Raw genomic sequence first — 226,058 nt, 5'->3', positions numbered from 1 at the left:
GCTCAGCTCCTCCGGCTCGTTCACGTCCGACCAGTCCAGGTCGGCGGCGTACGGGGAGACCTCGGCGACCAGCTGACCGGCCCCGTCCAGCTCGGTGAAGCCCAGCCACGGGTCGGCGTGCGCCTGCAACGCCCGCTGCGACTCGGCGGTCCGGTGCCCCTGGTGCTGGAAGTAGCCGCGGACCGTCTCGTCGGTGACGTACCGCGCCACCGCCGGCACCTGCGCCTGCTTCATGTAGATGACGACGTCGTTCTCCAAGGCCTCGGTGTGCCCCTCCAGCAGCAGGTTGTACGACGGCAGCCCGGCCGAACCGATGCCCACCCCCTTGCGCAGCACCACGTCCTTGATCCGGGTCGCCACCGGACGCAGCCGCGCCGAGGCGGTCGGCAGGGTGCCCAGGTACTCGTCGAAGGCGGCGCGGACCCTGTCCCGGGTGGCGTCGTCGATCTCGAAGACCCCGTCGCCGATCGAGAACCGCCGCTCGTAGTTGTCGACTGTCGTGTGCGCGGCGAGCAGGTCGACCCGGGTGCTGAGCCGGGCCCGCTGGAGCACCCGGCGCAGCACCCCGTCGGCGTTGTCGAGCGTGATCGAGCCGATCGCGTCGTCCCCGCCGGCGGCGATGGCCCGCAGCTCGGTCAGGTACGACCTGGCGAAGCCCGCCACCAGCTCGCCGATCACCGTGTCGGAGAGCGCCTTGCCGTAGCCCAGCAGCGCCACGCTCGCCGCGAACCGCCGCAGGTCCCAGGTGAACGGCCCGACGTACGCCTCGTCGAAGTCGTTGACGTTGAACACCAGGTGCCCGGAGGCGTTCATGTACGTGCCGAAGTTCTCCGCGTGCAGGTCGCCGTGGATCCAGACCCGGCTGGTCCGATCGTCGAGGAACCGGTCGTCGGCGAAGTCGCCGAGCTGGTCGGCGTAGAACAGCGCGGCGCTGCCCCGGTAGAAGGCGAACGGCGACGCGGCCATCTTGCGGAACTTGCGCCGGAAGGCCGCCGGGTCGAGCGCCATCGACGCGCCGAACTCCTCGGTGAGCACGTCGGCGATGTGGGCGGACCGCTGATCCACTGAACTGCTCATGAGCCGCAGGCTAGACCCGCCGGTCCACAGACGGTGTCAACCCGCCGCAGGTGGGCGTACCGGTGGGGCGGTGAGCGAGTCGACCGAGCGCGGGGCGGCGGCCTCGCGGGGCGCGGAGTCCAGTGGCGCGGCGAGCAGATCCGGACGGGACACACCGCCGACGCCGGCCTGCTCGGCGGCGATCTTCTCCTGGAGGCGCAGGATGCCGTGCAGCAGCGCCTCCGGTCGGGGCGGGCAGCCCGGCACGTACACGTCGACAGGGATGAGCTGGTCCACGCCCTTGGTGACCGAGTACGAATCCCAGTAGGGGCCGCCGCAGTTGGAGCAGGCGCCGAACGAGATGACGTACTTCGGCTCGGGCATCTGGTCGTACAGCCGCTTGATGGCCGGGGCCATCTTGTCGGTCACCGTGCCGGAAACCACCATGAGGTCGGCCTGCCGGGGACCGTGGGCGAACGGGATCACGCCGAGCCGGATGAAGTCGTGCCGGCCCATGCTTGTCGCGATGAATTCGATCGCACAGCAGGCCAGGCCGAAGTTGAACACCCAGAGCGAGTAGCGGCGCCCCCAGTTCAACACGAACCGGATCGGCTCACCGAGCACTGCCGGTAGCTGCACGCCTGCCCCCTCCGTCCTCCAGCAGACAGTCAACCACAGCGTCCGGCTGGAACCCCGGGGACCACTCAGCGTCCTGGTCACCAGAGGGCGGTGCGATCGGGCCCGGCCGGACGTGCCGGCCGGGCCCGACAGCGGGCACGCTCACCCGCCGCTACGCCGCATTCAGGCAGTCGCCACCGAGGGGCCGGGGCCGATCGGCTGCGGAACGCCCGGGCCGGGGCCGATGGCCAGGGACACGCCCGGGCCGGGGCCGATCTCCCCAGGCGCGCCCGGGCCGGGGCCGATCGCCGTGACGGCTGCCGCCACGCCACCCAGGCCGAGGGCGAGGCCCGCCGCCGCAGTCACTCCGCTGAGCAGGAACTTCCGCATCATCATCGTTCTCCCCGTGTCGTTGGGCTGATGAATTGACCGTACGGAACCGGCGAATGCCACAAAACCCCCGTTTAGTGACATTTGTCTATACTGATGCCCGTTGATTGATTGCCCTCGCTGTGCATGGCGGGCGATGTCCCGGACACGACACGAAAGGTCGACCGAAGGTGCGCAACCGCTCGGAGTGTCCGGCTGTGTGACGGGTGCCGGCGGGACACGCTGTCCGCGGCCACCACGGGGAGGACGAGTGCTTGTGACGAGAGAAGTACGGGTGGGCGGGCGGCCCCCCGACCCGCCGGGCGGTTCCGCTCCAGTGGCGGCCGAACTGGTCTTCGACGACTTCTACCACGCCCACTTCCGCGGGCTGGTCGTCCAGCTCACCGCGTACACCGGTGACCGTGGGCAGGCACAGGACCTGGTCCAGGAGGCGTTCTGCCGGGCGTACGCCCACTGGGACCGACTGGCCCGGTACGACGACCCGCTGGCCTGGGTGCGCCGGGTCGCCTGGAACCTCGGCCACAACCGCTGGCGGCGGCTGCGGACCGCGCAGGCGTGGCTGCTGCGGCAGCGGGAGACCCACGTGGCGGGACCGAGCCCCGACCGGGTCGCCCTGGACACGGCGCTGGCGAAGTTGCCGCCGAAACAGCGGCGGGCCGTCGTCCTGCACTACCTCGCCGATCTGTCGGTCGCCGAGATCGCCGCCCAGGAACGCGTGGCCGAGGGCACCGTCAAGTCCTGGCTGCACCGGGGGCGGGCGGCCCTCGCCACGCACCTGCGCGACACCACCGAGGAGGTGCGAGATGTCTGAGCAGGAGACCCTCGGCCTCGCCGAAGAGTTCGCCCACTACCGCCGTACCGTGCTGCAGGAGGTCGAGGTGCCCGGGCCCGCCGCCGTCCGGCGGACGGTACGGGGACGCGGCCGTCGTCGGCTGGTGGCCACCACCACTGCGGCGCTCGCGCTGTTCGGCGGATCAGCCGTCGGGTACGCGGCGATGAGCGGGCCGGAACACCGGCCGGGTCCGGTCGACCCGACGCCGAGCATCTCGGTGTCGCCTACCCCGACCGACCCGGCGACCCCGACCACCAGCCCGTCCGCGACGAGCGGCGCCCCCGCCTCCACCGCGCCCAACGGCCGGTTCAGCCGGGCGCAACTGCTCGGTGCGACGGTGACCCTGCCGGCCTGGCGGGCCGGGCCGGGCTGCCCGACGTCGGCCGTGCGGATCAGCGGCGACGACCGCGAGGGCGTCAACTGGCTGATCGCGGTCGACCACGGTGACGTCGACGGGGACGGGGCGGTGGAGACCGTGGCGCTCGTGCAGTGCGTGCTCGGCACCCGGGGGCCGATGCAGGTGGTCGCGTTCGACCGGGACGAGGAGGGGAAGGTGGTCACCCTCGGCCGCGTGGTCGCGACCACCATCGACAAGCCGCAGTGGCTGTTCGGGCTCGACGTGGTCGACGACGGCACGGTGCGGGTGCAGGTCGGCGACATCGCCCCCGGCGGTGGCTGGCCCGGCGAATGGTCCCAGCGACAGTGGCGGGGCTACCGGTGGAAGGGGTCGACCTTCGCCCAGGTCTCCGGGCCGACGAGCTTCGGGCCCAACCCGCACTCGGCGGACCTCGCGGTCACCGCCACCGCGCTCGTGCTCGGCACTGCGGATGACGGCTCACGAACGGGTACGACAACGGTGCGGATCCGCAACAAGGGGGCCGCGGCGGTCCCGCGCGTGGAGCTGCGCCTGAACGTGCCGTCGGACGTCCGCCCGGACGTCGACGGGTGGGCACCGTGCACGAACGAGCCGCAGGACACCAGGCAACCGGTGACCTGTGGGCTTGGCCGGATCGGGGCTGGCGCGGAGGTGACGTTGACGTTGAGCTTCCGGGCCGCCGAGGGTGCCCCGGTGGGCACGGGTTCCGCCGTTGTGGAGGCCCGGCCGATGAGCGGCGACTTCAACTTCCTGCTGGACCTCAAGGACGCCGACAACCGGGTCGCCATGGCCTACCGGTGACACCCGCCGGCCCGCGTCGCACACCGCTCGGGCGTGCGCCGCGGGCCGGCGCCGCACTCACCAGGAGGGCCGTTGCAGCAGACCCACGAACTCGACGAGCAGCCGCTCCCGCAGCGCCGGCGGCGCGGCGTCGAGCAGTGTGTTCACCACAGCCATCCGGTCCGGCATCGGCGCGTTCCCGGCACCGAGCCCGAGCCCGCCGGCGATCCCGGCGACCAGATCGGGCGTGAGCGCGTCAGGGGTCAGCGACGCCGCCAGCGCCATCAACTCGGGCGGGAGGGCCACCGGACCGGCCGCCCGGGCGGCGGCCACCGCGTCCGCCAGATCCGGTGCGAATTCGGCGACGCGGGGCGCGACCGAGGCGGTCACCGTGAGGTGCACGCTGGCCGGCAGACCGGCGTACGACAGTTGGGGCTGGGTGTGCCAGCCACGCGCGGTCAGCTCGTCGACCAGGACGAACAGGTCGGGCCCGCCCTCGGTGGCGGTGAAGCAGACGACTGTCGACTCCGGCTCGGCCATCAGCCGCAGTCCGTCGACGGAACGGACCGCGTCGGCGAGGCCGGCCACCGCGTCCCGGGTGGCGGTGGCCAGCCGCAGGTAGCCGTCGTCGCCCAGGTGCCGCACCGTGGCGTACGCGGCGGCGATCGGCCCGCCCGAGCGGGTGGACGCGATCACCGGGTTGATCATCGTGTACCCGGGCCAGTCCGCGTACGCGAAGTACTGCGGGGCGCGCAGCGCGGCGTCGCGGTGCAGCAGCACCGACACCCCCTTCGGCGCGTACGCGTACTTGTGCAGGTCCACCGAGATCGAGGTGACGCCGGGAACCGCGAAGTCGAACGCCGGCACCGGCTCGCCGAGGCGACGCAGGTACGGAAGGGTCCAACCGCCGAAGCAGGCGTCCACGTGGCAGCGCACCCCGGCCCCGGCCGCCGCCGCCGCGATCTCCGCGACCGGGTCCACCACCCCGTACGCGTACGACGGCGCGGAGCAGGCCACCAGCACCGTCTCCGGCCCGATCGCGGCGGCCACCGCGGCGGGGTCGGGGCGCAGCGTGTCCGGGGACACCGGCACCACGTCCAGTGCCACCCGCAGGTAGTGCGCCGCCTTCGCGAACGCGGCGTGTGCTGTCGACGGCACGACGATCCGGGGTGCGGCGATCTCCGGGTGCGCGTCCCGGGCCGTCTTGACGGCGAGGATCAGCGACTCGGTGCCGCCGCTCGTGACACTGCCGACCACCTCCTCGGCGGTGGTGCCGGGGCCTCCGCCGAGCACCCGGGCCGCGGCGCCGACGAGCGCGTTCTCCATCGCCAGCAGGGACGGGAACGCGGTCGGGTCGAGCCCGTTGACGTGGGCGCTCTCGCGGTGCGCGGCGGCGGCCAGCTCGTCGAGCCCGGGCACCGCCGGGTCGTAGACGTACGCGAACAGCCGGCCGCCGTGGGTGGGCCGGTCCCCGTCCCGCAGCGCGCGGATCTCGGCGAGCACGACGTCCGCCGCCACCCCGTCCTTGTCGATCATGGAGTCATGGTGCCCTTCTCGTGACGGTCCCCCACCACGGCTTCCTGCCCGACGCTCGGGTGGTGCATGGCGGCGGCCAGGATGGCCGGGGTCAGGGTGTAGCGGCGCAGCAGAAGGATCGGGGGCGCGATCAGGACGGCGGGGATGACCGTGAAGCCCAGGAGCACGCCGAGGCGGGCCGCATCCGACTGGGCAGCCGCCGTGCCGGTGTCGGACGACACGTACCCGGAGAGCTGGAGCACCAGACCGTAGATGCCCGGGCCGAGGGCCAGGCCGAGGGTCTCCCCCGCGGTCCACACGCCGGTGAAGACACCCGCCTGGCGGCGACCGGTGCGCGCCGTGTCGTACGCGATGCAGTCCGGCAGCATCGCCAACGCGAAGACCTGCTGCCCGGCGTACCCGACGCCGATCACCGCGACCACCAGGTACACGGCGACCGACGGGATCACAGGCGCGGCGACCAGCACGAGCGCCCCGGCGGCGAGGATCACCGCTGCGGCGACCAGGCCGGCCCGCTTGCCCAGCCGGGCGCCGACCCGGCTCCACACCGGCATCACCAGCAGCGCCGGCCCGACGAAGCAGGCGAAGAGCAGGGTCGGGCCGCTCCGCTCGTCGCGCAGGATCTGCCCGGCGAAGTAGTTGACGCCGGCCAGGATGGTCGCCACCCCGGCGGACTGCACCACGAAGCAGATCAGCAGCGCCCGGAACGGGCGGTTCGCGGCGGCGACCGCGAGCTGGGCGCGCAGGCTGGGTTCGCTGCCGCCCACCGTGCCGGTCGGCGCGGCGCGGGTGCCGACGAACGCGCCGACGGCGCCGAGGGCGATGAGCGTCGCCACGAACAGGCCCATCCACCGGTGCCCGGGCAGGCCGTCGCCGCCGGCTGTCACCACGAGCGGGGCGAGGGCGCCGGAGACCAGGATGGTCAGCGCCAGCATGGCGATCCGCCAGGTCATCAGGCGGGTGCGTTCGGTGTAGTCGTCGGTCAGTTCCGCCGGCATCGCCACGTACGGCACCTGGAAGAAGGCGAACGCGGTGGCGGTGGCGAGGAAGGCGAGCGCCACGTACGCCCCGGCGGCCGGACCGTTGCCGAACGGCGCGGCGAAGATGGCCGCGAAGAGCACGGCGAGCACGAGACCGGCGACGAGCAGGTACGGACGGCGCGCGCCCCAGCGGGACCGGGTGCGGTCGGAGATCCGCCCGGCGACCGGGTTGACAAGCACGTCCCACGCCTTCGGCAGCAGCACCAGCAGGGCGGCCACCCCGGCGGCCACGCCCAACGTGTCGGTCAGGTACGGCAGCAGCAGCAGGCCGGGCACGGTGCCGAACGCGCCGGTGGCCAGGGATCCGAGCGCGTATCCGGCGTGCACCGTCCGGGGCAGCGGGGCAGCGGGAGACGTACCTGTGGCACCCGGCGGCGGGTTCATGGGGCCGAATGTTACTCATGTTATGTCGGACGTCACATCCCCTCCAGCGGCGACCAACCCGCCACCCGCATGTCCACTCCTTCGCCGCGCAGCGGCACCCCCTCGGCGCGCAGCCGGGCGCGTGCCTCCCGCTCGTGTCCCGGCGGCAACCGACCGGCCGAGCTGACCACCCGATGCCAGGGCACCGAGCCGCCGTGCCGGGCCATGATGTTTCCCACCAGGCGCGCGGAGGTACGGCCCGAGCGTTCGGCGAGCGCGTCGGCGACCGCCCCGTACGACATCACCCGGCCCGGCGGGATGCGCTCGACCAGGTCGAGCACCGCCTCGACGTACTCGTCAGGTGTCACAATCGGCCACCATATGGGAACGTCGCCGGGCGCTGCCGCCGTGACCACGCAGAATGGGCGGGTGCGCGACGCAGTCACGGCGGCCCGGCGGGTCGTCGTCAAGATCGGATCCTCCTCGTTGACCACCGCCACGGGCGGCCTGGCCGACGGGCGGGTCGACGCGCTCGTCGACACCCTGGGGCGGCTCACCGCCGAGGGGCGCGAGGTGGTGCTGGTGTCCTCCGGCGCGATCGCCGCCGGCCTGGCCCCGCTCGGCCTGACCCGACGTCCGCGCGACCTGGCCACCCAGCAGGCCGCCGCCAGCGTCGGGCAGGGCCTGCTGATCGGCAGGTACGCGGCCAGCTTCGCCCGGCACGGCCGCACCGTCGGGCAGGTGCTGCTCACCGTCGACGACGTGACCCGACGCGCGCACTACCGCAACGCGTACCGGACGCTGCGCAAGCTGCTCGACCTGCGGGCGGTGCCGATCGTCAACGAGAACGACACGGTGGCCACCGAGGAGATCCGGTTCGGGGACAACGACAGGCTGGCCGCCCTGGTGGCCGCGCTCGTGCACGCCGACCTGCTGGTGCTCCTGTCGGACGTGGACGCCCTCTGGACCGGCGACCCGACCCGGCCGCAGTCGACCCGGATCACCGAGGTCCGCGACGACGCCGACCTCGCCGGCATCACCATCGGCGGGGCCGGCCGCTCCGGCGTCGGCACCGGCGGCATGGTCACCAAGGTGGAGGCCGCCCGGATCGCCACCGGCTTCGGCATCCCGGTGGTGCTCACCGCCGCCGACCTGGCCGCTCCGGCGCTGGCGGGTGAGCCGGTCGGCACGCTGTTCCACCCGCAGCGGCAACGACCCACCGCCCGGCTGTTCTGGCTGGCCCACGCCACCTCTCCCCGGGGGCGGCTGCACCTCGACCCGGGCGCGGTGGCCGCCGTCGTCGCGCGGCGCAAGTCGCTGCTGCCCGCCGGCATCACAGCGGTGGACGGCACGTTCACCGCCGGCGACCCGGTGGACCTGGTGGACACCGCAGGCGCGCCGGTCGCCCGCGGCCTGGTCAACTACGACGCGGTGGAGCTGCCCGGGCTGCTCGGTCGTTCCACCTCCGAACTCGCCGCGGCGCTCGGCCCGGCATACGAACGTGAGGTCGTCCACCGCGACGACCTGGTACTGCTCTAAGGAGTCGATGATGAGCGTGACCGAGCAGGCGCGACGGGCGCGGGACGCCGCAGCGGACCTGGCCACCGCCACCCGTACCGCGAAGGACGCCGCGCTTGTCGCGATGGCCGAGGCGCTTGTGGCGCGTACCCCGAAGATCCTGGCAGCGAACGAGGCGGACCTGGCGGCCGGCCGGGAGGCCGGGCTGAGCGCGGCCGTGCTGGACCGGCTCGCCCTCGACGCGGGCCGGGTGGCCGGCATCGCCGACGCGCTGCGCCAGATGGCCGCGCTGCCCGACCCGGTCGGCGAGGTGGTCCGCGGTTCGACCCTGCCCAACGGCCTGGAGCTGCGCCAGATCCGGGTGCCGTTCGGAGTGGTCGGCATCATCTACGAGGCGCGACCGAACGTGACTGTGGACGCCGCAGGGATCTGCCTGAAGTCCGGCAACGCGGCGCTGCTGCGCGGGTCGTCGTCGGCCGCGCACTCCAACGCCGCGCTGGTCGCGGTGCTGCGGGACGCGATCACCGGCGCCGGCCTGCCCGCCGATTCGGTGCAGTTGCTCGACGCCAGCTCCCGCGACTCGGTGAAGGAGCTGATGCGCGCCCGAGGGCTTGTCGACGTGCTCATCCCGCGCGGCGGCGCGTCGCTGATCCGCACAGTCGTCGAGGAGTCGACGGTGCCGGTGATCGAGACCGGGGTGGGCAACTGCCACGTGTACGTGGACGCCGCCGCCGACGTGGCACAGGCCGTCGCGGTGACGCTCAACGCCAAGACGCAGCGCCTCTCCACCTGCAACACGGCCGAGTCGCTGCTGGTGCACGCCGACATCGCCGACGCGTTCCTGCCGGCCGCGCTCGCCGCGTTCGCCGAGGCAGGGGTGACGGTGCACGGCACCCCCGAGGTGGCCGCGTACTCCGCAGCGGTGGTCCCGGCCACCGACGAGGACTTCGCCACCGAGTACCTGTCGGCGGACATCTCCGTAGCGGTTGTCGACTCGCTCGACGCGGCGGTCGCGCACATCCGGCGCTACGGCACCGGGCACACCGAGGCGATCCTCACCGACTCGGCGAGCGCGGCCCGCGAGTTCGTCGCCCGGGTGGACGCGGCGGCCGTGATGGTGAACGCGTCGACCCGCTTCACGGACGGGGGCGAGTTCGGCTTCGGCGCGGAGATCGGCATCTCCACGCAGAAGCTGCACGCCCGCGGCCCGATGGGTCTGCCCGAGCTGACCAGCACCAAGTACGTGGTCACCGGGAACGGGCACGTCCGCTAGGCGACGGTCACCGGGCGGCAGGCCCGGATCGCCGAGAGCGTGGTGTGCACGTCGAACTGGTGGCCGTCGTCGCTCTCCCAGCCGCCGTCGCTGCGCTGCGTCTCGGCCAGCCGGCGGAGCGCCCGCACCATCACCCAGTCCTGTGCGTCGATGCCGACCCGGCGTAGCGTGGCCGCCAACCAGGCCACGTCACCCGGGGACATGGCCGCCATCCGCTCGGCCAGCACCACCTGGATGCGCGCCGACTCGTGGAACATGTCCTGCCGGTGCAGCACCGCCGCGCTCAGCCAGCCGGCGGCGAGGAACGACGGCCAACTGCCGTCCGGGCGGATCCGTCCGGCTATCGAGTGGGCCGCCGCCTGGACGACGCCGGCGTACGCCCCGCCGACCCGATGGTCGAGCGGTCCGGAGGCGCGGGCGTCCAGCCCGGCGACGGTGAGCCAGAAGCCCGCGTTGGCGGTGACGAAGAGCTTGGCCTCGGGGTCGCCGGGACGGGCCCACTCCGGAGCCGAGCCGGCCAGGGAGGCGTCCTCGTCCCAGCCGCCGTCGGCCTGCTGGCGGGACGCCAGCCAGTCCAGTGCGCGGCGGGCGGCGGGACGGCCGAGCGCGCCCAGGTCGTCCAGCTCGGCGAGCCGGAAACAGGTCGCGTCGATCGAGGCGACCTCGCCACCCCACGTCGCCGGCCAACCGCCGTCGGACGACTGGCCGACCTCGGCCGTCTCCAACAGCTCGGCGGGCACCGGGGTGCCGTTGCGAAGCCACGAGAGACGGGCGCGTTCCACCGCGTCCCCGTGCGCCACGACGAACCCGATGGCGGCTTCCATGTCGACCACGGCGGGAACGCTACCTGCGCAGACGCGATACCGCCTCGGGGAATCGGCCAGCCGGGAGTGGCTGCGTCGCTCCGGCCCGACGACGACTCGTCGTCATGTGCGTCGATTTGCCGGGACGGCGGTGACGCCGCCCCGGCCCAACCGATCAGTACGCGGGCAGCGACGGGTCGATCTGCTTGATCCAGGAGAGCACGCCGCCCTGCACGTGCACGGCGTCGCGGAACCCGGCGGCCTTGAGCGCGGCGAGCGCCTCCGCCGAGCGGACCCCGGACTTGCAGTGCAGCACGATCTGCCGGTCCTGCGGCAACTGCGCGAGGGCGTCACCGGAGATGATGTCGCCCTTGGGGATGAGGGTGGCGCCGGGGATCCGGACGATCTCGTACTCGGCGGGCTCCCGGACGTCGACGAGGAAGATGTCCTTGCCGGCGTCCTGCCACTCCTTCAGCTCCAGCGCGGTGATTGTCGAGTCGAGCGTCGCCTCCTGGGCCTCCACCGAGACCGCGCCGCAGAAGTCCTCGTAGTCCTCGAGGAGGTCGGTGACGCTCGGGTTCTCGCCGCACAGCACGCAGTTCGGGTCCTTCCGGACCTTGATCTTGCGGTACTCCATCTCCAGGGCGTCGTACACCATCAGGCGGCCGACAAGCGGCTCACCGATGCCGGTGAGCAGCTTGATCGCCTCGTTGACCTGGATCGAGCCGATCGACGCGCAGAGCACACCGAGCACGCCGCCCTCGGCGCACGACGGGACCATGCCGGGCGGCGGCGGCTCCGGGTAGAGGCAGCGGTAGCAGGGGCCGTGCTCGGCCCAGAACACCGACGCCTGGCCGTCGAAGCGGTAGATCGAGCCCCAGACGTACGGCTTGCCGAGCAGCACCGCCGCGTCGTTGACCATGTAGCGGGTGGCGAAGTTGTCGGTGCCGTCGACGATCAGGTCGTACTGGGCGAAGATCTCGCGGACGTTCTCCCGGTCCAGGGCGGTGTTGTGGATCTCCACGTTGACCAGCGGGTTGATCTCGCGGATCGACGCGGCGGCGGACTCGGCCTTGGACCTGCCGATGTCCGACACGCCGTGGATGACCTGGCGCTGGAGGTTCGACTCGTCGACGGTGTCGAAGTCGATGATGCCGAGCGTGCCGACCCCCGCCGCGGCGAGGTACAGCAGGGCGGGCGAGCCGAGGCCACCGGCCCCGACACAGAGCACCCGGGCGTTCTTCAGCCGCTTCTGCCCGGCCACCCCGACGTCCGGGATGATCAGGTGGCGTGAGTAGCGGCGGATCTCGTCAACGGTCAGCTCGGCGGCGGGCTCGACGAGCGGGGGCAACGACACGGTGGACTCCCCGGGATCGGCGGTCTGAACGCGCCATTGTTGCTCGCCGGAGCACCCCTTAGCCATGAGGGAGGACACGTGGTCCGCGATGCGGGAGCGGGAATAACCGACAGCCGGCCGATCAGGGGACGATGTCACCCGCGTAGCGACGACCGTCGACGTACGGCCAGGCGTTGGCCACGCAGCCCTCGAGGCCGTACGTCTGCTGCTGCATGACCGGCGCCGGCTCACCCGGGCCGGGGCAGGCCTCGTGCTGCTCGCCGAACTCGTGGCCCACCTCGTGGTTGACGACGTAGGTGCGGTACGTGTCAAGCGGGGCGCCGTAGTCGGGCACGGCCTCCTGCCAGCGCGCCAGGTTGATGATCACCTGCCCGGGCAGCCGGCAGGACGTGTACCGCTCGGTGCTCAGGCCACCCTCGGCGCACATCCGCTCCGAGGTGACGGGGGTGGCGAGGTAGATGGTGAAGTCGGCCGCCCCCGCGTCGGCGACCCGTTGGACGCGCAGCTCACCGGAGGCGATCCAGCTGCGCCTGTCGGTCAGTACCTCGTCCACCTTGGCGGCGAACGCGTCGACGTCCTGGCCGGTGCCGCGTTCCACAGCGATCCGGTACCGGTGCAGGGGCCCGTCCTCGCCGTGGACTGTGGTTCCGCCGTCGGCGGCGGTGAAGCGTCCCGCGCCGACGGACGGGTAGCTGCTGGGCGCCGGGTGGGCGGCCCCACCGCCCAGTCCCATTCCGCCCTGGGTGGTGGTGGCCGGCACGTCGGCCGGCGGTTCGCCGCTGCGGTAGACGGTCACGCCGACGGCGGCGGCGAGCACCAGCGCGCCGATCAGCAGGCTACGGCGCCGGCGCCGGCGCATCCGGACGAGAGTGGGACGGCCGCGCCGGTACGCCGACCGGCCCGACGGATCGGGCGGCTGAGGCGGGCCGTAAGGGGACGACGGCGTCATGACGTCCAGCCTGCCAGATTATTCGGTCATTTCTCCGCTTATGACGCTATTCACGCAAGGAGGATGCTTCGTCAGAGGCCGGGACCGGCGTAACGGCGTCCGTCCAGGTATGGCCACGGATTGACCCGACACCCGTTGAGGAAGAGCGTCTGCTGCATCATCACCGGCGCCGGCCGGCCCGCCCCCGGACAGCGCTCGTGCCGGCGCCCGAGCTGGTGACCCACCTCGTGGTTGACCACGTACGTCCGGTAGACCGACAGCGGCACGCCGGCCGAGACGTAGTGCGGCACGGACAACCGCCACCGGTCCAGGTTGATGATCACCTGACCGGGCGCCCGGCAGGACGTGTACGGACGACCCCCGATCCGGATGTCCACGCCACCGGCGGCGCACATCCGACCCGCCGTACGGGCCGTGGCCAGGTAGACGGTGAAGTCGCGGGGCGCATTGCCGGGCACCTGCTGCAACCGCAGCCGCCCGCTGTCGACCCAGCTGCCCGGCCCGGCGAGCGCCGCCTCGACGGCCCGCCCGAACCCGACGGCGTCCTCGGCGCTGCCCGACTCCACGGCCACCCGGTAGCGCCGCAACTCACCCGCGCGACCCAGCACCGGGCCGGAGCGGTCGTCGTAACCGAACCGGCCCGCGCCCGCGCTGGGCACCGACCCCGGCAGCCGCAGCACCGCGGGCGCACTCGGCGACGCCGACACGGACGGCGACGGGTCCGCCGACGGCGGCAGCGGCGCGGCCAGCAGCGGCGGCGGCACGGTGCTGATCTCATCCGCCGCCAGCCGGTCCGCCTCGGGACGGCCACCCGGCCCCTCCGCGACCACGGTCACCACCGCACCGACGGACACCACCACCGCCACCAGTTGCGCGAACAGGGCGAAGCGACGGTGACGGCGAGCTGACCTGGGCATCCGGCTCAGCCTGCCAGATCAGACCGCCCGGTCGCGTCCTCCGTTTCGGCGAGCAGACCCACCACCGCCCGGGCGACCAGCCGGGGCACCTCCAGCTGCGCCACATGACCCACGCCGTCGAGCATCAGCAGACGGCTGTCCGGGATGACCCGCGCGGTCTGCGGCGCGACCCGCACATCGACCAGCCGGTCCGCCCGACCGCCCACCACGAGCGTCGGCGCCCGCACCGACCGGGCCAGCCGCCACAGCGACCCCGACCCCGGCAGGTACGCCCGCAGGAAACTGGAGACCAACCCGCGGAACGTCCGCACGTAGGCGGCCGCGTAGTGCTCCGCCTCGTAGCGGACCCGGATCTCCTCCAGCGCCTCGGCGCGGCGCTGGTCGCAGATCCGGTCGAGGTCCGCCACACACGCCTCAAGCACCTGCTGGGCCATCACCTCGGGCGCGAGCTGGGTGAGGTACCGCCCGACCAGCCGTTCACCCCCGGGGATGGCGAGCACCGGCAGCATCCGACCCTGCAACGAGCGCCGGAAGTCGAGGAACGGCAGCGCCGGAGAGATCAGGGTGAGCGTTCGGACCAGGTCCGGTCGCAGGGCGGCCACCTGGACCGAGACCGCGCCGCCCAACGAGTTGCCGAACAGGTGCACCGGCCCCCTGCCGGAGTGCTCGATCCAGCGGACGACCAGATCCGCGAAGGCGGGGATCGTGTAGCGGCGACCCGGCTCGCTGCGGCCGAACCCGGGCAGGTCGATGGCCTGACCGTCGAGCCGGTCGGAGAGCAGCCCGGCCAGGTCCGTCCAGTTCTGCGACGAGCCGCCCAACCCGTGCACGTACAACGCCGGTTCCGCTCCGGCGGCGGTGGCCGGAGTGTCCCGCACGTACGTGACCGAGCTGCCGAGGCGTACCTCACGCCCCGGCCACGGCGGAGGAACCCGGTGCTCGGGCAGAAGCTCGTCCGGCCAGAGGATGGCGCGTTTCATCGTTCCAGTCTGCCCCGGACCACTCAGGACAGCAGTGCCTCCAGCCGACGGTTCACCGCCGCCAGCGTCGCCCGGACCACCGCCTGCCTCGGGTCACCGGCGACAAGCGCCGACCCGGCCAGCTGCTCCACCCAGCCCTCGCAGACCAGCAGCACCACCACCGTCGCCACCTCGCAGTTGCCGAACGGCACCACCGCCGCGTGCTCGACGAAGCAGCGCCCCCGCTCTGCGTTCTCGACGCCGCGCAGCAACTCGTCCACGGCGGCGGCAGCGGCCACCGCGCAGAGCCGCAGCACGTACCCGTCCACCGCCGGCCCGGTCGCGTACCCGGAGGCGTTCTCGCCGCCGGCCAGCAACCGCACCTCCACGTTGGCGTCCAGCCCGAACGTGCTCACCTGCACGTGGTCGATCACCACCCGGGGACCCGGCGTGCCACCGGTGTCCAGCGGCCGGGACGGCGCCGACTCCGTCGTGGTCACCTGACCACCGGAGTACGACGTACCCACCGTCGCCGGGCTACCGGTGGCGGCCCCGGCTGGCGCGGCCGAGACCGAGCCCGGCTCCTCCACGGTGGCACGACCCCGGTGCGGGGCGCTCTGCCGGCGACGACGTGACGTGTCCCCCACCGGCGGGGTCTCGACCCGCCCGCTCACGGTGGGCTCGGCGGTGCCTACCTCCCCGGGCCGTGGTTCGGTGCCGGCGTCCCGGGTCTCCGGGGCGCGCCGCTCGGCGGCACGCGACTCGGGGCTGCGCGGCTCGGCACCACGGGGCTCGGGGCTGCGCGGCTCAGGGCTGCGCGGCTCTGCGCTGCGGCGGCGGACCGGCGGGGCCGGCGTGGTGGGCAGGCCGGGCAGGTTCTGTGGGGCGGCGGCGAGACCCATCCGCTCCTGGAGCAGCCGGGCGACCTGTCGACTCACCTCGGCCGGGTCGGCGCCGTCGGCCAGGTCCAGTCGGAGGCTGTGCGCGCCCGCCGGCGTACGGCGCAGCGCCGCGTCGCGGACGCCTGCCACCTCCCGGACGGCGTCCAGGATGGCGTTGACGTCGAACCCCTCGGGGCGCTCCCGCAGAGGCGCGGGTTCGTCGTCGCGGCGCAGGTGGGTGGCGATACGGGCGAGTTCCGGGGTTTCGGCGGGTGGCTCCACGGCTGGCGGCTCCGGCACGACGGGCACGTCCGGTTCGGCGGGGACGCGCTGCGGCAGCACCGCCGCCGTCGTTTCCGCACGACGGCCGGGGTCGGCCGGGTCGGCCGGCGACGCCGGGTCGGGGGCGGAGCGGCGTGCCGCGTAGGGAGGGGCTGACGCGGGTGAGGGCCGGTCACGGCGGCCGCTCGCGCCCGGGACGGCGCCCGTCGACGCGGGTGCCGCGTCGGTGGAGGTCGGACCAGTCGACGAGGGTGCGGGGCGGGGCGGCTCCGGCGGCTCGGGGGTCGCCGGGCGCAGCCGGAAGGGCGCGACCGACCGTGGCTCGGGGCGCAGCGGGCCGGGCCGGTCGCCCGCCTCGTCGAGTCGGGGCATGCTCGCCGGCCAGGACGGGCGCTCACCCGGGGACGCGGGGATGCGCCCCTCGGACCAGTCCGGCCGCTCGGCCGGCGGTGGGCTGCTGGACGCCGTGGGCGTTCCACCGGCCCAGGAGGATCGTTCCGCAGTCAGCGCCGGACCGGCGGGCGCCGGGGGCGGCGTGACCGCCGGCGGCGGCACGTCGGCGGGAGCCGTCGCCGCAGGGGCCGCCGCCGGGGCGGGGGACGCAGCAGGCGTCGGGTCGGTCGAGGGCGGGCGTGCCCAGGACGGCCGCTCGGCGGAGGGCGTGGGAACCGACTCAGGCCGACCGGCCCAGGACGGCCGCGACGGCGCACCACTTGTCGGGGCCGGATCAGCGCCACCCGCCCACGACGGCCGCGACGGCGCACCGCTTGTCGGAGCCGCATCAGCCCCACCAGCCCACGACGGCCGCGACGGCGCACCGCTCGTCGGAGCCGGGCCGGCCCACGACGGGCGGGACGGCGGGGCGTTGGTCGGGGCGGGGCCGTCGGCCCAGGTCGGCCGGTCGACGGTTGAGGGCGCGGTCCCCGCGGGGGCGGGCGGGCCACTTGTCGGTGCCGATTCGGCAGCACGCGGCCGCCGGTCGACAGGCGGAGTGGCGCTCGGAGCCGGAGCAGCCCAGGACGGGCGGTCCTTCGGCGGCGCGCTGACCGGGGTGGTCGCCTGGCGTTCACCAGCCCAGGACGGGCGCTCGGGGGTCGGCTCCGGTTCGGGTGCGTCCCGGTCGGCGTCGTACGCGCTGGGCGCCTCGGCGCGTACCGGCTCGTACGGGCGGGTGGGCTCGGCGCGTACCGGCTCGTACGGCAGGTTGGGCTCGGCGACCCAGCCCGGGGCGGACTCGTCCCGGGCCGGGCGGCCGGTCGGCTCGTCATCCTGTCTGGACCACTGTGGCGCCCAGCCGCTGCCCCAGCTCGGGCGGTTCCAGTTCGGCCCGGACCAGTCCGGTTCGATGGCCGACGACTCCCCGGCCCGGGGCGGGTCGGCGGCCCGGGGGCCCTCGGCGGACCGGGGCGGTTCGGCAGGGTCGTCGGTCGGCAGGTCCGGAGTGCGGCCGGACTCGGCGGACGCCTCAGCCGGTAGCGGGTTTCTCCACTCGCGGGGCGCGGCTGACTGGTCGTCGGCGGCCAGCCGGTCGGCGCTGGGCGCGTGGAAGCCTGGCGGGACCTCGAAACCCGAGGCGGCGGTGCCCACGGGGGGCACCTGGACGGCCGGCGGCGACGGTGCGGGACGTTGGGCGGGCACCACCAGCCGGTCGCCGCCCGCGGCGGGCCGGTCGTCGTCGGTAGGACCGGGCGGCGCGCTCACCGGCGCGGGACGGCCCGGTGACGCGTCGAGCCCCGGGTGGTGGACACCGTTGGCCTCGGCTCCGGCGTGTCGGACGCCGTTTGTGTGGTGGCCGTTGACCCGGGCCGGTGGCTCGGGACCGTCGGGCGGCCCGGCCAGCGGCGGCGGCAGGTCGCCATGCCGCGCGGATGACGTACGCCACCCGGCCGCCGCGTCGGGCTGCCAACGTGTCGCCTGCTCCGGGTCGTCCGCACGCTCGGCGGCCCGGGACCACCCGCCCGACTGGGGCGCCCACCCGCTGCCGGAACGGCCCGGGTCGTCGTGCTGACCCGTTCCGTCACCGTGCTCTCCCGGGGTGGCGGCTCCGGGTTGCCCTGTTTCACTCACCGCGCGCTCCTTGGTCGCCCCCGCTGAGGCTACCGTGTGGCGACAGTGGCGATAAGTTACAGCGGCGGGCCATTTCCACAACGAGGGTCACGGGCCTCGCCCGGTCTGGGGGGAAAGTGCCGGCTCGTACGGAGAACTCGGAGGATCCCATGACCGCTGCGGGGAATGGCGCACAGACCGCTGGCCGACCCACCCGTCTGCCCCGGTCGGCGCGCCGTAAGCAGCTGCTCGCGGCGGCCCAGGAGGTGTTCGTCGCGCAGGGCTACCACGCCGCGGCGATGGACGACATCGCCGAACGGGCGGGGGTCTCCAAGCCCGTCCTGTACCAACACTTTCCCGGAAAGATGGACCTCTACCTGGCCCTGCTGGACACACATTGTGACGCGATCGTCGCCAAGGTGCGCGACGCGATGCACGGCACGATCGACAACAAGGAACGTGTCGGCGCGTCGGTACGGGCGTACTTCGACTTCGTCGACCACGAGAGCGAGGCGTTCCGTCTCGTCTTCGAATCGGACCTGCGCAACGACCCGGCGGTACGGCAGCGCGTGGAGAGGGTCGAGCAGGGGTGCATCGCGGCGATCACCGACACGATCATCTCCGACACGGGTGTGAGCCGGGCGCACGCCGAACTGCTCGCCTCCGGGCTGGTCGGCGCGGCGGAGACGGCCGCCCAGTTCTGGCTGGCCGGCGGTCGGCAGGTGCCGAAGGCGGAGGCCGAGGCGTTGGTGGCGGCGCTGTCCTGGCGGGGCATCGCCAGCTTCCCGCTGCAAGGTGAGTCAGCCTGACCACTCACCCCGTGATCGGATAGCCTTCGCCTGGCGGTTCTTTCGCCCCAGTTGAGGAGGCACAGTGGAGGTCAAGATCGGCGTGCAGTACGCGCCGCGCGAGCTGGTTCTGGACAGCGCGCAGTCGCCGGCCGAGATCGAGCAGATCGTGACCGACGCCTTCGCCGGCAACGGCGGCACGCTCTCCCTGACCGATGAGAAGGGCCGGCGGGTGATCGTGCCGGTCGAGAAGGTCGCGTACGTCGAGATCGCCGAGGCGTCGCCGCGCGCGGTCGGTTTCACCGTCCGCTGACCGGTCCGGCCGTCGCGGCAGGTCGGCGCAGTCGTACCTGCCGCGGGCCGGTGCCGCGCTTTCAGTTGTTGAGGCCGACGACTGCCATCCGCGCGGTGTGCGCGGTGGTGAGCCTCCCGAACAGCCCGGGTACGTCGACCCGGTCGCCCCGCCCGACGAGTGCGGTGAGCGCGGCCCGCTCGGCGGCGACACGGCCGGCCTGGGACAGCGCCTCGCCCACCAGCCGGCGGGCCCACATGGAGAGCCGCCCGGTCACCCGGGGGTCGGCGGCGATCGCCGTTCTGATCTCGGCGGCGGCGAACTCCGCATACCCGGAGTCGTGCAGGACGTCGAGCACCAGCCCCCGGTCGGGCCGTCCAGGGTGTCGGCGATCTCGCGGCGGCTACCGCGCGGAACTCGACGCCGATAATGTGACGCGGGACACATTTGCCGGCCCCGCGTGGCGGCTGGCCGACCGGGAATCGGGACGTGAGGTTGCCTGTTCAGGTAACATAGAGCAGTTGCCGTGGGCGCCGATCTGATCGAAGCTCAGCCCGCGGCGCGCGTGCGGCCCGGTCCGGCTCGGCGTTCTGCCCCTGACCGTGTGGCCCGCGTCATACCGAACGCGCCCTGAGGACATGACGGGCGCACCCACGAGAGGGCACCCCCACATCCACATGAGCGACCTGACTCAAGACCTGATGGACGGCCAGGAACTGGCCCCCACCGCCCCGGTTCGACCGGAGGCCCCCACCTTCGCCGCACTCGGCGCCCGCGACGAGACAGTCGAGGCGCTGGCCGCGGCCGGCATCACCCGCGCCTTCGCGATCCAGGAGTACGCGATCCCGATCGCCCTGCGCGGCGTCGACCTGATCGGTCAGGCGCCCACCGGCACCGGCAAGACCCTCGGCTTCGGCGTACCGCTGCTCGACCGGGTGTTCGCGCCCAGCGAGGGCAGCGACGGCGTGCCGCAGGCGCTTGTCGTCGTCCCCACCCGTGAGCTGGGCATCCAGGTCGCCAAGGACCTGGCCGCCGCCGGCCGTACGCGTGGCGTACGGGTGCTGCCGATCTACGGCGGCGTGGCGTACGAGCCGCAGATCGAGGCGCTGCGCAAGGGCGTCGAGATCCTGGTCGGCACGCCCGGGCGACTGATGGACCTGCAGAAGCAGAAGCACCTGCGCCTCGACCGCGTCCACGCGCTGGTGCTGGACGAGGCCGACCGGATGCTCGACCTGGGCTTCCTCGACGACGTCGAGAAGATCCTGGCGATGCTGCCGGAGGATCGGCAGACCATGCTCTTCTCGGCCACCATGCCGGACCCGATCGTCACCCTGTCGCGGCGTTTCCTGCGCCAGCCGATGACGATCCACGCCGGGCACACCGCCGAGACCGGGCCGTCACCGCAGACCGAGCAGCTCGTCTACCGCACCCACTCGATGAACAAGGTCGAGGTGGTGGCGCGCATCCTCCAGGCGGAGGGTCGCGGGTTGACCATGATCTTCACCCGTACCAAGCGCGCCGCCGACCGGGTGGCCGAGGACCTCGACTTCCGCGGGTTCGCGGTCGCCGCGGTGCACGGTGACCTGGGCCAGGGCGCCCGTGAGCGGGCGCTGCGGGCGTTCCGCGCCGGGAAGATCGACATCCTGGTCGCCACCGACGTGGCCGCCCGGGGTCTGGACGTCACAGGCGTCACCCACGTCATCAACTACGACTGCCCGGAAGACCAGGACACCTACACCCACCGGATCGGTCGTACCGGCCGGGCCGGGGCGACAGGCGTCGCGGTGACCTTCGTCGACTGGGACGACATGCCGCGCTGGCGCATCATCGACAAGACCCTCGGTCTGGAGATGCCGGAGCCGCCGGAGACGTACCACACGTCCCCGCACCTCTACAGCGACCTGCACATCTCCACCGAGGTCACCGGCACGCTGCCCACCGCCGAGCGCACCAGGGCCGGGCTGTCCGCCGAGATCGAGGAGGACCTGGGCGGCACCACGCGCTCCCGTCGCGGCGACGGCGGCGGCCGTGGCTCCCGGCGCGGTGACAGCCGTGGCGGCGAGGGTCGGGGCGAGCGCCGTGGCCGGGGCGACGGCCGTCGGGACCGCTCCGACGCGGCCACGCCGGTCGCCGCCGAGGCAGCCACCGACGACACCGCCGAGGAGGGCACCCGTACCCCGCGGCGCAGGCGTCGCCGCCGGGCCGGCGAGGCGGTCGTGGGCGAGCCCACCGCGGTGATCTCCGCCGACGCCGGTCCGTCCGAGCCGGCCGCCGCAGCTGCCGACGGTGAGCCGTCGAAGCCGCGTCGCCGCCGGCGCCGTCGTGGTGGCGGTTCCGGCGCGGGTACGCCGGCCGAGGCCACCGCGGACTGACGCACAGCGACACCCGACATCCCCCGCACCGCGTCAGCGCGGTACGGGGGATGTTTCCCTTCCCGCCCCACCTGCCGAAGATGGAACGATGCCGGAACCACTGGACGCCGCCCTGACCGAAGTCCGGGCACTGCTTCTCGACCCCGCGCTGACCCGGGCGGTGGCCGCCGGCCGCCGCCGGGGGCGTCGCCCCACGGTGGTCCGGGCCGAGTTGCGGCCGGTGACGCTCAAGGCCGGGCCCCGGCTCCAGATCGCCACCTCCGACGGCGCGCGCCCTCACACCCGTAACGTCGCGCCCGGTCCGGAGGCCGCGGTGGCGGTCGACGAGCTGCTGGCCGAGCCGTTCGGCAACTGGCACGTGGAGACGGCCGACGCGACGCTCCAGCTGCGGGTGACCAAGTCCGGCGAGGCGCAGGTGCACCGCGCGGCGACGGCCCGACCGGCGGTGACGCCGGCCGGGAACGACCGGGCGAAGGAGTACCTGCTCGATCCGGGCGACGAGATCTTCGCCGAGATCGGCGGATCGGCGGCCAAGCGTCGCCAGGTCGACGCGTTCCTGCGGGCCCTCGCCGCGACCCTGCCCGACGACCTGAGCGGGCCGCTACGGGTGGTCGACCTGGGCTGCGGCAACGCGTACCTGACCTTCGCCGCCTACCGCTACCTGACCGGCCGGGGGCTGGACGTCGAGCTGGTCGGCGTGGACGTCCGCGAGGATCAGCGGCGACGCAACACCGAGCTGGCGCAGCGCCTGGGCTGGGCCGACAAGGTCAGCTTCGTGGCCGGCACGATCGCCGACGCCGCCGTCGACCCCGCCCCGGATCTGGTGCTGGCGCTGCACGCCTGCGACACCGCCACCGACGAGGCACTGGCCCGCGCGGTGCGCTGGGACGCCCGTTGGGTGCTCGCCGCGCCGTGCTGCCACCACGACCTGGCCAAGCAGCTCCGCGCCAACCCCGCCCCTGCCCCGTACGACCTGCTGACCCGGCAGGGCATCCTGCGGGAACGCTTCGCCGACGTGCTGACCGACGCGTTGCGGGCCGGGCTGCTGCGGGTGCACGGGTACCGGGCCGAGGTGGTGGAGTTCGTCGACTCGCAGCACACGCCGCGCAACCTGCTGATCCGGGCCCGCCGTACGGGCACCGGCCCGACCGACGCGCAGCGCGCCGAGTACCGGGAACTGGTCGACAAGTGGCAGGTCACGCCCCGGCTGGAGACGCTGCTGGCCTCCGACGGGGTGCGGCCCTAGCGGAGGAGGTCGCCGCCCCGGTCACGCCCGACCCGGTCGCGGGACGGACGTTACGCCGGCAGCAGAGCTTGGTTGATGAGCGGCGATGGTTCCTGCTCGTCGGTTCCGCATGTTCGTCGATGCGGCCGAAGAAAAGTCCCGTCCACGGGACAGATTGTGCGGTCAGTCAATTGTTTCCGGCCCCTGGCGTACTACCCTCGGAAGGCGCATCGCCCAGTGTTCCGGCCGGGAGGGAAGACCCGCAGGGATGGGTTCCGCAGAGGTTTCGCCGCAGATGGCGTTCGCCCGCTTCGTCAGGCGAGCGATCGACGACGCCCGCGAGGAACGCGGGTGGACGGTGACCGATCTTGCCTCGCACACGGGCGTGGGCCGCTCGACTGTGTTCCGCTGGCTGGCCGGAGATTGGCAGGACTATCCCGAATTGGCCAAAGTACGGGGCTTCTGCGCCGCACTGGATCTGCCGGTGGCGGCCGCGTTCCGGGCGCTCGGTCTGCCCGACGCCGGCCCGACTCCCCGCCGCCGCAGCGACGACGGCCCGGTCGAGGCCGACGTCCGGGCCATCCTCGAACGGCTGGCCGACCCCGGTGTCCCCGCCGAGGAGAAGCACCACATCCGCGACCTGCTCCGCTACCTGGCCCGCCGTCCCATCCGCCGCGCCGGCTGAGCCCTCCCGGGGTCAGGGGACGGTAAGCGTGAACTCCGCGGTGTGGACCTTCGCGTCTGTCTGGAAGTCCAGGAAGAGGCGGTAGCGGCCGGGGCCGGGGACGGTCAGCCAGAACCGTACCTGCCCGTCCACCAGTTCCGGCTCCGGGTGCACGTGCAGGTAGGCGAGGTCGCCCTCGCGCAGCGCCACCAGGTGCCCGTACGCCCCGAGGTAACGCTCCAGCGGGGCCGCCGCGCCCGCCGCGCCGTCGATCCGGAAGGTCAGCGGCACGGTGGCACCGACCTGGGCCGTGCCCTGGTAGCCGACGGTGAACCCGTCAACTGTCGTCGAGGTGGCCGCCTCGGGCAGCGGACGGGGCTGGTAGCCGCCCGGCGCGGCAAGGTCCACGCCGAGGGTCACGGCGGTCTGGTCGCCGTTGTCGGCGACGACCGTGAAGTCGGCGTACGCCCGCCAGACGCCTGCCGCGTCGAGGGTCAGCGGCACCGACCAGGTGCCGTCCGACGCCATGCTCGGGTGCAGGTGCTGGTAACCGGTCAGGTCACGGCGTACGACGATGAGGTGCATCGGCTTGTCGTGGACGACGGCGAAGCGGGTCACGGGCTGGCGCTGCGCGTCCCGTACCTGGAAGCGGAACTGCCCCGCCCGGCCGGACGGGAACTCGGTGGCCACCGGGGCCAGCGTGTAGCCCGCCGCGCTGACCGACAGGCCTCCCGGCTCGACGCCCGCGCCCTGGTCGCCGCCGCCCACCACGGAACCGTGGTTGTGCGGGGCGGTGCCGGGCGGGTCGGTGTGCTCGGCGGCCAGTGACGGGCCGCCGACGCCTGTGGTGGTGGTGCCGGTGTTCATCCGGCCGAGGCCGAAGCCGAGCAGCACCGCTAGCACCAGGCCGCCGACCACCAGGGCCAGCCGCAGGGTGCTCCGATCCGGTGCGGCGGAGACCTGGTCAGGCACCGCCGACGTCCAGTGTGCGGCCGGTGACGGGGTGCTGATCGGTCATGCCGCCCACGGTACCGCCGTACCCGCTCGCCCCCGGCGGACGCCCGGACGGCGTGGCGACAGTCGCATTCCGCCGCGCCCGGGAACTTTTCCGCATCCGCGCGTTCAGCCGGCAACGGCGAGGGCCAGCGGCAGCACGTCGGGTGCGCCGGCCCGGCGCAGAGCACGGGTCACCATCGTCATCGTCCAGCCGGAGTCGACCAGGTCGTCGACGAGCAGCACCGGACCGTCCAGCCCGGCCAGCGCGTCGGCCAGGTCGGTCGGGACGGTGAAGGCGTCGTGCAGCGCGCGTACCCGTTGGGCGCTGTTGCCGCGCGGCCCGCCGGGGCCGCCAGGGCCGTCGGGGACGACCTCGCCGAGCAACGGCAGCCGGCCCACGGCGGCGATCCGCTCGGCCAGCGACCCGACCAGCCGGGGCCGCCGCCGGGAACCGACCGCGACCACCGCCACCGGCCGGTGCGGCCACGGGTCGTCGCCGTGCGCCCACGCCTTCAGCACCTCCACCACGGCGGCGGCCACGTCGTCGGGCACCGACGCGTCGGGTGCCTCCGGGCCGACCAGGTCACGCAGCCGGCCACCCCAGCCCAGGTCGGAGAGCCGCCCGACGGCACGGCCCGGCAACGCCTGCTCCGCCGGCGGGATCCGGCCCTTCAGGGGTACGCCCACCGCGTCCAACCCGGTCGGCCAGAGCTTCTTCGGGGCGATCTCCACGCCGGGGCGGCCCAGGAAGGTCTGCGCGGCGGCGAGCGCGGCAGTCGACACGTCGGCGGAGAAGAGCGGGTCGGCGCACCTGTCGCACCTGCCGCAGTCGGTGGCCCCGGTGTCGTCCAGGCGTTCCCGTAGATACCGCATCCGGCAGTCGGACGTCGTCGCGTACTCCCGCATGGCCTGCTGCTCGACGGTGCGCGCCTCGGCGACGCGGCGCAACCGGGCCTCGTCGTAGACCCAGGGCTCGCCGGTGGCGAGCCAACCACCGCGCACCCGGCGGACCGCGCCGTCCACGTCGAGGACCTTGAGCATCAGCTCCAGGCGGGCGCGGCGCAGGTCGACGAGCGGTTCGAGGGCCTGGGTGGAGAGCGGACGGTCGGTGTGCAGGGCGGCCAGCACGGCTCGGACCTGCTCCTCGGGTGGGAAGGCAAGCGAGGCGAAGTACCGCCAGATGGCGGCGTCCTCCGCGCCGGGCAGGAGCAGCACCTCGGCGTGCTCCACGGCGCGGCCCGCGCGACCGACCTGCTGGTAGTACGCGATCGGTGACGGAGGCGCGCCGAGGTGCACGACGAAGCCCAGGTCGGGCTTGTCGAAGCCCATGCCGAGCGCGCTCGTCGCCACCAACGCCTTGATCTTGTTGTCGAGTAGGTCCTGTTCGGCGGCCCGCCGGTCGGCGTCCTCGACCTGACCGGTGTACGAGGCCACCGGGTAGCCCCGGGACCGCAGGAACTCGGCCGTCTCCCCGGCCGCCGCCACGGTCAACGTGTAGACGATGCCCGAGCCGGGCAGCTGGTCCAGGTGGTCGGCGAGCCAGGCCAGACGGTGCGCCGGGCTGGGCAGGTCGAGCACTCCGAGGCGCAGCGACTCGCGGTCCAGGGTGCCGCGCAGGACGAGGGCGTCGCCCAACTGCTCCGCCACGTCCTGGGTGACCCGGGAGTTCGCCGTGGCGGTGGTGGCCAGCACCGGGGTGCGCTCCGGCAGCTCGGCCAGGAAGGTACGCAGCCGCCGGTAGTCCGGCCGGAAGTCGTGCCCCCAGTCGGAGACGCAGTGCGCCTCGTCGACCACCAGCAGACCTGTGGTCGCGGCGAGCTTCGGCAGGACGCCGTCGCGGAAGTCCGGATTGTTGAGCCGTTCCGGACTGATCAGCAGGACGTCCACCGCGCCGGTCTGGATCTCGGCGGTGATCTCGTCCCACTCGTCGAGGTTCGCCGAGTTGATGGTGCGGGCGCGGATGCCGGCCCGGGCGGCGGCCTCGACCTGGTTGCGCATCAGCGCCAGCAGCGGCGAGACGATCACCGTCGGCCCGTGCTCGCCCTGCCCGGCCCGGTCGGCCCGGTCGCTGTCGCGCAGCAGGGCGGTGGCCACGAAGTAGACAGCCGACTTGCCCCACCCCGTCCGCTGCACGCAGAGCACCCGCCGCCTGTCGACGACAAGCGCCTCGATGGCCCGCCACTGGTCCTCGCGCAGCCGTGCGTGGTCACCGGCCAGCCGGCGCAGCACCGCCTCGGCCCGCTCCCGTACCCCTGCCCGCTCTGCTGTCTCCACCCGACATGTCTACCAGCGCCGTCCGTCATCCGCGGTCAGCGGCCGAGGACGGAGCCTCCGTTCACGCCGAGGACCTGGCCGGTGACGTAACCGGCACCCGGGCTGGCGAGATAGCGGACCGCCTCGGCGATGTCGCCAGGTAGCCCGGCCCGTCCGACCAGGGTCGCCGCCACCCGCTTCGCGTGCCCCTCGGCGGTCATCCGGTCGCCGAAGAACTCGGTCTCGGCGACGTAACCGGGGCTCACCACGTTCACCGTGATCTGCTCCGGGCCGAGCTGCGCTGCCAGGTCGTACGCCCAGCCGTGCAGGGCCGCCTTCGCCGCCGAGTACGGCCCACCGCCGCCCCGCTGGGCGGCGATCGAGCTGATCAAGATGACCCGCCCGCCCGGTCGACGCAGGGCCGGCCGCAGCGCCTCGGTCAGCAGTACGGCGGTCAGCACGTTGGCGTCCAGGTTGGCCCGCCAGTGTGCGGCGGTCCCGACCAGCGTGCCGGTATCCCCGCCCAGGTAGCCGCCGGCGTTGTTGACCACGACGTCGACCGGCCGGTCACCGACGGCCGCGAGGACCGCGTCGAACTGCTCCGGATCGGTCAGGTCCGCGGCCACGGCGGAGACGGCGTCCGGCCGCCCACAGTCCGCGGCGATCTGCCCGGCGGTGGCCGACAGCACGTCCGCCCGCCGTCCGACGATCAGAACGTCGTACCCGTCACTGGCGAGCGCCCCCGCAGCGGCCGCCCCGATCCCGGTCCCGCCCCCGCTGACAACCGCAACCCGCGAGCCCATCTCCCGACCTCCCCAGACGCAGAACCCCGTCGATCATGAAGTTAACGCCATCCGCGACGGCGTGTCGTGGCAATAACTTCATGATCGACGGGGCGGGCGTCACCGGGGTGGGCGGAGGGATCGGGTCAGGTGGGACAGGCGGGGGGCGAGGCTGGTCAGGCCTCCTGGGAAGAAGTAGACGGCCAGGATGAAGACCGTGCCCAGGACGAACAGCGGCTGGCTCAGCGGGCGACTGAGGACGGCCGGAAGGCTGTCCACCGCGTCGCTGGTGCCGAACGCGGTGAGCCGGTGGTCCAGGTACATGTAGAGGACGCCGCCGAGCACCGGCCCCCACCTGGTGCCCGGCCCGCCGAGCACCACCATGACCAGCAGCGACAGGGTCAGCTCGGAGGACGTGATGTGCGGCGACGCGCCGCCGACGATCAGGACGTAGACCACCCCGCCCGCCGACGCCAGCCCGCCGGCCAGGGTGAACGCCACAAGCTTGTAGCGGTACGGGTCCAGCCCGAGCACACCGATCCGCCGCTCGTCGTCGCGCAGCCCGGCGAGCACCCGCCCGGTCGGCGACCCGCTCACCCGGTGCACCACGAAGACCACGAGCGTCAGGTACGCCAGTGCCAGCCAGTACAGGTTGACCGTGTTGGTCACCCCCACCAGCCCGGCGGGCAGCCCGGACACGTCCAGCGGCAGGCCCTCCTCGCCGCCGGTGAGCCCACCGAAGTCGCGGGCCACCAGGATCGCCCCGACCTGCGCGAAGGCCAAGGTGACCATGGCGAAGGCGATGCCCACGGTCCGCAACGCCACAGCACCGAGCAGCGCCGCGAGGATCGTGCCGCCGGTGATCGTCAGCAGCGCCGCCTGCCACAGCGGCAGACCGGCCCGGGTGACGAGGATGTCGGTGCCGTACACGCCTGCGGCGAAGTACAGCGCGTGCCCGAAGGACAGCATCCCGGTCCGGCCGAAGAGCAGGTCGTACCCGGCGGCCAGCCCACCGAAGATCAGGCAGATGGCGAGCAGTTGCAGGGTGCCCGGCGAGTTGACCGGCCCCTCGAAGATCCCCGGCAGGGAGATCGTCGAGTACGGCAGCACGGCCAGCACGGCCAGCGCGACGAGCGGCAGAAACGGGCGGACCCGGTGCCACCGCCCTCGCTGCGGGGTCAACTCGTCGGGCACCTGCGCGGGAGGCGCGTCGATCACCGTCATGCCGTTGCCACCTTTCCGGCGATGCCCTGCGGACGCAGCAGCAGCACCACTGCCAACAGCCCGACCACGCAGATGTCGCCCAGCCCGGACGTGCCGTAGTAGTTGACGAACTGCTGCACCAGCCCCACGACTACCGCCGCGTACGCGGAGCCGACCACCGAGCCCATCCCGCCGATCACCACCACGATGAACGCGAAGATCAGCAGTGAGCTGCCCTGCCCGGGCGAGACGGTGCCGAAGTAGACCCCGCCGAGCGCCCCGGCGAGCGCGGCAGCCGCCCCACCGATCGCGAAGACAAGCGTGAACGCCTTGCGCACGTCGATGCCGAGCGCCGTCACCATCTCCCGGTTCTCCACGCCGGCCCGGATCACCAGGCCGTACCGGGTCCAGCGCAGGAACGCCAGGATCGCGCCGAGCACCAGCACCGCCGCGATGATCAGCAGCAGGCCACCGTTGGGTACCTGCGCGCCGAGGATCCCGGTCACCTGCCGGGTCCAGTCCGGGCGCGGGAAGGTGCGGGCGTCCGCACCCCAGGTGGCCTGGAGCAACGCCACCCCGGCCAGGGACAGACCGACGGTGACAAGCACCTGTTCGATGGTGCGGGAGTACAGCGGGCGGATCAGCACCAACTCCACCAGGACTGCTACAAGCGTGCCGGCGGCCACCCCGAAGGCGACAGCGACCACGAAGCCGAACCCGTCCGAACCGGCCCCCGGCAGGTTGCCCGCCGCCCACCAGGTGCCGTACGCGCCGACGCCGAGGAACAGCCCGTGCGCGAAGTTCAGCACGTCGGCCAGACCGAAGACCAGGGACAGGCCGGAGGCGACCAGGAAGTACAGCGCCGCCAGGCCCAGCCCGGTCAACGTCAACAGGATCACGGTCCCCATCAGTGGGACACCTCCGCCGAGCCCACACCCAGCAGCGACTTGGTAAGCGCCGTCTCCAGCAGCAGTTCCCGGGCGTCACCGGTCCAGGCCACCTTGCCGGCGGCAAGCACCACCGCGTCCTTCGCGAGCCGCCGGACCACCGCCAGGTTCTGCTCGACGAGCAGCACCGGCACCGACTCCGCGACCCGTTCCAACACCTCGGCCACCTCGGTCACCACCTTCGGCGCCAACCCCTTGGTCGGCTCGTCGACCAGCAGCAGCCGGTTGTCGTTGAGCAGCACCCGCCCGATCGCGAGCATCTGCTGCTGCCCGCCGGAGAGCGAACCCGCCCGTTGCCGTCCGCGCCGGTCCAGCTCCGGAAAGAGCGCGAAGACCTTGTCGTACGCCGGGGTGGTGCCGCGCCGCTCGGCGAGCCGCAGGTTCTCGGCGACGGTGAGGCCGGCGAACACGCACCGGTCCTCGGGTACGTAGCCGAGCCCGCCACGGACCAGCCGATGCGTCGGCCGGTCCAGCAGGCTATGGGCGCCCATCCGGATGGTGCCGCGGACCTCCCCGGCGGGCGGGGTGAGGCCGACGATCGCGCGCAACGTGGTGGTCTTGCCGACGCCGTTGCGGCCGAGCAGGACCGTCACGCCGGTCGGGGCGACAGTGAAGGACACCCCTTGGAGGATGTGCAGCCCGGAGATCCGGACCGACAGATCCTCCACACTGAGAACCGGTTCCATTAGAGCGACTCCCCCAGGTAGGCCTCTTGCACTGTGGGGTTGGCCATCACCGTCTCCGGGGTGTCGCAGGCCAGCAGCGCGCCGTGGTGCATGACGGCGATCCGGTCGGCCAACTCCAGGATGACGTCCATGTGGTGCTCGACCATCAGCACCGCCCGGCCGCTGTCCCCGGTCAACGACTTGATGACGGCGACCAGCTCGGGCACGTCCTCGGCGCTCACCCCGGCCATCGGCTCGTCCAGCAGCATCACCCGTGGTTCACCGGCGAGCAGCAGGGCGATCTCCAGCTTGCGTTTCTCGCCGTGCGCCAGGGTGCCGGCGAGCGCCGTACCCCGGTGGGTGAGGCCGACCCGGTCGAGCGCCGCGTCGGCGGCGGCGGCCACCTCCCGGTCGGCCGCCGCCCGCCGCCACAGTGCCATCGAGCCCCCGCGGTGCGCCTGCACGGCGAGCCGGACGTTCTCCCGCACGCTCAGCGAGCCGAAGACCGAAGACGCCTGGAAGGTACGGCCCAGGCCGAGGCGGGCCCGCCGGTGTGGCGGAAGCTCCCCGATGTCCTGCCCATCCAGGGTGACCCGGCCCTCCGTGGCCCGGCGCAGGCCGGTGATCAGGTTGAACAGTGAGGTCTTGCCGGCGCCGTTCGGCCCGATCACGCCCAGGAACTCCCCGGGCGCCAGGTCGAGGTAGACGCTGTCGACGATGGCGACCTCACCGATCCGCCAGGTCAGACCGCGGGTGGCGAGCACTTCTCAGCCCTTCATCGCCACGGCCGGCGGCGCCGACTCGTCACCGGTGAGGCTCTTCTGCGCGGCGGCCGTGAAGGCGGTGCCGCTGCCGGTCAGCTTGGCCTGGAACATCGGCTGGAGCAGCGCGTGGTCGGCGGCCCGGATGGTCATCTTGCCCTTGACCCCGTCGAAGCTCCAGCCCTCCAGTGCGGTGACCATCTTGTCGACGTCGTCGCCGCCCTCCTGCACCGCGCGGACCACCATCTGGGCGGCGGCGAAGCCGTCCGGGTGGAACAGGTCGATGGTGCTGACCTTCGCCTTGAGCGCCTTGCTCGCCTCGGTGTCGCTGGCGCCGTCGAAGTAGTGCGACAGGAACGAGATCTTCGCACCGGCCGCGCCGAAGGTAGGCCAGGAGGCACGGATGTCCAGGCCGGTGACGACGGTGGTGGACGACAGCACGCCCTGCTGGTCGAGGGTCTGCCACATCGCCGGAGCGGTCGTACCCGCCCACGCCACGAAGAGCAGGTCCGGCTTGGCCGCCTTGATCTGGCTGGCGAACGGCGTGAACTCGGTGGCGCTGGCCGGCGCCCGTACGCTGCTCACGGTCGCGCCCGCGCTGCCGATGACGGCCTTCACGGCGGCCTCGTTGGCGTCGCCGAACGCGCCGTCCTGGGCGAAGACCACCACCTTCTTGCCTGTGGGGTCGCCGATGAACGACTTGGCGGTCACCACGTCCTGGTACGACTGCCTACCGGAACGGAACGTGTACTTGTTCGCACCGGTCACCGCGTCCGTGGCGGCCGGGCCGGAGATGAACAGGACCTTGTTCTGCGCCGCGATCGGCGCGACCTGGAGCGCCACGCCGGAGGCGGTGGAACCAGCGATGATCTTCGCGCCCTTGCCGATCAGGTCCTTCGCCGCGGACACCGCCTTGGCCGGGTCACCCGCGTCGTCGACCTCGGTCGGCTCGATCTTCCGGTCGCCGACCTTGCCGGTGCCCTTGGTGGCGAAGTCCAACCCCGCCTTGAACCCCTCGATGTACTGCTTTCCATAACTGGCCAGGGCTCCCGACTGGGAGTACACCAGGCCGACCTTCACCGGCGCGGCGCTGTCGCCGCCGCCGGTGGCGGTGTCCTGCGGGCTACCACAGGCGGTGGCGGCGAGCGCCGCAGCCATCATCGTGGCGGCGGAGAGGAACGCCCGCCGCGTGTGCCGGACCGTCATCGCGACTCCAGGTGAGGACAGGATGCTGTGTTGTCGGCTCACGCTAGAAGTGACGTCACCCACGGGCTATGTGGCAGAAACACACAAGTAACAGGAACGAGGTGGCCGGAGGTTACAACGGACCGCACTGCCGCCTGGCGGCCCGGTCTCCCGATGGTCCCAACCTCCACGGCCCACCCGAGGCGTGTGTCGCCTCGCGCCATCCGCCCCACTCGGCCGAGCACTCCGGCCGCTGACACCTCCGCCGACCCGCCGCCCGAGGTCGAGCAGGCGAAGATCGTCGCAACTTCCCTGATGTTGCTGCCTCCGCCGGCCCCGAGACAACAACTTCCCTGATGTTGCTGTCTCGTGCCGCGGTTCGCCCTGTCAAGATCACGCCTGATCGTGGATGTAGTGGCGAGTTGGTTGACGATCGGCCGGCAGGTGAATCTCCGGAATGGGCGTTCCCGCTCCGACGCCCGTACGGAAAAGGAAGATTGTCTGGTGCGCCGTCTTCTCCGCAACCCTGTGCGGCTGGTGCCGCTGGGGTTCCTGGTGCCGATCCTGCTCGGCACCGCGTTGCTGATGGCGCGCTGGGCCACCGTCCAGCACCAGCGGCCTCCCCTGGTCACCGCCCTGTTCACCGCGACCTCGGCGGTGTCGGTCACCGGAATGGCGATCACCGACACCCCCAACTACTGGTCCGGCTGGGGCCTGCTGGTGATCACCCTGCTGACCCAGCTCGGTGGTCTCGGCATCCTCACGGCCGCGGCGCTGGTGATCCTGGTGGTCTCGCGTCAGCTCGGTCTGCGCAACCGGCTGCTGGTGCAGGCCGAGACGGCCGAGTTCGGTGTCGGTGACGTGGCGCGGTTGCTGCGCCGGATCGCGGTGACCGTCTTCGCCTGCGAGGCGGTGATGACCGCGCTGGTCGCGGGCCGGCTCTTCTGGGCGTACGACTACGCGCCGGAGCGGGCACTCTGGTCGGGCGTGTTCCACGCCGTCCAGGCGTTCAACAACGGCGGCTTCGCGCTCTACAGCGACGGCCTGCTCGCCTTCGACCGCGACCCGTGGGTGTCGCTGCCGTTGGCGTTCGGCGCCATCGTCGGCGGGCTCGGGTTTCCCGCCCTGTTCGAGGCCTTCCGCGAGTGGCGCGGGCCGGCCGGGTGGGCGGTGGCCACCAAGCTGACCATCTGGGGCAGCGCGGCCCTGCTGCTGCTCGGCTTCCTCGGTCTGCTGGCCTCCGAGTGGACGAACGTCAGCACCATCGGCTCGTACGACGTCGCGGGCAAGGCGCTCGCGTCGTTCACCCAGGTCGCGTTGAGCCGCACCGGCGGCTTCAGCGTGTTGAACATCGCCGACCTCCAGGAGGAGAGCTACCCGCTGCTGATCGTGCTGATGTTCATCGGCGGCGGCAGCGCCAGCACTGCCGGCGGCATCAAGGTGTCCACGTTCTTCCTGTTGGCGTTCACGATCTGGGCGGAGCTGCGCGGCGAGCCCGACGTGACCGTCGGACATCGCCGGGTGGCCACCGCCAGCCAACGGCAGGCCGTCACCGTGGCCCTGCTCAGCGTCGCGCTGGTCACGGCCGGGACGATGCTCCTGCTGCTGCTCACCGAGGGCGTGCGCTTCGTGGCGGCCCTGTTCGAGGTCACCTCCGCGTTCAGCACCACCGGCCTGACCATCGGTCTGGCCGGCGAGCTGCCGGCCAGCGGCCAGCTGGTGCTGACCGTGCTGATGTTCATCGGCCGGGTCGGGCCGCTCACCCTCGGGTCGGCGATCGCACTGAACACCAGGCGCCGGCTCTACCGCTATCCGCAGGAACAACCAATTGTCGGCTAGGCGCGAGGAGATCGGGATGTCGGCGAGACGATCTGACGACGGTGGTGTCGTGGTGATCGGGTTGGGTCGGTTCGGCTGCCACCTCGCCGGGTCACTCACCAGGATGGGCCGCGAGGTCCTGGCCGTCGACCGCAACGGGAGTCAGGTGCAGCGCTTCTCGGCCCAATTCGACCGCGTGGTGCAGGCCGACGCGACGGAGGACGGAGCCCTTCGCCAACTCGGCGTGGCCAGCTTCGAACGGGCGGTGGTGGCCATCGGGGCGTCGGTGGAGGCGAGCGTGCTCACCGTACTGGCGTTGACCGAGCTGGGTCTGCCGCAGATCTGGGCGCGCGCCACGTCGCAGAAGCACGCCAAGATCCTGTCGTCGGTCGGCGCCCACCACGTGATCTTCCCGGAGGCGGAGACGGGCGACCGGGTGGCGCACCTGATCGTCAGCCGGTTGCTCGACTTCATCGAGTTCGACGACGACTTCGCCATCGCCACCATCCGGGTACCGGAGTCGCTCGTCGGTCGGACCCTGCTCGACCTGCGCCCGGACGAGCGTTACGGGGTCCGGGTGATCGGCGCGAAGGCGCCGGGTGAGCGCTTCCGGTACGCCTCGGACGACACGGCGCTGGCCCAGGGTGGGGTGCTGGTCGTGGAGGGTGGGATCGACCAGGTGCAGCGGTTCGCGGGACGGCGCTGACCGTCACCTCCGGTGGCCACCACCGTGCCCCTCAGCGGCCTTCATCCTTTTCCCGGACCACCCGGCCCCTTGCCCGTGCCCGGCTTCTTCGGAGCGTTCGGGGGCGCCGGGGCCTTCGGCGCGACCTTCGTAGTGGTCTTCGTGGTGGTCTTCGTCGTCTTCTTCGGCGGGGCCTTCGTGGTGGCCGCCTTGGTCGCCGGCGCGGTGGACGGCGCGCTGCCGGCCACCCCGGAGACGCGTACGCCGCAGGTGCTGTCGCCGACCCGGAACTCCACCGGCAGCGGGTTCGCACCGCTGTACGTCCCGGTCAGGGTGACCTTCTCGGCCGCGCCTGGCGCGAGAGTGCTGCGCTGGGCCGCCGGCCGGATCAGCACCGTGTTCCCCTCCTGCCGCACCGACGTCGGTTCCGCCTTGGTCACCGCCTGCTGGCCAGGGAAGGTGAAGCTCATCGTCCAGTCCCGCAGCTCCTGCTCACCCTTGTTGGTCAGGGTCAGCTCGGCGGCGAAGTCCTTGCCCGAGTCGGTCCGCAGCGCGTACGCCACCTCGCAGGGCGCCGCCTTCGGCAGGCCCATCCGGGCCTCGGTGGTGGGCCGGTCCTCGCCGCTGGCCGGGCTGCGCGAGGTGAACCCCCACATCGCGCCGGTGACCGCGATGAGGCCGACGGCGGCCACCCCTGCCTCCACCCGCCGCCGACGGCTGTGCTCCCGCCGCGTGCGGTTACGGGTCCGGGAAAGCGGCAACGCGTCGGTCGCCGCCGACCAGGGCAGGATGGTGGTGCCCGCGCTTGCCAACGCCGCCGGGTCCAGGTGCCCGGCGGCAGGCGAGACAGGCACGGCCGACAGCATCCCGGCAGCCTCGGCGAGGGTCCGGGCCAGCTCGGCGGTGGCCGGACGGTCCGCGGGCTTCTTGGCCAGGCAGCGCCGCACCAGATCGCTCACCGCGTCCGGCAGCCCGGGCACCTGTGGCATCGGGTCCGGGTCGTTGTACATGTGCGCACGCAGCATCTGCGTGGTCGTGCTGGCCTGCCACGGCAGCCGGCCGGTGAGCATCCGGTAGAGCAGCAGTCCCACGGCGTACACGTCGGTGGCCGGGGAGACCTGGCCGTTGTCCAGCCGCTCCGGTGCGAGGTACGCGGGTGTGCCGAGCAGCGCGCCGTCCGGCCCCTTCTCGCTCTCCCCCACAAGCGCGGAGATGCCGAAGTCGACGACCTTGACGCCGGTCGAGGTGAGCATGACGTTGCCCGGGGTGACGTCGCGGTGCACCACACCGCGAGCGTGCGCGGTGGCCAGCGCGGAGCTGACCTCGGCACCGACCGTCACCGCCTCCCGCCATGGCAGCTTCACCTCGCGGCCCAGCCGATTGGCGAGTGACATGCCGTCGACCAGCTCCATCACGACGTACGGCACGGTCAGGCCGACCTGCTCGGACTCGCCGTAGTCGTACACGTTCGTGATGTTGGGGTGGCAGAGCCGCGCGGCGGCCTGCGCCTCCACCCGGATCCGGTGCCGGAACGCGCGGTCGCTGGCCAGCCGGGACGCCAGGACCTTCACGGCGACCTGGCGACCGAGCACCTCGTCGTAGCCGCGCCAGACCACCGACATTCCGCCCGCGCCGAGTTGCTCGACGAGCCGGTACCGCTCATCGAGGAGTTGCGCGCCGTTCCGGTCCCCACCGCCCATGGTGGCCGTAGTTGCCCGTACGGAGGACACCTACACCTGGACGATCGGAATCGGTCAGGATGTCACCCGATCAGGCGGTCGCCAGCAGCTGGTCCACAGGGGCGTAGTCGTCGGTCAGCACGAGCGCCGAACCGACGAAGTCCGTGAGGCCGGTGCCGGAGAGCAGACTGACCTTGGGGTCGGTCTCGCCCAGCCGGCCGCGGACGGCGTCCAGCGGCAGCGGAGCGTCGGACGCGACGATCAGGAAGTTGGAGCCCTGCTCCTCGGCGAGCGCCTCCGGTGGGGCGATCAGCGCGACGTGCGTGAACTCGGCGGCCACCGTGTTCAGCTCGGCGCGGATGAACCGCAGCGGCGGGTAGTCGATGACGTTCTGCACGTACACCCCGCCCGGGCGCGTCACCCGGCGGATCTCGGCGGCCATCTCCCGGGTGGCCAGGTGCCACGGCACCACCAGGTGCCCGAACGCGTCACCCACCACCAGGTCACGGCTGTCCGCCGGCTCCCCGGCGACGAGCATCCGGGCGTCGCCGACCACGGCCCGCAGGTCCGGGCCTGTGCGTACGCCCAACTCCCGCTCGCCCAGCTCGACCAGCCCGCCGTCGATCTCGAAGACGACGTTGTCGGTGCCCGGCCGGGTGGCGGTCAGGTACCGCGGCACCGTGAAACCGCCACCGCCCAGGTGCAGGGCGTCCAGCCGCTGCCCGGCCGGCGCGGCCACGTCGGCGACCGCGCCGATCCACTTGGTGTACGCGTACTCCAGGTGTTTCGGGTCGGCCAGGTCCACGTACGAGTGCTGGGCGGAGTTGAGCAGCAGCGTCCGGCCGTCGGGCCGGCCGGGGTCAGTCGTCACGCGGGCACAGTGGTACGCCGTCTCGATGTCGCACGGGTTCGGTGCGACGGTGCTGAGCCCCGCGCCGAGCAGGCCGAGCACGGCAAGCGCGGCCCGGGTGCGGGCCGGACCGGGCAGGTCGGTGGGCGCCTGCCTGCGCAGATACCACCCCAGGGCGATGCCGGCCAGCCCGAGCGCCACCGCCAGCGCCACCAGGATCACGGTGGTGGGCAGGGCGGCGACCAGCACGAACCCGGTGAGCAGGGTGGCGGTGATGCCGCCGAGGGTGCCGATGCCGGACAGCCGCCCGACGACCTGACCGGTGCGGCGCAGGTCGGCGAGTTGGAGCTTCACGACAAGCGGGGTGACCGCGGCGAGCAGCGCGGCAGGCACGAACACGGCCAACGCGACGAGCAGCAGGATGGCGCTGGCCGCGCCGCCGCGCAGCACCTCGCCTGCGTACCTGACGACGGGCAGGGTGATCGCGGTGGCGATGCCGGCCAGCACCAGCGCCGGCGCCAGCAGGCCGCGCGGGTCGCGCCGGTCGGCCAGCCAGCCGCCGGACCACGCGCCGTACGCGATGGCGGCGAGCGCGATGCCGATCACCGAGCTGGTGACCTGGAGGGTCACCCCGACGTACGGGCCGACCAGGCGCAGCGCGACGGTCTCCAGCACCAGCACGGCGCCGCTGGAGAAGAAGACCAGGAACGCGGCCAGGCCGTTGGGCAGCGCCCGGCCGGTGGCAGGTACGGGCGCGGCCGAGGCCTGCGGGGCCGCTACGTCGGACGGTGGGGAGCTCATCGTCGCGATGGTACGCAGCGAAGCTGGCGCTTCGGGTCAGTACATCGAGAGATGAACATGGTTCGTGTGGCTGGCGGCGGGACTGCCGCTGCCGCTGTACGCGCGCCAACCCGTGCCGGGATGCCAGATCTGCCGGTACCAGATCACGTACAGCACACCGAGCCGGTCGGCGTTTCGGACGTGCCAGGCGGCCAGGCTGTCGCCGTACGCCTTGTCGCCGCCCGTCGCGTTGCGGTCCTCGAAGCCGTTCGTGGCTGCCGAGAAGTCACAGGCGCGGCCCTTCGGGTGCTCGCCGCCGCCGCCTTCGCGCTTGCAGGAGACGTGCCGCTTGTAACCGGCCGCCTGGGTCTGCTTGAGGGCGTTGAGGGTGCGCGGGGTGATGCAGCCCGAGGTGGTCGGGTCCTTCACCGAGCACGACTCGGACGGCCACGACCCGTCGGGGTTACGCGGCGCCGGCTTCGCCGAGGCGGAGCTGCCGCCGCTGAAACCGCCGCTGACGCCCGAGCTGACCTCGGCGAGAGCCGCCTCGGCCTCCTTCTTCTTCTTCGCCATCACGGCGAGCTGCTTCTGCTGCTCGCGGACCTCCGCGTCGATGGCGAGCTTGGCCTGCTGGGCCTCCTGCTGGGCGTTGACGAGATCGCGCAGCCGCTTGCTGTCCCGTTGGGCCATCATGTCGAGGTCGCTGACGCGTTCCAGGAACGCCTGCGGGGTGCTGGTGTTGAGCAGCATTGTCGCCGGGGTGAGCCGGCCGACCCGGTACGACTGCGCGGCCACCTCGCCGACCTGGGCGGTGAGCCCCACCAGCCGACCTTCGACGGACTTCAACTCGCCGGTCAGCGCCGTCTGCCGGCGCTTGGAGTTGTCCAGTTTGGCCTTGGCCTCGATGTGGCCCTTGGCGGTCAGCTCCAACGCGTCCCGCAGCTTCTTGGTGCCACCCTCGTCGGGCTCCGCGTACGCGGGGACGGCGCCGCCGACGAGCACGAGCGTGACGGCGGCGAGCACGGCGAGCAGAGCGCGGCGACCGCGCCGCTGGGTGAGCCTGGTCCTGGGCACGAAAGCGTCCTTCCGTCGACCGCCGGCCCCGGTGAAACCCACTACGCGGCGGCGTCCCCGCCGGCGCCGGTCGGCGGCCTGCTGGCGGAGACCGCCGGTCACGATACCGGAACGCCCGCCGGTGACCAGCCCCCTGACCCTCCGACGGGCTCGATGTCGACGCAGCGTCCCGGCACTGTCGCGCAGCGCTCGGATCAGGAGCTGAGGAGGGCTTCGTGCACCTCGGCCCAGACCTGCTCGTTGGCCGCGACGAGCAGACCCCGCCCCTCATCGGCGGGGTGGTAGTCGACGCCGTCGAACCGGCGGGCCACCCCACCGGCGGCGCGCACGAGCAGCACTCCCGGGGCGTGGTCCCAGGGCAGGGTGCGCCAGAACAGGGTGAACTGCTGTTCGCCGGTGAGGATGTCCAGGTACTCCCGGCCCGCGCAGTGCTGGCCGGGCAGCAGCTCGCCGAGTCGCCGGCCGCCGGCACGGACCCGGTCCCGGGCCTCGGGGGGCAGGAACCGAGTCATGGCCGCGCCGCGCAGCTCACCCAGCGACGGCACCTGGCCCGCGTTGTCCACCGGCTCGCCGTTGAGCAGGGCGCCCTCGTCGGCCCAGCCCGAGGCCAGCGTCTCGGCCAGCGGATCGAGGATCCAGCCGGCGGTCGGCCGCCCGTCGGTCAACAGCGCCACCATCAGGGCGAACGGTCGACGGCCGGCGGCGAAGTTCGCGGTGCCGTCGACCGGGTCGACGAGCCACACGTCCCCGCCGTCGCGCAGGTGCCGCAGCAGCTCCGGATCGTCGGCGACGCCCTCCTCGCCCACCACCATCGAGCCGGGGCGCAGGTGCCGCAGCCGCGCCGAGATCAGCTCCTCGGCCCGGCGGTCCGCGACGGTGACGACCTCGCCCGGCGCCTTCTCCGACACGTCGGCGTCGTCGAGTTTGCGGAACAGCGGCAGCACGACCTGGTCGGCGGCCTCGCGGAGCAGGGCGCCGACATCGTCGAGCAGGGTGTCAGCCACGCGGCGGCAACTTGACCACGCTGACGAAGAACTCGTCGATCTGGCGGACCACCGAGATGAAGCGCTCGAAGTCCACCGGCTTGGTCACGTAGGCGTTGGCGTGCAGCTGGTAGCTGCGCAGGATGTCCTCGTCGGCCTGGGAGGTGGTGAGCACCACGACGGGGATGCGGCGCAGCTCCTCGTCCTTCTTGATCTCTTCGAGCACCTCCCGGCCGTCGCGGCGGGGCAGGTTGAGGTCGAGCAGGATCAGGTCGGGGGTCACCGCGTCGGCGTACTGACCCTCGCGCCGCAGGTAGGCGAGCGCCTCGGCGCCGTCGGAGACGACGGTCAGCCGGTTGCGGAGCTTGTGCTCCTCGAACGCCTCCTGGGTCATCAACACGTCACCCGGATCGTCCTCGACGAGCAGGACCTCGATCGGGCTCTTGCCGTCCGCTGGCGCGGTCATCCCACCGTCTCCCTCATGTCACCCGTTCTACCGCTTTCCGGTGCTCCGTCGGCCCGGTCCGGCCGGTCCGGGTCGGCGGACTGCTCCGGCGGCCCGGCCGGCGCCTCGGCCGGGGTCGCCGCGTCGTCCGGCGCGGAAGGCTCCGACTGCTCCGACTGCTCAGGCGCGTCGGCGGCGGCAGCGGCCTCGACGTCCTCGGGAAGCGCCGGCAGGGTGAACCGGATCGCGGTGCCCTCCGGAACGTCGGTGTCCACCCAGACCCGGCCGCCGTGGTATTCCACGATCTTCTTGACGATGGCCAACCCGATGCCGGTGCCCGGGTACGCGTCCTTCGAGTGCAGTCGCTGGAAGATCACGAAGATCTTGTCGGCGAACTCCGGCTCGATCCCGATGCCGTTGTCCTGGCAGGTGATTTCCCACTCGGCGCCGACCAGCCGGGCCGACACGTGCACCTTCGGCGGCACGTCCGGACGGCGGAACTTGACCGAGTTGCTCACCAGGTTTGCCAGCAGGTTGGTGAGCAGGGGTTCCTCGCCACGGATCACCGGCATCTCGGTCCAGGTCAGCTCGGCGTCCGCGTACTGCCGGGCGGCCTCGGTCTGACCTGCCACGTCACCGAGCACCTTGTTCAGGTCGACCTCGGTGAAGCCGGTGGTGAGCCGGCCGATGCGGGAGAACGCCAGCAGGTCGTTGATGAGGCGCTGCATCCGCTGGGCGCCGTCGACAGCGAATGCGATGTACTGGTCGGCCCGCTCGTCGAGCTGCCCGGCGTAGCGGCGCTGGAGCAGCTGGCAGAAGCTGGCCACCTTGCGCAGCGGCTCCTGGAGGTCGTGAGAGGCCACGTACGCGAACTGCTCCAGGTCACGGTTGGACCGGGTCAGCTCCTCGGCCTGCTTCTGGAGCTGGCTGTTGACCCACTCGATGCGTTCCCGTGCCTGGCGCACCTCGGCCAGGTCGGAGGCGATCTTCTGGCGCATCGCGTCGACGTCGTCACCGAGCCTGATGAACTCCGGTGGGCCGACTGTGGCGATGCGGTGCTGGTAGTCGCCCTCGGCGACCTCGCGGACCTGACCGGCCAGGCCGGTGAGGGGCCGGATCACCATCCGGTCCAGCGAGATGAGCAGCACCGTGCCGGCGACGACCACCACCAGCGCCGCGATGATCAACAGTACGACCAGCACGTTGCTGCTGTTGCGGACGTCGGCGGCGGACTGCTCCCGGGCGGCCAGGATCTCCTCCTGGAGGCTGGAGACCGCCGCGCGGACCTCGTCGAACTGCTGCCGGGCCTGGTCGGTGACCAACGCCTGGCCGGCCTGGGTGCCACTGCGGTCGGTCGTGGTGATCACCGGCTCCGCCACCGACCGTCGCCACTGTTCGACGCGTTCCTGGACGGTCCGCAACTCCCGGCCGACCTGCGGGTAGTCCCCGATCAGCGACCCCATCGAGGCGATGACGGCCTTCTCCTGCTCCAGACCCTCCCGGTAGGGAGCCAGGTCGGCCGGCTTACCGCTCACCGCGTACCCGCGGACCGCCGTCTCCTGGTCGAGCAGCGCGTTGAGCAGTTCCTGCGACTGCACCCGCAGCGGACCCGTCTGGTTCAGAACGGCGTCGATCTGCGTACGGTTGCGGGCGGCCATCGCCGCCTCCGCCGCGGCCAGGCCGATCAGCAGCACACCCACGATGGTGAGCAGGGTGACGACCCGGCGGCGCAGACTCCAGCCGCCACTCATCGGCGTCACCGGCCACCACCCCGGCTGACCAGCAGCATCGCCACGTCGTCGGCGAGCGGGCCGCCGTTGATCTGCTCCGCGCGACCGACCAGCCAGGCCGGCAGATCGGGCAGCGACACCTCGCGGTTGGCCGGTTCGTCGAGCAGGCCGCTCAGACCCGGCACGTCGAGGCGTTCGTTGCCGGCGCCCACACGCCCCTCGATGAGGCCGTCGGTGTACATCAGCAGGGACCAGTCATCGGTGTCGAACTCCAGGTCGTAGGCGATCGGCCGGCGGGGTCGTACGCCCAGCAGCAGGCCGCCGGGTGCGGGCACCGGGACGACCCGGCCGCCGGAGAGCAGCAGCGGCGGCGGGTGCCCGGCGAGTCGGACGGTGGCCCGGTTGGCGTCCAGGTCCAGTCGAACGGTGGCGACCGTCGCGAAGATCTCCTGGAGTCGGCGCTCACTCATCAGCACCTGTTCCAGCGCGGGCAGCACCTCGTCGTCCGGCACCCCGGCGAGCACAAGCGCCCGCCAGGCCACCCGCAGCTCGACGCCGAGGGCCGCCTCGTCCACCCCATGCCCGCAGACGTCCCCGACGATCAGGTAGAGACGGTCCGGACGGGTCTGCACCACGTCGAAGAAGTCCCCGCCGATCAGCGCCGCGTGCCGCCCCGGCCGGTAGAAGGTGTGCACCGCCACCTCGTCGGTGGTCATCAGCGGCTGGGGCAGCAGGCCGCGTTCGAGGCGGGCCGACTCGGCCTGGCGCAGCTCAACCTCACGTAGCCGGCGGGCGTTCTCGTCGGCCCGCTTGCGCTCCACGGCGTAGCGCAGCGCCCGGGTCAGCAGCACCCCGTCCACCTGGCCCTTGACCAGGTAGTCCTGTGCGCCCTCGGCGACCGCCACGATGCCCAGGTGCTCGTCGGAGCGGCCGGTCAGCACGCACACCGCCGCGCCGCTGGACATCTCCAGCACCTGCCGCAGCCCGTCCAGCCCCTGCGCGTCGGGCAGGCCCAGGTCGAGCAGGACGCAGTCGACGCCGGTGACCCGCTGCCGTGCCTCGCTGAGGCTGGTGGCGACAAGCAGCTCGATCATCGAGTTGGTCTCGGCGAGCAGTTCACCGACCAGGAAGGCGTCACCCTCGTCGTCCTCCACCAGCAGCACCCGCAACCGCTCGCCCGGCGGCAGGTTGGCGTGCCGCGCCAGGCCGCCGTGCGGGTACGGCACGACTGGGGAACCGGCCAGGCCGGGTCCCCGGTGCGGCCGGGCCACCGCCGCGAGACGCGGGAGTTCGCTGGTGATGTCGGGCTCCTTCCGAGTGCCCTGCTGATCCTGTATTAGACAACGGTCGCACACAACACGGCGGCCTCGGCGCGGGCGGGGATGGGCCGCGTCACTGCCCCCCGTGACCGTTCGGGCCGATCGTCGGCCGACCGGCCATCCCGCCCGAAGTCGCTGGACGGCAGGATAGTGCCACCCCAGGCCCCCACCACCTTCGAGGAGTTCCCGTGGGCGCACCCCCCACCCAGGCTGCGACGGGCCGTCCGGCCCGCCCCGGTCCGGGCGTACCTCCCGCCGACCGCGCGTTGGCCCGACCGCGCCGCCGGCTCCTGGCCGTCGCGGCTGCAATGGCGGCGCTGGCCGCCGTGGGCGCCGGCAGCCTGCTCGACCTGCGCACGCCTGCGCCGTCGCCGGCGAGCGCGCCGGCCGACGAGTTCAGCGCCGGCCGGGCGTACGAGGACGTCGAGGTCATCGCGGCCCGGCCGCACGCCGCCGGCAGCGCGGCAAACGATCAGGTACGCGCGCACATCGAGCAGCGGTTGCGCGGGCTGGGCCTGGAGACCGAGGTGCAGGACACGGTGGCCCCGGAGGCCGGCCAGCTCAGCGGCGCGGCGGGTGGGGCGACTGTGGCCCGGGTCCGCAACGTGGTGGCCCGGCTTCCCGGCACCGATCCGACCGGCCGGGTGTTCCTCGTCGCCCACTACGACTCGGTGCAGACCGGGCCGGGCGGCAACGACGACGCGGCGGGCACCTCGGCGATCCTGGAGGTGGCGCGGGCGCTGGCGGCCGGTCCGAAGCCGCGCAACGACATCGTCTTCGTGCTTACCGACGCGGAGGAGGCGTGCCTGTGCGGCGCGGCCGCGTTCGCCGCCAGCCACCCGCTGGCCGCCGACGGCGGAGTGGTGCTCAACCTGGAGGCGCGCGGCTCCACCGGTCCGGTGATCATGTTTGAGACGTCGAAGAACAACTCCCGGCTGGTGGAGGTCTTCGGCCGGGCCGCCCCGCACCCGGTCGGCACCTCGTTCGCGGTGGAGATCTACCGGGCGCTGCCCAACGACACCGACTTCACCGCGTTCCTGGACCAGAAGTTCGTCGGGCTGAACTCGGCGTACATCGACGGCGGCGCGATCTACCACACCCCGCTGGACACCCCGGCGGCGTTGGACCGGGGCAGTCTCCAGCAGCACGGGGACAACGCGCTGGGCCTGGCCCGGGAGTTCGGCCGCACCGACCTGACCGACCTGCGTTCCGGGCACGACGCCACCTACTTCCCGGTCCCCGGCGGGCTGGTCCGCTACCCCGGCTGGCTCACCCTGCCGCTGGCCCTGCTCGCCGTGGCAGCGGTGGCCGCGCTGGGCTGGCTGACCCGCCGCAGCGGGCGGGCCAGCGCCGGCCGGCTGGCCGCCGGCTTCGGGCTGGCCCTGGTGCCGATCGTGGTCGCGCCGGCCGCCGCCCAGCTGCTCTGGCTGGCGATCACCACGATCCGCCCGGGGTACGCGGAGCTGCTCGACCCGTACCGCCCGATCTGGTACCGGCTGGCCGTGCTGGCGCTCGCCGCCGCGATCGTGTTCGCCTGGTACGCGCTGCTGCGCCGCCGGATCGGCCCGGCCGCGCTGGCCGTGGGCGGGCTGGCCTGGCTGGCGCTGCTCGGCGTGCTGCTCGCCGTGGCGGTTCCCGGCGGGGCGTACCTCACGACCCTGCCGGCCCTGGCCGGTGCCCTCGGCGGGCTTGTCGCGCTGCGGACCCGGCAGGCCGGGCCGTGGCCGGTGGTGGCGGTGACCGCCGCCGCCGCGGTCGGGGTGACCATCCTGCTGCCGACGGTGGTGCTGCTCTTCCCGGCGCTGGGCATGGGAATGGGTGGGGTGGCCGCGCTTGTCGCGGTGCTGCTCGGCCTGACCGCCCTGCCGGTGGTCGACCTGCTGCATCCGCAGGCCGGCGGGCAGCGCGGGCTGGTCGCACTGCGGGCCCGGCGGCTCGCGATGCTGCCTGCCGGGGCCGCCGCCGTCGCGGCGGTGGTGCTCGCCGGGGTCGGGCTGGCCGTCGACCGCTTCGACGCCGACCATCCCGCGCCCACCCACCTGATGTACGCCCTGGACGCCGGCACCGGCCAGGCCCGCTGGCTGAGCCGCGAAACCGACCCGCAGCCGTGGACGGACGGCTACGTGGACGGGGGGACCGATGTCGGCGACGACTTCCCCGGGCTCGGCGACGCTGAGCTGCGCGCCGGCCCGGCGCAGGCGGCGAACCTGCCGGCGCCGAAGGTCGACGTCGTGGCCGACAGCACCTCCGGCGACGAACGCACGCTGCGGCTGCGGCTCACCCCGCAGCGGGCGGTACGGCTCGCCACGCTGCACGTCGACGCGTCGACGGCCACGGTGCTGCGCGCCGAGGTCGCCGGCCGGCCGGTGCCGGTGGAGGCCCGCGAGGGGAAATGGGGATTCGGGCTGGTCTTCCACGCCCCTCCGGCCGAGGGGATCGAGGTGACGTTGACGCTGCGTACGAAGGGCGGGCCAGTGGCGTTGCGGGCGATGGACGCCAGCGACGGACTGGACGCGCTGCCCGGTTTCCGCCCCCGGCCGCCGGACGTCGGCGTCGTCGGGTCGCACAGCTCCGAGATGCTGGCGGTCGCGCGCACCTATCCCTTCTGACGGGACGGTTCATGGTCCGGCGGGGGTGCTCCCCGCCGGACCCGCGTCCTTTGCTCTGCACCCCGCGTCCTTTGCTCTGCACCCGCGGATGCACCTCTTGACGGTGTCGGTCAGTGCGGTGCCGCCGGGCCCAGGTCGCTCGGGTCGGTGTTGCCGCCGCAGACGATCACCGCCACCCGCTCCCCCGCCTGCGGCACGTACGCCCCACCGACCAGCGCGGCGAGCGCGGTGGCACCGCCGAACTCGGCGGCCACCCGCAGCTCCGACCAGAGCAGCCGACGCGCCCGCACCAGATCGTCGTCGCTGACCAGCACGGAGACCACGCCGGTCCGGCGGGCGGTGTCGTACGCGATCTCGCCGATCCGGCGGGCGCCCAGCGAGTCCGTGGCGATGCCGCCCACCTCGATGTCGACAGGCCCGCCCGCCTTGAGCGCGGAGTGCAGGGTGGGGATCTGCTCGGGCTCGACGGCCACGACCCGTACCGACCCGTCGAACCAACTCGCGACGCCGGACACCAGCCCACCACCGCCGACCGCCACCAGCACCGTGTCGATCCCCTCGAGCTGCGCCTCCAACTCCCGGCCGACGGTGCCCTGACCGGCCACCACCTCCGGCTGGTCGTACGCGTGCACGACCAGGGCACCGGTCTCCTGCGCCCGCTCGGTGCTCGCCGCCAGGGCCTCGGCGTAGTGCTGACCCACCTGCCGCACCTGGGCACCCAGCCCGGCCAGCCGCTGCACCTTCACCGGTGAGGAGGTCACCGGAACGAAGACCTCCGCCGGCACTCCCAGCGACCGGGCCGCGTACGCCACCGCGAGTCCGTGGTTGCCACCGGAGGCGGCGATCACCCCGGCCGACGGCAGCGGCCCCTGGAGCATCCGGTTGAACGCGCCGCGCGGCTTGAACGAGCCGGTGTGCTGGTGCAGCTCCAGCTTGAGGCTGAGCTGGCCGGGCACGCCCAGGTCAGCGCCGTCGACAGCGATGACCGGAGTCTCCCGGACCCGCCCGGAGACCAGCGCGGCAGCGGCGTCGACGTCGCTTCTGTTCACCATGGGAAACGCCCTCTCACTGGGACCGTGGTCGGTGAGCCATCCTATGGAGCGTCGACGGGGTCACCCCTGTCGGCTGCGCGCCGCAACCGGCGGTGCTCGGCGGTCACCACCCCCAGCAGGGCCAGGTCGATCGCGACCACGGCTACCGCGTTGAACTGGTTGACAGTGAAGTTGAAGATCTGCCCGAACAGCAGGCTGACCAGCAGCGCGAGCTTGAAGAACCGGAACGCCTCGAGCCGGTTCGAGCGCAGCAGCCACGCCGCGCGCAGACTGAGCACCCCCGTGACCAGCGCGGTAGCGGTGACACCGAGCACCGCGCCCCACTCGCGCTCCTGGTCCAGCTCTCCGGTCACCCCGTCCAGCAGCACCGCCACCACGACCAGCACCGGCTCCACCACCAGGTAGACCACCACCAGCCAGACCAGCCAGCGCTGCCGCGTCGCCCAGACGGCGAGACGCCGGGCCCGGTCGGCCGCTCGCTGCCAGAACCGGACCGACGGCGGCTCACGTCGGGGCATCGTGTCCAGCAACTGCTCCATGGCAGTCGCGGTGGCAGGCCCGGTGCCCCGCACGAGACGCCGCACGTCCGCCCGGCGCCGGTCCGTCAGCCCGGCGGGCAAAGCGCTGAGCACCACGTCCAGCGCGTTGGCCGTACGCTCCGCCGGGGTCAACTGGGATCGACCGGTACGCCCACGTACCGCCTGGGTGAGCAGGACGAGCAGGGCGAACGCGACGTAGATGATGGCGGCAGCCGGGGCGTAGAAGTAGTCGGTGCCGGCGGTGACGAACTTGCCCACCTCGTCGATGAACAGGCCGAACCCGACGCCGCCGACGATCGCCCCGGCGGTGCGTGGCCCTTCGCCCAGGAAGATCAGCGGGATCCCCAGGCCGACCGCGAGCAGCAGGCCGCCCCAGAGCACATGCGCGATGTGCAGCCCGCCGCCGCCGAGCTGCGGATAGTCGGTGGCCTCCAGGTACGCCCGCAGGGCCAGCACGGTGACCACACCGGAGAGCACGAACGCCTGGAGGTGGGACGCCGCCCCGACCGCCCGGGTCGGCAGCAGGCGGACCAACCAGCCGATCCCGGGGCGGTGGCGCGGACGTCCAGATGACATGTTTCGAAACCTAGTAGCCACCCACTCCTCGCGGACGTGGTCCGGTCGACACAGCGACGCCAGCACGTCCAGTGGTACGCCAAGGGCTGACGCCGCTCGCGCGATGCCTGATACTTCGTCCATGACGCTGTCGGCGACACGCCCTGCCCTCGTCGGGACGGGCAGGGCCGACCCGCGCGCCTCGTTCCTGGTGCTGATCGGCTGGTACGCGGCAGTCGTGGTGGCGTTCGGCCTGTTTCTCGGCACGCTCTCCGGGTCGGTCCCGGCGGGCTGCGACGAGGGGTGCGACTCGGAGCGGTCCCGGATGCTGCTCTTCGGGCTCTACGCGGCCCTGCCGGCGATGTTTCTCGCCCTGCTGGTCAGCCTCGGGATGCTCGCGGCCCTTGTCTCCCGTACCCGGATCCGTTCGGCGGCCCTCGTGGGGACGCTGTCCGCGGTGGTGCCGCTGGCGGCCTGCGCCGTCATCACCGCGAGCCTCTGACCCGCCCGTGATTCAGGCCAGGGCATGCGCCGCTACTTCCAGCGGAAGTGGACGAAGAGGCGGCCGAAGTTCTTCGAGTCCTTCTCCACCCGGTGGTAGAGCTGCTTGACGTCCTTCTGGTCGAGGAACCGCAGCACCCGCTTCTTGAGCTGGCCCGACCCCTTGCCAGGGATGATCTCCACGAGGGTGGCCTTCTTCGCCACCGCCTCGTCCATGATCCCGCGCAGTGCGCGGTCGATGTCCTGGCCCTTGTTGAAGATGTCGTGCAGGTCCAGCTTGAGCTTCATGCCGCAGCCCCCGGCCGGTCAGGTCCCATGTCCGCCATCCTAGGCACCCCCGTCGCGCCGCCCGCCGGACGACGGAGGGGCGGCCCCGTAGGACCGCCCCTTGTCCGTCACCGGTTTCGCGTTCAGCGGGTGCCGCCCACCCGGGCCTCGACCCGCTCCAGCGCCACCCGGTAGTCGTCGTTCGCCGCGTACATGGCGGCGGCGATCCGCAGGTGCCGCAGCGCGTCGGTGGGCCGGTTCAGCCGTTCCAGCGTCCGACCGAGCACGTGGTGCGCGTAGTGGTCGCTCGGGTCCCGGTCGACCAGCTCCCGCAGGTGCTCCTCGGCCCGGTTGAGCTGGGCCGACTGGAAGTACGCCCGGGCCAGCAGCTGCCGGACCGCCGCGTTGCCGGGTTCGGCGTCGACGATCGGCTCCAGCAGTCGGGCCGCCCCGCTCGGGTCGCCGGTCTCGAAGAACATGGTCGCCCGCCGGTAGTCCGCCAGAAGATCCATCTGCCCACCTCCTCGGGTCGCACCGTCACCTGTTCCGACGCTGGCACAACGTCCGGCGTTTGGCGACTGTTCCCGGAGTCGAGATCGTGTCAGGTTCGGGCGTCCCGGCGGCCGGCGGCCAGCTCCCAGGCTCGGACGCCGCCGACGATCCCCGCCGTGTTGGGCACCACCACCACGTCGTCGCCCATCCGGGCGAGCTGCTCGGGCCGGATCAGCCGCGAGTTGCCCCCGCCCAGGTAGAGCCGGTCCCAGCGGAACACCGGGCGGAGCCCGTCCACCACCTGTCGGATGCGGCGCGACCAGAAGGCGTCGCCGAGCCGCCGTCGTTCCGGCTCACCCACGTACGTGTCGTAGGTGGTCCCCCAGCGCACCGGCGCGTGCGACAGTTCCAGGTGCGGCGCGAGGATCCCGCCGTCGAAGAGGGCGCTGCCGAGCCCGGTGCCCAGGGTCAGCACCAGCTCGCAGCCCGTCCCGGCGACCACGCCCGCCCCGTGCACCTCGGCGTCGTTGAGCACGAGCGCCGGCACCCCGAACGCGTCGGCGAGCGCACCACGCGCGTCCCAGCCGGACCATTCGGCCAGCAGGTCCGGGTCGACCCGGCTGCGGGGGCCGCTGCGTGTCACGTAGTGCGGCGTGGCGACCACCACGCCGTGCCTGATCATCCCGGGTACGCCTACCGTCAGCCGGTCCGCGGTCGGCAGCCGAGCGCCCAGATCCAGCAGTGTCCGGACGAACAGGGCGGGCGGCAGCGGGTACGGGGTCGGCACCCGCAGCGGCCGGGCGCGCATCGTGCCCGCCTCGTCGAGCACGGACGCCTTGATGCCCCCGCCGCCGCAGTCGATCGCCAGTGTGGTCACCACGCCGTTGAGTCTGCCCGCTGCGATCGGTTCGTATGCGGGCAGCCGGATAGGCTGCCGTCCTGATGAGCGCCACGATGATCGTCAAGGACCTGGCCGCCGGGCACGGCGACCGTTCACTCTTCGCCGGGCTGGACCTGGTGGTCGCCCCCGGCGACGTGGTCGGCCTGGTCGGGCCGAACGGGGCCGGCAAGTCGACGCTGCTGCGTACCCTCGCCGGGTTGCTGCCGGTCGAGGCCGGCAGCGTCCGACTCAGCCCGCCCACCGCGACCGTCGGGCACCTGCCGCAGGAGCCGGAGCGGCGACCGGGCGAGACGGTACGCGACTTCCTGGCCCGCCGGACCGGGGTGACCGCCGCGCAGGCGGCCCTGGACGTGGCGACCGAGGCGCTGACCGCCGGGACGGCAGGAGCGGACGACGCGTACGCCGACGCGCTGGAGCGCTGGCTCGCCCTCGGCGGCGCGGACCTGGACGAACGCGCCGAGCAGGTGAGCGCCGACCTCGGGCTCGCGGTCGACCTGGACCACCCGACGACCGGCTTGTCAGGCGGTCAGGCCGCCCGGGCGGGGTTGGCGTCGTTGCTGCTCAGCCGGTACGACGTGTTCCTGCTCGACGAGCCGACGAACGACCTGGACCTGGCCGGATTGGAGCGGCTGGAGGAGTTCGTGACCGGGCTCCGGGCCGGCACGGTGCTTGTCAGTCACGACCGGGAGTTCCTGACCCGCACGGTGACCCGGGTGCTGGAGCTGGACCTGCCGCAGCAGCAGATCAACCACTACGGCGGCGGCTACGCGGCCTACCTGGAGGAGCGCGAGGTCGCGCGGCGGCACGCCCGCGCGGACTTCGAGGAGTACGCGGACACGAAGGCCGGCCTGGAGGCGCGGGCGCGCACCCAGCGGGGCTGGATGGAGAAGGGCGTCAAGAACGCCCGCCGCAAGGCCACCGACAACGACAAGATCGGCCGCAAGTTCCGCGCCGAGGCGAGCGAGAAGCAGGCCGCCAAGGCCAAGCAGACCGAACGGCTCATCGAGCGGCTGGACGTGGTGGAGGAGCCCCGCAAGGAATGGGAGCTGCGGATGGAGATCGCCGCCGCGCCCCGCGCCGGCGCCGTCGTGGCCACGCTGCGCGGCGCGGTGGTACGCCGAGGCGGGTTCACCCTCGGCCCGGTCGACCTCCAGATCGACTGGGCGGACCGGGTGGCGGTGACCGGGGCGAACGGCTCGGGCAAGTCCACCCTGTTGGCGGCGCTGCTGGGGCGGCTGCCGCTGGACGAGGGCAGCGCCGCACTCGGGCCGGGCGTGGTGGTGGGCGAGGTGGACCAGGCGCGCGGGCTGTTCCTCGGCGACGCGCCGTTGATCGACGCGTTCCAGGTTGCCGTACCCCACCTGTCGCCGGCGGACGCGCGGACCCTGCTCGCCAAGTTCGGGCTGCGGGCGGCGCACGTACCGCGGCCGGCGGCGACCCTCTCCCCAGGTGAGCGGACCCGGGCGGCGCTTGCGCTGCTCCAGGGTCGCGGCGTCAACCTGCTGGTGCTCGACGAGCCCACCAACCACCTGGACCTGCCGGCCATCGAACAGCTCGAATCGGCGTTGGCCAGCTACCCGGGCACGCTGCTGCTGGTCACCCACGACCGGCGGATGCTTGCGGCGATCGAGACGAACCGGCGGCTGCGCGTCGACGGCGGGCGGATCGCCGAGGATTGATCCGTGCCGGCGGGCCGTCGCGGGGTGAGAATGACGCCATGCTCAAGTGGGAGTACGCCCTGCTGGTCCGCCGCCGTCAGGCCGCGACCAACGACCTGGGCTGGGAGGTCGTCTTCGTCTGGTACGGCCCGGACGGCTCGATGGTCGACGTGACGCCGTACGGCGACACCTCACTGGCCCACCTCAACCGGGCCGGTGACCAGGGCTGGGAGTTGGTCGCGATGAGCGAGGACCCGTCCCTGCCCGGCAACAACGAGTTGCACCGCTACCACCTGAAGCGGCCGAAGCCCGCAGCCCCGCAACCGCGCCAGCGGATGCGCGGCAGCCGTCGCACCGTCACGGGCTGAGCCGGCGCGGGGCCTGTGGTGCCGTAGGTGCGTATACCTGGGAGTCATATCTATGACGCACAGGTATACGGCTCGTCGAGGAAACCGCCAGTCGCGGGGTTCGGGTGCGCCCACCAGCGAGGCGCCGATCCCCGGCGGGTGGACGAGCTGGGCATACCGGGCGCGAATGCGGGTAACGCGCGGCGGGAGGTGGCCCGAATGGTCGCTTTGGCACAGACTCCGCCCTCGGCCGACCGGCTGCGGGCGATCGACGAGTTCCTCGCGCAGGCGTGGGCGGACCAGGTCCGGCACGACGACCGACTGCGCGGTCTGGCCGTCGACGTCCGGTTCGACAGGGGTGTCGCCCATCTGAGCGGCGAGGTGGCCGAGCAGGCCGACCTGCGGCTGGTTCGCGACCTGGTGGGGCGGCTGGCCGGTGTGTACGGCGTCTGGTGCCGGGTCGGCGTCGGTGGCCGGGAGCCGGTGGTGGTGGACCTCGGTTGCGGCCCGACCAAGCAGTGGTCGAGCAACCTGGGGCTGGACATCTACCCGGCGCCGGGGGTGGATGCCGTGGCGGACCTGTCCGGCTCGCTGCCGCTGGCCGACAACTCGGTGGACGTCCTGTTCGCCGTGCACATCCTGGAGCACCTGATCGACTTCCTGCCGCTGGTCGACGAGTGCCACCGGGTGCTCCGCCCGGGTGGCGTGCTGCACGTGATGAGCCCCTGGTGGGGGCATGTGAACGCGGTAGCGGACCCGACCCACGTCCGGCTGATGGACGTGCAGACGTTCAAGGGGATCTGTCAGCTCCGGCCGCCCGGCACCCCGCGCTGGTATCCCCTGCACGCGGGCTGCGACGGTGCCTCGATCTTCGCCGACCTGACCCCGCTGCCCGCCGACGCCGACCCGGCACCGAACTCGCACCTGGCCCGCTTCTTCGACTAGGGGGTCTGGGTGGATTCGCGGAACTCCAGGCGGTAGCTGGCGGAGAGCTCTCTCGCCGGGGCGGCGCGATCGCCGTCCAGGCGGTCGGCAAGCAACTCGACGGCCAGCCGGGCGATCTGCGCCTTGTCCGGCGCGACGGTGCTCAGGGTGGGGATCGAGAAGCGGCCGTCCTCGATGTCGTCGAAGCCGACCACCGCCACGTCCTCGGGCACCCGCAGACCTGCCTCGTGCAGCGCGCGCAGGGCACCGAGGGCGAGCGTGTCGTTGAAGCAGAAGACCGCGTCGGGGCGTACGCCGGAGGTGAGCAGGCCGCGCATCGCGGCCGCGCCGTCGGCGCGGTGCCAGGCCGGCGCGGGCGCCACGAGGGTTTCGTCGTAGTCCAGCCCGGCGACGCGCAGCGCGTCGGCGTAGCCGGCCAGCCGCAGTCGGGCGCTGGCGCCCTCGTCGGTGCGCTGCGAGCCGACTGCCGCGATCCGGCGCCGGCCGAGGCCGATGAGATGGCTGGTGATCTCCCGGGCCGCGCCCACGTTGTCGATCACGACACGGTCGGCCGGGCCGTGGTCGATCCGCTCGCCGAGCAGCACCATGGGCGTGCCGTCGAGGCTGGCCAGGTCCTCCGCGGTGAGGGCCAGCGGGCTGAAGATCAGACCGTCGATCAGGTGGTCGGTGATGCCGGACGCGACCACCCGTTCCTGCTCCCGCCCGCCGCCGGTCTGGTCGATCAGCACGGTCCAGCCGAAGTCGGCGGCGGCGGTGACGACGTGACGGGCCAGCTCGGCGAAGTACGGGATGTCCAGTTCCGGTACGGCGAGGGCGATCACGCCGGTGCGGCCCTTGCGCAGGTGCCGGGCGGAGAGGTTGGGCCGGTAGTTGAGTTCGGCGATGGCCTCCTCGACCCGGGCGCGGGTGTCCGGCCGGACGTGGACATAGCCGTTCACCACGTTCGACACGGTCTTCACCGACACGCCGGCCCGCTCGGCCACGTCCTTGAGCCTGTGCCGCACTTCGCACCCTCCCCGATGTAACCCAGCGCACCATACCTCTTCAGCAGCCCTTTACAACGTTGCCTACAACGTTGTACAAACGGTGGACACCGGGTGAGCGGTGACTGCGGTCACCCGGCACCGGCACTGACGAAAGGTGGCACCCCTTGCGGACCGCGCAACTGACGATCGACCCGGCCTTCTCGATCGGGCCGGCCGACCGACGTCTCTTCGGCTCCTTCGTCGAGCACATGGGTCGGTGCGTCTACGGCGGCATCTACGAGCCCGGCCACCCCGACGCCGACTCCCGCGGCCTGCGTCGCGACGTGCTGGAGCTGACCCGCGAGCTGGGCGTCTCAGTGGTCCGCTACCCGGGCGGCAACTTCGTCTCCGGCTACCGATGGGAGGACGGGGTGGGTCCGGCCGGCGACCGGCCGCGCCGGCTCGACCTGGCCTGGAAGACGATCGAGACCAACGCGTTCGGGCTGGACGAGTTCATGACCTGGGCGGCCGAGGCCGGCGTCGAGCCGATGATGGCGGTCAACCTCGGCACCCGCGGCGTGCAGGAGGCCCTGGACCTGCTGGAGTACGCCAACCACCCGGGCGGCACCGAGCTGTCCGACAGGCGGCGCAAACACGGCGCGGAAGAGCCGTACGGGGTGCGGCTGTGGTGCCTGGGCAACGAGATGGACGGCCCGTGGCAGGTCGGCCACAAGACCGCCGACGAGTACGGTCGGCTCGCCGCCGAGACCGCCCGAGCGATGAAGATGATCGACCCGTCGATCAGCCTGGTCGCCTGCGGCAGCTCCAACCGGCGGATGCCCACGTTCGCCGCGTGGGAGGCGACAGTGCTGGAGCACACCTACGAGCACGTCGACTACATCTCGGCGCACACCTACTACGACCCGTCCGACGGTGACCAGGCAAGCATCCTGGCCTCGGCCGTCGACATGGACAACTTCATCAACGAGGTCGTCGCCACAGCCGACCACGTGGCCGCCCGGCAGCGGCACAGGCGCAAGCTGAAGATCTCCTTCGACGAGTGGAACGTCTGGTACGAGTCCCGCCTCCAGGCCGACCTGGACAGGCGCGGTTGGGTCGAGGCCCCCGCCCTCATCGAGGACGACTTCACAGCTGTCGACGCCGTGGTCGTCGGTGACCTGCTGATCACCCTGCTCCGGCACGCCGACCGGGTCGGGGTGGCCGCCCAGGCCCAGCTGGCCAACGTGATCGCTCCCATCCGCACCCGCAACGGTGGTCCGGCCTGGCGGCAGAGCATCTTCCACCCGTTCGCGCTGACCGCGCGGTACGCCCGGGGCACCGTGCTGCGTACCGAGCCGGTGTCGCCGCGCTACGAGACGAAGAAGTACGGGGACGTGCCGGTGCTCGACACCGTCGCCGTGCACGACGAGGAGACCGGCGAGCTGACCGTCTTCGCGGTCAACCGGGACCAGACGGAGCTTCCGCTGGAGATCGACCTGCGCGGGCTGCCGGGCATGGCTGGCCTCTCCTTCCAGAGCATCGCCGCCGGTTCCGACCCGTCGGCGATCAACACCGAGGCCGAGCCCGACCGGGTGACGCCCCGGGATCTGCCCACCCCCACCCCCGACGGCGGCCGGTGCACCGTGCGCCTGCCCGCCGTGTCCTGGAGCGTGCTGCGGTTCGGCCCGACCAGCGCCTGAGGTCGTACCGGGCTTGAGCAGGCACAATTCATCCCGTCCCCCTGCAAGGAGAGATACCAGCATGATCCAGAACGACATGAGCCGGCGGCGCCTGCTCGGCCTCGGTCTCGGACTCGGTGCCGCGGCCACCCTGACACTCGCCGGCTGCGGCGGAGGCGACGACAACGCCTCCGGGCCGGCCGCCGGCAACGGCGGCAAGGAGTACACCGGTCCCAAGGTCGACCTGAAGCTGTGGAACGGCTTCACCGGCGGCGACGGCGACATCTTCAAGGCGCTGGTGAACCAGTTCAACACCGAGCACCAGAACATCGCCGTGTCGGTGGCCACGTACCAGTGGGAGGACTACTACGCCAAGCTCCCCGGCGCGGCCTCCAGCGGCAACGGCCCGGACATCGCGGTCATGCACATGGACCAGCTCGCGACCTTCGCCGCCCGCGGCGTGATCACCGAGCTGGACGACGTGGCGAAGAACCTGGAGCTCTCCGAGGCGGACTTCGCCCCCACCGTCTGGAAGGGCGGCCTCTACAACAACAAGCGGTACGGCATCCCGCTGGACATGCACCCGCTGGGCTTCTACTACAACAAGGCCGTCATGCAGAAGGCCGGCCTCGACCCGAACAAGCCGCCGACCACCAGGGACGACTACATGGCGGCCCTGGTCGAGCTGAAGAAGTCGGGCGTACAGGGCTTCTGGATCAGCCCGTTCCAGTTCACCGGCGGCATGACCTTCTACTCCCTGCTCAACCAGTGGGGTGCCACCCTCTTCGACGCCGAGGTGGCCAAGGCCACGTTCAACTCGGACCCGGCGGTCGAGGCCTGCACCTGGCTCGTCGACATGATCAAGCAGGGGCACTCGCCGGCCAACGTCGGTCAGGACGCCGAGTACCTGGCGCTCAAGAGCGGCAAGAACGCCTTCACCTGGAACGGCATCTGGCAGATCAACGACCTGAAGAAGAGCCCCGAGGTGCAGTGGGGTGTCGCTCCCCTGCCGCAGATCGGCAGCAAGCCGGCGGCCTGGGCCAACTCGCACAACTTCACGATCGTGAAGCAGCGGGCCAACAACGCCAACAAGGTCTCCGGCGCGAAGGTCTTCATCAACTGGCTGAGCCAGCACTCGCTGGACTGGGCCAAGGGCGGCCAGATCCCGGCCCGCAAGGACGTTCGCGAGGGCGCCGAGTTCAAGGCGCTGCCGGAGATCTCGTCGCTCGCCCCCGAGCTGGAGTACGCGGCCTTCCCGCCGGCGGCTCCCGGGCTGGGCGAGGTCATCACCACCTTCTACGACTCGTTCAACGAGGCCGCGCTGGGCAAGAAGTCGCCCAAGCAGGCCCTCGACGACGGTGTCGCCAAGGCCAACAAGCAGCTCGAGGACAACCGCAAGAAGTACGGGAGCTGATAACCCGTGGCGGACGTGATCGAGGTCGGGGCGGCGCGTGGTGACGCGCCGCCCCCGGCGGCCAACGCAGCCCGCCGGGCCTCGGCGGGCCGGACCGGACGGGCGACGCCATACCTGTTCCTCGCCCCGTACCTGGTCCTGTTCGGGGTCTTCGGCCTGCTGCCGATCGTCCTCGGCCTCTGGCTGAGCGTGCACCAGTGGGACTTCCAGCTACCCAACCGGCCGTTCGTCGGGTTGGACAACTACAAGGAACTGTTCTCCAGCGACTCCGCCATCTACGGCGACTGGTGGCGGAGCGTACGGGCCACCGCGATCTTCACGGTGCTGTCGGTGCCGCTGCTCGTGGTCGTACCGCTCGGGTTGGCGTTGCTGTTGAACCGCTCGTTCCCGGGCCGCACGTTCTTCCGGGCGATCTACTTCGCGCCGTACGTGCTGGGTGTGGCCGTGATCGGCCTGCTCTGGCGGTTCCTGCTCGACGCCAACCTGGGCCTGGTCAACAGGCTCCTCGGCGTGGTCGGGCTGCCGTCGGACACCCCGTGGGTGACGAACATGCCGTGGGCGTGGATCTCCCTGGTCGGGGTGACCGTGTGGTGGACGTCCGGGTTCAACGCGGTGATCTACCTGGCCGGTCTCCAGGACATCTCCCCCGAGCTGTACGAGGCGGCCCGGATGGACGGCGCCAACACCTGGCAGCGGTTCCGCAACGTCACCCTGCCCGGTCTGCGCCCGGTGCTGCTCTTCGTGATCACCACGACCGTGCTCGCCTCGGCGAACATGTTCGGCCAGTCCTTCCTGATCACCCAGGGTGCGCCCGGCACGGAGACCCGCACGGTGGTGTGGTTCATCGTCGAGGAGGGTCTGCGGGACAACGACGCGGGCCGCGCCGCCGCGATGAGCATCGTGTTCGCCCTGCTCCTGGCGGTCGTGAGCATCGCCAACTTCCGCCTCTTCCGCTACCGGGAAGACTGAGGGGACCGCCATGACGACGCCCACGCCGACCACTGACGGTTCCGCCTGGGGAGCGCGCCGGGTCGTGTTCTACGCCATCCTGGTCGCGCTGACCCTGGTCTTCCTGACCCCGCTCGTGTGGATGGTCATCACCTCGCTGAAGACCTACACGGCCGCCCAGGAGATCCCGCCGAGCTGGCTGCCGAACCCGATCGCCGGGTACGGCTACGAGCAGATCATCAACAACTCGGCGAACCCCGTGCTGCGCTGGTTCCTCAACAGCATGGTGGCCGCGACGCTGCACTCGCTGCTGGTGCTGGTGACCGCCTCGATGGCCGCGTACTCCCTGGCCCGCCTGCGGTTCCGCGGACGCGGGGTGACCTTCGCGTTGATCGTCGGGACGCTGTTCATCCCGCCGACCTCGCTGATCATCCCGAACTTCCTGATCGTCGACCAGCTCGACTGGATCGACACCCTCGCCGTGGTGGTGGTGCCCGGCGCGGCGAGCGCGTTCGGGGTGTTCTTCCTGCGGCAGTTCTTCCTGTCCCTGCCGAACGAGCTGGAGGAGGCCGCCACCCTCGACGGCGCCAACCAGTGGCAGATCTTCTACAAGGTGGTGCTGCCGCTGTCCAAGCCGGCGCTCGCCACCCTGGCCGTGCTGTCGTTCCTCACCAACTGGAACGACTTCCTCTGGCCGATCTTCGTGCTGTTCAGCCCGGAGAAGTTGACGCTGCCGCCCGGCCTGGGGCTGCTCCAGGGCTCCTACGTCACCGACTACCCCGTGATCATGGCGGGTGCGGTGCTGGCCAGCCTGCCGGTACTGATCCTCTTCGTCCTGGCGCAGCGGCACATCATCCAGGGCGTCTCCCGCAGCGGTCTCAAGGGATGACAGTTACGAGGACCTGGCGTGGCGGCGCGGCGGCGATCATCGCCGCCGCGCTGCTCGCATCGGGCTGCGCAGACGACGCCCGACCCACAGCCACCACGAGCAGCGGGAGCAACTCCAGCATGTTCACCAACCCGGTCGTCCGCTCCGACGCCCCGGATCCGCAGGCGATCCGGGTGGGCGACACCTGGTACCTGTTCCACACCAACTCGCAGGGCCGCAACGTCCCGGTGCTCACGTCCACCGACCTGGTCGACTGGACCGAGGCCGGGGACGCCCTGCCGAGGTTGCCGGCATGGGCGGACGCCGGAAAGACGTGGGCGCCCGAGGTCATCGAGTTGGCGCCGGACCGGTTCGTCCTCTACTACACGGTCGCCGGCCGGGAGTCCGGGCGGCAGTGTGTCGGGCGGGCGGTGGCCAGCGCACCGCAGGGGCCGTACTCCGACGACGCGGACGGCCCGTTGATCTGCCAGGCCGAGCTGGGCGGGGCGATCGACGCCAGCCCGTTCCGGGACACCGACGGCAGTCTGTGGCTGCTGTGGAAGAACGACGGCAACGCCATCGGGGTGGACACCTGGCTCTGGTCGCAGCGTCTCGCCGACGACGGCCTGACCCTTGTGGGTGAGCCGACGAAGCTGCTGAAGCAGACCGAGCCGTGGGAGGGCACCCTGATCGAGGGGCCGTTCTTCCACCGTCAGGACGGCCGGCTGCTGCTCTTCTTCGCCGCCAACGCGTACGACAGGGCGGAGTACGCCGAGGGCTACGCGGTCTGCGACAGCCCGACCGGCCCGTGCGTGAAGGCCACCGAGAACCCGATCCTGACGAGCAACGAGGTCGCCTCCGGCCCCGGCCACGCGTCGATGGTGGTCAAGGGCGGCCGTACCTGGCTGCTCTACCACGCCTGGCCGCCCGGCCAGGAGGGCAGCACCGACCCTGGCCGCCAGGTGTGGCTGGACGAGGTGACCTGGGTCGACGGCAAACCGGTCGTCAAGGGCCCGACCGGTACCGCGCAGTCCCGCCCCTGACCTGATCGTGCGGAGGGGCGTTCGGCCCCTCCGCACGCCCGGTCAGGCGGTCGGTTCGCCCGGCGCCGGAGCGACTGCCGGTTCGTGCCGGGCCAGCCGGTTGCGGCGGTGGCCGTAGCCGAAGTAGATGATCGCGCCGAGCAGCATCCAGGCCAGGAACCGCAGCCAGGTCTCCACCGACAGGTTCAGCATCAGGTAGAAGCAGGCAAGCGCGGAGACGACCGGCAGCACCGGGGAGAACGGTACGCGGAACGGCCGCTCCAGGTCGGGGCGCTTGCGACGCAGGATCGGCACCGCGATCGACACCAGCACGAATGCGCAGAGCGCGCCGATGCTCACCAGGTCGGCCAGTGCGGAGAGCGGCAGGAAGCCGGCGAGCAGGGCGACAGCCACCGTCATGATCGCCGAGATCCGGTACGGCGTACCCCAGCGCGGATGCACCTTCGCGATCGACGGCGGGATCAGCCCGTCCCGGGCGATCGCGAAGCCGATCCGGCCCATGGCCACCAGGTCGACCAGGATGACGCTGGTCAGGCCGGCGACCGCGGCGATGGAGACCAGCACGGCCGCCCACCCGGCGCCCACCGACTCGAAGGCCGACGCGATCGGGGCACCCCTGTCGATCTCGGTGTACGGCACCATGCCGACGACCACGAGCGAGACGCCGATGTAGAGCACGGTGGAGATCAGCAACGTGCCGAGCAGGCCCAGGGTGAGGTCCCGCTTGGGCTTACGCGTCTCCTCGCCCAGGTTGGCCACGGCCTCGAAGCCGGTGTACGCGAAGAAGACCACGGCGGCGGCGCTGAGCACCCCGACGAAACCGAAGACCGACGGCTCCAGCCCGAACAGCGCCTGGGTGACCGGCTGCTTGATGCCGTCGTCGCCGCTGCCGGCGGGCTCGGCCGGCGGGATGAACGGGGTGAGGTTGGCGGCCTTGACGAAGAACAGGCCGGCGACCACCACGAACACGCAGATGGCCACCTTGACCAGCACCAGCAGGTTGGTGATCCGGGCGGACTCGCGGATGCCGACGATCGCGACGACGCCGAGGATCAGCACGATGGCGATGGCGCCGATGTTGACCGTGCTGCCCTCCTCACCGAACCAGCGGGTCGGCAGGTCGAGCAGCTCGGCGAGGTAGCCGGACCAGCCCCGGGCGACGACTGCGGCGCCGAGCGCGAACTCCAGCAGCAGGTCCCAGCCGATGATCCACGCGACGATCTCGCCCATCGTCGCGTACGCGTAGGTGTAGGCGCTGCCGGCGGTCGGCACGCTTGACGCCAGCTCGGCGTAGCAGAGGGCGGCGAGCAGGGCGACGACGCCGGCGATGGCAAAGGAGATCACGACGCCCGGGCCGGCGCTGTCGCGGGCCTCGATCCCGGTGAGAGTGAAGATGCCGGTGCCGATCACGATGCCGATGCCGAAGCCGGTGAGGTCGATCGCACCGAGCCGCCTCTTCAGCCCCAGTTGGCCGTCGGTGCCGTCCGCTTCGCCCTGAGCTATCACGTCCTTGATCGGTTTTGTGCGCAGCATGGACATGCGCTCACCCCTCCCACCGTGCGACCACCACCGTGGCGGCCGGTGACCGGCGTTGCTACCCAGCGGCGGGAATGGTCAACCACGAACCCTTGCGGTTACCGGCCGAGTGTGAAAATTTCCTACCAGCGGCAGATAGTCGTCGGCGAATCTTGCCGACGTGCCGCGTTGATCACACGGGAGCCCCAACGAAGGGACACACCGCATGAAGGCAACTCGCCTCGCGGCCGCCGGGCTGGCCACAGCCCTGCTCGCCACGCTCGCGGCGGCCGCCACCCCCGCGAGCGCCGCACCTTCCACCTCCGTCTCCACCACCACCTGCGTCACCGACCCCGCCACGCCGAAACGGCAGTTCCGGGCGATGTGGATATCGTCGGTGGTCAACATCGACTGGCCCAGCAAGGCGTCCCAGACCAGCCCGGACCGGATCGCCGCCCAGCAGACCGAGTACCGCGAACTGCTCGACCTCGCCGAGCGGCTGAACCACAACGCGGTGGTGGTCCAGGTCCGGCCGACCGCCGACGCGCTCTGGCCGTCACCGTACGAGCCGTGGTCCGAATACCTGACCGGCGTCCGGGGCCAGGACCCCGGCTGGGACCCGCTGGCCTTCCTGGTCGCCGAGTCGCACAAGCGCAACCTGGAGTTCCACGCCTGGTTCAACCCGTACCGCGTCTCCATGCCGGCCCCCGGCGGCGCCGGCGCGGACCTCAGCCTGCTCGCCCCCGACCACCCGGCCCGGCAGCACCCGGACTGGACCTTCGCCTACCCACCGGCCGGCGTCGCCGGCAGCCGGCTCTACTACAACCCAGGCATCCCCGAGGTACGCGAGTTCGTGCAGACCGCGATGATGGACGCCGTCAAGCGGTACGACATCGACGGCGTGCACTTCGACGACTACTTCTACCCCTACCCCAGCGGTACCTACCAGGTGCCCGACGACGCCACCTTCGCCGCGTACAACAGGGGCTTCACCGACCGGGCGGACTGGCGGCGGGACAACATCAACCTGCTGATCCAGGAGATGAACGGAAAGATCAAGGCGGCGAAGCCGTGGGTGAAGTTCGGCGTCAGCCCGTTCGGCATCTGGCGCAACAAGACCGCCGACCCGCTCGGCTCGGACACCACGGGCAGCCAGTCGTACGACATCATCTCCGCCGACACCCGAAAGTGGGTCAAGCAGGAGTGGATCGACTACGTGGTGCCGCAGCTCTACTGGTACATCGGCCAGTACCCGGCCGCCGACTACGCGCGCCTGGTGCCGTGGTGGGCCGAGACGGTACGCGGCACCCGCGTGCAGCTCTACATCGGCCAGGCCGACTACAAGAGCGGCGACCCGGCGTACGGGCCGTTCTGGCAGAACCCGCGTGAGCTGTCCGACCACCTGACGCTCAACCGGTCGTACCCGGAGGTGCAGGGCAACGTGCACTTCTCCGCCGTACAGGTGCGGGCCAACCGGCTGGGCGCCACCGACATCTACGCCGCCGAGCACTACTCGCGCCCGGCGCTGGTGCCGGCCATGCCGCACCTGCCGGCCAAGCCCCTGCTCTTCCCGGTGGTCACCAAGATCACCCGGCAGGCCGACGGGGTACGCCTCACCTGGCGTCAGCCCGCCGAGGGCGTCGGCCCGCTGGGCACCGCCACCTCGTACGCCATCTACCGGTTCGACGGCACCACGCTGCCCGGTCGGTGCGCCACGGCCGACGCCGCGCACCTGGTCGACACCGTTCGGGCCGTGCCCGGCGCGGCACAGTCATGGGTGGACACCACGGCCGAGCCCGGCCGTCGCTACACCTACCAGCTGACCGCGCTGGACCGGTCGGCGAACGAGAGCCTCCCGAGCCCACCGGCGTTCAGCAGGCGCTGACCGCTCTCTCGAATGCCCCGGGCGCCCGCGCGCCCGGGGCATTTCGTCTGTTTGAACCCATGTCACCAATAGTTGGCACGGCACATACCACCCGGTTGATCAATTGATCGACACTTGTCGAATCCCGGTAACCCGCCGGTAACTTCCGTCCCAGCCGCTCACCCCCGCGGAGGTAACAAGTGCCCCGACGTCTCGCCACCCTGCTCGCCTCGGGCGCGCTCGCGCTGCTCGCCACCCTCGCCATCGCCTCCCCCGCCGCCGCCGTCACCGCCGCGGAGAAGCTCACCGTGCTGTCCAGCTGGACCCAGACAAGCGCGTCCAGCTACAACTCCTGGAACAGCGCCCGGGTCAACCGGGCCCCCTGGGCCGAGTACAACTTCGACTGGTCCACCGACTACTGCTCGTCCAGCCCGGACAACCCGCTCGGGTTCACCTTCAACCTGGGCTGCTACCGGCACGACTTCGGCTACCGCAACTACAAGGCGGCCGGCCAGTTCTCCGCCAACAAGTCCCGCCTCGACAGCGCCTTCTACGCCGACCTGAAGCGGGTCTGCACCACCTACAACACGGTCGTCCGTCCGGCCTGTTACAGCCTGGCCTGGACCTACTACCAGGCGGTAAGCATCTTCGGCTCCGTCGCCGCCGTCCAGCAGGCCGACATCGACCGCGCCGCCCGAATGAAGGCCGAAGCCGAAGCCAACGCCGCCCGCGCCTGACCCCACCCCCCGCCGTTGATCAAGAGGTTTGCGTCATCGGAAGCCGTTTCCTGACGCAAACCTCTTGATCGACAGGGGTGATGGTGGGGGCCGGGGGCGGGTTAGGCGCGTTCGGTTCGGGTTGCGGGGTGGCGGTCGGGGTCGGCGGGACTGCGCGGGGCCGGTTGGGACAGTCCGGTGCTGAAGCGGGTCGAATCCGCCGCCAGATCCGGATGTTCCACGTCGAGCGCCAGCACTGCGGCCTCGTCCAACCCCAACTCGGCGCCCTCGCCGTACGCGTCGTCGAAGGCCGCGTCACCCAACGCGGCCCGCAGCTCCGCCTGCTGCTCGGCCCAGTAGCCGCCGTAGATCCCCGGCATCGCCCGCATGCTCGCCCGGGTGGCCTGCGCCGCCCCGAACAGCCGAGCCGCGGTCAGCCGGTTCCCGCCCGCCGCGCAGCGCACCGCGATCGCGTTCAACGTGTCGCACGCACCGCCGTGATAGCCGTGACCCATCCGCGACCGCAACGCCACAAGCAGATGCTCGTGCGCGGCGATCACGTCACCCCGGGCCAGCGCGACCATCCCGAGCAGCATGTCCACCGACCGTCGGCCCCGCTCCACGGGCCGGGCCGCCTCCACCGGGCGGACCGCCCCCAGCAGGTCCGCGGCCTCCGCCAGCGCGCCCCTTCGCCACAGCAGCTCGGCCAGGCTGAACACCGCGAACAACGCCTCGCCCACCACGTCCTGCCCGTGCGCCCAGTCGATGACCTCCCGGCACACCCGCTCGGCCTCGGCGAACTGCCCCATGTCGACGAGCGGCGCGGCACGACCGGCGAGCACCCGCGCCAACAACCCGGCGTCGCCGGCCTGGCGGGCCGCCGCCTCCGCCCGCTGGGAGAAGCGCAACTCCTCGGCGAACTCGCCGTCCGCACCGGCGTGCAGGGAGTGCATGTGGTACGCCGCCGCCAGCTCCGCCTCCGGGATCCGCTCACCGGTCTCGGCGATCCGCCCGTACAGCCGGAACAGCCACAGCCGCCCCTCCCGGGCCAGGCCACGCTCCCGCCACCACTGGTCCAGCCCACCGGCCAGGCCGAGGCCGGCGCGGGCGCTGCCGCCTGTGGCACACCACCGCAGCGCCGCCCGCAACTCCCCTGCGAGAGGGTCCAGGGTGTAGAGCGACAGCGTCACCGGCCGCCCGTCCGGCCCCAGATGCGCCCGCTCCAACGCGTGCGCCGACCAGGCCACGTGCCGATCCCGGGCAGCCTGCTCCTCGCCCGCCTCGGCGAGTCTGCGCGCCGCGTACGCCCGGATCGGGTCGAGCATCCGGTACGTGCTGCCGGCCGCACGTGGCTCGGCCAGCACCATCGACTTGTCGACGAGCACCGACAGCGGATCCAGCGGGTCGTCGCCCAGCAGCCACTCCACAGTCGCCAGGTCCACCGGGCCGGCGAAGACCGCCAGCCACCGCAGCAGACGGGCGGCCCGAGGGCCCAACGTCCGGTACGACCAGGTGACTGTCGCCTGCATGGTCAGGTGCCGTTCGGTGGCCGAGCGCTGCACCGCCCTGCTCGCCGGAGTCGGCGGCGACGTCCCGGCCGCGGCCGCCACCAGGTCCACAGTGTCCTGCTGGTTGCCGGACCAGCCCCGCTCCACCGGCGGCGGCTCCGGATCCTCCCGGCCCGCGTCCAACGTGCTGAGCACGTCGTCGAGCCGCTCGGCGAGCTGACCGACGGAGAGCACCCGCAGCCGGGCCGCCGCCAACTCGATGGCCAGGGGCAGCCCGTCGAGCCGCTGCACCACCCGGCGCAGGTCGGCCGACTCGGAAGGTTCCGGCTGCCGGCCACCCCGCGCCGCCGCCGTACGGTCCAGCAGCAGCGCGACCGCGTCGCTCTCCGCGCCGTCTGCCCGCGGGTCGACCGAGAGTGGCGGGATCCGCCACACCACCTCGCCGGGCAGGCTGAACGACTCGCGGCTGGTCGCCAGCACCCGTACGCCTTCCCCACCGGAGAGCAGCCGCGCGATGACCTCCGCGCACGCGGCCGGCTGCGTGTCGCAGGTGTCCAGCACGACGAGCATCCGACGACCGGCCGCGTACTCGACGAGGGTGTCCAGCATCGGGCGGCCCGGCTCCGGTCGCAGCCCGAGCACGGCGGCGATGGCGAACGCCACCAGCCCCGGGTCGGTCACCGAGGCGATGTCGACGAACCACACCCCATCCGGGTACGCCTCGACCACCCCGCTGGCCAACTCAACCGCGAGTCGGGTCTTACCCGCCCCACCGGCACCCAGCACGGTGACCAGGCGGTGCCGCTCCACCAGCAGGCCCAGCTCGACGCGTTCGGCCTGCCGGCCGACGAAGGAGGTCACCTGCGTGGGCAGGTTGTGCGCCACCGCGTCGGCGGTGCGGGGACGGGGGAACTGCCGCTCCAGGCCCGGTGCGACGAGCTGGAACAGCCGCTCCCGGTCGTCGAACCCGCGCAGCCGGTGCAGGCCCAGGTCGAGCAGGGTTGCACCGGCGGGCAGCGGGTCGGCCCGGCGGGCGGTCGACGCGGAGCAGAGCACCTGCCCGCCGTGCGCCGCCGCGGCCACCCGGGCCGCCCGGTGCACCTCGGGGCTTGCGTACTCCCCGTCGCGCGGCTCCGCGTAGCCGGTGTGTAGGCCCATCCGTACCCGGGGCGCGGCGTCAGGCGTGGGCCATTCGTGGTTCGCCAACGCGCGCTGCGCGGTCAGGCAGGCGGTCAGGGCCGCCGTCGCGTCGTCGAAGGCCAGGAAGAACGAGTCGCCCTCGGTCAGCAACTCCGAGCCGCCGGTGCAGGCGAGCGTCCGGCGCAGCAGCCGGCGGTGTTCGGCAAGAACCGGGCGGTAGTCCGGGCCGAGCAGCTGGGCCAGCCGGGTCGAGCCCTCGATATCGGTGAACACGAAGGTCACCCAACCGCTCGGGAGCTGGATCCGTGGCGACATGCGTGGAACCTCCGCCCGTGACGTCGGGTTCATGCTGCCTGAGTCCGAGCGGTCACGCATCGTGAGAACGGCCGGCCCGGTGCCGCCTCAAAGTGCCACTCGAACCCGTTCCCGGCAAGGGCAGCCCACCAGTCGGCGGCGAACCCAACCGTTCAGCAACCGCAGGCGCCGCCGCAGCAACCGCCCCCACCCGGGGCCGCGGCACCACCTGACGGACCACCCACGCCCCGGCCGGTGACCGCGATCGCGGACAGAAGCTTGACCGTGTCGGCATGTCCCTGCGGACAGGTCGCCGGCTCGCCGGCTGCCGCCATTGGACGGTTGACCTCGAAGGTGTCGCCGCAGGCGCGGCATCGGAACTCGTACCGGGGCATGGCATCAGGGTACGTGGACCTGACGCCCGGCGGAGCATGGGTAATACTCGACGGGTGGTGGACGGCGAGGACGAAACGCGTGTACGACCGCTACGACCGTCCGCGCCGCTGGACGGCCCGTTGGACGGTTCGGGAGCCGCGCCGGATCCGGCGCCCAGGGTGGTGCCCCGCCCCCGCCGTCCCTGGCTGAGCGGAAGCTCCACCACCACGTCCCCCACCTCCCCGACGGCCGACAGACCGAGCGGTGAACCGAAGGCCGTCGAGCCGACCGCGGACCCGGCGAAGGCGGCAACCGGATCGGACGCCTCCGCGCCGACCGGCGGACCGGCTGCCGCGAGCGCGGCGACCGGACCGACGGCCGCGACCTTGAAGGCGGAGCCCGCGAAGGCCGAGACCGAGCTGGCCGAGACCGGCACGACCGACACCAGCAAGGCCGACACCGAGAAGGCCGCGACCGGCACGGCCGAGGGTGCGGCTGGTGCCCCGGTCACAGGCCTGGCCGTGACCACTGTGGACGCCACGCCGGTTCCGGCGGTCGCCGATCCCGGGCGACGTCGCCGGGTGCCGTTCGCGCACGCCGTACGGCTGCCACCGCCACGCCAGGCCGCGACGACCGCGGCCCGGGCGACCCGGGCCTGGGCCCGCCGGCCCAGTGGCCGGCTCACCCTGCCCGGCGTGTTCCTGCTGGCCCTGGTGGCCGCGACCGCCGCGGCGGGCGCGCTGCTCGTGCCCGCCACCATCCGCGCCCCCCGACCGGTCGCCGCCGACTCGTCCGAGACACCGACCGCCGCCGCTCCACCGGTCGGCCTGCCCTCCGGCGGGCTGCCCACCGCCCTGCCCAGCGGCGGCGTACCCACCGGCGGGCCGACCGGTGGGTTCCCCACCGGCGGATTCCCGACCGGCCCGGCCGTTCCGCCGGTGGTCGGCGGACGACCCTCGGATGCGCTCGCCGGCTGGGCCCAGCAGATCGGCGCCAAGGTCGGTGTCCCGCCGGCCGCCATGCAGGCGTACGGCTACGCCGAGCTGGTGCTCGCCCAGACCAACCGCAGTTGCGCGTTGAGCTGGACCACGCTTGCCGCGATCGGTCTGATCGAGTCGGGGCACGGCTCGCACAACGGTGCCCGGCTGGGACAGGACGGCAGGGCGCTGCCGGAGATCATCGGTGAGCCGCTGGACGGCAACGGCGGACGGATGCGGATCATCGACACCGACCGCGGCGCCCTCGACAAGGACACCACCTTCGACCACGCGATCGGGCCCATGCAGTTCATCCCGACCACCTGGCAGGAGATCGGCGCGGACGCGGACAACGACGGGCGCAAGGACCCGCACGACATCGACGACGCCGCCCTGGCAGCCGCGAACTACCTCTGCAAGGGCGGGCGCAACCTGAGCATCCCGGGCGACTGGTGGAACGCGATCCTGTCGTACAACGACGTGCGCCGGTACGCCCAGGACGTCTACGACGCCGCAAACCGGTACGGACGGGCCAGCCGCACGTGAAGTGATCGTTCACATACATTGGAGAACTGGACACTTCCCCCGGGCTGCTGTTAGCGGCAAGCTAGACGGGTGATGGTGCGCGAGTGGGACCCCAGGACCGCGTCGTCCGCCGAGATCGCGTCGCTGCTGGACACGCTGAACGCGGTTCTGGCGGCCGATCTGCCGCAGGACCCGCCCTGGCGGGAGACCTCCCTGCGGGAATACCTCGCCGAGGTGATGCCCGGCGAACGGCGGATCTCCTGGATCGCCCAGGCCGACCCGACCGACACCGCCGACCCGGGCGCGATTCTCGGCCAGGTGCACGTGCTGCTCCTCGGCGACATCGGCGTGCTCGAGGTGCTGGTGCACCCGTCGGTCCGACGCTCCGGGCTCGGCCGTGACCTGGTGCTGCTCGCCGCGCGCCGGGTCTACCAGGAGGGCTTCCAGTCGATCGGGGTGGAGGTCGTCGGCGACACGCCGGCGGTGGGCTTCTACGAGTCGCTCGGCTTCACCCGGGAGTACGTGGAGACGCGAAGCGTCCTCGACCTGTCGACTGTCGACTGGCCCGAGTTGGCCGAGATGGCCACCGGCGTCGCGGCGGGTTACCACCTGGAATTCTTTCCCGGCGGGCCGCCGGATGACCTGATCGAGGCGTACGCGCGGGCCAAGGCCGAGGTGCGCGACGTCGACGACGGCGAGTTGCGGCCCAGCTCGTACGACCCGCAGCGGCTGCGGGACAGCCTGGACACCCTGCACCGGCGGGGCATGAAGCCGTACATCGTGCTGGCCCGGCACGAGCAGAGCGGTGAGGTGGCCGGCCTGACCGAGGTGGTGGTGCCGGCGCAGCACCCGACCCGCGCCGACCAGTACGACACGATCGTCGCGCAGGACCACAGGGGTTACGGCATCGACCGGGCGATCAAGGCCCGGATGCTGCTGGAGCTGCGGTCAGCCGAGCCGAAGCTGATCGAGGTGCAGACCTGGAACGCGCAGGCCAACGAGGCGATGCTCAAGGTCAACGCGGAGTTGGGTTACCGGCCCGACCGGGACTGGTGCGAATACAGCGTCGACGTCGCCGAGCTGGTGCACCGCCTCGACCCGCCGCGCTGAGGAATTCACGAAACTGTCCGATGGGGGATGGACGATGGACAGTCGGGCACCTTAACGTGCGTTGACCCCCGTCCACCCATCGTGGAGGCCCCATGCGCCCGCGCCGCTCAATAGCCGCGCTCGCGACCGCCACCGCCGCCGTGACAGTCACGGCGCTCGGCGTCGCACCCACCGCGGCCAGCGCCGCGCCCACCGACCTGTTCATCTCGGAGTACGTCGAGGGATCGTCGAACAACAAGGCGATCGAGCTGTTCAACGGCACCGGCGCCGCTGTCGACCTGACCGCCGGCGGCTACCAGTTGCAGCTCTACTTCAACGGCTCCACCACGGCCACCACCATCGCGTTGACCGGGAGCGTGGCCGCCGGCGACGCGTTCGTCTTCGCCAGCGCGTCGGCCTCGGCCGCCGTCCTGGCCCAGGCCGACCAGACCACCGGGGCGAGCCTGTTCAACGGCGACGACGCGATAGTGCTGCGCCGGGGCACCACGGTGCTCGACTCGATCGGCCAGGTGGGTGTCGACCCGGGCGCCGAGTGGGGTGCCGGTGCGACAAGCACCGCGGACAACACGCTGCGCCGGCTGGCGAGCGTGACAGCCGGAGACACCGACCCGTCGGACGCGTTCGACCCCGCCGCCCAGTGGGCCGGCCACCCGGTCGACACGTTCGACGGGCTCGGCGCGCACACCGTGGACGGCGGCGGCCCGGTCGACGTACCGGCCACGCTGACCTGCGGCGGACCACTGGTCACGGCGGCAGGCACGGCCGCGAGCCGCGATGTCACCGCCACCGATTCCGACGACACGATCGTCGACCTGGCGGTGACGTCGGTCAGCCCGACCCCGGCCGCCGGCTCGATCTCCCGTACCGCGTTCACCCCGGCCGGCGGGGTGGGCGGCACCGCCCGCGCCACGGTCGGCGCGAGCGCCGATCTGGCCGCCGGCGCGTACACAGTGACGGTGACCGCGACCGACGCGGGCGGCGGCACCGCCAGCTGCGCGCTGGCCGTGCAGGTGACCCGGGAGCTGACCGTCGGGGAGGTGCAGGGCCCGACCACGGACGCCGAGTCCGGCCCGTCGGACCGCTCGCCGCTCGCACCGGCGAGCGGCAACGGCACCAGCAGCACGATGTACGACGTACGCGGCGTGATCACCCAGTTGACGCTTGCCCGCACGTCGGCCGGGGCGGAGCAGCACGGGTTCTTCCTGCAGAGCCGCACCGGCGACACCGACGGCGACCCGACCAGTTCCGACGGCGTCTTCGTGTTCATGGGCACGTTCACGTCGCTGATCGGCGGGTACGTGCCGACCGTCGGTGACGAGGTGGTGCTCCGGGCCCGGGTGTCGGAGTACTACAACTTCACCCAGCTCTCCGGGGCCTCGCTGGTCCGCCGGATCGCCACCGGCCTGGACGTGGACACGGCTGTCGCGGTGACCGACGCGGTGCCTCCTGTCGAACTGACCGGGGCGCAGCTCTGGTGGGAGCGGCACGAGGGCGCCCGTCTGCGGGTACGCGCGGGCAGCGGCGCGGTGAGCGGCCGCGACGTCTTCTCCTCCACTGCGGACGCGGAGTTGTGGGTGATCGACCGGGACGACCCGCTGCTGGACCGCGCCGACCCGTACTCCCGGCGGGTCTTCCGGGATTCGCACCCCCTGGACAACGACCCGACCCGCCGCTTCGACGACGGCAACGGCCAGCGGGTGCTGCTCGGCAGCATGGGCGTGAAGGCCACCGCCGGGGACAGCACGGCGCTGCTCCCGCCGGCGCACACCTTCGACACGCTGGGCGCGGACGCGGTGGGCGGCGTCTACTACTCGTTCGAGAAGTACGGCGTCCAGGTCGAGCGGGCGGAGTTCGACGCCGGGGCGGACCCGTCGAGGAACAACCCGCCGAAGGCTGCGGACCGGTCCCAGGAGGTGGCGGTCGCCACGTACAACGTGGAGAACCTGTACGACTACCGCGACGACCCGTTCGACGGCTGCGACTTCGCCGGCAACGCCGGCTGCACAGGGGTCAGCCCGCCGTTCGACTACGTGCCGAGCGGTGAGGCGGACTACCGCGAGCACCTGACGGCGCTCGCCGACCAGATCGTCACCGATCTGCACGCACCGGATCTGATCCTGGTGCAGGAGGCCGAGGACCAGGACATCTGCACCGTCTCCGGGGCGGCGCTGGCCTGCGGCGACACCGACAACGCCGATGGCGCTCCGGACAGCATCCAGGAGTTGGCGCTCGCGGTGGCGCAGGCGGGCGGGCCGGCGTACGCCGCGACCTATGACCGGACCGGCGCGGACGCCCGCGGAATCACCGCCGCGTTCCTGTACCGCACGGACCGGCTGTCGTTGCCGGCCGCGACGGCGGACGACCCGCTGCTGGGTTCGGCGCCGACCGTCCAGTACCGCGCCCCGGGGCTGCCGGCGAACGCCGACGTGCAGAACCCCAAGGCGCTCAACGCGGTGCTGCCGTCCGACGTGGACACGTCGACCGGCCGGGACGGCACGAATGTGTTCACGAGGGCTCCCCAGTTGGGCAAGTTCAGCGTGGCCGCCGCGCCGGGCTCGTCCGAGCGGTTCACCCTGTACGCGCTCAGCAACCACTACTCGTCCGGCCCGGACGGCCGGATCGGGCAGCGTCGGGAGCAGGCCCGCTACGGGGCGGCGATCGTGACCGCGATCGAGGCGGCCGACCGGAACGTCCGGGTGGTCTACGGCGGGGACCTGAACGTGTTCCCCCGACCCGACGACCCGATCGCGACGGGCAGCCAGCCCACCGTGTCGGACCAGTTGGCGCCGCTGTACGAGGCGGGCCTGCACAACCTGTGGGACAACCTGGTGGCGGAGGTGCCGGCTTCCGCGTACTCGTACAGCTTCGAGGGGCAGGCGCAGACGCTCGACCACCTGTTCGTCAATGACGCGCTCTACGGCGATCTGGTGCAGGTGCGGGCGGCGCACATCAACGCGGACTGGCCGGCGGAGTTCTCCGGCGACGGGTCGCGCGGGTCCAGTGACCACGACCCGCAGGTGGCGAGGTTCCGGTCCCGGTCGTCGTTGACCGTGGCCGACGCGACGGTGGTCGAGGGCGACCAGGGCACGCGGCAGCTCACCTTCACCGCGACCGTGTCCCGGCCGCTGTCCCAGCCGGTGCTGCTCTGCGCCGCCACCGTCGGTGGCACGGCGCAGGCGGGTTCGGACTTCGACGCGTACGTCGGTTGCAAGGTGCTGGCCGCCGGGCAGACGTCGGTCGCCTTCCCGGTGACGGTGCGCGGTGACCGGAAGCGGGAGCCGAACGAGAAGCTGACGCTGTTGGTGGCAGGCGTGCCCGGCCTGCGGCTGGCCGATCCGCTGGCGACGGGCATCATCACCAACGACGACTGATCCGTAAGGCGCCGTCAGCGGCCCGCCGTCCGGGTTTCTCCCCAGGCGGCGGGCCGCTCTTCGTTGGCTCCGTCTCTCAAAGGCCGGGGGTTCAGTAGTACTCCTGGACTGTTGGCGGGGGCGGGATGTGCCTGTGCTGCGCCACTCGCACCTCCCACTGGCTGCGCCGTCGTCGCGCCTCTCGATCGACGGAACTGCGATGGTAGGTCTCCGGAGGCCGGGCCAGCCCGTAGCGGTCCCCCCACCACTCCCCCGGCTCTGGGTCGAGGATGGTGTCGAGGTGCGAGGGGTAACGCCGACCCGCACCGTCGTGGACGTCTTCCCGGTCAACCATCGGCTGGACAATCCGGCCTTCCTGATCCACCACGACCAGGTAGAGGCCGCCCGCGCCGAGCAGGCGTTCCAGTACCGCAAGGCTCGGTGTCAGGCTGCCCGCCTCGACCCGCCCCACCGTCGAGGGTGACACCTTGGCGAAGCGGGCCAGCCGAAGTTGGCTCAGCCCGACGAGCCGACGTGCGCGGCGAACCAGACCGGCGATGGGGAACCGACCGATGGTAGGGCCAGGGGGAGGAGGAGGCTCGAGCGCCGACGTCATCTCACCACCATCACCCGCGCCGACACCCAGGCTCAATCCCTGTGGATAAACCTGTGGATGATCCGAGGTCGGGCGGGGGCGGGGGCGGGGGCACCGTTCGCAGCCTTTGCTCTGCTTCAACGGACGCAACTATTGGAGTCCTAAAGTGTTGCGTCCGTTGAAGCAGAGCAAAGGGCGCGCGAAGGGGCAAGGGACCTCCTCGGGCAGGTTGTCCGGATGAGTCGTCCTGATGGCTTCGGCGACGGGACCCGGATGCTGGAGAGCCACGTGCCCGCGGACGACCAGCGGCGGATCGGGGCCCGGGCGGGTCAGAGTTCGCAGAGGCGGCGACCGGAGCCGATGTCGTCCAGTGCCGCGTGCAGGTCGCGGATACGCCGCTCGGCCTCCGCGGTCAGCCGATCGTGCAGGCCCTGCCAGTCGGCCAACTGGGGGTCGGGTGGCAGGGCCGCGAGCAGGTAGCGGATCTCGTTGACGGTCAGGCCGACGCGCTGGGCCACGCGCGCCACCCTGATCCGGCAGGCCGCGTCGGTGTCGAAGCGCCGCTGGTTGCCGCCGGTGCGGGCAGCCGCGATGAGGCCCTGCCGCTCGTAGAATCGCACGGCGGAGCCGCTGACCCCGCTCTCGCGGGCCACCTCGCCGACCGTCAACGTGCCCATCGCCACTCCCCCGCCGCCATTGACTTCACCATTAGTTCAAGTCCTAGCGTCCGAGGCATGATTACGCAAGAGGGCAGCGCACCGCCGACCGTCGCCGTGCTCGTCGGGAGCGTCAGGCAACCTCGGATAGGCCGCTCGATCGCCGACTGGTTCGTCGCCCACGGGAGCCGCCGCACGGACCTCGACCTGGACCTCGTGGACCTCGCCGAGGTGGCGCTGCCATTCGCCGACACCCCTCCCGGGGGCAATTCGGCCAGCCCGATCAGTGCCCGGTTGGCGGCCGCCGACGCGTTCGTGGTGGTGACACCCGAGTACAACCACAGCTTCCCGGCCGCCCTGAAGAACGCCATCGACTGGCACTACCGGGAGTGGGTCCGCAAGCCGGTGGCCTTCGTGTCGTACGGCGCCGGCTCCGGCGGCATCCGCGCGGTCGAGCAACTCCGGTTGGTCTTCGCCGAGGTGCAGGCCGCCACGACCCGGTCCGGGGTCGTGCTCCGGGCTCCCTGGGAACGACTCGACGTCGCCGGTCGGCTGGTCGACGACGAGCCGCTGCGGCAGGCCGCCGACGGCACTCTGAGCGAACTGGCCTGGTGGGCCGAGGCGCTGCGGACCGCCCGCCGGGCCCGGCCCTGAGCAGCCGACATGGACGCGTCCGCGCGGCGGCTCGGCTGGTACCTGACCCTGGGTGGTCTGCTCGCGGTGATCGACACCACGGTCACCGTGGTGGCCCTGCCGAGGCTGGTCGACGACCTCGACACCAACCTCACCACGATCGGCTGGGTCACCAGCGGCTATGCGCTCGCCCTGGTCGCGGTGATGCCCACCGCCGCCTGGGCCATCGGCCGCTTCGGCGCCCGCCGCACCTACCTGACCGCGCTGCTGCTGTTCACGGCCGGCTCCGTGTTGGCCGGGGCCGCCTGGAGCGTCGGGTCGCTGATCACGTTCCGGGTCCTCCAGGGGCTCGGCGGCGGACTGCTCAACCCGGTCGGGATGGCCGTCGCGCTCGCCGCGGCGCCGCCCGAACGGCGAGGACGGATGATGAGCCTGCTCGGCCTTCCGGTGCTTGTCGGGCCCCTGATCGGGCCGGTGCTGGGTGGGCTGCTGCTCGATCACGCGTCCTGGCGGTGGATCTTCTGGATCAACCTGCCGGTGGGGTTGTTGGCGATGGTGCTCGGCCGGTCGGTGCTGCCGGTCGCCGACCCGCGACGACCACCGGTCCGGCTGGACGTCGTCGGGCTGCTGCTGCTCTGCCCCGGTCTGGCGCTGGCGGTGTACGGGCTCAGCGTCACAGGCGAGCGGGGCGGGGTCGTCACCGCATCCGTGCTGCTGCCGCTAACGTTCGGCGCCATGCTGGTGGTCACCTTCGCCTGGCGGGCCGGCCGGGTACGGCAACCACTGCTGCGCCTGGCCGTGCTGCGCGCGCCGGGGATGTCCCCCGGCGCCGCGACTGTGGCGTTCTTCGCCGCCGGATACTTCGGGTCGTTCCTGATCATCCCGGCCTACGTGCAGGTGGTACGCGGTGACTCGGCCACCCTGGCCGGGGTGATCGGCATTCCGCAGGCGCTTACCACCGGGCTGATGCTCCAGGTCGCGACCCGGCTCGTCGACCGGGTCTCGGCGCGGCGGGTGGTCGGGCTCGGCATCTCTACGGCGGTGGCCGGCACGGTGGCCCGGGTGCTGGTACTCGACGCCGACACGTCGTACCCGCTGCTGGCCACGCTGGGTGCGGTCATCGGCCTGGGCATGGGCGCAACGCTCATGCCTACGATGACCGCTGCCAGCCGGTCGCTCTCGCCCGATGACCTGCCGTCCGGCTCCACGCTGCTCACCACCGTGTCGCACACGTCGGTCGCGGCCGGCACGGCGCTGATCGCCGCCGCCCTGTCCTGGCTGGCGGCCCGGCTCGCCCCGAGCCTGGAAGGCGGGGGCATCACGGCCGCCAACCGGCTCGACCCGGCCAGCCGGCTCGGCTTCGCGCCGGAACTGGCGCAGGCCACCCGCCTCGCGCTGGCGGTGTCGGCAGTGCTGCTGGCGCTGGCCTGGTTGACCAGCCGGCGGCTTCCGAGCGCCGTCGCGGGTGCCGACGAGACGGCCGCTCCGGCGCGACCCGCGGGGTCGGTCAGTAGCGCTGGCGGAGCAGCCCGGCGGCCTCGACCGCCCAGTAGGTGAGGATGATCTGGGCACCGGCCCGCTTGATCGAGGTGAGCGTCTCCAGCATCACCCGCTCCCGGTCGATCCAGCCGTTCGCGGCGGCCGCCTCGACCATCGCGTACTCGCCGGAGACCTGGTAGGCAGCGACCGGGACATCCACCGCGGCCCGCACCGCCGACACCACGTCGAGGTACGGCAGCGCCGGCTTCACCATCACCAGGTCGGCGCCCTCGGCGACGTCGAGCGCCACCTCACGCAGCGACTCGCGCAGGTTGGCCGGGTCCTGCTGGTAGCTGCGCCGGTCACCTTCGAGAGCCGACTCCACCGCATCGCGGAACGGTCCGTAGAACGCCGAGGCGTACTTCACGGCGTACGCCAGCACTGCCACGTCCTGGTATCCGGCCTTGTCTAGCGCCCGGCGTACCGCGCCGACCTGGCCGTCCATCATCCCGGACGGCCCGACCATGCCGACCCCGGCGGCGGCCTGGGCCACCGCCATCTCGGCGTACGCGGTCAGGGTGGAGTCGTTGTCCACCTCGCCGTCGGGGGTGAGCAGGCCACAGTGCCCGTGCGAGGTGAACTCGTCCAGGCACAGGTCGCTCATCACCACCGTGGCGTCGCCCACCTCGGCCACCACGTCGCGGATGGCGACGTTCAGGATGCCTTTCGGGTCGATGCCGCCGGAACCGGTCGGGTCCCGCTGCTCCGGCACGCCGAACAGCATGATCCCGCCGACACCGGCCTGGACCGCCTCGGTGGCCGCCTTGCGCAGCGAGTCCCGGGAGTGCTGGAGCACCCCCGGGAGCGAGCTGATGGCGCGGGGCTCGGTCAGCCCCTCCTTGACGAACATCGGCACGACCAGTTCGGCCGGGTCGACCCGGGTCTCGGACACCAGCCGGCGGACCGCCGCGTTGCGGCGCAGCCGGCGGGGCCGGATCTCGGGGAACGACATGGCAGAGCCTCCTCGAACGACTACCGGAAGCGCAGGGCGGTCGGACCCTGCACCTTCGAGCCGCGGCGCTGCTTCGCAGGCATGGCGGCCAGCTTCTCGCGCAGCTCGACGGCGTAGGCGGCGAGCGCCTCCACCAGGTCGGGCACCGAAGCGTGCGGCGGCTGGACGTCGACCCGCAGGCCGAACTCCGTCGCGGTCTCCGCCGTCTTGGGCCCGATAACGGCAACAACGGTACGGGCGTGCGGCTTCCCCGCGATACCGACGAGATTGCGCACCGTCGAGCTGGACGTGAAGAGCACGGCGTCGAACCCGCCCGACTTGATCGCGTCGCGGATCTCGGCGGGCGGCGGAGCGGCGCGCACGGTCCGGTACGCGGTCACGTCGTCGACCTCCCAGCCGCGCTCGGTCAGCCCGGCGGCCAGCGTCTCGGTGGCGATGTCGGCGCGGGGCAGCAGCACCCGGCCCACCGGGTCGAGGATCTCGTCGTGCGGCGAGAACTCGGCCAGCAACCCTTCGGAGGACTGCTCCCCGGCGGGGATCAGCTCCGGCTGGATGCCGAACGCGCGCACCGCGTCCGCGGTCGCCTCACCGATGCAGGCGATCTTGACGCCGCCGAAGTGCCGGGCGTCCAGGCCGTGCTCGGCGAACTTCTCCCAGACCGCGCGGACCGCGTTCACCGACGTGAAGATCACCCAGGCGTACCGGCCGTCGACCAGGCCCTTGACCGCCCGCTCCATCTGCGCCGGGGTACGCGGCGGCTCGACCGCGATGGTCGGCACCTCGCACGGGATCGCCCCGTACGCCCGCAGCCGGGCGCTCATCGCGCCAGCCTGCTCCTTGGTACGCGGTACGAGCACCTTCCAGCCGTACAGCGGGCGGTTCTCCCACCAGCTCAGCTTGTCGCGCTGGCCCACGCCCGCGCCGACGGTGAGCACCACCCGGCCGGTGAAGCCGAGCGCGGCGGCCACGAAGCTGTCCACCGTCGACGTGGTCGTGTACTGGGTCTCACCGGTGCCGTCGCCTGTCACGCCGACCCCGGTCGTGCCGTCGACCCCGGCGGCCAGCAGCCCGTCCCGGACGGCGGCGAGATCACCGGCGTCCACGGCGAGCGCGAGCGAGCCCCGGCCGACGGCAGCGGCGAGCGCCTCGAAGTCCAGTGCGCTGACGTCCTCGACGTCGGCGGCGGTACGAACACCCGGCAGGGGAACACCCGCATAGGTGGCCACGCCCTCGGCCTGGCCGACGCCCGGCACCACCTCGAAGTGGGCGGCGGTCCGGGCCACCGCCTGCACCTCCTTGACCACCGAGTCGTGGCCGAACGGGTCACCGGCGACCAGGTGCACCGCGTTCAACCCGGAGCGGGCCGCGGAGATCAGCACCTTCGCCACGTCCCCCGGCGCGCCTTCGGCAGGGGTGAACTCGGCGTCGTCTCTGGCCTCGGCGCGAACGACGGCGAGCAGCGACTCGGGGACTCCCCGGTCGTAGATCACCTGGTCGGCGTCGACCAGGGCGTCGTGCGCCCGACGGGTCAGCAGGCCCGGGTCGCCGGGGCCAGCCCCGACGAACGCGATACGGCCGACGGGCTTACGGGTGCGGGTCATTCTGTGCTCCCAAATTGCTGGGTCCCCGGGCCGGTGTGTCCTTCGTGGCCGAGGATCGAGTCGGCGCCGAGGTCGAGGAGTTCGGCGGCGAGTGCCTTACCGATCTCCGCTGCGTCGGCGGGCGTTCCGGTGCGGGACAGCCGAAGGTCACGAGTGCCATCCGGACTGATCACCGCCCCGCGCAGGTAGATCTCATCGCCGGCGTCACCTTCGGCGAGTTCCGCATAGGCGGCGACGGGTGCGCTGCACCCGGCCTCCAGGGTTGCCAGCAACGCGCGCTCCGCGGTGACCGCGGCGCGCGACGGTGCGTGGTCGAGCGCACCGAGCAGCTCGACCAGGTCCTGATCGTCGACCCGGCACTCCACGGCCAGCGCGCCCTGGGCGGGCGCGGGGAGCATGAGCATCGGGTCGAGCGTCTCGGTGATCGCGTCGGTCCGACCGATCCGGGCCAGACCGGCCCGGGCCAGCACCACCGCGTCGAGGTCGGCCTCGGGGCCGAGCACCCGCGCCAGGCGGGTGTCGATGTTGCCGCGGATCGGGGTGACCTCCAGTTGCAGCCCGAGGGCGTGCAGCTGGGCGATGCGGCGCAGCGCGCCGGTGCCCACGGTGGCCCCGGGCGGCAGCTCGGCGAGCGTCCGCCCGCCCTTGGCGATCAGGGCGTCGCGCGGGTCCTGTCGGGCCGGCACTGCCGCGATGTGCAGCCCGGCGGCGCCGGCCGTGGGCAGATCCTTGTAGGAGTGCACGGCGAAGTCGATAGTCCGCGCGGTCAGCGCGTCACGCAGCGCGGAGACGAACACCCCGACGCCGAGCCGGTGCACCGGCGCGTTGGAGCGGTCACCGGCGGTGACCACCTCGACCAGCTCGACCGGTCGGCCGGTGGCGGCGGTCAACGCCTCGGCGACGTGGCCGGACTGGGCCATCGCCAGGGCGCTGCCCCGGGTGCCGAGGCGCAGGGGGGCGGTCAACGTGCACCTCCGGTGGGCGGGATCTGGTCGGCCGAGTCCGTACCGAGCACCGGGTCGGTGCCGGAGAACACGGCGCCCAGGTCGGGGGACAGCACCTCGGGCACGGTGTCCACGGGTGAAGTCTGCGGCACCTGGAGGTCGAACAGCTCGCGCAGCAGGGCCGCGTACTGGTCGCCGCCCGGCTCGGCGGCCAACTGGCGGACCTTCACTGTGGGCTGGTGCAGGAGCCGCTGCACGACCCGGTGCACCGTACGGGCGACCTCGGCGCGCAGGTCGTCGTCGAGGTCGGGGCGGCGCTGGGCGAGCCGGCGCAGCTCGGCGGTGACCACGTCGTCGGCCCGGCCGCGCAGCGCGGCCACGGTGGGCGCCACGTCGGCGCCACGCAGCCAGGTGAGGAAACTCTCCACCTCGCCGAGGACGATCCGCTCGACGGCTGCGGCGTCCGCGGCGGCGGGACCGTCGGCGAGCAGCGCCGCCATGCGGTCGATGTCGATCACCTCGACACCTGGCAGGTCGGCGACGCCCTCCTCGACGTCGCGCGGGACGGCCAGGTCGAGCAGGACCAGTGGGCCCCGGGCCCGGTCCCGTTCGGCGAGCGCCGCGCCGACCACCGCCCGGGTGAGGACCGGTTCGGTGGAGGCGGTGGCGGCCACTACGATGTCCACTGTGGAGAGGGTGTCGGCCAGCTCGGTCATCGGCGCGGCGCCCGCCCCGTACGACTCGGCGAGCCGCAGGGCCCGGTCGGCGCCACGATTGGTGACGGTGAGCGGCCCCGCGCCCAGTCGGGACAGGGTGGCCACCCCGAGCGAGCCCATCGCGCCGGCGCCGACCACCAGGGCCGGCCGGCCCTCGAGGTCGCCGTCGAGATACCCGGCGGCCAGCTCCAGCGCGGCGGTGACGACGCTCTGGCCGGCCCGGTCGATGCCGGTCTCGGCGTGGGCGCGCTTGCCCACCCGCAGCGACTGCTGCATCAGCTCGTGCAGCAGTCGGCCGGCCGAGTCGGCGCCGGTGGCCCAGTGGTACGCGTCACGCAACTGGCCGAGGATCTGCGCCTCGCCCACGACCATCGAGTCCAGGCCGGTGGCGACCCGGAAGACGTGGTCCACGGCGGCGGTGTCGTAGTGCACGTACAGGTGACTGGCGAGCGCCGCCGGCGGGCAGCCGGCCTGCTCGGCCAGGACGGCGCAGATGTCACCGAGCCCGCCGTGGAAACCGGACACGGCGGCGTAGACCTCCACCCGGTTGCAGGTGGAGACGAGCACCGCCTCGCTCACGTACGGCTGAGCGACCAGGCGGTCGAGTGTGCGGGTGAGGTCGGCGGGGGGCACGGCCAGCTGCTCCAGCGTGGCGACCGGGGCGGTCCGGTAGGACGCGCCGACGACGAGCAGTTTCACGTGCCGATCGCCTCCTGGGTCTCGGTGGCCGCGAGCCCGCCGGGAAGGGCGGTGAGCGAGGCCTTGCGGTGCTCGTGGAAAGACAGGATCTGCAGCTCGATGGCGAGGTCGACCTTGCGCACGTCGACCCCCTCCGGCACCGAGAGTACGCACGGCGCGAAGTTGAGGATGCTCGTCACGCCGACCGCGACCAGTTGGTCGGCGACGCGCTGGGCGGCGGCGGCGGGGGTGGCGATCACGCCTATCGCGATGGACTCCTGCACGGCGATCTCCGGCAGTTCGTCGACATGCCGTACGACCAGGCCGTTGATCTCCTCACCGACCCGGGAGGGGTCGGCGTCGAGCAGTGCGGCGATCCGGAAGCCCCGGCTGGCGAAGCCGTCGTAGCCGGCCAGAGCGTGACCGAGGTTACCCACGCCGACCAGGGCGACAGCCCTGCGCTGGGTGAGCCCGAGCACATACTCGATCTGTTCGATCAGCAGGGCGACGTCGTAGCCGACGCCCCGGGTGCCGTACGAGCCGAGGTGGGAGAGGTCCTTGCGGAGCTTGGCGGAGTTGACTCCGGCGGCGGCGGAGAGGCCCTCGCTGGAGACGGTCTCGTGCCCGCTGTCGGCGAGGTTGTGCAGGGCACGGAGGTATTCGGGGAGCCGCGCGACGGTCGCCTCGGGAAGGTCCGGGAGCGCGGGTACGGCACCGGCACGGCCGGGCGCGCCTGGGTGACGGTGCTGACTCATGAGACTCCGTGCGGTGCGATCCTCGGCCAACTCCGCTGGTCGGCCGCTTATGGACTCCCGCTGGCGACCGAGATTGCCGGCTGTGCTAGCAGGGCGCGTCGGAATCACAGCGTAGGCGCTTGTGAAGACGTGCACAAATCGCGATCTTGCCGCTGCGCGCCGCGACTCCACCAGCACCTCCATTCCACAAGATCGATTCAGCGCTCCGCGAGCCCGCGTCGCCCGGGGCGATTATTGCTCAATCCCGACTTCTCTGACCAATCCCGCGTTGCGCCCGGCAGTGTCGCCCACGGGGTAGGGACAGCCCTACGGGAGAGAGGCGGGACTTCGGGATGGGGACAGGCAGCCCGGATGCCTAGCCTTTGGGGCATGACCGCCGTTGCCGCCAGTGAGAAACCGACACTGGCACCGAGCATCCCCCGCCAACTCTTCGTCGACTCCGGGTACGTGCTGATCGGCCTGCCCCTGGCGGTGGCCAGCTTCGTCGTCCTCGTCGTGGGGCTCGTGGTGGGCGTGGGACTGGTGGTCACGGTGATCGGCCTGCCGATCCTCAGCGGCACCCTGTACGCCGCCCGTGGACTGGCCGACATCGAGCGTCTGCGGCTGCCCGCAGTGCTGCGGCAGCCGCGGATCCGACCGCACTACCGGCTGGCCGAGGCGGGGGCGAACGCCTGGCGGCGGATCTTCGTGCCGATGCGCGACGCCCAGTCGTGGCTCGACCTGGCGCACGGAATCCTGCGGGTGATCGTGGCGCTTGCCACCTTCGTGGTCACCGTCGCCTGGTGGGTCGTCGCGATCGTCGACTCCCTCTACTGGGCGTACGACTGGGCCCTGCCCCGACCGTCCGACGGCGACCAGGACCTGGCGCAAATCCTCGGCCTGGGTGACTCGACCACCGCCCGGATCGGGTTGAACACGGCAATCGGTGTGTTCTTCCTGATCACCCTGCCGATCGTGGTTCGGGGCTGCGCGCTGCTCCAGGCCAGCTTCGCGAAGGCGATGCTGACCGGGGTGGCCGAGATGCGGGACCGGATCACCGTGCTGGAGGAGCAGAAGCGCGCCGCCGTCTCGGCCGAGGCGTCCGCGCTGCGCCGGCTGGAACGCGACATCCACGACGGCCCCCAGCAGCGCCTGGTCCGGCTGGCGATGGACCTGAGCCGGGCCCGGATGCAGCTCGCCACCGACCCGGAGGCGGCCGGCCGGACCATCGACGAGGCGGTCACCCAGACCAGGGACACGCTTGCCGAGCTGCGGGCCCTGTCCCGGGGGATCGCCCCGCCCATCCTTGTCGACAGGGGCCTGCCCAGCGCCTTGGCCGCCCTCGCCGGCCGAGGGCTGATCCCCATCGAACTCCAGGTGGATCCGCAGCTCGGCACGCCTGACGGCCGGCTCGACCCGGCTGTGGAGAACACCGCGTACTTCGTGGTGGCCGAGGCGCTCACCAACATCGCCAAGCACAGCAGGGCCACCGAGGCCCTGGTCGCGGTGGCCCGGCAGGGCACCCACCTCCAGGTGCGGGTGGGCGACGACGGGCAGGGCGGCGCGCACCTGGCCAAGGGACACGGGCTGGCCGGCATCGCCGACCGGGTGCGGGCGGCCGGCGGCGAACTGGCGGTGGTCAGCCCGGCCGGTGGCCCGACCGAGATCCGCGCCGAGCTGCCCCTGTGAACCGACGAGGACCGCACCCGACGTGGTAGACAACACAGCCATGCGCATCGTGATCGCCGACGACGCCGTCCTGCTCCGGGAGGGGCTGGTGCGGCTGCTGACCGAGAGTGGACACCAGGTGGTGGCCGCCGTCGGGGACGGCGAGGCCCTCGTCGAGGCGGTGGTGGAGCACCAGCCCGACGTGTCGATAGTCGACGTGCGGATGCCCCCGACACACACCGACGAGGGTCTGCGGGCCGCGGTCGAGGCGCGGCGGCTGGTGCCGCGTACGCCGATCCTGGTGCTGTCCCAGTACGTCGAGGTGTCGTACGCCGATGATCTGCTCGCCACCACCGGCGGCGCCGGCGGCGGCATCGGCTACCTGCTGAAGGACCGGGTGGCCGCGATCGACGAGTTCCTCGACGCGTTGCGGCGGGTGGCGGCCGGTGGCACGGTGCTCGACCCGGAGGTGGTCGGACAGCTCTTCGCGCGACGCCGCCGTGACGAGCCGTTGCGCGAGTTGACGCCGCGCGAGCGGGAGGTGCTGGCCCTGATGGCCGAGGGGCGTTCGAACACGGCCATCGCCCGCGCCCTGGTGGTCAGCGACGGCGCGGTGGAGAAGCACGTCCGCAACATCTTCACGAAGCTCACGCTCCCACCGGACACCGAGCAGCACCGACGGGTGCTGGCCGTCCTCACCTACCTGCGGAGTTGACCTCCCGCCCGGCCAGGGCCACCGCCTCGGTGAGGGTGTCGGCCACCGGGTGGCCGGAGGTGCGCAGCCGGGCCGGGTCGGTGAACCCGCCGGTGTAGAGCACCGCCCGGCCGCCCACCGCACGCGCAGCGTCCGCGTCGTCGATGGAGTCGCCGATCAGCACCACGTCGCCGCCGTCGACGCCCAACTCGGCCAGGTGCGCCTGGAGCGAGTCGGCCTTGCGGTCACCGCCGACCGTGGCGCGCAGCCCGTCCACCCGGGTGAAGTGCCCGGTCAACCCGAAGGTGTGCACGGTGGGCACCAGCTCCTCGTGGAACCACATGGAGAGCAGGCTCTGGCTGCCCGACCAGGACGCCATCGCGGTCCGCGCGTCGGCGGCCAGCTCGCAGGTGGTCAACCCGCTGCGGTACGCGTCGTGGAAGATCCGGTCCAGCCGGGCGAACGCCTCGGCGTCCACGGCCTGGCCGAGCACCTCGGCGTAGTAGTCGGCGACCGGCCGGCGGAACCGCACCCGGTGCTCGTCGGGGGTGACCACCGGGCCGCCCACGCTGGCGAACGCGACGTTCGTGGAGGCCACCACCAGGCTGAGGTCGTTGAGCAGTGTGCCGTTCCAGTCCCACACCAGGTGGGGGCGCGCGGGGGTCATCAGAGCACCTTAGGCAGCGCTCAGAGTTGCGGCGTGGTCAGGTCCCGCAGCAAGCGTTCCTCCTCGACCCGCCAGTAGCCGTGCTCCTTGCCGTCGAGCATCACCACAGGCAGCCGGTCGCCGTACTCGCGCTCCAGTTCCACGTCGTCGGACACGTCCCACTCGACCCACTTGTCGCCGGTGACCGCCACCACGCGGTCGAGGGCTGCCTTGGCGTCGTCGCAGAGGTGGCAACCGGGCCGGGTGATCAGGGCGAGCCGGGCGTCAGTGGCCATCGGTTACCTCCGTGCGGGTGTCGGCGGATGCGGGCGGACCGGCCGGCGTCGCCGACCGGAGCTGGATCTTGCGTACCTTGCCGATCGCCGAGTGGGGCAGGGCGTCGACGAACTCGACGGCGGTCGGGCACTTGAACCGGGCCAGGTTGCGCGCGCAGTGGGCGAGCAGCTCCTCGCCTGTCACAGGCCGTCCCTGCGCCGGCACCACGTACGCCCGAACAGTCTCGCCGGTCGGTGGGTGCGGCACACCCAGTACCGCCGACTCGGCCACCGCGGGGTGCCCGGCGAGCACCAGCTCGACCTCCCGCGGATAGACGTTGAACCCGTTGACCAGGATCAGTTCGCCGAGCCGGTCGACGAGGAACAGGTCGCCGTCCTCGTCGGCGTACGCGACGTCGCCGGTGCCCCACCAGCCGTCGGCGTCCGGGCCGTCCCGTCCGTCCGGCCAGTAGCCGGTGAACAGGTTGGGGCCGGCCACCACGATCCGACCCGGGTCGGTGCCCGGCGTCACGTCGGAGATGTCCAGCTCATCCGGGTCGTCGTCGGGGACGGCCACGCCGTCGCGCCACAGGTCGGCGCCGTCCGGGTCGACGAGGCGCAGCCGTACGCCGGGCAGCGGCCGGCCGATCGAGCCGGCCTTGGCGACCCCGCCGACCAGGGTGGAGGTGAGCACCGGTGCGGTCTCGGTGAGCCCGTACCCGATGTGCACGACATGGCCGGTGGTCTCGGTGAAGCGCGCCGCGACGGCGGGATCCAGGGGCGCCGCCCCGCAGACCGCGACCCGCACGGAGGCGGTGGCCGCGCGGGCGGTGGCGGTGTCGGCCCAGGTCAGGAACATCGACGGTACGCCTACCAGCACGCTGACCCGGTGCCGGGCGATCTCGTCGAGCCCGGCGGTCGGCCCCGGTTCGTCGAGGAGCACACCTGTCGCGCCATGGTGGACGACCGCGCCGAGCCCCGAGTTGAGCCCGTACGCGTGGAACAGCGGCAGCGCCAGCAGAACGGTGTCCGTCGGACCGACGACCGGCGGGTCGATCCGGTCGACCTGCTCGTGGTTGGCCAGTAGCGCCCGGTGCGGGAGCATCGCCCCCTTGGGGTGCCCCTCGGTGCCCGAGGTGTAGAGAAGGACCGCCAGGTCGTCGCCGCCCCGGCGCGAACGCGGAGCGGGCCCGTCGGCGGCCGATTGCGGCGGTACGCCGTGCACGGCGGTGAGCGCGGGCAGTTCGGCGGACACCTCGGCGACCTGGGCCCGTACACGGTCGGTGCCGATCAGCACCGATGTGGCGGAGTCGGCAAGCACGTGCCGCAGTTCCGGGGCGGTGAGGCCGGGGTTGACCGGCACGGCGACCAGGCCGGCGCGAAGGGCGCCGAGCAGGCCGATCACGAAGTCGGGGGTGTTGGGCAGCGCGATCGCGACGCGGGGCGGCGTGTCGCCGGGGGTGGTGTGCGGCGCGACGGCGGTCAGGCCACGCGCGGCGGCGTCGACCGCGGCGTCCAGGTCGGACCAGGTGATGCTCTGCTCGCGCCAGTGCAGCGCGGGCCGGTCACCGTGGTGGAGAGCCGAACGGTGGACCCGGTCGGCGAGGTTCGGCGCGGGGTTCTCCGCTGCGTCCTGCACGGTGGTCGAGTCTGGCACAGCGGACGGCGACAGGCCACGCCCGACGGACGGGGTCGGCACGCCTCGCAAGTCCCGTCGGGGGGACTGGCCACTGTGCCACCGGCGGACCGGCCGGGTCCCGCCGATGGGACGGGTGACGCCGTCGTACGGGGCTCGGCCGGCGTACGACAACCATCGGACGCGGCGGGGCGACCCAACGGACAATGGACCCCGACCAGGGGATCCATCCTGGATCACCACGCCGGAGGAAAGTCAATCGCACACGACGGACAACCGGTCCGGCACCGGTGCGACGGAGCGGGAAATACTTCCGCCCTGTGTAACGGACTTGCCACGCGCGGGTGACGTTGGCCCTATCATCACTCGGGTCGGCTCACCCCATTTGCCGTGAGTCGACACCCCTCAGCCCGAGGAGGCCCCCGTGCCTGTGAGCGCATTGGACCAGCACCTCAAGGGGTACTGCCGCCCGTCGGCACACCCCGGAACCGTCCTGCCCGACCGCAAGCCCGGTCGGTCGACCCCGACGACCCGCAGACCGGCCCGTCCGGCGACCACCGGGACGGGGGCGACACGGTGACCACCTTCGGTTACGCGGAACGCCCGGTCGGCGTGACCGGTCAGCCGACCCGCTCCCCGGTCAACGAGCGGCCGGCGGCCCGCGCTCCCGTGGACGACTCGCACGGCAACGCCGCGCGGGGCGACGGCGCGGCACAACGGACCCGCAGCCGGCCCCACCACAACGAGCCACCGCCACGGCCGGCGGTGCCGGGCGGCAACACGAAGCCGGCCGGCGGTCGGGTCGCCGTACCCGCCCGGCCGACCATGCCGACGCAGGGTCGTCGGATGGGCGACACACCGACGGCGACCACCGATCCGGCGGCCGGTGAGACGGCGGTGATTCCGGTGGTGCCGGCCAGCACCGCCACCACACCGACCGGCTTCCCGAGCCGGCCGGACCCGTCAGACCCGGCCACCGAGGTCTGGACGCTCATCGAGCGGGCCCAGGCCGGCGAGTCCGAGGCGTTCGGTCTGATCTACGACAGGTACGTGGACACCGTGTTCCGGTTTGTCTACTTCCGGGTCGGCAACCGGCAGCTCGCCGAGGACCTCACCTCGGACACGTTCCTGCGCGCGCTCAAGCGGATCGGCAGCTTCACTTGGCAGGGCCGCGACCTGGGCGCCTGGCTGGTGACCATCGCCCGCAACCTGGTGGCGGACCACTTCAAGTCCGGCAGGTACCGGCTGGAGGTCACCACGGGCGACGTTCTCGACGCCGACCGGGAGGACCGGGGCCCGGAGGGCAGCCCGGAGGCGGCGGTTGTCGAGCACATCACGAACGTCGCGTTGTTGACCGCCGTGAAGCAGCTGAATCCGGAGCAGCAGGAGTGCATCGTGCTCCGGTTCCTCCAGGGGTTCTCGGTGGCCGAGACGGCCCGTGCCATGGGCAAGAACGAGGGCGCCATCAAGGCTCTCCAGTACCGGGCCGTCCGGGCGCTTGCCCGACTCCTCCCCGACGGCTTCCAGCCGTAGTCCTCGTGGGCGGGACCGATGGATGTCGATCGACATCCGCGCAGCTCAGGGTCGGTTCCGCCAGGTGATGACAATCACTTTCTGTGATTTTCGCTCCGCCAGGCCCGTAACCCGTGCCCGGTCCGCCGCGTTTCTCCGGGTGCGACCGGTGGTTGCCCGGCAGGCCCGGGTCTCCGAGGTCCGACCGGCACGCCGGCGGCACCTCACCTCCGTGGTGTCACATTGCCGCCCGGTCGTTGGCAACGACGGCGGCCGACCGGCCGTGACCAGCGAGAGGAGGTGCCTGCGGTGGACAACACCCTCTTCTCCTGCCGGCGCGCCGAGCGCTTCGCGCAGCTTCTCGACGAGGCCAACGGCGCCCGGCGGCACCACGTCCGGTCCCGGGTGGACGGTCAGCTCGCGCCGCTCGTCGCGGTGGGCCAACGGCTCAGCGTCGACCCCCCGACGGTCGAGGTGGACCCCGAGTTCCGCACCAGCCTGCGAGCGATGCTGCTCGCCACGGCCGAGCGGGACGGGCTGGGCAACGCCCCGGCGGCCGGCGAGCCAGCGACTGCGCGTCCTACCAGCACCGCCCGTGTGCCGCTGCTCCCCGCGGCCACCGCGCGACGGGCCCGGGCCCGCGCCGCGATCCTGGTCGGCGTCGCCGCCGGGGCCATCGCCGTGTCCGGCATCTCCGCCGCCAGCGAGGACGCGGTCCCCGGCGACGCCCTGTACGGGATGAAGCGCTCGACCGAACGGGCCCAGCTCGCCCTGGCCAGCTCGGACATCAGCCGCGGCCAGCTCTTCCTGGACTTCGCCCGCACACGGCTCGGTGAGGCCGCCAAGCTCCGCGGCGACCGGATCGGCTACAGCACCGTCCTCGACGACATGGACGCCGACACCCGGCAGGGTGTCCGTCTGCTGACCTCGGCGGCCGTGCAACGAGCCGAGGCCGGCAGCCTGGACACCGTCAACACCTTCGTCACCGGTCAGCGCCGGGCGGTGTCGAACCTGCTCGACGGGGCCAACCGGGCCGACCGGGAGAGGACCCGCCAGTCGCTGGCGCTGCTGGACAGCATCCGGGAGCGCTCGGACGCGCTGCGCGCCTCGATCGCCTGCGGGCTGCCGGCCCCGGAGGGCAGCGACGCCCTCGGCCCCGCCCCCACCGCCTGCCCCGGCACCCGCTGACCCCTATACCGCAGGTCAGACCGGCTCCGCCGCAGTTCATCGCGTGCCCAGCCGGTCAACCAGGTGGGCCGGCTACCCTCGCTGGAGGCATCTGCCGTACCGGGTGAGGAAGGGAGTCGCGTGGCGCGCAGCCGCAAGGTGACGGTCAGTACCGACGCCCACGGTCACACCGCCGGCTGGGCGGAGACCGACCTGGCGCCGGTGACGCCACCCGTACCGGACCCGAGCGCCGCGGCCTTCTTCGACGTGGACAACACGATGATGCAGGGCGCCTCGATCTACTGGTTCGCCCGGGGCCTGGCAGCCCGCAACTACTTCACGACCACCGACCTGGCCCGGTTCGCCTGGCAGCAGCTCCGGTTCCGGGTGCTGGCCCGGGAGCACGCAGGCGACATGTCGTTGGCCAAGGAGGCCGCGTTGGCCTTCGTGCAGGGCTGGCGGGTGGACGACGTGGAACGCCTGTCGGAGGAGATCTTCGACGAGCTGATGGCTCCCCGGATCTGGGCCGGCACCAGGCGACTAGCCCAGGGGCACCTGGACGCCGGTCAGCGGGTCTGGCTGGTGAGCGCCGCTCCGGTGGAGATCGGCCGGGTCATCGCCACCCGGCTCGGCCTCACCGGTGCGATCGGCACGGTGGCCGAGGTGGTCGACGGGGCGTACACCGGACGGTTGGTGGGTGACCTGATGCACGGGCCGGCGAAGGCCGAGGCGGTCACCCAGCTCGCGGCCGTGGAAGGGCTGGACCTGACCCGCTGCGCGGCCTACAGCGACTCGGCGAACGACCTGCCGCTGCTGTCGGCCGTGGGCCGGGCGGTGGCCGTGAACCCGGACGGCACGCTGCTGCGGCAGGCCCGGAAGCACGGCTGGGAGGTACGGGACTTCCGCACCGGCCGCCGAGCGGTCAAGATCGCCGTACCGTCGACGGCGGCTGCCGGGCTGGTCGCCGGCGCGGTCACGGCCGGGCTGGCGATGCAGCGCCGTCGCCGCGCCGACTGACTGCCCCGCTCAGGGGCCGAACGGGTCGGGGCGTCGCTCCAGCAGCGTGTGCAGGGTCTGCTGGATCGTCTCGCGGACCTGGTCGGCGAGGTTGAACACCACAAGCGGGTCGTCCGCCGAGTCGGTCAGGTGGGCGGTGGGGATCGGCGGGCAGAACTCGATGAGCCACTTGCTGGGCAGCGGCACCATGCCCAGCGGCCCGAGCCACGGGAAGGTGGGCGTGACCGGGAAGTACGGGAGCTTGAGCAGCCGCGCGAGGGGCTTGAGGTCGGCGAGCATGGGATAGATCTCCTCGCCGCCGACGATGGCGACCGGCACGATCGGGGTGCCGGTGCGCAGCGCCGCCGAGACGAAACCGCCACGGCCGAACCGTTGCAGCTTGTACCGGTCGGCGTAGAGCTTCCCGATGCCCTTGAAGCCCTCGGGGAACACGCCGACCAGCTCACCGCCGCCGAGCAGCCGTTCCGCGTCCGGGTTGCACGCCACAGTGCCGCCTGTCTTGCGGGCGATCTCCGACACCACGGGCATCCGGAACACCAGGTCGGCGCCGAGCAGCCGCAGGTAGCGGTGCGCGGGGTGCTTGTCGTGCAGCGCCGCCGAGAGGATCAACGCGTCCAACGCCACTGTGCCCGAGTGGTTGCCGACCACCAGGGCGGGCCCGTCGACGGGCACATGCTCCACGCCCGTGACCTCGGTGCGGAACCAGTCCCGGTAGAGCAGGCGCAGCAACGGGTGGAAGACCGCGTCGGTCAGATCGGGGTCGAAGCCGAATTCGTCCACCTCGTAGTCGCCGGAGAGTCGCCGACGCAGGAACGCCAGGCCGTTGGCGACCCGACGGTCCCACTGGTCACCTGGCCGGTCCGGGACGGCCGGCCAGGTGCCGCCGGGCCTCCCGCCGGTGGCCAACTCGCCACCCGCCGGCTCGTCGGTAGCCGCGGTGTCGACCTCGTCGGCCGGCGTCGGGGTCGGGGTCGGGGCGACCTGGGCCGCCGGTCGGTGTCCGTTGCGCCGCGCCGGCTCCGCGTCCGGCGCGGGCACCCCCTGCGGTACGTCGAACCGGCCGATCCCCTGCGGCTCCTGCCCCGGCCCGGTCACGCTGCCACCCTCGCTCACGACGACCGCTCCCGCACCGCGTCACGGACCTGACGGATGCCGTCCAGGACGAGCTGCTCGGCGGTGGCCAACTGTCCCCGGGTGACCACCACCCCGCCGTGGTGGGCGCGGATGAAGTCGTCGAACGCGGCGGCGGTGGAGCGGGGCGTGAAGCCGTACTCCTGCTCCAACCGGGTCGTGTCGACGACGCGGCCGTGCACGAAGAGGTCGACCTGGTCCAGACCGTACCTGCCGAAGCCCATGTTGCGGGCCAGCGCGGCGGCGCCCGAGAGCCCCGGCTCCAGCACCGGTACGGCCACCCGACCGGCCCGCCGGATCGCCTGGGACAGCGACAACACGCCCGGACCGGCCACGTTGTACGTGCCGGGGTGGTCCTCCACGATCGACCGGTGCAGCACCTCCAACGCGTCGTCGAAGTGCAGGAACTGCAGGCGCGGGTCGCGGCCGAAGACGGTGGGCACGAACGGCTGCGAGAAGTAGCGGGTCAACGTGGTGTCGGCGGTCGAGCCGATGAACGGGGCGAACCGCAGCACCGTCGCCGTGACGTCGGGCCGGCGGCGGCGGAAGCCGCGAACGTACCCCTCGACGTCCAGGATGTCGCGGCCGAAGCCGCCGCGCGGCACCTCACGCGGCTCGGTCTCCTCGGTGAACACGGCCGGGTCCCGGAACGACACCCCGTACGCGGCGGTGGAAGAGCGGACCACGAGCTTGCGCAGCCGGGGTGCCCGTTGACAGGCGGCGAGCAGCTGCATCGTGCCGATGACGTTCTGGTCCTTCATGCCCGACCGGCCGCCGAGCTGCGGGTCGGGGGCGCTGACCAGCGCGAGGTGCACCACCGCATCGACGTCCAGGTCGGCGAGGATTCCGCCGAGCGAGCCGGCGTCGACGCGGATCCGTTCGACCCGGTCCAGCAGGTCGGTGAACTCGGCGCCGGCCTCCGGGGCGTCCACCCCGATGACCCGCTCGATCCGTGGGTCGGCTGCCAGGCGGGCCGCCACGTGGGCGCCCAGGTAGCGGCTCACCCCGGTGACGACGACGACCCCCGGAGCACCTGAGGTGCTACCGGGGGTCATCTGACGCACCTACGCCGGCAGGAGAGATCGAGCCGGGACGACCACGGCCTGATCACCTGAGCCTCCGGAGGTCGACAGTTTGGCAAGTGACGCCGGACGCCGGGCCGCCGGAACTCCGGCGCAGCATGTGCCACCGGCCTGTCCGCCCAGCCCGGCGGCGATCACTTGCCGAGACGGCGACGCTGGACGCGGGTCTTGCGCAGCAGCTTGCGGTGCTTCTTCTTAGCCATGCGCTTACGGCGCTTCTTGACCACCGAGCCCATACGACAGCCTTTCGATACAACGTGCGGGGCGGACCGGATGACACCACGCAGGTGGCGACGGTGACCGCTTGCGGACAACGGACCGGACCAGTCTGGGCGGCAGGGAGCACCGGTGGGGTCTCGGTCGGGCTCCAGGGTAGCTGGAGAGCGTCAGCAGGACCAACGCGCCCCCGTCGATGCCGCTCACGTCGCACTCGATCGGCGCGCCGGTGGCTCAGGCGGTCTCCTGAAAGGCGCCCCGAAGATATTCGTGGACCGCGTGCTCGGGCACCCGGAAGGACCGGCCGACCCGGACGGCGGTGAGCTCACCGCTGTGCACGAGGCGATAGACGGTCATCTTCGACACCCGCATGACCGTTGCCACCTCGGCGACGGTCAGGAACTTGACCTCCGACAGCCGTCCGTCGGACTGCGACCCGGCCATGGCTCACCGACCCATCCCATGCCCGGCGCGTGCCAACCCGACGGATGCTCCGGGCCGGGCGGCGACGCGCGTGTTACCAGTACGGTAGCGGGGCCGCTGTGACCGGCGCGATCCCTTCGTACAACTGATCATGTTTTGGTCGCTGGTTCACCCGATCCGGCCTGCCGTTATCTCCCCCACCGCGCCGGTCGTCCGGTTGGGTTACTCGGCGCGCAGCGCGACCACCGGGTCGAGCCGGCCGGCGCGCTGCGCGGGGACCACCCCGAAGACGATGCCCACGGCCGCCGACACGCCGAAGGCGAGCGCCAGCGACCACCAGGTGATCGCCGCCGGGATCGGCGACAGCGCGTCCACCAGTAGCGCGGTGCCGACTCCCAACGCCATCCCGGTCAGCCCGCCGATCGTGGTGAGCAGCACGGCCTCCAGCAGGAACTGCACGCCGATGTCCTTGGGGCGGGCGCCGACGGCCTTGCGCAGCCCGATCTCCCGGGTCCGTTCCCGGACGCTCACCAGCATGATGTTCGAGACGCCGACCCCACCGACGAGCAGTGAGATGCCGGCGATGGCCGCGAGCACGCCGGTGAGGACACCGAGGATGTCGCCGAGCACCCCGAGGATCTGCTGCTGGGTGACCGCGCTGAACTCGGTGTCCGGGTGCCGCCGGTTCAGTTCGGCGACGATCCGCTCGCCCAGCTCGTCGATCCGCTCCCGGTCCGGCGCCTTCACGGCGATGCCGTCGACCCGGTGGGTACCCCAGAGCCGCTGCGCGGCGGTCACCGGGACGTGCACCTCGTCGTCGCGGTCGACGCCGAGGCTCTGCCCCAGCGGCGCGAAGACGCCGATGACGCGGAACCGCACCCCGGCCAGCGTCACCTGCTGGCCCAGCGGATCCCGGTCCGGGAACAGGGCGCGGGCCACCGAATCGCCGAGCACCGCCACCCGCCGGCTGGTGTCCACGTCCGTGCCGGTGAGGTAGCGCCCCCGGGCCAGCGAGCGGGTGAACACCGCGGGGGTGGTCTCCAGGACGCCCTGCACGGTGGTGAAGTCGGAACGGGCGCCGGCGCGGGCGGTCGCCCCCGAGGCGACGGTGACCGCCACCCGCTCGGGATCGCCGACCACGCGGGTCACCGCGTCCACGTCCTTGAGGGTCAACGGTGAGACGACAGGCGCGGTGCCCACCTCGATCTTGCCGGGGACGACGAGCAGCAGGTTGGAGCCGAGCCCCTCGACCTGCTGCTCCACCTTCTGTTTGGTGCCGGTGCCGATGGCCACCAGCAGCACCACCGAAGCCACCCCGATGATCACGCCGAGCATGGTGAGGGCGCTACGGAGGCGATTGGCCCGCAGCGCGTCCAGGGCCACCCGCCACGCCTCGGCGACCCTCACGCCGCACCGCCCTCGGGTTCGCCCCGACCGGCCTCACGCGTGTCGGCTCCGGCGTGACTCGGGCCGGGCTCGCGCGGAAGGCGCCCGGTGGCTCCGGCGGCGCCACCGGAGCCACCGGACGGGTGCCCCGGGCCGCTTCCGGAAACGGACCGGGGCTCCGCGCTGGGAGCGGGCACCAGTGTCTCAGGTCGACCGTGATCGACGGGCAGCGGCCGATCATGAGCGGCGCTGTCCGCCACGACCACGCCGTCGCGCATCGTGATCCGCCGCTGAGCGCGGGCCGCCACCTCCTGGTCGTGGGTGACCATCACCAACGCGACCCCGGACTCGGCGTTCAGGCGTTCCAACAGTTCCAGCACGGCGGCCCCGGTGACGCTGTCCAGGTTGCCGGTGGGCTCGTCGGCCAGCAGCACCGTCGGCTCGGTGACGAGCGCGCGGGCGATGGCCACCCGCTGCTGCTCGCCGCCGGACATCTGGTTGGGCCGGTGGTCGAGGCGGTGACCGAGACCGACCCGGCCCAGCATCGCCGCCGCCCGCTCCCGACGCTGCCGGGCCGACACACCCCGGTAGACGAGCGGCAACGCCACGTTCTCCACAGCCGAGGTACGCGGCAGCAGGTGGAACGCCTGGAAGACGAACCCGATGGTCTCGTTGCGCAGGGCGGCCATCTCGGGCGGGGACAGGGCGTTGACGTCCCGCCCACCGATCACGAGCCGACCGCCGGTGGGCCGGTCCAGCCCACCCAGCAGGTGCATGAGTGTGGACTTGCCCGAGCCGGACGGCCCGACCAGCGCCACGTAGTCACCCGGCTGCACTGTCAACGACACCCCGCGCAGCGCCTCCACCGACACCCCGTCGAGCTGGTACGTCCGGGACACGTCCACCGCCTCGATGGCCGGTGGGGATCCGGTCACCGGACCTCCTGGCCGTCACGGACCTGGTCGGTGCCGCGCACCACGATCCGGTCGCCGGGCTGCACGCCGTTGAGGATCTGCACCAGATCGGACCCCTGGACGCCGACGGTCACCGGTGCCCGGCCCGCCCTGCCGTCGCGGACCACCCAGACCGCGTCGCGGCCGTCGGCGGAGAACACCGCCGAGGCGGGGACGGTCACCGCGTCGGCGGCCTCGCGTACCCGCAGGTGCACGATCGCGTTCATGCCGGGGCGGGGCGCCGGGGCGGGCTCGTCCTCGGCCAGCTTCCCCGCGCCAAGCGTGAGGCGTACCCGGTAGGTGACCCCGCCCTGCGCGGAGCTTGTCGGAAGCACGTCGACCGACCGGACGGTGGCGTCGTAACTGGCACCCGTGACGGCCTCCAACTCGACGGTGGCCGGTACGCCGCTGCGGATCAGCAGCACGTCCGTCTCGTCCACCTCGGCGAGCAGCCCCAACTGCCCGGTGTCCACCACGGTCAGCACGGGCGTGCCGGCGGTGACCTGACCGCCGACGGTTACCGCGTCGTCCACCCCGGCCGGCGGCCCACCCTGGCCGGGGGCCAGCACGGACGGGTCGATGCCCGCCCCACCGGCCTGCTCCAACAGCCCGGCCAGGCCTGCGTCGGCGGCACCGCCGGCACGGGTGCCGCCCGGCTGCACCACCCCGGCGATCGGGGCGCGCAGCGTCAACGCGTCGACCGTCGCCTTGGCCAGGTCGTACGCCTGCTGGGCCTGGAGCCGCTGGGCCGCGGAGAGCGCGCCGACCGCGGAACTGAGCCCGTTGATCCCCCGCTGCACCGCGCGGACCGCCTGGTCGGCGCTGCGCGCGGCGGCCGCGTACTGCCGCTGCGCCGACGTCACCTGGGTCAGCAGCGCGTCGCGCAACTGCGGGTCGGCGATCTTCTCGGCGGCCTTGCGGGCGGCGTCGAACGCCTCGTCGGCGGCCTTGTCGGTGCTGCGTCGGCTGCCGGTCAGGTCGCCGGTGGAGGCACCCCGGCCAGCGCGCTTCGCGGCGGTCAGCGCCTCCTTCGCCTGGCGCAGGCGCTGCTGAGCGGACGGCGAGTCGACCACCGCGAGGACCTGGCCGCGCCTCACCTGCTGTCCAGGCTGGACGCGCAGGCTGGACAGGGTGCCGTCGGCGGGAGCCGTCAGGGTGGCAGCGGCCCGGGCCGTCACCGTCGCCGGGGCGTCGATCACCTCGGTGACCGGGTTGCGGGCGGCGGACGCCAGCGCGAGGTCGGGATCGTCGTCGCCGCAGGACGCGGCGGTGGTGGCGGTGAGGACGACGACGGCGGTCAGGGTGACGAGCAGGCGGGAGCTGCGCACAAATCGATCGTACGGCTCGCCGTCACGGCGACCGGGAGCCGTCAGGCGGCGGTGGCGCGGATGGACGCCGCGCACTCGTCGTGCAGCGTCGACCACCGCTCCCCGAACGCCTCCTCGGCTGCGGCGTCGAGGGTCCTGCGGTCGTGCACCACGGCCTTGAAGAAGGCGAGCAGCCGCTGCGGCCCGTACCTGTCGAGAAGGTGCCGCACGGCGAGGTAGCCGACCCCGTAGCTGCCGCCGACCCGCTCGGCGGACGCGTCGTCGGCCGGGGTGACGCCGTCCAACTTGCCGTCCCAGCCGCCCTTGACCAGTTTGCGCACCTCGGCGAGACCCTCGTACCTGTCGACGGGCTGACCGCCGGCGCCCGCGTACTCGGCAAGCCCTTCGACCAACCACCAGGTCAACTTGCCCGGGTAGCCGCGAGCCGGCAGGGACGCCGCGTGGGTCAGCTCGTGCCGGAGCAGGTCGTCGGTGCCGCTGCTGCTCAACCCGTCCGCGTTGAGGACCACCTCGTGGTGGCCACCGCCCACGGTGACCGCATACCCGCCGGTCCACTGTGGGCGCCCGCCGCCGTACCAGCGCTGCCACTCGGCGCGGCCGGCGTAGAAGATCCGGTAGCGGTCCGGCCGGGTGCCGGTGACCACGTACCCGTCGGCGACCGTTGCCGCCGCCTCGGCCTGGGCGAGCAGGCCTGGCAGTTTGCCGCGCAGCGCCGGCGTGGTGGCGACGATGGTCCGCGCGCCTACCGCCACGGCCAGATCGCTGATCTCCCACGGCCGGGTGCCGGTCTCGGCCGACTTGGATTCCTCCATGGCGACGAGCAGCGGCCGGTCGCCGTTCTCGCGCCAGCGGGTGCCGATGAGCACCGGGCTGGGCTGGCAGCCCGGTGCCACGAAGCAGTACTGGAAGCGCACCAACTGCCGCCACTCGCCGGGCTTGCCGACGACAGGCGCGGGAAGGCCGCTCGGTTCGGCACGCCAGACGGTCACCTGGAGCGCGCGCAGCGAGGCGAAGCGGCGGCGCAGGTCGACGTGCGCGGCCGGGTCGGCGATGGAGAGGTAACCGGCGCGGTCCCCGCCGAGCAGGGCCGTGGACTGCCGCTGAAGCTGGGCCGTCACCCGGTCGGACAGCCCACGGGCGACGGCTGTCGCCGGGTCGTCCGTCGCCGAGGCGCCGATCCGGCTGATCGTCGGTCGGCCCGCGGATTCGCGGATCACCCCGACGATCAGCAGTGCCGGCAGACCGCAGCCCAGGACCAGGACGATCACCAGAAACGCCGTCCACAGCGGCCAGAGCCGCTGCGGTGCCGGGCGCTGCTCCCCGTCAATCACCCGCCGAAGGGTACGACCATCGCGCCGCTCGGGCGAGGCCGGCCCCGGCGGGCCCTAGCCACCGGTACACACCGCGAGGAAGGCGATCAGCTCCTCGGCTGTCCGCTGTGGCCGGTCGGCGTGCGGATAGTGCCCGGCCTCCGCGATCATCCGGGCCTCGGCGACGCGGTAGAGCCGGCGGGCCGCCCGCGCCTCGGCGCCCGGGTCCGGGAAGTCGGGGTCCCGGGAACCCTTCAGCACCAGCACCGGTTGCCGCACCCGTGCGGCGCGGCTGGTCCAGTGCGGCTCGACCGGTGCGATCACCCCGCGCGTCGCAGCCATCCGGCCGGGCTCGCGCAGGGTGGCCACCATCGCCCGCCGGTACGCCGCGTCGTCGGCGGGCCGGTGCACCGGGAACAGCGTCCTGTGGAACATCCCGAACAGTCGCGGGCTGCGCAGCACGGCCCGCCGCGTCAGGCGCAGCAGCGGGTTCACCGCCGGCTGACCGACGAACGCGCCGATCTGCACGAGGCCGGAGACCAGTTCGGGCGCTTCGGTGGCGGCGAAGACCACCGCCGCGGCGCTGGACGAGCTGCCGACCAGCACTGCCGGGCCGGCGTCGAGGTCGCGGACCACGGCCAGCAGGTCGCCGCAGACCTCGGCCGGCGCGTACGAGGACCAGCAGACGCTGGACTCCCCGTGCCCCCGCACGTCCACCGAGGCGACCCGGTGACCGGCGGCCACCAGCAGTGGCACGAGGTGCCGGAAACTCGCCCTGGTCTCCCCCATGCCGTGCGCGAGGACGACAAGCGGCCCGTCGCCGTGCACCTCGTACGCGATGTGCCCGCCGTTACGCCGCACCCGGCCGGTCGTCACAGCCCCGGGCTACTTCTTGGAGACCAGGGCGCGGCCGAAGAACACCAGGTTCGCGGGGCGCTCGGCGAGGCGGCGCATCAGGTAGCCGTACCACTGGTCGCCGTACGGCACGTAGGTGCGCACGGTGTAGCCCTCGCCAGCCAGCCGGGCCTGCTCCTCCGGGCGGATGCCGTAGAGCATCTGGAACTCGAAGCGCTCCGGCCCCCTGTCGAACCAGCGCGCCCGGTCCTCACCGATGGCGATCATCCGCGGGTCGTGGGTCGCCAGCATCGGGTAGCCGTCGCCCGACATCAGGATGTTCATGCAGCGCACGTACGACCTGTCCACCTCGCGGGTCGACTGGTACGCCACCGACTCGGGCTCCTTGTAGGCGCCCTTGCACAGCCGGACCCGCGACCCGGCGTACGCCAGCTCCCGGCAGTCCGACTCGGTCCGCCGCAGGTACGCCTGGAGCACCGCGCCCGTCGACGGGAAGTCCTTGCGAAGCCGGCCCAGCACCTCGAGCGTCGAGTCGGTGGTGGTGTGGTCCTCCATGTCCAGGGTGACCGTGGTGCCCGCCGCGTCGGCGGCCGCGCAGATCGCCCGCGCGTTGTCGTACGCCAACTGCTCGTCGAACATCTGGCCGAGGGCGGAGAGCTTCACGCTCACCTCGGCCGCCGGGGTGAGCCCCGCGCCGGCGAGCATCTTGAGCAACCTCAGGTACTCGTCCCGGGTGGCGGTGGCCTGCTCGGGGGTGACGGTGTCCTCGCCGAGGTGGTCGAGGGTGACCGCGAGGCCGTCGTCGACGAGCACGCGGGTCGCGCGCAACGCGTCGTCGGTGGCGGCGCCGGCGACGAACCGGCGGACGACGTCCCGGGTGTACGGGGCGGTCGCGACGAGCCGCTCGACCTGGGATGACCGGGACGCGGCGAGGATGACGGAACGGAGCATGAGCCGAGCGTATCGCCCCTGCCAGGGGCTCCGCCGAGGGGCGGCCGGGCCGCTCGACGCGGGGGGCGGGGCGGCGGTGGTGGCGCCGATCGGCTACAACGATGCCGTGGACCAACGCCCCCGCCGCCGGCTCCGGTCGGCCTCCGTGCAGCTCGGCGCGCTCACCGCTCTCGCGCTCGCCCTCTCCGGCTGCAACATGACCTCGGACGACGACGATGACGACGACTGCGCTCTCGGGCCGGTAGGGGGCGGCGAAACCGTCGCGCTGGCGATGCGGGTGCCCGCGCCGGCCGCCGGTCGCGCCGCCCCGGAGCCGACCACCGCGGCCCTGCCCGATCGCGGCGGGTTCGGCACCCACCTCGCCTCCTGCGGGGGCTGAGGTGCGCCGCGAGACGGTCACGCCGCGCGAGGACTGGGACGCCACCATCAGGTCCCAGGGGCTCGTCTACGTCGACACCGAGCTGCCCGACGGCGGCATCATGTCGTACTGGGACGAGACCGCCGCGTACGCCTTCGACCTGGACGAGGTGCTGCGGCTGGAGGAGGCCACCGAGGAGCTGCACCGGATGTCGGTGGCGGCCGCCGAGCACGTGGTGGCGCAGCGCCGGTACGCCGAGTTCGGCATCCCCGAGTGGGCGGCCGAGGCGGTGGCCCGGTCGCTGCGGGAGACGCCACCCACCCTCTACGGGCGCTTCGACCTGGCGTACGACGGCACCTGGCCCCCGAAGATGCTCGAGTACAACGCGGACACCCCCACCGCGCTCGTCGAGGCGAGCATCATCCAGTGGTACTGGCTGGAGCAGACCCGACCCGAGCTGGACCAGTGGAACAGCCTGCACGAGCGGCTGGTCGGTGCCTGGGCCAAGATCGGGGCCGGGTTGCACGACCCGCTGGTGCACGTGCTCTGGTCGAACGAGGAGGAGTCCGGCGAGGACCACATGACCGCCGGCTACCTCGCCGAGACCGCCCGGCAGGCCGGCCTGAGCGCCGAGCTGCAACCCATCCAGGACATCGGCTGGGACGGCCGCCGGTTCGTCGACGCCGACGACCGCCCGGTGACCACCTGTTTCAAGCTCTACCCGTGGGAGTGGATGCTTGCCGAGCCGTACGGGCCGGCGGCGCTGGCCCCGGGCACCCCCACCACGTGGATCGAGCCGGCCTGGAAGTTGCTGCTGTCCAACAAGGCGCTGCTCGCCGTCCTCTGGGAGCTGTACCCCGGTCACGAGTACCTGCTGCCGGCGTACCTCGACTCGCCGCGCGGCATGACGGAGTACGTGGCCAAGCCGCTCCTGGGCCGGGAGGGCGGTTCGGTGCGCATCGTCACCGCCGATGAGGAGATCACCAACCCGGGCATCTACGGCGACGAGGGCTGGTGCTACCAGGAGTTCCGGGCGTTGCCGCAGTTCGACGGCAATCGGGTGGTGCTGGGCAGCTGGATCGTCGACGGCGAGTCGGCAGGGGTGGGGGTGCGCGAGAGCGCCAGCCTGATCACCGACGGCTACGCGCGGTTCCTGCCGCACTACATCGACGCGCCACGCACCCCGTGAGTCGTCTACCGTTGGGGGCGTGAACTTCGACGCGTACGCCCGGACCGGCGTTGACCTGGTCAACGCCCGCCTGGACGACCTCGACGACCTGCGGGCTCTCTTCCCCGACGAGAACGCCTGGATGCGCGACGAGGTCGCGGAACGGGACGTCACGATCTTCCGACGGGCCCAGAAGCGGCTGCGTGACGTCTTCGAGTACGGCACCTCGGGGCGTGACGCGCAGGCGGTGACCGAGCTGAACGCGCTGCTCGAGGCGTTCCCGGTGCAGCCGCGCATCTCCGGGCACGACTCCAGCGACTGGCACATGCACGTGACCAGCCGGGGTGCCTCGGTCAGCGCCGAGTACCTGGCCGGCGCGGTCTGGGGGCTGTCGGTCTGGCTCTGCGAGTACGGCAGTGCCCGGTTCGGGGTCTGCGCCGACGAGCGGTGCGGCAACGTCTACCTGGACACGTCGTCGAACTGCTGCCGGCGGTTCTGCTCCGAACGCTGCGCGACCCGGTCGCACGTGGCGGCGCACCGGGCCCGCAAGCGGGCCGCCGTGGGCGAGCAGGTGACTGTCGCCGCCCAGCCCACGAGCGGCGCCGACTCCCTAACCCCGGTCAGCTGACCCACCGCCCGGTGGGTGACGGGCGGGTCAGGCGTCGACCGGGGACGGCGCCGTCAGGTGCTGGCGGGCGAACTCCAGCGCGGCGCGCAGGTCCGCTTCGCGCACCGCGCGGCTCTTCGCGCCGCGGGTCGCTACCTCCACCGCCACCGACCCGGTGAAACCCCGCCCGGCCAGCGAGGAGAGCAGCTCGCCGCAGGGCTGCGTGCCGCGCCCGGGCACCAGGTGCTCGTCGCGGCCCTCGCCGGTGCCGTCGCCGAGGTGCACGTGCGCCAACCCGGCGCCCATCCGGTCGGCCATGTCGAGGGGGTCGCTGTGCGACGCCGCGCAGTGCGACAGGTCAAGGGTGTACGACGGGTAGCCGGTGTCGGTCGGGTCCCAGCCGGGGACGTACGGGACGAACTGCCGGCCCGCCATCCGCACCGGGTACATGTTCTCCACGGCGAAGCGCAGCCCGGTGAACCGTTCCGCGACAGTGGCCAGACCCTCGGTGAAGTGCCGCGCGTAGTCGCGCTGCCAGGTGAACGGCGGATGCACCACGACCGTGGGCGCCCCCAGCGATTCGGCCAGCTCGGCGGCCCTGCGCAGCCGCTCCCACGGGTCGGGGCTCCACACCCGCTGGGTGACCAGCAGGCAGGGCGCGTGCACGGACAGCACAGGCACGCCGTAGTGCGCCGACAGGCCGCGTAGGGCGCCCGCGTCCTGGCTCACGACGTCCGTCCAGACCATCACCTCGACGCCGTCGTAGCCGAGCGCCGCGGCCAGTTGGAACGCCGCCGCGGTCGGCTCGGGGAAGACCGACGAGCTGGACAGGAGCACGGGAACGCGGGAAGTCACATCAGCCAGCGTAGCCCGGTGCCGCGATCAGATCGGTTCGAGTTGATCCAACCGGCGGAGGATGACGCCCTCGCGCAGCGCCCACGGGCAGATGTCGAGCGAGTCCAGATCCAGGCGGCGCATCACCGCCTCGGCGACCACGGCGCCGGCAAGCAACTGGTGTGCGCGGCCCGCGCTGACCCCCTCCAACTCCATCAACTGGGCCGGCGGGATGTGCCTGATGAACCCGATGACCTGCCGCAACCCGGCCCGGGTCAGGCTGCGCCGCACCCAGAGCCCGGCCCCGGACGGCGCCGCCCCGGCCAGTCGGGCCAGGGTGCGGAACGTCTTCGAGGTGGCCACCGTCCGGTCCCAACCCACCTCGGTCATCTGGTCGACGACCTTGTCCAGCCGGCTGTCCACGTACTCCCGCAGCTTGTCGACGGCCTCGGCGGACGGCGGCGTCGCGCTGTCCGGTGCGACCCGCAGCCGCTCCCGGGTCAGTCGCCCGGCGCCCAGCGGCAGCGAGACCGCGACGTCCGGGTCCTCGTCGATGCCGGCGGCGATCTCCAGCGAACCGCCGCCGATGTCCAGCACCAGCAGCCGACCGGCCGACCAGCCGAACCAGCGCCGCACGGCCAGGAAGGTCATCCGCGCCTCGTCCGCGCCGGAGAGCACCGCGAGACGTACGCCTGTCTCCTCCCGGACCCGGGCGAGCACGTCGGCGGCGTTCGTGGCGTCGCGTACCGCGGAGGTGGCGAACGCGATGAGGTCGTCGGCGTCCAGCCCGGTGGACGCCGTCTTGGCCATTCCCACGGCCTTGACCAGGCCGTCCGCGCCCGCCTCGGTCAACGCGCCGTCGGGGCCGATCTGCTCGGCCAGCCGGAGCACCACCTTCTCGGAGTGTGCGGGCCACGGGTGCGCGCCGTGGTGCGCGTCCACCACCAGCAGGTGCACCGTGTTGGATCCGACGTCGAGGACACCCAGTCGCATGGTGAAGACCCTAGGTGCAACTCGTTTGCGCGGCTCGGCGGCCCGCGGACGGCACCGCGCGTACGCTGGTCCGGGTGACGATGGAGCTCCGCGTGCTGGTGGACGATCCGGGCGACCCGCGCAGCCGAGAGGTGCCACTGGACTTTCCCCGGGAGTGGATCGAGTTCGCCGACCCGGCGGACGAGAGCCACCTGATCCGGGCCGACCTGACCTGGCTGCTGTCCCGCTGGACCTGCATCTTCGGCAGGGGCTGCCACGGCATCATCGCCGGCCGGTCCGCCGACGGCTGCTGTTCGCACGGGGCGTTCTTCACCGACTCGGACGACGAGAAGCGGGTCCGCGGCGCCGTCCGGCGGCTCACCCCCGCGACCTGGCAGCACTTCCGTCGTGGGTTCAAGACCTGGACCGACGAGGACACCATCGACGGCAAGACGCCGGCCCGCCGCACCGCCACCCAGGGCGCCGAGGGGCCGTGCGTGTTCCTCAACGACGCCGACTTCCCCGGCGGGGGCGGCTGCGCGCTGCACGCCCAGGCGCTCCGCGACGGGGTGCACCCGCTGGAGTACAAGCCGGACGTCTGCTGGCAGCTCCCGATCAGGCGGGACCAGGACTGGGTCAAGCGTCCGGACAACTCCAAGGTGCTGGTCTCCACCCTGTCGGAGTTCGACAGGCGCGGCTGGGGTGCCGGCGGGCACGACCTGGACTGGTGGTGCACCTCCTCGACGGACGCGCACGTCGGCGCCGAGCCGATGTACCTGTCGTACGGGCCGGAGTTGACCGCGTTGATCGGCGCGGCGGCGTACGAGCGGCTGGCCGAGCTGTGCGCGGCCCGGGTGCGGCAGGGCATGGTGGCCCCGCACCCCGCCGACGGACTCTAGCCGACCCCCGGCACACCGAGGGCGGCGTCGACAAGCGTGCGGGCGCTCTGCCGGGCGGCCTCGGCGATCGCCTGATCGCCGTCCAGCACCCCGCTGGCGAGCCCGCCGTCGAGCAGCAGGGTGAGCTGCCGGGCGAGCAGTTCCGGATTGGCCGCGCCGGCCCTGCGTGCCAGCTCGGTCACCCAGGCCCGGACGACTGTCTTGTGCTCGACCGTCCGGGCGTGCACCGGGCCGCCGGCCGGTGACTCGGCGGCCGTGTTGATGAACGCACAGCCGCGGTACCCGTCGCGGCGGCACGCCCCGGTCAGGGCGTCGAACATCCCGACCAACTGGTCACGCGGGTCGTCGCCGGCCTCCCTGGCCGCCGCCCGTAGCGCGCCGAACCACGCCTGGTCGACCCGGTCGAGGTACGCCAGCACGAGGTCGTCCTTGCGCCGAAAGTGCTTGTAGAGCGTCGCCTTTGCCACGCCCGACTCGGCGATGACCGTGTCCACCCCCACGCCGCGTGGCCCGTGCGCGTAGAACAGCCGGAACGCGGTGTCCAGGATCCGGTCCTGGGCCGAGCCGGCCGGCGTACGGCGCTCGGGCATCGGCACCTCCCCTCGATGTGGCTGGTGGCAGGCATGATCTTACAGACAGCTCGGTCTACAGACAGCTCGGTCTACATAGCGCTCGCCTGCGACCGCTCGTCGCGCCCGCCGCAGGGGCCCGGGGCTCGGGATGCCCTGCGGCTCCTGTCGAGCTGCCCCAGATATGGGGCTAGGCATGGGGCGGGCTGAGGCATGGCGGGCTGAGGCCACCGGCACCGCACCATGCCATCGGCATCGCACCCGCGCCCCGCCCCGCCGCGCGGCGGGGCGCGGCGGGGCGCGGCGCGGCGGGGCGCGGCGCGGCGCGGCGCGGCGGGGCGCGGCGGGGCGCGGCGCGGCGGGGCGCGGCGCGGCGGGGCGCCCCATTCGTGGGGCAGCTCGACAGGCGATGAACGGTAGGCGTCCCAGCCGTCCAGCCGCCTCCGACGGGGCAGCAGCAGACAGACCTGTCTGTTAGTCTGCGGGCAATTGGCGCGAGGCCACCGCGCCCGAGTTGAGGATCGATCGACATGCGCATCGCAGTTCTCGGCACCGGTTCGGTGGGGCAGGCCATCGCGGCCCGCACGGCGGAGCTGGGCCACCAGGTCACCATCGGCGCCCGGGACGTCGCGGCCACCCGGGCCGGCGCGTACGCCGCCTGGGCCGCCGAGCATCCCGAGGTCGGCCTGGCGACCATGGCCGTGGCGGCGGCCGACGCCGAGCTGGTCGTCAACGCCACAAGCGGCACCGGCTCCCTGCCGGCGCTCACCGCGGCCGGGGCGGCCAACCTGTCCGGCAAGGTCCTGCTCGACATCGCCAACCCGCTCGACTTCGGCGCGGGCTTCCCACCCAGTCTGACGGTGGACGACACCGAATCCCTGGCCGAGCGGATCCAGCGGGAGTTCCCGCGGGCCAAGGTCGTCAAGTCACTCAACACACTGACCGCGGAGCTGATGGTGCGCCCGCGCCAGCTCGCCGACGGCGGCCACAGCGTCTTCGTCTCCGGCGACGACGCGGAGGCGAAGCGGATCGTCACCGATTTGCTCGTCAGCTTCGGGCACACCGACGTGATCGACCTCGGTGACCTCTCCACTGCCCGTGGAACCGAGATGCTGATGCCCCTCTGGCTGCGGCTCTACGGCCGGCTCGACACCGCCGTCTTCAACCTCAAGGTCGTCAGGTGAGCGGACGCCGACAGCCTGAAGGGGGTCCACGCCGGGCGTGGACCCCCTTCGAGTCGGCCGATCACGGCTCGAACTTGTAGCCCAGCCCCCGGACGGTGACGATGAAGCGCGGCGCGGACGGCTCCGGTTCGATCTTCGAGCGGAGGCGCTTGACGTGCACGTCAAGCGTCTTGGTGTCACCGACGTAGTCGGCGCCCCAGACCCGGTCGATGAGCTGCCCACGGGTCAACACCCGGCCGGCGTTGCGCAGCAGCAGCTCCAGCAGCTCGAACTCCTTCAGCGGCAACTGCACGGCGCCGCCCTCGACGGTCACCACGTGCCGTTCGATGTCCATCCGCACCGGGCCGGCGGCAAGCGTCGGAGCGCCGGCGTCGGCGACCTCCGGGCTCTGCCGGCGCAGCACCGCGCGGATCCGGGCGACCAGTTCCCGGGGCGAGTACGGCTTGGTGACGTAGTCGTCGGCGCCGATCTCCAGCCCGACCACCTTGTCGATCTCGCTGTCCCGGGCGGTCACCATGATGATCGGCACGGCCGACCGCTGCCGGAGCTGCCGGCAGACCTCGGTCCCGGACATCTCGGGCAACATCAGGTCGAGCAGCACGATGTCGGCGCCGGTCCGGTCGAACTCGGTGAGGGCATCGGTGCCGGTCGCGGCGACCGACACCTCGAAGCCCTCCTTACGGAGCATGTACGACAAGGCGTCGGAGAACGACTCCTCGTCCTCGACCACGAGAACGCGGCTCAACGGGGATTTCCTTTCCATGCGCTGTCAGACCTGCCGTAGCTCGGCCGGACCGGTCTCGATCCCAACCGGCGGCAGTGTCGCCAACAGGTCGTCCGGTGGACGTGCGGGCAACCGGAGGGTGAACGTCGATCCACCACCAAGAGTGCTCGACACCTCGACCCGTCCGCCATGGTTGCTCGCGATGTGTTTGACGATGGCCAGGCCGAGCCCGGTGCCGCCGGTGGAACGTGAGCGGGCCTGGTCAGCCCGGTAGAACCGTTCGAAGATCCGGTCCACGTCGGTAGGGGCGATACCGATGCCCTGGTCGGCGACCGCGATCTCGACATGCTCGTCACCCCCGCGCAGGGTGACCCGTACCGAGGTGTCCTCGGCCGAATAGTTGATGGCGTTCTCCACCAGGTTCGCCACCGCCGTGGCGAGCTGGGTGTCGCTGCCGTACACGGTGAGGCCACGCTCGCCGTCCACCGTCACCTCGACGCCCCGCGCGGAGGCCGTGGTGCGGGTCCGGTCGACCACCTCCGCGATCACCCAGTCCAACGCGACAGGCTCCGCCGGCGGCTGCGGCTCGGCGCCCTGCAACCGGGTCAGCTCCAGCAGCTCCTGCACCAGCCGACCCAGTCGGGTCGACTCGTGCTGGATGCGCTCGGCGAACCGCCGGGCGGCGACCAGGTCCTCGGAGAGGTCGGGTGCCGCGGCCTCGGCCGGTTCGGTGGCGTCCAGCAACGCCTCGGCGAGCAGTTGGAGCGCGCCGATCGGGGTCTTGAGCTCGTGGCTCACGTTGGCCACGAAGTCACGTCGCACCCGGGCCAACCTGTGCGACTCGGTCACGTCGACCGCCTCCACCGCGATGAAACCGTTGCCGATGCCCATCGCCCGCAGGTGCACGCCGAGCGGGTTCTCCCCCGCGCTGTCGCGGCCCCGGGGCAGGTCCAGCTCGATCTCGCGCCGCACGCCGGTGCGCCGCACCTGGCCGGCGAGGGTACGGATCAACGGGTGCGCGGCGATCGTGCCCGGGGTGCCGCCGGCACGCAGCAGACCCATCGCGCGGGCGGCCGGGTTGATCAGCACGGGTACGTCGTCGTTGTCCAGCACCACGACACCGGCCCGGAGCGAGTCGATCGTCCGGCGGCCGAGCCCGGCCTGCTGCTCGTCGGCTATCGCGGGCCTCCCCAGCATCCGGGGCAGCATGAATCCGACGGCCAACCCGGCCGCCAACGCCACGGCCACCACGACCGCCACCGCCCACTCCACCCGGCGATCGTAGGGTCATTGTTAACCTGGCTACCACACAGAACGGGACGAACCACCCGCACTTCGAGGAATGTTCACCCCCGCGTCTGGCGTCGTTCACCGTGGTTCATCCGGGGTCCGTCCATGCCACCTACCGTTGGCGTCGCACCTGCTCAACACAGCGCCGGCACCCCGTCGGCGGCGACCGACCACAGGACGTGATGATGCGCGACGAGTTCCGGGCCGACCTCCAGATCGTCAGCCAACTGCTGGTGGACATGGCGGAGGGCGTCCGCGCCGCCATGCGCCAGGCCACCCGGGCCCTGCTCACCGCCGACCGGCAGGCCGCCGAGACGGTCATCGAGCGGGACGCCGAGATCGACGACCTCTACCGACACGTCGAGGAGCGGGTCTGCGACCTGCTCGCCCGTCAGGCGCCGGTGGCGTCCGACCTGCGGGCGATGATCACCGCGTTGCACGTCGCCGCCGACCTGGAGCGGATGGGTGACCTCGCCGACCACGTGGCGAAGACGGCGCTGCGCCGGCACCCGTCGCCCGCCGTGCCGGCGGAGCTGCGCACTGTCTTCACCGAGATGTCGGAGATCGCCGACCGGATGGCGGCGAAGATCGGTTCGGTGCTGGCGAAGCCCGACGCCGACCTCGCAGGCGAACTGGACCGCGACGACGACGCCATGGACGAGCTGCACAAGAGTCTGTTCTCGGTGCTCCTCGGCGACGACTGGCCGTACGGGGTGGAGACAGCCATCGACGCCACCCTGCTGGGCCGCTTCTACGAGCGCTTCGCCGACCACGCCGTCAACGCCGGTGAGCACGTGATCTTCCTGATCACCGGGGAGAACAAGCCCGCCGGCAACTGAACCGACGAGAAAGGGGCCCCGCGGTGCGGGGCCCCTTTCTCGCGTGCTGTCAGCGGCCCTGGTTGGCGACCGCGGCGGCCGCTTCCTTGGCCGCCGTCGGGTCCAGGTACGTGCCGCCCAGGCTGAGCGGACGCAGGTGCGGGTCGAGATCGTAGCGCAGCGGGATGCCGGTCGGAATGTTGAGCTTGGCGATCGCCTCGTCGGAGATCTGGTCGAGGTGCTTGACCAGGGCGCGCAGCGAGTTGCCGTGCGCGGCCACCAGCACCGTCCGGCCGGCCAGGATGTCCGGCACGATCGAGTCGTACCAGTAGGGCAGCATCCGCTCGACGACGTCCTTGAGGCATTCGGTACGCGGCATCAGCTCGGTCGGCAGCAGCGCGTACCGCGGGTCGCCGACCTGCGACCACTCGTCGTTGTCGTCGATCGGCGGCGGTGGCGTGTCGTACGACCGGCGCCAGAGCATGAACTGCTCCTCGCCGTACTCGTCAAGGGTCTGCTTCTTGTTCTTGCCCTGCAGGGCGCCGTAGTGCCGCTCGTTGAGCCGCCACGACCGACGTACCGCGATCCAGTGCCGGTCGGCGGCGTTCAGCGCCAGCTCGGCGGTGCGGATCGCCCGGCGCATCACGCTGGTGTGCACGACGTCCGGCAGCAGGTTGTGCTCGCGCAGCAGCTCGCCGCCACGCCTCGCCTCGCCCTCGCCCTTCTCGGTCAGGTCGACGTCGACCCAGCCGGTGAAGAGGTTCTTGGCGTTCCAGTCACTCTCGCCGTGCCGCAGCAGGACCAGCGTCCCGATGGTGGGCCCCTCGCTCGCAGTCATGCGGATCATCCTGCCTCAACCCGGTACGGGACACGCGGGCACCCGTCGTGACGACCACCACGTGAAAAAGCGGGTGACCTCTCGATCAACGCGCCACTAGGGTTGTAAGGCGCTGTAGTCAGACCGGTCATTACCATTGCAAGCGGGGGCACGACGTGCGGACGATGCGGAGCTGGTTCCGGGACACCACAGGTGGCCTACCGACCACCTTCTGGTACCTGTGGACCGGGACTCTGATCAACCGGCTCGGCTCGTTCGTCCTCGTCTTCCTCGCCATCTACCTGACCCAGGAACGCGGGTTCTCCGCCTCCCAGGCCGGCCTGGTGCTGGGGTTGTGGGGCGTCGGCGGCGCGGTAGGCACCACCGCCGGTGGGACGCTCGCCGACCGGTGGGGACGCCGACCCACGCTGCTGACCGCCCACGTCGGCGCGGCAGCCATGATGCTCGCGCTGGGCCTGGCCCGGGACCTCTGGGCGGTGGCGCTGGGTGCCCTGCTGCTCGGCCTGTTCGCCGAGGCGGCCCGACCCGCGTTCGGCGCCATGATGATCGACGTGGTGCCGGCGAAGGACCGGCTGCGGGCGTTCTCGCTCAACTACTGGGCGATCAACCTCGGCTTCGCCTGCGCGGCGATCCTCGCCGGCCTGGCCGCGCAGGCGGACTACCTGCTGCTGTTCGTGGTCGACGCCGGCACCATGCTGATCACCGCGCTGATCATCTTCGTCAGGGTGCCGGAGACCCGGGACGCCGGGCCCGCCGTCAGTGTCACGGCGCAGGCCCCGCGCGGCGCCCTGCGGACGATCCTCAGCGACCGCGTCTACCTCGGGTTCGTGGCGCTGAACCTGTTCGCCGCGCTCGTCTTCCTCCAGCACATCTCCATGCTGCCGATCGCCATGGGCGACGACGGCCTGAGCCCGGCCACCTACGGCTCGGTGATCGCGCTCAACGGCATCCTGATCGTGGTCGGCCAGCTTTTCGTACCCCGGCTGATCCGGGGCCGCAGCCGCTCCCACGTGCTCGCGCTGGCCGCCGTGGTGATGGGGGTCGGTTTCGGGCTCACCGCGTTCGCCGGCACCGCCTGGTTCTACGGCCTCACCGTGCTGATCTGGACGGTCGGCGAGATGCTGAACTCCCCGTCAAACTCGACCCTGATCGCCGAGCTGTCCCCGGCCGAGCTGCGGGGCCGCTACCAGGGCGTCTTCTCCCTCTCCTGGCAGATCGCGGGCGCCAGCGCGCCGATCCTCGGCGGCTTGGTGCGCGAGCACGCCGGCAACGACACGCTCTGGTACGCCTGTGCCGTGATCGGCGCCCTGACGGCGGTGGCCCATCTGGTGTCCGGGCCGGCCCGGGAGCGGCGGGCCGCCGAGCTGCGCCGCTCCGGCGAGGCACTGGCACCGGTGAGCACCAGCCGGACGGCGCAGCCCACCGAGTCGGTCGCCTGAACCACCCGCCCCGATACTGTTAGGAAGCCGAACTGTAGGGAGGTCGGGTGCGGGCGCTGCGCCAATGGTGGAACGACACGGCCGGCGGGCTTCCCGCCACCTTCTGGTACCTCTGGGCGGGCCTGCTCATCAACCGGGCCGGTGCGTTCGCGATGCTCTTCCTGTCGCTCTACCTCACCGACGCGCGCGGAGCCAGCGAGGCGGTGGCCGGCACGGTCGTCGGCGCGTACGGAGCCGGTGGCGCGGCCGGCTCGTTGCTCGGCGGGGTACTGGCCGACCGCTGGGGCCGCCGGGCCACCCTGCTCGCCGCGCACCTGGTCACCGCCGGCCTGATGGTCGCGATGGCGTTCAGCCGGCCACTCGGGCTGATCGCGGCGCTGGCCGCCATGGCCGGGGTGGCGCACTCGATGTCCAGCCCGGCCCTCGTCGCGGCGATCGTCGACGTCGTGCCCGCGCACCGCCGCTCCCGCGCGTTCAACCTCCAGTTCTGGGCGTTCAACCTGGGCATGGCGGCCGCCTCGCTGCTCGCCGGCCTACTGGCCGAGGCGAGCTTCACGGCACTGTTCCTCGTCGACGCGGGTGCCACCCTTACCGCCGCCGCCGTGATCGCCTGGAAGGTGCCGGAGACCCTGCGACGGGCCGCGCCGGCCGTGGACCTCGGGCCATCGGTCGGCGCCGGCCGGCCCCGCCGTCCCGGTCTGCACACCGCGCTCACCGACCGGACCTTCCTGACCTTCGTCGGACTCACCTTCGTGCTGGCGGTCCTCACCCTCCAGACCTCGACGATCATGCCGCTGGCGATGCGCTCGGACGGCCTCGGCCCGTCGGCGTACGGGTTGGTGGCCGCCCTCGGCGGCGCGTTGATCGTCATCGGGCAACTGTTCGTGCCCCGGCTCATCGACAGGCACCGCAAGGACCTGGTGCTGGCGGTGTCCACCGCGCTGCTCGCGCTGGGTTTCGGCGCACTCGCCGTCGCGGACGACCTCGCGATCTATCTCGGCGCCGCGGTGGTCTGGACCGTCGGGTCGATGCTCGCCGCCCCACCCAACGCGCAGATCAACGCCGACCTCGCGCCGCCGCAGCTGCGGGCGCGCTACCAGTCGGTCTTCTACCTGACGTTCCCGGCCGCCGCGTTCGTCGCTCCCACGCTCGGCGGGGTGAGTCTGCAGTACCTCGGTGACCGGCACTGGCTCATCGTCGGCGGGCTGGGGCTGCTGGCCGCGCTCGGCCACGTGCTCGCCGGGCCACCCCGGGAGCGGCACGTCGCCGCGCTGCGCCGGGCCGCGGGCCGGGAGCCGGCGGATCGCGTCCCTACCGCCTGAGGCGACAAGGGGTACGCACAACGCAAAGCGCCCACCACGTCCCGAAGGTCATGGTGGGCGCCCGCCGGTGGGGCCGGCGGCGGCGGGCAACACTCACCCCCGTAAGCATCGCCCGCTCACGCCGCCGGTCCAAACAGGTGGCCACCGTCCCCCAACGGTTTGTCCACCCGTCCCCTCGCACCTCGCCTGGTGCGCGGATCTGATCGATCCGCCGCTCCCCCGAACGTTTCCAAGCGTGGCGCGGTGCAATAAAGTTAGTTCGCCCGGATTCTGGATTCAACCCAGACCGGCTGTCTCGCCGATCACAACTGGCGAGTATCCCCAGTTCGGGCGTCGCTCTCTGGCAACAGCCGCATACCCCTGCGGCATTCCCGCAAACACCTCACCCGTCCTCACGATCGGGTGACTCGGTCCGGAAGAAATTGCTCTGCCGGCCGTCTCGCATCTGTTCCTGGTAGATCAGGTTCAGCCGTCGCAGGTCGAACGTGTGGAACCACTCATCCCAGGTGATTTCACGGATCCGGCTGCTCTCCCGGTAACCGGGAATGTTGAACGTCAGCACCCCGGCCCGGCCGTCCCGTTCGGTACCGGCAATGGTGGCCGGCTTCGCGCCACGCTCCCGGGCCCACCGCTGGATCACCTCGTGGTTCGCGGTGATCAGACTCCGCCCCGGCCGCTCCGGCCGATCCGCGATCGACGAGATCACCTGCGAACTGCGGACCGAGCGGCCGGTGCCCCGACCGGTCCGGATCCCACCGGCGGCCGTACCCCCTGTCGACCGGGTCGCCGCGCGCTTCGCGGGCGCCCGCTTCGCCGCCGGACGTGCCGGAGCCTTGCGTGCCGGTGCCTTACGTGCGGGCGAGCCCGCCGTCGACTTCCGCGCGGCGGCGGTGGTCCGCTTCGCCGCGGTGGTCTTCTTCGCCGCAGTGGTGTTCTTCGCCGCCGTGGTCTTCTTCGCGGCGGTGGTCCTCTTCGCCGCCGTCGTTCTCTTCGCGGCGGTGGTCTTCTTCGCGGCGGCGCGCTTCGCCGGCGCGCTCTTGTTCGCCGGTGCCGCCTTCGCCCGGCTCGACGCCGGCCGTGCCGCCGCCTTCTTCGTCGCGGCGGCGCGACCCGCCGACGCCCTGGTGCCGCCGGCCCGACCCGCCGGGCCGGTGCTGCCCCGGCCCGCGCCGGCCCGCATCGATCGCACCAGCTGTTTCACCAGTTCCGGCTTGCGCAGGGCGGAGATCCCGGAGACACCGCGCTTGCGCAGTTGCCCCCTGATGTCGTCCACCCGCATCCGGGAGATCTCCGACTCGGAGACTCCAGGAGTACCAGGCGTCTGGTTACCTGCCTGCCGTTTGGTCCTGGTCGCAGTTCCGCCGCGACCCGAGCTGTTCCGCTGAGCCATGGGACGCTCCGCTCCTCGACACTCCGTCCTCGGCGCGCGGGGGTCCCTGCCGCACCGCGCGGTGCGGCATACCCGTCAGGAGCACTCCGAACCACAGGCCGCGGACCTGATGCGTCAGGTCGGGTCGGGACCGGACCCGGAGGGCTCGAAGAGATGGGCGAACGCGGCCAGATTCGCGGTCGACTCGCCGCGCTTGACCCGCCACTCGTACTCGCGCCTGATGGAGCTGCCGAAGCCGATCTCCAGCATGGTGTCGAACGACTCGTCGGAGTACGTGAGCACCGCCCCGAGCAGCCGGTCCAGCTCGTCGGCGTCCACCCCGGCCGGGTTGACCCGCCCGGTCAGGTACACGTCGCCGACCGCGTCGGTGGAGAACGAGACGCCGTACATGCGGGCGTTGCGCTGCAACAGCCAGGCCCACAGCTCCTCGCGTCGCTCGTCCGGCTGGCGCATCACGAACGCCTCGATCCGCAGCGCGTGCTCACCGACGATCAGGTTGCAGATCGTCTTGAGTTTGTGGGTGCCCGGCAGGGTAACGGCGTACGAGCCGGGGCCTGTCGACTCCCAGGCCAGATCCCGCTCGGCGCAGACCGACTCGATAAGACTCGCAAGATCGCTCTTCGGGCTCACCGGACCCACTCTACGACCGACGCGGTCACCGCACCCGGCGACGACCGGCGGCACCGGTCACCAGGAGGCGGCGGTCACCAGGAGCAGGAGAGCGCCGGGTCGGCCGCCAGATCGGCGGCGAGCCGGCTGCGGTGCGCGGTGATCGCCTCGCCGTACACGTCGAGCAGGCCGGCGACCGTCCGTTCCCAGGAGAAGTGCCGGGCGTGCTGCTCGGCGCCCCGGGCCAGCGCGGCGCGGCGGGCCGGGTCGGGCAGCAGACGGCCCAACGCGAGCGCCCACTCGACCGGGTCGTGCCCGTCGATGAGCACCCCGCTCACCTGGTCGCGTACGGCGGTGACCAGCCCGCCCACGGCGGCGGCCAGCACCGGCGTGCCGCAGGCCTGTGCCTCCAAAGCCACCAGCCCGAACGATTCGTTGTGCGACGGCACCGCGACCACATCGGCGGCCCGGTAGAGCGCCGGCAGGTCGTCCCCGGTACGCGGCGGCAGGAACCGCACCCGGTCGGTCACCTCGAGCGTGGCGGCCAGCTCGATAAGCGCGGTCGGCCGGTCCAGGCCGCTGCCACTGGGACCACCGCAGATCACCACTGTCACCTGGCCGGCCAGGGCCGGATCGCGCTGTCGCAGCGCGGCCACCGCCCGGATCAGCACGTCGGGAGCCTTGAGCGGCTGGATCCGACCGACGAAGGCGACCACGTACCCCTCGACCGGCAGGCCCAGCCGGCGACGGGCGTCGCGGGTGGCCCCGGACCGCTCGCCCGGCGCGGGCCGGAAACGGTCCAGGTCGACGCCCGGCTGCACCACGCTCACGCGGGCCGGGTCGGCGTCGTACCGATCGACAAGGTCGGCGGCCTCCACGCGGGTGTTGGCGACCAGCCGGTCCGCCTCCGCCACCACCTGCTCCTCGCCGATCACCCGGGCCTTCGGCTCCGGCCTGTCGTCGGCCGCGAGCTGGGCGTTCTTGACCTTCGCCAGGGTGTGTGCGGTGTGCACCAGCGGCACACCCCAGCGCTCCTTGGCCAGCCAGCCGACCTGGCCGGAGAGCCAGTAGTGGGAGTGGATCAAGTCATAGTGACCGGGCGGGCGGGACGCCTCGGCCCGCAGCACCCCTGCGGTGAAGGCGCAGAGCTGCCCGGGCAGCTCCTCCTTGGTCAGCCCCTCCAGCGGCCCGGAGGTGATGTGCCGGACCTGCACGCCGGGGGCCATCTCGACCACCGGAGGCAGGTCGCCGGAGGTGGCCCGGGTGAAGATCTCCACCTCGACGTTGGCCTCGGCCAGCCGCCGGGCGACCTCCAGGATGTAGACGTTCATCCCGCCGGCATCACCCGTGCCGGGTTGGTGCAGCGGTGACGTGTGCACCGACAGGGTGGCGATCCGGCGGGGCCGGGGCCACGGTCGGGCACCTCGCTGACGACCGACGCCGGTGTGCATTTCCGCCACGTCCGCTCCTCTGTCACGGTTGATGCCGTCCCGCACGACCGGCGCTTCTCGGTCAACCTGTACGCCGGATGTCATCTTCCCCATCGGGCTACGGAAATGCGCCAGCGCGCCCGCCCGGGGTGACGGACCTCATCACCGGACGCCCGTCGATGCGGGCCACGCCCGGTCGGAGGCGGCCGCGCGGCCGGGGTGACAATGGCCCGATGACCTCTGTCGCCATCGTCACCGGAGCGTCCAGCGGGATCGGCGCGGCCACCGCCCGTCGCCTGGCCGCCGAGGGTTTCCACGTACTCGCCGCCGCCCGCCGCGCCGACCGGCTCGCCGACCTCGTCACCGAGATCACCGCCGCCGGCGGGCAGGCCACCGCGGTGACCTGCGACGTCACCTCGGACGAGTCGGTCGCCGGGCTGGCCGAGGCCGCCGCACAGGCGCCCGGCCCGGTCACCCTGCTGGTCAACAACGCGGGCGGCGCGCGCGGGCTGGACCCGGTGGAGTCCGGCTCGATCGGCGACTGGCAGTGGATGTACGACGTGAACGTGCTCGGCACCCTCCGGGTCACCCAGGCGCTGCTGCCGGCGCTGGAGGCGTCCGGCGGCGGCACCATCGTGGTGGTCTCCTCCACCGCAGGCCTGACCGTCTACGAGGGCGGAGGCGGCTACACGGCCGCGAAGCACGCGCAGACCGCCATCGCGGGCACGCTCCGGCTGGAGTTGTGCGGCCGACCGTTGCGGGTCGTCGAGATCGACCCGGGCATGGTGAAGACCGACGAGTTCGGGCTGGTCCGCTTCGACGGGGACACCGACCGGGCGGCCGCCGTCTACGCCGGAGTGCCCGACCCGCTCGTCGCCGACGACGTGGCGGACTGCATCGCCTGGTGCGCCACCCGCCCGCAGCACGTCAACGTGGACCGGCTTGTGGTCCGGCCACGGGCGCAGGCGGCCCAGCACAAGGTTCACCGGGTCGGCATGGGATGAGCCCGGCGGCGCGACGCCGACCGCTCGGAGTGGTCACCCGGGGTACGACAAACCCGAACCGGCTCCGCAGAGTGGACAACTGGATCGTCGCGACCTGCGCCGACCTGCTGCGGGACGCCGCCGATCCGCTGGTGGTCGACCTCGGCTACGGCGCCACCCCGGTCACCGCCGTGGAGCTGCGGGCCCGGCTGGCCGCGGCGGTACGTCCCGACGTACGCCTGGTCGGGCTGGAGATCGACCCGGCCCGGGTGGCCGCCGCCGCGCCGGCCGCCGACCCACCCGGGCTGACCTTCGCCCGCGGTGGGTTCGAACTGGCCGGGCTCCGGCCGGTGCTGGTCCGCGCGTTCAACGTCCTGCGCCAGTACGACGAGACCGACGTGACCGACGCCTGGCGGACGATGACCGCCGCGCTCGCCCCCGGCGGGGCGCTCGTCGAGGGCACCTGCGACGAGCTGGGCCGACTCGCCAGCTGGCTGCTGGTCGACGCGGAAGGCCCCCGGACGCTGACAGTGGCCGCGAAGCTCACCACGCTGGGCAGCCCCGCCGAGCTTGCCGAGCGGCTACCCAAGGCGCTGATCCACCGCAACGTCCCAGGCGAACCGGTCCACGACCTCATCCGGGCCCTGGACGACGCCTGGCAGACCGCCGCCCCCTACGCCACCTTCGGCCCCCGCCAACGCTGGGTACGGGCGGTGACCCACCTGAAGAACACCGGCTGGCCCGTCCTGCACACCCCCACCCGCTGGCGCCAAGGCGAGCTGACCCTCCCCTGGCCCCTCCCCTAACCGGCCCCGGCCCCGGCCCCCAGCCTCGGCGATCTTGCAGTTCCGGTAGGCGTTCTGCCGCTCCGCTCCCGTTATGTCGCGACAGAAACTGCAAGATCGCGGCGTGACCCCGGGAGAAGGGAGGGCGGGGTCAGAGGGTGCAGTTGATGAGGACTGGTTCGGGGTGGAGGGTCACGCCGAAGCGGGCGTACACCTCGTCGCGGATGGTGGCGGCCAGGGTGAGCAGGTCTGCGGTGCTGGCGGTGCCGCTGTGGTTGGTGAGGGCAAGGGTGTGCTTGCCGGAGATGGCCACGCCGTCCGGGCCGGGGTGCCCCTTCGCGAAGCCGGCCTTGTCGATCAACCAGGCGGCGCTCACCTTGACCATGCCGTCGGCGCCCGGCCAGTTCGGCGGGTCACCCAGGTCGGCGGCGCGTTCCCGCAACGACTCGTACGTCGCCGGGTCGAGCACCGGGTTGGTGAAGAAGGAGCCGACCGAGCGGGTGTCCGGGTCGGCGGCGTCGAGCACCATGCCCTTGCCGGCGCGCAGGCGCAGCACGGCCGCCCGGGCGTCGGCTAGCGCCACCCGGTCGCCGACCTCGACGCCGAGCGCCCGGGCCAGTTCGGCGTACCGCACCGGGCCGGAGAGCGGGGATTTGGTGAGCCGGAAGTCGACGGAGAGGACCACCCAGCGGTCCCGGTACTTGAAGATGCTGCCCCGGTAGGCGAATCCGCAGTCGGTGGCGGGGATGAGGTAGCGGGTGTCCTCGGCCCTGTCGTACACCTCGACGCCGGTGATCGTCTCGGCGACCTCCTGGCCGTACGCGCCGACGTTCTGGATCGGGGTCGCGCCGGTCGAGCCGGGGACGCCGGAGAGGCATTCCAGGCCGGCCCAGCCGTTGGCGACGGTGGCGGCGACCAGGTCGTCCCAGGGTTCGCCGGCCTCGACGCGTACGGTGACCGAGGTGGCGTCCTCGGCGACGACCCGCAGGCCCCGGGAGCGCACCAGGACGACGGTGCCGGCGAAGCCTGTGTCGCTGATCACCACGTTGCTGCCGCCGGCCAGGACGAGGATCGGTTCCTCGGCGGCCCGGACGGCCCGGACGATCTCGTCGGCGCTGGCCGCGGTCACGATCCGCCCGGCCGGCCCGCCCATCCGCAGCGTGGTGTAGCTGGCCAGTGGACCAGGGATGGCACGATCGGCTTCGGTTGTCGGCTGGGCGTAGGCGTCTGACACGTCTTTCACCTTAGGCTGAGGAGTAGCCGTGGCACCCACTGGTCGCCCGGCACCCCCGGGAGGATGGCGATGAGCAGACTGCAGGGCAGCAAGGATTTCTGGATCGGTGCGCTCCGGGCGGAGGGGCCCGCCTTCGCCGCGGCGGTGGCCGAGGCGCCGCCGGAGACACCGGTGCTGTCCTGTCCGGGCTGGACGGTCAACGATCTCACCTTGCACCTCGCCGGTATCTACCATTGGGTTTCTTCGTTCGCCGGTTCCGGTGCGGCGAGCGCTCCGCCCCGCCGGGAACCTGTCGAGTTGGCGCCCGGTGTGAGCCCGTTGCAGTTCTGGCAGCAGGGCTACGACAGGGTGATGACCGTCTTCGACGGTCTCGACCCGGAGGCGCCGGCGTGGAACTGGGCCCCGCAGCCGAAGCGGGCGGGTTTCTGGCCGCGCCGGATGGCGCACGAGACGGCTGTGCACCGCTGGGACGCGCAGCTCGCCATCGCCGCCGGTGAGCCGGTGGAGGCGAAGCTCGCGGCGGACGGGGTGAGCGAGGTGCTTGACACGTGGCTGCCGGCGGGCAAGCGGCAGGTGCCGGGCGACTGGCACGGCGTGGTGCAGCTCGCGGCGACGGACGCGGACCAGGAGTGGTATCTGCGGCTGCGCGGCCAGGGGGTGGCCCTGTTGGACACGGCGACCATCCTCGACCACGACGATCACCACGCTCGGGCGCAGGTCACCGGCACCGCGAGCGATCTGCTGCTGGCGCTCTGGGGTCGGGTGAGCTTCGAGACGTTGGACGTCACCGGGGACCGCACGCTGCTCGACGGTCTGCGTACCGGCTGACCGGACCGCCACGGCGCGGGCGTCACCTCACGGGGTGACGCCCGCTTTCGTGTTCCCGGGCTCTCCCGAAACTTCGAGAGAGCGCTCTCTTGACAAGCGTCGGACCTAGCCATCACCCTCCTCTGAGAGCGCTCTCTCACCTATACCGCCATCGACCACCTTGAGAGGGGTCCGAATCCCCATGGCAGTCTTCCCGCGCCGCCGCCTCGCAGCGGTGGCCCTCGCCGCCACCACCGCCCTGCTCGTCACCGCCGGCTGCGGCAGCGGCGACGAGCAGGGCGGAGACGGACCGGTCACACTGACCGTCGACGTCTTCGGCCAGTTCGGCTACGAGCAGCTCTACCAGGAGTACATGGCCGCGCACCCCGACGTGAAGATCGTCGAGCGGGGCACCGGCACCAACCTCGACGAGTACTCGCCGAAGCTCACCCAGTGGCTCGCCGCCGGCCGGGGCGCCGGCGACGTCGTCGCCATCGAGGAGGGCCTGCTGGTCGAGTACAAGGCCAACCCCGGCAACTTCGTCAACTTGCTCGACCACGGCGCCGCCGACCTCAAGGGCAACTTTCTCGAGTGGAAGTGGAACGCCGGCCTGACCGCCGACGGCAAGCAGCTCATCGGCCTCGGCACCGACGTCGGCGGCATCGCGATGTGCTACCGCAAGGACCTCTTCGAGAAGGCCGGCCTGCCCACCGAGCGGGACGAGGTGTCCAAGCTCTGGCCCACCTGGCAGGACTACATCGCCACCGGCGAGAAGTTCACCGCCGCCAAGACGGGGGCGTCCTTCCTCGACGCGGCCACCAACACGTTCAACACCATTTTGTTGCAGACCGCAGGCAACAGCAGCGGCTACAGCTACTACGACACGAGCGAGAAGCTGGTCGTCGACAGCAACCCGGCCGTGCGGCAGGCGTACGACACCACTATGGACATCATCGACTCCGGCCTCTCCGGCAAGTACGGCTCCTGGTCCGAGGAGTGGGTGTCGGCGTTCAAGCAGTCGAAGTTCGCCACCATCGCCTGCCCCGCCTGGATGACTGGCGTCATCGAGCAGAACTCCGGCCCGACCGCCAAGGGCAAGTGGGACATCGCCCAGGTGCCCGGCAACGGCGGCAACTGGGGTGGCTCGCACCTCGCCGTGCCGAAGCAGAGCAAGCACCAGGCCGAGGCGATCGAGCTGGCCAAGTTCCTCACCAGCGCCAAGGGACAGATCGGCGCGTTCAAGGCCAAGGGGCCGCTGCCCTCCTCGCCGCAGGCCCTCGATGACCCGGCGATCACCGGCGCGAAGAACGCGTACTTCTCCGACGCGCCGGTCGGCTCCATCTTCGGCAGCGGCGCGAAGAGCCTCAAGCCGGTCTACATGGGCCCGAAGAACCAGGCCGTCCGCACCGAGGTGGAGAACGCCGTACGGACCGTGGAGCTGGGCCAGCGTAACCCCGCCCAGGGCTGGACGGACGCGGTGAACAACGCCAAGAAGGCCGCCGCCAAGTAGCCCGAGCGAGCGTGCGGGCGGGCCTCGGAAGCCGGGTCCCGCCCGCGCGACGAAAGGAGTTCTCGGGCATGGCCGTCCAGCTCGACGCCCGTCCGCCGGTCACACCGGCAACCCGTAACCACCGCCAGTCCTCGGGTCGGTTCAGCCGCCTCGACACCCGCTACTCGCCGTACCTGTACATCGCCCCGTTCTTCCTGATCTTCGGCGTCTTCGGGGCGTACCCGCTGGCGTACACCTTCTGGGTGTCGCTGCACGACTGGGACCTGCTCGGCACCGACCACCCGTTCGTGGGCGCGGAGAACTACACCCGGCTGCTCGCCGACGCCGACTTCTGGCACGCGTTGGTCAACACGCTGGGCATCTTCGTGATCTCCACGGTGCCGCAGCTGCTCGCCGCGCTCTGGCTCGCCAACCTCCTGAACCGGGGGCTGCGGGCCCGCACCGGCTGGCGGATGGCGGTGCTCGTCCCGAACGTCACCTCCACGGCCGCCGTGGCGATCGTCTTCGGGGTGCTCTTCGGCCGCGAGTTCGGCATGGTCAACTGGCTGCTCGACCTGGTCGGGATGGACGCGATCGAGTGGAAGTCCAACCGGATCGCGTCCTGGGTGGCCATCTCCGCGATGGTCGACTGGCGGTGGACCGGCTACAACGCGCTGATCCTGCTGGCCGCCATGCAGGCCATCCCCCGCGACCTCTACGAGGCGGCGGCCATCGACGGCGCCAGCCGGGCGAGGCAGTTCTGGTCGGTCACCGTGCCCATGCTCAAGCCGACGATCATCTTCTGCACCATCATCGCCACCATCGGCGGACTGCAACTCTTCACCGAACCCCGGATGTTCAACTCCGGCACCAACCCGATCCGCGGCGGACCACTACGCGAGTCGCAGACCCTGACCATGTACATGTTCGAGAACGCATTCGCCCCGCACTACAACTTCGGGTACGGCTCGGCCGTGGCCTGGCTGCTCTTCGCGCTCATCGCGATCGTGGCGGCGGTCAACGTGCTGATCCTGCGCCGACTCGGCGGCGGAGCGCGTCCCAGCGCCCGGAAGGGATCCACCCGATGAGCCGGCTCTGGCGGGCCAGCCCGCTCACCTACCTGGCCCTGGTGTTCGCCGCCGTCCTGTCGATCTTCCCGATCTGGTGGATGTTCGTCGTCGCCAGCCGCAGCAACGACGCGATGGGCCAACTGCCACCCCCGGTCACGCCCGGCGGCAACCTGGGCGCGAACATCGCCCGACTGTTCGACAACACCGACGCGTACTTCCTGACCGGCCTGATCAACTCGGCGATCGTCGCGACCACGGTGACCGTCTCCGTGGTGTTCTTCTCCAGCCTGGCCGGGTTCGCCTTCGCCAAGCTGAGGTTCCGGGGCCGCAACGCCCTGCTGCTGGTGATCATCGCGACCATGATGGTGCCGACGCAGCTCGGCGTGATCCCGCTCTACCTGCTCATGACCAAGCTGCAGTGGAACGACAGGCTGCCCGCGGTGATCGTCCCGGTGCTGGTCACCGGGTTCGGGGTGTTCATGATGCGGCAGTACGCCGGCCAGGCCATCAGCGACGAACTGATCGAGGCCGCCCGGATGGACGGCTGCGGCACCGCCCGCATCTGGTGGCACGTGGTGGTTCCCGCACTGCGCCCGGCCGCCGCAGTACTCGGTCTGCTCACGTTCATGACCACCTGGAACGACTTCCTGTGGCCGTACGCTGTGCTGAACGACCCGGCAAACCCGACCGTGCAGCTATCCCTGCGGGCGCTGTCGGACGGCTACTACCAGGACATGTCGCAGGTGTTCACCGGAACTGCCATCGCGACGCTGCCCCTGCTACTGGTCTTCGTGCTGTTCGGCCGTCAGATCATCGGCGGGATCATGGAAGGTGCGGTCAAGGCGTGAACGAGATCCGTTTTCCCGAGCATTTCCTCTGGGGGGCGGCCACCGCCGCGTACCAGATCGAGGGCGCCGCCCACGACGACGGCCGCGGTCCGTCCATCTGGGACACCTTCAGCCGCACCCCCGGCAAGGTGTACCAGGGCCACACCGGCGACGTCGCCTGCGACCACTACCACCGGTACGCCGACGACGTGGCACTGATGGCCGACCTGGGGCTGCGGGCGTACCGCTTCTCGGTCTCCTGGCCCCGGATCCAGCCCGACGGCACCGGCCCGGCCAACCCGCGCGGTCTGGACTTCTACGACAGGCTCACCGACGCGCTCCTCGAGCAGGGCATCGACCCGATCGTCACGCTCTACCACTGGGACCTGCCGCAGACCCTCGGCGATCGCGGCGGCTGGACCAACCGGGACACCGCCGAGCACTTCGCCACGTACGCCACAGCCGTGTACGCCCGCCTCGGCGACCGGGTGGACGTGTGGACCACGCTCAACGAGCCATGGTGCTCGGCCTACCTCGGCTACGCCAACGGGTTGCACGCCCCGGGCGAGCAGGACCCGGGGGCGGCGTTCACGGCCGTACACCATCTGCTGCTCGGGCACGGCCTGGCGGCGCGGGCGCTGCGCGCGGCCGGCGCGCGCAGCGTGGGCATCACCCTCAACCCGGCCGACGTACGGCCGGCCGACCCCGACAGCGCGGTGGACGCCGCAGCGGTCCGCTTGGTCGACGGCCTGCACAACCGGATCTTCCTCGACCCGCTGCTGGCCGGCGGCTACCCCGACGACGTCCTCGAGCACGTGGCCCGCATCGTCGAGCCCACGTTCATCCGGGACGGCGACGAGAAGCTGATCGCCGCCCCGATCGACCTCCTCGGGATCAACTACTACGCACCCGGCTACGTGGCAGGTCGGCCGGACGCCGCCGGCAACGCCGCGTACCCGGGCACCGAGGGCGCCGTGCACTTCCTGCCGCCCACCGGGCCGCTCACCGACATGGGGTGGATGATCGAGCCGGCCGGCCTGACCCGGCTGCTGGAGCGGATCGCCACCGACTACCCGGGCGTGCCGCTGCTGATCACCGAGAACGGCGCGGCGTTCCCCGACAAGCCAGGCGCCGACTCGCCCGACGGACCGGCGCAGGTGATCGACGCCGACCGGATCGCCTACCTCGACGGGCACCTGCGTGCGGCACACGAGGCGATCGCCCGGGGCGTGGACCTGCGCGGTTATCTCGTATGGTCATTCCTGGACAACTTCGAGTGGGCGGAGGGTTACCGCAAGCGGTTCGGGATCGTGCACGTCGACTACCTGACCCAGCGGCGCACACCGAAGGCCAGCGCCCGCTGGTACCAGGAGGTGATCTCCCGGAACGGGCTGTGACGAGCGGGGGGAGGGTCGCGATGACGACGGCACACCGGCCGACGCTTGAGGCGGTGGCGGCACGGGCAGGGGTTTCCCGGGCCACCGTCTCCCGCGTGGTCAACGGCTCCACCACCGTGGCCGAGCCGATCCGCGAGGCCGTCAACCGGGCCGTCGCCGAGCTGGGGTACGTCCCCAACCTGGCCGCCCGCAGCCTGGTGACCCAGCGCACCGACTCGATAGCCCTGGTCATGCCGGAGGCGGCCACCCGCGTCTTCTCCGACGACCAGGTCTTCCCCGGCATCATCCGCGGCGTCAGCCAGGAGCTGGAGGCGGCCGACAAGCAACTGGTGCTGATGCTCGCCGGCTCACCGGCCGGGCACCAGCGGGTCGAGCGGTACACCACAGGCCGGCACGTGGACGGCGTGCTGTTCGCGTCGCTGCACGGCGCCGACCCGCTGCCCGGCACCCTCGCCCGGCTCGGCATCCCTGTGGTGTGCAGTGGCCGACCGCTTGGCGACGTGCCCGTGCCGTACGTCGACGTCGATCACGTCGGTGGGGTGACCGCCGCCGTCCGGCACCTGATCGACAGCGGTCGCCGACGGATCGCCACGATCGCCGGTCCGCAGGACATGGTCGCCGGCATCGAACGACTCACCGGCTACCGCACCGCCGTGGCCGCCGCCGGGCTGCCCGAACTGGTCGCCTTCGGTGACTTCACCCGGGAGTCCGGGGGCGCGGCGATGCAGCGACTGCTCGCCGAGCATCCCGACCTGGACGGCGTCTTCGCCGCCTCCGACCTGATGGCGCACGCCGCCCTGCGCACACTGCGCGAGGCCGGCCGCCGCGTGCCCGAGGACGTGGCGGTGGTCGGCTTCGACGACATCGAGACCGCCGCGTACACCGAACCGCCGCTGACCACCGTCCGGCAGCCCATCGTCGAGATCGGCCGGCGGATGACCAGGCAACTGCTCCGCCTCGCCGCAGGCGAGGAGATCGAGCAGGCGGTCATGCTCCCCACCGAGCTGATCCGACGCGCCTCGGCCTGACCCGCGCGGCTGCGGCTGCAATTGCGGGAAGATCCGACCGAGGCAGTTCGCGACCTTAAATGCGTCGCTGTGGCGGGCGATCGTCGTTACCGTCGCCGGCATGCCGGATCCTGTCGCGTTGCTGCACGTCCCCGCCCTGTCCGACGTCGCCGAGTACGCGTACGCGGCAACCGTCGAACCGCCCGCCCGGCTGGTGTTCGCCGCCGGCGCGTGCCCCCTGGACGCCGAGGGTCGTACCGTCGCGCCCGGTGACCACGCCGCGCAGGCCCGGCAGGTGCTGACGAACCTCTCCACAGCCCTCGACACGGCCGGCGCACGGCTGGCCGACGTCGTCAAGACCACCGTCTACGTGGCGTCGTCGCAGCAAGAGGACCTGGTGACCGTCTGGGAGGTGGTACGGGACTTCTTCGGCGACCACGACCCACCCAGCACCCTGCTCGGGGTGGCAGTGCTCGGCTACACCGACCAGCTCGTCGAGGTCGAGGCCGTCGCCGCCGTACGGACGGGGGCCTGACATGCGTATCCGTGTGGCGCAGCCGGACGATGCCCAGGCCGTGGTGGCCCTGCGGGCGATCGTCTACCCGTACCTGGTGCGCGGGGTCGAGTCGACCCGGAAGATGATCGCCGAACCGCCGCCCGAGGGGGGTTGGACCGCCTTCGTGGCCGAGGTCGACTCCCAGGTGGTCGGGTGGGTGTCGGCCCAGCGCGTCCACTGGACCTCCACGCCGGACTTCGGTGAGCTGAACCTGCTGCATGTACACCCGGAACACCGGCGACGCGGCATCGGCACCGCCCTGCTGAGCGCCGCGACCGCCCACCTCAGGCCGCTGGGAGTCCGCCAGGTGCGGGGCACGGCGCAGCCCGAAGCGCTCCCGTTCGCCCGTCAGCACGGCTACGAGCCCAGCCGGGAGCTGCGCTACTCGGCGCTCGACCTGGCCCCGGCACCCGAGCTGTCCGACTCGCCTCCGGGCGTACGGCTGCACCCGATCGCCGACGTGGACCCGCACCTGCTGTACGCGGCCGAAGTGGCAGCGGCCCGCGACGAACCGGGCGACGTGCCGGTCGACACGATCAGCTACGACATCTGGCAGTACGAGGTGTGGAACAACCTGGGCCTGGACAAGGCGTCGAGCGTCGCCGCCGTGGTCGACGGGGAAGTGGCCGCCTTCAGCCTGGTCAAGCGGGACGGTGACCGGATGTGGTCGGACTTCACCGGCAGCGTGGCGGCGTACCGGAGACGCGGGCTGGCACGGCTGGCCAAGACTGCGGCGCTGCACCGGGCCGCCGCCAACGGCGTCCGGATCGCGTACACCTCAAACGACGAGGCCAACGCGCCGATGCTGGCGATCAACGCCCGACTGGGCTACCGGCCGGTGGCATCGCAGTGGTCCTGCCTGACGGAGCTGACCTGACCAGTTCCGCCGGCGCCTCAGGCGCTGTCGCGGTCGAGGTACGGGCTGAGGAACTCGCGGGCGAGGTTCGTCGCCTCGCGCGCAGCGGGGCTTTCAGGCGGTCATTCATGAGTCGACTGGCCCAACGACCGGCGGGCCAGCAGGGTCGCACCGGCGACCGCCGCTGGCATGATCAGTACCGCGCCGAGCGGAATCAGGAAGCAGAGGAAGACCGCCACCCCGAAGCCCAGCGCCGCCGGCCGGTCCGCCTTGAGGATCGTCCGGCGCTGCGGCAGCCGCATCCCCCGCCTGTAGAACGGCGCCCCGACCAGCTCCACGGCGAGGAACCAGCCGCCGACCGCCGCCCCGATCACCGGTACGACCGTCTGGCCGACCACCGGAATGAAACCGGCCAGGAAGAGCGGGATGCCGACGAGCGCGGTGAGCGCCACCAGGCGTACCGAGTCGGCGGTGCTGCGGCGCAGCGACGACCAGAAGGGCACCTCCACCGCCTCGGGGGTGCCGCCGAGGCGCTCCTCCACCCGCTCGGAGATCTTCTCGTAGAACGGGTCGCCGATGACCAGGGTGACGGCCGTGAAGGTGAGCACGCCGAGCAGACCACCGAGCCCCAGGAAGGCCAGCCCGGCGATCACCCGGACCAGGCTACGGCCGGTCGTCGACCAGTCGTCCGCGAACGGGGTGACCAGGGCGGCGAGGTCGTCCACGAAGTACACGAGGGTGGCCAGCGCGGCCAGGAAGAGCGCACCGGAGATCAGCGCCGGCACGATGCCGAGCAGCATCAGCCCCGGGCTGCGGACGTACAGGCCGAGCCCGCGCAGGAGCAGCCCCGCACCGGCGAAGAAGCGTCCGACGACTCCGGTGACCGGGCTGGCGACTCTGCTGACATCCACGATCGAGCAGCCTATCGACAGGTGATCCGGTCCGCCGGGTGGAGCCCTAGCAGCGACTCTTCGCGTCCACATCAACCGGTTGGCGGACGTGGATGATCCACCGGGACCGCCGGGGATCACCGCCGACCAGTCGATTCGCCGCCGGGTCACCCCGACAACCCTTGAGGGGTACGAAGACAGCGGCGAAGGGCGGCACGATGTCGGTCATCGAGGTGACCCACCTGAGGAAGCGGTACGGCGATCTGGTCGCCGTGGAGGACGTGTCGTTCACTGTGGGGGCCGGCGAGATCTTCGGCGTCCTGGGCCCGAACGGCGCCGGCAAGACCACCACCGTGGAGTGTGTCGCGGGGCTGCGCGTCCCGGACGGGGGCGGGGTGTCGGTCCTCGGGCTCGACCCCCGAGCGGACGCGGCCGAACTCCGCCAACAGGTTGGGGTGCAACTCCAGGAGAGCCAACTGCCGGACCAGTTGCGGGTCACCGAGGCGCTGGAGCTGTACGCCTCGTTCTACCGCGACCCGGCCGACCCGGCGCACCTGATCGACCAGCTGGGCCTGAGCGAGAAGCGGAACACCGCGTACAAGAAACTCTCCGGCGGTCAGAAGCAGCGGCTGTCGATCGCACTGGCGCTGATCGGCAAGCCGAAGGTCGCGATCCTGGACGAGTTGACCACCGGGCTCGACCCGCAGGCTCGGCGCGACACCTGGGGTGTCATCGAGCAGGTACGCGACAGCGGAGTGACGATCGTGCTGGTCACCCATTTCATGGAGGAGGCCGAGCGGCTCTGCGACCGCATCGCGGTGATCGACCGGGGCCGGGTCGTCGCCCTGGACACCCCTGCGGGTCTGGTCTCGACGGTGGCACCGGAGCAGCGGATCCGGTTCCGGCCGTCCGCCCCGGTCGACGACCGGCTCCTCAACGACCTGCCCGAGGTGACCGACGTGCGGCGCACCGGCAACCAGGTGGTGGTGACAGGCACCGGTGACGTGCTCCACGCGGTCACTTCGGTGCTCGCCCGCAACCAGATCATCGCCGCCGACCTGCGGCTGGAGCAGTCCACACTCGACGACGCGTTCGTCGAGCTGACCGGGCGCCGGCCCGCCGAATGAGAGAGAGAACGACATGCACGCCTTCGGGCAGATCCTCAAGATCGAAACGAGACTCTACCTGCGGGACTTCGCCTCACCGCTGATCACCATCGTGGTACCGCTCGCACTGCTGCTGGTGTTCGGGCTGATCCCGGCATCGCGCCAGCCGGAGGCGCAGTTCGGTGACCTGTCCTTCATCCAGTACTTCGCCCCCTCACTGCTGGTCATCACGCTCGCCATGTCGGCGGTCAACATCCTGCCCACGGTGCTTGCCACCTACCGGGAACGTGGAGTGCTGCGTCGGCTGGCCACCACTCCGGCCAGCCCGGCCGCTCTGCTGGCCGCCCAACTGGTCATCTCGCTCGCCACCGTCCTCGTCAGCGCCGTGCTGCTCATCGTGGTCGGTCGGTTGGCGTTCGACGTACCGCTGCCCGAGCGTCCGCTGGGCTTCACGCTGGCCCTCATCCTCGGTACGGCGGCGCTGCTGGCGCTGGGCCTGCTTGTCGCCGCGGTGGCGCGAACCGCCAAGTCGGCGCAGGGGCTGGCCGTGCCGTTGTTCATGGCGGTCATGTTCTTCGGCGGCGTCTACGTGCCCAGGTTCCTCCTGCCGGACTTCCTGGTCCGGATCGGCGACTACACGCCTCCCGGGGTGCAGGCGCTGCTCGACGCCTGGACCGGGACGTCGCCACAGCCACTGCACCTGGCGATAATGGCGGCTGTCGCACTGCTCGCGGGGGTGGTCGCGGCGAAACTCTTTCGGTGGGAATGAGCGGGGGTCCGATGGCCAGCACCGCCGAGCGGATTGACCGGCTGGCCGCCTGGGAGGCCCGGGAAGCGGGCCTGCACCGGGTCGTGCCATACCTCGGGCTGGCCGTCGGAGCACTCCTCACCGCCGCCGCACCGGCACCACGAAGCCTCTCGTTCGCCCCTGACCTGCTCATCGCCGCCGCGGCGGCGATCTGGGTCGCCTGGTTCGTCAATCTGCACCCCGAGTGGGCGACCCGGCGCGGGCTGATGGCCATCTACTATTTCGGCCTCCTCACGTTCAGCGCCGTGCTGGTGCTCGACAGCCCGTGGTACGGCTTCCTCGCGTGGAGCGGCTTCCTGCACGTCTTCGTGCTCTCCGGCAACTGGCGGTTCGTCGGAGTGGCAGTATCGGCCGTCCTGTCGGCCACCGCGCAGGCCGGTGGGCTGCCGTCCGTGCTGACGCACTGGCTGCTCTGGGGCGTGCTGGTGCTGTTCAACCTGGGTCTGGCGGGCGCCGTGACCTGGTTCAGCACCGTCAACGACAGGCAGCACACCTACCGCAAGCAGTTGGTCGAGGAGTTGGCCGAGGCGAACCGCCGGCTGGCCGAGACGATGCGGGAGAACGAAGGGCTGCACGCCCAACTGCTCACCCAGGCCCGCGAGGCAGGCGTGCTGGACGAGCGTCAACGGATGGCACGGGAGATCCACGACACCCTGGCCCAGGGGTTGGCCGGCATCATCACCCAACTGGAGGCGGCCGAGCAGACCCGCGACCGGTCCAGTGACTGGCATCGGCACGTCGACAACGCGCTCGCCCTGGCCCGGGAGAGCCTCACCGAAGCCCGCCGCTCGGTGCGGGCGGTCCGCCCGGAGCCGTTGGAATCGGCCCGACTGCCGGACGCCCTCATCCAGTTGGGCGAGCGCTGGTCGACCCTCAACGGCGTACGCGCCGAGGTCAACGTCACCGGTCACGCCCACCCGCTGCACCCCGAGGTGGAGGTGACCCTGCTGCGGACCGCCCAGGAGTCCCTGGCCAACGTGGCTCGGCACGCCGGCGCGTCCCGCGTCGGGCTCACCCTGTCGTACATGGGGGACGTGGTGACGCTGGACATCAGGGACGACGGGGTGGGCTTCACAGTCGTCGAACCGCCCGCCGCCCGCCTGCCCGACAACGGTTACGGTCTGACCGTGATGCGGCAGCGGGTGACCCGGGTCGGCGGGGAGTTGGCTGTGGAGAGCGAGCCGGGCGGTGGCACCGCCGTGTCGGCGTCGGTGCCCGCGCTGGCGGGGAGCGCCGGGTGAGCGGGCCGATCCGGCTGCTGATCGTCGACGACCACCCGGTGGTCCGGGACGGCCTGCGCGGCATGTTCACCGCCGACCCCGACTTCGAGGTGGTCGGCGAGGCCCGCGACGGTGCCGAAGCCCTCGCGCTGGCCGCGCACGCCCGACCTGACGTGGTGCTGATGGACCTGCGGATGCCCGGGATGGACGGCGTGACCGCCATCGGCCGGTTGGCCAGCTCTGGCAGCACCGCCCGGGTGCTGGTCCTCACCACGTACGACACGGACGCCGACGTGCTGCCTGCCATCGAGGCCGGCGCCACCGGCTACCTGCTCAAGGACACGCCCCGCGCGGACCTGGTCCGCGCCGTACGGTCCGCCGCCCGGGGTGAGTCGGTGCTCGCGCCGAGCGTCGCCGGCCGGCTGATGGGCCGACTGCGCGCACCTGCCGAGGAGCCGCTCAGCCAGCGTGAGCTGGAGGTGCTGACCCTGGTGGCCCGTGGCACCTCCAACAAGGAGGCGGCGGCTCGACTGTTCATCAGCGAGGCCACCGTCAAGACGCACCTGCTGCACCTGTACGCCAAGCTCGGGGTCAACGACCGGGCCGCCGCGGTGGCCACCGCGTACGACAGAGGGCTGCTGACCCCCGGCGGGCGCTGAGCCGGGCCGGGCAGGATGGGCGGGTGCGCGCGTCCCGACTGATCTCGCTGTTGCTGCTGCTACAGGCGCGCGGGTCGATGACCGCCGGCGAGCTGGCGCGGGAGCTGGAAGTCTCCGAGCGGACCGTCTACCGGGACGTGTTGGCGCTGTCCGCCGCAGGCGTGCCGGTCTATGCGGACAGGGGCCGCGCTGGCGGGTACCGGCTGCTCGGTGGTTACCGGACCAGGCTGACCGGGCTGAACCGGGACGAGGCGGAGGCACTCTTTCTCGCGGGCCTGCCCGGGCCGGCCGGCGACATGGGACTCGCCGACGCGGTGGCCGCCGCCGAACTGAAGGTGCTCGCCGCGCTGCCGCCGGCCCTGCGGGACGCCCCGGCCCGTGCCGGGCAGCGGTTCCACCTGGACGTGCCGGGCTGGTTCCGGGAGACCGGACCGCCGCCGTGGTTGGCCGATCTGGCTCGGGCGGTCTGGGCGGACCGGGTGGTGGAGGTGCGCTACCGGCGCGGCGACCGGGAGGTGACCCGCCGGGTCCAGCCGTACGGGCTGATCCTCAAGAGCGGCGTCTGGTATCTGGTCGGCCGGGTCGGTGACGACACGCGCACCTACCGGGTCGACCGGGTCACCGGCGTCGAGGTGGGCGACGAACAGTTCGAGCGCGACGAGGGCTTCGACCTGGCCGGGCACTGGCGCGTGCAGGCCGGCTCGTTCCTGCGGACCATGCTGCGGGCCGAGGTCACCGTCCGGCTCAGCCCCGCCGGCCTGCGCCAGCTCCGGCACCTGGTCGATGCCCCTTTCGTGTACGACGAGATTCTCGCCGCCGCCGCCGAACCCGACGGGCAGGGCTGGGTGGTGGCCCGGCTGCCCGTCGAGTCCGTCGAGGTGGCGTACCACCAGTTGCTGGGGCTCGGCCCCGAGGTGGAGGTCCTCGAACCGCCCGAGCTGCGGCGGTTGTTCGCCGAGGCTGCCGAGCGTTCCCGGGCCCTCTACCGGTAGCCGGTCACGTCTGCCGGTTTGCCGGCGTCCACCACCTCCACGATGTACCGGAAGCCCTCCGGCTGGCTGCCGTCCAGGTCGGTGAACCCGTACACCTTCGACAGCGTGCCCGCGTCGACCGACTGGCCGTTCCAGCGGGCCCTCTCCTCGTCGGCGGCGAGCGCGGCCACCGCGCGCCCGACGAAGGCGGGGGTCTCCGAGATGAGGAAGTTCGGGTCGGTGGCGGCGCCGTCGCGCCAGTTCTCCTCGGTCACGCCGAAGTGCTCGAGCATCGCCTCGGATCGGATCCAACCGGGGGTGAGCGCGACAGCCGTGCAGCCGTGCGGCTTCAGCTCGTGCGCCTGACTGAAGGCGAGCCGGTTGACCGAGACCTTGGCCAGGTCGTAGAAGACCGACAGCCGGTAGTTGTCGTCGTTGTACGCCTTGGTGCCGTCGCCCATCTCCACGAGCAGGCCGCCGGGCCGGCGGATCAGCAGCGGCAGGGCGTAGTGGCTGGTGATGATGTGCGTGTCGATGGCCAGCCGCAGGGTGCGGAAGCCCGCGTCCAGCGGCTGCTCCCAGAGCGGTTTGTTCCAGGTGACAAGCGGGTCGCCGCCCCAGATGTCGTTCACCAGCACGTCGAGTCGGCCCTGCTCGGCGTCGATCCGGGAGACGAGGTCGCGGACCTGCTCGGGCACCAGGTGGTCGACCTGGACGGCGATTCCGGTGCCGCCGGCGGCGGTCACCAGCTCGGCCGTCTCCTCGATGGTCTCCGGCCGGTCCATCTCCGAGCGGCCGGCGCGGCTGCTGCGCCCGGTGGCATACACGGTGGCGCCGGCGGTGCCGAGCTGGACCGCGATCTGCCGGCCGGCGCCCCGGGTGGCGCCGGCGACGAGCGCGATCTTTCCTGCGAGCGGTTGTGTCATACCAGCGAGGTTGTCAGCGATACCTGACAACCAGCGTCCGAATTAACAGAACGCTCTGGCGAACCGCGGGAGACATCGGCGCTCCCTGTAGAGCTGCCCGACAAACGGGGCGCGGCGCTGGCGGACACTCGCCTTCCGCACCGCGCCCCATATCTGAGGCAGCTCTACAGGGCCACTGCAGGTATCGCGCCGCCCGGCGACCTCTGCCGCATCAGGGCGAGGAGCTTCTCCACCGTGTTCCAGTTGCGCACCGCGCCTCAGTCAACCAGGCGGACGCGGACCCGGCGGTTGGCGCGGCCCTTGCTCTCCACCTTCACGACCTGCACCTTGCCGATCTGGGCGGTGGACGCGACGTGGGTGCCGCCGTCGGCCTGCACGTCCAGGCCGACGATGTCGACGATCCGGACCTCCTGCTCATCCGCGGGGATGAGATTGGACTGGGTACGGATGATGTCCGGCAGGGCCAGCGCCTCGGTGCGCGGCAGCACCCGGGTGGCGACCGACCGGTCGGCGGCCACCTCGGCGTTCACCAACTCCTCGATCCGACTCTTGAAGTCGGGCGGGACCTCGGGGAGGTTGAAATCCATTCGGGCCTCACCCGGTTCCATCGAGTTGCCGGTCACGAGCGCGCCGAAGTCGCGGAACACCACCCCGCAGAGCACGTGCAGCCCGGAGTGGGTACGCATCAGCCGGGTGCGGCGCTCGTCCTCCACGGCGCCGACGACCTCGGTGCCGACCGGCGGCAGCGGGTCACCCTCGGCGGGGATCAGGTACGGGTCGTCGCCCTTGCGGGTGCCGACGATCCGGGTCTGCACGCCCTGCCACAGCAGTACGCCGTGGTCCGGTGGCTGACCACCGCCGCCCGGGTAGAACGCCGAACGGTCCAACACGATGCCCTGCTCCGGGTCGGCGTGCAGAACCGTGCACGTCCACTCGCGCAGGGTCGGGTCCGCGAGGTCCAGCCGGTGCGTCCGGCCATGTTGTGTGACGCCCATGACAGGGCAGGCTACTCGTTGAGAAAGCCGGAGATGCGCTCACGCAGGTCGGCGCGTTCCGACCAGAGCACGCCGGGGCGGTCGTACACGTGCAGGGTCGCCTGGGGCAGCGCGGCGGCGAGCCGCTCGGCGACCTCGACCGGGTGCAGGTCGTCGCCCGCACAGCCGATCACCAGCGCCGGCGCGGTGACCGCCGCCAGGGCCGTCGAGTCGCGCAGCGGCGCCTGATCCGGCAGGGTGGCCAGACCGTCGGCGAGACCGTCGCGGAGCAGCTGGTCGAGCCGCTGCCGCAGGTACGCCCAGCCGGCCGGAGTGTTCCGTACCGCCGCCGGCAGCTCCAGCGACACGACATCGGCCACCGCCGAGGCGTCACCGCTCTCCACCGCCTCGATCAGGTCGGTGACACGCTCCCGGGCCACCGGCCCGCGTGGCTCGTCGAGCACGGCGGGCAGGAAGAAGACAAGCTTCTCGAAGCGTTCCGGGCTCTCGGCCAGCAGCCGGCAGAGGGCGCCCGCGCCGAGGCTCGCCCCGAACGCGCGATCCGCACCCGTGAGATCCGCGACCGCGCGCAGGTCCCGGGCCAGGTCCAGGTACGTCCATGGGCCGTCCGGGGCGTCCGAACGGCCGTGCCCGCGGAACTGGAAGAACACCTTCCGGCCGGTCACGCCGCTGCCGAACGGGCGGGTGGTGGCGATGCCGTTGCCCAGCCCGTGCGCGAACACGGTGACCGGATCACCGGTGCCGGTGACCAGCCGCTCCAGGCGTACGCCGTGCGGAGTGGTGACCAGTTCGGTCTCCGGCTCCGGTAGGGCGGGCCGGCCGGTGCGTGGCCCGCCCGGGCCGGGACCCCAACTGCGGGGCCCGCTGTCCGGTGGGGGCGGCCAGCGGAAACCCCTCACCAGAAACCTTTGCCGTCACTGAGGTCGCGCAGGCCGACCCGGACGTCGAGCAGGTAGATGAGCGCGGCGGCGATGCCGATCAGTCCGAAGAGACTGATCGGACCGAAACCGAGCAGGGTGAGCACGAGGCAGACCGCCAGGATGGCGATCCAGCCACCCTTGGGCAGCGTCCCGATGGCGGGGAAGGCGTCGGAGCGCTGCGTGACGGCGTGCACCAGTGCGACGCCCTGGATGATCAGCGCGAAGACGAGCAGGATCAGCTCGATCACGTAGCGGACTTCAAAGGCGAAGATCGGCGCGGCGTTGGCCATGCCGGCAAGCTTATGTCGGCGACCCCGGCTTCGTCCGACAAGGACGCCGCCGGGGTCGCCGACGCGGCGAACTACTCGGCCGCCGGACGGGTCCGCTTGGTGGCCCGGGGCAGCTTCGCCGACGGGGTGGCGGCGGCCTTGGCGGCCTTCGGCGCGCGGGCGGCCTTCTTGACGGCGGCCGGCTTGGCCTCGGCGATCTCGGCGACCTCGGCCGGGGACGGCACCTCCGCCGGGGCAGCAGCCGGGGTGGTGGTCTCGACGGCAGGGGTGGTGTCCGGCGTCACGGCCTGGGTGGCCTCGATGTCGGCGTTCACCGTCTCGGCGGCCTCCAGCACACCGGCGCCGACGACCCGCTCACCGCGGGCGACAAGCGCGCCGTACGCGGCGAACGCCCGCTCCTGCGCGGCCTGGGCGCTCGCGACCATCACGGCGGCGTTGCGGGTCGCGGCGGCGCGCAGCTTGTCGAGGTCGGCGACCTCGCGCAGCTTGGCCAGGTCGGCCGACTCACGGAGCTTGGCGAGGTCCAGTTCGGCCTGCGCCCGGCCACGCAGGCTCTCGGCGGTCTCGTTGGCGGTACGCAGCGTCTCGGTGGCCTTCTGGCGCAGCTCGAAGCCGGTCAGCACGGCCCGGCCGCCCAGGTCGGCGACGACCCGCGTGCCGAGGACGCCTACCACGCTCGGCAGCTTGCGCAGCTGCTCCAAGGCCAGCTCCCCGGCGCCGGCGGCGGCGTAGATCGGGGCGGGGATGCGGTTGGTCTTCGGCTCGGTCATGACGTCTCCTCTTCGGCCGCCTCGGCGGCCTTCCGGACCGCCGGACCGGCGGCCTTCTTCTGGGGGGTGTTGGTGCTGGTCGGGGCGGGAGCGGCGCCCGCCTCGGTGACGGCGACCGACTCGAGGACGGCCTCGGTCGGCGTGCCGCCCGCGGTGGTGGGACCGGTGGCCGCGAGGTTGGCCACGTCGGTCGGCTGGTCGGCGACATCGGTCGGGGTGGTCGTCCCGGCCGGGTCGGCGGTGGTGCTCGCGCCGGAGGTGTCGGCGGCGGCCTGCGCCTCGGCCAGCCGCGCGTTCTCCCGGCGGAACGTCTCGTAGATCTGGCTGAGGGACTGCTTCTGGGCCATCGTCAGGTCGGTGTCCACCGCGATGGCGGCGAGCACACCGTGACCCTCCTTGTCGTCGAGCAGCCCGGCCCGCAGGTACATCGCCGGGGTCGATACCCGCAGCGCGCTGGCCAGCTGCTGGAGCACCTCGGCGCTGGGCTTGCGCAGGCCACGTTCGATCTGGCTGAGGTAGGGGTTGCTGACCCCCGCCTGCTCGGCGAGCTGCCGGAGCGAGATCTTGGCGTTGCGCCGCAGATCGCGGATGAACCCGCCGACGTCGGGAAGGTCCTTCGGTGTGGCCATGACGCTGACGCTAATCGGGAGTGCTAGCTCCTGCAAGCAAAACGCTAACCAGAGTTAGCAAGGTCTCAGCATCCCGTTTGCGCCCCGACTCGTCGGTTCCGTACCGTCCCCTCCGTGCACAAGATCACAGTCAATGGAGCAGTTCTCGCGTACGACGACGCCGGCACCGGCTCGCCCGTCGTGCTTCTGCACGCCGGCATCGCCGACCGGCGGATGTGGCGCGGGCAGGTCCCGGCGCTCGCCTCCCGGCACCGCGTGATCGTCCCCGACCTGCGCGGCTACGGCGACTCCGAGCTCCCGCCGACCCCCTTCGCCCACCACGACGACGTGGCAGGTCTGCTGGACGCGCTCGACCTGCCCCGGGCGGCCCTGGTCGGTTGCTCCTTCGGCGGGGCGGTGGCCATCGACACCGCCCTGGCCCACCCCGACCGGGTGAGCGCGCTCGCGCTGTTCGACACGGCCGTCTCCGGAAACGAGTGGTCCGACGAGGCGAACGACCTCTGGGACGGCCTGGTCGGCGAGGTCGACCCGGATGACTTCGTCGCCGGGGCGGCCGGCGAGGTGCGCTTCTGGGTGGTCGGCCCGGGCCGCCAGCCGGCCGACGTCGACCCCGGCCTCGTCGCGTTCGCGCAGGAGATGGACCAGCGCGCCCTCGCCGCCGAGCTGGCGCTCGGTGCGGTAGAGGTGGGCGAGCTGTCCCCGCCCGCGATCGGCCGCCTCGGCGAGCTGCGGGTGCCCGTCCTGGTCACCGCCGGCGCGGCGGACGTGCCGGACATCAGCCGGCTCGCCGACCGGATCGCCGCCGAGGTCCCCGGCGCGGTACGACTGCCCGACGTGCCGGACGCCGCGCACCTGCTGCCGCTGGAGCGCCCCGAGCCGGTAAACGCGGCCCTGCTCGACTTCCTGAACTGACCGTCGCGCCGGCGCCGCCCGAGACGCGACGCGCGCGAGGCGGCGGGGCGGGCACCCGGCCTGCCCGAACGCGCACAGCCAGCGCCCCGGTGGCATCACCAGAGCGGGCGGACCGCCCCGACCGGAACGCCACCACCGAAGAGCGGCACCTCGGCGTACTCGGTGAGCACCGGGGCGTCCACGCCCAGCCGGCGCAGCGCGGAGACCAGCACCGGCATCCGGGCCCGGTCGGCGCCATCATCGATCTTGAGCGCCACGGCGCCGACGCCCGGCAGCCCCACCGCGATCACGCCCTCGGCACCGACCTTCGCCAGCAGGCCCGGGACGCCGCGCATGAGCCTGGTGTCGTCGGCCCGGGTACCGCCGACGATCTCCGGGTGGGCGCGCATCGCGTCGGCGACCGCGCGCGGCGCGGAGCCGGGCTCGGCGTCGACAAGCCGCAGGTACGCCCCGGCCAGGCCGGTGAGCGACACCGCGAGCACCGGGGCGCCGCAGCCGTCCACCCCCACGGCCGCCGCCGACTCCCCAGTGAAGTCCTCCACGGCGGCCCGCAGACCCTTCTGCAACCGGTGCTCCGGCCGCCAGTAGCCGTCCAGCGGCCACCCGGCCGCCTCGCAGGTCAGCAACATGCCGCTGTGCTTGCCGGAGCAGTTCATCTGCACCCGGGTCGGGCCGCCGCCGGCACGCAGCACCGCCTCCCGGGCCGCCACCCCCACCGGCAGGTCGGGCGGGCAGTGCAGGGCCGAGTCGTCGAGCCCGGCCCGGGCCAGCAGCGCGTGGACCCCGGCCAGGTGAAAGTCCTCACCCGCGTGGCTGGCCGACACCAGCGCCAGGTCGGCCGGGTCGGTCACCGGCAGGCCGGCGCGGAGCATCCCGATCGTCTGCATCGGCTTGCTCGCCGAACGGGGAAAGACCGGAGAGGTGACATTCCCGGCGGCGGCCACCGGCGCTCCGGCGGCGTCCAGCACCACCACCGAGCCACGGTGCACACCCTCGACGAACCCGGACCGGACCACCTCGGCGAGCGGCGCGCCGCCCTCGTACGTCTTTCCCACGTGCTGGACGGTACCGACGCTCCCGGGGGCAGCGGCGGCGGGGTGACCAGGACGTCCACCGGCCGAGTGACAGGGGCGGGGGACGGTCGCGGCCTTACAGCCCGAGCAGCCCGCGGGCCTCGGTGGTGGTCAGCGGCGGACGCTGGGCGAGCTGCGCGAAGCCGACGGCCCGGGCGACCAACTGCATGTTGGACTCCACCGGGCGGCCCTTCGCGTACGTCACCGTGTCCTCCATGCCGACGCGCAGGTGCCCACCCGTCGACAGCGAGGCAAGCATGACCGGGATGGTGCTGCGCCCGATGCCTGTAGCCGAGAAGGTGGTGCCCTCCGGCAGGTCCCGCAGCATGCTGTGGGCCGCCACGAGCGTCTCGGTGGTGCCCGGCATACCGCCGGGCACACCCATCACGAAGTCGACGTGCACGTGCCCGCCCGCCGGCAGCCCGTACCTGCCGAGCAGCCGCTGCAACGCGGACAGGTGCCCGAGGTCGAAGATCTCGTACTCCGGCACGATCCCGCGCTCCTGCATGCGGGTGTGCAAATCGACGATGAACTCCCAGCGGTTGAGGAACACGTCGTCGCCGAAGTTGACAGTGCCCATCGTGCAGGAGGCCATGTCGGGGCGGGCGTCGAGCACCGCGAGCCGGGACGCCTCCGGGTCGGTAACCGCACCGCCCGAGGAGAGCTGCACGATCAGGTCGGTGCTGTCCCGCAGCGCCGCCACCGTCTCGGCCAGGCGGGCCGGGTCGAGTGTGGGCCGTGCCGCGTCGTCGCGGATGTGGACGTGGATCACGGCGGCGCCGAGCGCCTCGCACTCCTTGGCGGTGAGCAGCAGCTCGTCGAGCGTCACCGGCAGTGCCGGCACCTCCGCCTTGGCCGACTCCGCGCCGGTCGGGGCCACCGTGATCAACGTCCCTGTCGTCATGCCGGCGATCCTAGACGGCCGGCTCAGGACGGGTCGATCGCCGCCGCCGTCGCACCGATCAGCAGAGCGGCGTCGTCCGGAACGTTCCGCTTCAGTACGGCGAGGGCGATCTGGCCCAGCTCGTGGTGCAGCACGGCGGTACCGACGAAGCCCACCGCCCGACCGTCCAGGGTCACCGGCGTACCTGCCGTCGGCGGCTGGTCGGTGGTCACGCCGTCCAGGTGCAGCAGCACCAGGCGACGCGGCGGGCGGCCCATGTTGTGCACCCGGGCAACCGTCTCCTGCCCCCGGTAGCAACCCTTGTCGAGGTGCACCGCCGGGCCGATCAGGTCCACCTCGGCCGGGATGGTCCGGTGGTCGGTGTCCACCCCGAGCCGGGGCCGACGGGCGGCCACCCGGATCGCCTCGTACGCCCACAGGCCGGCCACCGGCACGCCCGCGCCACGCAACTCCGCCACCACCTCGTCCATCGCCGAGCGGGGCACCAGCAGGTCCACGCCGAGCGGCCCGCGTCGGGCCCATCCGCCGATCGGCAGCGGCCGTACGTCGTACCGAACGCTCGCCCGCGGCGGCACGGCCCCGGCGGCGAACTTCGGACCGGGCACCGCGACCAGGTCCGGTTCGGCCAGGCCGGTCACGCCGAGCGTGCCGAGCGCCTCCGGCGCGGCAGGCCCGACAAGCGACAGCAGCGCCCGTTCGGCGGTGGCGTCACGCGGGTCGACCTTGCTGAAGAAACGCATCTTCTCCAGGTAGGCCAGCAGGCCCTCGGTCGCGCCGGGCTCGGTGTCCAGCCAGGTGGTCTCGCCGTCCTCGGCCACCAGCGCGTGCTGCTCGACGTGCCCGTGCGGGGAGAGCACGAGCAGTTCGGTGCCGTCGCCGGCGGCAAGCGCCGTGAGGTGCTGCGAGGTGATCGTGTGCAGCCAGCCGGCGCGCTCCTCCCCCGGCACCGCGATGACGCCCCGGTGCGAGCGGTCGACGAGGCCGACCTCCGTGTCCAGGACGCGCTGCTCGCGCAGCGGATCGCCGTAGTGCGCGGCGACGCCCCGCACCCCGGCCGCGACGTGCGCCGGATCCGGCTGGTCGCGGCTGGCCTCGTCGATGCTCTCGACGGCCACCGCGCCCGCGATGTCGATCATTTCTGGTCCCCGTTCTCGCAGCGTGCGCAGACGCCGAAGAGTGACACGTGCCCGATGTCCACCCGGAAACCCCGCTGCGCGGCCAGTTGGTCGCTGAGCGGGCGGAACAGCTCCGGATCGACCTCGTCGATCGCGCCGCACTCCCGGCAGACCAGGTGGACGTGCTGGTGTTCACCTGCCGCGTGGTACGTCGGCGAGCCGTGCGAGAGGTGGGTGTGGGTCACCAGGCCGAGCCGTTCCAGCAGCTCAAGCGTGCGGTAGATGGTGGTGATGTTGACGCCGGCGGCGACCTCCCGGACCGCGGTGTGCACCTGCTCCGGTGTGGCGTGACCCAGATCGAGCACCGCCTGGAGGACGAGCTGCCGCTGCGCTGTCAGCCGCAGGCCACGGGCTCGGAGCATTTCCGCGAGGGAGGATTCGGACACCATCCGATCATAGTTCGGCAATCGCGGCCCCTCCTGCGTGCGACCGTCCGCCGCTACGCTCGACGGTCATGGTGACGCCATCCGTCGGTACGGCCCCGACCACCGCGAACGCCCGGATCGCCGTCCTCGGGCGGGGTCTCATCCCGGCCGACGAACCCGTCCTGCGCGGCGACGACCTGGGCGTCCTACGCGGAGACGGGCTCTTCGAGTCCATGCACCTGCGTCAGGGCCGGCCGTGGCTGCGCGACGAGCACCTGGCCCGGCTGACCACTGCGGCGGCCACCGTCGACCTGGATCTGCCCCCCACCGAGGCGCTCATCGACCTGCTCGACACGGTGCGCGCGGGCTGGCCCGCCGCGGTGGAGGGAGCGCTCCGGCTGGTCTGCACCCGGGGCTCGGAGGCCGGCGGCCCACCTACCGTCTACGCCACGCTCACCGAGGTGCCGGCGTCCTCGCAGGCGGCCCGGCGGAACGGGATCACCGTGGCCATCCTGCCGCTGGGAGTGCCCGCCGACGCGCGTACCGGACTGGACTGGCTGCCGGCGGGCATCAAGTCCACCTCGTACGCCGTGAACAGCGCCGCCCGCCGCTGGGCGCGCCGGGCCGGGGTGGACGACGTGCTCTGGGTCTCCTCCGACGGGTACGCCCTGGAGGGCCCCATCGCCAACGTGGTGTGGCTCACCGGGGGCACGCTGTGCACGGTGCCGGCCGCCACCACGGGCATCCTGCCCGGCACGACAGTGGCCTGGCTCCTCGCCCACGCCGGCGAGTTGGGCCTGGACGCCGCCGAACGGATGGTCACGCCAGCGGAGCTGCACGACGCCGAGGGGGTCTGGTTCAGCTCGTCGGTACGCGGGCTCACCGAGGTCCGGATGCTCGACGGGGTGCGTCGGGACCCCTGCCCGCGCACCCCGGCCCTGCACGCCGTGCTGGGCTTTCCCGTCGACTGAGCGTCAGCCGCCGACCCGGATGAGCCGGGCGGACAGGTGCGGGCTGAGCGGGTGCCCCATCGCCGCCATCTCCTGCGCGTAGAGCAACGCGCCCTCGACGATGCCGAAGAGCCGGTGCCCGGCGGTGACCTCCTTGGCGGTCGGCGACCGCACCACCGCGTCGGTGGCGAACTCGACCTGGGTGCCGGTGCGCTTGCCGAGGTGCAGCTCCATCACACCGGTGGGGGTCGTGATCAGGGCCTCCAGCTCGTCGGTGGCCCGGCCGTCCACCATGACCGGCCGCCACCAGCCGACCTCACGCCCGGCGGGGCGGACCGGCCGGCTCTGCTCGTCGAGGAGCCAGGCACGGGACTCGTAGTGCAGGAACGGCCGGCCGTCGTGGCTGATCCGGATCTCCTGCGCGTAGTCGAAGTCCTCGATGGTGGGGAAACCGCCCTTGCCCCGGCCCCGCCAGAGACCGATGTAGGGCAGCAGGCCGTCGAGCGCCGGGTGCAGCTTCGGCCCGACCCGCAGGTCGTAGCTCTCCTCGTACGGGTACTCCTCGACCGGAGGCGCGTTCAACCACGGCGGCTGTAGCGGGTTCTCGTCGCTCACCAACGTCCTCTCGATATGCGTACGGCCAGGTAGACCAGACCACCGGCGAGCCCGCCCAGGCCGGCCACCAGCAGGCTGACGAACCCGATCTCGGTAACCATCCCGACCATCCTATGCTGGGCCCATGGCCCGCACTCTCGTCGTCAAGGCCACCGCTGGGGCGGACGCCCCGGAGCGGTGCGCGCAGGCGTTCACGGTCGCCGCGACCGCAGTCGCGGCCGGTGCCGACGTGTCGCTCTGGCTGACCGGGGAGTCGACCTGGTTCGCGGTGCCCGGCCGGGCGCAGGAGTTCGAGTTGCCGCACTCGGCGCCGCTGGCCGAGCTGCTGCACGTCATCCTGACCAGCGGCCGGGTGACCGCCTGCACCCAGTGCGCGGCCCGACGGGAGATCGGGCCCGACGACGTCCTGCCCGGTGTACGGATCGCGGGCGCCGCGGCCTTCGTCGAGGAGGCGTTGGCCGAGGGCGCGCAGGCGCTCGTCTACTGACCTCCGCGACGAGTCGGCCCGACGGGCGGGCGGAGTGCGGATACCGACCCGACAACTCGGACAGCTGCCTACGATTCGGATGTGACCGAGGCGACGGAGAGGTTCTTCGAATCACTGCCGGCTCGTGCCCCCGCCGTCCTGCGCGGCCTGGCCGACGGCACCCTCCAGATCGACCTCGGCACCGGCAACCAGACCGAGCACTGGCTGGTCCGGATGCGACCGGGTGCGGTGGAGGTCAGCCGGAACCGGGGACCTGCCGACGCCATCTGGTACAGCAGCGTCGAGTTGTTCGACAGGCTGATCGCCGGCGAGGCGCAGGGGATCGCGGCGGTACTGCGCAACGAGAGCACGTTCAGCGGAAACGTGGTGCTCTTCCTGGCCTTCCGGCGGTTCTTCCCGGACCCGCCGGGCACCCGCGACCCGCGCGAGGTCGCCCGTAAGGCAGCCGGGCGGCTGGGGTGACGGACCTCGTCAGCATCCTGGACGGCAACACCTTCATGGTCAGCGACCGGCGGGGGGACATCGAGCCGTCGTACGACTTCCCCACCGGCTTGTTCTCCTTCGACACCCGCTTCCTGTCCAAATGGGTGCTCACCCTCGACGGCGAACGGCTGCACCCTCTCTCCATCGACGCCGGCGAGTCGTACCGGACCAGGTTCTTCCTGGCCCCCGGTCAACCCACGCACTACCTGGACGCCAAGGCGTCGGTGATCCGCAACCGGGCGATCGTGGGCAGCTTCGAGGAGGAGCTGACCGTGCTCAACCACTCCGGCGGGGAGGTGGAGTTCACGGTCCGGATCGAGATGGCTGCCGACTTCGCCGACCTGTTCGAGATCAAGCACGCGCGGCAGAAGAAGGGCCGGACGACCGTCACGGTCGGCGAGAACGAGTTGCGGCTGGTCTACCGGCGGGAGGCGTTCCACCGGGAGACGGTGATCCGCTCCAGCGCGCCGGCGCAGGTCGACGCCGCCGGGATGACCTTCCGGATCCGGATCGACAGCAACAGCGAGTGGACCACCCGGCTGCACGCGTCCACCGTCGTCTACGGGGCGCGCGGCGAGGACATCCGGGCCACCCTGCCGTACGGCGGCAGCCGCAGCGCCGACGCCATCCGCGCCGAACAGCAGGAGCTGATCGACCGGGCGCCGAAACTCGGCTGCGACTGCGAGCCGTTGGCCGGGGCGTACCGGCGCAGCCTCAACGACCTGGCCGCACTGCGCTACGAGTCGATCGCCCTGGGCGTACGGCTGATCGCCGCCGGACTGCCCTGGTTCATGACCCTGTTCGGCCGGGACAGCATCATCACCTCGTTGCAGGTGCTGCCGTTCCTGCCGGAGCTGATCCCGCCGACCATCCTGATGCTCGCCGGTCTCCAGGGGCACCGCGTGGACGACTTCCGGGACGAAGAGCCGGGCAAGATCCTGCACGAGCTCCGGTACGGGGAGACCGCCGGCTTCGAGGAGCAGCCACACTCGCCGTACTACGGGTCGGCCGACTCGACGCCGCTGTTCATCATCCTGCTCGACGAGTACGAGCGCTGGACCGGCGACTCCGCGCTTGTGAAGCGGCTGGAGCCACACGTCCGGGCGGGCCTGGAGTGGATCGACACGTACGGCGACCTGCTCGGCACCGGCTACCTGTGGTACCAGACCCGCAACCCGGAAACCGGCCTGCAGAACCAGTGTTGGAAGGACTCCTGGGACGCCATCTCGTACGCCGACGGCCGGATGCCCGGCTTTCCCCGGGCCACCTGTGAGCTTCAGGGCTACGCGTACGACGCGAAGATCCGGGCCGCCCGGCTGGCCCGGACGTTCTGGAACGACCCGGAGTACGCCAACCGGCTGGAGCGGGAGGCCGCCGAGCTGAAGCAGCGGTTCAACCACGACTTCTGGATCGCCGACCGGGGTTACTACGCGCTCGCCCTGGACGCCGACGGCCGGCAGGTGGACGCGCTGACGTCGAACATCGGGCACCTGCTGTGGAGCGGCATCGTCGACGAGTCGCGGGCCGGCAAGGTGGTCGAGCACCTGCTCGGGCCGCGCCTGTTCTCCGGCTGGGGGGTACGGACCCTCGCCGAGGACCAGGGCCGGTACAACCCGATCGGCTACCACGTGGGCACCGTGTGGCCGTTCGACAACTCGATAATCGCCTGGGGCCTGTGGCGGTACGGCTTCCGGGACGAGGCAGGGTTGATCTGCGACACGATGCTCGGCGCGTCCCGCTACTTCGACGGGCGGCTGCCTGAGGCGTTCGCCGGGTACGCCCGCGACCTCACCGACTATCCGGTGCAGTATCCGACGGCGTGCAGCCCGCAGGCCTGGTCGACGGGCACCCCCCTGCTGCTGCTGCGGGTGATGCTCGGGTTGGAGCCGCAGGGCGAGCATCTGATCATCGATCCGGCGGTGCCGCCGGGCATGGGCCGGGTGGAGCTGCTGGACATCCCGGGCCGCTGGGGGCGGGTCGACGCGCTGGGTCGTAGCCGTGAGACGCAGGACCGGCAGGGCAGGTGACCGGGGAGGTGCCCCCCGGTCAGCCCGGGCAGCCGACGGTGGCGGTCAGCCGGGAGGCGTCCGGGGTGAGGTCGGCCAGCACGGTGACGGTCCCGGCGCGGTACGCGTACACCGGCGGGTTGTCCAGCAGCGGGGTGCCGCCGGCCAGCGGGGCGAGCGCGGCCGCCGAGCTGGCCGGGCCGGCGGTGGAGCGCGCGGTACGGGCCGTCGTGCCACCCGGGCAGGGCGCGGTGACCAGCTCCGGCGCGGCGTCGGCCGGCTGGTCGAGCGCCCGCAGCGCGGCGGTAAGGGCGGCGGCCTCCCCGCCGTCACCGGTGGCCGGCGGCGCTGTGTAACCGGAGCCGACCGGCCGGCAGCCGGTGTCGACTGTCAACCGGACCCGGCCGTCCCCGGTCGGTCTGCCCGCTACGGCTACGAACTCTCCGGCGTCGGCGTACAGCTCCGGGCCGTCCGGACCGGAGGCGACGCCCGCGCGCCAGCTGGCCGGCAGTCGCTCGGCGAGCCCGTCCAGCACTGACCGTTCGGTGCCGTCGGGCGCGAGGACGCCGACCTCGCGCCGCAGCCGGGCGCCGTCGGCGAACGGGGTGACCCGGCAGCCCGCGGCGATACGCGCGGGGCCGAGTTCCAGCAGCGTGGAGGCGCCTGCCGCCCGTGCCAGTTCGCCGGCCGCCCGGTCCACCACCGGGCCGGCCTGATCGAGCGTGCGCTGCTCCCGGACGGTGGGTGGATCGTCGCGGACCGACGTCCAGGTGAGCGCGGCCAGCAGCACGGCCCACAGGACGGTCACGGCCAGCAGCCAGCGCCGCCGCCGGGCGGGCGCCGGGGCGGCGGGGCCGGTCGACGAAACGCTCCCCGTCCGCACAGCACCGCTCACCCGGCAATGGTGTCACGGGCCGTCCTCCCCTCCGGCGGCGGTCGGGAGGGGTCCGGCGCGGCCAGTGGTCAGGCGGGTCCCGGCGGCGGGTCGAGCCGGTAGCCGACGCCCCGCACGGTGTGCACCCGGGGCCCGCCCGGCAGGCTCCGCAGCTTGTGCCGCAGCCGCCTGATCGCGGAGTGCAGGACCGCGCTGTCACCCGGGTACGCGTCGCTCCACACCGAGGCGAAGAGCTGTTCGTGGCTCCACACCACCAGCGGCGGGCCGATCAGTCGGGCGAGCAGCTCGCGTTCGGTGCGGGTGAGCGGAAGCGGGTCACCCCGCCAGGTGACCCGCTGGCCGGCGCGGTCGACGACCAGCCCACCCCAGCTGACCGGCCCCGGCGGCACAGCCGTCGCTCCGGACGGTGCCGGGAACAGCATCGTGCGCAGCTCGGTGAGGTCGGCGCAGCTCACCACCGGGCCGACGCCGTCGAGTTGGCGGACCACCCGTTCCCGCACCGAGATGTCCGCGCCGACGCAGACGACGATCGGGACCCCTGCGCCGGCGACGCCGCCTCCACCAGTGAATTCCACCGGTTGATAGTGACGCATGCCGATGGATTTCGTCGGTCCGACCCCGCTCGGGATCACCTGTCGTCACTGACCAGGCACTGACAGGCGTTATCCATTCGGCACCGGGCGGACGCGCGGTGCGCGCACGGGCCCCGAGCCACTCGGGACCCATGACGTGGGGAGGAAGAATGTTCCGACCATCAGCCACATGGGCCGCTCTCCGGCGGGCGGCCCTGGCGTGCGCCGCTGTCGGGTTGGGCCTCACCGCCCAACCCGCGGTCGCCGCCCCACCCCAACCCGCGCCAGCCCGGGCAAGCGTGGACCACCGTCTACTCAGACAGCTCGGCACGACGGGCAGCGGAACCTTCCTGGTCTACCTGCGCGACACCGCGCCGGTGGCCCGGACCACGCGGCTGCGCGACCCGGACGACCGGGCCCGGGAGGTGCACCGGCTGCTCACCACCACCGCCGCGCGCACCCAGACGGGCCTGCGCGCACTGCTGACGGCCCGCCGCGCGCCGCACACCACCTACTGGATCGCCAACGCCGTACGGGTGACAGGCGACCGGGCGCTGGTCGAGGAGATCGCCAAACGGCCCGAGGTCGCCCGGATCGAACCCACCCGCAGCTACCCGCTGGTGCGGCCAAAACCCACCACCGCCAGCCGCGCCCACACCGACGGCGCCGAATGGGGGCTCACCAACATCAACGCCCACCAGGTGTGGAGCGAGCTCGGCGACCGCGGCGAGGGCGTGGTGGTCGCCAACATCGACAGCGGCGTCCAGTACGACCACCCGGCGCTCGTCGGCACGTACCGGGGGAACCTGGGCGGCGGCACCTTCGACCACGACCACAACTGGTACGACCCGGCCGGCATCTGCCCCAGCGCCGTGCCCTGCGACAACAACGACCACGGCACTCACACGATGGGCACGATGGTCGGCGACGACGGCGCCGGCAACCAGGTCGGCGTAGCCCCCCGCGCGACATGGATAGCCGCGAAGGGCTGCGAGGCCACCTCCTGCTCGGACGCCTCCCTGCTCGCCGCCGGCCAGTGGGTGCTGGCCCCCACCGACCTGAACGGGCGGAACCCCCGCCCGGACCTGCGCCCCGACGTGGTGAACAACTCCTGGGGAGGCGCCGGCGGCGACCCGTGGTTCCAGCAGACCATCGCGGCCTGGCGGGCGGCCGGCATGTTCCCCGTCTTCTCCGCCGGCAACGACGGCCCAGCCTGCGGCAGCGCCGGCTCCCCCGGCGACAACACCAACGCGTACGCGGTCGGCTCGTACGACGCGCGGAACGCCATCTCCGACTTCTCCGGCCGGGGCGACGGCACCGATCCGCGGTCCGTCAAACCCAACATCTCCGCCCCCGGCAGCGACGTGCGTTCCAGCGTCCCCGGCAACGGCTACGCCGCCTTCGACGGCACCTCCATGGCCGCACCGCACGTCTCCGGCACCGTGGCGCTCGTCTGGTCCGCGGCACCCGGCCTGAAGGGCGACGTCGCCGCCACCGAGGAACTGCTCGACCGGACCGCCCGCGACGTCGACGCCACCACCTGCGGGGGCACCGCCGCCGACAACAACGTCTTCGGCGAGGGCCGGCTCGACGCGTACGCGGCGGTGCGGGACGCTCCGCGCGGCGCCGTCGGACGGGTCGCCGGCACGGTGACCGCTGCCGGATCCCCCATCGCGGGCGCGACAGTCGGCGACGGCACCCGCAGCGTCACCACAGGTGCGGACGGCAGGTACGCGCTCACCGTGCCGGCCGGCGAGACCACGGTCAGCGTCAGCGCGTACGGCTACGCGGGGCAGTCGAGCACCGTCACCGTCGCCGAGGGCGGCGCTGTCACCCGCGACTTCGCCCTGGTGGCGAGCCCGTCGGTCACCGTCAGCGGTCGGGTCACCGACGGTTCCGGGCACGGTTGGCCGCTCTACGCCCGCATCGAGGTCGCCGGACGACCCGGCGCGCCGGTCCACACCGACCCGGCCACCGGGCGGTACTCGTTCACAGTGGCGGGCAACGCCACCTACCGCCTCACCGTGACCGTCCGCTACCCCGGCTACCGCACCGTCAGCCGGGACGTGGTGACCGGTGCCGAGCCGGTGACGGCCGACATCGCGGTGCCGGTCGAGCCCGCCTGCACGGCGGCCGGCTACACAGGCAGCTTCGCCACGCCCGTGCTGAACGAGGGCTTCGACGGGACCGACACGCCGCCCGGCTGGGCCGTGCGCAACCGCACCGGGGACGGCGGCTGGAGCTTCACCGACCCGGGGCAGCGGGGCAACCTCACAGGTGGCAGCGGCGCCTTCGCGATCGTCGACAGCGACCGGCTGGGCTCCGACCGGACCCAGGACACCGACCTGGTCACCCCGCCGCTCGACCTGAGCGCTGCACCGGCACCTGTGCTGCGCTTCCGCAGCGACTGGCGGGCGGTCGGCGTCACCGACGCGGCCGACGTGGACGTCTCCACCGACGGCGGCGGCACCTGGACCACCGTCTGGCACCAGACCGGCAGCCGGCGCGGGCCACGAATCGAGGAGGTGCCGCTGGACGCGGCGGCCGGAGCCGCCACCGTCCGGGTCCGGTTCCGCTTCCACGGCACGTTCGCCTGGTGGTGGCAGGTGGACGACGTGCAGGTGGTCAACCGCGACTGCGTACCGGCACCCGGTGGGCTGCTGCTCGGCGTGACCACCGACCGCAACACAGGCACACCGCTCAACGGAGTCACAGTCGCCGGCGCCGACCGGACGCAGGACCGGGGAGTGTCGGCGGCGACACCCGACGACCCGAACCTTCCGGACGGCTTCTACTGGCTCTTCTCCGCGTCGACCGGGGCGCACCGGTTCAGCGCCACGCGACACCCGTACCGGGCGATGACGATCATGGCGACCGTCGCGCCGGACGACGCCCGCCGGACGGACCTCGCGCTGTCCGCCGGCCGGCTCAGCGTCACGACCACCGACGTCGAGGCCTACCAGCCGTACGGCAGCACCCGGACCACGACTGTGACGGTGCGCAACACCGGCACCGCGCCGGCCACGGTGAACCTGGTGGAGCGCGACGGCCGGTTCGACGTGCTGTCCCGCGCCGGAGCGCCACTGCGGGAGCAGAAGGTGAAGGGGATCAGCAGGGCCCGCACCGGCGCGACGTACGGCGGCACCGATGACGCGCCACGGGCGGAGGACTCCTGGACGGGGATCGCCGACCTGCCGGCGGCGGTCTTCGACAACGCGGCGGCCAACCTGGACGGCGACATCTACTCGGTGGGCGGTGGCGGCGGCTCGGGTCTGGAACGCAAGGCCTGGCGGTACGACCCCACCGTCGGCGTGTGGTCCGCGCTGCCCGACCTGCCGACCGCCCGGTCCAAGCCGGTCGCGGCGGCGGTCGGCGGCAAGCTGTACGTCCTCGGCGGCTGGGGTGCGGACGACGTCACGGTCGCCTCGGTGGACGTGTACGACCCGGGGGCGGGCACCTGGACCACGGTGGCCGGGGCGACAAACCCGTTCCCGGCGGCGGCGGCCGGGCAGGCGGTGGCCGGAGGCAGGATCTACCTGGTCGGCGGATGCCTCGACAGCGACTGCACCGACTCCGACCGGCTGGTCGTGTTCGACCCGGCGACCGGCGCCTTCAGCACCGGCGCGGCCTACCCGCACCCGGTCTCCTGGCTCTCCTGCGGCGGGATCGGCGCTGCCGTGTACTGCGCCGGTGGCACCGGCAGCACCGAGCACACCGACGCCTACCGGTACGACCCGGCGGCGGACGCGTGGAGCCCGCTGCCGAACCTGCCGCTGGACCTGTGGGGCTCCCAGTACGCGGCCGCCGGTGGCCTGCTGGTGCTGGCCGGCGGAGTCACCGCGGCGTCGACGACGGTGACCAACCGGACCATCGCGTACGACCCGGTGGCCGGCAGTTGGCGGGACCTGCCCAACGTCGGGTTCGGCCGGTACCGGGGCGCCGCCGCCTGCGGCGCGTACAAGATCGGCGGTTCGCCCTCGCCGTTCGTGGGATCGGCGGACAGCGAGCGGCTGGACGGCCTGGGCCTCTGCGCGGGGGAGGCGGACCTTGCCTGGTTGTCCACCGCGCCGAACGCCTTCACCCTGGAACCGGGCACGGCCCGGGCGGTGACCATCACGCTGAGCGCCACCGAGGCGGCCGGGGTCGTCCAGCCGGGCGCCTACTCCGGTGAGCTGGGCATCGCGTCGGACACCCCGTACCGGGTGCCCGCCGTCGCGGTGACGACGCACGTGTCACCACCTGCCAGTTGGGGCCGCGTCCAGGGCACCGTCACCGGGGTGACCTGCGGCGGAGCGACCGTCGGGGTTCCCGCGACGGTACGCGTCAACCGGGCGGGCACGAGCACCGGGCACACGCTCACGGCGGACGCCCGGGGCAGGTACGTCTGGTGGCTGCCGAAGGGCCGTTACGACGTGATCGTGGGCAAGGACAGCTGGGTGCCGCAGGTGCAACGCACCCGGATCGAGGCGGGCGTCGTGAACACTGTCGACTTCACCCTCGCCCCCGCCTCGTCCTGCCGGGCCACTGGCCTCTGACCCCTGCGGAGACGACCGGGCCGGTCACCCCTTCGTGGGGTGACCGGCCCGGTCGATCAGAGCGGTGGGTCAGGCGACGGTGACGGTTACCTCGTTGATGCCCCGGCCGGCGGTGACGGCGGTGTCGCCGTTGCCGTGCCGGGACAGCGCCCGCAGGGTCCAGGAACCCGGCGCGGCGAAGAACCGGAACTGGCCGGCGGCCGAGGTGACCACCTCGGCGGTGAACTCACCTGTCGAGTCGAGCAGCCGGACGTACGCGCCCGCCACGGCCTCGTCCGACGCCGAGCGCACGATGCCGGTGATCACGGTTTCCTTCTCCAGGTCCAGGCTGGCCGGCAGTGGGGCGGCCTGGTCGGGTGCGGCGCAACCCGCAGCGGTGGGTGCGGTCATGGCGATCAGGCCTCCCCGGGTTCGTCGCCGAGCGCGACAGGCACGCCGACGAGCGAGCCGTACTCGGTCCAGGAACCGTCGTAGTTCTTGACGTTGCGGTGACCGAGCAGCTCCTGGAGCACGAACCAGGTGTGCGAGGAGCGCTCACCGATCCGGCAGTACGCGATGGTCTCCTTGCCGTCGTCGAGCCCCGCGTCACCGTAGATCTTGCGCAGCTCGTCGTCCGACCGGAAGGTGCCGTCCTCGTTCGCGGCCTTGGACCACGGGACGCTGATCGCGGTGGGGATGTGGCCGGCCCGCTGCGCCTGCTCCTGCGGCAGGTGGGCGGGGGCGAGCAGCCGACCGGCGAACTCGTCGGGGCTGCGCACGTCGACCAGGTTCTTGGTGCCGATCGCGGCCACGACCTCGTCGCGGAAGGCACGGATGGACGTGTCGGGCTCCTGCGCGACGTACTGCGTGGCCGGGCGGGTCACCGTGTCGGTGACCAGCGGGCGGGCGTCCAGCTCCCACTTCTTGCGGCCGCCGTCGAGCAGCTTGACGTCGCGGTGGCCGTATAGCTTGAAGTACCAGTACGCGTACGCGGCGAACCAGTTGTTGTTGCCGCCGTACAGGATGACCGTGTCGTCGTTGCTGATGCCCCGCTCGGAGAGCAACGCCTCGAACTGGGACTTGTTGACGAAGTCCCGACGGACCTGGTCCTGGAGGTCGGTCTTCCAGTCGATCTTGATGGCGCCGGCGATGTGGCCGGTCTCGTAGGCCGAGGTGTCCTCGTCGACCTCGACGAAGACGACGCCCGGGGCGTCGAGGTTCTTCTCGGCCCACTCGGCCGAGACGAGTGCGGTGTCGCGACTCATCGAATCACTCCCTGGTGAGGATGGATGGTGAGCCAGCGCGTGAGTATCGATGGGTGTAACTGTCGCACCACGCGCGGGACCCAGCGGAAGGACGGGATCACGGGTTCGTGCGACGGCGCCGCTGCCGGGCGTTCGATGGGATCACCGGAGGGTACGAGAACCCTGCGTGCCGGAGGCCGCCGATCAGGCGGCCGGAGACAGCCCCGCCGTCAGATGACGGGGCGACACAGGCAGGTGGCCACGCGGCACAGGTCGACCGCGCGCCGTTTGGTGAGGTGAGTCCCCATGGCCAGGGAGCCTACCAGCCAGTGACCGGACTGCCACTGAGCCGACCACCATCCGGGAATCGCCAGGGCCACCGGCCGTTCCCTGTCCCACCGGTCAGCTGACGGAGTTGATCGGCACGTCCTTCGCGTCGGCCGTGACCGCCAACCCCTCGGGCAACGGCCGGACCTCCCGAAGCGCCAACTGGAACGGCAGGTCGGGCAATGGCACGTCGATCGAGATGCCCTTGGCGTAGTTGTTCAGCACGGCGCGGGCCAGCGGCAGGTTCGGCAGACCCTCGGCGTCCAGGTTGTTGAAGCGCAGGGCGACGGCGCCGTTCTTGGCAACGGTGACGTCGGCGGTGCCGGCCACTGTGAACTTCTGGCCGAGGACGTCGACCGGAGCGGTGACGGCGAGCTTGCCGCCCTGCTCCCCGAGGGTGAGCCCCGGCCGGTCCAGCAACGCGGCGAGGCTGTCGTAGCTGATCGTGCCGGTGCCGTTGACGGTGTCCGCCACGACATCGCCCTGCCCGGTCCGGAGCGTGTCCAGGGAGGCCCGCACGTTGCGCGCGTCGACGTCAAGCACCGGCAGCCGTACGGCATCGCCCTCGACCGACGCCTGCACGTCCCGCAGCTTGATGGTGATCCGCTCGTAACGGCCGTCGAGCACCTGCGTCAGGAACGGCGTACCGCCGACCTGCACCTCTGGTGCGGCCGACTGCGCGCCCTGCTTGGTGACCTCCTGGCTGACCCGCTTGGCGATCTCCCTCTCGGCCACGCCGACCGCGACCCGGTCGGCCACCACCAGCAGCCCGGCCACCACCAGGAGCAGGACTACCAGGCCGATGAGCAGCTTGCGACTGCGCCGTCGGGGCCGGACCTCGTCCGCCGGAAAGTCCTGGGCCACGCCGCCTCCTGTCTCCGCCCGCCGCGGTGCGACGGGGCGCTCGTACCGGTGCCGCAGGGCGGCGCACCCGTAGGTACCCGACCGGCTCCGGGCTCAACCGTGGCTCAGAGGAAGAGCATGCACATGGCGTACGCGGCAGGTGCGGCAAGGGCGAAGCCACCGAGCGGACCCTGCATGTGCCGGGCGACCCACATGGTGGGCGGCTCGCCGGCCATCAGCCGCCCCGCCTCCGCGTACCCGACGGCGAGGTCGGTGAGGACTGCGGTGACCGCCGCGACCAGGCCGATCACCGCGGCCCGGGTGGGCGTGAAGGGCGCCACCAGGTAACCGCCGAGCAGTGCGCTGATCAACGTGCCGACCATGGCGCCCGCCACCACTCCGGCGGCGCCCCGAGGCACCTGCGGGGCCAGCCGGGGCCAGGGCAGCACGGCGTCGGTGAGCCGGGCGACGGTGAGCGCGACCCCGCTCGCGGTCAGGCAGACCGTGATCGCCTGGGTGCCGGCCGGGATGCGGCTGAGCACGATCAGGGTGCCGAAGGCCACCACCCCGACGACGATGAGCAGCGTGGCGCCGAGCGAGTCGGTGACCCGGACCCGGTCGACCCGGCGGACCAGCTGACCGAGCACGGCGGCGAGGAAGCCACCGGCCGCCAGGTAGCCCAGCGGCGCCAGGCCGGCGACGTCTGTCTGCACCGCGGCGACGTCGGCGAGTGCGGCGACCACCGCACTGACACCGGCGACGAGCAGCAGGGCGGGCGGGCGCATGGCCATCGCCCAGGCGAGCACGAACAGCAGTTGGACGCCGAAGACGATGAAGGCGAACGGCAACCGGTGGCCGGGGCCGGACGTCTGCGCGCCGAGCACCAGGCCGACGCCGAGCAGCGCCGCGAATCCGGCGATGGTCACCGCCAGCGGTCGGTGCACCTCGACCGGGGGTACGACCTCCTCCTCCGGCTCGTCGACGTCGTCCTCGGAGCGGCGGGCGGGCTCCCCGGCGCGACGGGCACGGCGGGGACCACCCCGTTCGCGGCGGTCGCCGTCGGCGACGGCCGGACCGGTGCGCGGCGCGGGCGGTTGGCCACGGGTCGGTGCGGCCGGGCCCGGACGAGGCCCGTCGGGCCACGTTTCGCGGCCGGCGTCCGGCGAGGTGGAGGGAAACACGCCCCGATCGTGCCAGACCGGCCGGCCGGTGCGGTGGTCAAGGGTTTCAGCAACGTTAAAACCTGCGCCACGATCAGGGGCAAGCTAGACAAACGGGAAATCGCCTGACGGCGCCGCCGAGGCGATCGGTTACGCTCAACGCGTTACCCGCCCGTCAGCGACGCCGGGACCACGCAATTTCTCAGCGCACTCCCTCACGAGTGTGTCTGGTCGCGTGCGGCCACGCGCCGCCGGGACGGAGGTGATCGTGGAGATCCTGTTGCTGGTGACCGCACGCGCAGGGGAACCGTCCGCTGTGCTGCCGGCACTCGACCTGTTGCCGCACTCGGTCCGCACCGCACCACGCGACGTCCGCACCCTGGTCGCCGGGCCCAGCCCCGACGCGGTGCTGGTGGACGCGCGCTCGGAGCTGAGCGAGGCCCGGGCGACCTGCCGGATGCTGCACGCCACAGGGCTCGGGGTGCCGCTCGTGGCGGTGGTGACCGAGGCCGGGCTGATCGCGCTGAACGCCGACTGGGGCGTCGACGACGTCATCCTCGCCTCGGCGGGCCCGGCCGAGGTGGAGGCGCGGCTGCGGCTGGCGGTGGGCCGACTGAGCAACGCGACCGCCGGCGCGGGCGGTTCGATCCGCGCGGGTGAACTGAGCATCGACCCGGACACGTACGCCGCCAAGCTCAAGGGACGTCCGCTCGACCTCACCTACAAGGAGTTCGAGCTGTTGAAGTTCCTGGCGCAGCACCCGGGCCGGGTGTTCACCCGGGACCAGCTGCTGCGTGAGGTCTGGGGCTACGACTACTTCGGCGGCACCCGCACGGTGGACGTGCACGTCCGGCGGTTGCGCGCCAAGCTCGGCTCGGAGTACGAGTCGATGATCGGCACGGTCCGCCAGGTGGGTTACAAGTTCGTCGTCCCGCCGTCGCGGTCGCTGCCCGAGGCGGAGCACGCCCCACTGCCCGTCTGATCGGGTGCCAGCCTCCCGCCCGGGAGGATTCCCCATATGCCCCTTTTGTGCATCTCGTCGGTTCTATTCTGACTGCCGGGTTTGTCAGCAGAGGGGGGTCGACGGTGCGCGCAGAAACCACGGGGGCGACGGGCCGGCATGACCGGTCGGCGGGGTGCAAGCCGTGACGCGGGGCAACCCGACCGTCCGGGCGGCCGGAATCGTGGCACTTGTGGTGACGGCGCTGCTCGGCTCGGCCTACGTGCTGGGCCGCAGCCTCATCCCCGACCAGCCGCAGGCACGCAAGACCACAGGTGTCACCACCAACGCCGACGGGCCGTACTACGCCGACCAGCCGACCGAGGCCGAGCCGAGCGGAGCACCGAGCCCCAGTCGCGGCGCCGGGCCCACCGAGGCGGGCCAGGACGGGTCGGGACGGGACTCCGGCGGCGGCCAACTGTTCGGGGCGCACACCAGCACCGGTACGCCCCGCCTCGCGTTGACCTTCGACGACGGGCCGGATCCGCGATACACACCGCAGGTGCTCGCCATGCTGCACGAGTTCGACGTCAAGGCGACCTTCTGCGTGGTGGGCGAGAACGCGCAGAACCACCCCGACCTGATCCAGGCGATCGTGGACGGCGGGCACACCCTGTGCAACCACTCCTGGCACCACGACGTCACCCTCGGCAACCGTTCGGCGGACATGATCCGCGCCGACCTGCTGCGCACCAACGATGCGATCCGCGCTGCGGTGCCTGACGCGCCGATCGTCTGGTACCGCCAGCCCGGCGGCGCCTGGACCTATCCCGTGGTGTCGGTGGCGCAGCAGCTCGGCATGACGCCGCTGCACTGGTCGGTGGACCCACAGGACTGGGAACTCCCCGGGGCGAGCAGGATCGCCGCGACCGTGACCGGCCAGGCCGAACCGGGGTCGGTGGTGCTGCTGCACGACGCCGGCGGCGACCGGCAGGGCACCATGGACGCGCTGCGGCGGATCCTGCCCGACCTGACCGCGCGGTTCGAGTTGGAGGCTCTGCCCACCGACCCCACCTGAGACCCGGGCGGGCCGCGGGGCGTCGCCTCGGCATCGGCGCCTTTCCTCGGCGACCCTCCGGGTGTCCCGTGGCGCAACGGATACGGTGACGGGATGAGCAGCGCGGAGCCGACCAGCGACCAGGTGACCCGGAGCGACCGACTGGCCCCGGCGGAGATCACCGATGTGCTGGCCCTGGCACGTACGGCCGGCGACACCGACGGCGCCGACCCCCTCGGCGAGCACGTCCTGCTCCGGCTGCGCGACCCCGACGCCCCAGCCGTGCACCTGGTCGCCCGCGCCGACGACGGCACCCTCACCGGGTACGCGCACCTCGACACCACCGACCCGGTGGGCGGCATCGGGGTGGAACTGGTGGTGCACCCCGCGTACCGGCGTCGGGGCACCGGGCGGGCACTCGCCCGGGGCGTCCTCGCCTCGGCAACCGGGCCGCTGCGGGCGTGGGCGCACGGCGACCACCCCTCGGCCGCCGCGCTCGCCGTCGACCTCGGGTTCACGCGCGCCCGGGTGCTCTGGCAGTTGCGCCGGCCCCTGGCCGCCCCGCTTGGTGAGCCGCGCCTGCCCGACGGGGTGACGCTGCGCGCGTACCGGCCCGGGGCGGACGACGCGGCCTGGCTGACCCTCAACTCGCGCGCCTTCGCCAAGCACCCCGAGCAGGGCCGGTGGACCTCGGACGACCTGCGGGTCCGCCTGGCCGAGCCGTGGTTCGACCCGGCGGGCTTCCTGCTCGCCGAGGAGACCGCCACGGGCCGGCTGCTCGGGTTCCACTGGACCAAGGTGCACGAGCGGCCGGGATCGGCCCGCATCGGCGAGGTGTACGTGCTGGGCGTGGAGCCGACCGCGCACGGCGGCGGGCTGGGTCGGGCGTTGACCACCGCGGGTCTGGCGTACCTGCGGGACAAGCGGGGCCTGGACCGGGTGATGCTCTACGTGGACGACTCGAACACCGGGGCCGTCGCACTGTACGAGCGGATGGGCTTCGCCCGCTGGTCCGCGCACATCAACTACCACCTCGGCTGAGCGCGAACGGGCACTGAAGTGCCCCGGTTCACTTAACGGACAACTCACCCTCAGCAAGCGGTCACCTGACGGGCCGTACGTGTTCACCTCGCGTTCATTTGCGACCGGCGAACCGGCTACCTGGCACTTCTAACTTCGTGTCAGCCGGTCACTGCCGGTCCTCGGGCCCCGGGATCGGGGCGCCAAGTCAGACGCGAAGGGAAACCCCTCAGGTGAAGCTCCAGCGGTACGGCACTATTGCCTGCCTCGCTCTTGCCGCGACGCTCGGCCTCAGTGCATGCGGCTCGGACAACAACGAGCCCGCCTCCGGCGCGACTGCTTCGGGCTCGGCCGCCGCGGTCGACTGCGCTACCGGAACGCTCAACGCCCAGGGCTCGTCGGCGCAGAAGAACGCCATGGCCGAGTGGATCAAGGCGTACCAGCAGAAGTGCCAGGGCACCACGATCAACTACGAGGCCTCCGGCTCGGGCGCCGGCATCCAGGCGTTCATCGCCGGCACCGCCGACTTCGCCGGCTCCGACTCCGCGCTCAAGCCGGAGGAGCAGCCGAAGGCCGACGCCAAGTGCGTCGGCGGCAAGGCCATCCACCTGCCGATGGTGATCGGCCCGGTGGCCGTCGCCTACAACGTCAGCGGCGTGGACAACCTCCAGCTCAAGCCGGCCACCCTGGCGAAGATCTTCGCCGGCACGGTGACCAAGTGGGACGACACGGCGATCAAGGCCGACAACCCGGACGCCAAGCTCCCGGCGACCACCATCCAGACCGTCCACCGCTCGGACGAGTCGGGCACCACCGACAACTTCACCAAGTTTCTCTCGAAGACCTCCGAGGCGGACTGGACGCTGGGCAACGCCAAGGCCTGGAAGGCACCGGGCGGCACCGGTGCCAAGGGCTCGGACGGCGTGGCCAGCTCCGTCAAGGGCGCCGACGGCTCCATCGGCTACATGGAGTGGTCGTTCGCCGAGAACGCCGGCCTGAAGATGGCCAAGATCGGTAACGGCAACGGCGAGTTCGCCGCGTTGACCGCCGAGGCCGCCGGCAAGACCATCGCCGGCGCCAAGATCGAGGGCCAGGGCGACGACCTCAAGCTGTCGATCGACTACAACACCAAGGAGGCCGGGGCCTACCCGATCGTCCTGGCGACGTACGAGATCGTCTGCGGCAAGGGCCTCGCCGCCGACAAGCTCAAGCTGGTCAAGGGCCTGCTGGGCTACGCCGCCAGCGCCGAGGGCCAGAACTCGCTTACCGACCTGGGCTACGCCCCGCTGCCGGAGACGGTCCGCACCAAGGTCGAGACCGCGGTCACGAACCTCTCCTGACCCGACCCCACCACCTCCGCAACCGAATCGAGCGAGCAGATGGGTGAAACCCCTCACCGCTCGGCCGACGCCGGCACCGGCGGGACGCGCGTGACCCAGAGTCACGAGTGGCCCGCCGGTGCCTCGGCGCGTGTGGCCGAGGCACCAGTCAGCACCCGTTCCCCGGGCGGCGCCGGGCTGGGCGGCGGCGGCGCGCTGCCGCGCAGCCGGAAGTTCGGCGCCGAGCGGGCCTTCCGCGGTCTCACACTTGCCGCCGGCACCGCCGTTCTGGTCATCATCGCCGCCATCGCGATCTTCCTGGTCGCCAAGGCGGTACCGGCCCTGCGCGCCAACACCGAGAACTTCTGGTCCTACGAGGGCTGGTCCCCCAACGAGACAGAGCCCAAGTTCGGCATCGGTACGCTCGCCTTCGGCACAGTGCTCAGCTCGGCTCTCGCGCTGCTGATGGCGGTGCCGGTGGCGCTGGGCATCGCGCTCTACCTCTCGCACTACGCGCCGCGCCGACTGGGCACCGCGCTCGGCTTCCTGGTCGACCTGCTGGCCGCCGTGCCGAGCGTGGTCTTCGGCCTTTGGGGTCGGGACATCTTCATCAACCCGGTGCGGGACTTCTCGGTCTGGCTCAACGAGTACTTCGGCTGGATCCCGATCTTCGGCGGCGACGGCCCGTTCGGTAAGTCGATCATGTTGGGCGCCCTGGTGCTCGCCATCATGGTGCTGCCGATCATCACCTCGCTCTCCCGTGAGGTGTTCCTCCAGACGCCTACCGCGAACGAGGAGGCCGCCCTCGCGCTGGGTGCCACCCGCTGGGAGATGCTGCGTACCGCGGTTCTCCCCTACGGCCGCCCCGGCATCATCGCCGCGGTGATGCTCGGCCTGGGCCGCGCCCTCGGCGAGACCATCGCCCTGGCGCTGACCCTCGGCATCACCTTCGGCATCTCGTTCAACCTCATCCAGAACGGCGGCAACACCATCGCCGCCAACATCGCCAACGCGTTCGGCGAGGCGAACGAGACCGGACGGGGTGCGCTCATCGCCTCCGGCCTGGTGCTGTTCACCATCACGCTGATCGTCAACATCACGGCGCGGGCGATCATCTACCGCCGCCGGGAGTTCACGGAGTCGGCCGCATGACCACAACCGTCACCTCCCACCGCACCCGCCCGCCGGCCCAGCCCGCGTCACTGCGGGGTCGGCGACTTCCCTGGTACGCCGCACCGGCCATCGCCGTCGCGGCCCTGGCGCTCGCCGCGGCGGTCGTCCACGGCGCCGGCATCGGCGGCCCGGTCCTCGTGGTCGCCCTCGGCGCGGTCCTCTACCTGGTCGGGCTCTTCGCCGCGGCCAACGCGGTCGAGGGGCGCCGGTCGGCCCGCAACCGCACCTGGAGCGCGCTGATCCACTCCGCGTTCGTGCTGGCGGTACTCCCGCTCGTCTCGGTGGTCTGGACGCTTGTCAGCAAGGGCACCGAGCGGCTGGACGTCAACTTCTTCCAGACCTCGATGAACAACATCGGGGCCCGGGACGCCAACGGCGGCGCGTACCACGCGATCGTCGGCACGCTGGAGCAGGTGGGCATCGCCACCCTGATCACCGTCCCGCTGGGCGTCCTGTGCGCCATCTACATCGTCGAGTACGGGCGCGGCAGGTTCGCCTTCGCGATCCGGTTCTTCGTGGACGTGATGACAGGCATCCCGTCGATCGTCTCCGGCCTCTTCGTGCTGGCGTTCTGGGTGCTGATCGTGTCGCCGTGGTTCAACGACGGCCGGCCCAGCTTCTCCGGCTTCGCGGCGGCGCTCGCGCTGAGCGTGCTCATGCTTCCCACAATCGTCAGGTCCACCGAGGAGATGCTCCGCCTCGTCCCGGCGCCGCTGCGCGAGGGCGCGTACGCGCTCGGCGTACCCAAGTGGAAGACCATCCTGCGGGTGGTCCTGCCGACGGCGCTGCCCGGCATCGTCACGGGCGTCATGCTCGCCATCGCCCGCGCGGCCGGCGAGACCGCGCCGGTGCTGCTGGTCGCCGGCGGCGGCGCCGCCATCAACACAAACCCCTTCGAGAACAGCCAGTCGTCGCTGTCCCTCTTCGTCTACCAGCAGGCCGGTGACGCGTCGAGGTACGCGCCGGCACGGGCGTGGACCGCGGCTCTCACCCTGGTCGCCCTCGTGCTCATCCTGACGATCGCGGCGAAGCTGCTGGCCCGTCGCAACCGGCTCAGCCGATGAACCCCGGAGGTACCACCACCATGGCCAAGCGTGTCGAAGCCTCGAACGTCACCGCCTACTACGGCGGCTTCAAGGCGATCGAGAACATCAACCTGACGGTCGAGCCGAAGACCGTCACCGCCCTGATCGGCCCGTCCGGTTGCGGCAAGTCCACGTTCCTGCGGTCGATCAACCGGATGCACGAGGTGTTGCCCGGTGCTCGGGTCGAGGGCAGCCTGACCATCGACGACCAGGACATCTACGACCGGGACGTGGACGTCACAGCGGTCCGGCGCATGATCGGCATGGTCTTCCAGCGGCCGAACCCGTTCCCCACCATGAGCATCTTCGAGAACGTGGTCGCCGGGCTGAAGCTCAACGGCGTCCGGAAGAAGTCGATCCTGGACGAGGCCGCCGAGAAGGCGCTGCGCTCGGCGAACCTGTGGGACGAGGTCAAGGACCGGCTGGGCAAGCCCGGCGCGGGCCTCTCCGGCGGTCAGCAGCAGCGGCTCTGCATCGCCCGGACCATCGCTGTCGAGCCGCAGGTCGTGCTGATGGACGAGCCGTGCTCGGCGCTGGACCCGATCTCCACGCTGGCGATCGAGGACCTGATGTTCCAGCTCAAGGACAAGTTCACGATCATCATCGTGACGCACAACATGCAGCAGGCCGCGCGGGTGTCGGACCGGACCGCCTTCTTCTCCATCGAGAAGACAGGCGACCCCGGCCGGCTCATCGAGTACGACAACACCCAGAAGATCTTCAGCAACCCGAGCGTGAAGAAGACCGAGGACTACATCACCGGCCGCTTCGGCTGAACCGCTGGATCCCGGTCCGCGAGGGGCGTCGGTCGACCTGACCGGCGCCCCTTCGCGTACCCACAGCGCGACCGCTCGGCTCGATCCGACGCGGCCAAGATCTGCGCAACTTCCCGGAATTTGCTGCCTCCCGCTCGTCGGACGCAGCAGTTTCCCTGAAGTTGAGCGGATCTTGACGGCACCCGGCAGCGCGCAGTCAGGCGAGCACGAAGCGGGGTTCGCCGTCCGGGGGGAGGTCGAGGCGCGGGGCGACAGGGGTCGCGGCATCCCGGTCGGCCGCCGCGCGGGCCACCCCGGCCAGGTCACCGGCCGCCGCCACCTGGGCGAGCGTGACAAGGGTCGGCGGCAGCATGGTCAGCTCGCCGGCCCGCGCCCGGGCCAGGGCGTCGGCCGGCCGGATCCACAGAGTGTGGTCGGCCTCACCGGAGACGTCGCGGGTCCGCTGCCCCGCCGGCAGCAGGGCCACGAAGAAGTACGTGTCGAAGCGGCGCGGTTCGAACTCGGGGGTGATCCACCGGCTCCACGGCAGCAGCAGGTCCGACCGCAGGGTGAGACGCCGGTCGGCCAGCAGCGCCGCGAAGCCCAGCCGACGCCCCTCCAGATCCTGCCGTGCGGTCTCCCAGTCGTCGCCGCTGACGTCACCCACCACTGTCGCCTCGTCCGGGCCTGCGAGCAGCACGCCCGCCTCCTCGAAGACCTCCCGGGCGGCGGCGCAGACCACCGCCTGGGCGTCGTCCGGGGCGACGCCGAGCCGTCCCGCCCACTCGGTTGGCGTCGGGCCGGCCCACTCCAGGTGTGCCTCCGAGTCGGAGCGGTCCACCCCGCCGCCGGGGAAGGCGTACATCCCGCCGAAGGTCATGGCGGCGACCCGGCGGATGACGTACACCTCGAAGTCGGTGTCGGTCGGACGCAGCAGCAGCACCGTGGCCGCGACCCGGGGCATCGCCGGGGTGCCGCCCTCGGCCTGGAACCGGCGGGCGTGCTCGACCAGGGCGGCCGGGGCGGCGAAGCCGTCGCTGTCGATCGTCATGCCGCGAGCCTAGTTCCCCGACCCGCCGACGCCAGCCGGCCGGCGCTCCGGTCGGCGGCAGCGGTGCAGGGCGGTACGGCGGTCGGGGCACCCGAGGTCCCGACGGATGAGCAGGGCGGCGACCGGGCATCGGGCGGTTCACCCGGCTCGGCTAGCGTGCCGGGCATGACTCGTTGGGGCATCCTGGCCACCGGCCACATCGCCAGCCGTTTCGCCGAAGACCTCCGGCTGGTGCCGGACGCCGAGCTCGTCGCGGTCGGATCCCGGGCCGCCGACAGCGCGCAGCGGTTCGCCGACAAGCACGGGGCGAAGCGGGCGTACGGCTCCTGGGTGGAGTTGGCCGCCGACCCGGAGGTCGACGTCATCTACGTGGCCACGCCGCACGCCGCGCACCACGAGGCGGCGATGACCTGCCTGACCGCCGGGCGGGCGGTGCTGCTGGAGAAGCCGTTCACGCTGGACCTGGCGACGAGCACCGAGCTGGTGGACACCGCCCGCGCCGCAGGGGTCTTCCTCATGGAGGCCATGTGGATGCGGACCAACCCGCTCATCCAGCGGGTGGTCGAGCTAATCGGGGAGGGGGCGATCGGCACGGTGAGCGGCGTCCGGGCCGACTTCGGGGTGGCCGGGCCGTTCCCGCCGGAGCACCGGATGCGCAACCCGGTGCTGGGCGGGGGTGCGTTGCTCGACCTGGGGATCTACCCGATCAGCCTGGCCCATCTGCTGCTCGGGGTACCGCAGCACATCCGGTCCTGGGCGCAGCTCGGGCCGGAGGGGACGGACGAGAACACGGGCATCCTGTTCGGCTACGACACCGGGGCGCTGGCCACGCTGAGCTGCGGCATGGTCGGGGCCAGCGAGTTGTCCGCCTCGATCACCGGCACCACCGGCCGGATCGACCTGCCGGAGCCGTTCTTCCGGCCGGCGTCGCTGACAGTGCACCGGGCCGGCGCCGAGCCGGAGACGATAGTCGCGGAGGAGGCCGGCAACGGCTACCAGTACGAGGCGATCGAGGTGCAGCGTTGCCTGGCCGCCGGGCTGACCGAGAGCCCGCTCGTGCCGCACACCACCACACTCGAGGTGATGGCGCTGCTGGACACGATCCGCGGGCAGATCGGCGTGCGGTACGTCTGAACGCGAAAAGGCCCCCCGATCGGGGGGCCTTTTCGCGTGCGGGGACCGGTCAGCCGAAGAGCGGCCGGACCAGCAGGTACGTGACACAGGCGATCAGCGCCGCCGCCGGGAACGTGATGATCCAGGCGATCACGATGTTGCCTGCGACGTTCCACCGCACCGCGGAGAGCCGCTTGGTCGCGCCCACACCCATGATCGCCGAGGTGATCGTGTGGGTGGTGGAGATCGGAGCCTTGAGCACCAGGGCGTTGAAGTAGAGCACCGCGCTGGCCACCGTCTCGGCGGCGAAGCCCTCCGGCGGCCCGAGGTCGATGATCTTGCGTCCGAGGGTCCGGATGATCCGCCAACCACCGGCGTACGTGCCGAGGGCCAGCATCGTCGCGGACGTCCAGAACACCCAGCCCGGGATGTGCGTCTTGCTCTCCTGGAAACCGCCCGTGTACAGCGCCAGCACCACGATGCCCATGGTCTTGGCGGCGTCCTGCATGCCGTGGCCGACGGACATGGCGGCCGCCGAGGCGGTCTGCGCCCACCGGAAGCCCCTGTTGAGCTTGCCCGGCTGCCCCTTGCGGAACAGCCAGAGGATGGCGAGCATCAGCAGGTAGCCGAGGGTGAGACCGACAATGGGCGAGAGCACCATCGGCAGCAGCACCTTCTCGCCGATGTTGCCCCACTGCACGAGACCGCCTGTGGACAGCAGGGTCGCGCCGACCAGGCCGCCGAAGAGCGCGTGCGACGACGACGAGGGCAGACCGAAGTACCAGGTGATCAGGTTCCAGGCGATCGCACCGAGCACCCCGGCGAAGACCACCCCGAGGCTGCTCACCCCGGTCGGGAGGGTGACCAGGCCGTCGCCGACGGTCTTGGCGACGCCGGCGCCGAAGTGGGCGCCGACGAAGTTGCCGACCGCGGCGAGCCCGAGGGCGATCCGCGGGGTCAGCGCCCGGGTGGAGACGCTTGTGGCGATCGCGTTGGCGGCGTCGTGGAAGCCGTTGGTGTAGTCGAACGCCAGGGCCACCGCGATCACCGCCAGTACGGCGATGAGTTCAGGGGACACCGGCTCAGGACTCCTTGACGGCGATGGTCTCGACAGTGTTGGCCACGTGCTCGAAGGCGTCGCACGCGGCCTCCAGCTCGTCGGCGACCTCCTTCATCTTCAGCACCGTCAACGCGTCGTACTCACCGGAGAAGAGGCGTACGAGCAGCTGCCTGTTGATCCGGTCGCCCTCGTTCTCCAGCCGGTTGCACTCGATCCAGTAGTCCTCGAGGTCCTTCATCGACTTCAGCCGGGGCATGGCCTCGGCGGTCAGCTTGGCCTGCTGGTCGAGCACGTTGACCATCTCGTGCAGCTCGCGGGGCAGCGCGGGCAGCTCGGTCAGCCCGTACAGGTAGAGGAGGTCGCCGACCGCCTCCAGGTGGTCCATCACGTCGTCGAGCAGCGAGCCGAGCCGGTAGATGTCCTCCCTGTCGAACGGCGTGATGAATGTCGAGTTGATCTTCTTGTACAGGTCGTGCGTGATCTGGTCGCTGTCGTGCTCGACCTCGGTCAGCCGCTCGCTGACGGACTGCACGTCGACGCCGGGCAGCGCCAGCTCGTTAAGCAGCTCGGTGCCCCGGACCAGGTTCTGCGCGGCCCTGGTGAAGAGCTCGTAGAAGGCGCCCTCGGTGGGGCGGAAGGAAAACTTCACAGCACAGACCTCGTCGCGTCGGTGGAAGGGTGGCGGCACCCGTCGGGCACCCGCCCGGTGAATGCTAGAAAACGGCTGGACCGCGAATTCGTCGGCCCACCCCTGGCCAAGCCACATTCACCGGTCGTTCACCTGCCGTTCATCTCGGGCGCCCCATCCGCCCCCGCTCCCCCAGTACGCAGCCGCTCCCGTTCGTGCGCCACATCGAAATCGGCAGGCGGATACCCCAGATCAAGCGTGTCGAACGTCTCTCTCAGCAGGTGGGCCACCGCCCAGTCCCGGTACCACTTGCGGTCCGCCGGCACCACGAACCAAGGCGCGGCGTCCGTGGCACACCTGCTCAGAGCCTCGGCGTACGCGGCCTGGTAGTCGTCCCAGCGGGCCCGGGCGTCGACATCCGAGGGGTTGTACTTCCAGTGCTTGCGCGGGTCGGTGAGCCGTTGCAGCAGGCGCTCGCCCTGCTCGGCGTACGAGATGTGCAACATCACCTTGACCAGAGTCACACCGTCGTCGGTCAGCTCCCGCTCGAAGGAGTTGATCTCGTCGTAACGGGCCCTCCAGGTGGCGTCGGGCACCAGCGAGGCGACCCGGGCGATCAACACGTCCTCGTAGTGCGACCTGTTGAACATCCCGACGTACCCGGGTGGGGGCAGCGCGCGACGGATCCGCCACAGGAAGTCGTGTCGCAGCTCCTGCGGGGTCGGCGGACCGAACGAGCGGATGTGCAGGCCCAGCGGGTTCATGGCGCCCGCCACCCGCTTGATCGTGCCGTCCTTGCCGCCGCAGTCCATGGCCTGGAGCACCAGCAGCACCCGGTGCGCCGGCCGCTCCGACCCGGCCTGGGCCATCGCGAAGAGCATCTCCTGCTGCCGGCCAAGCTCCTCGCCGACCAGCTCCACCTGCTCCCGCGCCCAAGTCTTGCGGCGGACGCCGTCCATCTCCGCCACCGGCAGGCCGGGCGTGGACCGGGGATCGATCGCGCCGAGATCCACAGGCGCGGTGACCCGCAGCGGCTCCCGTACTCCGCCACCGTCCGGCGCCACGATCCGCGGTTCCTGGGATGTGCTCATGCACGGATCATCGCCCACCCCCCGGCGGTCCGCCCGCCGAGAGCCGCCGCGGCCGGCATCCGGGGCTGCCCGCGCCCGGATTCGGCGGGAGGATGGACGTCCAGGAGGCAACCGGCCGGGAGGTGGCCCGGCCGGTGCTCGTCGACGGCGTGCCGGGCCTTCAGATGGAGACGGTGCACAGCGACGGGCGGCCGATCCGCCTGATCACCGCGTTCGCCGTGGACCAGGGCCGGATAACAGGCATCTTCAACCAGCTCAACCCGGAGAAACTGGCCGACCTGCCACCGCTGGGTGACGACGACACCCTGGCCGCCGCGCTGGTGACCCGGGCGCCGGCTCAGACCACCAACGCCAGCCACTTGCGGTACGAGGTGGCGAACGGCTCGGTGCCGTCGCCCAGCGCGCCGTACAGCCACCGGGCCGCGGCCTCGGCCTCCACCACCACGTCCTCGGGGTAGCCGAAGCGGGCCCGGTGCTCGGCGAACTCGTCCTCGTCGAGCAGTTCCACCAGACCGGTGGCCCGGCGGCGCACCACGTCCAGGTCGAGGTCGATGAGGTGGACGGTGTCGTCGGACTCCCAGCGGGCCGGGGTGGCGATGTCGCAGTAGACCTCGCTGGTGCGCGGCGGCGGGTTGAACATGCACGTCCACCACGCGTGGTGCGGCACCAGCAGGACGAAGGGGATCTTCTCCACCGAGGGCCGGCCGTGGTAGACCGACTCGGTGCCGAACGGGACGCCCAGCCAGATGCCCAGGTCGTCCTCGGCGAGCCGGCGGGCCGGGTAGTCACGGTGGGCGCTGCCGTCGTACTTGCGGTAGATCACTCGGACCACGTCGCTCGGCATGATTCGCACCCTAACCGATACTGCCCACGCGTCGTAGCGCGGTCGTAACGGGACGGCACGGCCAGCGGGAGCGTGCGTGTGGGTCCGCGCCACGCGGGCGGATGGGCGCGGCCGGTGTCGGCGGCGGCGGGTACCGTCGCACGGTGACTCCGCCCCGCACCGCCACCGGTTCCGCCTCCCCGTCGGCCCGTGCCGGGAGCCGGCGGCGGGGTGCCCGACCCAGCGGCACGGAGCTGCTGGCGGCGGCCGTGGGCGCGGTCCCCGGTGGCGCGGCACGCCCCGGCCAGCAGCAGATGACCACGGCGATCGAGGAGTGCGTGACGAGCGGCGAGCACCTGCTCGTCCAGGCGGGCACCGGCACCGGCAAGTCGCTGGCCTACCTCGCGCCCGCGCTCACCGTGGACGGCCCGGTGGTGGTGTCCACCGCCACCCTGGCGTTGCAGTCCCAGCTCGTCGACCACGACCTGCCCCGGCTGGCCGACGCGGTCGAGCCGCTGCTGGGTCGCCGGCCCACCTTCGCGGTGCTCAAGGGTCGTCACCACTACCTCTGCCTGGCCCGGTTGGACAACTCCACCGAGGAGGAGCCGGAGGACACGCTCTTCGACGCTCCGGCCGCCCGCCCCGGCGGCGGCACGAAGTGGCTCGGCGAGGCGGGCCGTCTGGGCAAGCAGATCGAACGGGTACGCGACTGGGCCGAGAAGACCGCCACCGGCGACCGGGACGAGCTGGACCCGGGCGTCGACGACCAGGCCTGGCGGCTGGTGTCGATGCCGGCCCGGGAGTGCGTGGGCGCGACCCGCTGCCCGTTCGGGCAGGAGTGCTTCGCCGAGGCGTCCCGGGCCCGGGCCCGGGAGGCCGACATCGTGGTGACCAACCACAGCCTGCTCGCGGTCGACATGCTCGCGGACCGGCACATCGTGCCGCCTCACAAGCTGCTCATCGTGGACGAGGCGCACGAGCTGGCCGATCGGGTCTCCTCGGCGGCGCAGGCGGAGCTGGTGCCGGAGTTGATCGACAGGTCGACCCGGCGGGCCCGCCCGCTGCTGCGACCGGAGACCGCCGAGGCGCTCACCGCCGCCGGCGACGCCCTCGCGGTCGGGCTGGCCGAGGCGCCCGCCGGGCGGCTCACCGCCGGCCTGCCGGCGCCGCTGCGGGAGGCGTGCACACTGCTCGACGCGGCCACCCGCAGCGCGTTGGACGCGATAGGCGACATCAAGTCCGACGATCCGGACCCGGTCCGCAAGCAGCAGGCGAAGGCAGCGCTCGACGACCTCTCCACCACGGCACAGCGGTTGCTGGAGGAGGCCGAGCACGACGTGGCCTGGGTGGAGAAGAACGACAGCGGCAGCCGTCGGGCACTCGTGGTCGCGCCGCTGTCGGTGGCCGGCACCCTCGCCACCCACCTGTACGACGAGCGCACAGTCGTCGCCACCTCGGCGACCCTGGCACTCGGTGGGCGCTTCGACACGGTGGCCCGTGCCCTCGGGCTGGACGCGCCGCCGGTCCCGGCGTCCCCGGCGGCCGCCTCGCTGGCCGCCCGCACCGGGGCGGGTCGCCCGGCCGCCGAGACGCCGGGCCGCCGGTTGGCCGACCCCACCACCATCCCGGCGACCGAGGGCCCGGGGTGGCGGTCGCTGGACGTGGGCTCGCCGTTCGACTACGCGCGGCAGGGCATCCTGTACGTCGCCGCACACCTGCCCCGGCCCAGTGTCTCCGGCCTGCCCGAGGCGGCCGGGGAGGAACTGCTCGGGCTGGTCGAGGCGCTCGGTGGTCGTACCCTCGGGTTGTTCTCCTCGCGGCGGGCCGCGCAGCAGGCGGCGGAGCTGCTGCGCGCACGGACCGACCTGCCTGTGCTGTTGCAGGGCGAGGAGGCGCTGCCGCTGCTGGTGCGCCGGTTCCGGGAGGAGCGGTCCAGCTGCCTGTTCGGCGTGATGTCGCTCTGGCAGGGGGTGGACGTGCCGGGCGACGCCTGCCAGCTCGTGGTCATCGACCGGCTGCCCTTCCCGCGACCGGACGAGCCTCTCGCGGCGGCGCGGGCGGCGGCCGTGGACGCGGGTGGCGGCTCGGGTTTCGCGGCGGTGAGCGTGCCGATCGCCGCGGTGCGGCTGGCCCAGGGCGTGGGCCGGTTGATCCGGGCGACCGGCGACCGGGGCGTGGTCGCCGTCCTCGACTCGCGGTTGGAGACCGCCCGCGGTTACGGGCCGTTCCTGCGTCGCTCGTTGCCGCCGTTCTGGTACACGACCCGTCCCGAGGTGGCCCGCGGCGCCCTGCAACGCCTCGCGACGACCTGACGCGCGTTGCCCGCGCGACAAGCGCCCCGACGGTCGAGATCGCGCACCAACAACGAAGTAGTGGCCTCCTCCCGGGGAGGAAGCCACTACTTCGAGGATCGAGCACGATCTTGACCGGGGTGCGGCGCGGGCGGCGCGGCGCCGGTCCCTAGGGGGCCTGGGCGGCGACCACCACGGCATCGGGCGGGGTGTCCGGCACGGTCCGCGCGGCCAGCCGCCGCACCGCCGTGTTCAGCACGGCGATCAGGGGAACGGAGACCAGCGCGCCGGTGATGCCGGCGAGCACCACACCGGCGGCGATCCCGATGATCACCGCGAGCGGGTGCAGAGCCACCGCCCGACCCATGATCAGCGGCTGGAGCACGTGCCCCTCGACCTGCTGCACACCGATCACCGCACCCAGGATGATCAGCGCGGTGACCGGGCCGCTGTCGACAAGCGCCACCAGCACCGCCACGCCGCCGGAGAGCGTCGCGCCGACGATCGGGATGAACGCGCCGAGGAAGACGAGCGCGGCCAGCGGGAACGCGAACGGGATGTCGAAGACGACCAGGAAGATGCCGATGCCCACCGCGTCGATGAAGGCGACGAGCACTGTCGCCCGGACGTACGCGCCCAGCGTCTGCCAGGAGGCGCGGCCCGCGTCGTCGACCTTCCACCTGGCGGCCACCGGCAGCAGCCGGACCAGGAAGCGCCAGATCCGGTTGCCGTCGCGCAGGAAGAAGAACGTCGCGAATAGCACCAGGATGGTGCCGGTCAGCACCTCGGCGAGCGTCGCGGCGGTGCTCAGCGCGCCGCTTGTGAACTTCGAGGTGTTGTCGTTGATCCAGGCCTGCGCCTCGTCGATGTAGCGGTCGAGCTGGGTGTCGGAGAGGTGCAGCGGGCCGGTCTTCAGCCAGTTCTGGATCTGCCGGACACCCTCGGAGGACTTCTCGCTCAGCTCCGGCACGCCCCGGATGAACTCGTTCACGACAAGCGTCAGCGTGCCGATCACCGCCGCCAGGCCGCCCACAAGCACCACCGCCGTCGCCAGCGACCGGGGCAGCCGGGCCCGCAGCAGCCAGCCGACGGCCGGCGCGAGCAGCGCCGAGAGCAGCAGCGCGACAGCCAGCGGGATGATCACGATCTTGATCGTGCCGACGATCCGCAGCAGGGCCCAGGCGACCACCCCGATCACGATCAACCGCCAGCACCAGGCGGCGGCGATCCGCAGCCCGTGCGGCACGTCGGCGTCGTCCCGGCTGGACGTGGAGGTGTGCAGGTCCACCTGGGGTTCCGCGCCGACGACAGTGGCGCTCGCCGGCGCGCTCGGCCCCGGCGCGGACGGCGAGGCCACCCGGGCCGGCTCCGGAGCATCCTGGTCGGCGGGGACCGGCTCCCGGCTCGACTGGTAGGCGCGGCGGAGCCGCCCGCGTACCCGCTCGAAGCGGCTCAAGCGCACCTCCTGGCAGAAGAACGGTCCGCCCACGACGACAGGTCGGACAGCATACGTCCGTTCCCGACACCGTAGGGCAGTTCCGCCACACATTGCCCCCCGGCCTCCCGACGTAACCGCCGGAGGCCGGCCGTCGCCGACACGGTAGCGTCTGCGTCGTGACCGCCGACCAGGATCTCGACGCCGGCCTGCCGATCCGCCTCCTGCACGACCGTGTGCTGGTACGGATGGAGGGCGGCGAGGGCGAGCGCCGCTCCACCGCGGGAATCGTCATCCCGGCGACCGCCGCCGTGGGCAAACGGCTCGCGTGGGCCACCGCCGTCGGGGTGGGGCCGAACGTCCGCGCCATCGTCTCCGGCGACCGGGTGCTCTTCGACCCGGACGACCGCTCCGAGGTCGAGTTGCACGGCCGTGGCTACGTGCTGCTGCGCGAGAGGGACGTGCACGCCGTGGCCGCCGAGCGGATCGAGAACGACTCGACAGGCCTGTACCTCTGACGCTCCTCCTCCCCGCCGCGCACCGTTTGCCGCGCGGCACGACGGGAAGCCATCCGGCGACCGTGGCCCTGGGGAGGGACGATGCCGGTATTCGTGAAGAAGCTGCTGACCTGGGGCGGCGTCGCGTTCCTGATCTACTTCATGGCGTTCCGGCCGGACGGGGCCGCGCAGATGTTCAAGGCGATCGGCGCCGCGCTTGTCGCGATGGCCCAGGGCCTCGGTGACTTCCTCACCACCCTGATGACCTGACCCCCCGCTGTCTCAGTGCTGGCCGGGCGTCCACGGCGCGGCCTGCCGCATGCCGGGCCAGCCGGGAGGCGCGTACCCGACCGGGGGCGTGGGCTGCGCGGGAGCGAGCACCACAGGGATCGGCACCACAGGCTCGTCCGGCGCGTCCACCGGGCGCTGCGTGCCGTCCGGAAAACGCAGGTGGTAGCGGCTGCCGTCCCAGACCCCCACCGGAGCCTGCGGGTCCCGACCCACGAAGAACGACCGGTACGCCCCGATCGCCTCCAGCAACTCCCGCTCCTCCCGGGCCGACCGTTCCTGGTCGGCGGGCTTGCGGTCCAGGCCACGCAGTGTCCCGTCGCGCAGCAGCGCCAGCCGGGTCGCCGCGAACTGGTACCCACGCATCGCCCGCAGTCCGGCGTCCCCGCCGACCCGACGGGCCCAACTGCGGGCCGCGTGCCGACGCCCGAGACTGCTCAGCGCGGCCACCTCGGGCGGGGTCAGCCAGCCGGCGCGTACGTAGTCCGGCAGCGTCCGCTCGGTGAGCCGCCCCTCCCAGGCGCGCAGCCACACCGCCAGCCCCACCATGCCGAAGAAGACAGGCACCATGAGGCCCAGGAAGCCGTACAGCATGATGATCGCCTCGCCGGTGGCCTGCGTGAGCGTGGGCAGCAGGTTCCAGGTGCCGTGCAGCATCATCGCCAGCAGCAGACCGGCGACCGGCGCCAGCACGCGGACCCGCCGGTCCGCCGTCCGGGCCGCGACACCCAGCCCCACACCGGTCATCGAGGTGAAAAGCGGGTGGGCGAACCCGAACAGCAGGATCCGCACGATGAAGATGGCGATCACCTGCTGGGTGCCGGTCGCCGGACCGTAGCGGTCGGCGCCTGCCGCGTAGCCGTACCCGCCCAGGTAGAGGATGTTCTCCACCATGGCGAAGCCGACCGCGGAGAGCCCGCAGTAGACCAGCCCGTCGGTGATCCCGGACCACTCCCGGCGGCGGAACACCAGCAGCAGGATCGGGCCGAGCGCCTTGGTCAGCTCCTCGATGAACGGTGCCACGAGCACTCCGGTGAGCGCGGCCGGCAGGCCCCAGTCGGCGAAGCGGCCGGCGGCGAACTCGTTCACGGTGAGCGAGGCGGCCGTGGAGACGAACGCACCCCAGGCGAAACAGAAGATCAGGTACTTGAGGGGTTCCGGCTCGTACCGGTCCAGCCAGAGGAAGCAGGCGACCAGCACCGGCACCGGCAGGATGGCGGCCACCACCCCGACCAGCAGGGCCCGCGCGCCGAGTGACTGGCCGAGCGTGAAGACCATGAACACCGCGCACGCGGCGATCAACAGCACCACCCCGGCCAGCACCAGGAACCGCCGCCAGCCGAGCCGGCGCAGTGGCATCCGGGGCGCCTCGCCAGCGGGCTGAGCGGCGGGCACGGGCGGCGTCGACGGCAGGGGTGAACCGGGCGGGGTGTCGGCCATGCGGTCAGCGTAGCCATCCGCCGCCGGCTGGTCCGGTCGCATCGGCAGCCGCTATGCTGCGGGCAGGTCACGAGCGCCAGCGTCAAGCCCCGGCTTGCTGGCCGGCAACCCTCGTCGAGTTCGCGGTGGGGTGCCCCGGGTGATGACCGGGCCCAGCCCGATCGGTGTGCTGGGCAAGCGCGGACCCCGTCCCGATGCCGCACCCGGGGTCCCTGACCCCGGAGGTTCCGGCGTGTCCGTCACTCTCGTACCCTCGCTGCCCGCCCTGCCCACGGCGGCGTCCGCGCCGCTCGACGTGCTCGGCGTACCCGGCGAGATCAACCTGGACTACGCGGCAAGCGCGCCGTGCGCGCGGGTCGCGGCCGACGCGGTCACCGAGCTACTGCCCTGGTACGCGAGTGTGCACCGGGGCGCGGGAGCGCTGTCGCGGCGCTGCACGCTGGCCTACGAGCAGGCTCGGCAGACGGTCGGCGACTTCTTCGGAGCCCGCGCCGACGACCACGTGATCTTCACCAGGAACACCACGGACGCGCTCAACCTGCTGGGCCGGGCGTTGCCCGCCGGCACCACTGTCGTCACGTTCGCCGGCGAGCACCACGCGAACCTGCTGCCCTGGCCGCGCGGCTCGGTACGACTGCCGGTGCCCAGCGACCCCGCCGGGGCGGTACGCGCCCTCGCCGCCGCCCTGGCCGAGCTGCGCCGGGACAGCAGTCCGGCGCTGCCGGTGCTGGTCTCGGTCACCGGGGCCAGCAACGTGACTGGGGAACGGTGGCCGGTCGCGGAGCTGGCCCGGGTCGCCCACCGGCACGGGGCCCGGATCGCACTCGACGCCGCGCAGCTCGCCCCGCACGAGCCGGTCGACATGCTCGCGCTCGACGTGGACTACCTGGCCGTGTCGGGTCACAAGCTGTACGCCCCGTTCGGCTCGGGTGTGCTGATCGGCCGGGCCGACTGGCTGGACGCCGCCCCGCCGTACCTGGCCGGTGGGGGCGCCACCAGCCGGGTCGGCCCGGCCACCCACGACGTGACCTGGACGACCGGCCCGGCGCGGCACGAGGGTGGCACCCCGAACCTGCTCGGTGCGGTGGCGCTGGCCGCGGTGTGTACGGCGCTCGCCGGGGCGGACCGGTCCGCGCTGGCGGCCCGTGAGCAGGCGCTGCTGGCTCGGCTGCGCACCGGGGTCGCCGCCCTGCCGCACGTGGTGGAGCTGCGCACCTTCGGCCCGGACGCTCCCCGGGTCGGGATCGTCTCGTTCGTGGTCGCCGGGTGGGACTCCGCCGAGGTGGCGGCCCGGTTGGCCGCCCAGCACCGGATCGGCGTACGCGACGGGTTGTTCTGTGCCCACCCGCTGGCCCGGCGGCTGCTCGCCGAGGCGGCCGGGCGCAGCGGTCGACGGGACCTGCCGGCCACCGCGCTGCGCGCCAGCATCGGCCTGGGCAGCACCGTCGACCAGGTGGACCGGCTCCTCGCGGCGCTCGCCGAGCTGGGGTGAGGTGCGCGGCCCCGCTCAGCCGACGGGCGGGGCGGTAGGCGGTTTCGGTGCGCCGCCCGGCTCGGCCGGTTCACCGATGGGCCGTTCCTGCTCGCCGAAGGCGCTTCGGATCCACCGGTTCGCCTCCTCCTGCTCGATTCCGGAGGCCACCAGCAGGTCACTGGCCGTGGTGCGGATCTGGGCGATGACCACGCTGCCGGAGAAACCGACCCCCGCGCCGTACGCCCGGCCGGCCTCGCTCACGGCGCGCAGGGACCGCTCCCGGGCCTTCTCCGGCGTCTCGCCCGCGGCGAACTCGCGCTTGAGCAGCCGCACCGACTCGGCGAGGTGACCGATCCCGTCCGCCATCGGGTCGGGTATCGGCTCGTCGTCCTCGATCAGGGTGACCGATCTGCGGATCAGCGTGCCGCTGTTGCGCATCGCCCGGTCGATGGGGTCGGCCGCCTCCGCGTAGTGGGTCAGCTCGTCGCGGCGGTGCCAGCGGGCCGGTGACAGCGTGGCGGTCTCCTTCGCCCCCTCGATGGCCTCGGCCAGGGTGGCCAGTTCCTCCTTGTTGTCGCGCAGCCGGTCCAGTGCCCGCTGGACGGCTGCCCGGTCCCGGTTGCGCAGCCCGTCCGCCGTGGCGTCGAGCTGGACGGCGAGCAGGTCCAGCGCCGGCCGGGCAGCCCGGTTGATCACCCGTAGCGGGTTCAGCGGCAGCAGCACCGCCGTCACCAGCAAGGCGATCCCACCGCCGAGGAGCGCGTCGACGAAGCGGGGGATCTCCAGGTTCTGGGTCGACGGGCTCAGCGTCACGATAAGCACCGCCGTGGCGGCCGCCTGGATGACGATGGCGACGCTCGCCCCGGCGAAGATCGTGAACAGGATCGCCACGGTGACCACCAGGCCGAGCTGCCACGCGCCGGTGCCGAGGAAGTAGATCAGCAGGTCACCGACGAACACCCCGACGCCCACCCCGACGATCAGCTCCACGGTGCGGCGGAACCGCTGGCCGACCGACGCGGCGAGGGTGCCGACCGCCGAGATCGGCGCGAAGACCGGCTGCGGGTTGCCGAGCAGCCGGTGCGAGACGAAGTACGCAAGGCCGGCCGCGAGACCGGCCTGCACGGCCAGTCCACCTGCCATCCGCACCCGGTGCAGGCGGTCGTGCAGGGTGGCCCGGCTGCGGTGGCGCAGCTCCTCGGTGGCCTCGGCGATCCGGGCGCCGTCGATGTCCACCAGCCCATCGCGCAGCGCGGTACGCCGCACCATCGGTGGTCGCTTGTCCCGGGCCACGGCCATGGGCGCGACTACCCGTGGCGGGCCCGCTGAATCCTCAGGTCCCGCGCGTCGCGGGCGGATGCGACAGAATCGGGCGGTGGCTGATCTGCTGGACCGGTGGCGGGTGGCGGCCCAGGGTGCCGGAGCGCGGCCCGGGCCGGCGGTGACGCGGGCCGGGGAGCACCTGCTCGACCGCTGGCGGGAGCCGCAGCGGCACTACCACACGCTCACCCACCTGGCCGCCGTCCTGGACGTGGTGGACCGGCACGCCGACCTGGCCGGCCGGGTCGACCTGGTGCGGCTCGCCGCCTGGTACCACGACGCGGTCTACGACCCCCGGGCCTCCGGCGACGCCAACGAACGGGACAGCGCCGCGCTGGCCACAAGCGTGCTCACCGGGCTCGGGGTGCCCGCGTCCGCCGTGGCCGAGGTACACCGCCTGGTGCTGCTCACCGCCGGGCACGCGGTGACACCGCAGGACCGCGACGGCGCGCTGCTCTGCGACGCGGACCTCGCCGTGCTGGCCACACCGCCTGAGGCGTACGACAGCTACGCGGCGACCATCCGGCGGGAGTACGCGCACGTACCGGAGCCGGCCTTCCGGGCCGGACGGGCGGCGGTGCTTACCGGTCTGCTGGAACTGCCCGCGCTGTTCCGGCTGCCGCCGCTGGCCGCCCACTGGGAGCGCCCGGCCCGGGACAACCTGCGCCGCGAGCTGGCCGCGCTCACCGACCCACCGGTGCGGGCCGGCTGACCAGGTGCTTCGGGCGGCGCAGACCGGCGTCGCGGAGCAACCGGACCAGCTCCCGGCTCGGCACCACCCGGGCACCGAGCCACACCGCCGCCGCGAACCGGTCGGCGGGAATGTCGTAGTGGTCCCTGTCGAAGCCGCGCCGGGGCGCGCCCAACGCCTCGGCGAAGGCGTGCAGCTCGGCGTACGAGACGTCGCTGATCAGGTGTGACCAGAGCCGACCGCGCCACGGCCAGGCAGGCCGGTCCAGGTAGAGCATGGCATCCACGCTATCCCGCGCAGTGGATCATGTTGATGATCGGCGGCCGGGGACCTAGCCTCGGCTGCATGGCCCCCACCGGACTCCTCGACGACCTGCGCGCCGCGCTCGGCGAGAACGCCGTCCTCACCGACCCGGACCTGCTGCTGATGCACAAGCGGGACGAGGCGGACCTCTGCGCCGCCGGCACCCCGCTGGTGGTGACCCGCCCCCGCACCACCGAGCAGGTGGTCGCGGTCGTCCGGGCGGCGGCTCGACACGGCGTACCGGTGGTGCCGCAGGGCGCGCGGACCGGCCTCGCCGGCGCGGCGAACGCGGTGGACGGCGCGGTGGTCCTCAGCACCGTCGCGATGGACGAGATCCGCGAGATCGACCCGGTGAGCCGGATCGCCGTGGTCCAGCCCGGGGTGGTCAACGCGACCCTGGCGGGGGCGGTGGCCAAGCAGGGGCTGTGGTATCCGCCGGACCCCGGCTCGTGGGAGTCGTCCACGATCGGCGGCAACGTGTCCACGAACGCCGGCGGCATGTGCTGCGTCAAGTACGGCGTGACCACCGAGTACGTGCTCGGCCTGGAGGTCGTGCTCGCCTCCGGTGAGGTGCTGCGCACCGGCCGGCGTACCGCCAAGGGCGTGGCCGGCTACGACCTGACCCGGCTCTTCGTCGGCTCGGAGGGCACCCTCGGGGTGATCACCGAGGTGACAGTGGCGCTGCGGCCCGCCCCGGCCGAGTCGCTGACCATGGTGGCGGTCTTCCCGTCCACGGCCGCCGCCGGCACGGCGGTGGCCGAGATCGCCGCCCGGGGGCTGACGCCCAGCCTGCTGGAACTGCTGGACCAGACCCACCTGCGGGCGATCGAGGCGTACCAGCCGATGGGGTTGCGGACGGACGCGCAGGCCCTGCTGCTGGCCGCCGCGGACACCGGCACCCGGGCGGCGGACGACCTGGCCGGCCTGGCCGAGGTGTGCGAGGCGGCCGGCGCCGACGAGGTGTACGCGGCCACCGACGCGGTGGAGGCGGCGGCGTTGTTGCAGGCCCGCAGGCTGGCGCACCCGGCGATGGAGAAGTTCGCCGCCGACGCCTACCCCGGGGGCAACGGCGGCCTGGTGATCGACGACGTGGCGGTGCCTCGTGGTTCGCTCGCCGCCCTGCTCGACGGGGTGTCCCGGATCGCTGCTGAGTGCGAGGTGCCGATCGGCGTGGTGGGGCATGCCGGGGACGGCAACATGCACCCGAACATCGTGGTGGACCGGGCCGACCCGGCGAGCGTGGAGCGGGGTCGGCGGGCGTTCGACGAGATCATGCGGCTCGGCCTGGACCTGGGCGGCACCTGCACCGGCGAGCACGGGGTGGGGCTGCTCAAGCGGGACTGGCTGGCCCGGGAGATCGGGCCGGTGGGCGTCCGGGTGCACCAGGCGATCAAGTCGGCGCTCGACCCGACCGGCATGCTCAACCCCGGCAAGGTGCTCTGACGCCGGCGCGGCTCAGCCGATGACCTCGGCCGGGGTCGCCTGGGTGAGCAGCAGCAGGATCTCTCCGGCGACGACAGGTCGTTCCTCGCCCGGGCAGTCCTGTGAGGTGATCAGCCCTGCCGACGTGAGCAGGCTGGAGGTCAGCGCGTCGATGCAGGTCGCCCGGTACCGCCGCACCTGGTCGGTCTCCTCGGCCAGCTTCGGGTCGGCGAGCAGCACCTGGAGCCGTTCGGTCTGCTCGGGCGCGAGCGTGCCACGGGAGTTGACCCCGTCGCCCGCGCAGTCCAGGCACTGCCACGCGCCGTTGCGCTCGACGCTCAGGGTGCGCAGCGGGCCGTCGGTGCCGAGCCGCTGGAGCAGGCTGACCTGCCCTGCCGCGACGGTGGTGGGGATCTCGGGCAGCGGTCCGCCGGCCGCAGAACCCACCGGGGGCGCCGCCTGCGGTGTCGCGCCGGCGTCCCGTTCGAACAGCGAGCAGCCGGTCAGGGCCATGGCGAGAGCCGCAGCGAGGAGGGGCCCGAGCAGACGGGGGCGCGCGCGGTACAGCACGCGCGGAAACCTACCCCACCGTAGGTAGCGTGCGAAACCACCATCCGGGCCGCTATCGATGGTTACCCTTCGGTAACGTCACTATTCGGTCATCGCGCCGATGAAGGCAGGGACGCCTGATCGTCGTCGCCGCCACGGTCGGCCGCGTAACCCCTGACATCCGGGGCACCGAGACGGGCCGCGTCCGCCGTCGCGTCGTCAGGCATCAACTGGGACTGCCGCTCGGCCTCCACCCGGGCACGGTAGTGCTCCACCTCGCGGACCCGGGTGCCCGCGTCCCAGCCGAGCACCGCACCCATCAGCTCGGCGGCGTGCTCCGCCGACTCCAGGCCCCGGTGGGAGGTCTCGAAGGAGATCCGGGTACGCCTGGTCAGCACGTCCTCCAGATGCAACGCGCCCTCGGCCCGCGCCGCGTACGCGACCTCCGCCGCCAGGTACTCAGGCGCACCGGCCAGCGGGGAGGCGAGCAGCGGATCCGCGTCGATCAGCGCCAGCAGGTCCAGCGTCAGGGTGCCGTACCGCTCCAGCAGGTGCTCCACCACACCCACCGGCACGCCGTGCCGACGGGCCAGATCGGCGCGGTCCCGCCACATGGCCGGGTACCCGTCGGCGCCCAGCAACGGCAGGTCGGCGGTACGCGACGGCCGGACGCCCCCCAGCCGGCGGGCGGCCCGGTCGACCACGTCCGAGGCCATCACCCGGTACGTCGTGTACTTGCCGCCGGCGACCAGCAGCAACCCGAGCATCGGCTCGAAGACGGCGTGCTCGCGCGACAGCTTCGAGGTGGAGTCCGCCTCGCCGGCCAGCAGCGGCCGCAGCCCGGCGTATACACCCTCGATGTCGGCGGTGGTCAACGGCCGCTCCAGCACCGTGTTGACCTGCTGCAACAGGTAGTCGATGTCGCGGGCCGAGGCGGACGGGTGGGACCTGTCCAGCCGCCAGTCGGTGTCCGTCGTACCGATGATCCAGTGCCCGCCCCAGGGAATGACGAAGAGCACCGAACTGGCCGTACGCAGGATCAGCCCGGTCTCGCCGGTGATCGCCGAGCGGGGCACCACCAGGTGCACGCCCTTGGACGCGCGTACCCGGATGCCGGGCCGCAGGCCCACGTCGTTGAGCATCCGCGACATGTCGTCGCTCCACACACCCGTGGCGGCGATGACGGTACGGGCCTGCACCTCGAACTCGGCGTCCGGCGAGCCGGCCGGCGCCTCCAGGTCGCGGACCCGGACGCCCGTCACCTCCCGCGCCTGCCGGATCAAACCGACGGCCCGGGCACTGCTCACCACAGTGGCGCCGAGGCTGGCCGCCGTACGGGCCAGGGTGACCACCAGCCGGGCGTCGTCGACCTGACCGTCGTAGTAGCGGATCGCGCCGGCAAGCGCGTCGGCCCGCAGGCTCGGGAAGATCCGCCGGGCACCCTCGCGGGTCAGGTGCCGGTGCAGTGGCATTCCCCGGCCCCCGCCGAGGACCCCGGCGAAGGCGTCGTAGGCGGCCACACCGGCGCCGTAGTAGGAGCGGCGCAAGAGCCGGGCGGGCAGATCCCGCACGCCCCGACCGGCGGGCAGCGGCACCAGGAACGGCACCGGGCGGACCAGGTGCGGTGCGAGCCGGGTGGCCAGCAGGCCGCGTTCGGTGAGCGCCTCGTGGACCAGGTGGAACTCCAACTGCTCCAGGTAACGCAGACCGCCGTGGATGAGCTTGCTGGAACGGCTCGACGTGCCGGCCGCCAGGTCACGCGCCTCCACCAGGGCCACCTTCAGCCCCCGGGACGCCGCGTCCACTGCGGCGCCGGCACCTGTCACCCCGCCCCCGATGACCAGCACGTCGAAGCGCTCGGCCCGCAGTCGACGCAGGTCGGCGGCACGACGCACCGGCGAGAGCTGCCCGGCGACGGATCGGGAGATGTTGGGATCTCGCACCCGTCCACCGTATCCGCCGTGGGCAGCGTGCCGACATGCGCCGTCCGCCCCGTACTGTGCGAGTCATGCAGGCCGGCTCTCCGTCACCCGCTGGTCAACCGCTGCCGTACCGGCCGCCTCCGCGCCCGGCCAGCCCGTGGCCGGTGGTCGCGGCCGCGCTGGTGGGCGGCTGGACCGTCGCGGTCACCGTTGGCACCCAGACCGGTGGCTGGGTCACCGACCAGGTGCTGCTGGGCTTCGGACGGGACCGGGCTGGCTGGCTCTGGCCGGTGCTGGGCCTCGCCACAGTCATTCTGGTGGGCACACCCGCACTGCTGCTGGCCGTGCTGCCCCGGTCGGCCCCGGTACGGGCCACCGGACGGGTGTGGCTGGCCGCCGTTCTGGCGCTCGGGGTGTTCACCCTGCTGCGGATCGTGCCGCTTGTGCACCACGAGGCGTACCTCGCCGCGCTGGCCGCCATGGCGGCGCTCGGCGCGCTCGCCGCGACCCGGTGGGCCCGCCGCCCGGCCGTCATCGGCGACGCCGCCGCGCCCGACAGCCCCGCGCCGGACGGCCCCGCACCCGACGGCCCCGCGCCGGACGGCCTCGCACAGCACGCCGGCGCGGCGGACGCCGACGGCGGACCCGCGCCGGCCGGAGGACGATTCCGCCGGCCCGGTGCGGTGCCGCTGCTCGCCGTCGCCGCCGGTCTGGCGCTGCTGCTGCCCTGGGCCTGGCTGGGCGCGCTCGGCGGCCTGCTGGAGACCGTGCTGGCGCTGCTGGCCGCCGCCGCGATCGGCAGACTCGCCGCGACGCTGCTCGACGCGACCTTCTGGTCCCGCTTCGCGGTCGGCAGGCCACCCCGGCCGGCCCGCCTGGTGCTTGTCGGCGGCCTGGTCGCCGGGGTGGCGCTGCTGCTGCTCGCGGCCGGTACCGGCCAGTCCGGCGCCCAGCTACCCGCGCTGCTGACCCTGCCACCCGCGGGTTTCACGCTGGCCGCACTCTGGGCCGCTACCTGGCGATCCACCGCCTACCCGGCGGGCGCGGCGCGGGCCGGGCGGACGGCGACCGGCTGGCTGGTAGGGCTCGGCGTACTCGGACCGCTGGCGTTCACCGACCCGGAGGAGATCAGCCTGCTGCTGGTGGGCACCCGCGACGTGCCTTTCTGGGTGGCGGCCGCCGCCGGGGCCGGGCTCGCCGTCGCGGCAGTCTTCGCCATCGGGTACGCGGTGTGGCTGGCACGGCGGTCGGCCCGTACCCCGAGCCGGCGGGTGGCCGCGATCACCGCGCTGGTGCTGCTCGTGACGTTCGCCCTGGTGGACGTCGGGCCGGGGCAGCCCGGCCTGCACGGCGAGCGGCTGCTGGTGGTGCTGCGCGAACAGGCCGACCTGACCGGTCTGCCGGCCGGCGTACCGGGCCGGGCGGGCCGGGACGCCAGGGCCACCGAGGTCTACCGGCGGCTTGTGGACACGGCCGCACGCAGCCAGAGCGACCTGCGCCGCGACCTGCGCCGGCTGGGGCTCGATCCGGTGTCGTACTACCTGGTCAACGCGGTGGAGGTGGACGGCGGTCCATTGGCGCGGGCGTGGCTCACGCGCCGGCCGGAAGTGGACCGGGTGCTGGTCAGCCAGCGTCTGCGGCCCCTACCCGCGCCGGCCGGGCAGACCCGGGGCACCGCACCCGCGCCCACCGGTCCGGAATGGAACATCCGCCAGCTCGGCGCCGACCGGGTGTGGTCGCAGCTCGGGGTGACCGGCAGGGGCGTCGTCGTGGGCAGCTCGGACTCCGGCGTGGACGGCGCCCACCCGGCGCTACGGGCCGGGTTCCGCGGCGGCGACGACTCCTGGTACGACCCCTGGAACGGCACCCGGTCCCCGACCGACAAGGGTGGGCACGGCACCCACACGGTGGGCAGCGCGGTCGGGCGGGACGGCATCGGTGTGGCGCCGGACGCGCAGTGGGTGGGCTGCGTCAACCTGGACCGCAACCTGGGCAGCCCCGGGCACTACCTGGACTGTCTCCAGTTCATGCTGGCGCCCTTCCCGGCCGGCGGTGACCCCTTCACCGACGGGCGACCGGACCGCGCCCCGCAGGTGCTGACGAACTCGTGGGGCTGCCCGCCGATCGAGGGCTGTGACCAGAGGGTCCTGCGACCGGCCACCGCCGCACTGGACGCCGCAGGGATCTTCGTGGTCGCCGCCGCCGGCAACACCGGTCCGTGGTGCGGGTCGATCGAGGACCCGCCGGCGCAGTACCCGGACGTGCTGACCGTCGGCGCTGTGGACCCGCAACGGCGGGTGGCGGAGTTCTCCTCGCGTGGGCCGGTGGCCGGTGGTGTGGTCAAGCCGGACGTGCTGGCGCCGGGCGTGGAGGTGGTGTCGGCGATGCCGGGCGGCGGGTACGGCGTCCTGGACGGAACGTCGATGGCGTCTCCCCAGGTGGCCGGCGTGGTGGCGCTGATGTGGTCGGCGAATCCGGCGCTCGTCGGCGACCTGGCGCGTACGCGGCAGATCCTGCGGGACACCGCGACGCCGGCCGTGCCGACGTACCGCTCGCGTAACCAGGCGGACGCCTGCGGCGGCCCGGCGAACGTCACGGGCGCCGGGGAGGTCGACGCTCTCGCCGCCGTCCGCGCCGCCCAGGGGTGATCTAGGGTCGCGACCATGGACGCCGAGATCACCATCAGCGAGCTGACCCCCGACCTGACCCCCGCCGTGGTGCGGCTCTGCGAGCTGGCGCTCGACCTGCCCGAGGACGCCACCGAGGCGGCCTCCATCGTCGACGTGCTCTGGCCCCGCGCCGGCGCCGACCGGCCGGTGGTCGCACTTGGCGCCCACCGGGGGACTCATCTGGTCGGGGTGCTGCTCTGCTCGGTGTCGCCGACCGATCCGGGAGTCGGGCACGTGGACCTGGTCGCGGTGCTGCCGGACCAGCGGCGCCGGGGAGTCGGGCGGGCGCTGCTGGCGCGGGCCGAAGCGGTGCTCGCCGAGCGCGGGGTGACCGAGGTGCTGCTCGCCGGGAACCCGCCCTACTACGCGTGGCCGGGTATCGACGTGCGGTACACGCCTGCCGTCTGCGCCGCCCTGGCGTTGGGCTACCGGCAGGACCGGACGGCCTGGAACATGACCGCCGACCTGTCGTACGACGAGTCGCCGGCACTGCGGCCCACGGAGGCAGCGGAGCGGCGGCTGGCCGAGCGGGGCATCACGGTACGGCGGGCGGAGCCGGCGGACCTGCCGGCGTTGACCGCGTTCGCCCGGGCCACCTTCGGTGGGGCGTGGGACGGCGAGGTGGCCGGTTCGGTGGGCCGTGCGGGAGCCGGGTGTCACCTGGCGGAGAAGGACGGCGAGCTGCTGGGTTTCGCCGCGTACGGGTCGTCGCGGCCGAGCTGGTTCGGGCCGATGGGCACCGCTCCGGCCGCCGAGGGTTCCGGGATCGGCGGGGTGCTGCTGCGTCGCTGCCTGCGCGACCAGCGGGCGCAGGGGCTGGACCGTGCGCAGATCGGCTGGGTGGGGCCGGTGCCGTTCTACTCGGGCAGCGCGGGCGCGCGGATCGAGCGGGTCTTCTTTCTGTACCGGCGGACCCTAGCAGTGGCATAACTGGGCAAATGGGATATAGATTCATTCGCCCGCATCGCCCATCGACCGCCCCCTACCGTTTCGGTGAAGGAGGCAGCCATGACCACGGATGACGACCAGACCGAGGACGGCCCGCCGATCACCTGGAAACCGGTAGGCGAACTGCCAGGCCAACTGCCGTTCGACAGGCTCGACTACGGCGACGCCGAACAACTGGCCGAGATGACCACCGACGCCGAGCCGGCGATCGAGGAGCCGCAGGAGATGGTGGACGCCCCGATCCAACTGCTTCCGCCGTACGACAGGGCACAGAAGAGGCGTAACCAGCGCCCGCTGCCCACCTGACGACGAACGGGGCGGACCGCGTCAGCGGCCCGCCCCGTTCGGTGTGTCGGAACTGGACTCAGAAGTCCATGTCCCCGCCACCCGGGCCAGCCGGGGCAGCCGGGGTCTTCTCCGGCTTGTCCGCGACGACGGCCTCGGTGGTGAGGAACAGCGCGGCGATCGACGACGCGTTCTGCAGCGCCGAACGCGTCACCTTGGCCGGGTCGATGATGCCCGCGGCCAGCAGGTCGACGTACTCGCCGTTGGCGGCGTTGAGGCCGTGACCCGCTTCGAGGTTACGGACCTTCTCCACCACGACGCCGCCCTCGAGGCCGGCGTTGACGGCGATCTGCCGCAGCGGGGCGTCCAGCGCGACCTTGACGATGTTGGCACCGGTGGCCTCGTCGCCGACCAGGTCCAGCTTGTCGAAGGCGGTCTTGCCGGCCTGCACCAGCGCGACGCCACCACCCGGGACGATGCCCTCCTCGACGGCGGCCTTCGCGTTGCGAACGGCGTCCTCGATGCGGTGCTTGCGCTCCTTGAGCTCGACCTCGGTGGCCGCGCCGACCTTGATGACCGCAACGCCGCCGGCCAGCTTGGCCAGCCGCTCCTGCAGCTTCTCGCGGTCGTAGTCGGAGTCGCTCTTGTCGATCTCGGCCCGGATCTGGTTGACCCGACCCTGGATCTGCTCGGCGTCGCCGGCACCGTCGACGATCGTGGTCTCGTCCTTGGTCACCACGACCTTGCGGGCGCGGCCCAGCATGTCGACGCCGACGGCGTCCAGCTTGAGGCCGACCTCCTCGCTGATGACCTGGCCACCGGTGAGGATGGCGATGTCGGCGAGCATGGCCTTGCGGCGGTCACCGAAGCCCGGCGCCTTGACGGCGACGGACTTGAAGGTGCCCCGGACCTTGTTGACGACCAGGGTGGCCAGGGCCTCGCCCTCGATGTCCTCGGCGATGATCAGCAGCGGCTTGCCCGACTGCATGACCTTCTCCAGGATCGGGAGCAGGTCCTTGACCGACGAGATCTTGCTGTTGACGATCAGGAGGTAGGGGTCGTCGAAGACGGCCTCCATGCGCTCCGGGTCGGTCATGAAGTAGGCCGAGATGTAGCCCTTGTCGAAGCGCATACCCTCGGTGAGCTCCAGCTCCAGCCCGAAGGTGTTGCTCTCCTCGACGGTGATGACGCCTTCCTTGCCGACCTTGTCCATCGCCTCGGCGATGATCTCGCCGACGCTGGTGTCACCAGCGGAGATGGAGGCGGTGGAGGCGATCTGCTCCTTGGTCTCGACGTCCTTGGCGAGCTTGGACAGCTCCTCCGAGACGCTCGCGACCGCGGCCTCGATGCCCCGCTTCAGGGCCATCGGGTTGGCGCCGGCAGCCACGTTGCGCAGGCCCTCGCGAACCAGGGCCTGGGCCAGGACGGTCGCCGTCGTCGTGCCGTCACCGGCAACGTCGTCGGTCTTCTTCGCGACCTCCTTGACCAGCTCGGCGCCGATCTTCTCGTACGGGTCCTCGAGCTCGATCTCCTTGGCGATGCTCACACCATCGTTGGTGATGGTGGGGGCACCCCACTTCTTCTCGAGCACGACGTTGCGGCCCTTGGGGCCGAGGGTCACCTTTACGGCGTCAGCGAGCTGGTTCATGCCCCGCTCGAGGCCGCGGCGCGCCTCTTCGTCGAACGCGATCATCTTGGCCATACGGCGTTGTCCTCCTGGACACTCACGGGCCACCCGAGATGTGTGCCCCGGATGGGCCGCCTGGTGTACGCACCTTGGGACGTCGCCACCTGGCGACGACGACGTCCTTCGGCCGGGCCGGATAGCCCGCGACGACCGGCCATGCCGCCCCGGCGTCTCCACGCCTGTGCAACCTGGCCCCACCGTCCCGACCATTGGCACTCACGGTATGCGAGTGCCAATGACTTGTTTAGCACTCTCCCCTGCCGAGTGCAAGCACGATGGTGCGGCTCAGCCGAGTTCCGCGGCCAGCCCGGCGCTGTTCACCGGCGCCTCATGCGCCCGCTGCTCGGCGTACGTGACCAGCAGACCGATCAACTGGGCGAGGTGCGCCGGCAGGGCCAGCACGGCCGAGACGGCGAGAACCACGACGATGCCGACAGCGGTGCCGGGCGACGAGAGCGGGTCCGTACCCAGCGGGACGGACAGGATCGACTCCAGCACCGACGGGACCACCGTGGCCACGATCACCACCGCGACGACGAGCGCCACCCGGCCGAGCAGCAGACCGAGCCGGTCGTGGAACATCCGGAACGACCTGCCGATCGGGTTCTGCCGCTCGAACAGGTAGACCGGGCCGGCCATGCTCAACGCGAACGCCAGGTAGATGCCCGGCAGCACGCAGAAGCAGAACCCCACCCCGACCAGCAGACTGATCAACAGCGTCCAGCCCCAGAGCCCGAGCGCCCGCCGTACGCCGTACCGCAGCGCCGGCCCCAGCTCGGCGGACTCCCCCGCCGCCTGGCGGGTGATCACCCAGGTCCCGGCGGCCCACCCGATGGCCTGCACCAGCCCGATCAGCAGGCTGCCGCCGATCAGCACGGCCAGGAGGGTCACCAGGTCCGTGACGAACGTCTCCGGCAGGCTGGACGGCGACTCAGCCTGCGCCTCCCAGCGCGCCGACGGGTCCACGCCGAGGGAGAGCACCGAGAGTACGGCGGCAGGCGCCACCTGGGTGAGCAGCATGATGGGCACCAGCAGCCGCCAGCCCCGACGCAGCGCCGCCCCACACCTGGCGGACCAGCCGCCGAGACCGGCGCCGGACGGGGTGACCAGGGCGTCGTTCGGGTCGAACCCGTGACCCGGCGGGTACCACCCGACGGGCGGCCCCGGATACCAGGACTGCCCCGGGTAGGGGCCGGCGCCCGGCGGGAAGCCGCCGGTGGGCGGGAACACCCACTGGGCGGGCGCTGCGGGCGTACCCCAGCCGCCCTGCGCGGGGTCCCAGCCCGGCGGCGGGCCGGCCTGGCCGCCGGTTGCGCCCGGGTCGGACGGGCCCGGCTCCCCCGGCCCGGGAGGCGGGGTGGTCGGGGGCGGCTGGTCGGTCATGAACCCTCCTCAGCATCGGCTGGAACGGTTCACGATCTTCCCGGGTACGTGCCCGCACCGCAGCCCGCGACGCGCGGGAAATCAGACGACGCGTACGTGCTCGGCCTGTGGGCCCTTCTGACCCTGGGCGATCTCGAACTCCACCCGCTGACCGTCGTCCAACGCCTTGTAGCCGTCCATCTCGATCGCGGAGAAGTGGACGAACACGTCCTGACCGCCGTCGACGGCGATGAAGCCGTAGCCCTTCTCGGCGTTGAACCATTTCACGGTGCCCTGTGCCACGGTGCACTTCCTCACTCTGCGCGGCGTTACCTGCCCCGGCGCGCGGCGTGACCGGGCGCCTGTGGACCACCGCTCGGCGATCGATGACGGCCGCTGAAACGGTGACCGAAATCGCACGCTACACGAGGAGTGACGGCCGCGCACGACCACAAATCGGGCATGGTTCAGGGCGCCCCGGCGGCGTCGACGAGCCCTGGTTTTCCGGGCAGAGCATCGATGTCCGTGGTTGTCGCCGAAAACCGCTTCCGGCCCTGTGATAGGCATGCGGCATGACCACCGACACGGGCTCGCCCGCCCTGCGGCAGGCGCAGGTCCGCCGGGTCCGGCCGCAGGACGCCGCCCGGATGCGGGCGCTGCGCCTGGAGATGCTCGCCGACGCGCCGCTGGCCTTCCTGGAGACGATCGCCGACGCGGCCGCCCGCTCGCACGCCGAGTACGCGGCGCGGGTCGCGTACACCTCGCGGGGCGCGGAGACCGCACAGTTCGTGGCGGATCCGGGTGGCCGGTTCGTCGGGCACGCCGGAGGAACGGCGGCGCCCCGCGAGGCCGGGCTGACAGTCATCTACGCGGTCTACGTCACGCCGGCGTGGCGCGGCAGCGGCCTGCTCGGTGAGCTGATCGACGAGGTGGCCGCCTGGTCGAGGGCGTGCGGTCGACCGGAGCTGCTGCTGGAGGTGGTGGTCGGCAACGACCGCGCCTACCGCGCCTACCAGCGGCTGGGCTTCGAGGACACCGGCGTACGGGTCCCCCACCCCACGATCCCCGCCCTGACCGAGCTCCAGATGCGCCGCCCCGCCTGACCCTCCCACGGCATAACCCCGGTGATGCCCCAAAAGCCTGCGCCACCGTGCGCACGAAGGGTTTCCGGGGCAGCCCGACCCGCGCAGGGATCAAGCCTGACCGCCCGGAGCGGGTCGGGCTGCCCCGGAAACCCCGAACCGCACCTACACGTGCCGCCGAGACTGCACGATCCGGAAGCGGTTGGCCACGTAGGCGCCGTCGGTCAGCGCCGAGTTGGCCGCCGCGTTGGCACCGCTGCCGTGGAAGTCGGAGAACGCCGCCGACTGGTTCACGAACACCCCGCCGGTCAGGTTGCAGGACAGGTGCACCCCGACCTCGACGGCGATCGCCTCGGTCGCGTCCAGCACCGACTCGTCGGTGGAGTAGACCCCAGCGGTGAGCGCCCCCTTCTCGCCGACGGTCCGGCGCAGCAGCTCCAGGCTGTGGACGGTGGAGTCGGTGGCGATGGCGAAGGAGATCGGCCCGAACCACTCCCGGCCGTACGTCTCCGCGTCGTCGGCGGTCAACTTCACGATCGTCGGGGTACGCACCACCGCGTCGGCGTACGACGGGTGGGCCACGGCGCGGGACTCCAGCACCGGCTCGCCCACCTTTGTCACGTCGGCCAGCCGCTCCAGCACCCCGTCGTTGACGATGGCGCCGGTCAGCTCGACACCCCGGGCGGGGTCGGCGGTCAGCTTGCCTACCGCGGCGGCGATCCCACCGGCCACCTCGTCGAAGCTCTTGTGCCCCTGGTCGGTCTCGATGCCGCCGGCCGGGATGAGGATGTTCTGCGAGGTGGTGCACATCTGACCGCTGTAGAGGGTCAGGGTGAAGCCGAGGTTGCGGCACATGCCGGCGAAGTCGTCGGTGGAGTCGATGACGACGGTGTTCAGGCCGGCCTTCTCGGTGTAGACCGACGCCTGCCGGGCGTGCGTCTCCAGCCAGTCGCCGTACTCGGTGGAACCCGTGAAGTCGACGATCTTGACGGAGCGGTGCAGGGCGAGGTCGCTGGCGAGCTTCTCACCTGGCGCCTCGGCCGCCAGCAGGATCAGGTTCGGGTCGAACCCGGCTTCGGCGAGCACCTCCCGGGCGTACTTCACCGTGATGGCAAGCGGCAGCACCGCGCGCGGGTGCGGCTTGACGATCACCGGGTTGCCGGTGACCAGCGAAGCGAACAGCCCGGGGTACGAGTTCCAGGTCGGGAAGGTGTTGCAGCCGATCACCAGCGCCACCCCGCGCGGCACCACGTGGAACGTCTTGGTCATCCGCAGCGGGTCACCCTTGCCTGCGGCCTTCTCCCAGCCGGCCGTGCCCGGGTGCCTGGTCATCTCGGCGTACGCGTACGCCAGCGACTCCAACGCCCGGTCCAGGGCGTGCGCGCCGCCGGCCTGGAAGGCCATCACGAACGCCTGCCCGCTGGTGAACTGCACCGCGTTGGCCAGCTCGAAGATGTGCTTGTGCAGCCGGTCGAGGATCTCCAGGCAGACACCCACCCGGGCCTGCGGGCCGGCGTCGCGCCACGCGGGCAGCGCCGCGGAGGCGGCGCGGGTCAGCTCGTCGACGCCGGCGTGCGGGTAGCGCACCGCCAGCTCCACCCCGAACGGGCTGGCCTCGGTGGCGACCCGCGCGCCGGTGCCCGGCTGGTCGAGGGGGAAGTCACCACCGAGGTACGCCTCGAAGGCGGCCCTGCCGTCGGCGGCGGCGTTCTCGCCGTACACCCGGGGGCTTGGGGATTCGGGATAGGCGGACCAGTAGCCCCGCTCCGTGATCGCGGTCAGCGCACGGTTGAGGGTGTCGGCGTGCCTGTCGTACAGGGGATGCGGGGTCTCCGTCATGCCCGCCATCATGCCTGAGGACCCGCCGCGAGCAGTAGCACCGATCTCCGTCAGAGGGTCAGCTGCCAGTCGGTCCAGGCGTCCACCGGGCGGAAGCCGAGCTGTTCGTTGATCGCCACCATGTAACTGTTGCTCGCGGCGTTGAAGGTGTCGATGACGCGTACCGCCGGCTCGTGGGTGAGCAGGTGGTGCAGGTTCTCCGCCTTGGCGATGAGGCCGAGCCGATGCCCGCGGTGGGCGGGGTCGACGATGGTGATCTGCTGGTAGGCGTGCCAGTCGGCGTTGGCACCGACGTCGAGCAGGGTCCACGCGACAAGCCGCCCGGACTCCTCGTGCCGCATCCCGAGGTGGTAGCGCCGCCGGCCACGGGCGTCAAGCGACAGTTCGTTTCCCCTGATGCGTTCGGCGTCCACCTGCTCCGGCTCCCACTGCACGTCGCCCATTGGCGCGTCCGTCAGCAACCGGCCGTCGAGGTAGGCGATGTCCGCGACGTACTCCTGCGGGGTGGAGCCCTGCCAGCAGACCGACCGGTAGCCCTCGGCCCGCGGGGTGGCCTCGGCGAGCGCCGTCCGCAACGCGATCCGGTCGATGTCGGCGACCGCGAGACGCCGACGCACCTCGGCAAGTGCGGGCCGGGCACCCGTGGTGGCGGCGAACGCGTCGCCCGCGACGCTTCGGGCCGGCCCGTCGGGCAGCGCGGAGACGGCCATCGCGACGACCCGCTTACGTCCGCGCTCGCGCAGCAGGCGTACCCCGTACTCGTGCAGGGCCCGGCCGACGCCCCGGCGCCGCAGCTCCGGATGCACCGTCAGATCGGCGGTGGCGTTCTCGGTGTTGTCGAGGTAGGGCAGGTCCAGCTGGAGGTAGCCGGCCGGTACGCCGTCCAGGCGGGCCAGCGCCCAGAGCGACTCGGTGCCGGGCATCGGGGTGTGGAACAGCGCGTCGAAGCGACGCCGGCAGAACGGCGGGAGGTCCGGCACGTCGACGTCGCCCGCCGCCGCGCCGATCCGGTACGCCTCGTCGACCGCGGCCCGGTCGGTGCCGTCGAAGGACGCGATCGTGATGCTCATGCGGGCGAGACTGGCACCGGAAAAGCGATCGGGCCAGCGATTTACTCGCTGGCCCGATCGGACGTGGTCGGGAGGGACACTCGCACAACGCCTCCGGCGTTGGGTCGCAAGAACTTCAAAAGTCTCCGGCGAAATGCCCTCCCGCACGGAGCATCTTGCGCCGTCCGGTTCCTGCCGTCAAGTCCAGAGCGGCGGGTTTTCCACACTCACAGCGAAAACCCAGTTACCCGGCGGATCGCCCAGGCGGGGCGGTCAGCCGAGGAGGCCGGCGTCCCGGGCGGCGCGCAGGGAGGGCTTGATGTGGTGGGTCGGCCCGACCTGCCCGGCCACCGCGTCGATGGTCTTGAGGCCCTCGCCCGTGTTGAAGACGACGGTCTCCGCCGCCGGGTCGAGCCGGCCGGACTCGACGAGCTTGCGCAGCACCGCCACGGTGACCCCACCGGCGGTCTCGGCGAAGACACCAGTGGTGCGGGCCAGGTCACGGATGCCGGCACGGATCTCGTCGTCGTCCACGTACTCCATCCATCCGCCGGTGCGGCGGACCGCCTCCAGGGCGTAGAGGCCGGCGGCCGGGTCGCCGATGTTCAGCGACTTGGCGATGCCTGTGGGCTTGACCGGGGTGATCGTGTCGGTGCCGGCGTGCAGGGCGGTGGCGATGGGGTTGCAGCCGGCCGACTGGGCGCCGAAGACCTTCCAGCCGCCGGTCGGCGCCTCGACCAGGCCGATCTCGACAAGCTCGGAGAACGCCTTGTCAATCTTGGTGAGCAGTTCGCCGCTGGCCATCGGGATGACCACCTGCGCCGGGATCCGCCAGCCGAGCTGCTCGGCCACCTCGTAACCGAGGGTCTTGGAGCCCTCCGCGTAGTACGGGCGGACGTTGACGTTGACGAACGCCGTGTCCTCGAATTCGTCGGTCTCCACCAGCTCACCGCAGAGCCTGTTGACGTCGTCGTACGAGCCGTCGATGGCGACCAGCTCGCCGCCGTAGACGGCGGTGGTGATGACCTTGCCCTGCTCCAGGTCACTGGGGATGAAGACCACCGACGGCACCCCGGCGCGGGCGCCGTGCGCGGCCACCGAGTTGGCCAGGTTGCCCGTCGACGCGCAGGCGAACCGGGTGAAGCCGAGCGCCTTCGCGGCGGTGAGCGCCACCGAGACGACCCGGTCCTTGAACGAGTGGGTCGGGTTGGCGCTGTCGTCCTTGACCCAGAGCGGCGCGGTGATGCCCAGCTCGGCGGCGAGGTTCGGGGCCGCCACCAGCGGGGTCAGGCCCGGGTTGAGGGTGACCCGGGTGGCCGGGTCCTGGCCGGCGGGCAGCAGCGCGGCGTACCGCCAGATGTTGTCCGCGCCGGCTTCGATCTGCTCGCGGGTGACAGTGGCCAGGGCGGCGGTGTCGTAGTCGACCTCCAGCGGGCCGAAACACTCGTAGCAGGCGTGCTGGGCGGCGAGCGGGTAGCGGGCCGAACAGGCGCGGCAGACCAGGGCGCGGGCGGGGCTGGCGGAGGTGTCGATACCGGGGGCGACGATCGTCGACGTCATGTCGAGAGTCCTCTCATCTTTCCCCGCATCGCACGGTGCGGCGGGGACGGAATTGGCACCTGCCCCGCCTGTCGCTCAGCGGTGAGCGCGCGGGGTGGTTGCCGGGGCGTCGTCGGGCCGTATCCCTCAGCCCCTCTGGATGAGGTATGCAGTTGTGCGGTCGAGTCTAGGCAACGTTGCCCGTGGCCTCCACCGGGCATCCCAGGGAGTGGGTCAGCGGGCGGCCACCGCGACGGGGTCGACCACAGCTGTCGGGTCCGTGACGGCGGTCGGCTGCGGCAGTGACGACGTCCGGGTCCGTGCCCTGTTGGCCAGGTTCGCGGCGACCAGGGCGAAGATGGTGATCGCGGCTCCGACCAGCTCCACCGGGTCGGGCCGGTAGCCACGGGCGATCTGCACCGCGAACGTGGTGACCGGGACCAGATTCATGAACAGCGCGGCGTTCGCGGCACCGAGCCGCTGCACACCTGTGTTCCAGGCCAGGACGGCGATCACGGCGCCCACTACCACCGCGTACGCCAACTGCGGGGCGACCGCCACGAGGTCGGCGGCGGCCGGCGCGTGCTGCCAGCCGACGGCGTCGGCGCCGATGCTCGCGACGAGCATGGCGGCGGTGCCGGAGAGTGCGGTAAGCGTCGTGAAGCGCAGCGGCGACCAGTCACCGAACCGGCTGGCGCCGTGGGTGTAGACGCCCCAGCCGAGCACCGCGCCGATCATCATCAGGCCGCCGAGGCCGAACTGGCCGAGACCGGCCAGGCTGCCGCGGGTGATCACCAGGCCGACGCCGAGAAGCGCCACCAGGGAGAGGGCCAGCAGGAGGGGCTTGGGGCGTACGCCGTCGCGGACCCACCGGACGAGCTGGGTGATCACCGGGGTGGTGGCCACGAAGAGGGAGATCTGCTGCGGGGCGGCGTGCTCGAGGGCCTGGTTGGTGAGCAGGTTGAACCCGGCGAACCCGACGACGCCGAGCACCACCACCTCGACCGCCCGGCCGCCGTGGCGCAGCGCGCCGGCACCCTCGCGAAGCAGCAGGAGGCCGACCAGGACTGCGGCGGCCAGCAGGTATCGGGCGGTGGTGAGGTTGAGCGGGTCGACCCGGGTCAGCGCGCTGGCCAGGACGGGGAACATCACTCCCCAGCCGACCACGGCGAGCAGCGGGTAGGCGGCGGCGCGGGATCGCATCGTCAGCTCCAATGTTCGAGAATCGTCGAACCAACGGAACTGACAGTAGGAGCTTGTTCGACAATTGTCGAACAACGGTTACACTGGTCACATGGAGCCGCACGAACCCGACCTGACCGACGTACCTGTCACCGCCGTCCTTGCCGCACTCGCGGACGACGTGCGGTTGCAAATGGTGCGGGCACTCGCCGAGGACGGCGAGGCAGCCTGCGGCACCCTCGACTTCGGCGTCTCCAAGGCGACCCGCAGCCACCACCTGAAGGTGCTGCGCGAGGCGGGCCTGACCCGCACGCGCGCTGCCGGCACCAGCCGCTACGTGCGGCTGCGCCGCGACGAGCTGGACCAGCTCTACCCAGGCCTGCTGGACGCTGTCCTCACCCCACGCCCGCCGGCCTGACGTCGCATCCTCGGCTCCGGGCTGGATCGTCGACGGCCGCACGTCGACGGTGCCCCCGCCCGGGCGCGGCGCCGGAGCCGCCTCGTCGAGGCTCCGACGCCGCGCGGACACGGGTGCGGTCAGACGGACACGGGGCTGGGTTCGGCCACCGACGGCGACGGTGCTTCGCCGCGACGACGGAAGAGCAGCGCGTCGAGCGCCCACGGGCCCGAGCCGAGTGCGGCGACCAGCAGGAACGACCAGCAGAAGAGCGCTGCCTGCTCACCGCCGTTGCGCAGCGGCAACAGGCCGTCGGGCTGGTGCACGACGAAGTAGGCGTACGCCATCGAGCCGGAGGCGAGAAGCGCGGCGGGTCGGGTGAAGAGCCCGACCAGCACCAGCGCGCCGCAGACGAGTTGGATGAGGGCGGCCCACCAGCCCGGCCAGGTGCCGAGCGGTATCGCCTTGCCGGTCATCGGGTTGCCGCCGAACAACCCGAAGACCGAGGACAGGCCGTGCAACGTGAACAGCAGTCCGATCACGATGCGGAACAGGGACAGGGTCGGCCCGCCGAGCCGAGAGACGTTCATTGAGACCTCCATCGAAGGGGACAGATCTCTTCAATGGTGGGCCAAGAATGTATCGAAGTTAATAAATTCCTTGCTGGTGGGATAATCCCAGGCTGAAACATATCGCTCTGTGGGAGCGCTCCCGCACCGAACGTACCGCGAGTCGAGACGGCCGTACACCCTGTCAAGTTGCGCCCAGCGCAGGTCGGGGTATCAGGACGCCTGTCGAGCTGCCCCACCTGTGGGGCGTAGGACCCCGGCGGAACGGGAACGGCTCGACCCCTTTCGCCGGCGGTACGCCTCATGACCCTGCCGGCTCCGGCACCGTGAACGACACGATCGCGGCCCTCGGAACGGTCGAGGACTCCTTCAGGTCGTCGCGGCGGACGGCTGCGGTTGCGCGGACTCAGGCCGGCGGGAGCCGCGCGGCAGGATCAGGTAGGTCAGGGCGAGACCGGTCAGGCTCAGGGCTGCTCCGACGAGGCCGGACCAGCGCACGGCGCCGGCGGCCAGGATCAGGCCTCCGCCGGCGGACCGGCGGCGGCGCCGAGGTTGATCGCGCCCACGTTGACGGCGACGGCGAAGGTCGGCGCATTACCGGCGTGATGCAGGATCATCGCCTGCAGCGGGGCGATGATGGCGGTGCCGAGCAGGCCGAGGAGCAGTACGGCGAGCACGGCGGACGGCTGCCAGACGACCGCGAACGGGATCATGAGAAGCACACCTGTGAGGCAACCGAGCACACCGCGTACCGTCGCGCCCACCGACCGGTCGGTCAGTCGTCCGGCGGCGACATTGCCGATCAGGCTGCCTGCGCCGTAGGCCAGCAGTAGCCCGGAGACGGTCGCCGCGGAGAAATGGGCGATCCTGGTCAGCAGCGGTGCGATGTAGGTGAAGACGACAGTCACGCCGGCGAAGGCGACCGCTGCGGTGGCGACCGACAGCAGCACCGGCCTGCGGGTCACGACGTACAACTCGTCGCGGAGTTCGGTGGTGGGCGCGTCGAGTCGCGGCAGGACGGCCGCCAGCAGGACGTTGGCGAGCAGCGCGAGCACGGTCAACGCGAGGAACGGCGCGCGCCAGCCGGCCGCCTGGCCGAGGATCGCGCCGAGCGGGACGCCGAGCAGGGTGGCCACCGTGAAGCCGGACGCGACGGCAGCGATCGCCGTACCGACCTTCCCGGCCGGCACGAGGGTCGTCGCCACCACGACCGCGACCGCGAGGAAGGCGGCGTGGCTGAGCGAGGAGACCACCCGACCGACCAGCAGCATCTCGTACGATCCGGCGAACGCGCACAGTGCGCTGCCCACGGCGAACAGCAGTACCAGCACCATCGCCAGGCCCTTGCGCGGAACGCGGGACGTGATCATCGCGACGAGCGGGCCACCGATCACCACGCCGAGGGCGTACGCGGTCACCGCCTGTCCGGCGGTGGCCTCGGACACCCGCAGATCCCCCGCGACCTGCGGCAGCATGCCGGCGATCAGATACTCCGCGGTTCCGATGATGAAGACGCTGACACAGAGCGCGGCCAGCGACAGCAGGTTCTTCCTCATGGCCGCGATGCTAAAGTCTCACATCGATGTGAAGGTCCACCGTTTGACGGAGTGAGCCAGCACACATCAATCGACACGCGGACGGGGGAACGCGATGCGGATCGGCGAGTTGTCCCGACGGACCGGCGTCAGCGAGCGGCTGCTGCGCTACTACGAGGAGCAGCACCTGCTCCAGCCCGAGCGGAGACCCAGCGGCTACCGGGAGTACAGCGAAGCCGACATCGGCGTGGTGCGGCGCATCCGCAGTCTGCTCGCCGCCGGCCTGAGCACCACGACCATCGCCGCCGTTCTGCCGTGTGTCCGGGAGGAGGGCGAACGGCTCGTGCCGACCTGCTCGGTCATGCTGGCCGACCTGACCCAGGAGCGGCGGCGGATCATCCAGGCCATCAACGATCTGCAGGCGTCGCGGGAGGCGCTGGACACCGTCATCGCCGCCGCACCTCCCGAGTTCCGGCGCGCCGTCGAAGGCATCGGTTAGTCGAGCACGGCACGAGCACGCCGACGCGGACGGGCTGCGGGGCCGGCCGGCTGCGGGACGCCCGCATGAGCGAGGATCGGGGGATGATCTCCCTCCGCACGGCAGCACGGCGACGGACCAGCGCGGCGGTCGCGGCGACTCTTCTGCTCGCCGCCTGCACGCCCGCTGACCATCGGGGCCAGGGCGGAGACCCCACCGGCCCTCCGCCGAAATCCCCGAGTCCCACCCCGTCGGCGAGCGTCGATCCGATCGCCGACTGCCCGGCCTCCGGTGTGCGCATCCGGTCGACCGGAGGGGACGCGGCGATGGGGCTACGCGCCCTCGGCCTAGAGCTGGTCAACTGCGGTGACCGCCCCTACCGGCTCAATGGCTACCCCGTGCTGTGGGTCCTGAACGAGGAGCGCGAACCGATCATCCTGCGAGTGGTGAACGGGGCCGGGGACATCACGTCGGGGTTCGATCAGCCGCCCCAGCAGCTCACGCTGCAGAAGGGCGAGCGGGCCGTCGCCACCGTCCTGTGGCGCAACCTCGTCACCGACTCGACCGTGCGGGCCACCGCAGGGGCGTACCTGCGGGTCGCGCCCTCCGCCGGGCAGCCGTCCGAGGACGTCGACCCGGACGGGCCGATCGACGTGGGCAACACGGGCCGGATCGGCGTAAGCGCCTGGCGCACGGCCCCGCTATGAGGTGATGTCCTTGCGGGTGAAACGCCAGAACGCCAACCCCCAGAACAGCGTCGCGTAGCTGATCGCGGAGATGCAGCCGCGTACCACGTCGTCGGTCTGCACGGGCGTCGAGAGCAGCCCCAGCCAGGCGGTGCTGAAGTGGGTGGGCAGGAAGTCCCGCAGCGCGCCCAGGGCGGTGATCTGGTCGAGGATGCTCGACAGGATCCACAGCAGCACGGCACCACCGACGGCGCCGAGCGCGGCGTCCGTCGTCACCGACAGCAGGAACGCCAGCCCGGCCACCACCAGGAGTACGACCGCCAGGTAGCCCAGCACGGCCAGCAACCGGAGCAGCCCCTCGGTCGGCTCCAGCTCGGCCGCGACAGTGCTGCGCAGCGGCGACCAGCCGTAGCGCAGGGTGCCGGCGACAAGTGCCGTGCCGGCCAGCAGCAGCAGGGCCAGACCCGAGTACGCGAGCGCGACCACCAGCTTCACCGTCAACAGCCGGGCCCGGGGCACCGGGATCGCCAGCAGGTACCGCAGGCTCCCCCAGCTCGCCTCACTCGCCACCGTGTCGCCGCAGAACAGCGCGACTACCACCACCAGCAGGAACGACGCCGACACGAAGATCGAGAACAGGGTGAAGTTGAGGCCGCCCGAGGTGGCCAGGTCGACCAGGCTGGCGAACTCGTTGTTGCCGTTGTCGTCGTCGCCACCGGAGTTGAACTGGAACGCGATCAGGATGATCAGCGGCAGCAGCACCATGAAACCGAGCGCCAGCTGGGTCCGCCGCCGCGACGCCTGCCTGCGGAACTCCGCCGCGAACGGCATGGTGGCCGACGGCCGGTAGCCGCGTGCCTCACCCGCGCCAGAGACAACCATCAGCGGTCACCGCTTCCCCGAGAGTTCTCGCCCACCAGGGCGAGGAACGCGTCCTCCAGGCGCCGCCGCGGCACCACCCGGTCCACCCCGATGCCGGCGCGTACCAGCTCGGCCACCACCTCGCTGCGGGCCGTGCCGTTGGTGTCGACAACCAGCTGACCGTCGCTCTCCGGCAGCACCGTCACCCCGTGCAGCCGGTCCAGCACCGCCCGCGCCGCCACCGGGTCGGTGACGTCGAACAGCACACTCGGCGACTCGCCCACGATCTCCTCCACCGGCCCGGACGCCACGATGCGGCCCTTGTTCACCACCACCGCGTGCGTGCAGGTCTGCTCCACCTCGGCCAGCAGGTGGCTGGAGACCAGCACCGCCCGGCCGTCGGTGGCGTACCGCTGGAGCACCCGGCGCATCTCGGCGATCTGCGGCGGGTCGAGCCCGTCGGTCGGCTCGTCCAACACCAGCAGCTCGGGAAGGCCCAGCATGGCCTGGGCGATGGCCAGTCGCTGGCGCATCCCGTGGCTGTAGTTCTTGATCTTCCGGTGCACGGAGTCGCCCAGCCCGGCGATCTCCAGCGCCTCGTCGAAGTGCGCGTCCTCCCACGGCCGCCCGGTGGCCTTCCAGTACGCCCTCAGGTTGTCCAGCCCCGACAGGTGCGGCAGGAAGCCGGGCCCCTCCACCAGCGCGCCGATCCGGGACAGCACCGGTGAACCGGGCACCAGCCGCCGGCCGAAGACGTAGATCTCCCCGGCGGTTGGCTGGGTAAGCCCCATCAGCACCCGCAAAGTGGTGGTCTTGCCGGCCCCGTTCGGCCCGAGCAGACCCACCACCTGACCCGGGTGCACCTCGAAGTCCACGTTCGACACCGCCACGAAGCCGTCCGCGTACTCCTTGCGCAGTGCGCGCACGGCCAGCGGGGTGTCCGCGTACTCCGGATGCACCGAACGGTCCTGGCGGCGGTGCCGGCGGCGGACCACTGCCACGACCACGACGAGCCCGATCGCGATCGCCGCGAGCAGGCCGGCGAGCACCCAGCGCCAGACCGTCGCCGTGGTGGGGATGGGCTCGCCGTCGACAGTGGGCAGGCTGACGGCGCCGTCCGCCGCCACCCTGTAGACGGTGGGCGCGGCAGGTGTGGTGTACGCCTGGTCGGAGCTGGCCACGACCAGCCGCAGCCGGTGCCCGGCCTCCACCCGACGGACGATCGCGGGCAGCGTCACGGTGACCGGGCGGGCGTCCTGCACCCGCTGCGGCAGCCCGGTGAGCCGGATCGGGGCGACCAGCCCGTTCGGCAGGGTGGCCGCGCCGTCCTTGTCGACGTCGTAGAGCTTGACGAACAGCACCGCTTCGCCGGTCGGCGACGCGGCCCGCAGGGTGACGGTGGGCGAGCCGGCCACGTCCACCGCCTCGGTCAGCGGCGTCGACTCGAAGCGGGCGTGCTGGCCCGGGACGTCACCGGCCACCCCGTCCAGCAGCGAGGCGAGCCCGCCCGCGAACGGGATCGAGGAGATGGCTGCCGGGTTGCCGTTCGGTGGGTTCGCGATCGGCTGCGCCGGACCGGCGACCACCACCTCCCGGCGGCCGGTGCCGGCGAGGCCCGGATAGTCGGCGCGGCGGAAACCGGTGGCGACAAGCCCCCGATCGAGCGCGTCGAAGCCGGCGATCCGCGACCAGGTGAAGTCGTCGCCCGGCGCGTCGCCCTCGCCCTTGACGTAGTGGTCGAGCCACTGCACGGTCAGGAACTTGACCCGGTCCGAGTCCGAGCGGGGGCCGGCGCCGCCGTCGTGCCCGCCGGTGAACCAGGCGACCCGCACCGGAGTGCCGGCGGCGGCGATGCCCTTCGCGTTCGCGTCCGCCTCGCCGAGGGGGAAGAGCGTGTCCGCCTCGCCCTGCACCAGCAGGGTCGGCGCCTTGATCTTGTCCAGTACGCCCGCCGGGCTGGAGCGGCGCAGCAGGTCCACGGCGGCCTGGTCGGCCTGGCCGGTGGTGGCGATCCGCAGGTACGCGGCGCACACGTCGGCGGCGAACCGTCCGCAGGACGGGTCGGCGGCACCGGTGGGAGCGCCACCGGGGCCGGTGCCCGGGCCGGCACCGGGGCCGGGGCTGGGCGGTCCGGCCGACGCCGGCGCGCCCTCCGGCTGGGCGGCCGTCGCACCTGACAGTCCGGCCGGGCCGCTGCCCACGTTGCCGCCCCCGCCGAAGAAGAGACCGGCCCAGCCCTTCTTGAACACGCCCTCGGTAGGCGCCCCGCCGGTGCTCTCCGGCAGGAACGCCCGGGACAGGTCGTTCCAGGTGATCATGGGGACGATCGCGTCGACCCGACGGTCCTGGGCGGCCAGCAGCAACGCCAACCCGCCGCCGTACGAGCCGCCGACCACACCGACCTTCGGATCGCCGGCCGCGTCGGTACGCACCTCCGGGCGGGCAGCAAGCCAGTCCAGCAGCCGCTCGGCGTCGCGCACCTCGTAGTCCGGGTTGTCCAGGTGGATCTCGCCGCCGCTGCGGCCGAAGCCCCGCGCGGTCCAGGTCAGTACGGCGTAACCGCGCCCGGCGAACTCCTTCGCGTCCGAGCGCACCGACTCCTTGGTGCCGCCGAACCCGTGCGCCAGAAGGACCGCCGGCACCTTCCGCCCCGGCGACGCGTCGGCCGGCAGGTAGAAGGTGGTGTCCAGGTCCACCGGCTGGTCGCCGGCCGGTCCGGAGCGGACGGTGAGCATCGCGCTCTCGGTGCGTACGCCCGACCCCTGCGGCCACGCCGCCCAGGTCACGGCGGCGGCCAGCAGGACGACGACGACTGTTGCGGCGATCGCGCGGCGGCGGGTGGGCAGTGCACGCCGGATCCACGCGGCCGGCGACGGCGATCTCATGCGGCACACGGTACGGCCCGCAGCCTGAGCGTTGGCTGAGATCCGCCGTACGTCTGTCCGGTTGCCCCGATCGGTGATCCGGACCGGTGCGACCGCGCATCGTCGGACGCGGCCCAGCGAGTTGAGTTCGGATCCCGTGAATTCCGATCTTCCTCAGATATCCCCCTCGATGCTTCCATGTCACACCCATCGACAGAACGCAGCGTGCTGTCCACCAGGACGAACCGTGACGTCGCCCGTACTGACGCAAAGCCGACTCGTCGACAACGGTCCGGACCACCGAGGTTCGATTAGTTTTCCGGTCCGGTGCACGGGACCCCATCGGCGAAGCCCACCGTGCCGCCCCCAGCCCGACGCCGGAGGAGACACACCATGGCAGTCCCCGCACCACGGGCCCGTCGACGGCACTCCACAATGGGCCGGCTGCTTCCGCTGCTGCTCGTCGTGGCGCTGCTGGCACCGATGGGCCTGCTCCTCGCGCAGACCTGGCAGCACACAGGCGACGACCGGGACCTGGCCGCCCGGGAACGGCTCGGCGTGCAGTACCTGCGCGCCCTCGCCCCGGTCACCGACGCGCTGGTGGAGGCCCAGTCCGCCGCGGTCAGCGGCCGCCCCGCTTCCGGCGAGGCACTGGCCCGGGCCGTCGAGAAGGCCGCCACGGTGGACGCCCGGATCGGCGTCGAACTGCGCAGCCAGGAACGCTGGGCGGGGCTGCGGGCCAAGCTGGAGGCACTGCGTGCCCGGGGCCCCGCCGACCCGGCCGCCGCCTTCACCGCGTACGGCGAGGCGACCGACCTGCTGCTGGCCCTGCACCGCAAGGTCCGGGAGAGTTCCGGGCTGGTCCGCGACCCCGCCGCCGACTCGTTCTTCCTCCAGGACAGCGCCGGCCAGGAACTGCCCGAGGCGGTGGTCGGCGCGGGCCGGCTCGCCGACCTCGGCACCCTCCTCGCCCGCCGACCGGCCGCCGAGCAGTCCCGCGGCCTGCTGGAACTGACCGCGCTGCGGGTGTCCGCCCTGGCCCCCGCCAACGACCTGGTCGACAACCTCAGGTCCGCGGTGGACGGGTCGGAGAGCACCGACCTGGGCGCCAACGTGCTGACCCCGCTGGACAACTACCAGCGTTCCGTGGAGGCGCTGGCCGCGTACTCACAGCCGGCCGGCGGAACCACAGAGGTGGACGCGGGCCGGCTCGGCGCCGCCGGGATCAACACGCACACGGCGGCCCGGCAGCTCCAGCCGGTCATCCTCGCCGAGCTGGACGCCCTGCTGGCCGACCGGGTCGACGACCTGGACCGGGACCGCTGGATCATCGCGGGCGCTGTGGTGGTCTTCGTGCTGCTGGCAGGCTGGCTGGCCGCGCTGCTGATCGCCACCGAGCGCCGGGCCCGCCGCCGCGCCGGCATGCCCGAGGCGGACGCCCCCGACGAACCAGCGGCGGCGGACGCCTGGCAGCCACCGATCGGCGCGGGACGGCCGAGCGACAAGCGGGCACTGCAACCGGTAGGCGCGGCCCGCGAGGCGGAAGTCACCCCGTGGGGGCCGTTCGATGCTGCTCGCTAGGCTCCGGATCCGCGGCAAGCTCGCGCTACTCGTGGTGATCCCACTGCTCAGCATGGTCGGCCTCGCCGTGCCCGTGGTGCTCGAACGGGTCGCCGCGGCCCAGCGCGCCGGTGACATCACCGACCGGGTACGCCTCTCCAGCCGGGTCGGCAGCCTCGTCCAGGACCTCCAGCAGGAACGCATCCTCTCCGTCGGCTTCCTGCTCGGCCGCGTCGAACGCGCCGAGGTGATCCGCAAGTCCGCCGACGTGGACGACCGGGTGGCCGACCTGCGGGCCACGGGCGGTGACGCGTTGACCGATCAGGTCGACACTGCACTGGGCCGGGTGTCCAGCCTCGTCGACCTGCGTACGGCCGTGCTGGCCCGTGCCGTCAACCCCGGCCAGGTGATGGACGCGTTCGGCCCTGTCAACATGGGGATGATCGCGTCGCTGCGGCTGGTGGTGGGCGTGGACACCGACACGTTGCCCGGCCGCCAGGTGCTCGCCCTCGACGGGCTGCTGCGCGCCGACGAGGGCCTGGCCGCCTGCGCCACCCTGAGCCTGTTGGTCAAGGCGATCGGCACGCCTGACACCACCGCCGCCTACGTGGCGTGCATCGCCGCCCTCCAGGTCGACAACCAGCGCTTCCGCGGCCTGATCACCCCCGAGCAGCTCAAGGTGTCCCAGCTCAACGACGCGGCGGTGGCCGCGCGTACCAGCCCCGACTTCCTGGTCACCAGCGCCCGGGACCCCGCCCGTGCCGTCCGCGACGTGCCGATGGACGCGCTCTTCCCGGCCGTCCGCACGATGATCCGGCTCGGCCAGTTCGTCGAGAAGAAGCTCGTCGCCGACGTCCTCGCCGAGGTCACCGCCGAGCAGCGGCGGGCGCTCACCGCCGCGTACCTGGTCGGTTCCGCGGCGACGCTGATCCTGGCGCTGGTGGTCCTGCTCAGCGCGGCGGTCGCGCGTACGGTGGCGCGGCCGTTGACCCAGCTCACCCGCTCCGCCGACCGGGTCGCCCGGGTCGCCGAGGCGGAGCTGGTGCGGGTCATCGACGACGAGACCGAGAGTTCCCAGTCGGTCCGGTTGGAGCCGGTGGACATCAGGGCCAACGACGAGATCGGCGACCTGGCCCGGGCCTTCGACCGGGTGCAGAGCACCGCCGCCCAGCTCGTCGAACGGCAGGTCGTCGGCAGGCGCAACGTGGCGCAGATGTTCGGCCACGTCGGGCGGCGTACCCAGAACCTGGTGGGCCGGCAGATCGCGCTGATCGACCGGCTGGAGCAGCAGGAGGCAGACCCGGGCCGGCTGGAACACCTGTACCGCCTCGACCACATTTCCAGCCGGCTGCGGCGAAACGCCGGCAGCCTCGTGGTGCTCTCCGGGTCGGCCGGGGCGGACGCGCACACCGCGCCGGTGCCGCTGGCCGACGTCGTCCGGTTGGCGCTTGGCGAGATCGAGGACTACACCCGGGTGGAGGTGCGGGTCCCGGCGGGCGTGTCGGCCGCGCCGGCGGTGGTCGGCGACCTCGTCCTGACACTGGCCGAGCTGATGGAGAACGCCACTGTCTTCTCCCCGCCGCACACCCGGGTGCTGGTGACAGGCGAGACGTCCGGGCTCGGCGCCCGGATCACGGTCGTGGACCACGGCATCGGCATGTCCGAGCAGCGGCTGGCCGAGGAGAACGTCCGGCTCACCCGCCGGGAACGGCTCGACCTGGCGCCGACCGAGGTGCTCGGCCTCTTCGTGGTGGGCCGGCTGGCCCGCCGTCACGGTTGGGAGGTGAGCCTCGCCGCCACCCCCGGCGGCGGGGTGACCGCCCAGGTCGACATCCCGTCGCAGTCGCTTGTGCTGCGCCGCGCGGACCCGGTCGGCGCCGTCGTGGCCCGGGTCGCGGTGCCCGACCGGACGGTCGAGCCGGATCGCGGTGCCCCGGCTCTCGCGGCGGCGGCCACCGCCACCGTCCACGTCGACGCCGACCTGCTCAGCCGGGCGACCCGCAGCCTGGAGACCGGCCCGTCCTGGGACGCCTTCGGCGCCGGCGCCGACCAGTCGGAACCGGAGACGCCCGCGTCGCCGCGCCCGGAGCCCTCGGGTGCGCCGGCCAACCCCCGGATCCGACAGCGGGTCCCCGGGGCCAGCCTGACCGCCACCACCGCCCCGTCGAAGCCGGCGGACGCCACAACCGCCGACCCGGCGGCGGCCCGCGCGCTCGTCGAGGCCTTCCAGTCCGGCGTACGCCGTGCCGAGCGGAGCGGGCCGGCGGCTCCCGACCGGCCCCTGCTGAGTCGACGGGTCCCCGGGGCGAACCTGACGGTCACCCCGCCCTGCCCGCCGGCCAGCACGCACCTCGGCGACCCCGCCGAGGTGCGCCAGCTCATCACCGAGTTCGAGGCGGGCGTCGCCCGTGCTCTCCGCGAAGTCAGCCCAGACCGCCGGAACGAAGAAGGATCATCACGGTGACCAGCCCCTTTGTGCACGACAACGTCGACCACCAGAACCCGACAGGCGCCGCCGGTGACCTCAGTCCGGAGGCGCGCACCTTCAACTGGCTGCTGGACTCCTTCACCTCCAGCACGGCCGGGGTGCTGGAGGCGATCGCGGTCTCCTCGGACGGGTTGCTGATGGCCATGTCGGCGATCAAGGACCGGTCCAACGCGGAGCGACTGGCCGCCGTGGTCTCCGGCATGACCAGCCTCGCCGGCGGCGCGGCCAGCTGGTACGCCCTCGGCGGCCTGAACCGGGTAATCGTCGACATGGCCGACGGCTACCTGCTGATCAGCGCGATCAGCAGCGGCTCCGTGCTCGGTGTGGTCGCCGACCGGTCGGCCAACCTGGGCACAGTCGCGTACGAGATGACTCTCTTCGCCGGGCGGGCCGGCAACGCCCTCACCCCACGGCTGATCGTCGAACTGAAGAACGCCGTCCAGCAATGACCCCCGACGTCGCTGCCGAGGAACCGGACCCGGAACCCGGGGTACGGATCCGCCCCTACCTGCGTACGCCCCCGGGCGGGGACGCCGCGCCGGCGGCGACGCAGTCCGAGCCGGGCGGTGCTCGGCCGGCGGCTCCCCGGCCGTTCGTGCTCACCTCGGGGCGGGTCACCGGCGCCGATCCGGCGATCGGCCTCGAGACGCAGGTGACAGTGCGCTCCGAGAGCGGCTGGTGGACCGGCGCGCAGGACACGCTGTTGGCGCCGGAACACCACGCGATCATCGCGCTCTGCGCCGAGCCGATCTCGGTGGCGGAGCTGTCGGCCCGGACCCGGTTGCACTTCGGTGTGACCCGGGTCCTGGTCGGCGACCTGCGCGCCGCCGGGCACCTGGACGTGCACGTCAGCGACTCCGACGAAGCGTACGACCCCGATCTCATCCTGCGAGTGATTGATGGACTCCGTGCGATCTCCTGAATGGCCGGTCGCCCCGCTGGGGGGTCCCGCCGGCAACAGCGCCACCGCCCGCTACGGCATGCAGCCGGGCACCGGCCCCCTGCTCGGACGCACCGGCCCGCCGGCTGCCGCACCGCCGCCGTACCTGCCGCCGGCCGTCAGCGGGGCGACCCCGCAGCCCGCCGACCGGCCGGCCGCACCACCGGTCCCGGTCAAGATCCTGGTCGCCGGTGGGTTCGGGGTCGGCAAGACCACAACGGTCGGGGCGATCTCCGAGATCGCGCCGCTCACCACCGAGGCCGAGATGACCACCGCCGGGATCGGCGTCGACGACCCGGGCACCCGGTCGACCAAGACCACCACCACTGTGGCGATGGACTTCGGTTGCGTGACCATCGACCGCAGTCTGAAGCTGTACCTGTTCGGCACGCCCGGGCAGACCAGGTTCGGCTTCATGTGGGACGACCTGGCCCGTGGGGCGCTCGGCGCGCTGGTGGTCGTGGACAGCGCCCGGTTGGACGACTGCTTCCCGGCTGTCGATTTCTTCGAACAGGCCGGGCTGCCGTTCGTGGTCGGGGTCAACGCCTTCGACGGGCGGCTGGCCCTGCAACTCGACGAGATCCGGTGGGCGCTCGCCATCGGTGATCATGTACCTCTGGTGCAGTTCGACGCCCGGGACCGGCTCTCGGTGCGGGACGCCCTGCTGGTCGTCCTGGACCGTGCTCTGGACCGGGCCACTCGAGACAGGAGGGCCTGAGCCGACCGGCTCCGGCCGTGGCGGGAAGGGGTGATCTGGTGAGGGGCGACCTGGAGGAGACGCTGGCCCGACTGGCTCGGCGCGAGGAGGCGCTGCGCCGGCGGGCCAACGACCGCGACAACACACCACCACCGGGGCCGGTCGGCGGCCCGGTCAACCACCCGAGCGGCCCCGCCAACCCCCGCGACTCCGGGCCGGCCCGGCACGGACGGGACGTCCCCGACGAGCCGGCCGGCTGGGGTCCGGTCGAGGAGGTTGCCGAGGCGGTCCGGCAGATCGTCGGCGCCAACCCCGGTCTGGCGGTGACCGTCCGGGTGGAGCACGCCGGGCGGACGTACCCGCTGCGGGTGTCCTGGGACGGCCCGGACGTCACGGTCGGCCCGGAGCTGCCGGCGGCGCCCGTGGAACCCCCGCCGGCCTGGCCGTTGTCGGGGCGGACGGTGCCGGCGTGGGCCCCCGGCCCGGACGGATTGTCCCCGGACCCGGCGGCCCGCCTGGCCGAGTTGATCCGGCGGGACCCGTCGCTGCTCGACGAGTTGGACCCGCGGCGCTGACCCGACGCGGGATTCGCCGCGGGCGGCTACGGTCGGGCGGTGGCGCAACCCGACCTGACCCTGCTGGCGAGCCTACGGCCGGCAGCCCTCGACGCTCGACGTGGCGTCGTACGACTGCACCCGGAGGCGCTCACCGCGCTGGGCCTGCGTCCCGGTGATCCGGTGCGGCTGAGCGGTCGCCGGGAGACGGCCGGGATCGTCGCGGCCGCCGACCCGGGCGCGAGCGCCGCGATGCTGTACGCCGACGACCTGACGCTTGGCAACCTCGGCCTGCGCGACGGTGGTCAGGTACGGGTGAGCCCGATGCCGCTGACGGCGGCGGGTCGGGTCGTCCTGCGTGGCCCGGTGGGGGTGGCGGCGGCGGTCAGCCCGGAGATGCTGCGGCTCGCCCTGCTCGGCAAGGTGGTCACCGTCGGCGACGACGTGTCGCTGTTGCCGCAGGACGTGCTGCCGGACGCCTCGGTACGCAGCCTGGTCGAGGCGGCCCGTCGCAGTCTCGCCAACACGGTCGGCTTCGCCTGGACGAGCACGCTTCTCACAGTGGTCGCTGTGGAACCGGCCGCCGGCGCGCTCGTCACCATGGACACGCTGGTCGGCTGGGAGCACTGGCCGGCCACCCACGACGCGCCCGCCCCGGCCGCCGTTGCGCCGGCCCGGGCGACAGGCACTGTCCGGCCGGCCGCCCCGGTCGACGACGCCCCGGACGTCGACGAGCTGCCCGGCCTGCGACCCCAGGCCGAGGAGCTGACCGAACTGCTCGACCTCGGCTTCCACCATCGGGAGGTGCTGGGACGGCTGGGCACCACCATCTCGCTCGGCGTGCTGCTCGGCGGGCCCGCCGGCTCCGGCAAGTCGGCGCTGGTCCGGGCGGTGGCGGCCCGCGTCGGTGCCCGCGTCCACCCGCTGTGGGCGCCCGAGGTGGCCGCGCTGACCAACCAGGCCGCGGCGGACCGGCTGCGGGCCACGGCGACGGCGGTACGCGCCGGCGGACCGGCGGTGCTGCTGATCACCGACGTGGAGGCGCTCGCCCCGGCCGACGAGCCCGGCCCGGTGGCGACCGTGTTCCGGCAGGTGCTCGCGAAGACCATAGAGGCCGGTGCCGCGGTGGTGTGCACCACCAGCCGACCGGAGGCTGTCGACCCGGCCCTGCGCGCACCCGACCTGCTGTCGCTGCGGATCAGCATCCCGCTACCCGACCCGGCGCTGCGCCGCGAACAACTCACCGTGCTGACCCGCCAGGTGCCGCTCGCCGACGACGTACGGCTGGACGAGGTGGCCGCGCGTACCCCCGGGTTCGTCGCGGCGGACCTGGCCGCGCTGGTCCGTGAGGCCGGGGTACGGGCCGCGCTGCGGCAGAAGGCGGCCGAGACGCCGACTGTGTCGATGGGTGACTTCACCGCCGCCCTGGAGGTGGTCAGGCCGACCACGATGGCCGCGTCCACCCTGGAGGTGGCCTCGGTGACCCTTGACGACGTCGGCGGTCTGGGCGAGGTCAAGCAGACGCTCACCGAATCCGTGCTGTGGCCGCTCACCTACCCGGACACGTTCGCCCGGCTCGGTGTGCAACCGCCGCGCGGCGTGCTGCTGTACGGGCCGCCGGGCTGCGGAAAGACGTACCTGGTGACCGCGCTCGCCGGGTCGGGACGGGCGAACGTCCTCTCGGTGAAGGGGGCCGAACTGCTCTCCAAGTGGGTGGGCGAGAGCGAACGCGCCGTCCGCGAGCTGTTCCGTCGGGCCAGGGAGGCGGCCCCGACGCTGATCTTCCTGGACGAGGTGGACGCGCTCGCGCCGGTACGTGGCCAGTCCACCGATGGCGGCACCACGGACCGGGTCGTCGCCGCGCTGCTCACCGAGCTGGACGGGGTGGAGACCCTGCGCAACGTCGTGGTGGTCGGGGCGACGAACCGGCCGGACCTGGTCGACCCGGCGCTGCTGCGGCCGGGGCGCATGGAACGGCTGGTCTACGTGCCGCCACCGGATCCGGGCGCGCGGGCGGACATCCTGCGGGCCGCCTCCCGGCACGTGCCGCTGGCACCGGACGTCGACCTGGCGGCCCTCGGCGACGAGCTGGTCGGCTTCTCGGCGGCGGACTGCGCGGCGCTGGTCCGGGAGGCGGCGCTGGCCGCGATGCGGGAGTCGTTGACCGCCGCGACTGTCACCGCCGCGCACGTGGCGACGGCCCGGCAACGGGTACGCCCGTCGCTGGACCCGGCCCAGGTCGCCTGGCTGGCCGCGTACGCCGCCGGCCGGTCGTGACCGGACGTCGGCCCCGGTCAGTCGGTCGGTAGCAGCGGGCCGAGCGGCCCCAGGTCCAGGTTCAGGTCCTCCGGGGCCAGGCCGAAATGGTCGCGCAGTCCGACCATCTGCTCCTCCAGCGCCATCAGCGTCACGCCGATCCGCTCGACCTGCTCCTCGGTGAGGTCACCGAGGTCCACCCGGCGCAGGGCCTGCCGCTCCATGAGCTGACGCAGCAGCTCGACGACGGTGAGCACCAGGCTCGCCAGCCCACGCTCGACCGAGTCCCGGTCCACGGCGATCCGGCGGTCCAGCGGGGTCACCCGGGGCGGCTGCCACGACGCGGCGCCGAGCGCGGCGGCCAGCTCCGACGCCTCGTCCCGCCCGGTCACGCGCCGTCCTCCTGCTGCGGCAGCGCGCCGACCGACGCGACGAGCGCCCGCAGCGAGATCCGTACCAGGTCCACGTCGGCGATGGCCAGGGTGATGTCACCGCTGATCACCACGCCGGTGGCGAGGACCCGGTCGAGCAGGTCGACCAGGGCGACCGGCCGGTACGCCAGCGGATCGTCCGCGCTGCTGGGCGCGAGTGACGTGGTCACCCCGGCTCCCGTACGGTGAGCGCCGGCTCCGGCCGTTCCGCCACGAAGGAGTACGGCGGCCACGGCCCGGTCAGCTCCAGCCGTACCCCCGGATGCCGGTGACCCAGCGAGCTGACCAGGTCGGTGAAGCGGGGCAGCGCCGCGACGTCGACCAGGTACGCCCCGTTGAGCACCATCGGCGCGGACGTCCCGGAGAGCCGCCGGTCCTGCGGGGCGTGCCGCCGACCCGCCACGGCCAACTCGCACAGGGCGCCGTGCACCGCGTCAGCGGCCGCGCTCGCTACCTGCTGGCGTTCCTCCCGGCTGGTCAACTGGGCGCGTCGGCGCCGCAGGTACGCCGTCCCCACCCCGCCGTGCCCGGTCGTCTCGGCGTCCACGGTGGCCGCTCCCGGCGCCAGGTAGCCCTTGACCCCCCACTCCCCGCGCCCGGTCAACCGGTCAAGGGTGGCGACAAGTTCCGCACGGCGGTCGGTGAGCGAGCGGGCCACCCGCTCGTCGTCCGTGTGCACGGTGGCGAGCCGGGCCGGCACCACAGGACCTCGCCGGGCCAGGGCCTCGACCACCGCGTGATGCGCCCGGGCAGCCCGCTCCAGCCACGCCAGATCCTCCAGATTGCGCCGTAGCGGCTGCTCGCCGTACTCGTCGAGCGGGGCGGTGCTGACCACGGCCACCAGTCCAGCGGCGGGCACGGCGCGGACCGGTCCGCCGTCCATCCCGGGGATCGCCGCGAGCGTCGCCGGTTCGGCGTCCCGGACCACGCCGTGCAGCCAGGCACCGGCCGCCGGGACGGTCAGGTCCACGGCCACCTCAACCATCCAGGTCACCCCACCCCTGCGCTTCGGCATCCCGGCGTAGCGCCCGGGCCGCCACCCGGGGCCGCCGCTCCGCTTCGACCTGCTCCGGGTCGCGCGGACCCGGCTCGACCGGGGGCCGGGCGCGGGAGCTGAGCCACGGGTCGTGCTCCCACCAGTCGATGCCGATCTGGCGTGCCGTGTCGACCGACGCGATGACCAGCCGCAGCTTCAGCGTCAGAAGCTCGATGTCGAGCAGGCTGACCCGGATGTCGCCGGCGATGACGATGCCCCGGTCGAGCACCCGCTCCAGGATGTCGCCCAGGTTCGCCGGCTCGTGGCCGGCGGGCAGGACCTGGCCGGAGTTCTGCACCACAGGCGGTGGCTGCGCAGCGGTCATCTCAGCCCACCTCACCCTTCCCGCGCTGGTAGCGCCGCACCCGCCGATAGCCGAGCAGGCTCCCCTCGATGTCCAACTCCACCTCGTACAGGCCGAGCAGGTCGATCGAGGTGGGGATCCGGCGCGCCTCCACGACCTCCACCCCGACCAGCCAGCCGTCCTCGGTGGCCTCCAGGGACGTGGTGACGGACGGCTCGCGGCCGGTCAGCTCGACCAGTTGTCGCAGCCCCGCCCGGGCCGCCTCGGCCGCCGACACCGGCTCCACGTACTCGTCGTCGGTGTAGCCCTCGGCGGCCGGGTCACGTCGCCGGGCCCGGGCGTCGTCGGTCATGGCGCACTCCCTTCTCGCGTGCGGGGCCGCGCCGAGCCGGACCCGACCTGGCACCCGGCCGGGCCGTAACCCCGGTCAGCCGGTCCAGCACCCGCTGCTCGGCCCTGTCGCGTTCCTCCGCGCTGAGCTCACCGGCCGCGACGGCGGCGTCCAGTTCCTCCAGCTCGCGGCGGACGTTCACCGGGTTCCGCTGCCGCGCCTCGGCCTCCCGGGCCACCACTCCGACCACCGCGGTCAGCCCGCGCACCGGCGCGTACGGCAGGGTCAGCAGCGCCCACAGCAGGTCCACCGGTCAGCCCGCCAACTGGTGGGCGCCGACGAAGTCGTACGGGGCGAGCGGCCCGAGCAGACGCAGCCGCAGCAGACCCCTGCGGTCCTGCGCGTACTCCTCCAGCGCGTCCACCAGCGCAGCCTCGCGGTCGGTGTCCACCAGCAGGGCCGCGTGGGCCGCGTCCATCTCGTGGCTGGGCGGACGCAGTTGCGTGGAGACGACGAACTCGGCGGTGACGTCGAGCAGCCGGCGGTTCTCCGCCTCGCGGCGCAGCTCCACCGCCTGGCTGATCAACTCCCCGAGCCGGATCCGTGGCTCCCGGGTGGCCGCCTCGGCGCGACCACGCACCTGCTCGGCGAGGCGGGCGGCCGCCGGATTCTCGTCGAGGATGCCGCGCAGCAACGCCCGCTCGTCGAACCGACCCTGCACGACGTACTGCACCCGACCCTCGAACTCGGCAAGCGCGGCGGCGAACCGGTCGTGGTGCGGTCGCAGCAGGTCGAGCACCGCGTCCGGGCCGGTGACCACCGTGCCGAACCGCACAGGCAGCACCGGCGCCTCCGCCGCCGTTCCGTCCAGCAGGTCCTGGTACGCCCGCAGGTCCGTCGACCGGCCGAGCGGCGCGTCCAGCGGCACCGGGCTGACCAGGGCGGCGACGTCTCCGTGCCGGATCACCGTCACCTCGCCGGGCGGGTCGCCGACCCCGGCGGCGTCGGGCGTCGCCTCCACGTCGGCCGGCACCAGCCCGTAGACGAACAGTCCCGTCTCGTCGGCCATCTCACTTCCTTCCCAGGTCCCGCGCATTGCCGGTGGCGCCTCCGACCGGGTCGGTGACGTCCCGCACCGCGCCGGTGACACCGCCGAGCAGGCCGGCCAGCCCTTCGCCCTCCTCCGGGGCGATGTCCAACCGGTCGACGGCCTCGGCGAACCGCAGGTAGGTCTCGATGCTCGCCACCACGACCCGGGCGTCGATCTCCACCAGGGGGATACCGACGACCCCTACGGTCGCCTGCGCGTCGATCACCACGCCCTTGTCGAGCACGGTCTCCACCACGTCGGCGAGGCGGCCGGCGGAACCCACCCGTTCGAGGGCTCCGCCGACGGCGTCCTCGGGCACCAGGGTCACTCGTCCTCCTCCCGGCGGCGGCGTACCACGGGTCGGCGGGGCGGCTCCGGGCCACGTCGGACGGGCGGCCGGGGCCGCTGCGGCTCCTCGCGCGGCTGGGCGCGCCGGGCCCGGTCGGGCACCCGGCGGCGGGGTGGCGGCGGAGGCTCCTCGTCCGGCTCGTCCGCGTACCCCTCGTCGTAGTCGTCCTCGTACGCGTCGTACTCCTCGTCGTACTCCGGCTCGACCGGCCGCCGGGGCGGCCGCTGGCGTGGTCGCCCGCCCGGCCGGCGCCGCGACTCCGCCTCCTCCTCCAGACCCTGCTCCCGCTCCTCGCGCAGGCCGGTGTCGTGGTCCTTGACCACCTGCGAGTCGCGGATCTCGCCGCGCCAGCCCTCGACCTGGTCCGGGTCGAGGGCCACCTCGGTCATCACGTGCCTGACGAAGTGCTTCAACTCCAGCCGCACCCGCCGGCCCTGGGCACGCCACAGGTTGCCGGTGTGCTCGAAGAGACCCTGCGGGTGGTACTCCAGCACCACGAGGATGCGGGTCAGGTCCGGGGTGATCTCGTGGAAGCTGACGGTGCCGTCGACAGAGCCCTTCTCGCCCTTGGACCGCCAGTGGATGAGCTTGTCCGGTACCTGGCGGACGATTGTCGACTCCCACGTCCGGTGCGACCAGAAGACCTGCGCCTTCCAGGTCATCTTCTCGTCCGAGTCGTTCTCGGCCTGCTCGACCTTCTTCATGAAGCTCGGGAAGTCCCCGAACTGCGTCCACTGGTTGTACGCGGCCCGCACCGGTACGCCGACCTCGATCGTCTCGACGATGTTGGTGACCTTCTTCTTGCCGCCGCCCTTGCCGCCCTTACCGCCCGCGCGGCCGAGAGCCGCCATCACCTTCTCCTTACCGCCGGCCACGCCGGCATGCACCATCGCCTTCATGGGCGAGCCGCCCTCGGCCAACTTCTGCGCTCCTGTGGCGGCGGCGATCAGGCCGGGACCGCCGCCCTGACGCGCGTACTCGCTGAGACGGCCTGTCGCGCCGGTGATCCGCTCGGTCACCACGCTCATCGCGCGGTCACCTATCGCCCCGGCCAGGTTGCGCACCTCGTCGACCAGTTGGCCGCGCAGCTTGTCACCGAGCCCGCCCGGGCTGTTCTGGGCCGCCATGGTCACCGCCCCCGCCGCTGCGCGGCTGCGGCGTCGCCACGATCGTTGGGCGCGCCGCTGTCGCCGTCCGTACCCGCACCACCGGCGTCGGCACCGCTCCGGCCGCCCGTGCCGTTCTTGGTGTTCCCGCCGCCCTGGTCGTCCCCGTCGTTCTGGCCGCCGGAGCGGCGGCGCACGGCGTCCGCGGAGCCGCGCAACTTCCCGGTGAGCGCGTCGACACCACTGCCGGCGGCGGCGGTAGCGGCTGCCCGACCGGCGTTGACCAGCGGAGCTCCGAGCCGGCTCAGGTTGCCCAGTTGGGGCGACGACTGGAGTGCGTCGGTGCCCCGCTTCAGCAGGCCGCCGGGGTGCTTGCTCGCCCGGCCGGCGGCGACCGCCGCGGCCAGGGTGAGCGCCGTACGCAGTTTGCGGCGGCGGCCCAGCAGGTAGCCGAAGCCCACCGCCAGCCCGATTCGTGTTCCGGCCTTCATCAGGTCTCCCCTCGCTCCCCGGTGAGTCCGGACGTCTGCCCGGTGAGGGCCGGAGAAGGGCTTACGGGGAACAGCGCGAACCGTGCCCCCGATCAGACGTCCCGCATCTGCGGACCCGGCCGGCAGTACCCGGCGGGATTGCTCCGAAACCGCTACGGCAATTTCGGTCGACGATGGGAGAAGCGCATTCGGAAAGGCGGCACCGGATAGCCCAAACCGGACGCCAGCACGGTCACGAGCAGGGACAACGTAAGGGATGGCGAAACGCAGAGGAGCGACTCAGAAAGCGGGAGGGGTCGAATCCAGGCATATTTCGGCGCGTACCTTGCCGCCGCTCTCACGCAATTTCGCACCGCATTTTTCGAGTACGGAGACCGCGCCGACGTTGTCCGGGGTCGTCTCGGCCACCACGGCCCGCATCCCGGCCCCGGCGGCGGCGTTCAGCAACTCGCGCAGGGCAGCGGGACCGATCCCCTGACCCCGAGCCGAGCGTCCGAGCCACATGCCGGTCTCCACAGTGCCCGGCTCGTCACAGCGCGTCATCCGGATCATGCCGACGACCTCACCACCGACGAGGATCGCGTACATCTGGGAGCCGGTCGGGCCGTCCAGTCCACCGAAACTCGCCCTGTGGAACTCGCGGAACGCCTCCCGACGGGCCAGCGACCAACCGGCGGGAGCCTCCACCGGGGGCATCACGTCATCCGGCTCGGCCTCGGCAGCCGCTACGGAGAGCAACGGCTCCAGGTTCCGCTCGTCCACCGGCTCCAGCCGGACCGCACCCGCCACGTGCCGCAGTCTGCCGGCCTCATCGGCCGAAGTCCACCCCATTGGACATCCACTGGCGGTCCGGTCAGCGGTACCGGCCGGTCGGGCGGCGTGGGTGTTTCTCCTCACGCTCCGCTGTCACCCGTCGGGGTGACGGCTGGCTCAGAACTCGCAGAACACCACCGAGGCGTCGTCGGTGGCCTTGTGCCGCCGCAGCCGGTCGGGGTGGTCGCGTTCCGCGGCGCGGACCCGGTCGAGCAGCGCGCCCGGACCGTCGGCGCTCAGCAGGTCGAGCAGACCCGTCCAGTCGGTCAGGCCGAACTGCTCGACAGCGCTCGACGCGCCGTCGCTGAGCAGGGCCGCCCGGCGCACCGCCCCGGGACCGTGTCGGGGCACCGAGCCGGTCACCGCGTGGAACGCCGCGTCGGGGTCGGCCGCCGCCACCCAGTAGCCGTGCGTACGGTTCATCCGTTCGCGCTGGACCCCCACCGCGTGCCGGAACCGGGTCACCGGGTCGACGGGGCCGGCCGGCACCGTCGCGACCGTACGGCGCAGCTCCGCCATCGCCGTCTCCAGCCGGTCGTCGGTCACCACGCTCACCCGCCCGCCGGCGTCCAGCACCAGCGGACTGTCGCAGAGCACCAGGTAGTCGACCTGGTCGCCGCAGTCCCGAAGCAGGCACACGGTGCTCGACGGGGTGCCGGGATGATCAAGGTCGCACTGGCCGGCGTGGTCGGCCCGCACGGCCAGGATGGCCGCGGCCAGATTGCTGGTCAGCCGGGCGGCGGGCCGGGCCGCCTCGGCCACACCGATCCGGGCGGCCAACTGCCGGACGTACCACTCGGGCCCGTGCACGCATCCGGTGTCGAACCCTTCCGGCACCGTCGCGCCGTCCAGCACACCCACAAGCGGCCCGAACCGGAAGACCAGGTCCTCGTTGACTGCCCGGCCCGGGGCCGGCGCGGACGCGGAGCGTACCCGCATCACCGACGCCGGCCCCGTCGCGCCGGTCGGGTCAGCGCTGCCGGAGGTCGTCGGCGGCCGCATGCGCCTCCCCCTGCACCTGGCCGGCGGCCGAGCGACCCTGATCGCGTACCGCGGACACCCCCTGCTGGGCGGTGGACCGCACCGACTGGGCCGCCTGCTGCGCCGGCTCCCGCAGGTTGTCCTGGACCTGGTGGCCGACCTGGCTCACCTGCTGGCGAAGCTCGTCGGAGTGCTCACTGACCATGGTGCGGGCCTGGCCGGCGAGCTGCCGTTCCCGCCCGCTCGGCGGGATCAGCGAGGCGGCCAGCAGACCGACGCCGAAGGCGACCAGGCCAGCGGCGAGCGGGTTGCCCTGGGCCTGCTCACGGGACTGCTGTCCGAGCGAGCGCGCCTCGTCCCGCACCGAGCCCATCGCTTCCCGGGACTGGTGCCCGAGCGATCGGGTCTCGTCGCGAACCGAGCCGACCATGTGCGACATCCGCTGGCTGGCCTCGTGCCCCATGTGACTCGAGCTGCCCATCACCTTCTCCTTCGCTCGGGTGAACGCACCCCGGGCCTGCCCGACGCGGTCACCGGCGATGCGACGCGGATTGACCTTGTCGGTCAGTGCGTCTACGTCACTGCTCAACTCGTTGCGGGTGGTCTCGATCTCCCGCCGGATCCGATCCGGATCACTGGACATGATCTGTTCCCTCCCGACTCGTTCACCGGCCCCGCAGGGCGTCCGGCACTTCCCGGGCCGTCTGTTTCGTCCGGGGGAGAACCGCACGTGCCCGCTTGAGCTGGGTACGGGCGTTGACGAAGAGCCCCCCGGCGACGACGGCCCAGATGATCGCGACGATCAGCGCCGCCCACCCCTGGTCCATCGTGTTGGACAGCCCCCACCACACGGCGTACGACACGAAGAGCACCGCCAGGAACCCGGCAACTCCGGCACCGCCGAACATGCCGCCAGCCTTGCCGGCCTGACTGACCTCCTCGCGGAGCTCGGCCTTGGCCAGCTCGACCTCCTTGCGCATAAGAGTGGAGACGTCCCTGGTCACTTCGCCCAGCAGCTCGCCTACCGAGGCCTGGGCCCGCTCCTTCTCCGGCGCGCTCACGGTGCCACCCCACCGGGCAGATCCGGCCCGGGCCGGCCGGCCGGCGAGACGTTCTGCGCCCGCGCCGTCCCGACGTACGGCTGCTGACCGGTGTCCGCTGAAGCGCCAGGCGGTGCCGGTCGAGCACCGGCGCCCGCGCTCCCGATCCCACCGTTGCCGGAGGCCGACCCGGTCAGACCCTTGGTGAGCCGCCCGACCAGCAGTCCGGCGACGGCCGCACCCACCAGGAACGTCCCCGGATGGCGGCGCGCGTACGTGCGTACCTCGTCGAGAACCTCGCCGGGTTCGCGTTCGTCGAGCCAGCCGGCGGCCTGCTGGGCGGCGTCGCCCACCCGGCGTACCGCCTGGCCGGCCAGCCCGGAATCGCCGTCCCGTTCCGCCATCGACCCCAGCTCACGGCCGAGATCCCGCAGACCCTCGGCGGCCCGTTTCTGCTGGGTCTGCGCCTGTTCGCGCAGTTGCCCAGTGGCCTGACCGGTCAGTTGCTGTGCCTGTCGCCGCGCCTCGGCGGCCACTTCTCCGCCCTGCGCGGCGGCGGTTTGGGCCATCTGACCGCCGGCCTGCGCCGCCTGGTGGCCGACTCGGGAGGCCTCCTGCCGGGCCTGCTGCCCGCGTCCGCTCTGATTTGTCGTCATGCTCCGCTCCCCTCCTGGGTGCTCGGTCGCCTGGCGACCCCGGAACGCCTCCCGCCTACCCGCCTGGCCGGACGCCATGCGGTGGGACCGGCAGGCCTCGGGAGTGAAGACCGGCACCGGAGGCGCAACGGGACGAACGGGCGGCGTCCGCCGTCAGCGGCGGCGGTTGCGGGCGCGCGACGAGCGGAGCCGGCGGAGCCGACCGATCAGCACCGGGTCGGCGGCGAGCGCGGCGGGGTTGTCCAGCAGCCCGTTGAGCAGTTGGTAGTACCGGGTCGAGGAGACCCCGAAGGTGTCCCGCACGGCCTGCTCCTTCGCGCCGGCGTGCCGCCACCACTGCTGCTCGAAGGCAAGGATCGCCAGTTCCCGCTCGGTCAGCCCCGGTGCCGGCTCGACGGGCTCGGCGGGGGTCGGCTCGTCGGTGGCGTCGACCGGCCGCGCCTGCTCGTCGGAGGTTTCGATGGGCGGCGCCGGTCGGGGTGTCGGAACGGTCGGCCCGGTGCCGGCGACGTCTGCCGGACGAGCGTCGGTGGACGGCTCGGGGGCGGTGGCGTCGGCGGACATTCGCTCAGCCTAGCCAGGGAGGACCCCTGTCGCAGCAGCCGGCGCGGCGTCCACTGACGCACGACGAAGGCCCCCGAAGAGAGCCGGGGGCCTTCGTAGCCGATCGGTCAGGAGATGTCGCGCCGACGCATGGCCCAGAGGGCGGCGCCGAGGATCACCACCACACCTATCGAGAACAGCACTGACGACTGCTGCCAGGTGATGTCCATCGTCTCCGGTTTGCACTCGCCGTAGTACGTCGCGTTGCAGGAGTCCCAGTTCTGCAGGGTGACCGTCTTCGTCATCCAGGCCAGCGCGTACGTGGGCAGCAGCCACGCCTCGGCGAACTTCACGCTCGCCATCGACAGCAGGATGCCCAGACCGAACTGGCCGACCACCATCAGGGCCACGACGCCACCCAGGGCCATCGCGGTGTGCCGGCCCAGTGAGGCAAGCGCGAACCCGATGGTGGTGAGCACGAGCACGAGTGCCACACCGCGCAGCCCGGTCAGGACGAACGACTGCCAGGCCCCCGAGGTCATCTTCTCGGTGCTGCCCCGGAAGGTGGCGACCGCCCAGAACCCCGCGAACCAGAGCACCGCGGCGGGCAGCGTCACCGCCAGGATGCCGGTGAGCAGCGCGGCCAGCTTGGTGAGCAGCACGGTGAGCCGCTTGGGCCGCCAGAGCAGCAGGTTCATCATGCCGCCGGTGCTCCACTCGGCACCCACGAAGGACGCGCCGACCACGAACCCGACGAGCGCGAGAATCGCGGCGAACGGGACAAGCGTCTCGTCGAACGTCTTCCGGAAATCGAACGTCGACGGCAGGAACCACTCCGCCTCGATCTGGTCCCGGGGCGGTGCCGTGATCATCGAGCAGTCGTCGGGGTAGCGGCCGTCGCTCGCCGTGCCGGCCTTCTTGGCCTGCTCGCACGCCGAGCGTTCCTGCTCGCTCCAGCGCACCTGCTCCTGGTACTGCTGCTCGGCCTGACGTTCGGCCCTGGCGAGCTGGTCGGCGCCGATCTTCTGGTTGGTGAAGAAGACGCCGACCACCACCGCGGCCAGCACCAGCAGGCCGAGCAGCGTCATGTAGCGGGTGAAGCGCCGCTTGGTGAGCCGGCGCAGCTCGGTACGAAAGAGGCTCACGCGCCCCACCCTCCCGCGGTGGCACCGGGCTGACCCGTCCCACCGACCTTCGTGGACTCGTCGACCTGCCGGTGCTGGCCGGGTACCGGTGCGGTGGCGGTCAGTTCGAGGAAGACGCTCTCCAGGTCGACGGCGATCGGAGCGAGCTCGCTGACGTAGAGGTTCTGCTCGGCGAGCAGTCGCGTCACCGAGGCCGGCTTGTCGACGCCGGCCAGCATCAGGTGGTCGGGGTGACCGGTGACCCGGATCCCCGCCCGGGTGAGCGCCTCGGTGGCCGCCGGCAGGTCGCTGACGGCCTCCAGCCGGACGCGTACCGCGCCGGAGGAGTGCTGGGCGAGCACCTGGTCGACCGGGCCGAAGGCGACCCGTCGGCCCAGCGAGATGATGGTGACCGAGTCGCAGATCAGCTGGATCTCGCCGAGGATGTGGCTGGACAGCACCACTGTCATCCCCGATTCGGCGAGGGTCCGCATCAGCGTGCGCATCTCCCGGATGCCGCCCGGGTCGAGGCCGTTGGCCGGCTCGTCGAGGATGAGCAGCTTCGGGTTCTTCAGCAGGGCGGAGGCGACGGCGAGCCGCTGCTTCATGCCCAGCGAGTACGTCTTGACCCGCTCGCCGGCCCGGTCGCGCAGTCCGACGAGTTCCAGCACCTCGTCGACCCGGGCGGGGGGCACCTCGCCTGCTCCGGCCAGCAGGGACAGCGTGTCCCGTGCCGAGAAGTGCGGGAAGAACTGCGGGCTCTCCACGATCGCGCCGACCTGGCCGGCGACGGTGGGTAGCGCGTCGGGCACGTCGTGCCCGAGCAGGGTCATCCGGCCGCCGTCGGGCCGGATGAGGCCGAGCAGCGTACGCAGCGTGGTGGTCTTCCCGGACCCGTTGGGGCCCAGGAAGCCGTGCACCTGCCCTGCGTCGACCCGCATGTCGAAGCCGTCGAGCGCGTTGCGGGTGCCGCGTCGACGACTCTTGTACGTCTTACGTAGACCTTCGATCTCCAGGACAGCTGGCAAGCTGCACCTCCCCCGATGGTGGGCGTGACAGCCGACACCATACGCGGTATGCAGCCGCGCGCAATACCGGGTATGCATCGACGCGCCGTACGAGCTGTCAGATAGACGGAGAGTGATCGTTCAGGCGCAGACGACCTGCACGCCGGCGGCCCGGAACGCCTCCACCACCTCGGGCGCGGCACCGCTGTCGGTCACCAGCGTCTCCACCCGCTCCACGGGGCAGATCCGGGCGAAGGCGTGACCGCCCAGCTTGGACGAGTCCGCGATGATCACGACCCGTTTGGCGCGGGCCACCATCAGGTTGTTCATCGCCGCCTCCCCCTCGTGGTGGGCTGCGGCGCCGAGCTGCGGGTCGATCGCGTCCACGCCGAGCAGCGCGATGTCCAGGGTGACCTCGCGCAGCAGTGCCCCGCCCAGCGGGCCGACGAGTTCGAACGACTTGGGACGCACCACCCCGCCGGCCACCACCACCTTCATCCGGGACCGGACCAGCAGCTCGTTGGCGATGTTCAGCGCGTTGGTCACCACGGTGAGCTGGGCACCTTCGGCGCTGGTGTTCAGATCCGGGCGGACGGCCAGTGCGCGGGCCACCTCCGTGCTCGTGGTGCCGCCGTTCAGGCCGACCACAGTGCCCGGCGTGACGAGCGAGGCGGCGGCGGCACCGATCCGCTGCTTCTCGGCCGAGTGCTTGGCTGTCTTGTAGCGCAGCGGCAGGTCGTAGGAGACGCCGTTCGCGACCGCGCCGCCCCGGGTCCGCGTGATCATCTGCTGCTGGGCGAGCTGGTCGAAGTCGCGCCGGATGGTGGCCTGGGAGACGTCCAGCCGCTCGGCTGCCGCCTCGACGCTGACCCGGCCGTTGTCGGTGAGCATCTCCAGCAGGGCGTTCCATCTGGCGTACCGGTCCACCGCGGGGGCCCTCCAGAGACTGCACGGACGGTGATTGATTGCGTGCACACTAGTGCGCGAAACTGGGCTGGCGCAAAAGACCGGCCTGCGCGATCGGCTTGTCGGTTGCCACGGGCACCCGCTTTCGCGCAGAATAACGCGCGAAATGCGGGTGTTACGAGCCGTATCGCGCATTGATCGGCCCTGCGAGGAGTTTCCCATGGCGTACGTGGACGCGGAGATCGCGAGCCAACCCGACTGCTGGCGGGAGGCCGCCGAACTGGCCGGCGTGGTGCGCGGTGACCTGCCGCGCCCCGGCGAGCGGGTCGCCGTCGTCGGTTGCGGCACGTCGTGGTTCATGGCTATGGCGTACGCGGCCCGCCGCGAACAGGCCGGCCATGGTGAGACCGACGCGTTCCAGGCGTCCGAGTTCCCGGCCGGCCGCCACTACGACCGACTGATCGCCATCACCCGCTCG

Annotated in this window: 216 protein-coding genes, 3 pseudogenes and 2 riboswitches (2 of these 221 running past the window's edge); of the genes and pseudogenes, 91 read left to right on the top strand and 128 right to left on the bottom strand. The window is 72.4% G+C overall.

All coding sequences use genetic code 11. The features are described 5' to 3' along the window. The 3 genes from ACFY1S_RS10765 to ACFY1S_RS10755 form a co-directional block, all read right to left on the bottom strand. Positions 1-1,077, bottom strand: the 5' portion of a protein-coding gene (locus ACFY1S_RS10765; RefSeq protein ID WP_387115391.1) for a DUF2252 domain-containing protein. The gene continues 240 nt to the left of window position 1, outside the view; only the first 1,077 of its 1,317 coding nucleotides appear in the window; the start codon lies at positions 1,075-1,077; the stop codon falls past the left edge of the window. A 36-nt stretch (positions 1,078-1,113) separates the two neighbouring features. After that, entirely contained in the window at positions 1,114-1,695 is a 582-nt protein-coding gene (locus ACFY1S_RS10760; RefSeq protein WP_357985159.1) for an NADH-quinone oxidoreductase subunit B family protein, read from the bottom strand. Between the two features lie 162 nt (positions 1,696-1,857). Then, on the bottom strand, positions 1,858-2,070 hold the full coding sequence (locus ACFY1S_RS10755; RefSeq protein ID WP_387115388.1) for a hypothetical protein: 213 nt from the start codon (positions 2,068-2,070) through the stop codon (positions 1,858-1,860). A 268-nt stretch (positions 2,071-2,338) separates the two neighbouring features. Here ACFY1S_RS10755 and ACFY1S_RS10750 point away from each other — a divergent pair, with 268 nt between their 5' ends. Continuing rightward, positions 2,339-2,875, top strand: a complete 537-nt coding sequence (locus ACFY1S_RS10750; protein WP_364373274.1) for a SigE family RNA polymerase sigma factor — start codon at positions 2,339-2,341, stop codon at positions 2,873-2,875. Continuing rightward, positions 2,868-4,073 carry a hypothetical protein gene (locus ACFY1S_RS10745; protein WP_387115384.1) on the top strand — a complete coding sequence of 402 codons (1,206 nt, stop codon included), beginning with the start codon at positions 2,868-2,870 and terminating at the stop codon, positions 4,071-4,073. Before ACFY1S_RS10750 ends, ACFY1S_RS10745 begins: the two co-directional genes overlap by 8 nt. A gap of 57 nt (positions 4,074-4,130) precedes the next feature. Here ACFY1S_RS10745 and ACFY1S_RS10740 read toward each other — a convergent pair whose 3' ends face one another. The 3 genes from ACFY1S_RS10740 to ACFY1S_RS10730 are packed head-to-tail and all read right to left on the bottom strand — an operon-like array spanning position 4,131 to position 7,359. Beyond that, complete coding sequence (locus ACFY1S_RS10740) at positions 4,131-5,588, bottom strand: pyridoxal phosphate-dependent decarboxylase family protein (protein WP_387115381.1); 1,458 nt, start codon at positions 5,586-5,588, stop codon at positions 4,131-4,133. Then, positions 5,585-7,012, bottom strand: coding sequence for an MFS transporter (locus ACFY1S_RS10735; RefSeq protein WP_387115378.1), 1,428 nt, complete (start codon positions 7,010-7,012; stop codon positions 5,585-5,587). Before ACFY1S_RS10735 ends, ACFY1S_RS10740 begins: the two co-directional genes overlap by 4 nt. Positions 7,013-7,044: 32 nt before the next feature. After that, positions 7,045-7,359, bottom strand: a complete 315-nt coding sequence (locus ACFY1S_RS10730; RefSeq protein ID WP_387115375.1) for an MGMT family protein — start codon at positions 7,357-7,359, stop codon at positions 7,045-7,047. A gap of 13 nt (positions 7,360-7,372) precedes the next feature. On the opposite strand from ACFY1S_RS10730, the gene proB reads away from it, so the two are divergent. Beyond that, the gene (proB, locus tag ACFY1S_RS10725) at positions 7,373-8,530 is read left to right on the top strand and encodes a glutamate 5-kinase (RefSeq protein ID WP_387115373.1); all 1,158 of its coding nucleotides are present in this window, start codon (positions 7,373-7,375) and stop codon (positions 8,528-8,530) included. Positions 8,531-8,540: 10 nt separating this feature from the next. Beyond that, complete coding sequence (locus ACFY1S_RS10720) at positions 8,541-9,782, top strand: glutamate-5-semialdehyde dehydrogenase (protein ID WP_387115370.1); 1,242 nt, start codon at positions 8,541-8,543, stop codon at positions 9,780-9,782. Here ACFY1S_RS10720 and ACFY1S_RS10715 read toward each other — a convergent pair. From ACFY1S_RS10715 to ACFY1S_RS10690, 6 genes and pseudogenes are all read right to left on the bottom strand, one after another. Continuing rightward, positions 9,779-10,606 (bottom strand): prenyltransferase/squalene oxidase repeat-containing protein, encoded by an 828-nt coding sequence (locus ACFY1S_RS10715; RefSeq protein WP_387116036.1) that lies wholly within the window; start codon positions 10,604-10,606, stop codon positions 9,779-9,781. The two genes, ACFY1S_RS10720 and ACFY1S_RS10715, sit on opposite strands and share 4 nt — an antisense overlap. Positions 10,607-10,760: 154 nt before the next feature. Further along, complete coding sequence (gene moeZ / locus ACFY1S_RS10710) at positions 10,761-12,008, bottom strand: adenylyltransferase/sulfurtransferase MoeZ (RefSeq protein WP_387115367.1); 1,248 nt, start codon at positions 12,006-12,008, stop codon at positions 10,761-10,763. Positions 12,009-12,063: 55 nt separating this feature from the next. Continuing rightward, positions 12,064-12,801, bottom strand: coding sequence for a DUF3152 domain-containing protein (locus ACFY1S_RS10705; RefSeq protein ID WP_387115364.1), 738 nt, complete (start codon positions 12,799-12,801; stop codon positions 12,064-12,066). 161 nt (positions 12,802-12,962) lie between these two features. Next, positions 12,963-13,808 carry a DUF3152 domain-containing protein gene (locus ACFY1S_RS10700; protein ID WP_387115361.1) on the bottom strand — a complete coding sequence of 282 codons (846 nt, stop codon included), beginning with the start codon at positions 13,806-13,808 and terminating at the stop codon, positions 12,963-12,965. Between the two features lie 5 nt (positions 13,809-13,813). After that, on the bottom strand, positions 13,814-14,788 hold the full coding sequence (locus tag ACFY1S_RS10695) for an alpha/beta fold hydrolase (protein WP_387115358.1): 975 nt from the start codon (positions 14,786-14,788) through the stop codon (positions 13,814-13,816). Positions 14,789-14,811: 23 nt separating this feature from the next. After that, positions 14,812-16,647, bottom strand: a pseudogene (locus tag ACFY1S_RS10690) (hypothetical protein); the annotation flags it as partial. Positions 16,648-18,146: 1,499 nt separating this feature from the next. Between ACFY1S_RS10690 and ACFY1S_RS10685 the strand changes: the two are divergent. Next, complete coding sequence (locus tag ACFY1S_RS10685) at positions 18,147-18,785, top strand: TetR/AcrR family transcriptional regulator (protein WP_139586375.1); 639 nt, start codon at positions 18,147-18,149, stop codon at positions 18,783-18,785. Between the two features lie 64 nt (positions 18,786-18,849). Then, entirely contained in the window at positions 18,850-19,077 is a 228-nt protein-coding gene (locus tag ACFY1S_RS10680; RefSeq protein WP_030329796.1) for a DUF3107 domain-containing protein, read from the top strand. A 61-nt stretch (positions 19,078-19,138) separates the two neighbouring features. Here the strand turns inward: ACFY1S_RS10680 and ACFY1S_RS10675 are convergent, their stop codons facing one another. Next, on the bottom strand, positions 19,139-19,414 hold the full coding sequence (locus ACFY1S_RS10675; protein WP_387115355.1) for a ferritin-like fold-containing protein: 276 nt from the start codon (positions 19,412-19,414) through the stop codon (positions 19,139-19,141). A gap of 319 nt (positions 19,415-19,733) precedes the next feature. Here ACFY1S_RS10675 and ACFY1S_RS10670 point away from each other — a divergent pair, with 319 nt between their 5' ends. The 3 genes from ACFY1S_RS10670 (at position 19,734) to ACFY1S_RS10660 (ending at position 23,338) form a co-directional block, all read left to right on the top strand. Beyond that, entirely contained in the window at positions 19,734-21,428 is a 1,695-nt protein-coding gene (locus tag ACFY1S_RS10670) for a DEAD/DEAH box helicase (RefSeq protein ID WP_387115352.1), read from the top strand. A gap of 88 nt (positions 21,429-21,516) precedes the next feature. Further along, positions 21,517-22,674, top strand: coding sequence for a class I SAM-dependent methyltransferase (locus ACFY1S_RS10665; protein WP_387115349.1), 1,158 nt, complete (start codon positions 21,517-21,519; stop codon positions 22,672-22,674). 247 nt (positions 22,675-22,921) lie between these two features. After that, complete coding sequence (locus ACFY1S_RS10660) at positions 22,922-23,338, top strand: helix-turn-helix domain-containing protein (RefSeq protein ID WP_364373232.1); 417 nt, start codon at positions 22,922-22,924, stop codon at positions 23,336-23,338. A gap of 12 nt (positions 23,339-23,350) precedes the next feature. On the opposite strand, the gene ACFY1S_RS10655 is transcribed toward ACFY1S_RS10660, so the two are convergent. The 8 genes from ACFY1S_RS10655 to ACFY1S_RS10620 all read right to left on the bottom strand — a co-directional run bounded on the left by ACFY1S_RS10655 (position 23,351) and on the right by ACFY1S_RS10620 (position 32,130). After that, the gene (locus ACFY1S_RS10655; RefSeq protein ID WP_387115345.1) at positions 23,351-24,289 is read right to left on the bottom strand and encodes a hypothetical protein; all 939 of its coding nucleotides are present in this window, start codon (positions 24,287-24,289) and stop codon (positions 23,351-23,353) included. Between the two features lie 150 nt (positions 24,290-24,439). Further along, positions 24,440-26,587 carry a DEAD/DEAH box helicase gene (locus ACFY1S_RS10650; protein WP_387115342.1) on the bottom strand — a complete coding sequence of 716 codons (2,148 nt, stop codon included), beginning with the start codon at positions 26,585-26,587 and terminating at the stop codon, positions 24,440-24,442. 35 nt (positions 26,588-26,622) lie between these two features. Then, positions 26,623-27,369 carry an SDR family NAD(P)-dependent oxidoreductase gene (locus tag ACFY1S_RS10645; protein WP_387115339.1) on the bottom strand — a complete coding sequence of 249 codons (747 nt, stop codon included), beginning with the start codon at positions 27,367-27,369 and terminating at the stop codon, positions 26,623-26,625. A 99-nt stretch (positions 27,370-27,468) separates the two neighbouring features. Continuing rightward, the gene (locus ACFY1S_RS10640) at positions 27,469-28,572 is read right to left on the bottom strand and encodes a branched-chain amino acid ABC transporter permease (RefSeq protein WP_387115336.1); all 1,104 of its coding nucleotides are present in this window, start codon (positions 28,570-28,572) and stop codon (positions 27,469-27,471) included. After that, positions 28,569-29,459 carry a branched-chain amino acid ABC transporter permease gene (locus ACFY1S_RS10635; RefSeq protein ID WP_387115333.1) on the bottom strand — a complete coding sequence of 297 codons (891 nt, stop codon included), beginning with the start codon at positions 29,457-29,459 and terminating at the stop codon, positions 28,569-28,571. The genes ACFY1S_RS10640 and ACFY1S_RS10635 overlap by 4 nt, the downstream gene beginning before the upstream one ends. Continuing rightward, positions 29,459-30,184 carry an ABC transporter ATP-binding protein gene (locus ACFY1S_RS10630; protein WP_387115330.1) on the bottom strand — a complete coding sequence of 242 codons (726 nt, stop codon included), beginning with the start codon at positions 30,182-30,184 and terminating at the stop codon, positions 29,459-29,461. Before ACFY1S_RS10630 ends, ACFY1S_RS10635 begins: the two co-directional genes overlap by 1 nt. Next, positions 30,184-30,927: an ABC transporter ATP-binding protein gene (locus ACFY1S_RS10625; RefSeq protein ID WP_387115327.1), complete on the bottom strand. Its 744-nt coding sequence runs from the start codon at positions 30,925-30,927 to the stop codon at positions 30,184-30,186. The genes ACFY1S_RS10630 and ACFY1S_RS10625 overlap by 1 nt, the downstream gene beginning before the upstream one ends. A 3-nt stretch (positions 30,928-30,930) precedes the next feature. After that, positions 30,931-32,130 (bottom strand): substrate-binding domain-containing protein, encoded by a 1,200-nt coding sequence (locus tag ACFY1S_RS10620; protein ID WP_387115324.1) that lies wholly within the window; start codon positions 32,128-32,130, stop codon positions 30,931-30,933. A 483-nt stretch (positions 32,131-32,613) separates the two neighbouring features. Between ACFY1S_RS10620 and ACFY1S_RS10615 the strand changes: the two genes are divergently transcribed. Together ACFY1S_RS10615 and ACFY1S_RS10610 are read left to right on the top strand one after the other, a co-directional pair. Continuing rightward, complete coding sequence (locus tag ACFY1S_RS10615) at positions 32,614-33,948, top strand: TrkH family potassium uptake protein (protein ID WP_387115321.1); 1,335 nt, start codon at positions 32,614-32,616, stop codon at positions 33,946-33,948. Positions 33,949-33,964: 16 nt separating this feature from the next. Further along, positions 33,965-34,633, top strand: a complete 669-nt coding sequence (locus tag ACFY1S_RS10610; RefSeq protein WP_387115318.1) for a potassium channel family protein — start codon at positions 33,965-33,967, stop codon at positions 34,631-34,633. Positions 34,634-34,674: 41 nt separating this feature from the next. Here ACFY1S_RS10610 and ACFY1S_RS10605 read toward each other — a convergent pair whose 3' ends face one another. From ACFY1S_RS10605 to ACFY1S_RS10575, 7 genes are all read right to left on the bottom strand, one after another. Then, the gene (locus ACFY1S_RS10605) at positions 34,675-36,312 is read right to left on the bottom strand and encodes a serine/threonine-protein kinase (RefSeq protein ID WP_387116033.1); all 1,638 of its coding nucleotides are present in this window, start codon (positions 36,310-36,312) and stop codon (positions 34,675-34,677) included. A gap of 70 nt (positions 36,313-36,382) precedes the next feature. Then, complete coding sequence (locus ACFY1S_RS10600) at positions 36,383-37,942, bottom strand: fused MFS/spermidine synthase (protein ID WP_387115315.1); 1,560 nt, start codon at positions 37,940-37,942, stop codon at positions 36,383-36,385. A 36-nt stretch (positions 37,943-37,978) separates the two neighbouring features. Then, positions 37,979-38,995, bottom strand: a complete 1,017-nt coding sequence (locus ACFY1S_RS10595; RefSeq protein ID WP_387115312.1) for a coiled-coil domain-containing protein — start codon at positions 38,993-38,995, stop codon at positions 37,979-37,981. A gap of 194 nt (positions 38,996-39,189) precedes the next feature. Next, on the bottom strand, positions 39,190-39,999 hold the full coding sequence (locus tag ACFY1S_RS10590) for an inositol monophosphatase family protein (RefSeq protein WP_387115308.1): 810 nt from the start codon (positions 39,997-39,999) through the stop codon (positions 39,190-39,192). Beyond that, positions 39,992-40,444, bottom strand: a complete 453-nt coding sequence (locus ACFY1S_RS10585; RefSeq protein WP_091569521.1) for a response regulator — start codon at positions 40,442-40,444, stop codon at positions 39,992-39,994. Before ACFY1S_RS10585 ends, ACFY1S_RS10590 begins: the two co-directional genes overlap by 8 nt. After that, on the bottom strand, positions 40,441-42,174 hold the full coding sequence (locus ACFY1S_RS10580; protein ID WP_387116030.1) for an ATP-binding protein: 1,734 nt from the start codon (positions 42,172-42,174) through the stop codon (positions 40,441-40,443). Before ACFY1S_RS10580 ends, ACFY1S_RS10585 begins: the two co-directional genes overlap by 4 nt. A 5-nt stretch (positions 42,175-42,179) precedes the next feature. After that, on the bottom strand, positions 42,180-43,379 hold the full coding sequence (locus ACFY1S_RS10575) for a PP2C family protein-serine/threonine phosphatase (RefSeq protein ID WP_387115304.1): 1,200 nt from the start codon (positions 43,377-43,379) through the stop codon (positions 42,180-42,182). 281 nt (positions 43,380-43,660) lie between these two features. On the opposite strand from ACFY1S_RS10575, the gene ACFY1S_RS10570 reads away from it, so the two are divergent. After that, positions 43,661-46,081, top strand: coding sequence for a M28 family peptidase (locus ACFY1S_RS10570; protein ID WP_387115301.1), 2,421 nt, complete (start codon positions 43,661-43,663; stop codon positions 46,079-46,081). A gap of 110 nt (positions 46,082-46,191) precedes the next feature. Here the strand turns inward: ACFY1S_RS10570 and ACFY1S_RS10565 are convergent, their stop codons facing one another. Both ACFY1S_RS10565 and ACFY1S_RS10560 read right to left on the bottom strand, forming a co-directional pair. Next, the gene (locus ACFY1S_RS10565) at positions 46,192-47,133 is read right to left on the bottom strand and encodes a threonine/serine dehydratase (RefSeq protein WP_387115298.1); all 942 of its coding nucleotides are present in this window, start codon (positions 47,131-47,133) and stop codon (positions 46,192-46,194) included. A gap of 41 nt (positions 47,134-47,174) precedes the next feature. Continuing rightward, entirely contained in the window at positions 47,175-48,194 is a 1,020-nt protein-coding gene (locus ACFY1S_RS10560; protein ID WP_387116027.1) for a hypothetical protein, read from the bottom strand. A gap of 175 nt (positions 48,195-48,369) precedes the next feature. Between ACFY1S_RS10560 and ACFY1S_RS10555 the strand changes: the two genes are divergently transcribed. Next, positions 48,370-48,729, top strand: coding sequence for a hypothetical protein (locus tag ACFY1S_RS10555; RefSeq protein ID WP_387115295.1), 360 nt, complete (start codon positions 48,370-48,372; stop codon positions 48,727-48,729). Positions 48,730-48,761: 32 nt separating this feature from the next. Here ACFY1S_RS10555 and ACFY1S_RS10550 read toward each other — a convergent pair whose 3' ends face one another. The 3 genes from ACFY1S_RS10550 to ACFY1S_RS10540 form a co-directional block, all read right to left on the bottom strand. Further along, positions 48,762-49,016 carry a Smr/MutS family protein gene (locus tag ACFY1S_RS10550; RefSeq protein ID WP_088987488.1) on the bottom strand — a complete coding sequence of 85 codons (255 nt, stop codon included), beginning with the start codon at positions 49,014-49,016 and terminating at the stop codon, positions 48,762-48,764. Between the two features lie 122 nt (positions 49,017-49,138). Further along, positions 49,139-49,507 carry a M48 family metallopeptidase gene (locus tag ACFY1S_RS10545; protein WP_139587882.1) on the bottom strand — a complete coding sequence of 123 codons (369 nt, stop codon included), beginning with the start codon at positions 49,505-49,507 and terminating at the stop codon, positions 49,139-49,141. An 89-nt stretch (positions 49,508-49,596) separates the two neighbouring features. Further along, the gene (locus tag ACFY1S_RS10540; RefSeq protein WP_387115291.1) at positions 49,597-50,367 is read right to left on the bottom strand and encodes an ROK family protein; all 771 of its coding nucleotides are present in this window, start codon (positions 50,365-50,367) and stop codon (positions 49,597-49,599) included. 62 nt (positions 50,368-50,429) lie between these two features. On the opposite strand from ACFY1S_RS10540, the gene ACFY1S_RS10535 reads away from it, so the two are divergent. From ACFY1S_RS10535 to ACFY1S_RS10525, 3 genes are all read left to right on the top strand, one after another. Then, the gene (locus tag ACFY1S_RS10535) at positions 50,430-52,067 is read left to right on the top strand and encodes an ABC-F family ATP-binding cassette domain-containing protein (RefSeq protein ID WP_387115288.1); all 1,638 of its coding nucleotides are present in this window, start codon (positions 50,430-50,432) and stop codon (positions 52,065-52,067) included. A gap of 38 nt (positions 52,068-52,105) precedes the next feature. Continuing rightward, complete coding sequence (locus tag ACFY1S_RS10530; RefSeq protein ID WP_387115285.1) at positions 52,106-52,414, top strand: hypothetical protein; 309 nt, start codon at positions 52,106-52,108, stop codon at positions 52,412-52,414. A gap of 198 nt (positions 52,415-52,612) precedes the next feature. Next, complete coding sequence (locus ACFY1S_RS10525) at positions 52,613-53,338, top strand: methyltransferase domain-containing protein (RefSeq protein ID WP_357985281.1); 726 nt, start codon at positions 52,613-52,615, stop codon at positions 53,336-53,338. On the opposite strand, the gene ACFY1S_RS10520 is transcribed toward ACFY1S_RS10525, so the two are convergent. Next, the gene (locus ACFY1S_RS10520; RefSeq protein WP_387115281.1) at positions 53,335-54,342 is read right to left on the bottom strand and encodes a LacI family DNA-binding transcriptional regulator; all 1,008 of its coding nucleotides are present in this window, start codon (positions 54,340-54,342) and stop codon (positions 53,335-53,337) included. The two genes, ACFY1S_RS10525 and ACFY1S_RS10520, sit on opposite strands and share 4 nt — an antisense overlap. 146 nt (positions 54,343-54,488) lie before the next feature. Here ACFY1S_RS10520 and ACFY1S_RS10515 point away from each other — a divergent pair, with 146 nt between their 5' ends. The 5 genes from ACFY1S_RS10515 to ACFY1S_RS10495 all read left to right on the top strand — a co-directional run bounded on the left by ACFY1S_RS10515 (position 54,489) and on the right by ACFY1S_RS10495 (position 60,255). Then, on the top strand, positions 54,489-56,003 hold the full coding sequence (locus ACFY1S_RS10515) for an alpha-N-arabinofuranosidase (RefSeq protein ID WP_387115278.1): 1,515 nt from the start codon (positions 54,489-54,491) through the stop codon (positions 56,001-56,003). A 61-nt stretch (positions 56,004-56,064) separates the two neighbouring features. Further along, positions 56,065-57,396, top strand: coding sequence for an ABC transporter substrate-binding protein (locus ACFY1S_RS10510; RefSeq protein WP_387115275.1), 1,332 nt, complete (start codon positions 56,065-56,067; stop codon positions 57,394-57,396). Positions 57,397-57,402: 6 nt separating this feature from the next. Further along, positions 57,403-58,365: a carbohydrate ABC transporter permease gene (locus ACFY1S_RS10505; protein WP_387115272.1), complete on the top strand. Its 963-nt coding sequence runs from the start codon at positions 57,403-57,405 to the stop codon at positions 58,363-58,365. Between the two features lie 10 nt (positions 58,366-58,375). Next, complete coding sequence (locus ACFY1S_RS10500) at positions 58,376-59,233, top strand: carbohydrate ABC transporter permease (protein ID WP_387115269.1); 858 nt, start codon at positions 58,376-58,378, stop codon at positions 59,231-59,233. Continuing rightward, on the top strand, positions 59,230-60,255 hold the full coding sequence (locus ACFY1S_RS10495) for a glycoside hydrolase family 43 protein (protein WP_387115266.1): 1,026 nt from the start codon (positions 59,230-59,232) through the stop codon (positions 60,253-60,255). Before ACFY1S_RS10500 ends, ACFY1S_RS10495 begins: the two co-directional genes overlap by 4 nt. Before the next feature lie 42 nt (positions 60,256-60,297). On the opposite strand, the gene ACFY1S_RS10490 is transcribed toward ACFY1S_RS10495, so the two are convergent. Further along, complete coding sequence (locus tag ACFY1S_RS10490) at positions 60,298-61,794, bottom strand: amino acid permease (protein ID WP_387115263.1); 1,497 nt, start codon at positions 61,792-61,794, stop codon at positions 60,298-60,300. Positions 61,795-61,996: 202 nt separating this feature from the next. On the opposite strand from ACFY1S_RS10490, the gene ACFY1S_RS10485 reads away from it, so the two are divergent. Both ACFY1S_RS10485 and ACFY1S_RS10480 read left to right on the top strand, forming a co-directional pair. Beyond that, on the top strand, positions 61,997-63,655 hold the full coding sequence (locus tag ACFY1S_RS10485; RefSeq protein WP_387115260.1) for a glycoside hydrolase family 10 protein: 1,659 nt from the start codon (positions 61,997-61,999) through the stop codon (positions 63,653-63,655). A gap of 179 nt (positions 63,656-63,834) precedes the next feature. Further along, the gene (locus ACFY1S_RS10480) at positions 63,835-64,371 is read left to right on the top strand and encodes a phospholipase (protein ID WP_387115257.1); all 537 of its coding nucleotides are present in this window, start codon (positions 63,835-63,837) and stop codon (positions 64,369-64,371) included. A 101-nt stretch (positions 64,372-64,472) separates the two neighbouring features. Here ACFY1S_RS10480 and ACFY1S_RS10475 read toward each other — a convergent pair whose 3' ends face one another. Both ACFY1S_RS10475 and ACFY1S_RS10470 read right to left on the bottom strand, forming a co-directional pair. Beyond that, positions 64,473-67,313, bottom strand: coding sequence for an ATP-binding protein (locus ACFY1S_RS10475; RefSeq protein WP_387115254.1), 2,841 nt, complete (start codon positions 67,311-67,313; stop codon positions 64,473-64,475). A 152-nt stretch (positions 67,314-67,465) separates the two neighbouring features. Beyond that, complete coding sequence (locus ACFY1S_RS10470; protein ID WP_387115251.1) at positions 67,466-67,687, bottom strand: zinc ribbon domain-containing protein; 222 nt, start codon at positions 67,685-67,687, stop codon at positions 67,466-67,468. 54 nt (positions 67,688-67,741) lie between these two features. Between ACFY1S_RS10470 and ACFY1S_RS10465 the strand changes: the two genes are divergently transcribed. The 3 genes from ACFY1S_RS10465 to ACFY1S_RS10455 all read left to right on the top strand — a co-directional run bounded on the left by ACFY1S_RS10465 (position 67,742) and on the right by ACFY1S_RS10455 (position 73,650). Then, the gene (locus tag ACFY1S_RS10465) at positions 67,742-69,190 is read left to right on the top strand and encodes a lytic murein transglycosylase (RefSeq protein ID WP_387115248.1); all 1,449 of its coding nucleotides are present in this window, start codon (positions 67,742-67,744) and stop codon (positions 69,188-69,190) included. A gap of 72 nt (positions 69,191-69,262) precedes the next feature. Beyond that, positions 69,263-70,279 carry a GNAT family N-acetyltransferase gene (locus ACFY1S_RS10460; protein ID WP_387116023.1) on the top strand — a complete coding sequence of 339 codons (1,017 nt, stop codon included), beginning with the start codon at positions 69,263-69,265 and terminating at the stop codon, positions 70,277-70,279. Between the two features lie 92 nt (positions 70,280-70,371). Continuing rightward, positions 70,372-73,650: a lamin tail domain-containing protein gene (locus tag ACFY1S_RS10455; RefSeq protein WP_387115245.1), complete on the top strand. Its 3,279-nt coding sequence runs from the start codon at positions 70,372-70,374 to the stop codon at positions 73,648-73,650. Positions 73,651-73,741: 91 nt separating this feature from the next. Here ACFY1S_RS10455 and ACFY1S_RS10450 read toward each other — a convergent pair whose 3' ends face one another. Both ACFY1S_RS10450 and ACFY1S_RS10445 read right to left on the bottom strand, forming a co-directional pair. Then, positions 73,742-74,245: a multiprotein-bridging factor 1 family protein gene (locus ACFY1S_RS10450; protein ID WP_387115242.1), complete on the bottom strand. Its 504-nt coding sequence runs from the start codon at positions 74,243-74,245 to the stop codon at positions 73,742-73,744. Between the two features lie 308 nt (positions 74,246-74,553). Next, complete coding sequence (locus ACFY1S_RS10445; RefSeq protein WP_387115239.1) at positions 74,554-74,901, bottom strand: MerR family DNA-binding transcriptional regulator; 348 nt, start codon at positions 74,899-74,901, stop codon at positions 74,554-74,556. 57 nt (positions 74,902-74,958) lie between these two features. Between ACFY1S_RS10445 and ACFY1S_RS10440 the strand changes: the two genes are divergently transcribed. Continuing rightward, entirely contained in the window at positions 74,959-75,534 is a 576-nt protein-coding gene (locus ACFY1S_RS10440; protein WP_387115236.1) for an NADPH-dependent FMN reductase, read from the top strand. A 9-nt stretch (positions 75,535-75,543) separates the two neighbouring features. Then, complete coding sequence (locus tag ACFY1S_RS10435) at positions 75,544-77,070, top strand: DHA2 family efflux MFS transporter permease subunit (RefSeq protein WP_387115233.1); 1,527 nt, start codon at positions 75,544-75,546, stop codon at positions 77,068-77,070. On the opposite strand, the gene hemB is transcribed toward ACFY1S_RS10435, so the two are convergent. Genes hemB through ACFY1S_RS10410 form a run of 5 tightly spaced genes read right to left on the bottom strand, consistent with a single transcriptional unit; the run spans position 77,021 to position 82,698 of the window. Further along, the gene (gene hemB / locus ACFY1S_RS10430; RefSeq protein ID WP_387115230.1) at positions 77,021-78,004 is read right to left on the bottom strand and encodes a porphobilinogen synthase; all 984 of its coding nucleotides are present in this window, start codon (positions 78,002-78,004) and stop codon (positions 77,021-77,023) included. The genes ACFY1S_RS10435 and hemB overlap by 50 nt on opposite strands. A gap of 20 nt (positions 78,005-78,024) precedes the next feature. Continuing rightward, positions 78,025-79,605 carry a uroporphyrinogen-III synthase gene (locus tag ACFY1S_RS10425; protein WP_139586874.1) on the bottom strand — a complete coding sequence of 527 codons (1,581 nt, stop codon included), beginning with the start codon at positions 79,603-79,605 and terminating at the stop codon, positions 78,025-78,027. After that, positions 79,602-80,570 (bottom strand): hydroxymethylbilane synthase, encoded by a 969-nt coding sequence (hemC, locus tag ACFY1S_RS10420; protein WP_387115227.1) that lies wholly within the window; start codon positions 80,568-80,570, stop codon positions 79,602-79,604. Before hemC ends, ACFY1S_RS10425 begins: the two co-directional genes overlap by 4 nt. Next, positions 80,567-81,964, bottom strand: a complete 1,398-nt coding sequence (locus ACFY1S_RS10415; RefSeq protein WP_387115224.1) for a glutamyl-tRNA reductase — start codon at positions 81,962-81,964, stop codon at positions 80,567-80,569. Before ACFY1S_RS10415 ends, hemC begins: the two co-directional genes overlap by 4 nt. After that, positions 81,961-82,698 (bottom strand): redox-sensing transcriptional repressor Rex, encoded by a 738-nt coding sequence (locus ACFY1S_RS10410; RefSeq protein ID WP_387115221.1) that lies wholly within the window; start codon positions 82,696-82,698, stop codon positions 81,961-81,963. The genes ACFY1S_RS10415 and ACFY1S_RS10410 overlap by 4 nt, the downstream gene beginning before the upstream one ends. A gap of 369 nt (positions 82,699-83,067) precedes the next feature. On the opposite strand from ACFY1S_RS10410, the gene ACFY1S_RS10405 reads away from it, so the two are divergent. Together ACFY1S_RS10405 and ACFY1S_RS10400 are read left to right on the top strand one after the other, a co-directional pair. Next, positions 83,068-84,366, top strand: a complete 1,299-nt coding sequence (locus tag ACFY1S_RS10405) for a sensor histidine kinase (protein WP_387115218.1) — start codon at positions 83,068-83,070, stop codon at positions 84,364-84,366. A 40-nt stretch (positions 84,367-84,406) separates the two neighbouring features. After that, entirely contained in the window at positions 84,407-85,060 is a 654-nt protein-coding gene (locus ACFY1S_RS10400) for a response regulator transcription factor (RefSeq protein ID WP_364373092.1), read from the top strand. Here the strand turns inward: ACFY1S_RS10400 and ACFY1S_RS10395 are convergent. Genes ACFY1S_RS10395 through ACFY1S_RS10385 form a run of 3 tightly spaced genes read right to left on the bottom strand, consistent with a single transcriptional unit; the run spans position 85,041 to position 87,599 of the window. Further along, the gene (locus tag ACFY1S_RS10395; RefSeq protein ID WP_387115214.1) at positions 85,041-85,706 is read right to left on the bottom strand and encodes an HAD family hydrolase; all 666 of its coding nucleotides are present in this window, start codon (positions 85,704-85,706) and stop codon (positions 85,041-85,043) included. The two genes, ACFY1S_RS10400 and ACFY1S_RS10395, sit on opposite strands and share 20 nt — an antisense overlap. A 20-nt stretch (positions 85,707-85,726) precedes the next feature. Beyond that, positions 85,727-85,981 (bottom strand): glutaredoxin family protein, encoded by a 255-nt coding sequence (locus ACFY1S_RS10390; RefSeq protein ID WP_364373086.1) that lies wholly within the window; start codon positions 85,979-85,981, stop codon positions 85,727-85,729. Then, positions 85,971-87,599 (bottom strand): AMP-binding protein, encoded by a 1,629-nt coding sequence (locus tag ACFY1S_RS10385; protein WP_387115211.1) that lies wholly within the window; start codon positions 87,597-87,599, stop codon positions 85,971-85,973. Before ACFY1S_RS10385 ends, ACFY1S_RS10390 begins: the two co-directional genes overlap by 11 nt. 573 nt (positions 87,600-88,172) lie before the next feature. Between ACFY1S_RS10385 and ACFY1S_RS10380 the strand changes: the two genes are divergently transcribed. The 3 genes from ACFY1S_RS10380 to ACFY1S_RS10370 all read left to right on the top strand — a co-directional run bounded on the left by ACFY1S_RS10380 (position 88,173) and on the right by ACFY1S_RS10370 (position 91,292). Beyond that, a complete protein-coding gene (locus ACFY1S_RS10380; protein ID WP_387115208.1) occupies positions 88,173-89,129 on the top strand; it encodes an ECF subfamily RNA polymerase sigma factor, BldN family in 957 nt (318 codons plus the stop codon). Positions 89,130-89,408: 279 nt separating this feature from the next. Further along, entirely contained in the window at positions 89,409-90,296 is an 888-nt protein-coding gene (locus ACFY1S_RS10375) for a DUF5667 domain-containing protein (RefSeq protein WP_387115206.1), read from the top strand. Between the two features lie 120 nt (positions 90,297-90,416). Then, entirely contained in the window at positions 90,417-91,292 is an 876-nt protein-coding gene (locus ACFY1S_RS10370) for an HAD family hydrolase (protein WP_387115203.1), read from the top strand. Positions 91,293-91,301: 9 nt separating this feature from the next. Here ACFY1S_RS10370 and ACFY1S_RS10365 read toward each other — a convergent pair whose 3' ends face one another. From ACFY1S_RS10365 to ACFY1S_RS10320, 10 genes are all read right to left on the bottom strand, one after another. Further along, positions 91,302-92,198, bottom strand: a complete 897-nt coding sequence (locus tag ACFY1S_RS10365; RefSeq protein ID WP_387116020.1) for a lysophospholipid acyltransferase family protein — start codon at positions 92,196-92,198, stop codon at positions 91,302-91,304. A gap of 203 nt (positions 92,199-92,401) precedes the next feature. Further along, positions 92,402-93,478, bottom strand: a complete 1,077-nt coding sequence (locus ACFY1S_RS10360; protein ID WP_387115200.1) for an NAD-dependent epimerase/dehydratase family protein — start codon at positions 93,476-93,478, stop codon at positions 92,402-92,404. Between the two features lie 161 nt (positions 93,479-93,639). Further along, positions 93,640-93,741, bottom strand: coding sequence for a 30S ribosomal protein bS22 (locus ACFY1S_RS10355; protein ID WP_007465623.1), 102 nt, complete (start codon positions 93,739-93,741; stop codon positions 93,640-93,642). A gap of 214 nt (positions 93,742-93,955) precedes the next feature. Beyond that, positions 93,956-94,165: a helix-turn-helix domain-containing protein gene (locus ACFY1S_RS10350; RefSeq protein ID WP_007465625.1), complete on the bottom strand. Its 210-nt coding sequence runs from the start codon at positions 94,163-94,165 to the stop codon at positions 93,956-93,958. A gap of 201 nt (positions 94,166-94,366) precedes the next feature. Then, positions 94,367-95,551: an ABC transporter permease gene (locus ACFY1S_RS10345; protein ID WP_387115197.1), complete on the bottom strand. Its 1,185-nt coding sequence runs from the start codon at positions 95,549-95,551 to the stop codon at positions 94,367-94,369. Then, on the bottom strand, positions 95,548-96,465 hold the full coding sequence (locus ACFY1S_RS10340; protein WP_387115194.1) for an ABC transporter ATP-binding protein: 918 nt from the start codon (positions 96,463-96,465) through the stop codon (positions 95,548-95,550). Before ACFY1S_RS10340 ends, ACFY1S_RS10345 begins: the two co-directional genes overlap by 4 nt. After that, complete coding sequence (locus ACFY1S_RS10335) at positions 96,462-97,856, bottom strand: efflux RND transporter periplasmic adaptor subunit (RefSeq protein WP_387116017.1); 1,395 nt, start codon at positions 97,854-97,856, stop codon at positions 96,462-96,464. The genes ACFY1S_RS10340 and ACFY1S_RS10335 overlap by 4 nt, the downstream gene beginning before the upstream one ends. Next, positions 97,853-99,142 carry a hypothetical protein gene (locus ACFY1S_RS10330; protein WP_387115191.1) on the bottom strand — a complete coding sequence of 430 codons (1,290 nt, stop codon included), beginning with the start codon at positions 99,140-99,142 and terminating at the stop codon, positions 97,853-97,855. Before ACFY1S_RS10330 ends, ACFY1S_RS10335 begins: the two co-directional genes overlap by 4 nt. A gap of 54 nt (positions 99,143-99,196) precedes the next feature. Continuing rightward, on the bottom strand, positions 99,197-99,997 hold the full coding sequence (locus tag ACFY1S_RS10325) for an alpha/beta fold hydrolase (protein ID WP_387115188.1): 801 nt from the start codon (positions 99,995-99,997) through the stop codon (positions 99,197-99,199). Positions 99,998-100,006: 9 nt separating this feature from the next. Next, the gene (locus ACFY1S_RS10320) at positions 100,007-100,927 is read right to left on the bottom strand and encodes a proline dehydrogenase family protein (RefSeq protein WP_387115185.1); all 921 of its coding nucleotides are present in this window, start codon (positions 100,925-100,927) and stop codon (positions 100,007-100,009) included. Here ACFY1S_RS10320 and ACFY1S_RS10315 point away from each other — a divergent pair. Genes ACFY1S_RS10315 through ACFY1S_RS10305 form a run of 3 tightly spaced genes read left to right on the top strand, consistent with a single transcriptional unit; the run spans position 100,926 to position 103,081 of the window. After that, positions 100,926-101,306 (top strand): hypothetical protein, encoded by a 381-nt coding sequence (locus tag ACFY1S_RS10315; RefSeq protein WP_364373052.1) that lies wholly within the window; start codon positions 100,926-100,928, stop codon positions 101,304-101,306. The genes ACFY1S_RS10320 and ACFY1S_RS10315 overlap by 2 nt on opposite strands. Before the next feature lies 1 nt (position 101,307). Next, entirely contained in the window at positions 101,308-102,474 is a 1,167-nt protein-coding gene (locus ACFY1S_RS10310) for a glutathionylspermidine synthase family protein (RefSeq protein ID WP_364373049.1), read from the top strand. A gap of 19 nt (positions 102,475-102,493) precedes the next feature. Next, the gene (locus tag ACFY1S_RS10305) at positions 102,494-103,081 is read left to right on the top strand and encodes a CGNR zinc finger domain-containing protein (RefSeq protein ID WP_364373046.1); all 588 of its coding nucleotides are present in this window, start codon (positions 102,494-102,496) and stop codon (positions 103,079-103,081) included. A 27-nt stretch (positions 103,082-103,108) separates the two neighbouring features. Here the strand turns inward: ACFY1S_RS10305 and ACFY1S_RS10300 are convergent, their stop codons facing one another. Together ACFY1S_RS10300 and ACFY1S_RS10295 are read right to left on the bottom strand one after the other, a co-directional pair. Further along, the gene (locus ACFY1S_RS10300; RefSeq protein ID WP_387115179.1) at positions 103,109-103,915 is read right to left on the bottom strand and encodes a sugar phosphate isomerase/epimerase family protein; all 807 of its coding nucleotides are present in this window, start codon (positions 103,913-103,915) and stop codon (positions 103,109-103,111) included. Positions 103,916-103,942: 27 nt separating this feature from the next. Next, a complete protein-coding gene (locus tag ACFY1S_RS10295) occupies positions 103,943-104,887 on the bottom strand; it encodes a Ppx/GppA phosphatase family protein (RefSeq protein ID WP_387115176.1) in 945 nt (314 codons plus the stop codon). Positions 104,888-104,967: 80 nt separating this feature from the next. Here ACFY1S_RS10295 and ACFY1S_RS10290 point away from each other — a divergent pair, with 80 nt between their 5' ends. Next, positions 104,968-105,765, top strand: coding sequence for a hypothetical protein (locus tag ACFY1S_RS10290; RefSeq protein WP_387116014.1), 798 nt, complete (start codon positions 104,968-104,970; stop codon positions 105,763-105,765). On the opposite strand, the gene ACFY1S_RS10285 is transcribed toward ACFY1S_RS10290, so the two are convergent. Further along, on the bottom strand, positions 105,762-106,355 hold the full coding sequence (locus tag ACFY1S_RS10285) for a TetR/AcrR family transcriptional regulator (RefSeq protein ID WP_387115172.1): 594 nt from the start codon (positions 106,353-106,355) through the stop codon (positions 105,762-105,764). The two genes, ACFY1S_RS10290 and ACFY1S_RS10285, sit on opposite strands and share 4 nt — an antisense overlap. A gap of 509 nt (positions 106,356-106,864) precedes the next feature. On the opposite strand from ACFY1S_RS10285, the gene ACFY1S_RS10280 reads away from it, so the two are divergent. Next, on the top strand, positions 106,865-107,518 hold the full coding sequence (locus tag ACFY1S_RS10280; RefSeq protein WP_387115169.1) for an NADPH-dependent F420 reductase: 654 nt from the start codon (positions 106,865-106,867) through the stop codon (positions 107,516-107,518). Between the two features lie 61 nt (positions 107,519-107,579). Here ACFY1S_RS10280 and ACFY1S_RS10275 read toward each other — a convergent pair whose 3' ends face one another. Together ACFY1S_RS10275 and ACFY1S_RS10270 are read right to left on the bottom strand one after the other, a co-directional pair. Beyond that, positions 107,580-108,263, bottom strand: coding sequence for a response regulator transcription factor (locus ACFY1S_RS10275; RefSeq protein ID WP_139587906.1), 684 nt, complete (start codon positions 108,261-108,263; stop codon positions 107,580-107,582). 24 nt (positions 108,264-108,287) lie between these two features. Further along, positions 108,288-109,451, bottom strand: a complete 1,164-nt coding sequence (locus ACFY1S_RS10270; protein WP_387116011.1) for a sensor histidine kinase — start codon at positions 109,449-109,451, stop codon at positions 108,288-108,290. Positions 109,452-109,717: 266 nt separating this feature from the next. On the opposite strand from ACFY1S_RS10270, the gene phoU reads away from it, so the two are divergent. Then, positions 109,718-110,371, top strand: coding sequence for a phosphate signaling complex protein PhoU (gene phoU, locus ACFY1S_RS10265; RefSeq protein WP_357993497.1), 654 nt, complete (start codon positions 109,718-109,720; stop codon positions 110,369-110,371). Between the two features lie 49 nt (positions 110,372-110,420). Here the strand turns inward: phoU and ACFY1S_RS10260 are convergent, their stop codons facing one another. Then, positions 110,421-111,188, bottom strand: a complete 768-nt coding sequence (locus ACFY1S_RS10260; protein ID WP_364373023.1) for a phosphoglyceromutase — start codon at positions 111,186-111,188, stop codon at positions 110,421-110,423. A gap of 155 nt (positions 111,189-111,343) precedes the next feature. Between ACFY1S_RS10260 and ACFY1S_RS10255 the strand changes: the two genes are divergently transcribed. Both ACFY1S_RS10255 and ACFY1S_RS10250 read left to right on the top strand, forming a co-directional pair. Then, entirely contained in the window at positions 111,344-112,627 is a 1,284-nt protein-coding gene (locus tag ACFY1S_RS10255) for an MDR family MFS transporter (protein WP_387115164.1), read from the top strand. 47 nt (positions 112,628-112,674) lie between these two features. After that, a complete protein-coding gene (locus ACFY1S_RS10250) occupies positions 112,675-113,949 on the top strand; it encodes an MFS transporter (protein ID WP_387115161.1) in 1,275 nt (424 codons plus the stop codon). Between the two features lie 382 nt (positions 113,950-114,331). Here ACFY1S_RS10250 and ACFY1S_RS10245 read toward each other — a convergent pair whose 3' ends face one another. From ACFY1S_RS10245 to mshA, 3 genes are all read right to left on the bottom strand, one after another. Beyond that, positions 114,332-115,228 carry a hypothetical protein gene (locus ACFY1S_RS10245; protein WP_387115159.1) on the bottom strand — a complete coding sequence of 299 codons (897 nt, stop codon included), beginning with the start codon at positions 115,226-115,228 and terminating at the stop codon, positions 114,332-114,334. A 225-nt stretch (positions 115,229-115,453) separates the two neighbouring features. Beyond that, positions 115,454-115,969 carry a YbjN domain-containing protein gene (locus ACFY1S_RS10240; protein WP_387115156.1) on the bottom strand — a complete coding sequence of 172 codons (516 nt, stop codon included), beginning with the start codon at positions 115,967-115,969 and terminating at the stop codon, positions 115,454-115,456. Between the two features lie 74 nt (positions 115,970-116,043). Further along, positions 116,044-117,513, bottom strand: a complete 1,470-nt coding sequence (gene mshA / locus ACFY1S_RS10235; protein ID WP_387116008.1) for a D-inositol-3-phosphate glycosyltransferase — start codon at positions 117,511-117,513, stop codon at positions 116,044-116,046. A gap of 98 nt (positions 117,514-117,611) precedes the next feature. Here mshA and ACFY1S_RS10230 point away from each other — a divergent pair, with 98 nt between their 5' ends. Together ACFY1S_RS10230 and ACFY1S_RS10225 are read left to right on the top strand one after the other, a co-directional pair. Beyond that, positions 117,612-118,382: an SDR family oxidoreductase gene (locus tag ACFY1S_RS10230; RefSeq protein WP_387115153.1), complete on the top strand. Its 771-nt coding sequence runs from the start codon at positions 117,612-117,614 to the stop codon at positions 118,380-118,382. Then, positions 118,379-119,167, top strand: a complete 789-nt coding sequence (locus ACFY1S_RS10225; protein ID WP_387115150.1) for a class I SAM-dependent methyltransferase — start codon at positions 118,379-118,381, stop codon at positions 119,165-119,167. Before ACFY1S_RS10230 ends, ACFY1S_RS10225 begins: the two co-directional genes overlap by 4 nt. A gap of 130 nt (positions 119,168-119,297) precedes the next feature. Here the strand turns inward: ACFY1S_RS10225 and ACFY1S_RS10220 are convergent, their stop codons facing one another. Continuing rightward, positions 119,298-120,380 (bottom strand): UDP-N-acetylmuramate dehydrogenase, encoded by a 1,083-nt coding sequence (locus tag ACFY1S_RS10220; RefSeq protein WP_387115147.1) that lies wholly within the window; start codon positions 120,378-120,380, stop codon positions 119,298-119,300. A gap of 69 nt (positions 120,381-120,449) precedes the next feature. On the opposite strand from ACFY1S_RS10220, the gene ACFY1S_RS10215 reads away from it, so the two are divergent. From ACFY1S_RS10215 to ACFY1S_RS10180, 8 genes are all read left to right on the top strand, one after another. Beyond that, positions 120,450-121,208 carry a maleylpyruvate isomerase family mycothiol-dependent enzyme gene (locus tag ACFY1S_RS10215; RefSeq protein ID WP_387115144.1) on the top strand — a complete coding sequence of 253 codons (759 nt, stop codon included), beginning with the start codon at positions 120,450-120,452 and terminating at the stop codon, positions 121,206-121,208. Positions 121,209-121,389: 181 nt separating this feature from the next. Further along, on the top strand, positions 121,390-122,697 hold the full coding sequence (locus ACFY1S_RS10210; protein ID WP_387115141.1) for an ABC transporter substrate-binding protein: 1,308 nt from the start codon (positions 121,390-121,392) through the stop codon (positions 122,695-122,697). 68 nt (positions 122,698-122,765) lie between these two features. Further along, positions 122,766-123,764: a carbohydrate ABC transporter permease gene (locus tag ACFY1S_RS10205; protein WP_387115138.1), complete on the top strand. Its 999-nt coding sequence runs from the start codon at positions 122,766-122,768 to the stop codon at positions 123,762-123,764. Further along, on the top strand, positions 123,761-124,594 hold the full coding sequence (locus ACFY1S_RS10200) for a carbohydrate ABC transporter permease (RefSeq protein ID WP_357993537.1): 834 nt from the start codon (positions 123,761-123,763) through the stop codon (positions 124,592-124,594). Before ACFY1S_RS10205 ends, ACFY1S_RS10200 begins: the two co-directional genes overlap by 4 nt. After that, positions 124,591-125,970, top strand: coding sequence for a GH1 family beta-glucosidase (locus ACFY1S_RS10195; protein WP_387115135.1), 1,380 nt, complete (start codon positions 124,591-124,593; stop codon positions 125,968-125,970). Before ACFY1S_RS10200 ends, ACFY1S_RS10195 begins: the two co-directional genes overlap by 4 nt. A gap of 20 nt (positions 125,971-125,990) precedes the next feature. After that, entirely contained in the window at positions 125,991-126,998 is a 1,008-nt protein-coding gene (locus ACFY1S_RS10190) for a LacI family DNA-binding transcriptional regulator (protein WP_364372982.1), read from the top strand. A 100-nt stretch (positions 126,999-127,098) separates the two neighbouring features. After that, entirely contained in the window at positions 127,099-127,512 is a 414-nt protein-coding gene (locus ACFY1S_RS10185) for a RidA family protein (RefSeq protein ID WP_387115132.1), read from the top strand. Position 127,513: 1 nt separating this feature from the next. Next, the gene (locus tag ACFY1S_RS10180) at positions 127,514-128,410 is read left to right on the top strand and encodes a GNAT family N-acetyltransferase (protein ID WP_387115129.1); all 897 of its coding nucleotides are present in this window, start codon (positions 127,514-127,516) and stop codon (positions 128,408-128,410) included. A 101-nt stretch (positions 128,411-128,511) separates the two neighbouring features. Here the strand turns inward: ACFY1S_RS10180 and ACFY1S_RS10175 are convergent, their stop codons facing one another. After that, complete coding sequence (locus ACFY1S_RS10175) at positions 128,512-129,300, bottom strand: EI24 domain-containing protein (RefSeq protein WP_387115127.1); 789 nt, start codon at positions 129,298-129,300, stop codon at positions 128,512-128,514. Between the two features lie 197 nt (positions 129,301-129,497). Here ACFY1S_RS10175 and ACFY1S_RS10170 point away from each other — a divergent pair, with 197 nt between their 5' ends. From ACFY1S_RS10170 to ACFY1S_RS10150, 5 genes are read left to right on the top strand one after another with little or no spacing between them, the layout of a single operon-like run. Continuing rightward, the gene (locus ACFY1S_RS10170; protein ID WP_387115124.1) at positions 129,498-130,406 is read left to right on the top strand and encodes an ABC transporter ATP-binding protein; all 909 of its coding nucleotides are present in this window, start codon (positions 129,498-129,500) and stop codon (positions 130,404-130,406) included. Positions 130,407-130,419: 13 nt separating this feature from the next. Further along, complete coding sequence (locus ACFY1S_RS10165; RefSeq protein ID WP_387115121.1) at positions 130,420-131,154, top strand: ABC transporter permease; 735 nt, start codon at positions 130,420-130,422, stop codon at positions 131,152-131,154. A gap of 11 nt (positions 131,155-131,165) precedes the next feature. Continuing rightward, the gene (locus ACFY1S_RS10160) at positions 131,166-132,434 is read left to right on the top strand and encodes a sensor histidine kinase (protein WP_387115118.1); all 1,269 of its coding nucleotides are present in this window, start codon (positions 131,166-131,168) and stop codon (positions 132,432-132,434) included. Beyond that, complete coding sequence (locus tag ACFY1S_RS10155; RefSeq protein WP_387115115.1) at positions 132,431-133,072, top strand: response regulator; 642 nt, start codon at positions 132,431-132,433, stop codon at positions 133,070-133,072. The genes ACFY1S_RS10160 and ACFY1S_RS10155 overlap by 4 nt, the downstream gene beginning before the upstream one ends. Positions 133,073-133,095: 23 nt before the next feature. Beyond that, the gene (locus ACFY1S_RS10150) at positions 133,096-134,064 is read left to right on the top strand and encodes a helix-turn-helix transcriptional regulator (RefSeq protein WP_387115112.1); all 969 of its coding nucleotides are present in this window, start codon (positions 133,096-133,098) and stop codon (positions 134,062-134,064) included. Here ACFY1S_RS10150 and ACFY1S_RS10145 read toward each other — a convergent pair. From ACFY1S_RS10145 to ACFY1S_RS10120, 6 genes are all read right to left on the bottom strand, one after another. Continuing rightward, a complete protein-coding gene (locus ACFY1S_RS10145) occupies positions 134,055-134,969 on the bottom strand; it encodes an SDR family oxidoreductase (RefSeq protein WP_387115109.1) in 915 nt (304 codons plus the stop codon). The genes ACFY1S_RS10150 and ACFY1S_RS10145 overlap by 10 nt on opposite strands. A gap of 257 nt (positions 134,970-135,226) precedes the next feature. Beyond that, complete coding sequence (locus tag ACFY1S_RS10140; RefSeq protein ID WP_364372951.1) at positions 135,227-135,964, bottom strand: alanyl-tRNA editing protein; 738 nt, start codon at positions 135,962-135,964, stop codon at positions 135,227-135,229. 11 nt (positions 135,965-135,975) lie between these two features. Next, a complete protein-coding gene (locus ACFY1S_RS10135; RefSeq protein WP_387115106.1) occupies positions 135,976-136,863 on the bottom strand; it encodes an alpha/beta fold hydrolase in 888 nt (295 codons plus the stop codon). Then, on the bottom strand, positions 136,860-137,174 hold the full coding sequence (locus ACFY1S_RS10130; RefSeq protein ID WP_030327754.1) for a DUF2516 family protein: 315 nt from the start codon (positions 137,172-137,174) through the stop codon (positions 136,860-136,862). Before ACFY1S_RS10130 ends, ACFY1S_RS10135 begins: the two co-directional genes overlap by 4 nt. A 71-nt stretch (positions 137,175-137,245) precedes the next feature. Further along, positions 137,246-137,944: a hypothetical protein gene (locus ACFY1S_RS10125; RefSeq protein WP_387115103.1), complete on the bottom strand. Its 699-nt coding sequence runs from the start codon at positions 137,942-137,944 to the stop codon at positions 137,246-137,248. Continuing rightward, positions 137,941-138,573 carry a helix-turn-helix domain-containing protein gene (locus tag ACFY1S_RS10120; protein ID WP_387115100.1) on the bottom strand — a complete coding sequence of 211 codons (633 nt, stop codon included), beginning with the start codon at positions 138,571-138,573 and terminating at the stop codon, positions 137,941-137,943. Before ACFY1S_RS10120 ends, ACFY1S_RS10125 begins: the two co-directional genes overlap by 4 nt. Positions 138,574-138,687: 114 nt before the next feature. Here ACFY1S_RS10120 and ACFY1S_RS10115 point away from each other — a divergent pair, with 114 nt between their 5' ends. Then, complete coding sequence (locus ACFY1S_RS10115; RefSeq protein ID WP_387115097.1) at positions 138,688-139,485, top strand: alpha/beta fold hydrolase; 798 nt, start codon at positions 138,688-138,690, stop codon at positions 139,483-139,485. A 95-nt stretch (positions 139,486-139,580) separates the two neighbouring features. On the opposite strand, the gene ACFY1S_RS10110 is transcribed toward ACFY1S_RS10115, so the two are convergent. The 4 genes from ACFY1S_RS10110 to ACFY1S_RS10095 all read right to left on the bottom strand — a co-directional run bounded on the left by ACFY1S_RS10110 (position 139,581) and on the right by ACFY1S_RS10095 (position 143,026). Beyond that, positions 139,581-140,540 (bottom strand): asparaginase, encoded by a 960-nt coding sequence (locus tag ACFY1S_RS10110; protein WP_387115094.1) that lies wholly within the window; start codon positions 140,538-140,540, stop codon positions 139,581-139,583. 94 nt (positions 140,541-140,634) lie between these two features. Next, positions 140,635-141,462 (bottom strand): 3-keto-5-aminohexanoate cleavage protein, encoded by an 828-nt coding sequence (locus ACFY1S_RS10105; protein WP_387115091.1) that lies wholly within the window; start codon positions 141,460-141,462, stop codon positions 140,635-140,637. A 23-nt stretch (positions 141,463-141,485) separates the two neighbouring features. Continuing rightward, a complete protein-coding gene (locus tag ACFY1S_RS10100) occupies positions 141,486-142,598 on the bottom strand; it encodes a folate-binding protein (RefSeq protein WP_364372929.1) in 1,113 nt (370 codons plus the stop codon). After that, entirely contained in the window at positions 142,595-143,026 is a 432-nt protein-coding gene (locus ACFY1S_RS10095; RefSeq protein ID WP_364372926.1) for a Fur family transcriptional regulator, read from the bottom strand. Before ACFY1S_RS10095 ends, ACFY1S_RS10100 begins: the two co-directional genes overlap by 4 nt. A gap of 65 nt (positions 143,027-143,091) precedes the next feature. On the opposite strand from ACFY1S_RS10095, the gene ACFY1S_RS10090 reads away from it, so the two are divergent. Then, positions 143,092-143,973, top strand: a complete 882-nt coding sequence (locus tag ACFY1S_RS10090; protein ID WP_387115087.1) for an aminotransferase class IV — start codon at positions 143,092-143,094, stop codon at positions 143,971-143,973. Between the two features lie 3 nt (positions 143,974-143,976). On the opposite strand, the gene ACFY1S_RS10085 is transcribed toward ACFY1S_RS10090, so the two are convergent. Both ACFY1S_RS10085 and mtfM read right to left on the bottom strand, forming a co-directional pair. After that, positions 143,977-144,567: an FABP family protein gene (locus tag ACFY1S_RS10085; RefSeq protein WP_387115084.1), complete on the bottom strand. Its 591-nt coding sequence runs from the start codon at positions 144,565-144,567 to the stop codon at positions 143,977-143,979. Then, positions 144,564-144,668: a small membrane protein MtfM gene (gene mtfM, locus ACFY1S_RS10080; RefSeq protein ID WP_030327764.1), complete on the bottom strand. Its 105-nt coding sequence runs from the start codon at positions 144,666-144,668 to the stop codon at positions 144,564-144,566. The genes ACFY1S_RS10085 and mtfM overlap by 4 nt, the downstream gene beginning before the upstream one ends. A gap of 23 nt (positions 144,669-144,691) precedes the next feature. Here mtfM and ACFY1S_RS10075 point away from each other — a divergent pair, with 23 nt between their 5' ends. The 3 genes from ACFY1S_RS10075 (at position 144,692) to ACFY1S_RS10065 (ending at position 147,564) form a co-directional block, all read left to right on the top strand. Next, complete coding sequence (locus ACFY1S_RS10075) at positions 144,692-145,054, top strand: DsrE family protein (protein ID WP_387115081.1); 363 nt, start codon at positions 144,692-144,694, stop codon at positions 145,052-145,054. 81 nt (positions 145,055-145,135) lie between these two features. Next, the gene (locus ACFY1S_RS10070) at positions 145,136-145,516 is read left to right on the top strand and encodes an SCP2 sterol-binding domain-containing protein (RefSeq protein WP_357982808.1); all 381 of its coding nucleotides are present in this window, start codon (positions 145,136-145,138) and stop codon (positions 145,514-145,516) included. Further along, on the top strand, positions 145,513-147,564 hold the full coding sequence (locus tag ACFY1S_RS10065; protein WP_387115078.1) for a glycogen debranching N-terminal domain-containing protein: 2,052 nt from the start codon (positions 145,513-145,515) through the stop codon (positions 147,562-147,564). Before ACFY1S_RS10070 ends, ACFY1S_RS10065 begins: the two co-directional genes overlap by 4 nt. Before the next feature lie 19 nt (positions 147,565-147,583). On the opposite strand, the gene ACFY1S_RS10060 is transcribed toward ACFY1S_RS10065, so the two are convergent. Then, the gene (locus tag ACFY1S_RS10060) at positions 147,584-148,438 is read right to left on the bottom strand and encodes a hypothetical protein (protein ID WP_387115075.1); all 855 of its coding nucleotides are present in this window, start codon (positions 148,436-148,438) and stop codon (positions 147,584-147,586) included. A 68-nt stretch (positions 148,439-148,506) separates the two neighbouring features. After that, on the bottom strand, positions 148,507-148,944 hold the full coding sequence (locus ACFY1S_RS10055; protein WP_387116005.1) for a winged helix-turn-helix domain-containing protein: 438 nt from the start codon (positions 148,942-148,944) through the stop codon (positions 148,507-148,509). Between the two features lie 236 nt (positions 148,945-149,180). On the opposite strand from ACFY1S_RS10055, the gene ACFY1S_RS10050 reads away from it, so the two are divergent. After that, positions 149,181-153,545 (top strand): S8 family serine peptidase, encoded by a 4,365-nt coding sequence (locus ACFY1S_RS10050; protein WP_387115072.1) that lies wholly within the window; start codon positions 149,181-149,183, stop codon positions 153,543-153,545. Positions 153,546-153,614: 69 nt separating this feature from the next. On the opposite strand, the gene ACFY1S_RS10045 is transcribed toward ACFY1S_RS10050, so the two are convergent. The 5 genes from ACFY1S_RS10045 to ACFY1S_RS10025 all read right to left on the bottom strand — a co-directional run bounded on the left by ACFY1S_RS10045 (position 153,615) and on the right by ACFY1S_RS10025 (position 157,119). Beyond that, on the bottom strand, positions 153,615-153,935 hold the full coding sequence (locus tag ACFY1S_RS10045) for a DUF1416 domain-containing protein (protein ID WP_139587946.1): 321 nt from the start codon (positions 153,933-153,935) through the stop codon (positions 153,615-153,617). Positions 153,936-153,940: 5 nt separating this feature from the next. Continuing rightward, positions 153,941-154,789 carry a sulfurtransferase gene (locus ACFY1S_RS10040; protein WP_364372900.1) on the bottom strand — a complete coding sequence of 283 codons (849 nt, stop codon included), beginning with the start codon at positions 154,787-154,789 and terminating at the stop codon, positions 153,941-153,943. Between the two features lie 209 nt (positions 154,790-154,998). Then, a complete protein-coding gene (locus ACFY1S_RS10035) occupies positions 154,999-155,076 on the bottom strand; it encodes an Ms5788A family Cys-rich leader peptide (protein WP_310503780.1) in 78 nt (25 codons plus the stop codon). A gap of 94 nt (positions 155,077-155,170) precedes the next feature. Further along, a complete protein-coding gene (locus tag ACFY1S_RS10030; RefSeq protein WP_387115068.1) occupies positions 155,171-155,959 on the bottom strand; it encodes a DUF2993 domain-containing protein in 789 nt (262 codons plus the stop codon). Positions 155,960-156,063: 104 nt separating this feature from the next. Further along, positions 156,064-157,119 (bottom strand): hypothetical protein, encoded by a 1,056-nt coding sequence (locus ACFY1S_RS10025; protein WP_387115065.1) that lies wholly within the window; start codon positions 157,117-157,119, stop codon positions 156,064-156,066. A 241-nt stretch (positions 157,120-157,360) separates the two neighbouring features. Here ACFY1S_RS10025 and ACFY1S_RS10020 point away from each other — a divergent pair, with 241 nt between their 5' ends. The 7 genes from ACFY1S_RS10020 (at position 157,361) to pstB (ending at position 164,468) form a co-directional block, all read left to right on the top strand. Continuing rightward, positions 157,361-158,080 (top strand): response regulator transcription factor, encoded by a 720-nt coding sequence (locus tag ACFY1S_RS10020; RefSeq protein ID WP_208761169.1) that lies wholly within the window; start codon positions 157,361-157,363, stop codon positions 158,078-158,080. A 163-nt stretch (positions 158,081-158,243) separates the two neighbouring features. Beyond that, the gene (locus tag ACFY1S_RS10015) at positions 158,244-159,116 is read left to right on the top strand and encodes a polysaccharide deacetylase family protein (protein ID WP_387115062.1); all 873 of its coding nucleotides are present in this window, start codon (positions 158,244-158,246) and stop codon (positions 159,114-159,116) included. Between the two features lie 93 nt (positions 159,117-159,209). Beyond that, on the top strand, positions 159,210-160,136 hold the full coding sequence (mshD, locus tag ACFY1S_RS10010) for a mycothiol synthase (protein WP_387115059.1): 927 nt from the start codon (positions 159,210-159,212) through the stop codon (positions 160,134-160,136). Positions 160,137-160,348: 212 nt separating this feature from the next. Further along, the gene (pstS, locus tag ACFY1S_RS10005; RefSeq protein ID WP_387115056.1) at positions 160,349-161,455 is read left to right on the top strand and encodes a phosphate ABC transporter substrate-binding protein PstS; all 1,107 of its coding nucleotides are present in this window, start codon (positions 160,349-160,351) and stop codon (positions 161,453-161,455) included. A gap of 39 nt (positions 161,456-161,494) precedes the next feature. Continuing rightward, positions 161,495-162,586: a phosphate ABC transporter permease subunit PstC gene (gene pstC / locus ACFY1S_RS10000; RefSeq protein ID WP_364372884.1), complete on the top strand. Its 1,092-nt coding sequence runs from the start codon at positions 161,495-161,497 to the stop codon at positions 162,584-162,586. Further along, on the top strand, positions 162,583-163,671 hold the full coding sequence (gene pstA, locus ACFY1S_RS09995) for a phosphate ABC transporter permease PstA (RefSeq protein WP_387115052.1): 1,089 nt from the start codon (positions 162,583-162,585) through the stop codon (positions 163,669-163,671). Before pstC ends, pstA begins: the two co-directional genes overlap by 4 nt. A gap of 20 nt (positions 163,672-163,691) precedes the next feature. Continuing rightward, positions 163,692-164,468, top strand: a complete 777-nt coding sequence (gene pstB, locus ACFY1S_RS09990; RefSeq protein ID WP_151488544.1) for a phosphate ABC transporter ATP-binding protein PstB — start codon at positions 163,692-163,694, stop codon at positions 164,466-164,468. 196 nt (positions 164,469-164,664) lie between these two features. Here the strand turns inward: pstB and ACFY1S_RS09985 are convergent, their stop codons facing one another. Beyond that, entirely contained in the window at positions 164,665-165,498 is an 834-nt protein-coding gene (locus ACFY1S_RS09985; protein WP_387115049.1) for an NUDIX hydrolase, read from the bottom strand. Between the two features lie 165 nt (positions 165,499-165,663). On the opposite strand from ACFY1S_RS09985, the gene ACFY1S_RS09980 reads away from it, so the two are divergent. Then, positions 165,664-166,632, top strand: a complete 969-nt coding sequence (locus tag ACFY1S_RS09980) for a Gfo/Idh/MocA family protein (RefSeq protein ID WP_387115046.1) — start codon at positions 165,664-165,666, stop codon at positions 166,630-166,632. A gap of 49 nt (positions 166,633-166,681) precedes the next feature. On the opposite strand, the gene ACFY1S_RS09975 is transcribed toward ACFY1S_RS09980, so the two are convergent. From ACFY1S_RS09975 to ACFY1S_RS09960, 4 genes are all read right to left on the bottom strand, one after another. Beyond that, positions 166,682-167,689: an inorganic phosphate transporter gene (locus ACFY1S_RS09975; protein WP_139587550.1), complete on the bottom strand. Its 1,008-nt coding sequence runs from the start codon at positions 167,687-167,689 to the stop codon at positions 166,682-166,684. A 4-nt stretch (positions 167,690-167,693) separates the two neighbouring features. Beyond that, the gene (locus ACFY1S_RS09970; protein ID WP_278142861.1) at positions 167,694-168,320 is read right to left on the bottom strand and encodes a DUF47 domain-containing protein; all 627 of its coding nucleotides are present in this window, start codon (positions 168,318-168,320) and stop codon (positions 167,694-167,696) included. 128 nt (positions 168,321-168,448) lie between these two features. Then, on the bottom strand, positions 168,449-169,390 hold the full coding sequence (locus tag ACFY1S_RS09965; protein WP_387115042.1) for a PPK2 family polyphosphate kinase: 942 nt from the start codon (positions 169,388-169,390) through the stop codon (positions 168,449-168,451). A gap of 337 nt (positions 169,391-169,727) precedes the next feature. Further along, the gene (locus ACFY1S_RS09960; RefSeq protein WP_357982859.1) at positions 169,728-170,234 is read right to left on the bottom strand and encodes a DUF402 domain-containing protein; all 507 of its coding nucleotides are present in this window, start codon (positions 170,232-170,234) and stop codon (positions 169,728-169,730) included. Positions 170,235-170,335: 101 nt separating this feature from the next. On the opposite strand from ACFY1S_RS09960, the gene ACFY1S_RS09955 reads away from it, so the two are divergent. Beyond that, a complete protein-coding gene (locus tag ACFY1S_RS09955; RefSeq protein ID WP_364372858.1) occupies positions 170,336-172,525 on the top strand; it encodes an ATP-dependent DNA helicase in 2,190 nt (729 codons plus the stop codon). Positions 172,526-172,673: 148 nt separating this feature from the next. Here ACFY1S_RS09955 and ACFY1S_RS09950 read toward each other — a convergent pair whose 3' ends face one another. Next, positions 172,674-173,960, bottom strand: coding sequence for an AI-2E family transporter (locus tag ACFY1S_RS09950; protein WP_387115038.1), 1,287 nt, complete (start codon positions 173,958-173,960; stop codon positions 172,674-172,676). Between the two features lie 158 nt (positions 173,961-174,118). On the opposite strand from ACFY1S_RS09950, the gene ACFY1S_RS09945 reads away from it, so the two are divergent. Both ACFY1S_RS09945 and ACFY1S_RS09940 read left to right on the top strand, forming a co-directional pair. After that, positions 174,119-174,457 (top strand): co-chaperone GroES, encoded by a 339-nt coding sequence (locus ACFY1S_RS09945; RefSeq protein WP_354820112.1) that lies wholly within the window; start codon positions 174,119-174,121, stop codon positions 174,455-174,457. Positions 174,458-174,538: 81 nt separating this feature from the next. Beyond that, complete coding sequence (locus ACFY1S_RS09940) at positions 174,539-174,706, top strand: hypothetical protein (RefSeq protein WP_354820115.1); 168 nt, start codon at positions 174,539-174,541, stop codon at positions 174,704-174,706. Between the two features lie 12 nt (positions 174,707-174,718). Here the strand turns inward: ACFY1S_RS09940 and ACFY1S_RS09935 are convergent, their stop codons facing one another. After that, the gene (locus ACFY1S_RS09935; RefSeq protein ID WP_387115034.1) at positions 174,719-176,206 is read right to left on the bottom strand and encodes a PrsW family intramembrane metalloprotease; all 1,488 of its coding nucleotides are present in this window, start codon (positions 176,204-176,206) and stop codon (positions 174,719-174,721) included. Between the two features lie 23 nt (positions 176,207-176,229). Further along, positions 176,230-176,350, top strand: a riboswitch (SAM riboswitch). A 46-nt stretch (positions 176,351-176,396) separates the two neighbouring features. Here ACFY1S_RS09935 and ACFY1S_RS09930 point away from each other — a divergent pair. After that, the gene (locus ACFY1S_RS09930) at positions 176,397-177,656 is read left to right on the top strand and encodes an aminotransferase class V-fold PLP-dependent enzyme (protein WP_387115031.1); all 1,260 of its coding nucleotides are present in this window, start codon (positions 176,397-176,399) and stop codon (positions 177,654-177,656) included. Positions 177,657-177,671: 15 nt separating this feature from the next. On the opposite strand, the gene ACFY1S_RS09925 is transcribed toward ACFY1S_RS09930, so the two are convergent. Beyond that, entirely contained in the window at positions 177,672-178,907 is a 1,236-nt protein-coding gene (locus ACFY1S_RS09925) for an aromatic acid exporter family protein (protein ID WP_387116002.1), read from the bottom strand. Positions 178,908-179,013: 106 nt separating this feature from the next. Here ACFY1S_RS09925 and ACFY1S_RS09920 point away from each other — a divergent pair, with 106 nt between their 5' ends. Continuing rightward, a complete protein-coding gene (locus ACFY1S_RS09920) occupies positions 179,014-179,670 on the top strand; it encodes a metal-dependent phosphohydrolase (protein ID WP_387115028.1) in 657 nt (218 codons plus the stop codon). Here the strand turns inward: ACFY1S_RS09920 and ACFY1S_RS09915 are convergent. Further along, complete coding sequence (locus tag ACFY1S_RS09915) at positions 179,642-179,926, bottom strand: DUF4031 domain-containing protein (protein ID WP_354820127.1); 285 nt, start codon at positions 179,924-179,926, stop codon at positions 179,642-179,644. The genes ACFY1S_RS09920 and ACFY1S_RS09915 overlap by 29 nt on opposite strands. A gap of 68 nt (positions 179,927-179,994) precedes the next feature. Between ACFY1S_RS09915 and ACFY1S_RS09910 the strand changes: the two genes are divergently transcribed. Then, positions 179,995-181,395, top strand: coding sequence for an FAD-binding oxidoreductase (locus ACFY1S_RS09910; RefSeq protein WP_387115025.1), 1,401 nt, complete (start codon positions 179,995-179,997; stop codon positions 181,393-181,395). A 12-nt stretch (positions 181,396-181,407) separates the two neighbouring features. On the opposite strand, the gene ACFY1S_RS09905 is transcribed toward ACFY1S_RS09910, so the two are convergent. Continuing rightward, positions 181,408-181,944 (bottom strand): hypothetical protein, encoded by a 537-nt coding sequence (locus ACFY1S_RS09905; RefSeq protein WP_387115022.1) that lies wholly within the window; start codon positions 181,942-181,944, stop codon positions 181,408-181,410. An 89-nt stretch (positions 181,945-182,033) separates the two neighbouring features. Beyond that, positions 182,034-183,851 (bottom strand): glycerol-3-phosphate dehydrogenase/oxidase, encoded by a 1,818-nt coding sequence (locus ACFY1S_RS09900; protein WP_387115998.1) that lies wholly within the window; start codon positions 183,849-183,851, stop codon positions 182,034-182,036. Between the two features lie 80 nt (positions 183,852-183,931). Between ACFY1S_RS09900 and ACFY1S_RS09895 the strand changes: the two genes are divergently transcribed. From ACFY1S_RS09895 to ACFY1S_RS09885, 3 genes are all read left to right on the top strand, one after another. Beyond that, complete coding sequence (locus tag ACFY1S_RS09895; protein WP_387115018.1) at positions 183,932-186,493, top strand: S8 family serine peptidase; 2,562 nt, start codon at positions 183,932-183,934, stop codon at positions 186,491-186,493. A 15-nt stretch (positions 186,494-186,508) separates the two neighbouring features. Continuing rightward, the gene (locus ACFY1S_RS09890; RefSeq protein ID WP_387115015.1) at positions 186,509-187,444 is read left to right on the top strand and encodes a GNAT family N-acetyltransferase; all 936 of its coding nucleotides are present in this window, start codon (positions 186,509-186,511) and stop codon (positions 187,442-187,444) included. Positions 187,445-187,522: 78 nt separating this feature from the next. Next, complete coding sequence (locus tag ACFY1S_RS09885) at positions 187,523-187,768, top strand: hypothetical protein (RefSeq protein WP_387115012.1); 246 nt, start codon at positions 187,523-187,525, stop codon at positions 187,766-187,768. A 58-nt stretch (positions 187,769-187,826) separates the two neighbouring features. On the opposite strand, the gene groL is transcribed toward ACFY1S_RS09885, so the two are convergent. From groL to ACFY1S_RS09870, 3 genes are all read right to left on the bottom strand, one after another. Further along, positions 187,827-189,449 carry a chaperonin GroEL gene (gene groL, locus ACFY1S_RS09880; protein WP_387115009.1) on the bottom strand — a complete coding sequence of 541 codons (1,623 nt, stop codon included), beginning with the start codon at positions 189,447-189,449 and terminating at the stop codon, positions 187,827-187,829. A 270-nt stretch (positions 189,450-189,719) separates the two neighbouring features. After that, positions 189,720-190,817, bottom strand: a complete 1,098-nt coding sequence (locus ACFY1S_RS09875; RefSeq protein ID WP_387115006.1) for a hypothetical protein — start codon at positions 190,815-190,817, stop codon at positions 189,720-189,722. Positions 190,818-190,898: 81 nt separating this feature from the next. Further along, positions 190,899-191,099, bottom strand: a complete 201-nt coding sequence (locus ACFY1S_RS09870; RefSeq protein ID WP_091666677.1) for a cold-shock protein — start codon at positions 191,097-191,099, stop codon at positions 190,899-190,901. A gap of 269 nt (positions 191,100-191,368) precedes the next feature. Here ACFY1S_RS09870 and ACFY1S_RS09865 point away from each other — a divergent pair, with 269 nt between their 5' ends. Beyond that, entirely contained in the window at positions 191,369-191,899 is a 531-nt protein-coding gene (locus ACFY1S_RS09865; protein WP_387115003.1) for a GNAT family N-acetyltransferase, read from the top strand. Positions 191,900-192,043: 144 nt separating this feature from the next. On the opposite strand, the gene paaN is transcribed toward ACFY1S_RS09865, so the two are convergent. The 4 genes from paaN to ACFY1S_RS09845 all read right to left on the bottom strand — a co-directional run bounded on the left by paaN (position 192,044) and on the right by ACFY1S_RS09845 (position 197,508). Then, positions 192,044-193,717 carry a phenylacetic acid degradation protein PaaN gene (gene paaN, locus ACFY1S_RS09860; protein WP_387115000.1) on the bottom strand — a complete coding sequence of 558 codons (1,674 nt, stop codon included), beginning with the start codon at positions 193,715-193,717 and terminating at the stop codon, positions 192,044-192,046. A 50-nt stretch (positions 193,718-193,767) separates the two neighbouring features. Then, positions 193,768-194,787, bottom strand: a complete 1,020-nt coding sequence (locus tag ACFY1S_RS09855; protein ID WP_387114997.1) for a GNAT family N-acetyltransferase — start codon at positions 194,785-194,787, stop codon at positions 193,768-193,770. Between the two features lie 252 nt (positions 194,788-195,039). Next, on the bottom strand, positions 195,040-196,326 hold the full coding sequence (gene thrC, locus ACFY1S_RS09850; protein ID WP_387114994.1) for a threonine synthase: 1,287 nt from the start codon (positions 196,324-196,326) through the stop codon (positions 195,040-195,042). Between the two features lie 10 nt (positions 196,327-196,336). Continuing rightward, a riboswitch (SAM riboswitch) is annotated at positions 196,337-196,472 on the bottom strand. Between the two features lie 67 nt (positions 196,473-196,539). Next, positions 196,540-197,508 carry a DMT family transporter gene (locus tag ACFY1S_RS09845; protein WP_387114991.1) on the bottom strand — a complete coding sequence of 323 codons (969 nt, stop codon included), beginning with the start codon at positions 197,506-197,508 and terminating at the stop codon, positions 196,540-196,542. A gap of 91 nt (positions 197,509-197,599) precedes the next feature. Here ACFY1S_RS09845 and ACFY1S_RS09840 point away from each other — a divergent pair, with 91 nt between their 5' ends. After that, the gene (locus tag ACFY1S_RS09840; RefSeq protein WP_387114988.1) at positions 197,600-197,905 is read left to right on the top strand and encodes an ArsR/SmtB family transcription factor; all 306 of its coding nucleotides are present in this window, start codon (positions 197,600-197,602) and stop codon (positions 197,903-197,905) included. A gap of 119 nt (positions 197,906-198,024) precedes the next feature. Here ACFY1S_RS09840 and ACFY1S_RS09835 read toward each other — a convergent pair whose 3' ends face one another. Then, positions 198,025-198,474, bottom strand: a complete 450-nt coding sequence (locus ACFY1S_RS09835) for a DoxX family protein (protein ID WP_387114985.1) — start codon at positions 198,472-198,474, stop codon at positions 198,025-198,027. A gap of 494 nt (positions 198,475-198,968) precedes the next feature. Next, complete coding sequence (locus ACFY1S_RS09830; RefSeq protein ID WP_387114982.1) at positions 198,969-200,009, bottom strand: MFS transporter; 1,041 nt, start codon at positions 200,007-200,009, stop codon at positions 198,969-198,971. Between the two features lie 94 nt (positions 200,010-200,103). Here ACFY1S_RS09830 and ACFY1S_RS09825 point away from each other — a divergent pair, with 94 nt between their 5' ends. Further along, the gene (locus ACFY1S_RS09825; protein WP_387114979.1) at positions 200,104-200,487 is read left to right on the top strand and encodes a MerR family transcriptional regulator; all 384 of its coding nucleotides are present in this window, start codon (positions 200,104-200,106) and stop codon (positions 200,485-200,487) included. Between the two features lie 83 nt (positions 200,488-200,570). Then, entirely contained in the window at positions 200,571-201,173 is a 603-nt protein-coding gene (locus ACFY1S_RS09820; protein WP_387114976.1) for a DUF4232 domain-containing protein, read from the top strand. Here the strand turns inward: ACFY1S_RS09820 and ACFY1S_RS09815 are convergent. Both ACFY1S_RS09815 and ACFY1S_RS09810 read right to left on the bottom strand, forming a co-directional pair. Further along, the gene (locus tag ACFY1S_RS09815; protein ID WP_364372786.1) at positions 201,168-202,034 is read right to left on the bottom strand and encodes an ABC transporter permease subunit; all 867 of its coding nucleotides are present in this window, start codon (positions 202,032-202,034) and stop codon (positions 201,168-201,170) included. The genes ACFY1S_RS09820 and ACFY1S_RS09815 overlap by 6 nt on opposite strands. Further along, positions 202,034-204,898, bottom strand: a complete 2,865-nt coding sequence (locus ACFY1S_RS09810) for an alpha/beta fold hydrolase (protein WP_387114972.1) — start codon at positions 204,896-204,898, stop codon at positions 202,034-202,036. Before ACFY1S_RS09810 ends, ACFY1S_RS09815 begins: the two co-directional genes overlap by 1 nt. A gap of 372 nt (positions 204,899-205,270) precedes the next feature. Between ACFY1S_RS09810 and ACFY1S_RS09805 the strand changes: the two genes are divergently transcribed. From ACFY1S_RS09805 to ACFY1S_RS09775, 7 genes are read left to right on the top strand one after another with little or no spacing between them, the layout of a single operon-like run. Continuing rightward, positions 205,271-206,458 (top strand): hypothetical protein, encoded by a 1,188-nt coding sequence (locus tag ACFY1S_RS09805; protein WP_387114969.1) that lies wholly within the window; start codon positions 205,271-205,273, stop codon positions 206,456-206,458. After that, complete coding sequence (locus tag ACFY1S_RS09800; protein ID WP_387114967.1) at positions 206,445-208,901, top strand: nitrate- and nitrite sensing domain-containing protein; 2,457 nt, start codon at positions 206,445-206,447, stop codon at positions 208,899-208,901. The genes ACFY1S_RS09805 and ACFY1S_RS09800 overlap by 14 nt, the downstream gene beginning before the upstream one ends. Further along, positions 208,898-209,374: a roadblock/LC7 domain-containing protein gene (locus tag ACFY1S_RS09795; protein WP_357982942.1), complete on the top strand. Its 477-nt coding sequence runs from the start codon at positions 208,898-208,900 to the stop codon at positions 209,372-209,374. The genes ACFY1S_RS09800 and ACFY1S_RS09795 overlap by 4 nt, the downstream gene beginning before the upstream one ends. After that, positions 209,371-209,847 carry a DUF742 domain-containing protein gene (locus ACFY1S_RS09790; protein WP_364372770.1) on the top strand — a complete coding sequence of 159 codons (477 nt, stop codon included), beginning with the start codon at positions 209,371-209,373 and terminating at the stop codon, positions 209,845-209,847. Before ACFY1S_RS09795 ends, ACFY1S_RS09790 begins: the two co-directional genes overlap by 4 nt. Then, positions 209,825-210,583 (top strand): ATP/GTP-binding protein, encoded by a 759-nt coding sequence (locus ACFY1S_RS09785; RefSeq protein ID WP_387114964.1) that lies wholly within the window; start codon positions 209,825-209,827, stop codon positions 210,581-210,583. The genes ACFY1S_RS09790 and ACFY1S_RS09785 overlap by 23 nt, the downstream gene beginning before the upstream one ends. Positions 210,584-210,621: 38 nt before the next feature. Continuing rightward, a complete protein-coding gene (locus ACFY1S_RS09780) occupies positions 210,622-211,137 on the top strand; it encodes a hypothetical protein (RefSeq protein WP_387114962.1) in 516 nt (171 codons plus the stop codon). A 39-nt stretch (positions 211,138-211,176) separates the two neighbouring features. Beyond that, the gene (locus ACFY1S_RS09775; RefSeq protein WP_387114960.1) at positions 211,177-213,393 is read left to right on the top strand and encodes an AAA family ATPase; all 2,217 of its coding nucleotides are present in this window, start codon (positions 211,177-211,179) and stop codon (positions 213,391-213,393) included. 17 nt (positions 213,394-213,410) lie between these two features. Here ACFY1S_RS09775 and ACFY1S_RS09770 read toward each other — a convergent pair whose 3' ends face one another. The 19 genes and pseudogenes from ACFY1S_RS09770 to ACFY1S_RS09680 all read right to left on the bottom strand — a co-directional run bounded on the left by ACFY1S_RS09770 (position 213,411) and on the right by ACFY1S_RS09680 (position 225,601). Beyond that, positions 213,411-213,764 (bottom strand): gas vesicle protein K, encoded by a 354-nt coding sequence (locus ACFY1S_RS09770; RefSeq protein WP_387114957.1) that lies wholly within the window; start codon positions 213,762-213,764, stop codon positions 213,411-213,413. Beyond that, positions 213,761-213,973, bottom strand: coding sequence for a gas vesicle protein (locus ACFY1S_RS09765; RefSeq protein WP_387114954.1), 213 nt, complete (start codon positions 213,971-213,973; stop codon positions 213,761-213,763). The genes ACFY1S_RS09770 and ACFY1S_RS09765 overlap by 4 nt, the downstream gene beginning before the upstream one ends. Continuing rightward, positions 213,970-214,788 carry a GvpL/GvpF family gas vesicle protein gene (locus ACFY1S_RS09760; RefSeq protein ID WP_387114951.1) on the bottom strand — a complete coding sequence of 273 codons (819 nt, stop codon included), beginning with the start codon at positions 214,786-214,788 and terminating at the stop codon, positions 213,970-213,972. Before ACFY1S_RS09760 ends, ACFY1S_RS09765 begins: the two co-directional genes overlap by 4 nt. Before the next feature lie 175 nt (positions 214,789-214,963). Then, positions 214,964-215,116, bottom strand: a pseudogene (gene gvpJ, locus ACFY1S_RS09755) (gas vesicle protein GvpJ); the annotation flags it as partial. 49 nt (positions 215,117-215,165) lie between these two features. Beyond that, positions 215,166-215,495, bottom strand: a complete 330-nt coding sequence (locus ACFY1S_RS09750; protein WP_387114947.1) for a gas vesicle protein — start codon at positions 215,493-215,495, stop codon at positions 215,166-215,168. Continuing rightward, a complete protein-coding gene (locus ACFY1S_RS09745; protein ID WP_364372743.1) occupies positions 215,464-215,784 on the bottom strand; it encodes a gas vesicle protein GvpG in 321 nt (106 codons plus the stop codon). Before ACFY1S_RS09745 ends, ACFY1S_RS09750 begins: the two co-directional genes overlap by 32 nt. Before the next feature lie 3 nt (positions 215,785-215,787). After that, positions 215,788-216,543 carry a GvpL/GvpF family gas vesicle protein gene (locus ACFY1S_RS09740; protein WP_387114944.1) on the bottom strand — a complete coding sequence of 252 codons (756 nt, stop codon included), beginning with the start codon at positions 216,541-216,543 and terminating at the stop codon, positions 215,788-215,790. Between the two features lie 136 nt (positions 216,544-216,679). Then, positions 216,680-216,883, bottom strand: a pseudogene (gvpJ, locus tag ACFY1S_RS09735) (gas vesicle protein GvpJ); the annotation flags it as partial. 5 nt (positions 216,884-216,888) lie between these two features. Then, positions 216,889-218,040, bottom strand: coding sequence for an SRPBCC family protein (locus tag ACFY1S_RS09730; protein ID WP_387114942.1), 1,152 nt, complete (start codon positions 218,038-218,040; stop codon positions 216,889-216,891). 2 nt (positions 218,041-218,042) lie between these two features. Then, the gene (locus ACFY1S_RS09725) at positions 218,043-218,510 is read right to left on the bottom strand and encodes a hypothetical protein (protein ID WP_387114939.1); all 468 of its coding nucleotides are present in this window, start codon (positions 218,508-218,510) and stop codon (positions 218,043-218,045) included. A 279-nt stretch (positions 218,511-218,789) separates the two neighbouring features. Then, positions 218,790-219,299 carry a GNAT family N-acetyltransferase gene (locus tag ACFY1S_RS09720; protein WP_387114936.1) on the bottom strand — a complete coding sequence of 170 codons (510 nt, stop codon included), beginning with the start codon at positions 219,297-219,299 and terminating at the stop codon, positions 218,790-218,792. A 141-nt stretch (positions 219,300-219,440) separates the two neighbouring features. Further along, positions 219,441-220,325 (bottom strand): hypothetical protein, encoded by an 885-nt coding sequence (locus ACFY1S_RS09715; protein ID WP_387114933.1) that lies wholly within the window; start codon positions 220,323-220,325, stop codon positions 219,441-219,443. Beyond that, complete coding sequence (locus ACFY1S_RS09710) at positions 220,294-220,947, bottom strand: DUF3618 domain-containing protein (protein WP_387114930.1); 654 nt, start codon at positions 220,945-220,947, stop codon at positions 220,294-220,296. Before ACFY1S_RS09710 ends, ACFY1S_RS09715 begins: the two co-directional genes overlap by 32 nt. A gap of 22 nt (positions 220,948-220,969) precedes the next feature. Then, positions 220,970-221,365 (bottom strand): phage holin family protein, encoded by a 396-nt coding sequence (locus tag ACFY1S_RS09705; RefSeq protein WP_364372723.1) that lies wholly within the window; start codon positions 221,363-221,365, stop codon positions 220,970-220,972. Further along, entirely contained in the window at positions 221,362-222,000 is a 639-nt protein-coding gene (locus tag ACFY1S_RS09700) for a hypothetical protein (RefSeq protein WP_387114926.1), read from the bottom strand. The genes ACFY1S_RS09705 and ACFY1S_RS09700 overlap by 4 nt, the downstream gene beginning before the upstream one ends. 153 nt (positions 222,001-222,153) lie before the next feature. Next, positions 222,154-222,564, bottom strand: a complete 411-nt coding sequence (locus ACFY1S_RS09695; protein WP_387114923.1) for a DUF3263 domain-containing protein — start codon at positions 222,562-222,564, stop codon at positions 222,154-222,156. 107 nt (positions 222,565-222,671) lie between these two features. Next, positions 222,672-223,688: an ABC transporter permease subunit gene (locus tag ACFY1S_RS09690; protein ID WP_387114920.1), complete on the bottom strand. Its 1,017-nt coding sequence runs from the start codon at positions 223,686-223,688 to the stop codon at positions 222,672-222,674. Next, positions 223,685-224,695 carry an ABC transporter ATP-binding protein gene (locus ACFY1S_RS09685; protein WP_387114917.1) on the bottom strand — a complete coding sequence of 337 codons (1,011 nt, stop codon included), beginning with the start codon at positions 224,693-224,695 and terminating at the stop codon, positions 223,685-223,687. The genes ACFY1S_RS09690 and ACFY1S_RS09685 overlap by 4 nt, the downstream gene beginning before the upstream one ends. Before the next feature lie 120 nt (positions 224,696-224,815). After that, positions 224,816-225,601, bottom strand: a complete 786-nt coding sequence (locus ACFY1S_RS09680) for a DeoR/GlpR family DNA-binding transcription regulator (RefSeq protein ID WP_387114913.1) — start codon at positions 225,599-225,601, stop codon at positions 224,816-224,818. Between the two features lie 199 nt (positions 225,602-225,800). Here ACFY1S_RS09680 and ACFY1S_RS09675 point away from each other — a divergent pair, with 199 nt between their 5' ends. Then, positions 225,801-226,058, top strand: the beginning of a protein-coding gene (locus ACFY1S_RS09675; protein WP_387114910.1) for an SIS domain-containing protein. Its footprint extends 672 nt past the window's final position; 258 of the gene's 930 nt are visible here — the first part of the coding sequence; its start codon is at positions 225,801-225,803; its stop codon lies off the right edge, out of view.

Origin of the sequence: Micromonospora sp. NPDC000663 (genome assembly GCF_042898105.1) — a bacterium.
Taxonomy (GTDB): Bacteria; Actinomycetota; Actinomycetes; order Mycobacteriales; family Micromonosporaceae; genus Micromonospora.
The sequence above is the reverse complement of the archived record's forward strand: the minus strand, read 5'-3'. Positions and strand labels throughout refer to the sequence as shown.

Bases quoted from the DNA above. Each gene is read 5' to 3' on its own strand.
- ACFY1S_RS10755 (WP_387115388.1), bottom strand. From the start codon at position 2,070: ATGATGATGCGGAAGTTCCTGCTCAGCGGAGTGACTGCGGCGGCGGGC.
- ACFY1S_RS10745 (WP_387115384.1), top strand. From the start codon at position 2,868: ATGTCTGAGCAGGAGACCCTCGGCCTCGCCGAAGAGTTCGCCCACTAC.
- ACFY1S_RS10740 (WP_387115381.1), bottom strand. From the start codon at position 5,588: ATGATCGACAAGGACGGGGTGGCGGCGGACGTCGTGCTCGCCGAGATC.
- ACFY1S_RS10735 (WP_387115378.1), bottom strand. From the start codon at position 7,012: ATGAACCCGCCGCCGGGTGCCACAGGTACGTCTCCCGCTGCCCCGCTG.
- proB (WP_387115373.1), top strand. From the start codon at position 7,373: ATGGGAACGTCGCCGGGCGCTGCCGCCGTGACCACGCAGAATGGGCGG.
- ACFY1S_RS10720 (WP_387115370.1), top strand. From the start codon at position 8,541: ATGAGCGTGACCGAGCAGGCGCGACGGGCGCGGGACGCCGCAGCGGAC.
- ACFY1S_RS10715 (WP_387116036.1), bottom strand. From the start codon at position 10,606: ATGGAAGCCGCCATCGGGTTCGTCGTGGCGCACGGGGACGCGGTGGAA.
- moeZ (WP_387115367.1), bottom strand. From the start codon at position 12,008: ATGGCTAAGGGGTGCTCCGGCGAGCAACAATGGCGCGTTCAGACCGCC.
- ACFY1S_RS10705 (WP_387115364.1), bottom strand. From the start codon at position 12,801: ATGCGCCGGCGCCGGCGCCGTAGCCTGCTGATCGGCGCGCTGGTGCTC.
- ACFY1S_RS10700 (WP_387115361.1), bottom strand. From the start codon at position 13,808: ATGCCCAGGTCAGCTCGCCGTCACCGTCGCTTCGCCCTGTTCGCGCAA.
- ACFY1S_RS10695 (WP_387115358.1), bottom strand. From the start codon at position 14,788: ATGAAACGCGCCATCCTCTGGCCGGACGAGCTTCTGCCCGAGCACCGG.
- ACFY1S_RS10685 (WP_139586375.1), top strand. From the start codon at position 18,147: ATGACCGCTGCGGGGAATGGCGCACAGACCGCTGGCCGACCCACCCGT.
- ACFY1S_RS10670 (WP_387115352.1), top strand. From the start codon at position 19,734: ATGAGCGACCTGACTCAAGACCTGATGGACGGCCAGGAACTGGCCCCC.
- ACFY1S_RS10665 (WP_387115349.1), top strand. From the start codon at position 21,517: ATGCCGGAACCACTGGACGCCGCCCTGACCGAAGTCCGGGCACTGCTT.
- ACFY1S_RS10660 (WP_364373232.1), top strand. From the start codon at position 22,922: ATGGGTTCCGCAGAGGTTTCGCCGCAGATGGCGTTCGCCCGCTTCGTC.
- ACFY1S_RS10645 (WP_387115339.1), bottom strand. From the start codon at position 27,369: ATGGGCTCGCGGGTTGCGGTTGTCAGCGGGGGCGGGACCGGGATCGGG.
- ACFY1S_RS10640 (WP_387115336.1), bottom strand. From the start codon at position 28,572: ATGACGGTGATCGACGCGCCTCCCGCGCAGGTGCCCGACGAGTTGACC.
- ACFY1S_RS10635 (WP_387115333.1), bottom strand. From the start codon at position 29,459: ATGGGGACCGTGATCCTGTTGACGTTGACCGGGCTGGGCCTGGCGGCG.
- ACFY1S_RS10630 (WP_387115330.1), bottom strand. From the start codon at position 30,184: ATGGAACCGGTTCTCAGTGTGGAGGATCTGTCGGTCCGGATCTCCGGG.
- ACFY1S_RS10620 (WP_387115324.1), bottom strand. From the start codon at position 32,130: ATGACGGTCCGGCACACGCGGCGGGCGTTCCTCTCCGCCGCCACGATG.
- ACFY1S_RS10610 (WP_387115318.1), top strand. From the start codon at position 33,965: ATGTCGGCGAGACGATCTGACGACGGTGGTGTCGTGGTGATCGGGTTG.
- ACFY1S_RS10605 (WP_387116033.1), bottom strand. From the start codon at position 36,312: ATGGGCGGTGGGGACCGGAACGGCGCGCAACTCCTCGATGAGCGGTAC.
- ACFY1S_RS10600 (WP_387115315.1), bottom strand. From the start codon at position 37,942: ATGAGCTCCCCACCGTCCGACGTAGCGGCCCCGCAGGCCTCGGCCGCG.
- ACFY1S_RS10585 (WP_091569521.1), bottom strand. From the start codon at position 40,444: ATGACCGCGCCAGCGGACGGCAAGAGCCCGATCGAGGTCCTGCTCGTC.
- ACFY1S_RS10580 (WP_387116030.1), bottom strand. From the start codon at position 42,174: ATGAGTGGCGGCTGGAGTCTGCGCCGCCGGGTCGTCACCCTGCTCACC.
- ACFY1S_RS10565 (WP_387115298.1), bottom strand. From the start codon at position 47,133: ATGGTGAACAGAAGCGACGTCGACGCCGCTGCCGCGCTGGTCTCCGGG.
- ACFY1S_RS10555 (WP_387115295.1), top strand. From the start codon at position 48,370: ATGACGCTGTCGGCGACACGCCCTGCCCTCGTCGGGACGGGCAGGGCC.
- ACFY1S_RS10550 (WP_088987488.1), bottom strand. From the start codon at position 49,016: ATGAAGCTCAAGCTGGACCTGCACGACATCTTCAACAAGGGCCAGGAC.
- ACFY1S_RS10545 (WP_139587882.1), bottom strand. From the start codon at position 49,507: ATGGATCTTCTGGCGGACTACCGGCGGGCGACCATGTTCTTCGAGACC.
- ACFY1S_RS10535 (WP_387115288.1), top strand. From the start codon at position 50,430: ATGAGCGCCACGATGATCGTCAAGGACCTGGCCGCCGGGCACGGCGAC.
- ACFY1S_RS10530 (WP_387115285.1), top strand. From the start codon at position 52,106: ATGCTCAAGTGGGAGTACGCCCTGCTGGTCCGCCGCCGTCAGGCCGCG.
- ACFY1S_RS10525 (WP_357985281.1), top strand. From the start codon at position 52,613: ATGGTCGCTTTGGCACAGACTCCGCCCTCGGCCGACCGGCTGCGGGCG.
- ACFY1S_RS10510 (WP_387115275.1), top strand. From the start codon at position 56,065: ATGATCCAGAACGACATGAGCCGGCGGCGCCTGCTCGGCCTCGGTCTC.
- ACFY1S_RS10500 (WP_387115269.1), top strand. From the start codon at position 58,376: ATGACGACGCCCACGCCGACCACTGACGGTTCCGCCTGGGGAGCGCGC.
- ACFY1S_RS10495 (WP_387115266.1), top strand. From the start codon at position 59,230: ATGACAGTTACGAGGACCTGGCGTGGCGGCGCGGCGGCGATCATCGCC.
- ACFY1S_RS10490 (WP_387115263.1), bottom strand. From the start codon at position 61,794: ATGTCCATGCTGCGCACAAAACCGATCAAGGACGTGATAGCTCAGGGC.
- ACFY1S_RS10485 (WP_387115260.1), top strand. From the start codon at position 61,997: ATGAAGGCAACTCGCCTCGCGGCCGCCGGGCTGGCCACAGCCCTGCTC.
- ACFY1S_RS10475 (WP_387115254.1), bottom strand. From the start codon at position 67,313: ATGTCGCCACGGATCCAGCTCCCGAGCGGTTGGGTGACCTTCGTGTTC.
- ACFY1S_RS10470 (WP_387115251.1), bottom strand. From the start codon at position 67,687: ATGCCCCGGTACGAGTTCCGATGCCGCGCCTGCGGCGACACCTTCGAG.
- ACFY1S_RS10460 (WP_387116023.1), top strand. From the start codon at position 69,263: ATGGTGCGCGAGTGGGACCCCAGGACCGCGTCGTCCGCCGAGATCGCG.
- ACFY1S_RS10455 (WP_387115245.1), top strand. From the start codon at position 70,372: ATGCGCCCGCGCCGCTCAATAGCCGCGCTCGCGACCGCCACCGCCGCC.
- ACFY1S_RS10450 (WP_387115242.1), bottom strand. From the start codon at position 74,245: ATGACGTCGGCGCTCGAGCCTCCTCCTCCCCCTGGCCCTACCATCGGT.
- ACFY1S_RS10445 (WP_387115239.1), bottom strand. From the start codon at position 74,901: ATGGGCACGTTGACGGTCGGCGAGGTGGCCCGCGAGAGCGGGGTCAGC.
- ACFY1S_RS10440 (WP_387115236.1), top strand. From the start codon at position 74,959: ATGATTACGCAAGAGGGCAGCGCACCGCCGACCGTCGCCGTGCTCGTC.
- ACFY1S_RS10435 (WP_387115233.1), top strand. From the start codon at position 75,544: ATGGACGCGTCCGCGCGGCGGCTCGGCTGGTACCTGACCCTGGGTGGT.
- hemB (WP_387115230.1), bottom strand. From the start codon at position 78,004: ATGTCGTTCCCCGAGATCCGGCCCCGCCGGCTGCGCCGCAACGCGGCG.
- ACFY1S_RS10425 (WP_139586874.1), bottom strand. From the start codon at position 79,605: ATGACCCGCACCCGTAAGCCCGTCGGCCGTATCGCGTTCGTCGGGGCT.
- ACFY1S_RS10410 (WP_387115221.1), bottom strand. From the start codon at position 82,698: ATGAGTCAGCACCGTCACCCAGGCGCGCCCGGCCGTGCCGGTGCCGTA.
- ACFY1S_RS10405 (WP_387115218.1), top strand. From the start codon at position 83,068: ATGACCGCCGTTGCCGCCAGTGAGAAACCGACACTGGCACCGAGCATC.
- ACFY1S_RS10400 (WP_364373092.1), top strand. From the start codon at position 84,407: ATGCGCATCGTGATCGCCGACGACGCCGTCCTGCTCCGGGAGGGGCTG.
- ACFY1S_RS10395 (WP_387115214.1), bottom strand. From the start codon at position 85,706: ATGACCCCCGCGCGCCCCCACCTGGTGTGGGACTGGAACGGCACACTG.
- ACFY1S_RS10390 (WP_364373086.1), bottom strand. From the start codon at position 85,981: ATGGCCACTGACGCCCGGCTCGCCCTGATCACCCGGCCCGGTTGCCAC.
- ACFY1S_RS10360 (WP_387115200.1), bottom strand. From the start codon at position 93,478: ATGACCCCCGGTAGCACCTCAGGTGCTCCGGGGGTCGTCGTCGTCACC.
- ACFY1S_RS10355 (WP_007465623.1), bottom strand. From the start codon at position 93,741: ATGGGCTCGGTGGTCAAGAAGCGCCGTAAGCGCATGGCTAAGAAGAAG.
- ACFY1S_RS10350 (WP_007465625.1), bottom strand. From the start codon at position 94,165: ATGGCCGGGTCGCAGTCCGACGGACGGCTGTCGGAGGTCAAGTTCCTG.
- ACFY1S_RS10315 (WP_364373052.1), top strand. From the start codon at position 100,926: ATGAGCCGAGCGTATCGCCCCTGCCAGGGGCTCCGCCGAGGGGCGGCC.
- ACFY1S_RS10320 (WP_387115185.1), bottom strand. From the start codon at position 100,927: ATGCTCCGTTCCGTCATCCTCGCCGCGTCCCGGTCATCCCAGGTCGAG.
- ACFY1S_RS10295 (WP_387115176.1), bottom strand. From the start codon at position 104,887: ATGCGACTGGGTGTCCTCGACGTCGGATCCAACACGGTGCACCTGCTG.
- ACFY1S_RS10290 (WP_387116014.1), top strand. From the start codon at position 104,968: ATGGAGCTCCGCGTGCTGGTGGACGATCCGGGCGACCCGCGCAGCCGA.
- ACFY1S_RS10285 (WP_387115172.1), bottom strand. From the start codon at position 106,355: ATGCCCGAGCGCCGTACGCCGGCCGGCTCGGCCCAGGACCGGATCCTG.
- ACFY1S_RS10280 (WP_387115169.1), top strand. From the start codon at position 106,865: ATGCGCATCGCAGTTCTCGGCACCGGTTCGGTGGGGCAGGCCATCGCG.
- ACFY1S_RS10270 (WP_387116011.1), bottom strand. From the start codon at position 109,451: ATGCTGCCCCGGATGCTGGGGAGGCCCGCGATAGCCGACGAGCAGCAG.
- phoU (WP_357993497.1), top strand. From the start codon at position 109,718: ATGCGCGACGAGTTCCGGGCCGACCTCCAGATCGTCAGCCAACTGCTG.
- ACFY1S_RS10260 (WP_364373023.1), bottom strand. From the start codon at position 111,188: ATGACTGCGAGCGAGGGGCCCACCATCGGGACGCTGGTCCTGCTGCGG.
- ACFY1S_RS10245 (WP_387115159.1), bottom strand. From the start codon at position 115,228: ATGCGGGTGGACGACATCAGGGGGCAACTGCGCAAGCGCGGTGTCTCC.
- ACFY1S_RS10230 (WP_387115153.1), top strand. From the start codon at position 117,612: ATGACCTCTGTCGCCATCGTCACCGGAGCGTCCAGCGGGATCGGCGCG.
- ACFY1S_RS10225 (WP_387115150.1), top strand. From the start codon at position 118,379: ATGAGCCCGGCGGCGCGACGCCGACCGCTCGGAGTGGTCACCCGGGGT.
- ACFY1S_RS10215 (WP_387115144.1), top strand. From the start codon at position 120,450: ATGAGCAGACTGCAGGGCAGCAAGGATTTCTGGATCGGTGCGCTCCGG.
- ACFY1S_RS10210 (WP_387115141.1), top strand. From the start codon at position 121,390: ATGGCAGTCTTCCCGCGCCGCCGCCTCGCAGCGGTGGCCCTCGCCGCC.
- ACFY1S_RS10205 (WP_387115138.1), top strand. From the start codon at position 122,766: ATGGCCGTCCAGCTCGACGCCCGTCCGCCGGTCACACCGGCAACCCGT.
- ACFY1S_RS10200 (WP_357993537.1), top strand. From the start codon at position 123,761: ATGAGCCGGCTCTGGCGGGCCAGCCCGCTCACCTACCTGGCCCTGGTG.
- ACFY1S_RS10190 (WP_364372982.1), top strand. From the start codon at position 125,991: ATGACGACGGCACACCGGCCGACGCTTGAGGCGGTGGCGGCACGGGCA.
- ACFY1S_RS10185 (WP_387115132.1), top strand. From the start codon at position 127,099: ATGCCGGATCCTGTCGCGTTGCTGCACGTCCCCGCCCTGTCCGACGTC.
- ACFY1S_RS10180 (WP_387115129.1), top strand. From the start codon at position 127,514: ATGCGTATCCGTGTGGCGCAGCCGGACGATGCCCAGGCCGTGGTGGCC.
- ACFY1S_RS10170 (WP_387115124.1), top strand. From the start codon at position 129,498: ATGTCGGTCATCGAGGTGACCCACCTGAGGAAGCGGTACGGCGATCTG.
- ACFY1S_RS10165 (WP_387115121.1), top strand. From the start codon at position 130,420: ATGCACGCCTTCGGGCAGATCCTCAAGATCGAAACGAGACTCTACCTG.
- ACFY1S_RS10160 (WP_387115118.1), top strand. From the start codon at position 131,166: ATGGCCAGCACCGCCGAGCGGATTGACCGGCTGGCCGCCTGGGAGGCC.
- ACFY1S_RS10145 (WP_387115109.1), bottom strand. From the start codon at position 134,969: ATGACACAACCGCTCGCAGGAAAGATCGCGCTCGTCGCCGGCGCCACC.
- ACFY1S_RS10140 (WP_364372951.1), bottom strand. From the start codon at position 135,964: ATGGGCGTCACACAACATGGCCGGACGCACCGGCTGGACCTCGCGGAC.
- ACFY1S_RS10130 (WP_030327754.1), bottom strand. From the start codon at position 137,174: ATGGCCAACGCCGCGCCGATCTTCGCCTTTGAAGTCCGCTACGTGATC.
- ACFY1S_RS10125 (WP_387115103.1), bottom strand. From the start codon at position 137,944: ATGACCGAGCCGAAGACCAACCGCATCCCCGCCCCGATCTACGCCGCC.
- ACFY1S_RS10120 (WP_387115100.1), bottom strand. From the start codon at position 138,573: ATGGCCACACCGAAGGACCTTCCCGACGTCGGCGGGTTCATCCGCGAT.
- ACFY1S_RS10105 (WP_387115091.1), bottom strand. From the start codon at position 141,462: ATGACGACAGGGACGTTGATCACGGTGGCCCCGACCGGCGCGGAGTCG.
- ACFY1S_RS10100 (WP_364372929.1), bottom strand. From the start codon at position 142,598: ATGATCGACATCGCGGGCGCGGTGGCCGTCGAGAGCATCGACGAGGCC.
- ACFY1S_RS10095 (WP_364372926.1), bottom strand. From the start codon at position 143,026: ATGGTGTCCGAATCCTCCCTCGCGGAAATGCTCCGAGCCCGTGGCCTG.
- ACFY1S_RS10090 (WP_387115087.1), top strand. From the start codon at position 143,092: ATGGTGACGCCATCCGTCGGTACGGCCCCGACCACCGCGAACGCCCGG.
- mtfM (WP_030327764.1), bottom strand. From the start codon at position 144,668: ATGGTTACCGAGATCGGGTTCGTCAGCCTGCTGGTGGCCGGCCTGGGC.
- ACFY1S_RS10075 (WP_387115081.1), top strand. From the start codon at position 144,692: ATGGCCCGCACTCTCGTCGTCAAGGCCACCGCTGGGGCGGACGCCCCG.
- ACFY1S_RS10050 (WP_387115072.1), top strand. From the start codon at position 149,181: ATGTTCCGACCATCAGCCACATGGGCCGCTCTCCGGCGGGCGGCCCTG.
- ACFY1S_RS10045 (WP_139587946.1), bottom strand. From the start codon at position 153,935: ATGACCGCACCCACCGCTGCGGGTTGCGCCGCACCCGACCAGGCCGCC.
- ACFY1S_RS10040 (WP_364372900.1), bottom strand. From the start codon at position 154,789: ATGAGTCGCGACACCGCACTCGTCTCGGCCGAGTGGGCCGAGAAGAAC.
- ACFY1S_RS10035 (WP_310503780.1), bottom strand. From the start codon at position 155,076: ATGGGGACTCACCTCACCAAACGGCGCGCGGTCGACCTGTGCCGCGTG.
- mshD (WP_387115059.1), top strand. From the start codon at position 159,210: ATGAGCAGCGCGGAGCCGACCAGCGACCAGGTGACCCGGAGCGACCGA.
- pstC (WP_364372884.1), top strand. From the start codon at position 161,495: ATGGGTGAAACCCCTCACCGCTCGGCCGACGCCGGCACCGGCGGGACG.
- pstA (WP_387115052.1), top strand. From the start codon at position 162,583: ATGACCACAACCGTCACCTCCCACCGCACCCGCCCGCCGGCCCAGCCC.
- pstB (WP_151488544.1), top strand. From the start codon at position 163,692: ATGGCCAAGCGTGTCGAAGCCTCGAACGTCACCGCCTACTACGGCGGC.
- ACFY1S_RS09985 (WP_387115049.1), bottom strand. From the start codon at position 165,498: ATGACGATCGACAGCGACGGCTTCGCCGCCCCGGCCGCCCTGGTCGAG.
- ACFY1S_RS09980 (WP_387115046.1), top strand. From the start codon at position 165,664: ATGACTCGTTGGGGCATCCTGGCCACCGGCCACATCGCCAGCCGTTTC.
- ACFY1S_RS09965 (WP_387115042.1), bottom strand. From the start codon at position 169,390: ATGAGCACATCCCAGGAACCGCGGATCGTGGCGCCGGACGGTGGCGGA.
- ACFY1S_RS09960 (WP_357982859.1), bottom strand. From the start codon at position 170,234: ATGCCGAGCGACGTGGTCCGAGTGATCTACCGCAAGTACGACGGCAGC.
- ACFY1S_RS09955 (WP_364372858.1), top strand. From the start codon at position 170,336: ATGGGCGCGGCCGGTGTCGGCGGCGGCGGGTACCGTCGCACGGTGACT.
- ACFY1S_RS09940 (WP_354820115.1), top strand. From the start codon at position 174,539: ATGCCGGTATTCGTGAAGAAGCTGCTGACCTGGGGCGGCGTCGCGTTC.
- ACFY1S_RS09935 (WP_387115034.1), bottom strand. From the start codon at position 176,206: ATGCGACCGGACCAGCCGGCGGCGGATGGCTACGCTGACCGCATGGCC.
- ACFY1S_RS09925 (WP_387116002.1), bottom strand. From the start codon at position 178,907: ATGGTGCGGCGTACCGCGCTGCGCGATGGGCTGGTGGACATCGACGGC.
- ACFY1S_RS09915 (WP_354820127.1), bottom strand. From the start codon at position 179,926: ATGCTCTACCTGGACCGGCCTGCCTGGCCGTGGCGCGGTCGGCTCTGG.
- ACFY1S_RS09910 (WP_387115025.1), top strand. From the start codon at position 179,995: ATGGCCCCCACCGGACTCCTCGACGACCTGCGCGCCGCGCTCGGCGAG.
- ACFY1S_RS09895 (WP_387115018.1), top strand. From the start codon at position 183,932: ATGCAGGCCGGCTCTCCGTCACCCGCTGGTCAACCGCTGCCGTACCGG.
- ACFY1S_RS09890 (WP_387115015.1), top strand. From the start codon at position 186,509: ATGGACGCCGAGATCACCATCAGCGAGCTGACCCCCGACCTGACCCCC.
- ACFY1S_RS09885 (WP_387115012.1), top strand. From the start codon at position 187,523: ATGACCACGGATGACGACCAGACCGAGGACGGCCCGCCGATCACCTGG.
- groL (WP_387115009.1), bottom strand. From the start codon at position 189,449: ATGGCCAAGATGATCGCGTTCGACGAAGAGGCGCGCCGCGGCCTCGAG.
- ACFY1S_RS09875 (WP_387115006.1), bottom strand. From the start codon at position 190,817: ATGACCGACCAGCCGCCCCCGACCACCCCGCCTCCCGGGCCGGGGGAG.
- ACFY1S_RS09865 (WP_387115003.1), top strand. From the start codon at position 191,369: ATGACCACCGACACGGGCTCGCCCGCCCTGCGGCAGGCGCAGGTCCGC.
- paaN (WP_387115000.1), bottom strand. From the start codon at position 193,717: ATGACGGAGACCCCGCATCCCCTGTACGACAGGCACGCCGACACCCTC.
- ACFY1S_RS09855 (WP_387114997.1), bottom strand. From the start codon at position 194,787: ATGAGCATCACGATCGCGTCCTTCGACGGCACCGACCGGGCCGCGGTC.
- thrC (WP_387114994.1), bottom strand. From the start codon at position 196,326: ATGACGTCGACGATCGTCGCCCCCGGTATCGACACCTCCGCCAGCCCC.
- ACFY1S_RS09845 (WP_387114991.1), bottom strand. From the start codon at position 197,508: ATGCGATCCCGCGCCGCCGCCTACCCGCTGCTCGCCGTGGTCGGCTGG.
- ACFY1S_RS09840 (WP_387114988.1), top strand. From the start codon at position 197,600: ATGGAGCCGCACGAACCCGACCTGACCGACGTACCTGTCACCGCCGTC.
- ACFY1S_RS09835 (WP_387114985.1), bottom strand. From the start codon at position 198,474: ATGAACGTCTCTCGGCTCGGCGGGCCGACCCTGTCCCTGTTCCGCATC.
- ACFY1S_RS09830 (WP_387114982.1), bottom strand. From the start codon at position 200,009: ATGAGGAAGAACCTGCTGTCGCTGGCCGCGCTCTGTGTCAGCGTCTTC.
- ACFY1S_RS09825 (WP_387114979.1), top strand. From the start codon at position 200,104: ATGCGGATCGGCGAGTTGTCCCGACGGACCGGCGTCAGCGAGCGGCTG.
- ACFY1S_RS09820 (WP_387114976.1), top strand. From the start codon at position 200,571: ATGATCTCCCTCCGCACGGCAGCACGGCGACGGACCAGCGCGGCGGTC.
- ACFY1S_RS09815 (WP_364372786.1), bottom strand. From the start codon at position 202,034: ATGGTTGTCTCTGGCGCGGGTGAGGCACGCGGCTACCGGCCGTCGGCC.
- ACFY1S_RS09810 (WP_387114972.1), bottom strand. From the start codon at position 204,898: ATGAGATCGCCGTCGCCGGCCGCGTGGATCCGGCGTGCACTGCCCACC.
- ACFY1S_RS09805 (WP_387114969.1), top strand. From the start codon at position 205,271: ATGGCAGTCCCCGCACCACGGGCCCGTCGACGGCACTCCACAATGGGC.
- ACFY1S_RS09800 (WP_387114967.1), top strand. From the start codon at position 206,445: ATGCTGCTCGCTAGGCTCCGGATCCGCGGCAAGCTCGCGCTACTCGTG.
- ACFY1S_RS09790 (WP_364372770.1), top strand. From the start codon at position 209,371: ATGACCCCCGACGTCGCTGCCGAGGAACCGGACCCGGAACCCGGGGTA.
- ACFY1S_RS09785 (WP_387114964.1), top strand. From the start codon at position 209,825: ATGGACTCCGTGCGATCTCCTGAATGGCCGGTCGCCCCGCTGGGGGGT.
- ACFY1S_RS09760 (WP_387114951.1), bottom strand. From the start codon at position 214,788: ATGGTTGAGGTGGCCGTGGACCTGACCGTCCCGGCGGCCGGTGCCTGG.
- ACFY1S_RS09750 (WP_387114947.1), bottom strand. From the start codon at position 215,495: ATGACCGACGACGCCCGGGCCCGGCGACGTGACCCGGCCGCCGAGGGC.
- ACFY1S_RS09740 (WP_387114944.1), bottom strand. From the start codon at position 216,543: ATGGCCGACGAGACGGGACTGTTCGTCTACGGGCTGGTGCCGGCCGAC.
- ACFY1S_RS09730 (WP_387114942.1), bottom strand. From the start codon at position 218,040: ATGGCGGCCCAGAACAGCCCGGGCGGGCTCGGTGACAAGCTGCGCGGC.
- ACFY1S_RS09725 (WP_387114939.1), bottom strand. From the start codon at position 218,510: ATGAAGGCCGGAACACGAATCGGGCTGGCGGTGGGCTTCGGCTACCTG.
- ACFY1S_RS09715 (WP_387114933.1), bottom strand. From the start codon at position 220,325: ATGCGGCCGCCGACGACCTCCGGCAGCGCTGACCCGACCGGCGCGACG.
- ACFY1S_RS09710 (WP_387114930.1), bottom strand. From the start codon at position 220,947: ATGTCCAGTGATCCGGATCGGATCCGGCGGGAGATCGAGACCACCCGC.
- ACFY1S_RS09700 (WP_387114926.1), bottom strand. From the start codon at position 222,000: ATGACGACAAATCAGAGCGGACGCGGGCAGCAGGCCCGGCAGGAGGCC.
- ACFY1S_RS09695 (WP_387114923.1), bottom strand. From the start codon at position 222,564: ATGTCCGCCGACGCCACCGCCCCCGAGCCGTCCACCGACGCTCGTCCG.